The 187,932-nt window shown below is 47.0% G+C and carries 176 protein-coding genes and 5 pseudogenes (1 of these 181 cut by a window edge); 141 read left to right on the top strand and 40 right to left on the bottom strand.

Going from position 1 to position 187,932, the window contains the following annotated elements; all coding sequences use genetic code 11:
* The 19 genes and pseudogenes from RQP52_RS30505 to RQP52_RS30415 form a co-directional block, all read left to right on the top strand.
* The coding region (locus RQP52_RS30505) for a hypothetical protein (RefSeq protein WP_315955315.1) at positions 1 to 227 on the top strand (227 nt) is incomplete at its 5' end.
* Positions 214 to 531: a hypothetical protein gene (locus RQP52_RS30500; protein ID WP_315955314.1), complete on the top strand. Its 318-nt coding sequence runs from the start codon at positions 214 to 216 to the stop codon at positions 529 to 531. The genes RQP52_RS30505 and RQP52_RS30500, both read left to right, overlap by 14 nt.
* A 203-nt stretch (positions 532 to 734) precedes the next feature.
* Positions 735 to 1,574, top strand: coding sequence for an MMPL family transporter (locus tag RQP52_RS30495; protein WP_315955313.1), 840 nt, complete (start codon positions 735 to 737; stop codon positions 1,572 to 1,574).
* Entirely contained in the window at positions 1,575 to 2,345 is a 771-nt protein-coding gene (locus RQP52_RS30490) for an MMPL family transporter (protein ID WP_379174900.1), read from the top strand.
* A 418-nt stretch (positions 2,346 to 2,763) separates the two neighbouring features.
* Complete coding sequence (locus RQP52_RS30485) at positions 2,764 to 4,128, top strand: ABC transporter substrate-binding protein (RefSeq protein ID WP_315955311.1); 1,365 nt, start codon at positions 2,764 to 2,766, stop codon at positions 4,126 to 4,128.
* Positions 4,129 to 4,290: 162 nt separating this feature from the next.
* On the top strand, positions 4,291 to 6,045 hold the full coding sequence (locus RQP52_RS30480) for a sensor histidine kinase (protein WP_315955310.1): 1,755 nt from the start codon (positions 4,291 to 4,293) through the stop codon (positions 6,043 to 6,045).
* A gap of 8 nt (positions 6,046 to 6,053) precedes the next feature.
* Positions 6,054 to 7,670: a response regulator transcription factor gene (locus tag RQP52_RS30475; RefSeq protein WP_315955309.1), complete on the top strand. Its 1,617-nt coding sequence runs from the start codon at positions 6,054 to 6,056 to the stop codon at positions 7,668 to 7,670.
* A gap of 247 nt (positions 7,671 to 7,917) precedes the next feature.
* Positions 7,918 to 9,765, top strand: a complete 1,848-nt coding sequence (locus RQP52_RS30470) for a GH32 C-terminal domain-containing protein (protein WP_315955308.1) — start codon at positions 7,918 to 7,920, stop codon at positions 9,763 to 9,765.
* A 25-nt stretch (positions 9,766 to 9,790) separates the two neighbouring features.
* Positions 9,791 to 10,723: a carbohydrate ABC transporter permease gene (locus tag RQP52_RS30465; RefSeq protein ID WP_315955307.1), complete on the top strand. Its 933-nt coding sequence runs from the start codon at positions 9,791 to 9,793 to the stop codon at positions 10,721 to 10,723.
* A gap of 19 nt (positions 10,724 to 10,742) precedes the next feature.
* Positions 10,743 to 11,579 (top strand): carbohydrate ABC transporter permease, encoded by an 837-nt coding sequence (locus tag RQP52_RS30460; protein WP_315955306.1) that lies wholly within the window; start codon positions 10,743 to 10,745, stop codon positions 11,577 to 11,579.
* A 45-nt stretch (positions 11,580 to 11,624) separates the two neighbouring features.
* Positions 11,625 to 12,608, top strand: a complete 984-nt coding sequence (locus RQP52_RS30455; protein ID WP_315955305.1) for a PfkB family carbohydrate kinase — start codon at positions 11,625 to 11,627, stop codon at positions 12,606 to 12,608.
* 13 nt (positions 12,609 to 12,621) lie between these two features.
* Entirely contained in the window at positions 12,622 to 14,199 is a 1,578-nt protein-coding gene (locus RQP52_RS30450) for a glycoside hydrolase family 32 protein (RefSeq protein WP_315955304.1), read from the top strand.
* Positions 14,200 to 14,376: 177 nt separating this feature from the next.
* Complete coding sequence (locus tag RQP52_RS30445; protein ID WP_315954851.1) at positions 14,377 to 14,607, top strand: hypothetical protein; 231 nt, start codon at positions 14,377 to 14,379, stop codon at positions 14,605 to 14,607.
* Positions 14,608 to 14,642: 35 nt separating this feature from the next.
* Positions 14,643 to 14,852 (top strand): hypothetical protein, encoded by a 210-nt coding sequence (locus RQP52_RS30440; protein ID WP_315955303.1) that lies wholly within the window; start codon positions 14,643 to 14,645, stop codon positions 14,850 to 14,852.
* 4 nt (positions 14,853 to 14,856) lie between these two features.
* Positions 14,857 to 14,988, top strand: a complete 132-nt coding sequence (locus tag RQP52_RS30435; RefSeq protein WP_315954849.1) for a hypothetical protein — start codon at positions 14,857 to 14,859, stop codon at positions 14,986 to 14,988.
* Between the two features lie 248 nt (positions 14,989 to 15,236).
* Entirely contained in the window at positions 15,237 to 16,712 is a 1,476-nt protein-coding gene (locus RQP52_RS30430; RefSeq protein ID WP_315955302.1) for an amidase family protein, read from the top strand.
* A 130-nt stretch (positions 16,713 to 16,842) separates the two neighbouring features.
* On the top strand, positions 16,843 to 17,370 hold the full coding sequence (locus RQP52_RS30425; RefSeq protein WP_315955301.1) for an AAA family ATPase: 528 nt from the start codon (positions 16,843 to 16,845) through the stop codon (positions 17,368 to 17,370).
* Positions 17,371 to 17,517: 147 nt separating this feature from the next.
* Positions 17,518 to 18,003: a hypothetical protein gene (locus RQP52_RS30420; protein WP_315955300.1), complete on the top strand. Its 486-nt coding sequence runs from the start codon at positions 17,518 to 17,520 to the stop codon at positions 18,001 to 18,003.
* 216 nt (positions 18,004 to 18,219) lie between these two features.
* Positions 18,220 to 19,390: pseudogene (locus RQP52_RS30415) on the top strand (IS110 family transposase).
* Positions 19,391 to 19,611: 221 nt separating this feature from the next.
* Here RQP52_RS30415 and cydS read toward each other — a convergent pair.
* The 3 genes from cydS to RQP52_RS30405 are packed head-to-tail and all read right to left on the bottom strand — an operon-like array spanning position 19,612 to position 22,094.
* Positions 19,612 to 19,725: a cytochrome bd oxidase small subunit CydS gene (gene cydS / locus RQP52_RS36555; RefSeq protein WP_379174365.1), complete on the bottom strand. Its 114-nt coding sequence runs from the start codon at positions 19,723 to 19,725 to the stop codon at positions 19,612 to 19,614.
* A 3-nt stretch (positions 19,726 to 19,728) separates the two neighbouring features.
* Positions 19,729 to 20,757, bottom strand: coding sequence for a cytochrome d ubiquinol oxidase subunit II (locus tag RQP52_RS30410; RefSeq protein ID WP_315955299.1), 1,029 nt, complete (start codon positions 20,755 to 20,757; stop codon positions 19,729 to 19,731).
* The gene (locus RQP52_RS30405; RefSeq protein ID WP_315955298.1) at positions 20,754 to 22,094 is read right to left on the bottom strand and encodes a cytochrome ubiquinol oxidase subunit I; all 1,341 of its coding nucleotides are present in this window, start codon (positions 22,092 to 22,094) and stop codon (positions 20,754 to 20,756) included. The genes RQP52_RS30410 and RQP52_RS30405 overlap by 4 nt, the downstream gene beginning before the upstream one ends.
* 286 nt (positions 22,095 to 22,380) lie before the next feature.
* On the opposite strand from RQP52_RS30405, the gene RQP52_RS30400 reads away from it, so the two are divergent.
* Entirely contained in the window at positions 22,381 to 22,755 is a 375-nt protein-coding gene (locus RQP52_RS30400) for a DUF2512 family protein (protein WP_145667255.1), read from the top strand.
* A gap of 79 nt (positions 22,756 to 22,834) precedes the next feature.
* Here RQP52_RS30400 and RQP52_RS30395 read toward each other — a convergent pair whose 3' ends face one another.
* Positions 22,835 to 23,029 (bottom strand): YgaP family membrane protein, encoded by a 195-nt coding sequence (locus RQP52_RS30395; protein ID WP_315955297.1) that lies wholly within the window; start codon positions 23,027 to 23,029, stop codon positions 22,835 to 22,837.
* A 302-nt stretch (positions 23,030 to 23,331) separates the two neighbouring features.
* Here RQP52_RS30395 and RQP52_RS30390 point away from each other — a divergent pair, with 302 nt between their 5' ends.
* The 10 genes from RQP52_RS30390 to RQP52_RS30345 all read left to right on the top strand — a co-directional run bounded on the left by RQP52_RS30390 (position 23,332) and on the right by RQP52_RS30345 (position 28,944).
* Complete coding sequence (locus RQP52_RS30390; RefSeq protein WP_315955296.1) at positions 23,332 to 24,111, top strand: sulfite exporter TauE/SafE family protein; 780 nt, start codon at positions 23,332 to 23,334, stop codon at positions 24,109 to 24,111.
* A 60-nt stretch (positions 24,112 to 24,171) separates the two neighbouring features.
* Positions 24,172 to 25,302 carry an MBL fold metallo-hydrolase gene (locus RQP52_RS30385; protein WP_379174374.1) on the top strand — a complete coding sequence of 377 codons (1,131 nt, stop codon included), beginning with the start codon at positions 24,172 to 24,174 and terminating at the stop codon, positions 25,300 to 25,302.
* 18 nt (positions 25,303 to 25,320) lie between these two features.
* A complete protein-coding gene (locus tag RQP52_RS30380) occupies positions 25,321 to 25,641 on the top strand; it encodes a rhodanese-like domain-containing protein (protein WP_315955294.1) in 321 nt (106 codons plus the stop codon).
* 29 nt (positions 25,642 to 25,670) lie between these two features.
* Positions 25,671 to 26,243 carry a sulfurtransferase TusA family protein gene (locus RQP52_RS30375; protein ID WP_315955293.1) on the top strand — a complete coding sequence of 191 codons (573 nt, stop codon included), beginning with the start codon at positions 25,671 to 25,673 and terminating at the stop codon, positions 26,241 to 26,243.
* Between the two features lie 31 nt (positions 26,244 to 26,274).
* A complete protein-coding gene (locus RQP52_RS30370; protein ID WP_315955292.1) occupies positions 26,275 to 26,502 on the top strand; it encodes a sulfurtransferase TusA family protein in 228 nt (75 codons plus the stop codon).
* Positions 26,503 to 26,531: 29 nt separating this feature from the next.
* Positions 26,532 to 27,014 carry a DsrE/DsrF/DrsH-like family protein gene (locus tag RQP52_RS30365; protein ID WP_315955291.1) on the top strand — a complete coding sequence of 161 codons (483 nt, stop codon included), beginning with the start codon at positions 26,532 to 26,534 and terminating at the stop codon, positions 27,012 to 27,014.
* Positions 27,015 to 27,102: 88 nt separating this feature from the next.
* Entirely contained in the window at positions 27,103 to 27,363 is a 261-nt protein-coding gene (locus RQP52_RS30360) for a metal-sensitive transcriptional regulator (protein WP_145667279.1), read from the top strand.
* A 24-nt stretch (positions 27,364 to 27,387) separates the two neighbouring features.
* Positions 27,388 to 27,774 carry a rhodanese-like domain-containing protein gene (locus RQP52_RS30355; protein WP_315955290.1) on the top strand — a complete coding sequence of 129 codons (387 nt, stop codon included), beginning with the start codon at positions 27,388 to 27,390 and terminating at the stop codon, positions 27,772 to 27,774.
* A 142-nt stretch (positions 27,775 to 27,916) separates the two neighbouring features.
* Positions 27,917 to 28,447: a cupin domain-containing protein gene (locus RQP52_RS30350; protein WP_315955289.1), complete on the top strand. Its 531-nt coding sequence runs from the start codon at positions 27,917 to 27,919 to the stop codon at positions 28,445 to 28,447.
* Positions 28,448 to 28,566: 119 nt separating this feature from the next.
* Positions 28,567 to 28,944 (top strand): YidH family protein, encoded by a 378-nt coding sequence (locus tag RQP52_RS30345; protein WP_315955288.1) that lies wholly within the window; start codon positions 28,567 to 28,569, stop codon positions 28,942 to 28,944.
* 518 nt (positions 28,945 to 29,462) lie between these two features.
* Here RQP52_RS30345 and RQP52_RS30340 read toward each other — a convergent pair.
* Together RQP52_RS30340 and RQP52_RS36550 are read right to left on the bottom strand one after the other, a co-directional pair.
* Positions 29,463 to 29,969, bottom strand: a complete 507-nt coding sequence (locus RQP52_RS30340; RefSeq protein ID WP_315955287.1) for a YhcN/YlaJ family sporulation lipoprotein — start codon at positions 29,967 to 29,969, stop codon at positions 29,463 to 29,465.
* A gap of 69 nt (positions 29,970 to 30,038) precedes the next feature.
* Positions 30,039 to 30,299, bottom strand: a pseudogene (locus RQP52_RS36550) (hypothetical protein); the annotation flags it as partial.
* On the opposite strand from RQP52_RS36550, the gene tlp reads away from it, so the two are divergent.
* The 5 genes from tlp to RQP52_RS30315 all read left to right on the top strand — a co-directional run bounded on the left by tlp (position 30,283) and on the right by RQP52_RS30315 (position 33,221).
* The gene (tlp, locus tag RQP52_RS30335; RefSeq protein WP_315955286.1) at positions 30,283 to 30,504 is read left to right on the top strand and encodes a small acid-soluble spore protein Tlp; all 222 of its coding nucleotides are present in this window, start codon (positions 30,283 to 30,285) and stop codon (positions 30,502 to 30,504) included. The pseudogene RQP52_RS36550 and the gene tlp sit on opposite strands and share 17 nt — an antisense overlap.
* A 530-nt stretch (positions 30,505 to 31,034) precedes the next feature.
* Positions 31,035 to 31,958 (top strand): NAD(P)/FAD-dependent oxidoreductase, encoded by a 924-nt coding sequence (locus RQP52_RS30330; protein ID WP_315955285.1) that lies wholly within the window; start codon positions 31,035 to 31,037, stop codon positions 31,956 to 31,958.
* A gap of 29 nt (positions 31,959 to 31,987) precedes the next feature.
* On the top strand, positions 31,988 to 32,227 hold the full coding sequence (locus RQP52_RS30325) for a glutaredoxin family protein (RefSeq protein ID WP_127457915.1): 240 nt from the start codon (positions 31,988 to 31,990) through the stop codon (positions 32,225 to 32,227).
* 37 nt (positions 32,228 to 32,264) lie between these two features.
* Positions 32,265 to 32,831, top strand: coding sequence for a peroxiredoxin (locus tag RQP52_RS30320; RefSeq protein WP_315955284.1), 567 nt, complete (start codon positions 32,265 to 32,267; stop codon positions 32,829 to 32,831).
* A gap of 153 nt (positions 32,832 to 32,984) precedes the next feature.
* Positions 32,985 to 33,221 carry a hypothetical protein gene (locus RQP52_RS30315; RefSeq protein WP_315955283.1) on the top strand — a complete coding sequence of 79 codons (237 nt, stop codon included), beginning with the start codon at positions 32,985 to 32,987 and terminating at the stop codon, positions 33,219 to 33,221.
* 64 nt (positions 33,222 to 33,285) lie between these two features.
* Here RQP52_RS30315 and RQP52_RS30310 read toward each other — a convergent pair whose 3' ends face one another.
* On the bottom strand, positions 33,286 to 34,341 hold the full coding sequence (locus tag RQP52_RS30310; RefSeq protein WP_315955282.1) for a LacI family DNA-binding transcriptional regulator: 1,056 nt from the start codon (positions 34,339 to 34,341) through the stop codon (positions 33,286 to 33,288).
* 210 nt (positions 34,342 to 34,551) lie between these two features.
* Between RQP52_RS30310 and RQP52_RS30305 the strand changes: the two genes are divergently transcribed.
* The gene (locus RQP52_RS30305) at positions 34,552 to 37,683 is read left to right on the top strand and encodes a beta-galactosidase (protein ID WP_315955281.1); all 3,132 of its coding nucleotides are present in this window, start codon (positions 34,552 to 34,554) and stop codon (positions 37,681 to 37,683) included.
* Between the two features lie 61 nt (positions 37,684 to 37,744).
* Here the strand turns inward: RQP52_RS30305 and RQP52_RS30300 are convergent, their stop codons facing one another.
* Positions 37,745 to 37,981 (bottom strand): AbrB/MazE/SpoVT family DNA-binding domain-containing protein, encoded by a 237-nt coding sequence (locus RQP52_RS30300; protein ID WP_127457910.1) that lies wholly within the window; start codon positions 37,979 to 37,981, stop codon positions 37,745 to 37,747.
* A 264-nt stretch (positions 37,982 to 38,245) separates the two neighbouring features.
* On the opposite strand from RQP52_RS30300, the gene RQP52_RS30295 reads away from it, so the two are divergent.
* The 3 genes from RQP52_RS30295 (at position 38,246) to RQP52_RS30285 (ending at position 42,552) form a co-directional block, all read left to right on the top strand.
* Entirely contained in the window at positions 38,246 to 39,562 is a 1,317-nt protein-coding gene (locus RQP52_RS30295) for an ABC transporter substrate-binding protein (protein ID WP_315955280.1), read from the top strand.
* A gap of 82 nt (positions 39,563 to 39,644) precedes the next feature.
* Entirely contained in the window at positions 39,645 to 40,436 is a 792-nt protein-coding gene (locus RQP52_RS30290; protein WP_315955279.1) for a Nif3-like dinuclear metal center hexameric protein, read from the top strand.
* A 49-nt stretch (positions 40,437 to 40,485) separates the two neighbouring features.
* On the top strand, positions 40,486 to 42,552 hold the full coding sequence (locus RQP52_RS30285; RefSeq protein ID WP_315955278.1) for an alpha-glucuronidase family glycosyl hydrolase: 2,067 nt from the start codon (positions 40,486 to 40,488) through the stop codon (positions 42,550 to 42,552).
* A 200-nt stretch (positions 42,553 to 42,752) separates the two neighbouring features.
* On the opposite strand, the gene RQP52_RS30280 is transcribed toward RQP52_RS30285, so the two are convergent.
* Positions 42,753 to 43,382 (bottom strand): hypothetical protein, encoded by a 630-nt coding sequence (locus RQP52_RS30280; protein WP_315955277.1) that lies wholly within the window; start codon positions 43,380 to 43,382, stop codon positions 42,753 to 42,755.
* Between the two features lie 361 nt (positions 43,383 to 43,743).
* Between RQP52_RS30280 and RQP52_RS30275 the strand changes: the two genes are divergently transcribed.
* The 8 genes from RQP52_RS30275 to RQP52_RS30240 all read left to right on the top strand — a co-directional run bounded on the left by RQP52_RS30275 (position 43,744) and on the right by RQP52_RS30240 (position 52,181).
* Entirely contained in the window at positions 43,744 to 44,706 is a 963-nt protein-coding gene (locus RQP52_RS30275; protein WP_315955276.1) for a carbohydrate ABC transporter permease, read from the top strand.
* Entirely contained in the window at positions 44,703 to 45,545 is an 843-nt protein-coding gene (locus tag RQP52_RS30270; protein WP_315955275.1) for a carbohydrate ABC transporter permease, read from the top strand. Before RQP52_RS30275 ends, RQP52_RS30270 begins: the two co-directional genes overlap by 4 nt.
* 106 nt (positions 45,546 to 45,651) lie before the next feature.
* Entirely contained in the window at positions 45,652 to 47,409 is a 1,758-nt protein-coding gene (locus tag RQP52_RS30265; RefSeq protein ID WP_315955274.1) for a cache domain-containing sensor histidine kinase, read from the top strand.
* A gap of 183 nt (positions 47,410 to 47,592) precedes the next feature.
* Positions 47,593 to 49,212 carry a response regulator transcription factor gene (locus tag RQP52_RS30260; protein ID WP_315955273.1) on the top strand — a complete coding sequence of 540 codons (1,620 nt, stop codon included), beginning with the start codon at positions 47,593 to 47,595 and terminating at the stop codon, positions 49,210 to 49,212.
* 21 nt (positions 49,213 to 49,233) lie between these two features.
* Positions 49,234 to 50,301 carry an NAD(P)-dependent alcohol dehydrogenase gene (locus RQP52_RS30255; protein WP_315955272.1) on the top strand — a complete coding sequence of 356 codons (1,068 nt, stop codon included), beginning with the start codon at positions 49,234 to 49,236 and terminating at the stop codon, positions 50,299 to 50,301.
* A 21-nt stretch (positions 50,302 to 50,322) separates the two neighbouring features.
* Complete coding sequence (locus RQP52_RS30250) at positions 50,323 to 51,411, top strand: Gfo/Idh/MocA family protein (RefSeq protein WP_315955271.1); 1,089 nt, start codon at positions 50,323 to 50,325, stop codon at positions 51,409 to 51,411.
* Positions 51,412 to 51,515: 104 nt separating this feature from the next.
* Complete coding sequence (locus RQP52_RS30245) at positions 51,516 to 51,791, top strand: hypothetical protein (protein ID WP_315955270.1); 276 nt, start codon at positions 51,516 to 51,518, stop codon at positions 51,789 to 51,791.
* A 6-nt stretch (positions 51,792 to 51,797) separates the two neighbouring features.
* A complete protein-coding gene (locus RQP52_RS30240; RefSeq protein WP_315955269.1) occupies positions 51,798 to 52,181 on the top strand; it encodes a glycoside hydrolase family 88 protein in 384 nt (127 codons plus the stop codon).
* On the opposite strand, the gene RQP52_RS30235 is transcribed toward RQP52_RS30240, so the two are convergent.
* Genes RQP52_RS30235 through RQP52_RS30225 form a run of 3 tightly spaced genes read right to left on the bottom strand, consistent with a single transcriptional unit; the run spans position 52,165 to position 55,476 of the window.
* Entirely contained in the window at positions 52,165 to 53,028 is an 864-nt protein-coding gene (locus RQP52_RS30235) for a transglutaminase family protein (protein WP_315955268.1), read from the bottom strand. The two genes, RQP52_RS30240 and RQP52_RS30235, sit on opposite strands and share 17 nt — an antisense overlap.
* Entirely contained in the window at positions 53,025 to 53,984 is a 960-nt protein-coding gene (locus RQP52_RS30230) for an alpha-E domain-containing protein (protein WP_315955267.1), read from the bottom strand. The genes RQP52_RS30235 and RQP52_RS30230 overlap by 4 nt, the downstream gene beginning before the upstream one ends.
* 34 nt (positions 53,985 to 54,018) lie before the next feature.
* Entirely contained in the window at positions 54,019 to 55,476 is a 1,458-nt protein-coding gene (locus RQP52_RS30225; protein ID WP_315955266.1) for a circularly permuted type 2 ATP-grasp protein, read from the bottom strand.
* Between the two features lie 347 nt (positions 55,477 to 55,823).
* Here RQP52_RS30225 and RQP52_RS30220 point away from each other — a divergent pair, with 347 nt between their 5' ends.
* Both RQP52_RS30220 and RQP52_RS30215 read left to right on the top strand, forming a co-directional pair.
* A complete protein-coding gene (locus RQP52_RS30220; protein WP_315955265.1) occupies positions 55,824 to 58,031 on the top strand; it encodes a methyl-accepting chemotaxis protein in 2,208 nt (735 codons plus the stop codon).
* Between the two features lie 135 nt (positions 58,032 to 58,166).
* Positions 58,167 to 58,697, top strand: a complete 531-nt coding sequence (locus tag RQP52_RS30215) for a hemerythrin domain-containing protein (RefSeq protein WP_315955264.1) — start codon at positions 58,167 to 58,169, stop codon at positions 58,695 to 58,697.
* 291 nt (positions 58,698 to 58,988) lie between these two features.
* Here the strand turns inward: RQP52_RS30215 and trhO are convergent, their stop codons facing one another.
* The gene (trhO, locus tag RQP52_RS30210) at positions 58,989 to 59,894 is read right to left on the bottom strand and encodes an oxygen-dependent tRNA uridine(34) hydroxylase TrhO (protein WP_315955263.1); all 906 of its coding nucleotides are present in this window, start codon (positions 59,892 to 59,894) and stop codon (positions 58,989 to 58,991) included.
* Between the two features lie 84 nt (positions 59,895 to 59,978).
* A complete protein-coding gene (locus tag RQP52_RS30205) occupies positions 59,979 to 63,737 on the bottom strand; it encodes a response regulator (RefSeq protein ID WP_315955262.1) in 3,759 nt (1,252 codons plus the stop codon).
* 173 nt (positions 63,738 to 63,910) lie between these two features.
* On the opposite strand from RQP52_RS30205, the gene RQP52_RS30200 reads away from it, so the two are divergent.
* Positions 63,911 to 65,614 (top strand): methyl-accepting chemotaxis protein, encoded by a 1,704-nt coding sequence (locus RQP52_RS30200; RefSeq protein ID WP_315955261.1) that lies wholly within the window; start codon positions 63,911 to 63,913, stop codon positions 65,612 to 65,614.
* A gap of 305 nt (positions 65,615 to 65,919) precedes the next feature.
* Here RQP52_RS30200 and RQP52_RS30195 read toward each other — a convergent pair whose 3' ends face one another.
* Complete coding sequence (locus RQP52_RS30195; RefSeq protein ID WP_315955260.1) at positions 65,920 to 66,786, bottom strand: hypothetical protein; 867 nt, start codon at positions 66,784 to 66,786, stop codon at positions 65,920 to 65,922.
* Here RQP52_RS30195 and RQP52_RS30190 point away from each other — a divergent pair.
* The 10 genes from RQP52_RS30190 to RQP52_RS30145 all read left to right on the top strand — a co-directional run bounded on the left by RQP52_RS30190 (position 66,764) and on the right by RQP52_RS30145 (position 76,144).
* Positions 66,764 to 67,165 (top strand): hypothetical protein, encoded by a 402-nt coding sequence (locus tag RQP52_RS30190; protein ID WP_315955259.1) that lies wholly within the window; start codon positions 66,764 to 66,766, stop codon positions 67,163 to 67,165. The genes RQP52_RS30195 and RQP52_RS30190 overlap by 23 nt on opposite strands.
* Positions 67,166 to 67,178: 13 nt before the next feature.
* A complete protein-coding gene (locus RQP52_RS30185) occupies positions 67,179 to 67,535 on the top strand; it encodes a hypothetical protein (protein WP_315955258.1) in 357 nt (118 codons plus the stop codon).
* Positions 67,536 to 67,636: 101 nt separating this feature from the next.
* Positions 67,637 to 68,764, top strand: a complete 1,128-nt coding sequence (locus tag RQP52_RS30180; RefSeq protein WP_315955257.1) for a stalk domain-containing protein — start codon at positions 67,637 to 67,639, stop codon at positions 68,762 to 68,764.
* A 158-nt stretch (positions 68,765 to 68,922) separates the two neighbouring features.
* A complete protein-coding gene (locus RQP52_RS30175) occupies positions 68,923 to 69,249 on the top strand; it encodes an SPW repeat domain-containing protein (RefSeq protein ID WP_315955256.1) in 327 nt (108 codons plus the stop codon).
* Positions 69,250 to 69,301: 52 nt separating this feature from the next.
* The gene (locus RQP52_RS30170) at positions 69,302 to 71,374 is read left to right on the top strand and encodes a class I SAM-dependent methyltransferase (RefSeq protein ID WP_315955255.1); all 2,073 of its coding nucleotides are present in this window, start codon (positions 69,302 to 69,304) and stop codon (positions 71,372 to 71,374) included.
* 112 nt (positions 71,375 to 71,486) lie between these two features.
* The gene (locus RQP52_RS30165) at positions 71,487 to 72,254 is read left to right on the top strand and encodes an NUDIX domain-containing protein (RefSeq protein ID WP_157323147.1); all 768 of its coding nucleotides are present in this window, start codon (positions 71,487 to 71,489) and stop codon (positions 72,252 to 72,254) included.
* Between the two features lie 70 nt (positions 72,255 to 72,324).
* A complete protein-coding gene (locus RQP52_RS30160; protein WP_315955254.1) occupies positions 72,325 to 72,867 on the top strand; it encodes a cysteine hydrolase family protein in 543 nt (180 codons plus the stop codon).
* 63 nt (positions 72,868 to 72,930) lie between these two features.
* Entirely contained in the window at positions 72,931 to 73,764 is an 834-nt protein-coding gene (gene nadE, locus RQP52_RS30155) for an ammonia-dependent NAD(+) synthetase (RefSeq protein WP_315955253.1), read from the top strand.
* Positions 73,765 to 73,770: 6 nt separating this feature from the next.
* The gene (locus RQP52_RS30150; RefSeq protein WP_315955252.1) at positions 73,771 to 75,228 is read left to right on the top strand and encodes a nicotinate phosphoribosyltransferase; all 1,458 of its coding nucleotides are present in this window, start codon (positions 73,771 to 73,773) and stop codon (positions 75,226 to 75,228) included.
* A gap of 85 nt (positions 75,229 to 75,313) precedes the next feature.
* Complete coding sequence (locus tag RQP52_RS30145) at positions 75,314 to 76,144, top strand: aldo/keto reductase (RefSeq protein ID WP_315955251.1); 831 nt, start codon at positions 75,314 to 75,316, stop codon at positions 76,142 to 76,144.
* Positions 76,145 to 76,447: 303 nt separating this feature from the next.
* Here RQP52_RS30145 and RQP52_RS30140 read toward each other — a convergent pair whose 3' ends face one another.
* Entirely contained in the window at positions 76,448 to 77,239 is a 792-nt protein-coding gene (locus RQP52_RS30140) for a hypothetical protein (protein ID WP_315955250.1), read from the bottom strand.
* 568 nt (positions 77,240 to 77,807) lie between these two features.
* Here RQP52_RS30140 and RQP52_RS30135 point away from each other — a divergent pair.
* Positions 77,808 to 77,939, top strand: coding sequence for a hypothetical protein (locus tag RQP52_RS30135; RefSeq protein ID WP_315955249.1), 132 nt, complete (start codon positions 77,808 to 77,810; stop codon positions 77,937 to 77,939).
* Positions 77,940 to 78,063: 124 nt separating this feature from the next.
* Here the strand turns inward: RQP52_RS30135 and RQP52_RS30130 are convergent, their stop codons facing one another.
* From RQP52_RS30130 to yhbH, 3 genes are read right to left on the bottom strand one after another with little or no spacing between them, the layout of a single operon-like run.
* Complete coding sequence (locus tag RQP52_RS30130) at positions 78,064 to 78,258, bottom strand: hypothetical protein (RefSeq protein WP_315955248.1); 195 nt, start codon at positions 78,256 to 78,258, stop codon at positions 78,064 to 78,066.
* Positions 78,259 to 78,306: 48 nt separating this feature from the next.
* On the bottom strand, positions 78,307 to 79,743 hold the full coding sequence (locus RQP52_RS30125; protein ID WP_315955247.1) for a SpoVR family protein: 1,437 nt from the start codon (positions 79,741 to 79,743) through the stop codon (positions 78,307 to 78,309).
* Positions 79,740 to 80,897: a sporulation protein YhbH gene (gene yhbH, locus RQP52_RS30120; protein ID WP_127456711.1), complete on the bottom strand. Its 1,158-nt coding sequence runs from the start codon at positions 80,895 to 80,897 to the stop codon at positions 79,740 to 79,742. The genes RQP52_RS30125 and yhbH overlap by 4 nt, the downstream gene beginning before the upstream one ends.
* Before the next feature lie 287 nt (positions 80,898 to 81,184).
* On the opposite strand from yhbH, the pseudogene RQP52_RS30115 reads away from it, so the two are divergent.
* The 4 genes and pseudogenes from RQP52_RS30115 to RQP52_RS30100 form a co-directional block, all read left to right on the top strand.
* Positions 81,185 to 81,852, top strand: a pseudogene (locus RQP52_RS30115) (FecCD family ABC transporter permease); the annotation flags it as partial.
* Positions 81,845 to 82,656: pseudogene (locus RQP52_RS30110) on the top strand (FecCD family ABC transporter permease); the annotation flags it as partial. The pseudogenes RQP52_RS30115 and RQP52_RS30110, both read left to right, overlap by 8 nt.
* Before the next feature lie 29 nt (positions 82,657 to 82,685).
* Positions 82,686 to 83,537, top strand: coding sequence for an ABC transporter ATP-binding protein (locus RQP52_RS30105; protein WP_315955246.1), 852 nt, complete (start codon positions 82,686 to 82,688; stop codon positions 83,535 to 83,537).
* 21 nt (positions 83,538 to 83,558) lie between these two features.
* Positions 83,559 to 84,392 carry a (2Fe-2S)-binding protein gene (locus RQP52_RS30100; RefSeq protein WP_315955245.1) on the top strand — a complete coding sequence of 278 codons (834 nt, stop codon included), beginning with the start codon at positions 83,559 to 83,561 and terminating at the stop codon, positions 84,390 to 84,392.
* A 385-nt stretch (positions 84,393 to 84,777) separates the two neighbouring features.
* On the opposite strand, the gene RQP52_RS30095 is transcribed toward RQP52_RS30100, so the two are convergent.
* Genes RQP52_RS30095 through RQP52_RS30085 form a run of 3 tightly spaced genes read right to left on the bottom strand, consistent with a single transcriptional unit; the run spans position 84,778 to position 88,645 of the window.
* A complete protein-coding gene (locus RQP52_RS30095; RefSeq protein WP_315955244.1) occupies positions 84,778 to 85,854 on the bottom strand; it encodes an aliphatic sulfonate ABC transporter substrate-binding protein in 1,077 nt (358 codons plus the stop codon).
* A gap of 34 nt (positions 85,855 to 85,888) precedes the next feature.
* A complete protein-coding gene (locus tag RQP52_RS30090) occupies positions 85,889 to 87,253 on the bottom strand; it encodes an LLM class flavin-dependent oxidoreductase (RefSeq protein WP_315955243.1) in 1,365 nt (454 codons plus the stop codon).
* 30 nt (positions 87,254 to 87,283) lie between these two features.
* On the bottom strand, positions 87,284 to 88,645 hold the full coding sequence (locus RQP52_RS30085; RefSeq protein ID WP_315955242.1) for an LLM class flavin-dependent oxidoreductase: 1,362 nt from the start codon (positions 88,643 to 88,645) through the stop codon (positions 87,284 to 87,286).
* 357 nt (positions 88,646 to 89,002) lie between these two features.
* Here RQP52_RS30085 and RQP52_RS30080 point away from each other — a divergent pair, with 357 nt between their 5' ends.
* The 10 genes from RQP52_RS30080 (at position 89,003) to RQP52_RS30035 (ending at position 104,439) form a co-directional block, all read left to right on the top strand.
* On the top strand, positions 89,003 to 89,782 hold the full coding sequence (locus tag RQP52_RS30080; protein WP_315955241.1) for an ABC transporter ATP-binding protein: 780 nt from the start codon (positions 89,003 to 89,005) through the stop codon (positions 89,780 to 89,782).
* A 30-nt stretch (positions 89,783 to 89,812) separates the two neighbouring features.
* On the top strand, positions 89,813 to 90,688 hold the full coding sequence (locus RQP52_RS30075) for an ABC transporter permease (protein WP_315955240.1): 876 nt from the start codon (positions 89,813 to 89,815) through the stop codon (positions 90,686 to 90,688).
* A gap of 238 nt (positions 90,689 to 90,926) precedes the next feature.
* Entirely contained in the window at positions 90,927 to 93,257 is a 2,331-nt protein-coding gene (locus tag RQP52_RS30070) for a helix-turn-helix domain-containing protein (RefSeq protein ID WP_315955324.1), read from the top strand.
* 106 nt (positions 93,258 to 93,363) lie between these two features.
* Positions 93,364 to 95,751: a glycoside hydrolase family 95 protein gene (locus tag RQP52_RS30065; RefSeq protein ID WP_315955239.1), complete on the top strand. Its 2,388-nt coding sequence runs from the start codon at positions 93,364 to 93,366 to the stop codon at positions 95,749 to 95,751.
* A 309-nt stretch (positions 95,752 to 96,060) separates the two neighbouring features.
* Positions 96,061 to 96,915, top strand: a complete 855-nt coding sequence (locus tag RQP52_RS30060) for an ABC transporter permease (RefSeq protein WP_127456771.1) — start codon at positions 96,061 to 96,063, stop codon at positions 96,913 to 96,915.
* Between the two features lie 23 nt (positions 96,916 to 96,938).
* Positions 96,939 to 97,838, top strand: coding sequence for a carbohydrate ABC transporter permease (locus RQP52_RS30055; RefSeq protein ID WP_127456723.1), 900 nt, complete (start codon positions 96,939 to 96,941; stop codon positions 97,836 to 97,838).
* Between the two features lie 114 nt (positions 97,839 to 97,952).
* A complete protein-coding gene (locus tag RQP52_RS30050) occupies positions 97,953 to 99,614 on the top strand; it encodes a type 2 periplasmic-binding domain-containing protein (RefSeq protein ID WP_379172296.1) in 1,662 nt (553 codons plus the stop codon).
* A gap of 78 nt (positions 99,615 to 99,692) precedes the next feature.
* Positions 99,693 to 102,071 carry a glycosyl hydrolase family 95 catalytic domain-containing protein gene (locus tag RQP52_RS30045; RefSeq protein ID WP_315955237.1) on the top strand — a complete coding sequence of 793 codons (2,379 nt, stop codon included), beginning with the start codon at positions 99,693 to 99,695 and terminating at the stop codon, positions 102,069 to 102,071.
* A 487-nt stretch (positions 102,072 to 102,558) separates the two neighbouring features.
* Entirely contained in the window at positions 102,559 to 103,500 is a 942-nt protein-coding gene (locus RQP52_RS30040) for an aldo/keto reductase family protein (protein WP_315955236.1), read from the top strand.
* 42 nt (positions 103,501 to 103,542) lie between these two features.
* Complete coding sequence (locus tag RQP52_RS30035; RefSeq protein ID WP_315955235.1) at positions 103,543 to 104,439, top strand: aldo/keto reductase; 897 nt, start codon at positions 103,543 to 103,545, stop codon at positions 104,437 to 104,439.
* A gap of 76 nt (positions 104,440 to 104,515) precedes the next feature.
* On the opposite strand, the gene RQP52_RS30030 is transcribed toward RQP52_RS30035, so the two are convergent.
* Together RQP52_RS30030 and RQP52_RS30025 are read right to left on the bottom strand one after the other, a co-directional pair.
* Positions 104,516 to 105,358 carry a WYL domain-containing protein gene (locus RQP52_RS30030; protein ID WP_315955234.1) on the bottom strand — a complete coding sequence of 281 codons (843 nt, stop codon included), beginning with the start codon at positions 105,356 to 105,358 and terminating at the stop codon, positions 104,516 to 104,518.
* Positions 105,333 to 106,658 (bottom strand): WCX domain-containing protein, encoded by a 1,326-nt coding sequence (locus RQP52_RS30025; protein WP_315955233.1) that lies wholly within the window; start codon positions 106,656 to 106,658, stop codon positions 105,333 to 105,335. Before RQP52_RS30025 ends, RQP52_RS30030 begins: the two co-directional genes overlap by 26 nt.
* A gap of 163 nt (positions 106,659 to 106,821) precedes the next feature.
* Here RQP52_RS30025 and RQP52_RS30020 point away from each other — a divergent pair, with 163 nt between their 5' ends.
* The 7 genes from RQP52_RS30020 to RQP52_RS29990 all read left to right on the top strand — a co-directional run bounded on the left by RQP52_RS30020 (position 106,822) and on the right by RQP52_RS29990 (position 114,756).
* Positions 106,822 to 108,234 (top strand): RtcB family protein, encoded by a 1,413-nt coding sequence (locus RQP52_RS30020; protein WP_315955322.1) that lies wholly within the window; start codon positions 106,822 to 106,824, stop codon positions 108,232 to 108,234.
* Positions 108,235 to 108,528: 294 nt separating this feature from the next.
* On the top strand, positions 108,529 to 109,311 hold the full coding sequence (locus RQP52_RS30015) for a nucleotidyltransferase domain-containing protein (RefSeq protein ID WP_315955321.1): 783 nt from the start codon (positions 108,529 to 108,531) through the stop codon (positions 109,309 to 109,311).
* 15 nt (positions 109,312 to 109,326) lie between these two features.
* Positions 109,327 to 110,748, top strand: coding sequence for an RtcB family protein (locus tag RQP52_RS30010; RefSeq protein ID WP_315955232.1), 1,422 nt, complete (start codon positions 109,327 to 109,329; stop codon positions 110,746 to 110,748).
* Between the two features lie 14 nt (positions 110,749 to 110,762).
* A complete protein-coding gene (locus tag RQP52_RS30005; protein ID WP_315955231.1) occupies positions 110,763 to 112,058 on the top strand; it encodes an AAA family ATPase in 1,296 nt (431 codons plus the stop codon).
* 31 nt (positions 112,059 to 112,089) lie between these two features.
* The gene (locus RQP52_RS30000) at positions 112,090 to 112,662 is read left to right on the top strand and encodes an RNA 2'-phosphotransferase (protein ID WP_315955230.1); all 573 of its coding nucleotides are present in this window, start codon (positions 112,090 to 112,092) and stop codon (positions 112,660 to 112,662) included.
* Positions 112,650 to 113,456, top strand: a complete 807-nt coding sequence (locus RQP52_RS29995) for a TatD family hydrolase (protein WP_315955229.1) — start codon at positions 112,650 to 112,652, stop codon at positions 113,454 to 113,456. Before RQP52_RS30000 ends, RQP52_RS29995 begins: the two co-directional genes overlap by 13 nt.
* A 343-nt stretch (positions 113,457 to 113,799) precedes the next feature.
* Positions 113,800 to 114,756 (top strand): 3'-5' exoribonuclease YhaM family protein, encoded by a 957-nt coding sequence (locus RQP52_RS29990; protein ID WP_315955228.1) that lies wholly within the window; start codon positions 113,800 to 113,802, stop codon positions 114,754 to 114,756.
* A 55-nt stretch (positions 114,757 to 114,811) separates the two neighbouring features.
* Here the strand turns inward: RQP52_RS29990 and RQP52_RS29985 are convergent, their stop codons facing one another.
* The gene (locus RQP52_RS29985; protein ID WP_315955227.1) at positions 114,812 to 115,273 is read right to left on the bottom strand and encodes an Lrp/AsnC family transcriptional regulator; all 462 of its coding nucleotides are present in this window, start codon (positions 115,271 to 115,273) and stop codon (positions 114,812 to 114,814) included.
* A gap of 273 nt (positions 115,274 to 115,546) precedes the next feature.
* On the opposite strand from RQP52_RS29985, the gene RQP52_RS29980 reads away from it, so the two are divergent.
* The 11 genes from RQP52_RS29980 (at position 115,547) to RQP52_RS29930 (ending at position 128,752) form a co-directional block, all read left to right on the top strand.
* Positions 115,547 to 116,932, top strand: a complete 1,386-nt coding sequence (locus RQP52_RS29980) for an amidohydrolase family protein (RefSeq protein ID WP_315955226.1) — start codon at positions 115,547 to 115,549, stop codon at positions 116,930 to 116,932.
* Between the two features lie 59 nt (positions 116,933 to 116,991).
* Entirely contained in the window at positions 116,992 to 117,987 is a 996-nt protein-coding gene (locus tag RQP52_RS29975) for an aromatic ring-hydroxylating dioxygenase subunit alpha (RefSeq protein WP_315955225.1), read from the top strand.
* A gap of 204 nt (positions 117,988 to 118,191) precedes the next feature.
* Positions 118,192 to 119,286 (top strand): ABC transporter substrate-binding protein, encoded by a 1,095-nt coding sequence (locus RQP52_RS29970; protein ID WP_315955224.1) that lies wholly within the window; start codon positions 118,192 to 118,194, stop codon positions 119,284 to 119,286.
* 23 nt (positions 119,287 to 119,309) lie between these two features.
* The gene (locus RQP52_RS29965; protein ID WP_315955223.1) at positions 119,310 to 120,689 is read left to right on the top strand and encodes an amidohydrolase family protein; all 1,380 of its coding nucleotides are present in this window, start codon (positions 119,310 to 119,312) and stop codon (positions 120,687 to 120,689) included.
* Between the two features lie 8 nt (positions 120,690 to 120,697).
* On the top strand, positions 120,698 to 121,408 hold the full coding sequence (locus tag RQP52_RS29960; RefSeq protein ID WP_315955222.1) for an NAD(P)H-dependent oxidoreductase: 711 nt from the start codon (positions 120,698 to 120,700) through the stop codon (positions 121,406 to 121,408).
* A gap of 104 nt (positions 121,409 to 121,512) precedes the next feature.
* Entirely contained in the window at positions 121,513 to 122,325 is an 813-nt protein-coding gene (locus tag RQP52_RS29955) for a creatininase family protein (protein ID WP_315955221.1), read from the top strand.
* 45 nt (positions 122,326 to 122,370) lie between these two features.
* Positions 122,371 to 123,168, top strand: a complete 798-nt coding sequence (locus tag RQP52_RS29950) for an ABC transporter ATP-binding protein (RefSeq protein ID WP_315955320.1) — start codon at positions 122,371 to 122,373, stop codon at positions 123,166 to 123,168.
* A gap of 18 nt (positions 123,169 to 123,186) precedes the next feature.
* Positions 123,187 to 124,524 carry an FAD-binding oxidoreductase gene (locus RQP52_RS29945; RefSeq protein WP_315955220.1) on the top strand — a complete coding sequence of 446 codons (1,338 nt, stop codon included), beginning with the start codon at positions 123,187 to 123,189 and terminating at the stop codon, positions 124,522 to 124,524.
* A gap of 136 nt (positions 124,525 to 124,660) precedes the next feature.
* Entirely contained in the window at positions 124,661 to 125,440 is a 780-nt protein-coding gene (locus RQP52_RS29940; protein ID WP_246239471.1) for an ABC transporter permease, read from the top strand.
* A gap of 21 nt (positions 125,441 to 125,461) precedes the next feature.
* Positions 125,462 to 126,718, top strand: a complete 1,257-nt coding sequence (locus RQP52_RS29935) for an amidohydrolase family protein (protein ID WP_315955219.1) — start codon at positions 125,462 to 125,464, stop codon at positions 126,716 to 126,718.
* Between the two features lie 141 nt (positions 126,719 to 126,859).
* Positions 126,860 to 128,752, top strand: coding sequence for an ATP-binding protein (locus RQP52_RS29930; RefSeq protein ID WP_315955218.1), 1,893 nt, complete (start codon positions 126,860 to 126,862; stop codon positions 128,750 to 128,752).
* 51 nt (positions 128,753 to 128,803) lie between these two features.
* Here RQP52_RS29930 and RQP52_RS29925 read toward each other — a convergent pair whose 3' ends face one another.
* A complete protein-coding gene (locus RQP52_RS29925; RefSeq protein ID WP_315955217.1) occupies positions 128,804 to 129,043 on the bottom strand; it encodes an NHLP leader peptide family RiPP precursor in 240 nt (79 codons plus the stop codon).
* A 283-nt stretch (positions 129,044 to 129,326) separates the two neighbouring features.
* Positions 129,327 to 130,265: a hypothetical protein gene (locus RQP52_RS29920; protein WP_315955216.1), complete on the bottom strand. Its 939-nt coding sequence runs from the start codon at positions 130,263 to 130,265 to the stop codon at positions 129,327 to 129,329.
* A gap of 209 nt (positions 130,266 to 130,474) precedes the next feature.
* Here RQP52_RS29920 and RQP52_RS29915 point away from each other — a divergent pair, with 209 nt between their 5' ends.
* The 6 genes from RQP52_RS29915 to RQP52_RS29890 all read left to right on the top strand — a co-directional run bounded on the left by RQP52_RS29915 (position 130,475) and on the right by RQP52_RS29890 (position 135,151).
* The gene (locus tag RQP52_RS29915) at positions 130,475 to 130,921 is read left to right on the top strand and encodes a MarR family winged helix-turn-helix transcriptional regulator (RefSeq protein WP_315955215.1); all 447 of its coding nucleotides are present in this window, start codon (positions 130,475 to 130,477) and stop codon (positions 130,919 to 130,921) included.
* A gap of 36 nt (positions 130,922 to 130,957) precedes the next feature.
* Complete coding sequence (locus RQP52_RS29910; RefSeq protein WP_315955214.1) at positions 130,958 to 131,287, top strand: DUF1904 family protein; 330 nt, start codon at positions 130,958 to 130,960, stop codon at positions 131,285 to 131,287.
* A gap of 9 nt (positions 131,288 to 131,296) precedes the next feature.
* Positions 131,297 to 132,217, top strand: a complete 921-nt coding sequence (locus RQP52_RS29905) for an AEC family transporter (RefSeq protein ID WP_315955213.1) — start codon at positions 131,297 to 131,299, stop codon at positions 132,215 to 132,217.
* A 92-nt stretch (positions 132,218 to 132,309) separates the two neighbouring features.
* The gene (locus tag RQP52_RS29900; RefSeq protein ID WP_315955212.1) at positions 132,310 to 132,612 is read left to right on the top strand and encodes a hypothetical protein; all 303 of its coding nucleotides are present in this window, start codon (positions 132,310 to 132,312) and stop codon (positions 132,610 to 132,612) included.
* Positions 132,613 to 132,648: 36 nt separating this feature from the next.
* Positions 132,649 to 133,014 carry a DUF423 domain-containing protein gene (locus RQP52_RS29895; protein WP_164819722.1) on the top strand — a complete coding sequence of 122 codons (366 nt, stop codon included), beginning with the start codon at positions 132,649 to 132,651 and terminating at the stop codon, positions 133,012 to 133,014.
* A 286-nt stretch (positions 133,015 to 133,300) separates the two neighbouring features.
* Positions 133,301 to 135,151: a putative bifunctional diguanylate cyclase/phosphodiesterase gene (locus tag RQP52_RS29890; RefSeq protein WP_315955211.1), complete on the top strand. Its 1,851-nt coding sequence runs from the start codon at positions 133,301 to 133,303 to the stop codon at positions 135,149 to 135,151.
* Between the two features lie 44 nt (positions 135,152 to 135,195).
* On the opposite strand, the gene RQP52_RS29885 is transcribed toward RQP52_RS29890, so the two are convergent.
* Positions 135,196 to 135,693, bottom strand: coding sequence for a hypothetical protein (locus tag RQP52_RS29885; protein ID WP_315955210.1), 498 nt, complete (start codon positions 135,691 to 135,693; stop codon positions 135,196 to 135,198).
* A gap of 116 nt (positions 135,694 to 135,809) precedes the next feature.
* Between RQP52_RS29885 and ybaK the strand changes: the two genes are divergently transcribed.
* The 13 genes from ybaK to RQP52_RS29820 all read left to right on the top strand — a co-directional run bounded on the left by ybaK (position 135,810) and on the right by RQP52_RS29820 (position 149,843).
* Entirely contained in the window at positions 135,810 to 136,283 is a 474-nt protein-coding gene (gene ybaK / locus RQP52_RS29880) for a Cys-tRNA(Pro) deacylase (RefSeq protein WP_315955209.1), read from the top strand.
* Between the two features lie 398 nt (positions 136,284 to 136,681).
* Positions 136,682 to 136,984 carry a YunC family protein gene (locus tag RQP52_RS29875; protein ID WP_315955208.1) on the top strand — a complete coding sequence of 101 codons (303 nt, stop codon included), beginning with the start codon at positions 136,682 to 136,684 and terminating at the stop codon, positions 136,982 to 136,984.
* A gap of 217 nt (positions 136,985 to 137,201) precedes the next feature.
* On the top strand, positions 137,202 to 137,996 hold the full coding sequence (locus RQP52_RS29870; protein ID WP_315955207.1) for a basic amino acid ABC transporter substrate-binding protein: 795 nt from the start codon (positions 137,202 to 137,204) through the stop codon (positions 137,994 to 137,996).
* Between the two features lie 84 nt (positions 137,997 to 138,080).
* Complete coding sequence (locus RQP52_RS29865) at positions 138,081 to 138,728, top strand: amino acid ABC transporter permease (RefSeq protein WP_127456760.1); 648 nt, start codon at positions 138,081 to 138,083, stop codon at positions 138,726 to 138,728.
* Positions 138,729 to 138,741: 13 nt separating this feature from the next.
* On the top strand, positions 138,742 to 139,464 hold the full coding sequence (locus tag RQP52_RS29860) for an amino acid ABC transporter ATP-binding protein (RefSeq protein WP_315955319.1): 723 nt from the start codon (positions 138,742 to 138,744) through the stop codon (positions 139,462 to 139,464).
* Positions 139,465 to 139,695: 231 nt separating this feature from the next.
* The gene (locus RQP52_RS29855) at positions 139,696 to 140,385 is read left to right on the top strand and encodes an ABC transporter ATP-binding protein (protein ID WP_315955318.1); all 690 of its coding nucleotides are present in this window, start codon (positions 139,696 to 139,698) and stop codon (positions 140,383 to 140,385) included.
* The gene (locus tag RQP52_RS29850; RefSeq protein ID WP_315955317.1) at positions 140,375 to 141,409 is read left to right on the top strand and encodes an efflux RND transporter periplasmic adaptor subunit; all 1,035 of its coding nucleotides are present in this window, start codon (positions 140,375 to 140,377) and stop codon (positions 141,407 to 141,409) included. Before RQP52_RS29855 ends, RQP52_RS29850 begins: the two co-directional genes overlap by 11 nt.
* Before the next feature lie 20 nt (positions 141,410 to 141,429).
* Entirely contained in the window at positions 141,430 to 144,336 is a 2,907-nt protein-coding gene (locus tag RQP52_RS29845) for an ABC transporter permease (protein ID WP_315955206.1), read from the top strand.
* Positions 144,337 to 144,338: 2 nt separating this feature from the next.
* Positions 144,339 to 145,223, top strand: a complete 885-nt coding sequence (locus RQP52_RS29840; protein ID WP_315955205.1) for an ABC transporter ATP-binding protein — start codon at positions 144,339 to 144,341, stop codon at positions 145,221 to 145,223.
* Between the two features lie 171 nt (positions 145,224 to 145,394).
* Positions 145,395 to 146,690, top strand: a complete 1,296-nt coding sequence (locus tag RQP52_RS29835) for a homocysteine synthase (RefSeq protein WP_315955204.1) — start codon at positions 145,395 to 145,397, stop codon at positions 146,688 to 146,690.
* A 194-nt stretch (positions 146,691 to 146,884) separates the two neighbouring features.
* The gene (locus RQP52_RS29830; protein WP_315955203.1) at positions 146,885 to 147,733 is read left to right on the top strand and encodes a M15 family metallopeptidase; all 849 of its coding nucleotides are present in this window, start codon (positions 146,885 to 146,887) and stop codon (positions 147,731 to 147,733) included.
* Positions 147,734 to 147,844: 111 nt separating this feature from the next.
* Positions 147,845 to 148,858 carry a Gfo/Idh/MocA family protein gene (locus RQP52_RS29825; protein ID WP_315955202.1) on the top strand — a complete coding sequence of 338 codons (1,014 nt, stop codon included), beginning with the start codon at positions 147,845 to 147,847 and terminating at the stop codon, positions 148,856 to 148,858.
* Positions 148,859 to 148,892: 34 nt separating this feature from the next.
* The gene (locus RQP52_RS29820; RefSeq protein ID WP_315955201.1) at positions 148,893 to 149,843 is read left to right on the top strand and encodes an AraC family transcriptional regulator; all 951 of its coding nucleotides are present in this window, start codon (positions 148,893 to 148,895) and stop codon (positions 149,841 to 149,843) included.
* Between the two features lie 329 nt (positions 149,844 to 150,172).
* Here RQP52_RS29820 and mtnA read toward each other — a convergent pair whose 3' ends face one another.
* Both mtnA and mtnK read right to left on the bottom strand, forming a co-directional pair.
* Positions 150,173 to 151,249, bottom strand: a complete 1,077-nt coding sequence (mtnA, locus tag RQP52_RS29815) for an S-methyl-5-thioribose-1-phosphate isomerase (protein ID WP_315955200.1) — start codon at positions 151,247 to 151,249, stop codon at positions 150,173 to 150,175.
* Positions 151,246 to 152,472, bottom strand: coding sequence for an S-methyl-5-thioribose kinase (mtnK, locus tag RQP52_RS29810; RefSeq protein WP_315955199.1), 1,227 nt, complete (start codon positions 152,470 to 152,472; stop codon positions 151,246 to 151,248). The genes mtnA and mtnK overlap by 4 nt, the downstream gene beginning before the upstream one ends.
* A 200-nt stretch (positions 152,473 to 152,672) precedes the next feature.
* Here mtnK and RQP52_RS29805 point away from each other — a divergent pair, with 200 nt between their 5' ends.
* From RQP52_RS29805 to RQP52_RS29740, 14 genes are all read left to right on the top strand, one after another.
* Entirely contained in the window at positions 152,673 to 153,131 is a 459-nt protein-coding gene (locus RQP52_RS29805; RefSeq protein WP_127458389.1) for a Dps family protein, read from the top strand.
* Between the two features lie 102 nt (positions 153,132 to 153,233).
* Complete coding sequence (locus RQP52_RS29800) at positions 153,234 to 153,407, top strand: hypothetical protein (protein ID WP_315955198.1); 174 nt, start codon at positions 153,234 to 153,236, stop codon at positions 153,405 to 153,407.
* Positions 153,408 to 153,522: 115 nt separating this feature from the next.
* Positions 153,523 to 154,092, top strand: a complete 570-nt coding sequence (locus RQP52_RS29795) for a DUF1802 family protein (protein ID WP_315955197.1) — start codon at positions 153,523 to 153,525, stop codon at positions 154,090 to 154,092.
* Between the two features lie 166 nt (positions 154,093 to 154,258).
* Positions 154,259 to 155,089 carry a Fe-S cluster assembly ATPase SufC gene (sufC, locus tag RQP52_RS29790; RefSeq protein ID WP_315955196.1) on the top strand — a complete coding sequence of 277 codons (831 nt, stop codon included), beginning with the start codon at positions 154,259 to 154,261 and terminating at the stop codon, positions 155,087 to 155,089.
* A gap of 57 nt (positions 155,090 to 155,146) precedes the next feature.
* A complete protein-coding gene (gene sufD, locus RQP52_RS29785) occupies positions 155,147 to 156,442 on the top strand; it encodes a Fe-S cluster assembly protein SufD (protein WP_315955195.1) in 1,296 nt (431 codons plus the stop codon).
* On the top strand, positions 156,439 to 157,665 hold the full coding sequence (locus tag RQP52_RS29780; RefSeq protein ID WP_315955194.1) for a cysteine desulfurase: 1,227 nt from the start codon (positions 156,439 to 156,441) through the stop codon (positions 157,663 to 157,665). The genes sufD and RQP52_RS29780 overlap by 4 nt, the downstream gene beginning before the upstream one ends.
* Positions 157,652 to 158,086 (top strand): Fe-S cluster assembly sulfur transfer protein SufU, encoded by a 435-nt coding sequence (gene sufU, locus RQP52_RS29775; RefSeq protein WP_127458394.1) that lies wholly within the window; start codon positions 157,652 to 157,654, stop codon positions 158,084 to 158,086. The genes RQP52_RS29780 and sufU overlap by 14 nt, the downstream gene beginning before the upstream one ends.
* Before the next feature lie 66 nt (positions 158,087 to 158,152).
* On the top strand, positions 158,153 to 159,550 hold the full coding sequence (gene sufB / locus RQP52_RS29770; RefSeq protein WP_127458395.1) for a Fe-S cluster assembly protein SufB: 1,398 nt from the start codon (positions 158,153 to 158,155) through the stop codon (positions 159,548 to 159,550).
* Between the two features lie 161 nt (positions 159,551 to 159,711).
* Positions 159,712 to 160,821: a C40 family peptidase gene (locus tag RQP52_RS29765; protein WP_315955193.1), complete on the top strand. Its 1,110-nt coding sequence runs from the start codon at positions 159,712 to 159,714 to the stop codon at positions 160,819 to 160,821.
* A gap of 119 nt (positions 160,822 to 160,940) precedes the next feature.
* A complete protein-coding gene (locus tag RQP52_RS29760; protein ID WP_127458397.1) occupies positions 160,941 to 161,162 on the top strand; it encodes a hypothetical protein in 222 nt (73 codons plus the stop codon).
* Positions 161,159 to 161,860 carry a hypothetical protein gene (locus RQP52_RS29755; protein WP_315955192.1) on the top strand — a complete coding sequence of 234 codons (702 nt, stop codon included), beginning with the start codon at positions 161,159 to 161,161 and terminating at the stop codon, positions 161,858 to 161,860. Before RQP52_RS29760 ends, RQP52_RS29755 begins: the two co-directional genes overlap by 4 nt.
* 4 nt (positions 161,861 to 161,864) lie before the next feature.
* Positions 161,865 to 163,061: a glutathionylspermidine synthase family protein gene (locus tag RQP52_RS29750; RefSeq protein ID WP_315955191.1), complete on the top strand. Its 1,197-nt coding sequence runs from the start codon at positions 161,865 to 161,867 to the stop codon at positions 163,059 to 163,061.
* Positions 163,058 to 163,711 carry a signal peptide protein gene (locus RQP52_RS29745; RefSeq protein WP_315955190.1) on the top strand — a complete coding sequence of 218 codons (654 nt, stop codon included), beginning with the start codon at positions 163,058 to 163,060 and terminating at the stop codon, positions 163,709 to 163,711. The genes RQP52_RS29750 and RQP52_RS29745 overlap by 4 nt, the downstream gene beginning before the upstream one ends.
* Positions 163,708 to 164,097 carry a DUF350 domain-containing protein gene (locus RQP52_RS29740; RefSeq protein ID WP_127458400.1) on the top strand — a complete coding sequence of 130 codons (390 nt, stop codon included), beginning with the start codon at positions 163,708 to 163,710 and terminating at the stop codon, positions 164,095 to 164,097. Before RQP52_RS29745 ends, RQP52_RS29740 begins: the two co-directional genes overlap by 4 nt.
* Positions 164,098 to 164,105: 8 nt before the next feature.
* On the opposite strand, the gene RQP52_RS29735 is transcribed toward RQP52_RS29740, so the two are convergent.
* Genes RQP52_RS29735 through RQP52_RS29725 form a run of 3 tightly spaced genes read right to left on the bottom strand, consistent with a single transcriptional unit; the run spans position 164,106 to position 166,983 of the window.
* Positions 164,106 to 165,149: an HD-GYP domain-containing protein gene (locus RQP52_RS29735; protein ID WP_315955189.1), complete on the bottom strand. Its 1,044-nt coding sequence runs from the start codon at positions 165,147 to 165,149 to the stop codon at positions 164,106 to 164,108.
* 46 nt (positions 165,150 to 165,195) lie between these two features.
* Entirely contained in the window at positions 165,196 to 166,269 is a 1,074-nt protein-coding gene (locus tag RQP52_RS29730; RefSeq protein WP_379173825.1) for a ThiF family adenylyltransferase, read from the bottom strand.
* Between the two features lie 12 nt (positions 166,270 to 166,281).
* A complete protein-coding gene (locus RQP52_RS29725; RefSeq protein ID WP_315955187.1) occupies positions 166,282 to 166,983 on the bottom strand; it encodes a molybdenum cofactor biosynthesis protein in 702 nt (233 codons plus the stop codon).
* Positions 166,984 to 167,113: 130 nt separating this feature from the next.
* Here RQP52_RS29725 and RQP52_RS29720 point away from each other — a divergent pair, with 130 nt between their 5' ends.
* From RQP52_RS29720 to ytvI, 8 genes are all read left to right on the top strand, one after another.
* Positions 167,114 to 167,584, top strand: a complete 471-nt coding sequence (locus RQP52_RS29720) for a molybdopterin-binding protein (protein ID WP_315955186.1) — start codon at positions 167,114 to 167,116, stop codon at positions 167,582 to 167,584.
* Entirely contained in the window at positions 167,581 to 169,029 is a 1,449-nt protein-coding gene (locus tag RQP52_RS29715; RefSeq protein ID WP_315955185.1) for a bifunctional metallophosphatase/5'-nucleotidase, read from the top strand. The genes RQP52_RS29720 and RQP52_RS29715 overlap by 4 nt, the downstream gene beginning before the upstream one ends.
* A gap of 103 nt (positions 169,030 to 169,132) precedes the next feature.
* Entirely contained in the window at positions 169,133 to 169,948 is an 816-nt protein-coding gene (locus RQP52_RS29710) for an undecaprenyl-diphosphate phosphatase (RefSeq protein WP_315955184.1), read from the top strand.
* Between the two features lie 116 nt (positions 169,949 to 170,064).
* Positions 170,065 to 171,198, top strand: a complete 1,134-nt coding sequence (locus RQP52_RS29705; RefSeq protein ID WP_315955183.1) for an HD-GYP domain-containing protein — start codon at positions 170,065 to 170,067, stop codon at positions 171,196 to 171,198.
* 65 nt (positions 171,199 to 171,263) lie between these two features.
* Positions 171,264 to 173,492, top strand: a complete 2,229-nt coding sequence (locus RQP52_RS29700; RefSeq protein ID WP_379173773.1) for an MMPL family transporter — start codon at positions 171,264 to 171,266, stop codon at positions 173,490 to 173,492.
* 118 nt (positions 173,493 to 173,610) lie between these two features.
* The gene (yfkAB, locus tag RQP52_RS29695; protein WP_315955181.1) at positions 173,611 to 174,738 is read left to right on the top strand and encodes a radical SAM/CxCxxxxC motif protein YfkAB; all 1,128 of its coding nucleotides are present in this window, start codon (positions 173,611 to 173,613) and stop codon (positions 174,736 to 174,738) included.
* 29 nt (positions 174,739 to 174,767) lie between these two features.
* Complete coding sequence (locus RQP52_RS29690; protein WP_127458409.1) at positions 174,768 to 176,105, top strand: hemolysin family protein; 1,338 nt, start codon at positions 174,768 to 174,770, stop codon at positions 176,103 to 176,105.
* 14 nt (positions 176,106 to 176,119) lie between these two features.
* Complete coding sequence (ytvI, locus tag RQP52_RS29685; protein ID WP_315955180.1) at positions 176,120 to 177,166, top strand: sporulation integral membrane protein YtvI; 1,047 nt, start codon at positions 176,120 to 176,122, stop codon at positions 177,164 to 177,166.
* An 87-nt stretch (positions 177,167 to 177,253) separates the two neighbouring features.
* Here ytvI and RQP52_RS29680 read toward each other — a convergent pair whose 3' ends face one another.
* Positions 177,254 to 177,940, bottom strand: coding sequence for a C40 family peptidase (locus RQP52_RS29680; protein ID WP_315955179.1), 687 nt, complete (start codon positions 177,938 to 177,940; stop codon positions 177,254 to 177,256).
* A gap of 206 nt (positions 177,941 to 178,146) precedes the next feature.
* On the opposite strand from RQP52_RS29680, the gene RQP52_RS29675 reads away from it, so the two are divergent.
* The 3 genes from RQP52_RS29675 to RQP52_RS29665 are packed head-to-tail and all read left to right on the top strand — an operon-like array spanning position 178,147 to position 179,220.
* Positions 178,147 to 178,371 (top strand): spore coat associated protein CotJA, encoded by a 225-nt coding sequence (locus RQP52_RS29675; RefSeq protein WP_127458118.1) that lies wholly within the window; start codon positions 178,147 to 178,149, stop codon positions 178,369 to 178,371.
* On the top strand, positions 178,368 to 178,634 hold the full coding sequence (locus RQP52_RS29670) for a spore coat protein CotJB (RefSeq protein ID WP_315955178.1): 267 nt from the start codon (positions 178,368 to 178,370) through the stop codon (positions 178,632 to 178,634). The genes RQP52_RS29675 and RQP52_RS29670 overlap by 4 nt, the downstream gene beginning before the upstream one ends.
* 16 nt (positions 178,635 to 178,650) lie before the next feature.
* Positions 178,651 to 179,220 carry a manganese catalase family protein gene (locus RQP52_RS29665; protein ID WP_315955177.1) on the top strand — a complete coding sequence of 190 codons (570 nt, stop codon included), beginning with the start codon at positions 178,651 to 178,653 and terminating at the stop codon, positions 179,218 to 179,220.
* Positions 179,221 to 179,311: 91 nt separating this feature from the next.
* Here the strand turns inward: RQP52_RS29665 and RQP52_RS29660 are convergent, their stop codons facing one another.
* The 3 genes from RQP52_RS29660 to nagB all read right to left on the bottom strand — a co-directional run bounded on the left by RQP52_RS29660 (position 179,312) and on the right by nagB (position 182,143).
* On the bottom strand, positions 179,312 to 180,058 hold the full coding sequence (locus tag RQP52_RS29660; RefSeq protein ID WP_315955176.1) for a YdcF family protein: 747 nt from the start codon (positions 180,056 to 180,058) through the stop codon (positions 179,312 to 179,314).
* Positions 180,059 to 180,245: 187 nt separating this feature from the next.
* Positions 180,246 to 181,418: an N-acetylglucosamine-6-phosphate deacetylase gene (gene nagA / locus RQP52_RS29655; protein WP_315955175.1), complete on the bottom strand. Its 1,173-nt coding sequence runs from the start codon at positions 181,416 to 181,418 to the stop codon at positions 180,246 to 180,248.
* Positions 181,415 to 182,143, bottom strand: a complete 729-nt coding sequence (gene nagB, locus RQP52_RS29650) for a glucosamine-6-phosphate deaminase (RefSeq protein WP_315955174.1) — start codon at positions 182,141 to 182,143, stop codon at positions 181,415 to 181,417. Before nagB ends, nagA begins: the two co-directional genes overlap by 4 nt.
* Positions 182,144 to 182,384: 241 nt before the next feature.
* On the opposite strand from nagB, the gene RQP52_RS29645 reads away from it, so the two are divergent.
* The 4 genes and pseudogenes from RQP52_RS29645 to RQP52_RS29630 all read left to right on the top strand — a co-directional run.
* Positions 182,385 to 183,053: an HAD family hydrolase gene (locus tag RQP52_RS29645; RefSeq protein ID WP_315955173.1), complete on the top strand. Its 669-nt coding sequence runs from the start codon at positions 182,385 to 182,387 to the stop codon at positions 183,051 to 183,053.
* 72 nt (positions 183,054 to 183,125) lie between these two features.
* Positions 183,126 to 183,350 carry a spore germination protein gene (locus RQP52_RS29640; protein WP_127458104.1) on the top strand — a complete coding sequence of 75 codons (225 nt, stop codon included), beginning with the start codon at positions 183,126 to 183,128 and terminating at the stop codon, positions 183,348 to 183,350.
* A gap of 226 nt (positions 183,351 to 183,576) precedes the next feature.
* Positions 183,577 to 184,656 carry a cation diffusion facilitator family transporter gene (locus RQP52_RS29635; protein WP_315955172.1) on the top strand — a complete coding sequence of 360 codons (1,080 nt, stop codon included), beginning with the start codon at positions 183,577 to 183,579 and terminating at the stop codon, positions 184,654 to 184,656.
* Positions 184,657 to 184,675: 19 nt separating this feature from the next.
* Positions 184,676 to 184,813, top strand: a pseudogene (locus tag RQP52_RS29630) (transcriptional regulator); the annotation flags it as partial.
* Between the two features lie 46 nt (positions 184,814 to 184,859).
* Here RQP52_RS29630 and RQP52_RS29625 read toward each other — a convergent pair.
* The 3 genes in view from RQP52_RS29625 to RQP52_RS29615 are tightly spaced (at most 6 nt apart) and all read right to left on the bottom strand, a layout consistent with a single transcriptional unit that may run on beyond the window.
* Complete coding sequence (locus RQP52_RS29625) at positions 184,860 to 185,993, bottom strand: YheC/YheD family endospore coat-associated protein (protein ID WP_315955171.1); 1,134 nt, start codon at positions 185,991 to 185,993, stop codon at positions 184,860 to 184,862.
* A 6-nt stretch (positions 185,994 to 185,999) separates the two neighbouring features.
* Positions 186,000 to 187,124: a YheC/YheD family endospore coat-associated protein gene (locus RQP52_RS29620; RefSeq protein ID WP_315955170.1), complete on the bottom strand. Its 1,125-nt coding sequence runs from the start codon at positions 187,122 to 187,124 to the stop codon at positions 186,000 to 186,002.
* On the bottom strand, positions 187,124 to 187,932 hold the 3' portion of the coding sequence (locus tag RQP52_RS29615; protein WP_315955169.1) for a YheC/YheD family endospore coat-associated protein. The gene runs 556 nt beyond the window's last position; the window shows 809 of its 1,365 coding nt (coding positions 557–1,365); its start codon lies beyond the right edge, outside the window; it ends in the stop codon at positions 187,124 to 187,126. Before RQP52_RS29615 ends, RQP52_RS29620 begins: the two co-directional genes overlap by 1 nt.

Here is a 187,932-nt window from a genome sequence, read left to right as displayed (position 1 = left end):
GCATACCCATATATTTCTTTGTCTACAATTTAATTCCACTGAAAAGTTATCTGTTGCAAAGCAATTATGGTCTAAATCTGAGAAAACGAGAGTATTTAAGAGCAAAGCGTTTCTCCATAGAGGGAGTTTACTTCAACAGTGACGGAAATATTGTGTTATTATTTGAAAAAATAGCTAATAAGTGTGGTGATGTAACAAATGACAACGTACACAGTGGACAATTATAAAGGAATTGAGAACATATATTTACACGATGGTGAACTGCGTGAAATTTGTATTAATTATTTCAAAAAAGAGGTCAACTTGATTTTGGTGACTGCCGCAACAAGAAGTATACCTTCCCAAAATATAAAGTTTTTATTTGAACAAGTAAGTGATATCCATGTGCCTATTAAGGAGCCATGGGGCAGTGGATTTTATATTCATTCTTTAGAGGTTGAGTTAGTTGAGAATCAAATTAAAACAAACATTATTCTAAACTCTGGTGATATAGTGAAATGTATTGCCACTTTATTAAAAATAATTGATTGAACTAACGGGACACGTTAGTTCAACGTGTCACTATTTTTATTAATTTGTCATATGTATTTCAAAACTAATTTGTAATTCTAAACAATTTGACCCATAATCCATTTCAAAACTTTATTTGTCAGTTTAATATTCACGAAAAAGCCTGCAAACCCATATGTTTGCAGGCTTTATTCATTTCAAAACCAATTTGTCATCCAACACTCTTGTTAGCGACTGTACTGCTCGTGCTGGTGCTGCTCATCGTGTTGTACCGCTCCCCAATCCTTGCGATTATTCCGCTGATCGGCGTAGGCTTCGCTTATGGTATCATCTCGCCGATACTAGGCTTTCTGGCTAAGCAAGGCTGGATTACAATCGATGCGCAAGCGATCTCGATTATGACGGTCTTGTTATTCGGCGCTGGAACGGACTACTGTCTCTTCTTTGTTGCCAGATACCGTACGGCGCTGCTTGAGGAAAAAGATAAATATACAGCTTTGCGCACATCCTTCGGCGGCTCTACCGGCGCAATCGGCATGAGCGGCTTAACGGTCATCGTATCGCTACTGGGTCTGCTGTTCGCACAGTATGGCTCCAATCACCGCTTCGCCATTCCTTTCAGTGTGGCGATTCTCATTATGGCGCTTGCGAGCTTGACGCTCGTGCCAGCACTGCTTGCGATTATTGGCCGCACATCTTTCTTTCCGTTCATCCCGCTCACTGCGGTTATGCGCGCTGAGAAAGAAGCTCGCAGAGGAAAGCCGGTCCGCGAGCAGAAATCTGTAGGGGCGCTCAGCGAGAAGCTCGGCCGCTTAGTGACAGAGATGCCTAAGCGGGTTCTTGTCCTCAGTTTAATTGTACTTGTGGCGATGGCGGCTTTTGCTCCGCAAATCAAATTCACATATAACATTCTGGAGTCGTTTCCTTCCAGCATGCCATCCCGTGAGGGATTTGCATTGCTATCCGAGAACGTTTCACCAGGATCTCTTGCCCCAGTGAAAGTGATTGTTCATACGGAAGGAAAGGATGCGAGAGTAGAAGAGGCTCTTGCCGCACTTCCGTAAATTGCATCCGTATCCAAACCGGAAAGCAGCTCGAACGATGAGGAAATCAAGTCGTATGAGCTTATTTTCAACCAAGATCCGTACGATTTGAGTGCAATTGACCGTATACCAGAGATTCGCGAGACAGCGCAGAGGCTGCTTACGGAAGCTGGCGTGCAATCACCACAGGTGTGGGTAGGTGGTGAGACGGCTGCTCAGTATGACACCAAAACTGTCGTTGAACGTGATACTCGGATCGTGATTCCGGTTGTCCTCACGGTAATTGCCATGCTGCTTCTCTTTTACTTACGGTCAATCGTAGCAATGGTCTATTTAGTCGCTACCGTCTTATTATCGTATTTCTCCGCATTGGGGGCAGGTTGGCTGATCCTGCATTATTTCATGGACACAGCAGCCATTCAGGGATTAATTCCCCTCTATGCGTTCGTTTTCCTTGTAGCCTTAGGGGAGGATTATAACATTTTTATGGTCTCCAGCATTTGGCAGGGGCGCGGCCGTCTCAATCTGAAGGATGCGAGTCGTCTTGGCGTTAGCACGACGAGCTCGGTTATTACCTCCGCCGGGCTGATTCTCGCAGGCACCTTCGCCGTTCTGGCTACATTGCCAATTCAAGTGCTTGTTCAGTTCGGTGTCATTTGTGCCATCGGTGTTTTGCTGGACACGTTTATTGTGAGAACGTTCCTCGTTCCATCGATTACAATTTTGCTCGGGGAAGCTTCTTTCTGGCCAGGAAAAATAAAAAAACAAGTACAAACTGCGGGAAAATCATAATTAATCTTAAAAAGTTAGAAGCTGTTTGTTCTGTTCCAACTGGATCTGTCCTCCGTAGAAGCGTTCGGCAATAACGGATCAAATTTTCCCGAATTTATCAAGTGTCGGGCTGGAGCTGTATAGTGTCGGCGGTAACGGACGCTGAATAATCTTAGGGTGTATCCAGTCAACAATGCGACATTTTATTAGTCCTCTATTAATATTCATGTTTCGGGAGCTAGTCCAGCATCTTTATGGGCTAGCTTTTATATTATTTTGGGGTTTTTGAATTACGCTGGGATTCACGCTCCTTTTACTTTCATCGCCAGTCATGATAATTTTATAAGTTAGAAGCAGAGCATTTTGAATTTATTGTCCCTTTCACTTTGATAAGATGGTGACAAGAACAACAACAGAGTATGGAAAGGGGCAATAACATATGAAAAAACTAAGTCAAACAGTCGTAAGCGCTATTATAGTTGGCGGTTTGTTGGCGGGATGTTCGTCGCAAGGCAATAGTGGAAGTGAATCAAGCTCATCATCGTCTTCAGTACCAAAGCAAACAGATGCAGCTGTGAAAAAAGAAGAGAAAGTAAAGCTTACCTTCTGGAGAAATTCAGGTAACGATACAGAGAATGCGGCCTACGACAAATTAGTGGCTTCTTTTATGCAAAAGTACCCGAATATTTCCGTGGAAATGACGCCGATTCCTTATTCGGATTATGACACAAAATTACGCGTATCCATCGCTTCAGGAAGTCCGCCAGATATCATGGCGCTAGATGCACCAACGGTGGGTTCGTATGCTAACGCAGGTGCACTTAAACCGTTGACCGCGTACTTCAAAGCAGATGGCAATATGGACGATGTTCCCAAATCAACACTTGCGACATACACGTATCAAAATGAAATCTACATGGCACCGCTGACCGAGTCTTCCATTGCGATGTTCTATAACAAAAAGCTTTTCCAAGCGAAAGGCATTCCGCTTCCTTCCAAGAACCCAGATGAGCCATGGACATGGGATCAAGTTCTGGATGCAGCGAAGAAAGTAAATGACCCAGCGAAAGGTATCTTTGGTATTGATCCTGCGCAAGGTTTTGGCAACGCAGGTGCTACAGCGTACTTCAAGTATCCAATCATTTGGCAGCTTGGTGGTGAAATTATGAGTCCCGACGGTAAAACATCCAAAGGTTACTTAGATTCCCCGCAAACAAAAAAAGCTGTTCAGTTTTTCTCTGATTTGTATAACAAAGATAAAGTATCTTCACTGGAGTATCCACCTGATCCGTTCCCTAACGGCAAGTTGGCGATTACCATTGATGGCTCGTGGTCTCTGGCTAATCTAAAGGATAAATTCCCGAATTTCAAACTAGGTGAAGATTATGATATTGCTCCATTGCCAAAAGGAACGACACAAGCAGTGGCTAATGGTAGCTGGGCACTTGGTATTTCTGGTAAAAGCAAACATCCAGATGAGGCTTGGAAATTCATTAATTGGGTAACTGGTGAGGAGGGTCAGAAGACATATGCAGGTATGACGAAAGATATCCCTTCCCGTTATTCATCTGCCAAGGCGTTCCCAGAGTTAAATGAGTATCCGAAGAATATCTTTGTTATTCAAAATCAAAAGTATGGTAGACCGCGTCCGATCACGCCTATCTTCCCGCAAATGTCGGATGCTGTAAACAAAATGTTCGAAGATGTCACGATTGGCAAAAGAAACATTGATGCGTCCATTGCAGAGGCCGTTACGACAATTGATAAAGCGTACGCAGATGTCCTAGCACAGCAGAAGAAGTAAGTAGCTCCAGATAAGTGAGACGAATCATTTCGGTGATCGTCTCTTTGTCGTTGTTTGGTTAGGCGCTCCAGAGATATGATAAGTAGATATTACTTAAATAAAATGATTAGATTTCAGATATAACGGGGGGATATCATGTTTTTCTCATTGAGGAGCCGTTTGATGGCGGTATTTTCGGTTCTACTGCTTCTCCCTTTTGCAACATTGGCTTATATACTTAGTGAAGAAGCTACCAAAACGATCAAGTCGTCGATTGAAGCTTCAACCTCTCAAACCATTGAGCAGTTTGCCTCACACGTGGGGACGCTACTTACGCAGGTCGAGGATGCAGGCAATCAAGTGGTGAGCGCTCGAACGACTCAGGAGTGGTTGACCGTGCATTTAAATCCAGATAGTACGATTCAGGAACGAGTTCTTACGAAGCAACGATTGCGGGAGTATTTCTCGTCTTATGCGGTGAACAACTCCAGTGGGATATCCATTAGTGCGTTTGCTGAGGATACAGGCGGTGTGTGGACACAGGATATATCGTACAAGAACAGTGAGTGGTTTCAGGGGTTTATAACAGAAAACAAACGTTGGACGACAGCACACAAGGATGTCGATCAGTCGGATGAATTTATGCGAGCGAGATTAATTAATAGCTTTATTTTTCCACTTGTGCAGCTACAGTCCCTTAAAAATATGGGCTTTATCAAAGTGAACTATCCTACAACCCTGCTTCGCAATGCCATTGAAAAGATCCATGTAGGGAAGACGGGAAAAGTTGTTTTGATGACCCACGATGGCAACAGTGTATTGGATCAAAATCTGTCCGAAGATAGGGACATGCTCAAGATGGGACTTCAGCAAATTGATGTGCGATATGATGGCGATGTGAGTGGGATTTTTCCTATGGATGTTAAGGGAGAGACAAATCTGCTTTTCTTTCGCAAGCTGCCTGCTCAGAATTGGACGATTATTGGAAGTGTGCCTGAAGCAGAATTGTATGAAAAAATTACTCAGATTCGAAAGACAATGCTTGCCGTTACCATTTTGTTGCTGGTTGTTGCGATAGTGGTGGCTTTTTGGTTGTCCGCAGGTATAACCAAACCCCTAAGTGTGATGGGGAGGGCGATGAAGCATGTAGAGCGTGGAGAGTTTCATCAGGCGCTTCAAGTGATTCCGAATGCCGGCGAGGGGCATAGCGAAGTCAATTATGTGACGGCTGTGTTCAAGCAGATGACCCATCGGCTGCGCTATTTAATAGAGACGGAGTTCGAGACGAATTTACGTAGGAAAAATGCGGAATACAAGGCGCTGCTACTGCAAATTAATCCGCATTTTTATAATAATACGCTCGAAATCATTAGCGGTCTGGCGGCTATGAGACGGGAAGACCTCGTGATGGATGCGACGGAAGCTTTGGGGAAAATGATGAGATATTCGCTCAATCTAGGTAGTGATTTGGTTCGAGTGGCTGAGGAAATGGCGTATATCCGGGATTATCTATTTATCCTTCATTTGAGACATGAGGAGCGTTTACAGGTTGTGAAAGAGGAAGATCCCGCGGCAGCTGATTTCTTAATCGCCAAATTTATCATTCAACCCCTAGTGGAAAACGCGGTGAAGTACAGCTTAGAGAAGCATGGCGTGGCACGGATTGTCCTAAGGACGAAGCTGAAAGAGGATAAATTGCTGATATCCGTCAAGGATAATGGCATTGGCATGTCCCCTGACTTAGTACAAAATCTACTCGATGAACTCAAGTCTGCTGATTCTGTTGCGATTCTAAGTACCGAGGGGCAAAGTATCGGGCTTCGTAATGTGTTATCACGATGTCGACTGAACTATGGCGAACTATTTCAATTCGAGCTGCAATCCAAGCTGGGTGAAGGAACGGAACTGAATTTGATCCTGCCGCTGATAAGGAGCTGACAACCGAGATGTACAGAATCATGCTGATTGATGATGAGGTCGGCGTTCGTAACAGCATTAAAGCGAAAATAGATTGGTTATCCGCCGGATTTGAAATCGCTTTGGAAGCAGCTGATGGGCTGGAAGCTCTGCAGCTTCTGGAGAAGCACGTGTTGCCGGATGTAATTATTACCGATGTGCGCATGCCGCAAATGGATGGTATTGCTTTTGTTAACGCATGCAAGGAAAAGTACCCCGCGCTTCGCATCATCGTGCTTTCGGGTTACTCGGATTTTGAATATATGAAGGCTGCGATTCAGCTGGGTGTGAAGGATTATCTGCTCAAACCCGTGGTTCGCAGTGAACTAACGGTTCTTCTTGGCAAGCTAGCCACAGAATTGGAAGAAGATCGCAATCGCATCCGGGAGCAGAACCAAGAGGATATCAAAAATCACCAACAGCTGAGGTTGATGCAAGAGCAGCTTATTTGGCAGCTGGTGAAGGATGAATGGTTTAACGTTTCTGCTATGAAGGAACGGATGGAGCAGCTACAGTTATCCGCATTAGCTCTTGATGACGTTCATGCACAGTTTGTCACTATTGAGATGCGCATTCCTCCAGGGAGGTTGGACGATTGGAGTGAGAGGAAAGACTTGCTCTATTTAGCTTTTCACTTGCTTTGTCGGGAGTCTGCTCAGAAATGGGAACACATCTATCCTTTCTATTCGATGAGTCATCCAGCGATGATACATTTTGTCATTTTGGTTCAAAATGCTGAGCATGAACGTTTCCTGGCTGACTTCGTGCGTAAATTAAAACGGGATATCCAAAGCTTCCTCAAAGTGGACAGCGTGCTAGGAATCGGTGAGCCCATAAATGGCTTGAGGCAGCTCAAAGATGGCTACGCATCTAGCATGCTGGCCTGGAGCCAAGGTACAATTCATTCCGATAAGGCCGAAACCGGAAGGAATATGCTCGCTATGACGCACAGCTTTTCACCTGAGGTGGAGAGAAAGTTGATGCAAACCATCGAAAATCTGGATATGTCTGCCTTTACTAATCAACTACACCATATATTCTCCGGTGATCGAGATACGCCGATGTTTGTATTTACCTTTTTGACCTTGCGTATTATTCTCTTGTTCAATGCAATTGCGAAGAAATATGAGTTAGGGGATACGTCTCTACAGAGCTATCTATGGAACTGCCAAATGACCGTAAGAGATTACTCTTCTAGGGAGCAAGTGCTCGAGCAACTGCATGAAATGGCGAAATTAGTTATGGAGGAAGTACGTAAAACAAGGTTTTCGAGCGGTCAGCAAATGATGGAAGCCATTCGCAACTATGTGGATAAGAACTTTTCTTACGAACTCACGTTAGCCTCGCTAGCGGGTATGTTTCATCTGAATGAAACGTACTTGTCAGGTCTGTTTAAGCAAAGTGCAGGGGTAACTTTTAGTGATTATGTCACGCGCTTGCGATTGAACAGAGCAGCGGTATTGCTAGAAGAGAGTGAGTTAAAGCTAACGGATATTGCTTCGTTAGTGGGATACTCAAGCTCGAGTTATTTTAGCACGGCTTTCAAAAAGTTTTATGGGAAGGGACCGAAGGAGTACAGGGAGGAGTTGCATTGGTGTGGTAAATGAAGAATGTAGTTTCTTCAATACAAATCCATTTCTTACTCCAAGTAAATCTGATATAAATTAACCCTAATCTTGTTGTCTACCCTCATCAAACTGATGAGGGTATCTTTCGTCTTAAAAATAGATCCAACACTGTCACGTTCTACAAATCATTTTAAAAGCAAACTCCCAATGATATTGAAATCTTTCACCTCTGTGACTCGGTACAATTGCAATACATCAAAATAGACAACGAGTAGAAGGAGGAACCATGCGAAAGAAAGTTGGGTTACGGGTGGCAGGCAGCGCCTCGATTATACTTCTAGTTTGGGGAGTGACGGCTTTGTTAATAGGTGATGGCAAATCGAAGGAATCAGTGGAGGAAACAGCATTCTCTTATGTGAAGGATCCGACTTATTATACGGAAAAATTTCGACCGCAGTATCACTTGTCACCGGAGACTGGCAATATGAGTGATCCCAATGGGATGGTGTATTTTGAAGGGGAGTATCATCAATTTTATCAAAATAGCGGACAATGGGGTCACGCGGTTAGTCGGGACATGATTCACTGGGAACACCTTCCAGTGGCTCTAGCGCGGGATGCGCTCGGTGAAATCTGGTCAGGAAGCGCGGTTGTAGATACCATGGACACGAGTGGGTTCTTCGGCGGTAAAGCGGGGTTGGTCGCGATTTTTACCCATTTCAAAAGCGGACTGCAGTCGCAAAGTATTGCTTACAGCACGGATAAAGGACGGACCTGGACGAAGTATGAAGGAAATCCGGTGATATCGAATCCGGGTTTGAAGGATTTTCGCGATCCTAAAGTGATCTGGCATGAGCAGACGAAATCTTGGGTCATGGTGGTGTCAGCAGACAACCGTGTTCAATTCTATACCTCGCCAGACTTGAAAACGTGGAAGCTCGCGAGTGAGTTCGGAAGCGATCAAGGCTCGCACGCGGCGGTTTGGGAGTGTCCGGACTTGTTCGAACTCCCTGTTGAAGGCACGAAAACGAAGAAATGGGTGTTGGCCGTTAGCATCGGCAGCAATAACACGACCAAAGGCTCCACAACCCAATATTTCGTAGGAACGTTCGACGGGCATACCTTCCAGAATGATAATCCTGCTTCTGATGTGTTGTGGACGGATTACGGGAAAGATTTCTATGCCGCTGTTTCCTTCTCAAACATTCCGGCGAAAGATGGCCGCCGCATTTGGCTGGGCTGGATGTCCAACTGGCGTTATCCGTTTGCGATGCCGACGGGGGCTTGGAAAGGGAATATGTCCATCCCGCGTGAGCTGGGGTTGAAGAATATTCCAGACCAAGGCTTACGCCTGATTCAGGAGCCGATCCACGAACTGCAAACACTTCGCGGTAAAGAAGTGACGTTTGCGAAGCAGCAACTGACAGCAGGAGTTAATCCTTTTATTAATTTAAAAGGAACTACTTATGAACTCATCTCAGAACTCACTGTTCAACCCAACAGCCTAGTGGAATTCCAGCTGCGCAAAGGGACTGAGCAAGCAACGAAAATCAGTTACGATGCGGATGCTAAGAAGCTAACGATTGATCGAACACACTCGGGTATCACCTCCTTCGAGAAGGGCTTTGCCGAGCAAATGTCGGCACCGATGAAACTGAGGGATGGCAAGCTTAAACTTCACTTTTTCGTAGATGAAGGAAGCCTTGAGGTATTTGCTAATGATGGCGAAGCTGTGATATCCAGCCTGATCTTCCCTGACGCAACGAGTAATCGACTAGAGCTGACCGCGACCAAAGGTAACGTTACGTTGGATAATGCGCGTTTTTATCCAATGGGGACAGTGTGGCGTGAGGAAGATGTGAATAGCACAACACCTCAAAGAGTAGTACTTAACAAAACTACGCTTGATGTGCCTGCGAACGGCAACCGGTCTGTTGAAGCTTCCATCGTTCCGCTTAGCGGACCGCAGGAGTTGAAGTGGACGTCCAGCGATGAAGACATTGTAACGGTTTCTGTGACGAATAATGGTGCAAAGGTTAAGGGCGTTAAAGCCGGGCAGGCTGAGATCAAGGCGACAAGTCAGGATGGGACTGTTGTGTCGAGCCTTCAAGTGTATGTTTTCGATAGTAAATGACAGATATGGAATGGAGTGAGGATCGTTGGCTGCTTTAGAAACACTCGAAACAATGAAAACAGTTAGATCAAGTAAGCAAAAGTTGCAAAGCTTTCTTAAGCATGAGCAGACGACGGCATTCTGGTTTATTTTACCGGCGATAGCCTTGCTGATGGTCTTTGTGTTCTATCCCATGCTGCAAGCTTTTATCATCAGCTTCAAAAATTATTCCTTAGTCGGCGCAGGCGATGTATTTGTTGGCATGGACAATTACGTTCACCTCATGAAGGATCGTGCTTTCTTTAATAGTTTGAAGCATTCGTTTTATTTTGCCGTCATTGTGATTCCGATTCAAACCAGCATCGCTCTTGGGCTTGCACTATTGATTCAGAAAAAAACCGCAACAGCCGGATTGTTTCGAACGCTTTATTTTATCCCGGTTATTATTTCGACAGCGGTGGCGGCAACGGTTTTTAAGCTCATTTATAACAAAGAGTTCGGACTCCTGAACAGTGTGCTCAAAGCGCTGCAGCTCCCGGTAACAAGCTTTCTTTCCGATCCGAAAACGGCAATGAACGGCATCATTGTACTCGGCATTTGGAAGGGTGCTGGGTTCTTCATGATCATTTTCTTAGCAGGCTTGAACAATATCTCGCCAGATCTCTATGAGGCTGCTAGAGTGGACGGCGCGTCACGGATTCAGCAGTTTTTCAAAATTACGCTTCCGTTATTGAATCGGACGATGGCTTTCGTGGTCATCATGACGACGATCGATGCGATCAAACTCTCAGGCTTAGTCTTCGTTCTGACGAATGGCGGACCTAACAGTTCAACGGAGACCGTTGTTTTCTATATTTATAAGCAGGCTTTCACGCAAATGAGGATGGGGTACGCGACGGCAGCAGCTTTTGTCCTATTTGCGATTGTATTGACGATTTCTCTTGTTCAAATGAAATTATTTAACAAAGACAATGATTAACATCTAGGAGGGATTCGCTGTGAAAAAATTAACGAACATCGTCACCATGATTGTGATGATTGTGATCGCTCTAATTTCAGTCGCTCCGATCATATGGATGGTTACTGGCGCTTTCCGGCCGTACCAGGAGCTTTTCAAATACACATCGCTGAATATTCACTTACTCGTACCCGTAGAATGGACGTGGAAGAATTTTCATAACGTCATTTTCAATGCGAGAAATCCATTCCTGCGCTATATCTGGAATACATTGCTCGTTGCTTCCGTTGTAACGATACTGGTGCTGATCATTAATTCGATGGCGGCCTTTGCGTTTGCTAAGCTTAGATTTCCTTTCAAAACGGTCGTATTCGCTTTATTTATGTCGGCGATGGTGATTCCGGGTGAGGTCACGCTCGTGCCTAACTACTTGTTGATGCATGATTTAGGCTGGTTGAACTCGTACAAAGCCCTGATTATACCTTCCATGTTGTCCGTATTTGGCATCTTTATGCTGCGCCAATTTTTCGCTGAGGTACCGAATGAAATGATGGAAGCTGCCAGGATCGATGGAGCAAGCTTGACTCGCACATTCGTAGCCATTGTGCTTCCGGCGGCCGTGCCTGCGTTAATTACGCTTGGACTAATGACTTTCCTAGGAAACTGGGATTCCTATCTGTGGCCACTCATTGTGATCAATGATCAGAAAATGCAGATGATCCAAGTCGGGATCTCCACTTTTTCATCGAATGAGGGGACGGATTGGTCCAAGGTCTTGGCAGCGAATACGTTGTCTACCGTTCCGATCTTACTGCTATTTCTATTTTTGCAGCGTTACTATATTCAAGGGATTACGATGTCGGGAATTAAGGGCTAGGGATCAGAGCAGGAATTATTTATGCAAAAGAAAGGAGCTTATAACATGAACTACGATGTAGTTGCGCTTGGGGAATACTTGATTGATTTCACTCCGTGTGGTCGTTCCGAAGCTGGACAGCCGTTGTTTGAACGTAATCCGGGCGGAGCACCGGTGAACGTGGCAGCTGCTTTGGCGAAGCTTGGCAAGAAGACAGGGTTCATCGGGAAGGTGGGGAATGACCCTTTCGGAGAATATTTACGCGAAGCGCTTCTCGCAGTCGGTGTGTCCGATCAAGGAGTAGTTGTAACAGATGAAGCTCATACGACGATGGCTTTCGTTCAGCTGGATGCAGATGGAGATAGATCATTCCATTTTGCTAGAAATCCAGGTGCTGATCAGTTGTTGAGAGCAGATGATGTAAATCTGTCTATGCTCTCGGAGACGCGTATTTTTCACTTTGGCTCGATTTCGATGACGACAGAGCCTGCATACACAGCGACTTTAAAGGCTGTTCAGGTTGCGAAGGAGCTTGGAGCACTTATTACTTATGACCCGAATTGGAGGCCTTCATTGTGGAGAAATGAGGAGCACGCGTTAGAAGTAATCCATGTAGGTCTACGTCTTGCGGATGTGGTGAAGGTTTCCGAAGAAGAGCTCTTCTTCTTGACTGATGAGCCCAATCTAGAGAAGGCAGCAAGACATTTAGTTGAACAGTATGGGCTTACCTTGCTATTGGTCACAGCAGGAGGTGCAGGTTCTTTTTATCAGATGAAGGATTGGTGGGGGCAGGTGGAGAGCTTCCACGTTCAGACCGTGGATACGACAGGTGCTGGAGATGCGTTTTTCGGCGCTTTGTTATATGAGATTTTGGGTCGAGCTAAGCCACTACAAGCTTGGCAGGAGGAGGATCTTCAAGAAGTATTGCACTTTGCAAACGCGGCAGGGGCTCTAGCGACAACTAGGAAGGGTGCCATTCCGTCGCTGGGTACGCTAGAGGAAATTCACGCGTTAGTAAGAGATGGAAATGACCGATTCTTTGTAGTATAAATAGGGGGATTATATGTACAATTATGAAGAAAACAAATTCATAAAGAACGCTCGCACAGGTTCTTATGAAGAAAAATACAGACCTCAGTTCCACTATTCACCTGCGAAGAACTGGATGAATGATCCTAACGGCTTGGTCTACTACGAAGGTGAATACCATCTTTTCTATCAATATACGGTTAATTCCACCAGTCCTGATTTCCCCCGCATGCATTGGGGGCATGCAGTAAGTAAGGATTTAATCCATTGGGAGGAACTCCCGCCAGCGATTTCGCCTTGCGAGGACGGAGCGATCTTCTCGGGAAGTGCAGTGGCGGATATAAACAACACAAGTGGCTTCTTTCATGAGGAAGGTTCCGGTCTTGTTGCCATTTACACGAACGAAGGCAATCAAGCTCAGCCTAATAAACCGCAAGTTCAAAGCATCTCTTACAGCAGGGATAGAGGACGGACATGGATAAGGTTTGAAGGAAACCCGGTTCTGTTCCCTGCCAGTAATACAGCGGATTTTCGGGATCCCAAAGTATTTTGGCATGATGAATCTTCCATGTGGATTATGGCGTTGGCAGCAAGAGATCGCATAGAGTTCTACACTTCGGAAGATCTTAAGGCGTGGAGCTTTGCCAGCGAGTTCGGTTCCACAGTACCCTTTGTACATCGTGGCGTGTTCGAATGTCCCGATATCTTCCAGGTTCCTGTGGATAATAATCCAAACAACAAGAAATGGGTTTTGGTTCTGAGCGTCGGGGACCTTAACGGGGAAAATATGAGCGATCCGCAGCCGCCGGCGGGCGGTTCCGGTATGATGTATTTTATAGGTCACTTCGACGGTAAAACATTCATACCAGATAAAACCATCGAGTCTATTCACGATATCCAATGGGTTGATTTCGGATCTGATTTTTATGCAGCGGTCACCTGGAATGGGATTCCGAAAGAGGATGGGAGAGTAATATGGATCGGTTGGATGAACAATTGGCGTTATGCTACTAAATTGCCATCTTTGGAATGGCGCGGAAATATGTCACTACCACGAGAGGTTCAGCTCAAAACTTGTCTAGAAGGATTTCATTTGATTCAGCTGCCGTTGAAGGAATTGAGTAAATTACGGAATCCAATAACATCCCTAACAGACCTGATTATTAAACCAGGAGATAACCTATTATCCGAAGTTACTGCCCTTAAAGCGGAAATCATTGCTGAATTCGAAATAGGTACCGCGTTAGAATTCGGTTTCAAGCTCCGCAAGTCTTCAATTCAGAAAACCATCATTGGATACGATGTCGAAAATGAATCTCTGTTTTTTGATCGAACAAATGCCGGCTCGGCGGATTTTCATCCGGATTTTGCAGCTAAACACACCGTGCCTCTGAAGCCAGAGCATAAACGGATTCAAGTAACTATTTATGTGGATGGGTCGAACATAGAACTGTTCGGTAATGAGGGTACTGCCGTTATCACAGACTTGGTTTTTCCTGATCCTGAAAGTCAAGGACTTGAGCTGTATGCAGTCGGCGGGTCTGTCAAGGTGATTTCCTTGCAAATTAGTGATATGACGGGGATTTGGGAAAGAAAATACAGCGAGATATAAGGCTTTGTATGATACCATACAATACAGGGAAGGCTCTTTTATTCAAATGTTGCACATCTCGTTGCACTAACGCAGAACGTTAGTTGAATACAGACACCGCAGCACCCGGTCATGTCGATCGGCTACCGTTTCCGGATGCGTTAGTTTTTCACTGAAATGAAAATGGAGGATCACTTGATGAAACCAACCAGTCATGAAACTGCCATTCAATATTTGAAGACAGCTTTTTTTTCCGAAAGAGATTTACGATTTAGAGAAGCAATCAATGATTTGAATTATCATTTTATAAAAACCAATGATGTTCAAGTTTTAAAAGATATTTATTTTAAACTAAAAGACATTACTTTAAGAAATATAATACTCGGGATTTTAATGCATAATGAAATTGGCCTAAAGCAATTTTTTTAGATGTATATAAAAAAGAACGATACTTAGATATGAAGTTGAAAGCAATTCGTGGTTTAGCAAATTATGCAACAGAAACTGAAATTGAGAAGATCATGGAACACTTCTTAAAGCTGTTAATGAAAAGACCTGAGAATACACCTTACAACTATCAAGAATATGAATTTATACGTTCTGCCTGTGGACTTCCGTATTTAATAAAAAAATACGGATATTCTTGTTTTGAAACAAGAGGAGAAACAGTATAATGAAATGCCCGAAGCATTCAAGGGGCATTATTCATTTGATGAAGATGGTAATCTCATAGAGCTAAGAAATCCAAATGAAGCAAAAGAAATGATGAATAACTTCTTTGCTTCAAAAAATAGTCGAACTAATGATTGAACTCCTGAGAAGAAAAGTTTAATAAAACAACTAGGACGCTGCTGACGGCATCCATTGGCAGTAGTGTTAAGCTATCGGGCAGATTACTTTAGTTACAACATTGACCTTCGGGAAAATACAAGTTCTACTGCGATGCCCAACCGATACATTCTTATCTAATCAAAACTTTACCTATACCCTTGGCAAGGCAGCATGTTACCATATTACTGTTGTCCGAAAATTTACCAGTACCGGGGGTATTTTAATATATGAGCATCAACTTAGAAGATTGGATTCATGAAGCCGATTTGGTGAGCATGCAGAAGGCAATGTCTTCGGGTGAATGTACATCCGAAGCTCTCGTGCTTGCATATATCGAACGCATTCATAGGTATAATCCTCTGATCAATGCCTTATTAGAGATCAATCCAGATGCGCTTGAAATAGCAAGGAATCTTGACCTTGAGCGAAATACAACAGGTAGTAGGGGGCCGCTGCACGGAATTCCAATCCTGCTCAAGGATAACATCGATACGTACGACCGGATGCATACGAGCGCTGGTTCAATCGCATTGGCTGAGTCGTTTGCTCCTGAAGATGCGTTCGTAGCCGCAAAGCTCCGGGCTGCTGGCGCTGTTCTTCTAGGTAAGGCCAATATGACCGAGTGGTCGAATTTTATGTCCAATCGTATGCCAGCTGGATACAGTTCCAGAGGAGGATATGTGTTGAATCCATATGGACCTGGCAAGCTCTTCGTCAGCGGATCAAGTTCAGGATCGGCTGCAGCCGTAGCGGCGAACCTGACAGCAGCAGCGATCGGAACAGAAACCGCAGGTTCGATTATTGGGCCGGCCAGCCAACACTTTCTCGTCGGAATAAAACCTACTGTAGGGCTTGCGAGCCGCAGCGGCATTATCCCGATTTCTATAAGTCAGGATACGCCAGGACCGATTTCAAAGACAGTCACTGATGCAGCGATTCTACTTGGGGCACTCGTCGGGATTGACGAAAACGATAAGGCAACTTGGACTAGCCCGCATCGTACTTTTCATGACTACACATCGTATCTCGACCGAGACTTTCTGCGTAAAACTCGCATTGGGATTCCCAGACATTACTATCGGTCGTTGGATGAAGAAAGACTCTCCATCATGGAATCCGCCATTAATGTTCTGCGTGAGCAAGGTGCTACAGTTATCGATACTGTGAACCTCCATTTGGAACAGCATCCATGGAACAATGATGTTATCTGCTACGAATTCAAAACAGGCCTGAATCGCTATTTATCAAAGTTGAACTCGGATATGCCCGTGCATTCTCTTCAAGATCTGATAGCTTATAATCAGAAACACGCTGCATCCGCATTGAAGTTTGGCCAAGATAATCTGATTCGCTCGGAACAAAATGCGCTAAACGAGACAACATATCAACTTAAACGACAAGAATATAACCATCCGGCTGTAACGCAAGGGATTGACTATGTACTCGATCAACACGGCTTAGATGCTTTAATGTTACCCGGTGACGTTGATGGCATGTACATTGCTGCCCGGTTAGGGTATCCCCTTATTACAGTGCCCGCCGGTTATTCAGCAAAAGGAACAATTGATGCTGATGGCGATTCGACGCAGGGTCCATTTGGTGTTGTCTTTTCCGGGAGGGCTTTCAGTGAGCCCACGCTAATCAGCATCGCCTATAGTTTTGAGCAGGCAACACTATTCCGTCGTCCACCAGAAATGGGCTAAGCTAACGGAAAACAATAGTTGAACATTCAACAAGAACAAGGCTGCCGGCAATGTGCGGCAGCCTTTCGTTCACCTAACGGGAGTTTAGCGTCAGATAGAAACATCTAATATAATGTGCTTATCCACTTGAATGGAGGGACTAACCTTGGGCATTAGGAATTATCTGATTGGAGGCGTTTCCGGCGCTGGCAAAACTACGGTCTGCAACGAATTGCAGCGGCGCGGCTACCATGCCATTCATGGTGATCGAGAATTGGCTTATCAAGGCGATCCGGAAACTGGTACCCCAACGGATGGCTTTAAACCCGAACACCACATTTGGCATGTAGATAAAGTAAAAGCTTTGGTCGCCAATCAGGATGAGGCGGTAACATTCTTCTGCGGTGGTTCGCGGAATTTCCCCAAATTCATCGATCTCTTCGACGAGGTGTTTGTCCTTGAAGTCGACTTGGAAACCAGTCTCCGGCGGATTGATGAGCGAGTAGCACTGGACCCAACTGACTGGGGTGGCAGACCAGAGGAACGGGAAATCAGTGCGCGAATTTATCAAACGAAAGAAGGCGTTCCCAAAAACGGGATTATAATCGACGCCACCGCACCGATCGCGCACGTCGTTGACGAAATCCTCCATCAAATCGAAGCAAATAAACGCCAATGACAGTAACTTATGGTCACTCACGGACAGCACCTGGATACGACCACTGCGCTAACGGAGAACGTTAGTTCAAAACAAGGAAACAGAATATGTTATCTAAGCGTGATTAGTTAAATCATAAAAGAGTGATTCCAAGCGGAGGGTTATGTCTTGAAAGAAATTCTCGATATAATTAAGTACAGCTGCATAGATGAAATTTATTTAATTGGTTTCGTAGATACAGATGATGCAGGAGTCACTGAATTTACGGCTCTTATGAGATACCTATTTTTTGAATTTAATGGTCAACTTTTAAAGCTAGAATCAATATCAATTTCTCAAACTATATCAGTCCAATTAGAAATTGATCTGGAAGATGTTATCCCAGCAAAATCAAGAATCAGCAATATAATATTTAATAATCCATTAATAGATAATAAAGTTGCAGAAATCCAGTTTTATAACTTACAAGTAAATAATCTTAACGAAATATTATGTGATGCATTGAAAATGATACTTCAAAATAAGCAAGAAATATTCTTGGACCCTTCATTTTTGGGGATCAATATTGGTCCATCAGAAGTAGAAAAATTATGGAGAGATAATCAAGCAGATGACTATGTAGATACTCCTACTCGAATTAATTTTGAAACTTAACAGTCAGGATTAGTCATTAATTGCGACGAGTGATTCAACTAACGCAGAACGTTAGTTCAGCGATCCAGAGAGTAGTTTGTCACCGCGGCAGCTGCTCTTTCTGTCGTTAAGCGAACAGGCAGCATTCCTATTATGAGGAAATACGAGGTTTGAGAAATAAAAAGACTCCTTGGTATGATGTACATGCATTCTACTCAAAAAGAACGAATTAATTAAATTACTTTTTCTACCTTAATTATCGGAGTCGACATCGCAAAATTTAGGCATGTGGCGAGAGCCCAAGACTTCCGCGGGGTCGAGTTCGGGAAGCCACTTACGTTTGAAAACAATCGAGAAGGCTTTGAATTATTCGTGAGCTGGTTCAGGATGATTGCGACGGAGCAGGGGTTCAAGGACGCCATAGTTGGTATGGAACCAACGGATCACTACTGGCTAAACCTAGCTCATTTTCTAAAAGAAAAGCAAAGAACTCGGTGACAACTCGCCAACGAAGAATGACATGAAGGACGCAAAAGTGATGGCACAGTTGATCAAAGACGGGAGATACGCTGTAACGAAGCTTCCTCAAGGTGTTTATGCCGAACTGAGGGAAGCCATGAAAATTCGCGAGCACCTAACAACTGACCTTTGTGTTGTACAAGCACGTGTCCATAACTGGTTAGATCGGTATTTTCCAGAGTTTCTGACGGTATTTAAGGATTGGGAGTGCAAATCTGCTATCCAAATGCTAAGCCTAAATTTATTGCCGCATGAGCTTGTTTCTGTGCCAGACTAGAAGTTGCTGCAGCATTTAAGAGAAGCTGCAAAGCGCGGGCTTGGTCTAGGTCGAATACAGAATCTGAAGGCAGCAGCCAGCCGTTCTGTTGGCATCAGGCAAGGCTCCGAGTTGGCTAAAATGGAGCTAAAGTTTTTGCTGACACATTACGAATGGCTTCAGAACAAACGTGAGGTATTGAAAGCAAAGCTGGATGAACTACTACTGCAGATCCCTCATGTAGAGCAAGTATTGGCTATGAAAGGGATAGGCCGGTACACTATCGCTGGCTTTCTAGCTGAGGTAGGGGACATTGGCCAGTACCGACATCCGAAGCAGATCACGAAGCTCGCTGGACAAACCAGGATAACAAAGCGGGGCAGGAAACGGCTTCGTGCTTTGCTCTTTAGAGTGATGATGCCGCTAGTCGCTAAAAATTCAGCCTTTCGAACCTTACACGAGTATTACACCAAACGGCCTATGAATCCATTAAAAAAGATGCAGTCTCTCATTGGGTTATGTAACAAACTCATACGCATTCTTTTTGGTATCTTCCAGAAGGGCCATGAGTTTAGTGAAGAAAAGATGATTCAGGATATCCCTCGATTTACGGAAATACCACAAGCAGCTTAATTATTGCTTTTTATGATGATGACCTAGGTTAGAGCAAGATAACAAGAAGCGCGGATGAGTCGGAACAACGTTAACATACGGACGAAGGGACCCTGCCCTAGCAGCATATCTGACCTCCACCTCATGGACAGGTTGAATGAAGGAATGTGGGAGGGTTGAGATTTTTAGTGAGGATACGATTGTGGAGGAGCATGCCATAGTAGAACTAACCACTTCTCTCATTAATTTTCGTCACCTCTAACTCTTTCTTTACCCATCCACCCCCAGCCAAAAACGACCACAAGAGAGGCTATAACGATAATCGGCGGTAACATCATAATTAATATGAATTCCAATATCTATTCTCCTTTCGGGTGCATCTGTCCCCGTACATATCTGGTATTAAACAAAAACAATTTCATTAACAGAAACAGTGAAGGAATTAGAAGTAATAGTCCGGTTATAAAAGCAATAATTAAGGCTACTGCCATGGACTGATTAGTAAAATGTTCATACATAGATAAGTAAGGGTAAAGTAGATAAGGTAAGTGAGATGCCCCATAACCGTAAAAAGCAAATGCAAATTGAACCATCACGCAAATAAAGGACAGCCCATAATTTTTTTTCTTCCAAACGAAATAAACAGCTGCCAGAAAGAAGAGAAACGAACATGCAAACATCCAAGATAACTCCGTGATATGCTGATAATGTTCAGGGTTATGCAAGTTAATCGAGTAAAATACGATTAAACTGCAAATGATCGTCGGTGCGCTCCAAATTAATGCCCATTTCCGCACAATTTCAAGAGCTGGCAGATCATTTGCTTTGGCGGCGTAAAATGTTAAAAACATAGCAGAAATATAAAGGACACTAACAATTGCAAGTAAAACAACGGACCATGAGTAAAGACTGAGAAAGAGTTTGCTGTATTGAAATAAGATCTTACCATTCTGAATTTCAATAAAATCACCCTCTGAAATTGTCAGCACTGTTGATAATGAAGCAGGAATCAGAAGTCCAGTTGCACCATATAAGAATGCATAAATTTCTCGACTCTTTATGCCGTATGTATTAAACGCATAGTAGGAACCACGTATAGCAAGAAGTATAATGGCTACGCTACCAGGAACTAATAAGGCTGTTCCATAGTAATAAGCGGTATCTGGGAAAAAGCCTACGATCCCGACAATAAAAAATATGAGAAAGACATTAGTTACCTCCCACACAGGAGATAAGTATCGTTTAATGATATTCTGTATCACGTGTTCCTTACTAGTTCTGTAACTGTAGTAACTAAAAAATCCAGCCCCAAAATCAATAGATGCTACAATTAAATACCCGTACAGAAAGGTCCATAGGACTGTAATTCCCACCACTTCCAAATTCACTTGAGAGCACTCTCCTTATTTTGCAACATAAGCTCGTCTTCGGGCGTATTATTTTTAAACATTTTCACTAAAACACGTAAACATGAAATCCCCAAAATCACGTACAGGGCGAGGAACACGACAAAAAGTAAGCCAACATGTTCAGAAGTCGTTGCACCCTGCTGTGTCTTCATATACCCACGCAAAATCCAGGGCTGTCTGCCTACCTCGGCATATATCCATCCATATTCAATGGCAAACATAGCGAGTGGAGCTCCGATGACAATCGCGGCAAGGAGCAGTTTGTTGTATGGATTCCCTTTTCGAAACCAAAGAGCAAGAATAAACAATAAAGGTATACTGGTTAGATAACCACCAATACCAACCATGGCATCAAAAGTGTAATGAATCCAAAGCGGAGGGATTTCATCCGCAGGAAAATCATTTAGTCCCTTTACTTCACTCTTAGGATTTCCATGAGCAAGTACGCTTAATGCAAATGGGATTTTCCATCCATATTTAACTTCGTGTGTTTCGGTTATAATACCACCCACAATTAAAGGTGCATGTGACATCGTTTCAAAATGCCATTCCCCAGCTGCCAGCTTTTCAGGTTGATATTTCGCCAAATATTTCCCAGACAAATCACCAATCAAGAAGGTTGATATTGCAAAAACAAGTGCTGCAAAAAGCGTCATATTCAATACTTTCTTATAGTAAATATGACGTTTTCCCTTTAATAGGGCGTATGCCGCGTTCCCTGCAATAATAAAAGCAGACGTAAGATAAGCTGAAACCAATACATGGGAGACTTTAGTTGGACTTGCAGGAGTAAACATAGCCTTAAGAGGCTGTACGTTACCTATAATCCCATCAACAATCTCAAATCCTTGCGGAGAATTCATAAAGGCATTAACAAGGGTAATAAAAAGTGCAGAACATGACGCACCAATGACCACAGGAATAATAAACAAAAAATGAATTTTGGGTTTAAATCGATCCCATGTATACATATAAATACCAAGAAAAATGGCCTCGAAGAAAAAAGCGAATATTTCCATAAACATAGGTAAACCGATAGCTTGTCCAGCTATCCTCATGAAATTGGGCCACAAAAGGTTAATTTGTAGGCCAAGAGCCGTTCCAGAAACAACCCCTACGGCTACTGTAATGACATATCCACGTGTCCACCTTCGTGCCATCAAGGTATAATGGGGGTCATTTCGACATATACCCATCCATTCCGCCAAGGCAATAAGAACAGGAATTCCGACTCCGATGGTTGCAAAAATAATATGAAATACAAAAGTCAAAGACATTAGTGCACGGCTGTAAATAACCGGATCATTAGCAAACATGAATTCAACAACTCCTTTATACAATACCGGTAATCTTCTCCATCGTGACTAAAACAGATGGTGAGAAATTGATAATAGTAAGATAACTGCAATGACCAAGCATAGAATAATCAACTTTTTTTCATGCCTTTGATAACGTTCCACGACAGTATCCTTTCAAAATTCGAATGTTCTTTAGTATTATCAAATTCATAAGAAAAATGTATATATTACCAATCAATATTTCGGTAGCAATAGGCAATGCTAAGAAACAGAAGTACATTCTAGGTGAAAGAAGGCAAAGAAAATGTTGCGAATGCTTGGGAAAATGTTTTTGAAGTTACTACTAAATGGAGTTTTTATAATCCCCCTATTGATGTATTTAACGCAAGCCACTCTTACAGAGGCATTCTTTGCCACTTATACTTTTTCGCTAATGTCTTATGTTGCAATTGATCAATTGTTTTTAAGAGTCACCAACAATGGGGTCGCAACTTTAGCAGATGTAGGGCTTGCCTTTGTTTTCTTTTGGTTGGTCGAGAAATTCTTCTTCCACTGGTCCATAAACTTTATGAATGTAGCGATAATTGCTTTGGTTTTTGGCATCATAGAGTTCTTTATGCATAGCTATTTTCAGAAGGACAGGGGAAGACTTGATCGACATAGTTTTAGTGATAACTAATTTAACTAGGTCCTGTAAAATAAAAAACAGAAGGAAAACTCAGATCCTGAGCATTTCTTCTGTTTTTAACAATTTTGTTTCAAGACTTACTATCAGCTTTGCAATTCGATATCCCCAAAACAGCATTGAGTGGACAATAACGAGTCGTTCCCGTAACAATAGGCGCTATTCCAATTAAGCCCCACCATTTTTTATAATATGTCCCTGCAAGAACAATAGCCGATCCAATTGCTATTCTTAGAACTTGCTCCGTCTTCCCTACGTTACATTGCATAAAAACACCTCCAAAGTATCTATAATGCCATGCTGTTACGCTACAGTACACATTGAATATGATGCCCTTTCTCAGTCCGATAATGACGGAATTTGAGTTTGTAATTTCAGGGGTTGACGCAAATAAAAATCTTTAATATAGTATCAATATACCCATACGGGTATACGTAAAATAAAAAGGAGGTGTAAGAAGGAATTCTCGAAACTAAATAGGCAAAAGGAAGAGAATTTTTTTTGCAATTTTATATACCCCCATAGGTATATGACTGGCGTGGTCTAATGAACACGGAAAGGCTGTGCTTTATGGATTTAGCATGGATCATAACTATTTTCACTATTGGATTTTTGGGCTCATTTATTTCGGGAATGGTGGGAATCGGCGGTTCCATTATTAACTATCCGATGTTGTTATTTATACCTGCAGCATTAGGATTTGCAGTTTTTACCCCGCAGGAAGTATCTGCAATCAGTGCAATTCAGGTGTTCTTCGCGAGCTTAATGGGGATGCTTGTGTTTCGAAAAGGGAGACTACTAAATAAATCCTTAGTGCTTTACATGGGTATTTCAATTATCATTGGCAGCTTTATGGGGAGCTTTGTATCCAACACATTATCAAGTTCAGTGATCAATCTCGTTTATGCTATTTTGGCACTGATTGCTGCCATTTTGATGTTTTTACCTAAGAGAGGAAAAGATGTCGAAGATGTAAGCAAAGTTACATTTAATAAACCTCTAGCGGTTATTTTAGCTTTAATCATCGGGACGGTATCAGGGATCGTAGGCGCGGCGGGTGCTTTTATAACGGTACCAGTGATGCTGGTCGTTCTTAAGATCCCAACTAGAGTTGCTATCGCATCATCCCTAGCCATAACTTTCATATCTTCCATTGGCTCTACGACAGGAAAGCTACTAGGTGGACACATGCTTTTGGTTCCATCCATTGTGCTTGTCATTGCAAGTACGATTGCATCACCTATTGGTGCTAAACTGAGTGGAAAAATCAACACAAAGATGCTTCAGTGGATTTTGGTTGTATTGATAACGGCAACTGTCATAAAAATTTGGTTCTCAATTTTCCTTTAAAATCATCCGACCTTTTACCTCTGGAGGGAACTATACATGAATGAAAAACAAATACAAGGAATGAATGTTGCTAATTTAGCTAGAAAGGTTTTGAACCATACACCCATTTTTATTTTAGATGTTCGGAATGAAAGTGACTTCAACGACTGGAAAATCGAAGGCGAGAAAGTTAATATCCTCAACGCGCCATATTTTGACCTTCTGGATGGCGTAGATGAGATTCTTGATCAAATACCGGATGACCAAGAAGTTGTAGTGGTTTGCGCGAAGGAGGGCTCATCGAAGTTTGTAGCTGAACAGTTGGTGGAAAACGGGAAACAATCTATTTCTTATTTGATTGGCGGCATGAAGTCCTGGAGTGAGCATCTTGAGCCGGTGAAAATAGCCGACTTGAATGATGGAGGTACCCTGTATCAATTTGTACGGTTAGGCAAAGGATGTCTGTCTTATATGGTGATTTCTGATGGGGAAGCTGCCGTTATTGATGCGGTTCGGATGACCGAGGTATTCGAGGATTTTGCCAAAGAAAATCAGGCCGTCATCAAACATACCCTGGATACTCACCTTCATGCCGATCATATTTCAGGCGGCCGGCAATTAGCTGAGAAAACTGGAGGATCTTACTGGCTTCCGCCTAAGGATGCGACAGAGGTTGTGTTTCATTATGAAAAACTTGAAGAACACAGCCAGCTTGTCATTGGGAAAACAGAAATCAACATCCAGCCTATTTATTCCCCCGGCCATACGATAGGAAGCACATCACTTCTTATTGATAATCAATATTTGCTATCCGGAGATATTTTATTCGTGAAGTCAATTGGCCGCCCTGACTTGGCTGGGAAAGCAGAAGATTGGGTCGCTGACCTCAGAACGACATTGTATGAGCGGTATAAGCATCTATCTGACGATTTAATCGTGCTTCCTGCCCACTTTGGTACAATTGCTGAATTAGGTGATAAAGGGCAAGTAGCCGCACGTCTAGGTGATTTGTATAAAGAAAATCCTGGTCTGAACATACACGACGAATCCGCATTTAGACGCACCGTTTCGGAAAATCTGCCGCCGCAACCGAATGCCTATCAAGAAATACGCCAAACGAACATGGGGAGAATTAGTCCGACAATGGAAGAACAGCGAGAAATGGAGATTGGACCAAACCGTTGTGCCGTTCATGATGACAGATCAAAATAAATATTTGGAGGAAACCAAGTGTCTAATAAAAACTATAAAGAACTGCTGCCACATGAAGTTTTAGAGCGAATCAAACAGAAAGAGAATGTAACCATCCTTGATGTTCGGGAGCACGACGAATGGGAATCCGGACATATATACGGCGCCAAACATATTCCTCTCGGCCAAATCGCTCGAGCGCTTAATGAAATAGAGCCAAAACAAGAAACAATCATTGTTTGCCGCAGCGGTAATCGAAGCGGAATAGCTTGTGATTATTTATTTTCTATGGGCTATCACGTTGTAAATATGTCTGGTGGCATGTCCCAATGGTCTGGCGAAGTGGTTTACGGAAAATAACCAAATGCAAAAATGGAGGTCTATAACCTATGACAGCATTGCATGTAGATCGTACGCTGGAGTGTGAAGGACTTGCTTGTCCACTACCAGTGGTTCGTACCAAAAAGGCAATAGATGAGATGAATCATGGCGAAGTATTGGAAGTACGTGCGACGGATAAAGGCTCGGTGGCTGACCTAAAGGGCTGGGCAAGCCGCACAGGACACCAATACGTTGGGTTAAAAGAGGAAAACGGCATTTATCGTCATTTCATCCGCAAAGCTGAAGCATCCGGAACCAAAGCGGACATGAAATTTCCTCATACCACAACCAATGATGAGTTATTGGCTAGAATAAATGCTGGAGAAAAACTCAATATCCTTGATGTCAGGGAGCAGGCAGAATATGCTTTTGGACGTATTCCAGGGGCCATTTCACTTCCTTTAGGTGAACTCGAAGAAAAGATGATGCAGCTTGACCCAAACAAGGACTATTACGTTGTATGCCGTACCGGAAACCGCAGTGATATGGCATGCCAAATGCTAACAGATCGAGGGTTTAAAAGTGTTAAGAATGTATCGCCCGGTATGTCGCAATGGGGACATTTTGTAGAAAAAGACTAATTACATTTTTAATTCTAAGGAGGAGTTTAGAATGGTAGATTTGATTGTTGACGCGAAGGGGTTGGCATGTCCACTGCCGATTGTTAAAGCCAAAAAGGGGATCGATTCTTTGGAGCCAGGACAGATCATGGAATTGCAAACGACGGACAAAGGGTCGATGAAAGATTTCCATGCTTGGGTCAATCAAACGAAACACGAACTCATTGATGTAAAAGAAGAAAATGGGATTTTCACATTTACAGTGAAAAAAGGATCATGACCTAAGTACAATTGGAGGATGTGGGAAGCATGGGAGATAACAAAGAGAAAACAACAATTGTTCTTTTTAGCGGAGAGCTAGATAAAGCGATTGCCGCATTTATTATCGCAAATGGCGCTGCCGCCTATGATCATGAAGTCACGATTTTCATGACCTTTTGGGGACTGAATGTACTTCGTAAAGATCAAAAAATATCGGTGAAAAAGGGATTCCTGGAGAGAATATTTGGAAAAATGATGCCACGTGGAGCTGAAAAACTTGGAATTTCCAAAATGAATTTCGGTGGCATGGGACCAAAAATGATTAAACATGTAATGAAAAAGCATAATGCTTTATCCCTACCACAATTAATTGAATTAGCTCAAGAACAAGGTGTTAAACTGATTGCTTGTACGATGACTATGGACTTGCTCGGTTTGCAGCAGGAAGAGCTGCTGGATGGCATTGAATATGCGGGTGTTGCCGCATATTTGGGAGATGCTGCTGATGCTAAAGTAAATTTATTTATTTAACTTTTCAGTTCTCCAGCCTCCTTATTGTTTTCGATGGTCACATCAGCAATAATATACCTATACAGGTATAAAGAAAGGATGGCAGAATATGAAATACGATGATGATGTAAAAAAGAGATTAAAACGTGTGGAAGGTCAAATCCGCGGTGTCTTAAAAATGATGGAGGAAGAACAGGACTGCAAGGATGTTGTAAGCCAAATTTCTGCTGTCAGAAGCGCCGCGGACAAAGCGATTGCCTACATTGTTGCAGTCAATTTGGAACAGTGTATCCTAGAGGAAATGGAAGCTGGAAGAGATTCGAGCAAGATGGTCAAACAGGCCGTTGAATTGTTAGTTAAAAGCCGGTAATAGGATTAGGAAAGAGGTTAGCCTATGGATTATACATCCATTTTAAATATCGTGGCCTTAGTGTTTTTAATCTGGTTTATTTATTCCAGGTTTGCAAGCTTAAAAGGTCTAAACAATCTATCGCCAGCTCAGTTTCAGGAAGAATTGAAGGGAAAGCTTAATTACATTCTGATTGATGTACGTGAACCCGGCGAAGTAAAGCAAGGCTACATTCCAGGTGCGATCAATATACCGTTATCCAAGATGAAACAAAGAGTTGGCGAAATTCCAAAAAATAAACATGTATATCTATATTGTCGGAGTGGCATGAGGAGCAAACAAGCAGCAAGAATTCTAAAAAAGAATGGTTTTCATAAACTATCTCATTTACAGGGCGGAATTATGTCATGGAAAGGGAAGTTAACTAACTAAATAAATAAATAAATAAACATTAGCCCCGTGGGTTAATGTTTTTTATTTTACATAAGTTGGACTCTTGCCCATTTTTCACTCCATTTATTAGGCATAAGCATAAGATAAGAGATAACAATAAAATCAGTGGAGGTAAGTCATTATGTATCGTAGTTCCTACCATTATTATCAATGGTATCATCCCTTACGTTGGAATTGGAAAAACCCCGAATGGAGCTACACTTGGTATCCTCACTATCACAATCGGGACAGTACCAACTATAATGGAAACATGAATTTAACAGATTATGGACCAAGACCATTGGTATTGAATATTGACCAAGCAACTAGGCAAAACAATACTTACCGTACAGCTTTATGGACGGGGGAACACTTTCAAGTGACCTTAATGAGTATTAATGTTGGAGAAGACATAGGTTTAGAAGTACATCCCTCAACAGATCAATTCATACGCATTGAAGCTGGTCAAGGATTTGTCCAAATGGGAGATAGTAAAGATAAATTGGATTTTCAACAAATGGCTTATGATAATTTTGCAATTATGATACCTGCTGGAAAATGGCACAACGTAACCAATACAGGTAATACACCACTTAAAATATACGTTATCTATGCTCCACCGGAGCATCCCCATGGTACGATTCATCAAACAAAAGCAGATGCGTTGTCGTAAATATTTAGGTGTGACAACAGCAAGTGATTCAAGTGATAAATGTTATTACTGAAAGAAAGCCTAACTTTGAGTTAGGCTTTAGTGTTTCTTGGGCATAGTAAAATTAGAGGAGGATACAGATGGAAGCAGGAAGCTCTCATGAATCAAAATTAGTACAACAGCATCTTGCGAATGAGCGAACGTTTCTCGCTTGGGTTAGAACAGGAATCGCTACTATAGGACTTGGCTTTTTGGCCACAGGAATAGTATTTCGAGCCAACCTGTATTCCTATTGTATTCATAAAATCGCTGCAATCGTAGGAATTAACGGTAAATTCCTTCAATACACGTCTCCCCGAGGAAAAGTTTACAATACAGTTGCCGCTGCCATCAAAAGCATTAACGACGACCCGGGCTCCTTTATGTACACTACAATCTGGTCTCGCGTGGCGGAGGCAGATACGATCTGGTTCAGGAAAATGCGATCAAATCTGGCATCACCGCGCTCCGATTTTTGAGATGAGAAGAAAACGATTTTAGGGGGCTCGATTGAAGAGATCCCCCTTTTTTGTGCTTGAACCGAAAAGATAGTTTCTCCCTAATCTATTGTGGAACCCCTTAAATCCCAAGTGATAGGGATCTTCTTTGTCGTTATTTTTCCATTACGAACTGTTAGAATGACGATGTGGTTTATTCGTTTTCAAATGTGTTAAGCATCACCTGGTTGATCGTGTGTATTATTTTGTGCAGACTGGTCAGGCGATTTTCGAGTTCGAGATTGCAGTTCCTTATCTACGGTACGCTGAGATTTGGTTATCTTAGTTTTAGTTTTATCGGACATTGAGATTACCTCCCACCCCTTTGAGTAATTTGAAACATATATATTGTACTCACTTAAGAAGTAATATAAGCAGACACATTGTGCCAATCACTTTTAGTTTCTTATTCTTTAGCCGGACATGATCATCATCTCCTAGCAAAACAATCCCAACTTGTCTCTTGACAATGAAGGGATTCGTTCCGTGTTTTGCCTATTTTATCTGGCGCTTGGGAAAATACGACGAACCATCTCGCTGAATTGTTCGACAAAGCCGGATGCCGGTCTTCCTTGACCTACATCCGTTATATAAGAATTCACACGATCGACAAATTCAGGATTCGAAGATACGTACACATTTTGAATATTTGCATCCGTAGCTTTGACTTGCTGGGCAATTTGATTCTCCAAATCCTTGGTCAGCTCGGTTTGTGGCGTATTCACCACAGCTGCCACGTAAGCATTTCGATTGGTAACAAGGACATTCGCAGATTTGACTCCTGGCACCTGTGTAATTTTATCAGCGGCTTGTTTCGCAATTTGAATGCGGTTGTCGCCAGCTGACGGTTGATACTGATTCTGCCGAATCGGGGCAACTGTTCCTTGCGGAACCCCTTGCTGCCGGACCTGATTCTTGGCATTGTATGTGCATCCTGTCGCAATCACCATGCAAGATACAATAAGCAGTGTAGCTCCTTGGATTTTGCGTTGTATGGTAAGCATCATATAGCACCTCCATCTTGATGCTCTTATTATGCTGCTAATTACTTTGAACCATTCATGGCATGTTTCCAAAGGATAAATTCTGACTGTACCATACTTTTCGTCGACATGTTGGATGTAAATAGGCGACCCATTATTTTTAAAATCCCGAGGATAATCCCCTGCTTTACTGTTCCAAGGTCGTCTGGCCTTCAGTCGGTGGCTAACGAGAATTTTAGCGGCGTAGCCGTTTTTTTGTTTGAATGAATAATTTGATTGATCATTTGGAATCGTATAACAGGATGTTAATAACTCGCAACAAAGGGAGGGAACTACTATGGCTAAGCCAGACAATCGCGAAGATAACCCAGCCCGTATTCAGAATGCCATCGATAATACAATGGCCAATCTAAACGAAGCTGAGGAATACTTGGATGAACATGCGGATGAAATTTCTGCTGTAGACAAAGAGAGCATCGAATCAAAAAATGCTCGCCGCAAAGAGAGCATCAATGGATTTATCGCAGAGAAACAAGACGAAACCAACGCACAAGAATAACAGACTTTCCCACTAAATAAAAGCACCCTTTAGTCGAGATATCGGATAACCATTCTGGTTCAACCGATATCTTCTATGGGGTGTTTTTCTATGCCCGTTATTTCTTGCCGCCATTTTCCTATACTCGGAATTTAATTTTCATGGGTGAAGTTCGGATGAATCGGGAAAAGCGAAGACAATTTGAAAAGAGAAACGAAAGAAAAAGAAGAAAAAAAATAAAATCTAAATATTGTATATATACACGATTAGCAGCCAATCTTTCTGAAGATTTTTAAGATAGTCGGCTGCTTTTAAAACAAATATAGAATTGAACGTCCGTTCAAAAAATTGAAATAATAGCTGTTCTTCGTTCCTTATGAATGGAAAAAAGAAAAGAACCGGACATTCTGCCCCCTCTAGAAACGGACACTCTTATTTATAATAATTATTAAAAAGTATTGACTTTCATCTATATTTATTTATAATAATTATTATCTGATATCGATTATCAGTGGACAAGCAGTGGAACGGATAGAAAGGGTGCAGCGGCAATGTACGATGTCATTATTATTGGAGCAGGACCGGCAGGAGCTTCAGCTGCCATCTATACAGCTAGAGGAAACTTGAAGACGTTGGTGATTGATAAAGCGCCGAACACGGGAGCTTTGGCCATCACGCACAAAATTGCCAATTACCCAGGGGTAATTGGGGCGATGTCTGGCAAGGAATTGCTGGATACGATGCGGGAGCAAGCAAAAGGCTTCGGCGCTGAATTTATTCAAACGACAATTACGGCTGTAGATGTGGAAGATGAGACGAAAGTCGTGTTTACGGCGGACGGTATGTATGAAGGCAAATCGATTATCATTGCGACGGGATCGAAAGGACGCAACCGTATGCTTCCTGGTGAAGAGAACCTGCTCGGGCGTGGCGTGAGTACTTGTGCAACGTGTGACGGCGCTTTTTTTGAAGGAAAAACGGTCGCAGTCATCGGTGATTCGGAAGAAGCGCTGGAAGAAGCCCAGGCACTAAGCAAATTTGCGGAAAAAATCCACTTCGTGGTACCGCGCCCCGAATTGCAAGGCGTTCATCATACCCCGGAGATACCGGGAACGGACATCCTCTATAAAGCCAAACCGCTTGAAGTGCTTGGTACCAATAAGGTAGAAGGGCTTCGCATTCGCACAGGCGTTGGTACGGAAGAAGTTCTTGAGGTGGACGGCGTTTTCGTCTTCCTATCCGGAAGCAAACCGGGGACAGACTTCCTGCAGGGCCAAGTGCCGCTGGATGAAGAGGGCTTCATGATTCTCGACAGCTCGATGCAATCATCGGTTCCAGGCGTGTTCGGCGCCGGCGAAGTTAGACGCACACCTGTTAAGCAAGCGGTCGTTGCAGCTGCGGATGGGGCCATTGCGGCCATGGCCGTTGATAAATTTATTAATAAACGGGCTCAATTGATCCCGCAATATAAATAATCTTACAACCTATTAGGAGATGAAATCATATGTCTAATGTCATTGTTTATTCAAGCACGAATTGCCCTTATTGCCAGCAGTTAAAAAAATACTTAACCGATCAGCAAGTGGCCTATGAAGAAAGAAATATTGATCTAAATGACCAATATGGCCAAGAACTTCACGATATGGGCATGATGTCTCTTCCGGTAACGGTGATTGGCGAGCACAAAATTCTAGGTCTCAATGTGACCAAGCTCAAAAAGGCATTGGCTGAAGTAACTGTTTAATTCACATAAAATAGATAGATAAAGAGGAGAGAGAACCATGACACAATTAACCGTACAACCATCCCAATCTTTTGCTAAAATAGGACTGCCGGCACCAACTTTTTCACTTCTGTCCACGAAAAACATGGAAACTTTAGAAGAAAAAATTTCTCTTGAGGACTACAGAGGCAAGTGGTTAGTATTCTTCTTCTGGCCTTTCGATTTCACCTATGTATGTCCAACAGAAATTACAGCTTTCAGCGACAACTATGAGGAGTTCCTCGATTTGGACTGCGAAATCGTAGGAGCATCCGTGGATAGTGTATACACGCATAGAGCTTGGACACAAACGCCGCGCGACCAAAGCGGTATCGGTCCCGTGAAATTCCCGCTCGTCAGCGATTTCTCCAAAGAAACTGCGCGCGCGTATGGCGTGCTGGATGATGAAACAGGTGCAGCTCACCGCGGTTTGTTCATTATCGACCCTGAAGGTGTGCTGCGCTACCAAGTCGTGACAGACATGAATGTTGGACGTTCGGTAGACGAGACGCTGCGCGTGCTTCAAGCGCTTCAAGCCGGAGGACTTTGCCCGGCGAACTGGAAACCTGGTGACAAAACGCTATAATTTATAAATGTAGCATGCCCCAATTCGTATTTAATCTACGGATTGGGGCTTTCGTGTGCATTCGGGGCTGCATTTGCAGTATAATAGGAAGGCAAATGAGGCAACGACAGAAAGGTTAGATCGATGATGCAGTCCATTTCGGACAAACTATTTATGGGTTCTTTGATTTTATTGATGATTTCCGTTGTGGTCAGCGGAATCGGGTTTCAATTCGTGAACTGGCGCTCGCAAGTAACAGATGAGTTGGATGCGGAGACGAATTCCAGTTCCGCCCGTAAGAAGGCGGTCATGGAGCGTCAAGATAAGAGCTTGAAGCGTGTACTTCGTTCCTATTTATTCTGGATCGCGATTGCAGGTATGCTCGTATCCGTCTTACTCTCTCGATTGTAAGCTCTTTTAATACAGAAAAAGGCGTATAGCGGCTCTAGGAGCCCATGCTATATGCCTTTTTCGTTTAACCGGAATCTCGCGCGATGAAACGGGACGAGAGAATGATTTTCTCGGCTTGTCTTCCCGGGTATTTAAGCCTGTAAAGGAGAGTTTCCACTGCTCGAATGCCGAGCGATTCTTTCGCAAGCTCAATGGTGCTAAGAGGCGGATGCGCATAAGCGGAGGCATCAATATTATCAATCCCGATAACCTTAACCTGGCCCGGAACATCGATACCTTGGCGCTTCAGTATGGGAATCAGCTCCAGAGCTATTTGATCGTTAGCGCAGATAATGCCTTCGGGCAGGCTTTCAGGTGAAAGAGCCAAAACTTTGCGCTCCAGGTACTGCAGGACCTGTCGACTCTGGTAGGGAATGCTCCATTTCTTCAGAGAGTAGTCCTCATCCGGTTTGCTTAAATCTTCCATGGCCATTCGGCAGCCCCAGAAGCGCTCCTTGAAGCTGACGGCAAATTGATCATCGCCGACGAAAACAAGCCGTTTCAAGCCGGCTGCGAGGAGACGTTGACAGGCCATTTTACCCGAGTCCAAATTATTATTGAGAACGCAATCGACATCCACTAGAGGTTCGGAATGGTCAATTAATACGAGCGGAATCCCGGTTTGTTGGAGGGAGATGACCGAAAGGGTAGGAAAAGTTCCTGCCAGAAGATGGCCCGCGCAGTGGGCAGGATTCACATAGGAAGGAATCTGCAGTTGTTCGTTATGATGAGCCGGCACAGGGATGATCAGATGCTCGAAGCCCAGCTCCTTGCTGGCCGCCCCGATCCCCGCGAGAACTTTTCCCCAGAATGGATTATCTTGCTGATAAATGGCCTGAATCCAAACCAGAATATAAGGCGTTTGCCCGTTAACGCTCACAGGTTCAGTATTCAGGCTTCCAGAGTTCTGCGCTGCTGATTGGATGAGATATCCCATGGCTTTCGCCATTTCTTGAATACGAAGCCGATTCTCCTCGCTTACACCTGATTTTCCGGACAGCGCTTGGGACACGGTATATTTAGATAGTCCTAGTCGATCTGCTATTTGCTGCATGGAAACTTTTTTACTCAAGGATTGCACCTACTTAAATTAAAATCATTTTTCACATAACAAAACTAACAAATCTCATTGTTTACTAAAAAAGAGACATTGTCAATCTATTGGGAAGTTTACGTATAAAAATGAATTGACGTCAAGACTGAAAATGATTACAGTAGGGGTGCTGAAATAAGTGTTAGCCTAACAAAAATAACAAAAATTATAATATTCAACACAACGGGAGGTTTCAAAATGGGTGACTGTGTAATTTTTTATGATGCAGCGTTTCCTTATGAAGGCACTCGGCCGGACAGCCGCAGTCTAGAAGCATTGGCACAATTGGGCCGGATTGTAGGTGCCGAGGAGCTATCGGAAGCCTTACTGCAAGGTACAGCTGACAATTTTCTTCATCTCCATGGGAGGTACTTTCCAAAAGCAGCTTGGGAAGCAGTAATGTCGCATGTTCGCAGAGGGAAAGGCCTGCTTCATCTCGGGAGCGCGCCATTTCGAGTGCCGGTTTATCCAAGCAACGAGGGATGGACAGTGGAAGCAGAGCAAACCGGATACCATCAGCTTTTGCAGATCCACGAGGTGCTTCCAGTCGACCCGGCACCGATAGCCCGTTATGCGGCTCATTCGGATCTGCCTTTGCTCGCCGGCAAAGAGGCGTTGTTTCAAGTGCAGCCAACGGTTGGTCTGGCGCTTCACGTAACTCGCGCGGATGATCATCCGGGTCAGGTTGGCTCGAGCGGACCGATGGACGCCCACCTTTTGCCGCTGCTGAAGGGAATTTCTCCAGAAGGCCGCGAAGTTGCAGCGCCAATCGTGCTGCTGGAGAACACGAAGGGTGATTTTGCAGGCGGACGCTGGATTTTCGCCAACTTGGTGACGGATGATGCCTTCTGGACACAAGGGGGAGCGGAAGTGTTGAGGGACTTGGCTGCCTTTACGGCGCGGGGGGGAACCGAAATTTGGTTCAAGCCGAATTACGCCTGTTATGATCCCGGTGACCGAGCGGCATTGACCATCCAATTGCAAACGCTTGCCAATCGCGAAGCAGCTGTTTCGGCTAATACGTCGTGGACATTCCATGTTCAAGTGAAGAAAGACGGCGTTTCGGAGCCGTTATGGTCAACTTCTGTTCAAATGGAGGCATCCCGCGAGCTGACTTATAAAAAAATGAATGTGCCGGTCGATCTGGAGCCCGGATATTATTCGGCAGTTTGTACAGCCATTGCCAATACAGGAGAGACGCGTTTCTACCAGCAGGGTTTTTGGGGATATGATACGGAGCTGCTGCGCGAAGGAACACCGCTTTCCTGCGATCGCGACTATTTCATTAAAGATGGGCGTCCGCTGCCGATCGTTGGCATGACCTATATGACGAGCGATGTGGCTCGGAAATTTCTTTTTCTGCCTAACGTATCAGTCTGGGATAAGGATATCGCACAAATGGTCAAAGCAGGGATTAACCTGCTGCGTACAGGGATTTGGTCCGCATGGCGCCAAGTGATGTTCGTCGATGGCCATCCCTATGAAGAAGTGCTGCGTGCCATTGATGCCTTCATTTTGACTTGTAAAAAGCACAACATCGAAGTCACGTTTAATTTCTTCGCTTTTACACCGGAGCTGTGGGAGGGTGTCAATCCTTATCTGGATCCGCGCAGCGTGGAAGCTCAGAAGCGATTTATTTCGGCCATCGTGTCGCGCCATAAAGAAACAACGAATGTCCATTGGGATTTGATCAATGAGCCGTCCATGTTTAACCCGAATAAGCCATTTTCCGGGCCGCAATCCGCTCAGGACAAATTTGAGAAAGCAGCGTTCACCGCATGGCTGGAAAACCGTCACGGCGATATTCGCAAGCTGCAGGAGCGTTGGAATATGACGCCAATGGAACTGCCTGATTTTCAAAGCGCAAAACTTCCCGATGTGTCGGAAATGAACATGAAGACGACCGAAATGCTGGAGAAAAAAGGCGGACCATGGCTGGATTATACGTATTTTACGATGGATATGCATAATCGCTGGGCTAGTGAATTAATTGCGACCATTCGCAGCATCAATCCTGCTCATTTGGCAACGGTCGGTCAGGATGAGGGACTTGGTGCACTGCGCCCATCACCATTTTTCTATGCGGAAGTAGTGGACTATACGACGGTTCATACCTGGTGGCTAATGGATCAGTTGGTGTGGGACGGTATTTTCTCCAAAGCGCCGGATAAGCCGAGCCTGATTCAGGAAACCGGCATCATGTATATAGAAACAGCTGATGGACGCGCAAAACGTTCGGAACATGAGCTGCGGAACATTCTGGAGCGCAAGTATGCGTATGCCTTTTCGACGGGTGGGGCGGGCGCTGTGCAGTGGATTTGGAATATTAACTTCTATATGAACAATATTAATGAATCGCACATCGGTGCGCTGCGAGCAGATGGCACGGAGAAACCGGAAGCGGATGTTTCCTATGATTTCGGCGCTTTTATGGGCCGTATTCGGGATTTGTTTGTGGACCGTCAGTTGGAGGAAGTCGTGGCTATTTTCCCTTACTCCAATGATTTTTCAACCAGAAGATTAGCTGGCGAAGCCACTTCCAAGCTTACTCGTACGCTGGCGTATTCAATGAATGTGCCTTTCCGTGGCATGGGTGAGTATCAATTGGATGCTTTGGAGCACAATCCTCCCAAGCTGATTATTGTTCCTAGTGCTCACAATTTCAGCGATGAAGCATTGGAAAAGCTGACTCAGCATGTGCGCACGCATGGCGGAACGCTTTTATTCACAGGACCGCTTGGACTGAATGAATACTGGACGCCAGTATCGCGTCTGACGGACGTGGTTGGCGAAACGGTGCTAAGCAACATTTTGCGGGAAGAAATGATGGTCTTGAACGGTAGCCAGTATCCTGTCTCTTTCGGCGGCGCCCGAATTTCACAAGCGAACAAAGAGATCGCTCTCTCCGAAGGTGAGGATGAGAACAACGGATGGAGCTCCGGGCACGGAACCACACGGCGTTATGCGCTTGGCAAAGGGCAGCTCATCTGGTGTCCGCTGCCGGTTGAATTAAATGAGCGCGGTGAAAGCATAGAAGCGTTGTACAACTATGCATTGGCGGAAGCAGGCGTATCAGAGGAAATGACGTGGGTGAAAGGCGGGCAACTGCCGGGCGTTTACGGACGCAAGTTGAGCTTTGCCCAAGGTTCATTGTATATTTTCGTGTCGGAGTACAGCGTAGATACAGCGATCGAAGTGATAGATCCGGCTACCGGCCGAAGTTATGCCTTTGAACTTGAGTCGGAGCGTACCGTTATGTTCGCGACAGATCGGGAAGGCGCATTATCAGCTGTTTACCGTCCGAATCAAGTGGTCGTCAACGTGAAATAAATAAAATTGCCTCTGCTCCGCAGCAGCTGATGACAGTCAGCTAAGCGGACAGAGGCTTTTATTAATTGATTTCCTCAACGCAGGAGCTACAAACCATTTTACCTTTGAAATAGGTCATATCCTCGAAATTACCGCAGAATACACAAGCGGGCATATACTTTTTCAAGGTGATACGTTCCGGATCGACATAGACTTCAATTGCGTCACCAATATCAATGTGCAGCGTTCTCCGAAGCTCAATCGGCAATACGATGCGCCCTAACTCGTCAACTTTTCTTACAATCCCCGTTGATCTCATGCTAAACAGCCTCCTGGACATTTTGAGTTTAATCGTTTCATTAATTGATAACTACTCTTATTCCACATTTGAACTTGAATTCCTTTTATTTACTCGAACGTATTATGTTAAACTTTGCATAAGTATTGAAAGATGCCTATAATGTTGATCAATATCGGGCAAATTTAAAATAATTCGTGCATCTCTCTTATATAAAGCCTAATCCACTATTGGTACTATAAATGTAAGCAAAACATCACTGACGAAGTAGGGGGATTACACAAGATGATTAAATGGAAGCGTTCTCTAGGCGTTGTGCTAGCGACCGCGTTGGCTGGGTCTCTAGTAGCCTGTGCAAACGGCGGCAATACAAATAGCAAGGCAGATTCACAAGGCACAACGACAGCAACAACCGCTGCGGCTTCGAATGAGCCGGTGAAATTACGCATTATGTGGTGGGGGGCTACGGTTCGCCACGAAGCGACACTCGCTGCATTGAAATTGTACACGGAAAAGCACCCGAACGTTACTTTTGAGCCTGAGTATTCCGGTATTGACGGCTATTTGGATAAGCTGTCTACGCAAGCAGCTGCGAATAATGCGCCGGATATTATGCAACTTGATCCAGGTTGGATTTCGGATTGGGCGGGGCGCAATCAATTGGCGCCACTGACAGGTGTGGATGTGAGCAAAATTGATACAAAAGTATTGTCCGGTGGACAAGCTGGGGGCAAGCAGTATGCGATGCCTTTAGGTTCCGTAGCCTACGGGATGATCTACGATAAAGCTGCTATGGATAAGCTTGGTTTGAAAGCTCCGGAAAACGGCTGGTCATGGGATAATTTCTTCGCACTTGCGAAAGAAGCAAAAACGAAGCTTCCGGAAGGTCAATACTTCACGAAGGATTATGCCGGTGACTACTTCGCTTACTCCGCATTCCAATATGCAAAAGGTAAGGGCATGGTCGTATCGGATACGGGGAAATTCAATGTGGATCAGGCTACTTTCTTAGAGTGGACGCGTAATTTTGACGAGATGCGTAAGAATGGCATCGTGCCTCCTGCGGATGTGAACTCCTCTGATAAAGAGTTTGATCCGAAAATGGATTTGATGGTTAACGGTAAAATCTTGTTCCGCATGGGCTTTTCCAGCAACTATGGCTCTTGGGATAGCTTGAAAAAAGGCGCTTATGCACTTGTTACAATGCCTCGTACGGTTGAAGCGGGCGGTTGGTTGAAACCATCCTTGTACTTGGGTGTTTCCGCAACATCGAAGAAAGCGGAAGAGGCGAAAAAATTCGTGGATTGGTTCGTCAACGATCCGGAAGCTGCAAAAATTTTGACAACCGTACGCGGTTTGCCAGTAAATAAAGACATTGCCGCATCCTTGGAGTCCAGTATGAGCGATGTTGATAAAATCGGATCTGCGCTCCTGCACGCTACCGAGAAAGACGGTCAAACCTGGAATCCAGGCGTGAAAGGCTGGACGAACTATATCGATAAAGATTGGCCGCTTGTTCGCGATCAACTGAGCTTTGGGAAATCAACGCCTGAGCAAGCTTTTGAACAACTGAAAGTGGCTGCACAAGCCTACGAAAAATAAGGCAAAAACGAGTCCGGGACATGCCTGTTCCGGCTCTTGTTTTTTTGCTGTGTAACTCGGGAGCGGAAGGGGACTTATAGTTATGGCGATTCGCGTTCAAGATATCCTGAATCAGTTAATGGAGCCGGTTGGACGGCTAGAGGTAACGGTTGATACGCTGAAGTCGGGTGACCCCTCAATGGAAGTGAAGGGTATTGCGACGACGTTCATGGCAACCCATGATGTCATTCAAAAGGCTGTTGAAAAGGGTGTGAATTTGCTCATAACGCATGAAGGCACCTTTTATCATCATCATGACCAAATAGGGCATCTCGTAGATGATCCAGTTTATCAAGCGAAGCAAAAGCTGATCGAGGATTCCGGGATTGCGATTTTCCGCTTCCATGATTATTGGCATCGATATCGGCCGGATGGGATCATGATCGGCTTAGTTCAGAGCCTGGAATGGGCGCCCTTTGTAACGGAAAATAGACCTGCGGCTACGCTGCTGACGATTCCGTCAATAACAGTGAAGGAGCTTGCCCTATATGTGAAAAATAAGCTGGGTATCTCTTTCGTGCGAGTTGCCGGCGACGGGTCAATGATTTGCACGCGCATCGGCCTGCTAGCGGGGTATAGAGGCGGAGGCGGCATGGCCATTCCTCTCTTTCAGGAAGAGGTGGATGTGATCATTGCCGGGGAAGGCCCCGAATGGGAAACGCCGGAATATGTGCGTGACGCTGTGCACCAAGGCAGGAAGAAGGCTTTCATTGCACTCGGACATGCGGAAAGCGAAGAACCGGGCATGAAATATTTGGCGGAGATGGTGGCCGCGTTATTTCCGAGTCTCCCCGTACATTTCATTTCGGAAGATCAGGTTTTTGAAGTGATGTAATCCATAAAAATATTAGAATAATCATGACAGGGAGAGGAAGATTTTTCTCATGAGCGATACAACGACACAACAAACCGGCTACCAGGCTTGGCTTGAATACCACCCGATTGCGCTGAGCGAGGTTCAACAATATGCCGGTTACAGCGGAATTGTTTGTACGGAAAAGGAAGAAGCAATTCAATCGGCTGTCCAAGAACTCTCCCGCGGCATCAGTAAGATGCTAGGCAAAGAGCTTGCTGTCTCTGAAAATGACGAAGGCAGAGTTGTGATTGCGCTGGGCACATTTGGCGGAGGTAATTCGCTAATAGATCGCACTTTTGACGAAGGGGCTCGATCAGCTGTTAAACCTGAAGGGTTTGCGATCAAGACGGATCAAGCGAGCGGAAGTCTAGTTATCGGTGCTTCGTCAGCGTCCGGTGTTCTGTATGGCGTCTTTCATCTGCTTCGACTTATCAGCACTCATAAATCCGTGAACAAGTTAGATGTTATTGAAAATCCAGTGAACATGCTGCGTATGATAAATCAATGGGATAATATCGATGGTAGTATTGAACGGGGCTACGCAGGAAAGTCAATTTTCTTTGAAAATAACCGGATCACAACGGATCTGACACGCGTTCGCGATTATGCAAGATTGCTGGCTTCTTCGGGGCTCAATGCGATTTCCATCAACAATGTGAACGTTCATCACTGGGAAACGAAGTTTTTGACTGGTGAGTACCTGCCGGATGTTGCTAGGGTAGCAGGTGTATTCCGTTCGTACGGCATCAAGCTGTTCTTGAGCGTCAACTATGCCAGTCCGCTTGAAATTGGCGGCCTATCAACGGCTGATCCTCTTGATCCTGCTGTACGCGAATGGTGGTGTGTTAAAGCAGCAGAAGTGTACGCCGCGATTCCGGATTTCGGCGGCTTCCTGGTGAAGGCGGATTCAGAGAACCGCCCAGGGCCGTTTACGTATGACCGCGATCATGCGGACGGCTCGAATATGCTGGCGGAGGCGCTTAAGCCTTACGGCGGTATTGTCATTTGGCGCTGCTTCGTCTATAACTGCAAGCAGGATTGGCGTGACCGGGCGACCGATCGGGCGCGGGCGGCGTATGATCATTTTAAACCGCTGGATGGAAGATTCATGGATAATGTCATTCTGCAGGTGAAAAATGGCCCGATGGATTTCCAAGTGCGGGAGCCTGTTTCTCCGCTGATTGGCGCCATGGAAGCGACGAATCAAATGATTGAATTCCAGATTACACAGGAATATACCGGGCAGCAGCGCCATTTGTGCTACCTCGTTCCACAATGGAAAGAAGTCCTTGATTTCGAGACTTACGCGAAAGGTGACGGCTCCAGTATTAAACGTATTGTCGATGGTTCTCTGTACGGCAATCGATTCAGCGGTTTTGCCGCTGTCTCCAATATCGGAAACGACACCAATTGGACAGGCCATTTGTTGGCGCAAGCGAACCTGTATGGCTACGGCCGGTTGGCGTGGAATCCGGAGCTGTCCGCGGAAGAGATCGCGGAAGAGTGGATTCGCATGACGCTTGGCGGGGATGAGAAGCTGGTGAGCGCAGTTATGGGGATGCTCATGGACTCATGGAGCATCTATGAAGCGTATACGTCGCCACTCGGTGTGGGCTGGATGGTGAATCCAGACCATCACTACGGTCCGAACGTAGACGGCTACGAGTACTCGAAGTGGGGGACGTACCACTTTGCGGATTGTCATGGCATTGGCGTCGACCGAACCAAAGCAACGGGGACAGGCTATGCTGCGCAGTACAAAGGCATGAACTACGACATCTATGAGTCGGTTGAAAACTGCCCGGATGAGCTGCTGCTGTTTTTCCATCACGTGCCGTATACGCATGTGCTGCACTCCGGCCAAACCGTGATTCAGCATATTTATAACACACATTTTGAAGGCGTGGAGCGGGCTGAGCAGCTGGTGGCTAAGTGGGCTAGCCTGGAAGGAAGCGTGGGCGAGCTGGTGCACAAGCAGGTAGCGGATCGTCTCGCAGAGCAGGCAGCCCATGCAAAAGAATGGCGCGATATGATCAACACGTATTTCTTCCGGAAAAGCGGTATTGCGGATGCGTTAGGGAGAAAGATTTATTGAGATCAGTTAGGGAGCAGCGTGTTTGGCTGCTTCTTTTTTTATGTGGATGTTGGTTCAGTGGCAAATAGTAGGAGCGCAGCTTTCAAAAGTAATCTATCGCCTCCCGAGCTAGTTCGTATCGGACAATTCGTTCCCTGCTTCCTCCATAAGAAGGGCGAAGAGATCGCGACAGCTCTATGGCTAGTCGGATAACCTCTTTTTCAGCAAGCTGTGCGCGTGAAACGGGGGGGGCTGGGTTGATATTTGCTTAGCATCATACGAAGCAAGGTGATGCATAGGTCTGGGCGCTGCTCGATATCGTCATAAGCAAAGGAAATGACATGGAAATCCATGGCATGAAGAAATGTCTCGCGATTCAACTCGTTGCAGTACTTTTGCCTGTCCATGTCCCGCACTTGAGAAGCGTAGCCCTTGATCTCAAAGATCAGCTTCACGTATCCCGGCAGCCAAGCAAAGTCTGCAAAATAAGATCTTCCCCGCCAATCCAGTGCTTCGTATTCAGGGTGAAGATTTTTGAAGCTGCCCCTGAGAGGCCACCAGACGTTCCTTAGAAACAGTATTTCGGCATGTTGGTGCCCTCTTTCCAGTCTGCCCCGGCGCTCTCCGGATCTGGTATTGATATGTTGGTGAATAAATGTTGAGTGTGCTTCATCAAAAGTCATGTTCACAAACCCTTTGGCGGAAATAAAAAAACGCCCCGTACCCATTCGTAGGAATGGAACGGGACGTGCTTCGTCACTTGTTTTCATTATAGAACAAATGTTCGCCATTTGCAAGGTGTTTTGGAGATATTGACGGTCCGATAAAACTGCACCGAACTTCTTCGTCATATCTGGAGGTAAATGGATATTATACCGCTAATTTAACCGAGGCAGAGGCTGGGAAGGAAACAACTGAAAAAACTATATCTAAATCGGCGATAATGTGAGATCGTGCCCCGATTCGCTCGAAATAGCTGTAGAAATTCCAGTTCCTGGCGCGAAAATGGGGCTGAAGGCGGGATTTAGTAGGAGTTATCGGCGTTAATTGCAAGGGGGAAACGGGAAGCTCTGCAGGGGGATACGGGAAGCTCCCCCCTCTTTTCGGGATATTTTAAAAGAATTCGATGATTCCTCTCATTTAGTCCCTGAAGCCAAGCCTTTATACTTGAGATATACAAGTTAAACAGACTAACTGCAGAGGTGAACTTACATGAATCGTTCCACAGCCGTTGCCGTGAAAGCCGCTGCGAGCACGAAGAAACGCCGTTCTTTCCTAAGTCGCTGGGACGCGCCAATTGCGGGATATTTATTTATTTTACCGTGGCTGCTCGGATTTTTCGGGCTTACAGCGTATCCCATGTTCTTATCGTTGTACTACTCCTTCACTGACTATACGCTGATGGAACCCATTAGTTGGGTCGGATTTCATAACTATGAGAGAATCTTCACGGCAGACGCGAAGTTTCTACAATCCGTAAAAATCACGTTTTTCTACGTGCTGGCCTCCGTACCTTTGAAGCTGGCAGCGGCTCTACTAGTCGCCTTACTGCTGAACAAAGCAATGAGAGGAATCTCCGCTTACCGTACGGCCATTTATTTTCCGTCCCTGATTGGGGGCAGTATCGCGGTATCCTTGCTGTGGCGGAACATTTTCGGCGTCGATGGTATTTTCAATGAAATCCTCGCGAAGTTCGGCATCCAAGGAATTGGCTGGATTACTAATCCGAGTACGGCCTTGTGGACGCTTATTTTATTAACCGTATGGCAATTCGGATCCTCGATGGTTATTTTCCTGGCGGGACTCAAACAAATCCCAAATGATCTGTATGAAGCTTCCGGGGTAGACGGAGCGAACCGATTTGTGCAATTTTTTAAAATTACACTGCCGATGCTCTCACCAACTTTATATTTCAACTTGATTATGGGTGTCATTAACGCGTTTCAAATGTTCACGTCGGCTTACGTCATCACAAATGGCGGTCCGATGAACTCGACTTACGTCTATGCCATGTACTTATACGAGAGGGCCTTCAGCCGTTACCAATTGGGGTACTCATCTGCACTGGCCTGGATCATGCTTATTATGATTGTTATCGTGGCGGCTATTATTGCGGGCACCTCCAAATACTGGGTATTTTACGAAACCGATACAGGAGGTAAAAAGAGCAAATGACGATCAAATGGAATCAAGCTGTCCGTCACTTATTCATGATTGCCTTCAGCTTATTGATGGCTTATCCGGTCCTTTGGTGGATCGGCGCATCGCTCAAATCCAATAGTGAATTGAGTTCACCGAACCTATTTCCTACCACACCGCAATGGAGCAATTTTGTAAAAGGCTGGAATTCGGTTCCGGGACATTCGTTTACCGACTTTTATCTCAACACGTTCGGATTAGAAATTGCCGTTCTTGCCGTAACATTTATCTCCAGCACGCTTGTCGCGTTCGGTTTCGGCAGACTGAATTTCCCGCTCAAAACCTTCTGGTTCTCACTGCTTATGGTCACGTTGATGCTTCCAGGGCAAGTGCTCATCATTCCGCAGTATGCGATGTTCCATCAGTTAGGTTGGGTGAATACGTACCTGCCGTTTATTGTTCCTCATTTGCTCGCTAGCGGCGCGGGTGGAACGTTCTTCGTCTTCCTGCTCATCCAATTCGTACGCGGTATTCCCAAAGAACTGGATGAATCGGCGAAAATAGACGGCTGCTCCTGGTTCGGTATTTACTGGCGAATTGTGATGCCGCTTACGAAGCCGGCGATTGTTACGGTTATGATTTTCTGCTTCCTTTGGAACTGGGATGATTTCTTAGGGCATCTGCTCTATATTAACTCGGTCGATAAGTATACGGTCGGTCTCGCACTTCGGATGATTAATGATTCCCAGTCCGGTCAAGAGTGGGGCCAACTGCTGGCGATGTCGCTTGTATCGATTGTGCCTGCGACACTCGTCTTCATGTTCCTGCAGAAGTACTTCGTCGAAGGGATTGCAACGACGGGCATTAAAGGATAAGATGAAAAACAAATAAGGAAGCCATAGAACGGTAAAGCGACGAAGCAGTTTCGTTGTTTTACCGTTTCTTTCGCCTAATCGGATACTGAATGGGAGCGAAGACCGCATGACGAATCCTTTCAAAAAGTTTAGAATCGATCACCTGTTTTTCCGCAGTTTTGCCGGATTTATTATCGTTGTATTGGCTTGCAGCGTATGGGCCAGTTATAGCATTTCGTCCAAAGAGCTTGCCCAAACAACGTTTCAATATCAACAGAAGCTGCTTGATGAGCTGAATAACGAAATTACGACAAGGCTTGTTACCATTGAACAAATCTCTTTATCTACATCGCGCGACAACGAGCTCATTACCTTCCTGGCTAATAAGCAAGATGAGTTCGATCGTTATCGGAGATCAATTGGCGTTGAGAAGGCGCTTGCGAACTTGACGTATTCCATTCCGCTCATCCAAGGCATTGATTTGTATATGAACCGACCGCTTGAGGGCGATGCCAAGAGCTACATCCAGTTCCGGGACATGGCGGATTTGGATAAGCAGTCCTGGTCAGCGCTGTTGACGGGCAATGATTTTACATGGTCGATCGAGCATTTAATTCCCAGTTTTCAAGGCGATGTGCCGGTCCTGAGTTTTGCCAGAAAAATAATGTATGACGATAAATACTTAGGTGTGTTAGTCATCCACGTGAAAGCGGATCAGATTAGAAGTTTGCTGGCGGGGCATTCTTCGGAAACGAACCGGATCATGATTGACTCGCGGGGAGAGCAGTTTCTAAAGATTGGTCAGATCCCGGATCATAATGAACTGTCCAAATGGATGGAAGGCGGAGTGAAACAGAAGCAATCGGGTTTTGTGCGCACCAAAGGCAGCAGCGAAGCGGGCGATTCCCTCTTGGTTTACTCGAAGCTGCTCGATTCTACCTGGACGCTGGTTGAAATCACACCTTGGCAGCAAATTACCGCAGGCAGTATCAGGCTGGCCGAAGTCATCGGCATCATTGGTATTGCAGCTGTCCTGCTAACGCTGATTTTGACGCACTTTTTGAGCCGCCAGTTCACGAAGCCCATCAAGAAACTCGTGAGCGCAATGGGCGTCTATTCCGTAGGCGGTAATAATGTGGAGCTTCCAGTCGACTATCAAAATGAGTTCGGCTACTTGTTCGCCGGATACCGCAAACAGAACGAGCGAATCGAGGAGTTATATCTCTCTTTGCAGCGCAGGTACGAACAGCAGCGCAAGGCGGAAATTGAGGCGCTGCAGGCGAATATTAACCCGCATTTCCTCTACAATACGCTGGATCAGCTGAATTGGATGGCGATTGAGGCGGGGCAGGATGAGATTAGCCGTATTTTGGAGTTAATGGGACGTATGTTTCGGATTGGCCTCTCGAACGGGGACAGCTTTATTACGATCGGCGAGGAACTTATGCACATCGAGTGTTATTTGGAAATTCAGCAGCTGAGGTGGCGAACAGGGCTCGAGTATGGCATCGAGGCGTCCCCGGACCTCCGCAACCTGTTCATCCCGAAGCTGACACTGCAGCCATTTGTGGAAAATGCGATTGTTCATGGCTTTAACTCACGCCGTCAAGGTCACATTCAAATTCGACTGGTGGACTCGCTGAATAACATTCAGATTATCATTGATGACAATGGAGTCGGGCTTCAGCAAGTGGTGGAAAAGAAACATAAACGCCATACAGGCGGTTATGGTATTCGCAATGTCAGAGAGCGAATTGCGGGATATTTCGGTGGCGAGTACGGCATTACGCTGCAGGAACGGCCAGAAGGAGGAACGCGTGTCGTCATCGTGCTTCCCCGTCTCGCTCAGCCACCCGTGAAGGATCAGCTGGAGAAAGCGGAGTAGTTCGTAGTATTTTAAAATAAATCGTTCAATCCTCTCATTTCAAAGATGGGCTTGCATTGATAGTATAGAGGTATGAGATCAAATAGGAATAATGAAGCCTGGAACAGAAGCCTGTTCCGGGCCAATGTTATATGATATAGCAGTTATCATCAAACAAAGGTTGAAGTTAAGGAGGCGGGCATTGTGTGGAAGATCGCGATCATTGATGATGAACGCCAAGTTCTTCAAGGAATGAAACGAGCCATACCTTGGGACGAGCTTGACGCAGATTGGGTTGGCGAAGCGCTCAACGGGCAGGACGGACTGGAGCTCATTCGAACGGCTGCCCCGGATATTGTCATTACGGATATCTATATGCCGGTTATGAATGGCCTTGATATGATTGAGCAGCTAAGAAAAGAAGGCTTCGGCGGGAAGTTTATTATTTTGAGCGGATACTCGGATTTTGAGCATGCGAGGCAGGCGCTTCGGTGCAATGTGAGTGATTATTTATCTAAACCGATCAGCGTTCCTACGTTAAAAACGATTCTTGGCAAAGCCATCGGAGAGCTGATGGAAGAAGAAGAGAAGCGGATTAAGCAAGACGAGCTTCAACAGAAATTAATGCTGTACGAGCCTTTTATTGAAAAAGAATGGGTGAAATCGGCGGTTGCCGGAACCCTGGACAGCTCCTATCGGAATGAGGATCGGCTGCCAAAGCCTTACCGCTTCTGGTGTGAGAGCAAGCATGTCGTCATTGGTATTGACCTGATTCGAGATGTTCGAACATCGGACCTGTCGCTGCCGGATTGGAGCTTGTTCCGTTTTGCGATTAGCAATATCGTCTGCGAGGTGGCGTGCGAAACGTTCCCGGCCATTGAATATGTAGAGCTTCATGGATCACGGGCTGTGCTCATCCTTCATCCCCAAGCGGACAGTTCGCAGCAAGAGCTGGAGCAGAAGCTCAGCAAACTGGGGATCAGGCTCATCGATTGCATCAAAAGTTATTTGAAGCTGGTCATTCGTGTGGGCATCGGCGGCACCAAAGAAGCTTGGACGGAAATGCCGGATTCGACGGAGGAAGCGTTTCGAGCGATCGATTTGCGGGACCGTCGTGTTGATTCGGCTTATGACTTGTTCGTGTATAGCGAGGAAATGAGAAACGATCAGGGGACGCTCGTGATGCGACCGGCCAAGTTTTATTTTGAATTAGCCGGTGCGATGAAGGCTTCACAGGAATCGCAAGCACAGCAGCTTGTGGCGCAGTATATTGATCAGTTAAAGGAACAAAAAGGGATAACACCGGACTATGTGCAAATGCTGGCTGGGGAGCTATGGGGTATTTTTGCCTATTGCCTCTATGAGGTCGGCATGGTGCTCGATGATATTTTCCCGAATGATCAGATTGTGAAAGAAATGGTTGGATTGACATTGCCCGGGCAATTAAGGGAATGGCTTGCGTCCAAAATATCCGTTATTTTCAACAGCAGGCAATGGAAAGGTAACAGTAAACACAGACAAGCGGTCGATTTCATGACACAATATATTCATGAGCATTACGCAGATGATATGACGCTTGCCGATTTGGCGGATAAGGTGTATATCTCTCGGAATCATCTGTCGATTATTTTCAAAAACATGACCGGTGAAACGTTCAATACCTATTTAACGCGCGTACGTATTGAAAAAGCTAGAGAATTGCTGCTGGAAAGAAACATGCTCGTCTATGAAGTGGCGGAGCGTGTGGGCTACAAAAACGTGCCTTATTTCAGCACGCTTTTCAAGAAGTTTACCGGCATGAACCCGACAGAACTCATCAAATAATGGCAGAGGGAGAGAGAAGAAATGAATGGACAACTACCTGCAAGAATGAAAGCGGCTGTCATGACGAAGCCAGGAACAATTGTGATGGAGGAGCGCCCAGTCCCGCAAGTTGACGCGAATGAAGTGTTGGTCAAAGTGATGGCTGTTGGGGTATGCGGTTCGGACGTTCATTATTTTGAAAATGGCAGAATTGGCCGCTATGTGGTCGAGAAGCCGATTATTCTCGGGCACGAATGCGCGGGCATCATTGTCGCTGCAGGCGCTTCAGTGACTAACGTGAGCCTTGGCGATCGTGTCGCCATCGAGCCGGGCGTCACTTGCGGACACTGTCAGGCCTGCAAAGAAGGCCGTTATAATCTGTGCCCGGATGTGCAGTTCCTGGCTACGCCGCCAGTGGACGGTGCTTTCGTTCAATATATGAAAATCCGCGCGGACATGGTATTTGCCATTCCGGAACATTTAACCTTCGAGGCTGCGGCGCTCAACGAGCCATTCTCCGTCGGTATTCACGCGGCTAAGCGCTGCAACTTGCAGCCGGGTTCGACGGTTGCCATCATGGGCATGGGCCCGGTCGGCTTAATGGCCGTATCGGCAGCAAAGTCATTTGGTGCAAGCCGGATTATTGTCACCGATCTGGAACAGGTCCGCTTGGAGGCTGCTAAACGGTTGGGCGCGACGGACGTCATCAACGTCAAAGAAGAGGATGCGGTTCAGCGCATCAAGGAGATGACGGATGGGGTTGGCGCGGATGCCGCTTGGGAGACGGCGGGCAATCCGAGAGCTCTGCAATCAGCGCTTTATTCCTTGCGCCGCGGCGGTAAGCTTGTCATCGTGGGCTTGCCTGCCCAGGATGAAATTCCGCTCAATGTCCCGTTCATCGCTGACAATGAGATTGATATTTATGGTGTTTTCCGGTATGCCAATACGTACCCGACAGGCATTAAATTCCTTGCCGGTGGCGGCATAGACACGAAAGCGCTCATTACAGATCGCTATCCGCTTGAACAGACGCAAGACGCGTTGGAACGAGCGATTCATAATAAAAGCGGCAGTTTAAAAGTCATGGTATATCCGAACGAAATCCTGTAACCGTAGAATGGGGAGGTAGTTATGATGAAACCAGTAAAATTCAGTTTGATCGGCGGTGCCGGTTTTCGCGCGCAATATTTCCTGCGCATTGCACAGGCGCTGCCTGAGCGGTTTGAAATTAGCGGCATGGTTGTCAGAAGTGAAGACAAAGGCAAGGATATGGAAGCGAAGTGGGGAACAGCTACATACCGGTCGCTAGAACAGCTGTTGGAAAACGAACATCCGGATTTTGTCGTCGTTTCCGTCTCGCCTTCCCAAAGTCTGGACTACCTTCTGGCGTTGGCGGAGCGGGGAATTCCCGTTTTGTTGGAAACGCCGCCTGCTCCTGATTTAAGCGGACTTCAGCTATTGTATGAGCGATTAACCCTTACGGGTGCGCGTATTCAGGTAGCGGAGCAGTACCATTTTCATCCCGTTCAACAAGCACGATTGGAACTTATTCGGTCAGGTCAGTTGGGTAAAATTACGGAAACAACGGTTTCCATCTCACAAACGTACCATGCGGTTAGCTTAATTCGGAAAATGTTAGGGGTCAATTTCGAAGATGTTCGTATTAAAGCGATGCGTTTCGAGTCCTCGTGGGTTCAGGGGCCAAACCGCAGCGGTCCACCAACAGAAGATAAGCTCATTCCTTTGCAGAGAGATCTGGCTTGGTTGGATTTTGGCGATCGCCTAGGCATTTATGATTTTACCAAAGACCAGCACCGCTCATGGACGCGCTCTAATCATTTGTCCGTCAGAGGGCAGCGTGGGGAAATTTTCGATAATCGGGTTCTCATTCAGCAGGAATCATGCACAGAGCTTCGAATGGAGCTGAAGCGCATGAACAGAGGCGAGCTGGAAAATGCGGAAGGGTATTACCTGAAAGGAATTCTCTGCGGTGACAAATGGGTCTACGAGAATCCATTCGCTCCCGCTAGATTATACGATGACGAAATTGCGATTGCCGCATGCCTGCAGAAAATGGCTGAATATACCTTTGGTGGGCCAAGCTTTTATAGCCTGGAAGAGGCTTCGCAGGACCATTATCTCGGGATGATGATCGAGAAAGCTATTTCAACCGGAGAAACGATCACGACAGAACCGCAGTGTTGGGTGCTCAAATCATAAGTGAGGAGCAAGCAGAATGCCAGACTATTTCCATATGAAGCGAGCTTAGCTTACAAGTTGCATGACAACATCCCAGAGGGCTCGAGACGGTTGCTAATCGGTATATGGCGAATAATCCGGCTTATCCTTTTCAACTGAGAGCTTTTCATGAGAACGGTTTCATCCAAACGAGGAAAGGTTTATATGATCTGGATTTGAATGCCAAATTCCCGACAGCTAAGCTAGGGCAAATCGGATATGTATATGCCATGTTATGGAGTGATAGTGAGGCGGAATGCCACCTATCCATAAGTGTGGAGTCGCCTACTAATCTTTATATCAATGGAAAGCAAGTCTATTGTTCTAGTATTGGAGAGGAAAGAGACAGCAAAGGGGGTTAACGGCTTGTGACACAAGTGCTGACCGATGCTGAATCCTACGAGGAGACCTCTTGCACGGCCATGTTTATTTACGGTTTTGCAAAAGGGATACGCCATGGCTGGCTGCCATCGCCAGAACCCTACACAGCTGCTGTGCAACTGGCTTGGCAGGGGCTGACCAACCACAGCGTGGACGAGCTGGGCAACGTACACGGTGTATGCCGAGGATCGAACTTCTCCTACTCGGAGGCTTACTACAAACACGATCTCCTTTGGGTCGAAAACGACACGCACGGAACGGGGATTGTGATGCTGGCCGGCGACGAAGTACGAAAAATGTTCGATCTTCTGGCAAAGGATACGTTTATCTCACCTATCTCTGAGAGGCAGAGGCTTACTCAATCAGTTTAACATCTACAATGACTTCAAGGTCTTGCTCACCGGCTCCGCGATATACCCCTTTGACAGGAACGATATCGTTATAGTCGCGACCGTGACCTAACTTGATATAACGCCAGTTGACCTCGCAGTCGTTGGTGGGGTCATACCCGAACCAACCGCTGCCTGGAATCAGGCACTCCACCCAAGCATGGGAAGCTTGCGTAAATTCAGCGCTGCCTCCTTGCAAATCACCGACAAAGTGATAGCCGCTGACGTATCTGGCAGGGATCCCCTTATCCCGGCAAACGGCGATCATCAAGTGCGAATAGTCTTGGCATACGCCTCGTCTAAGCTTCAACATTTCCCCTACTGTGGTCTGTACGGACGTAGCAGAAGGATCATAGGTGAAATCGCGATGGATCGTTGTATTGATAGTGCTCAGCAAGTCATATAAGGAAATATGCTGGTCGTTAATGGCATCGGAATAGGCCTTAATTTCGCTTGTGAGTCCTGTATAGCTTGTAGGCAGCAAGTATTCCGCGTATTCATTTTGAAAATCATCGCTGAGCCGCAGCGCCTTCTCCTCATAGGGGGAAAGTGCTGCGCTCGGGATGTTATCGTTATCGTGCGTCACAACGGTAGACTTCATTTTGATGGTGAGCTCACGGTGAATTTTATTCACGGTAAAGGCATGCACACGGTTATGAAAGTAATCCGAATACGTAAAGAAGGCAGATACAGGTTCGGTGATGATACTGTGATGATAGCAGGATTGACGATTGTCGGTCAGCGGTGTTAACCGGACTTCATTGACACTGTCCTGCGCCGTATCTGTGTAGGAATAACGTGTGATATGCGTAATCTCCAGCTTCTTCATGCAATGACCTCCTCCCTGGAGGGAAAAAAGACTTTGGCCATCCGCATGCCCATTAGGTTGCACGATTCACGGAGAGCCTGCAGGGCCATTTCCAACTTACCGGATAAAATATCTTCCTCATCCATGCAAGCCAGGTTAGCTTTCACTTTCCCAGCCAGTTTGGCTAGTTTGTGTACCGTCATGTTCAAATCGGTATCCTCAAGTTGGATGCTCTTTAAGGAACGTTCCAGCGCTTGAAAAGAGTAGCTGATCGATCTTGGAAAGGCCTCATGCAGCATCAGAAATTTGATGATGTTGGTCAGGTTCACCGTATCCGCATACTCTCTGCGGAATGATTCATAACCGCTGACTGATTTGAGAACCGAGAGCATAAGCGGGTAGGAGGACATTTCTTCTTTGGCGTAGTCCTGGCATAAGGATTGTAGCAAGCGAAGCAAATTCTCCGCACGCTCCAAATACCGTCCTGCTTCTATGAAATGCCATTCATTTTGGCGCGGCATGACAGAGGTGGCCGCTCCGTGAAACATCGATAAATGGTCACGGACGAATCGGTAAAATAAATGCGGCGAATCGCTCGTGATATCGCGGACATCTTTTTCTTTTAGCCACAAATATAAGCCATTCATAATATCCCATAGTTCAGCCGGCATCTTCTCGCGTATATTGCGCAGATTGGTTCGCGCATGGTTGGTGCAAGCGAGCAAAGAGTTCACATTATTTTTATCAAGTGTAATGTATTGAAGGACATGCTGCTCCGTGCAGCTGCTGTATTGCTCGTTAAAAGCAGCTCTGTCGCCGATCGTGTCGATTAACCGGCTCCATATTTGACCGCTGCCGCTCTCCCGTTCTTCGCGGATATGATAATAAACATCAATTAACCTCGCGTGATTCTCTGTTCTTTCCGTGTACCGTCCGATCCAGAATAAAGCTTCCGCTGTTCGTCCCATCATCACCATTTATTCCGCTGCCTCCCATCTAAATGTGGATTTTCTACGAATTCGTCACCCATGTGTCTTTGCAGCCTCCGCCTTGGGAGGAGTTCACGACGAGTGAGCCTTCTTTGAGCGCTACTCGCGTAAGTCCGCCGGGAATGACCTCGATGGTTTCGCCTGCGATAACGAAGGCTCGGAGATCAATATGCCGTGCAGCCATTTGGCCATCCATCATAACAGGCGCTCTCGACAGTTGAATGGTTGGTTGGGCGATATATCGATCAGGGTTCGCCAGTATTTTCTGCCTGAAATCCGCCAGCTCGCTCTCCGAAGCCGTTGGTCCGATGAGCATACCGTATCCGCCTGAGAGGGATGTTTCTTTGACGACCATGGTGCTCAGATGTTGGAGGACATGCTCGCGTTCATCCGGTCTCGAAAGAATGTACGTAGGTACGTTATTGAGAATGGGTTCTTCCTTCAAATAGTAGCGAATCATATCCGGAACATAAGCATAGATCGCTTTATCGTCCGCTACCCCTGTGCCAGGGGCGTTCACGATGTTGATGTTGCCGGCGCGATAGGCATTCATGATGCCTGCAACGCCTAGCAGTGAATTAGGATCAAAGGCAAGCGGATCGAGGAAATCGTCGTCAATTCTGCGATAAAGCACATCAATTTGACGAAGCCCTTTGATACTGCGAATGTACACCTTGTGATCGATGACGACGAGATCGTTCCCTTCTACAAGCTCGATCCCCATTTGCTGAGCAAGGAAGGTATGCTCGAAGTAAGCTGAGTTATAACAACCCGGCGTCAGCAGGCCAATAACAGGATCTTTTTTCCCGGAGGGACTGAGTCTGCGCAAAGCGGATAGAAACACGTTCAAACTTTGTTCGATATCTTGGATGGAGTGGCTAAACACGAGCTCGGGGAATAAATGCGTCATGATGGAACGGCTCTTATATAAGTAGGAAAAACCTGACGGCGATCGGAGGTTGTCTTCAAGAACAAAGTATTCGCCGTGCTCATCGCGGATTAGATCGATGCCTGAAACGGTTACGTACACATCATTAGGAATGGATAGACGCATCATTTCGGGCCGGAAATAGCAGTTCGAGAGAACCATTTTTCTTGGAATAATGCCATCCTTGAGGATGCATTGGTCATGGTAAATATCTTTGAGAAATAAATTCAGCGCCTTCACGCGCTGTCTAAGCCCTTTTTCAAGCTTCAGCCATTCATCCCTTGGAATGATGCGTGGAATGGGATCGAAAGGAATCGTGCGTTCGAGCGCCTCGGTCTGATCAGGACTGTACAACGTGAAGGTAATTCCTTCTTCCATCATTCGTTTCATGGTGGCTGTTTGGCGCTTGCTCAGATTGCCGGACTTCATGGTCATGAACTGACGAAACACCGTTTGATAATGAGAACGAACCGAATAGGCGTTCATAAACATTTCATCGTAAAAGGGGTGGGGATTATAAGGCGTGGTGACCAGATTCTCAGGTTTTGACATCGCAGCTTCCTGGTTTCTTAACTATGCATTCGGAAGCTACATGGAGATAAGGGCCCGAAGCAGAAACCAGGCCTCCTTTCTGATCTTCATTCTTAAAATGTGTTAGAAAATATAACGTAAATTGATGGCGATGCCTATATTTTCTTATATTGTAGATTTTTCAGAAAATTATGTCAATATAACTGACGTAAAATTAATATGACAAAAGTACCTTATAGTTCGAAAGTATTAAAGATTTTCGAAAATTCCTATTTTTGTCTTGCGTTACGACAGAAACACCTATAAAATGTCGAATAAGGTAAATGTTAAAAAAATTCACACACCATGTGAATATAGGGGGACGGGGTATGTTTGATTGGCTAGGTTTTCGGAAAGGGTTGCCGCTTTGGTGGTCATATCGGTTGAATCGTCACCTTAAGGAAGATGTTGAACATATCTTTGAAGGGATAGCTCATACACGGACCGAAATATTGCGCAGCTGGGTGGCAACGTATTGGTCCCATCTGGACAGATTGCATGCGATGTTAGCCGAGTCAGCTTCTACTTCTTCAACGATTTCTCAGGACTCAGCAGTTATACAGAAAATGCTCACTGCTGCGCTGAAGAGTGGGGCGGATTTTTCGGAAATTTTTATATTGAATGAAAAAGCAGGTGTGAGTTACTCGACATACCCTGCTCACGTTGGCAAGACGTATGTGGCTGGAAGCGGTCTTATGAAAGGGTTGGAGGAGACGCGCAGAGGGGAGAAATGTTTGTTTGGGCCTTTTTCTGACTCGTTAACCCTGGAGATCGGTCCAAGTACCTCGCCGTTTCATGATGCTATGACGATGGCTTTTATCTTGCCTTTGGTGAAGAACGGGGAGTGGCAAGGGGCTATCTGCGGCCGCGTGCCGAACGATGTGCTCGGGGATTTGATTCAACGGGAATCCGGACATGTCTACCCAGATTCAGGCGATAACTATTTATTCATGGCGAAGCCGGTGTTGAATAAGCAGATTGCTCCTGGAACGGCATTGTCCCGAAGCCGGTTTGAGGATCTGACTTTCACGCATGGCGATAATTTAAAAGACGGCGTACGCACGGATTACGGTATCGTTGGCGTTAAGGAACATACGGAGTTGGAACTGATCTTTACAGATCCGGCAACAGGGCAGCTGCACCCGGGTGTTGCGGGAACGATTGCCAAAGGAAGCAACCTGTTCGTGGAATTTCCGGGGTATTCGGATTACCGTCACATCTCGGTTATTGGGAAGGGAGTTACGTTCCAACTGCCGCATTGCCCTGATATTTGGGGGATGATGTGTGAAGGGGATCTGGAAGAGGTATACCGGATACGCAGCATCGATTGGAAAATGTTCAGCTTACAACTTAAATTTATTGTAGGTTTTATATTACTCTCTGGCGCTGGCTTTTGGCTGTTAAACGGTCATGTCTCAAGCGGATTAGGTGCGGCTATCACAGCTGCTGCCGGTGCGATATACGGTTGGATAGGCTCAAGTATCATTAGACGCAAAGGCAGTAAGCCGGTTGTTAAGCAGCTCGCCCAAATCAACAAGTTCATTCGCCTCAACGCGGAAGGCAGCGGAGATTTGACACAGCGACTGCGCGTGCAAGAGTTTGCAGGGGATGAAACCCGGGAATTGGCGAAATGGATCAACAATATGATCGATTCCCTTGAGGGCATCATGTTGCAGGTGAAACAAGCGGCGGCTGAGGTTCAGATCAGCCAAGATCGGCTCAATGAATCGACCGGATCAACAGAGCAATCGACAGGTCGTATGAGCACACAAATTCATAATATGATCCGTTCTTTGCGTGGACAGCTGAAGGACATTGACGTCGCCAAGGATGTTACGCAAAATATGAGCGGCACCCTGCGTGAGCTTGAAGAGAAAGCATCCGATCAAATTGCGGTAGCTCAGGATGAAGTTGGCCGCATCGGGGATAAGATGGATCAGATTTCAGCCAAGGTAGCTGAAACGAATCAGACCATTCAGACGTTCCTGCTTACTACGCAAGAAATTCCGCAGCTGTTGAAAGTCATTGAGGAGATTTCGGCGCAGACGAATCTTCTCTCCCTGAATGCTTCGATCGAGGCGGCCCGGGTTGGCGAGCACGGCAAAGGTTTCGCCGTCGTCGCAGGCGAGATTCGTAAACTGGCCGATCTGACGAAGAAGTCGACGGCAGAGATCAACGAGACCATTGAACAGATCGAGCGCCATGCGCATGAGGCCTTCATCTCAATGGAGGAAGGTACGAAGGTCGTATTGGAGGGGACGCAAATTGTGGCGGCGGCCTCCGAAATTCTCAGCAGCGCGAGTGCCCACGACACCATGAAAACGCAAGTGGTGGAAGAAGTGGTAGCGCTGATGGAGAAGGTGGCGGGCGTGAGCAAGGAGAACCGCCAAATCTCCGCCGAGGTGGAGCAAACGGTGCATGAGCTGCTGCAGGACATGCTGCACGTGCGCCAAACGACGGGAGATGTCGGGGCGATTACCCAATCGCTGCTCCAGCTCATGAATCAGTTCCAATTAACAGAAAGCCGTATTCGATAAATGTTCTAATCGTTCTTTATTCCTTCGCATGAGAGCTGACCCTACCTGCATAGAATGATAATGCAGAAAAGGTCAGCCTTTTTGCGTTTGCTCACGCATGAAGATTTCGGAGGAGAACCCAAAGGAGGATGTAGAATGAAAGACCGTTTGAGCATTCAAACGAATACGGAGTATATCGTGGATCCGAGTTATTTTCCCATACTCGTAGAACGTCTGAAGGAGGAACATTTACAGATGCGCGGGCAGCTTGCCGAAATCCGCACGATGGCTGCTTCCTTGTACTCCCTCGAGGATTGCTCAATAGGCATGTGTAAGCTGATTGAACTCCAAGATCTGATTCTATCTCTGGTGGAAGAGCTGGAGCAGCATTCGGAATGGGAGGAAAGTGAACTGTTTCCTCTCCTGCAATCCTACTTGCCTCCGACGACTGCGCTGTCGGTTTCCCGTTCTGTCACGGTTCTGGAACAGGATCATGACTTGGCTAAAAGGGTTGTGCAAACTTTCGTTGACGGTGTGAATGCGATGAAAGTGCCGATAGATGAAGAGTTCCTGCATGTGATGGCGTCGGAGTTGATGACGGCCTGCTTAATCCTGCTCAGGCATTTCACCTTGGAGGAGGAACTTGTGTATCCGCTTGCCGACCGTATCGTAGAGCAATTATCTTAAGTACATAGGAAAAGGGTCATTCTCAAGTTGCTGAACTTGTAGATGGGCCCTTTTTTCTAATGTTCACTGAGCCAGTAAGGCAACTGAGTGTGCTTGTTTGTCAGAGTAGCCGTGTTTATGTTTTTCATAAGCAAGCTTCTGATGCGCACTTTTCAGCATGACCATGACCGCCCTGTAGTCGCCGTAGAGAATCGCCTGATCTCGTCTGTAATAAAAAACCGCCCATCTCCAATCTGGAGAGAGCGGTCCTTGTGCTTCACGACCATGATTCTTTATTTAAATGAATGAAACTTATGCTTCAAGCGAGCTAAGCGTCTTCTCTTCACATTCCTTGGAGCAGAAGCTGTTATGCTCTTCTTCGCAAGCTTCACAGCATACATGCTTCAGATGGCACAAATCGTTCGCACAGTTGATGTAGCGATCCTCAGGCTTGCCACAGTGGTAGCATTTGCCTACAATGATATCCTCGTCCGTACGATTGATAGGAACCGAGATCCGCTCATCGAACACGTAACATTTACCGTCAAAAAGGCGGCCCTTCACGTCTTCATCTTTCCCGTAGGTGACAATGCCCCCATCGAGTTGGTAAACCTCTTTGAAGCCTTCTTGAATAAGGAAGCCGGACAGCTTCTCACATCGAATGCCGCCTGTGCAGTAAGTGAGAATCGGCTTGTCCTTAAATTCTTGAAGATTATTGCGAATCCATTCCGGGAATTCGCGTGTTGTTTCCACTTCGGGGCGAATCGCGCCGCGGAAGTGCCCGATTTCGTATTCGTAATGGTTGCGCCCGTCGAGGACGATAACATCCTCTTGTTGAAGCTTTTCATAGAAATCTTTGGGCTTCAAGTGCGTGCCGGTCAGCTCATTCGGATTCACATCTTCTTCGAGACGGAAGGTGACGAGCTCTTTTTTAGGGCGAACGAACAGCTTCTTGAAGGCATGTCCTTCGCTCTCATCAATTTTGTAGACCATATCTTTAAAAAGAGGCATTTGGTTCATCATCGCGATGTAGGCGTCGGTTTGTTCCACGGTTCCTGAGAGGGTGCCGTTGATGCCTTCCGGGGCAATCAGGATGCGGCCTTTGACGCCGAGCTTTTTGCAATAAGCCAGATGCTCTCGAGCTAATGCTTCATGATCTATCACATTAACGAATTTATAATACAACAAAATGCGGTATGGAGCGCTTTGTACTGTCATGATCTTAAACCACCTATACGTATAAAATACATGCTCCTGTCAGCGGGAGCCCTATGCATATAGTGACATAAAACCGCACATTTTTCAATCAAGCAGCAATTTTTGGATGGTGTGAAAGACCTCTTCCAAAGCTATCGCCAGGGATTGCACCTGGTTTTGGATCAGGATGGTTTTGGATTCATCCAGAGGAGTGGACTGTTTCAGCGTCTCTTCGAGCGCGGTTGCCGCGGCATACACACGATTGGCGGACAGGTTGCTTGATGAACCGCGCAGCGTATGCAGGAGATGCAGGGCATCCTCATATTTGATTTGTTGAATGGCTGTTGTTAACCGATCGATTATATCTTGCGATTGTGCATGATATTTCTTCAGCATTTGATGATAAATGTCGGTTTTGCCAAGCAGCCGTTCCAGAGCTTCTTCCATATCCAGTCCGGGTGCCGTCATTTTTCCGCTCAAACTTAAACAAGTGCTCACAGCGGCGAATAAGCGGTCAGGAATAATCGGTTTGGAGATGACTTCATTCATGCCAGCGCGAATGCACGCTAGACGTTTCTCCAGCGTAGAGTCGGCGGTGACGGCAATAATGGGAATGTGCCGCCATTTGGGCTGAAGCCGAATTCGCTTCGCCGTTTCAATGCCATCCAGATCAGGCATATGGATATCCATCAGGATTAATTGGTAATCTGAGGTTTCCAGATGCTGTAAAGCTTCGAAACCATTAGAAGCTACTTGAACGACGCCATTCATGCTTTCCAAAAGAGAGCGAGCCACGGTCTGATTGATGTCATTATCCTCGACAAGCAGAATACGTGGGAAGGATGGCCAAGCTTCCTTACCTTCATGATTTTCGGCATGAGAAGTCTGGTCGGCAGCCTCGGAAGCATAGCTCCCTGTGATCGTTTGCAGAGTTTGGTACAACACGCTTCGTGAAACCGGCTTAACCAAAATCGCGTGCGGTGCGGCCTCCGCAGGCAGCTGCTCCAAGGCATCTCGGCCTGGCAAGGTCGTATAAATAATCGTTTTCAAGTTGTTCCGGTTACAGGTCTCCAGCATGTCTAACCACACTTCTTCCCCGTACATGTCAAAAGCTTCCATATCGAGCAGAACCAAATCCAGTGGAATGAGCTCAATAGCTTTCCTTGCTTCCTTCCAAGAGTAAACACCTGCTGCTTCTGAACACATGGATGCCAGCGTTTGCAGCAGCACGCGGTGCAGCTCCGGGTGATCTTCCACAAGAAAGGCGCGGAGTGGGAAGCGGGTCTGTGACTTCGTTGTTTGCAAGGTTAAAGAAAAAGGAATGCTGACGCGGAACACACTGCCCACACCAGGCTCGCTGGAGGCTTCAATAGAGCCGCCCATATTATCAATGATGCTCTTGGAGATGACAAGTCCAAGCCCTGTCCCCCCGAATTTACGGCTCGTGACTTCATCAGCCTGAACGAAAGGCTGGAACAGTTTGGCGAGTTGTTCATCATTCATGCCAATCCCTGTATCCATAATCGTGAAGTCGATAGACACTCGTTCTTCCTGAAGCTCTCGGACATGAACGCGCAGTGTGACGGTTCCTTGTTCTGTGAATTTAATCGCGTTGCTGGTTAAGTTCAAGAGAACTTGATACAGGCGTAAGGAATCGCCGATGAGGCCAAGGGGCACCTGTTCCTCGATATCACAAATAAAATCGACCGGCTTATGACCGAGCAGCACACTAAGCGTTTCGCACACACGGTCGATCGTATCATCCAGCAGGAAGGCATGATGTTCAATGGCCAGCTTGTCCACCTCCAGCTTGGAGAAGTCCAAGATATCGCTGATGATTTGCGATAAAGAAAGCGAGGATTTGGTGATCTTGGTCATATAATCCTTTTGCAGCGGAGTCATCGCGGTTCGTTCCATCAAATAGGATAACCCGACGATGCCATTGAGCGGGGTTCGAATTTCATGGCTCATCCGCGCCAAGAAAATGCCCTTGGTCAGGTTGGCGTCGTCAGCTTCCTGCTTCGCCAGGATCAGCTCATCTTTGGCCAACATTTGGTCTGTAATATCCCGCGAAATGGCGGAGAAGTAGCGTTCTCCCTTTTCAGCAGGTGTATGAGGAACGACTGTAACAGAGATGAATATCCGGCGCTGCTCTTTCGTTAACGCTTCAGCTTCGAATTCCCAGAACCCTTCGCTTATCGCGGTAAGAAGCCCCTCTTCGAGATCGACGTCACTGCGGATATCAACGTATTCGCTGAAGTGGCACTTTGTCGTATGTTCATTCTCTAAGCCAATTAAATTTTTACCTGCTTGATTCATATAGAAAATGTAGCCCATCTGATCAAAAGAAAGGATGGCGTCCCGCGCGCTTTCTACAATAGTAAGTAGCCGCATCTTCGTTTCATTGCTTTCTTTAATGTCGCTGATATCGCGGGCAATGAAGACGTAACCTTTGAGATCCCCTCCCGGATGCGTAATGGCGCTGACACTCAATTGGACAAATAGGCGGGTTCCATCTTTATGATGCCAAATCCATTCGCTATCTTCTTTCAGATGGCGAAGTGTGCGGATCACAAGTGCTGTGCAATCGGCAGGCACAAATTCTCCGAGCTCAATCGTGTATTTGGCGGCTCTTTCAACAAGCTGGTCATGATTTAACCATACCAGAGGGGTAGCTTTTTTGTGTAAATCCGTGAACTTATAGCCAAGAAGTTCGGTCGCCCGGCGGTTCAGGTGATTGATTGTAAAATGCGGGTCCGTGACAATCATCGCATATTGATTGTGCTGAATAAAAGCTTCAAACGGTTCGAAAAGTTCACGCAGATTTTCGATCATGCCATTCACGGAATGCGCTAGAGCGCCTAGCTCATCCTTGCTTTTGAACTGAAGCGGCTTGATGTAGAAGTCACCTGCAGCCACAGATTCCGTGACGCGAAGAATTTGTTGAATCCGTGAGATGATGAGCGAGTTCGCGGTTAAGCAAATAAGCAGGAACAAGATAATGGCGGTTCCAGCGATTAAACCAACGGTCCACCAAAGCAATGAACTGGCTGGTTGTTGGAAAGCCGTCATCGGCATGGAATAACCGAGATGCCAATTTAAATTGGGCACACGGGCATAAAACCATTGCGCTCTTTGGCCATTATCCAAATATTGGTCCAAATAGCCAGCATCCTGCTGGAATGCTTCTTCCAAGACATATGCCAATGAAGGATTATTGTTCAAAATATTCTGTTTTAAAATTTTACTGGCATCCGTATGGTACAGGATGGTTCCTTCATGGTTCACAATGACGGTCTGAACTCCTTCAAGGGGCGTATGAAGGTGATCGCGAAAAGTAGCTTCCGCGTCCAGTGAAATGTCCACGATGCTAGTTACGTTTTTGTTTTCATCCCAAACAGGAGCGGTAATGGTAATGATATATTTGCCTGAAATTTCACCGATATAGGGATCCGAGATGTAGGTTTTGCCGAGCATAGCCTCTTCAAATCTCCGCTGACCTTTAATATTCAGCTTTTGACCGGTGGTAAGCAGAAGATTCCCGTCCTGATCCGCCACGCCCATTGCCAAAAAGCGATTGTTCCCGGTTTGCAGTTCTTGGGTTAGGTAGCTCAGCCGTTCCTGAACAGTTCCATACTTCATAACGCTAACACGGCTTACCATCTCAACTTCGGCTAGGCGAATGGATAGGAAGTCGTATAAATTTTGCGCGGAATTGGAGACAGAAGTGATGGACTGGGCTTTGATTTGCCCAATTAATTTATCTTTCGAAAGCTTATAATTCGTAAAACCTACAACCGTTAACGAAAAAGTAGTGATTAGAACAAGAAGTGCAACAAGCTTGAAACGTAAAGATAGTGACATCGGAAGCCTCCATAAATCGTCAAGATTCATCAAAATGTTAGGAAATCTTACAATTTTGATTACCGTATTACGTAATTCATTTAACGATTTCGTTTTATGATAATAGGTAACAGGATGATTTGAGTATACATCATTGTGGGGTCATTCATTCATTACTTGGAGGGATTTCAATCATGCGTTTTACTGTAAAAGCGAAAATGATGATGGTATTTGTAATTATTTTTCTCATGGTCGGAGGATTAAGTTTAACTGATATGACGCGGATGGGCGTGCTCAAAGACAACAGTGCGGAGATGGCTACGAATTGGATGATCGGCGTGCAAATTATTGATGAGATTCATTTTAACTCGGAGCATATCTTAACCCTCTACTATCAGAAAAAGCTAGAGCCAGATACGAAAAAACATGAGCCCTTAGATACAGGAATTGCTCAAGCGATGACAAGAATCGACAAATTGTTAGAAAACTATAAGGAAAGTCTCTCAGGAGAAGAAGATGCTGCCAAGTTCAATGACCTTAACAAAAGCTGGGAAGAGTTCAAAGCAGCCTTCATAGTCAACAAACAACTTTCCGCTGATCCTACGAAAACGAAGGAGGCTGCAGAAAGCCTTCAGGCGCTGGCAACCACATTTGGCAAAGCGCAAAAAACGATGGCTGAAATGGTGACCTTTAACCAGGATGGCGGAAAGCTGGCCGATCAAGAAAATAAAAATCTGTATCAAGAAAGTGTCAAGATATCACTAATTGTACTAGGTGCATTGATCGTCTTCATGCTGGCTGCTTGTTACGTACTTGTTAGCAATATCTCCACACCTGTTCGCAAAACGTCACAGGCTTTAAACCGTATTGCCAACGGCGATCTTACCGTGGAGCCCATTATCGTGAAAAATAAAGATGAAATCGGCGACTTGGCCGGCTCCGTGAATCAAATGGTCGACCACCTGCGCCATTCGGTGCATCATATGCTGCAAGCTGCAGGCAGTGTGGCAGCATCCTCCCAGCAGCTATTTGCCAGTTCGGAGCAAAATACGTCCGCTTCCCAGCACGTAGCGGCAGCTGTGCAGGAATTCGCAGCAGGTGCGGATACACAAGCACAAAGCTCGATGGAGTGCGGCAGAGCCATGGAGGAAATGTCGGTCGGCATTCAGCGAATCGCAGAGACGACCTCGGATGTATCGGAGCTGTCCATTTCCGCTACGCAAATGGCAGAGGAAGGCACACACGCTATGGAGCGGGTTGCTCATAAAATGCAAGCGGTCAGCCATTCAGTTGACTCGGCGAATCAGGTCATACTCGAGCTGGAGAGACACTCCCAGAGCATTGGGCAAATCTCGACGCTTATTGGAAATATCGCGTCCCAAACGAATTTGCTCGCTTTGAATGCGGCGATTGAGGCTGCGCGTGCCGGAGAGAGCGGCAAAGGATTTGCGGTTGTTGCGGGAGAGGTTCGCAAGCTGGCCTCCCAAACAGATGAATCCGTGCGTGATATCTCTGAACTCATTTCCAATATTCAGCGGGATTCGGTTCGCGCTGCAGGGGTTATGAATACTGGACTCCTGGAAGTACAGGAAGGCTTGAAAGAAGTGGGCAGCGCCGAAATGGCCTTCGGTCAGATCGTAGCCGCTTCTCAGGAAGTAGCGAGCAAAATTCAGGAAACCGCTGCAGCTGCACAGCAGATGGCTGCTTCCACAGAGCAGATTGCCGCAACAGTGGCTAATGTCGGTTCAGTCGCACAGCAAACATCAGGAACAGCGCAGTCTGTAGCTGCTGCGACGGAGGAGCAGCTGGCTTCCACGGAGGAGATTACCTCTTCGGCGAGAAACCTGTCGACCATTGCCCAGGATTTACATCAAGTAGTGACAGCTTTCCGGATTTAATGAATATTTAGATACTTTTGCTAGTTTACTAGAACTTCTCTGAGGTCCTCTCAGAGAAGTTTTTTCATAGTTTTACAAGGAAGCCCTCTGGAAATATGATTATTTTTAATGATTTACATTTTATTCCAATGTAAAATAGTTAATAGACTGATGGACAACCGCCGCTTCAGTTTATGTATCCAAAGGATAGAATGGTGTATTCCCTAGTAGAGGAGGGCGAGCATGAAGGCACGTCAAGCGGTTAATAAATTTAAGAAAAAAGGGTGTAGAACAAAGAATCCTAAATTTAGCTCATCTAAACATATTCACCATCCTCGCGCACCTAAGAAACTTGCTAACGCGTCAGCCCTTCTGTCCCCCCAGAACGCAAATTCAGTAACCACGGGCGGGGCGACTAATTCTTCAAGCACCGAGGGGACTACATCGGTCAATGAAACCACTTCGAGCTTAAGTGGAGCGCACAGTACATCAGACACAGATAGTAATTCAACGGCAACGGAATCTTCAACGAGCAGCAGTGGGGCTAACAATGCTTCTGACACAGATAGCTCGGCTACAGTTAACGAAACGCTGACAAGCACCAGCGGCTCGAACAACACATCCGATACGGACAGTAATTCAACCGCAACAGATACGTCCACGAGCAACAGCGGAGCGACCAGTTCTTCAGATACGGACAGCTCGGCTACAGTTAACGAAACGCTGACAAGCACCAGCGGCTCGAATAACACATCCGATACGGACAGTAATTCAACCGCAACAGATACGTCCACGAGCAACAGCGGAGCGACCAGTTCTTCAGATACGGACAGCTCGGCTACAGTTAACGAAACACTGACAAGCACAAGCGGATCTAACAACACATCCGATACAGATGCAACAAGCTCGACAGGGCCAAGTTCTTCAACGACCGGAGATAACTCCTCCACTAGTGGCAGTGACGCTACTAACTCTTCGGACACAGATGCCTCCTCCAGCGCTGGCCCAAGCACTTCAACGACGGGGGACAACTCATCGACCACGGGAAGTACTTCCACGAATTCCTCTGACACCGACTCTATGGCAACAACAGGAGATAACGCTACCACGAATACGAGCAACGCAGACAATTCTTCCACTAACGATAATTCGAGCAACGCTGGCAGCACATTGGATTCAAAAAGCTGTGCCACTAATGAATCCGATAATGAAAGCACCTCAAATAATACATTTGATTACAATAGTGCATTAATGAGTACAGCCAACGGATTGGCGAGTTCAGCCAATAATTCTGCCAATACGGTCTCCAACGGGAACAGCTTCACAGTGGGCAATAGTACGCTTATCAACTTTAGCGATAATACATTGCTGATAGGTGTTTTACTCCTCCTGGCGAAAAATTGCTGCTGCCAGCCGGTAAATGGCTCAAATGCTAAAGATGGGTGCAATTGTGGAGGAAGCGGGAAAGGACTATCCGGTTTGGAAGGACTTGTCACGAAATTTCTGGAAGAGGAACGCGAAAAAAAACAAATGATGTTTGAGATTTTAAAACAAAACAATTCTATTAACTAGGAGGTGCACTTCTGTGAGTCTAGTTAACAGTTCAAAATCACAATTCTCTTTTATCAAGAAAGAAAATCAAAATGACTTGACCATTACAATAAACAACTCTTCTAAAGAAGCGCGTATTCTTACTTTTACTGTAAGGGATGCCGACACAGGAAACAGGCTGCCTGCGACAATAAATGGAGAGTATCTGGTAGATGAGGTCCAAATTCCTCCGGAAACCCTCCGAATTCTGCTCATAGATGTGTCTCTTGCAGAACGTCAGATACTTGTTGAGTTCACCAGAACTTCCTCAGGAAGTGGAATGTCCATTAGACAAAAAAACAGTTCAATGAGTGGCAAGGTTGTAGATTTTATTGAATTGCTTTTAAAATAACAAAACGGATCAGACTTTTTCATTCGCTCGTGCGTCTTGTTATCGTGAAGGTTAGAACAAATACAGATGACTAGACCATAACGAATGAGGAGTGACGTGAAATGAGAAAGAATCCTTTTAACATGTTGAAAATGAGTGTGCTCGGATGTGCAATGCTGGTTGGCGTAAGCGGGGCTGTACTAACAGCAGGGTCGGCTTCAGCAGAGACGGTGACGGCTGTTCCCATTAGCGTGAAGGTGACACCGATTGCCATTCAAGCCGCAGCGGTTCAAATTAAAGAGGTCTTGCTTACCTCCAAGACGGAAAATTTGAAGACGAATGTCAAAGTTCCTCAGCTTACAGGGATGCTGGATGCGAAATATGAGGAGCAGTTGAACGATATTCTTTTGTCCCATGCCAATGAAGATTTGGCGAACTGGGAGAAAGAGGCGGATGAAGCTGCAGCTGATGCCAAAACCAAAGGGTTTACGTATCGTCCTTATGAACTCACAATTATTTATGAATTGAAATCGGATGGCACGGGTTCCCCGGCGGGGCTCGTTTCCCTGCAAATTACGACGTACGGAGCTACAGGGGGAACTGGTATGCCGCGCGTTGACACCTACAATGTGTTAAATCGTGAAGAAGCCCAGCGCATTACCTTGCAGGATGTACTTGGAGACAGTTACAAGGAAACCGTAGATGCTGCAGTTCGAGCAGCCATGGATGAGCATCCGGAGAACTATTTTAAGGACGATTTTAAGGGCATTGAAGAGTCACAGGGCTTTTATGTTGAAAATGGTGAAGCTGTCGTCGTATTCCCGAAATATGCGATTGCACCGGGCGTAATGGGATCTCCGGAATTCCGGTTTCCACTAGCTGCGGATTTGACCATTCCTGTTAAAACGGAGCCGGCTCCCAAAGTTGCTTTGGATTTGGCAGCCGGTGACCAAATAACGAGTGCAGAAGGCGCAAACTTGGTGCCATTCCGCAAGGTAGCAGAAGGTCTTGGATATGAAGTAGCTTGGAATCAAGCCACGTATACGGCAGAGCTTCACAAGGGAGCGCAATGGACGAGTGTGACCGTGGGCAAAGACAGCTATTTTTATGCGAAAATGGCACCTGTGTCCTTGGGGTCAGCCCCGGTCATTCAGAATGATGCCTTGTATGTGCCGCTCAAATTCGTGTCAGACATTCTGAAAGCTGAAGTGAAAACAGGAGATGCCGGCGTTTTACACATTGAACAGTAATTCACTCATAAGCTCATAACCACGAAGCCTCTAGTCCGCCCAAATAAATGGGTGAGCTGGAGGCTTTTCTATATCACATATTTGAAAGCGTTTGCGTATACTATATTATCTCGTAAAAGGACTCCTTTTACGCTGCCAAAACTTGTAGGAGGTGGAAGATGACCATGTATTTGAAAAATGGATTGTCGGCTTGCATGGGACTCTGGTTTTTGGTCAGCCCCTGGGTGTTTGGATTTGAGGCTCAAACGAATGCGTTCTTTATCTGTGTGCTGCTTGGAAGCGTGCAATTCGTGGGATCGCTGCTCGCTCTAGGCAAGTCAGGGAAGCGGGTCTGGCAGAACTGGCTGTGCCTGCTGATTGGTGCCTTTTTTATTCTCTTTCCGAATGTGTTCCACGTAGAGTTGATGGCTTATTTCTTATTTGTCGTGCTTGGTTTCTTGACCATTCTCATCAATTACGCCAATCTGTATGCCGACGAGCAATGATCGATTATACTGGTGTTAAGTAACAATTTCCCATAGGAGGAAACACATAGATATGCTCCGTTCATTAGAACTGATACACAACTATAGAACAGGGGACACCGCAGCAGCTTCTGAGCACAAATGGTTAACCTACATGGTTTCGGCGGAAGAGCGCATCGTGAACTTCGAGCGCATTCAGTCGATCCAGGAGCTGGCTCAGGCGAACCCTGTTCTTGATTATGTCCAGCGGACCTTGCTCAGGTTGGACGAGCTTGGGTTGTCTTTTTGGAAGAAGGAAGTGTTGGAAGTAGTATTGATCTGGTCCGAGGTCTCCAAAGGAGGTACTCTGAGGGATCGCTTTACGTGGCAGAATCAAGGGATTCATCTCTATGTACATAATCAAGGCTCCGCTCAACTGTATAAGCTTCATGCCGGGAATTCAAGTGATAAATCGGCTGTGATACATACGTTAATCTATACGCACGGGCTCATTGGACAGACGATTCGAGGGGAAGTCCCCCTACGGGAACACGCCCCGTTAACCAAATTAGTGGAAGATCACTTGCTATCGGCCGATGAGTTAAGGGATCTGCTTCTGGCGTTGAACGAGTGTATCATTGCAGCAGTCTCGGAAGAGCTTTGGCTTTCGGTCAGCAGTCAAGTGAGGTCGTTGATTGAGAAGATTTTACTAGGAGAATTGGAACCAGAGATTTCTTTCAAAGACAGGTTGGCTAAATTACGCGGCAACTCTATTCGAAAAGGTGAAAATTTCGAGCGGGACTATCAAAGGATTTTGGATGAGGCGCCTGAGCTGCTAAACGGTTTAGGGGCTTTTTTGGAAAAGACGACCTTGTGGTATGTAGAGGCGGCTTTCCAGGATTTTACGTTAAGGCAGATGGTACGCGTATTTCTGATTATCCAAGAGGCATGCCGTGAAGGGGATTTGGTCCGTCATATCAGCTTTGAGCCCTTTATGAATATTTTATATTACGATTACAAAGGCAGTAAGAAAGTCAACGTGTACAAGAAACGGATGATCGAAAAATATGTGGATGAGATGACATGGGAAGAAGTAGCTCAAGGAAAATTGGCGTGGAGCAACGGCCACTTGAAGCACCTCATTGAGCGGAAATCTCAGCTTGCGGATACCGTGTTTTTTACCTGCCAGTTTTCCCCTGCTGCCGAGAAGCTGATTGAATTCTGCGTAGAAGCCGAGAAGTCCCCGTTATATGAAAAGGCTGTACTGTTGTTATTTGATCTGTTTGAATTGCGGAGAGATGCCTACGACCGTTTTCACAATGAAGAAGATTATTTGACCACAATGAATCAGACGGCAGATTATAAGAAGTTGATGCTGGACTACGTCGTTGGGAAGCGTGTTGTCGATATCGGTCCGGGCGGTGGTGTCATGCTCGATCTGATTGAACAGTATTTGCCGGACAAGCATCCCATTGGGATTGATATTTCCTCAAACGTGATCGAGGCGCTGGAGCGCAAGAAGCAGCTAGAAGGTCATCGATGGACTGTTCTGAAAGGGGACGCGCTTGATCTAAGGCAGTATGTGGAACAAGGAACCATTGATACGGTCATCTTTTCTTCCATCCTACACGAACTCTACTCCTACATCCCTTATGAAGGGAGAAAATTCAACCATGCAACCATTGCGGCGGCACTGCGCAGCGCTTATGATGTTCTCTCGCCTGGCGGGAGAATCGTGATTCGCGATGGGATTATGACGGAGCCTGTCGAGCAAAAGCGAACAATTCACTTTTTGCAGAACGGGGATATGGTGTATCTCGAACGGTATGCGAAGGATTTTGCTGGACGAGAGATTAAGTATGAGGTTGTTGAGGCGGATAAAGTGGTTATGCCAGTCAATGATGCGATGGAATTTCTCTATACCTATACTTGGGGCGAGGAAGCGTATGTGCATGAAGTGCAGGAACAATTCGGTTACTTTACACCAAGTGAATACATAGCTTTTATCCATCGTACGTTGGGACCTGAGGCCAAAATTATTGAGAACAGGCATTTCCTGCAGGAAGGATATACGGAAGCGCTGAAGGGCAAAGTAAAACTGCTGGATGAAAGTGGAACCGCGGTTGCGCTGCCGGACAGCACCTGTTTAATAGTCATCGAAAAATAGGCTGTTGCGATTTGTTATTCAGAAAAAAACTGTTGCGCGCGTCATTTTAATATGTCATAATGAAAATATCAAAACGACAATATGATTAATCGCATCCAAGCAGGTGATCGCCTTGAACGCAGAAAATGAAAGCAATTATCAAGCCAGCAAATATCGTACGCCAGACGGTGCGCCTGCCGACATCGTGATCTTCACCATCACTTCCGAAGGCAAGGATTCCACGAAGAAGTCGCTCCCGCATAGAGAGCTGCAAGTGCTGCTCATTCAAAGAAAGCAGTGGCCTTTCGAAGGACAATGGGCGCTGCCAGGCGGATTCTCGTCCGAAAACGAGACGATTCAGGAGAGCGCGCGGCGTGAGCTGACGGAGGAAACGGGAGTTTCCGATGTCCACCTTGCCTATTTCAACGTGTACAGCACGCCGAAACGCGATCCTCGGGGGTGGATCATCTCCCACGCATTCTTCGCATTAGTGCATGAGCGCTTTCTGGAGAAGCGCCAAGCCGCAGATGATGCCGCAGATGTCCGATTGTTTCCTGTGGAGGAAGCCCTCGCGATGGATCTTGCGTTTGACCACGAAATCATCGTTCGTGATGCGCTTGCCCAAATTCAGACGAAGATGCTCACGACAACGATTGCCAAAGAGTTTTTGTCCGAGGAATTCACAATCAGTGAATTGTATCAAGTGATTCAGACGGTTGTCCCGACCTTCAACGAGCGGAATTTTATCCGTAAAATTACATCTACACAGAGCCGCAAAGGGATTATTGAAGAGGTTCTGGACCACAACGGACAAGGGAAAATGTCAAATCGGTATTCCCAACGTGCGGCTCAGCTCTACCGTTTCACCGATTATGTGCCTCAGCTGTCCATTTACAGCTAGGCCTCTCTTTTACCCTTTGATATTGTCTTATTAATAGTATCAAATATACTAAATCAAGGAGTTGGTTAAGATGAAAGCATTGATTATTATTGATTATACGGTCGATTTTGTTGACGGGAAGCTTCCTTGCGGGGAGCCGGGCATTGCGATAGAAAACCGGATGTGTGAAATCACGGAAGCGTTCGTAGAGCAGCAGGATTTCGTCGTTATGGCGGTGGATCTGCATGATGAACAAGATCCGTATCATCCGGAGACGAAGCTGTTCCCGCCGCACAATATCCGCGGCACAGCGGGCCGCGATTTATACGGCAGGTTGAATACCGTCTATGAGCAGTATAAGAACAATATTTATTGGATGGATAAAACGAGATACAGCGCCTTCTGCGGTACGGATTTGGAGCTGAAGCTCAGAGCCAGAGGCATTCAGGAACTTCATCTGATCGGCGTCTGTACAGATATTTGCGTGCTGCACACAGCGGTGGATGCTTACAATAAAGGCTTTGACATCGTGATCCATGAGGACGCGGTTGCCAGCTTTAACAGCCAAGGCCATGCATGGGCTTTGCAGCATTTTGAAAGCACACTTGGGGCTAAAGTTGTTCGCGGTTGGTAGTATGAAACAGCAGCATTAACAGGAATGCTAGGATCATCCAATATAATGAAGGAGATGTTCCCAATGTCACATACGACACAAGCTGAAATTCAAGCCATATTGCATGTAGAAAGCGAAATTAACGCGGAAAACGAAATCCAACGCCGTACCCAGTTTCTTAAAGAGTATCTGCGCTATACAGGAGCCAAAGGCTACGTGCTGGGCATGTCCGGAGGCCAAGACTCCACATTAGCAGGCAAGCTGGCTCAAATGGCGATCGATGAAATGAATGCGGAAAGCGGCAAGGATGCTTATCAGTTTATGGCGGTTAGACTGCCCTATGGCATCCAAAAAGATGAAGATGACGCACAGGCAGCCATTCAGTTCATTGCGGCAAGCCGAGTTGTCACGGTCAATATTCAATCGGCCGTTGATGCATCGGTGAAGCAATTTGCGGAAGCGACAGGCGAAACGCTGAGTGATTTTCATAAAGGGAACGTCAAGGCTCGCGAGCGTATGAAGGTGCAGTATGATTTAGCTGCGCATTACGGGCTTTTGGTCCTAGGGACGGATCACGCCGCTGAGGCTATTACGGGCTTTTATACGAAACATGGGGATGGCGCCTGCGATGTGGCTCCCCTCTATGGGCTCGATAAGCGGCAAGGCAGGGAACTGCTCAAGCGGCTGGGATGTCCGGAGCATTTGTATTTGAAAAAGCCTACGGCTGACTTGGAGGATTTGAAGCCGGGTCTTCCGGATGAAGAAGCCCTTGGTGTTAGCTACGTGCAATTGGATACCTATTTGGAGGGCCGTCCCGTTCCTGCTGATATCGCTCAGAAAATTGAGGAACGCTATACGATTACGGAACATAAGCGCAGAGGACCGGTAACCTGCTACGACACTTGGTGGAAAGGATGATCCTATATGAAATACGAGAAGAATTATGAAAATTTAACGCTGCACACAGATAAATATCAAATCAATATGATGTACGCGCATTGGCTGAAAGGCACTTATCAAGAGAAAGCCGTTTTCGAGGTGTATTTCCGCAAGCTGCCGTTTGACGGCGGATACGCTGTTTTTGCCGGCTTGGAGCGGCTCGTTCATTATATTAAGCACCTGCATTTCGGGGATGATGAAATTGCTTATCTGCGGGAACAGGAAGAGCATTACCGCGAAGACTTTCTTGAGGCGCTGCGCGCGTTCAAGTTCAGCGGCGACTTGCAATGCGTACCGGAAGGTACGCTCGTTTTCCCGAACGTGCCGCTTGTGCGCGTAGTCGCCAGCATCTTTGAGGCGCAGTTTGTAGAGACGGCGATTCTCAACTTCGTGAACTACCAGACGCTTATCGCGACGAAAGCTTCGCGGATTAAACAGGTCGTCCCGAACGAGGTGCTGCTCGAGTTCGGGACCCGACGCGCCCAAGAGGCTGACGCCGCGATCTGGGGCGCAAGAGCCGCTTACATCGCGGGCTTCCACGCGACGTCGAACTTGCGGGCCGGGATGCTGTTCGGCATCCCGACCAAGGGCACCCATGCGCACGCGTGGGTGCAGGCCTTCGACACGGAAGAGGAAGCTTTCCGTGTGTATGCTGAGGCACTGCCGGAGCAAGTGACGCTGCTCGTGGATACGTACGACACGCTGCGCAGCGGCGTGCCGAACGCCATAAAGATCGCGCGCATGCTGCAGCAGCAAGGCAAGCGTATGAACGCCATTCGCCTCGACAGCGGCGATTTGGCGTATTTATCCCAGCAGGCGAGGCATATGCTGGATGAGGCGGGCTTTCCCGAGGTGGCGATCGTCGCCTCGAACGATCTCGATGAGAATATCATCGAGGGGCTGAAAGCCCAAGGTGCCAAAATCGATGTCTGGGGCGTAGGCACCCAGCTCATTACCGCTGCCGATCAGCCTGCGCTCGGTGGGGTTTACAAGCTTGTTGCCCTGGAGAAAAACGGCGAGTTCGAGCCGGTTATCAAAATTTCGGGCAACCCCGAGAAAGTGTCCAATCCCGGCTTCAAGGAAGCCTACCGGATTATCAACAAAAAAACCGGTAAAGCGGAAGCCGATTACCTGGCCATGGAGCACGAGGTCGATATTCAGCGCGGCGAGCGAGTGAAGTTGTTTGATCCCACGCATACGTATATCTACAAGTATATTGAGGACTATGAAGCGGTTCCGCTGCTTAAGCCGATTTATGCGGGAGGCGAGCTTGTCTATGAGCTGCCTACGTTGGATGAGATTCGGGCGTATCATAAGGAGCAAATCCGCACGTTTTGGCCGCAATATTTGCGCAAACTCAACCCGGAAGGTTATCGTGTGAACTTAAGCACGGAGCTATGGGAGCTGAAAATGAATTTGATCCATGCGCATACCATTATGTAATTGGATACCCCAAGTGGTATGATAGGGATTGTGCGTACTCTTTCAAGAGCCGTCATATCCTATGAACCGATGGAGGGATTATCTAATGTCGACGCAAGCATTTACTCAAGGTGTTCAACTCAATAATGGCGTGCATATGCCATGGTTAGGACTAGGTGTTTGGAAAAGCAAAGAAGGTCAGGAAGTCATTAACGCTGTGAAAACAGCCCTTCAACTGGGTTACCGAAGTATTGATACGGCCGCAATCTATCAGAATGAAGAAGGTGTTGGTCAAGGGCTGCGTGAAAGCGGTGTGCCGCGCGACGAGATTTTCGTCACCACCAAAGTGTGGAACTCCGATCAGGGCTATGAGTCCACCCTGCAGGCCTTTGAAGCAAGCCGCAAACGGCTCGGCCTCGAGACGATCGATCTGTATTTAGTTCACTGGGCTAAACCGGCGACGTATAGGGAAACTTGGAAAGCCCTTGTTCATTTGCACAAAGAAGGACATGTCCGCGCGATCGGCGTTAGCAATTTTCAAATTCATCATTTGCAGCATGTGATTGAGGATACAGGTGTCGTACCTGCTGTGAACCAAGTCGAGTACCATCCGCAGCTGGCGCAAAAAGAACTGCTCGCCTTCACTCGCGAGAATAACATTCAGCTGGAAGCTTGGAGCCCGCTGATGCAGGGCAATCTCGATCATCCGGTGCTGTCGCAGCTCGCGGCCAAGCATGGGAAATCGGCGGCTCAAATCGTGCTGCGTTGGGACATACAGAACGGTGTCGTCACGATTCCGAAATCGGTGACAGCGCATCGGATTCGCGAGAATGCGAATATCTTTGATTTTGAGCTGAGCGCTGAGGATATGGCTCTCGTGGATTCGTTGAACCAGAACAAACGAATCGGGCCTGATCCGGACAACGTGCCGTTCTAAAAATGGAATTCCCGCGGTTTGTTAGCGGGGATTCTTTTTTTTCGGCCTCCCTCTCGGCTCGAGGGGAACTACAGGGCGTTATTTGCCCGCGAAACAGCTCTTTTGCGGCTGGACGGGAACTGTGGTCCTTTATTTGGCCGATTTTATGGCGAGATACGGGTATTGGCCAGAAATAAGTCCCTGTAGTTCCGCTTCAGCAGCTTCATGGGTTAATTTTGCCGAAATAGCGGACCCTAGTTCCCTCCTCTATTTTTCCTGTTCATTTTTACATTCATGCTCAGGGGCTTGTCCCTCCGACTTCACTTACTTCAGCAGCGTAATCATCTGATACACCTCGCGATGATCGCCGGGCAGCAGGTAATCTGCGACCTTGAGCTGCGAGGAACCATCGCCGTCAAGGAAAAGACCGTCCACGAGCTGACCGCTCCCCACCTGCTCCAGTATGGCTGTGCGGAATTGTTCACCTGTGCATGGTGTAGGCGCTACGACCAGGTACACATTATTGTTCCTGTCGTACACGATACCTGAGCGCATGCGCTTCTCGTTAATGACCGGCATCTCTTCCGAATCCGCCTGGGCCGCCCAACCGTCCGGGTTCGTCAGTCCCATGCTCACACCGCCTTGGGCCCAGTAATGGTTTCGATCCATGACTTTCAGCTCGTTGGCGTTTTCGACCACTTGAATCGTGAAAGTTTGTGCCTTTTCATCCCAGACCAATGTCCCTCGTTTGCGGTCGATATTAAACCAGCCGGAGCCGTAATCGCCGGGCTGCCCTTTGACCGGGAGGTCGTTAATGACGGCAATGCTTAGCAGATAACCCTGCCAGAAGAAACCGCCGTTGATCCCATTATCGCTCAGGTCCGTGATATTCGCGGTGATAGCCTTGAGCCCTATATTTTGCGGCGGAGTTCTGATCGTGTGAAGGGTAACGCCATTGCTTGCCTGATCGACGCGATACTCGGAAATGGGGAGGTTCGGCGGTCGGACATGTCCATGAGTCCCCCAGACGATGGTCCATATGAAACTAGTTATCATAATTAGGATATAGATAAGTAGGGAGGCTGCTTTATTTTTGGCAAGACGGATCGTATACATAAGGCAACTCCTATCATTTCAATCATTTTATTTCTATTAGTCTATGAAACTCAGAAATAAATTATGCTAAGCCGCACGAAAAAAGCCCATCCGTAAAGTGAAGGAGTCACTCTAGCGAATAGGCTTTTCTTGTATGTACCAATCCTAATCCTATTAAAAAATTGGAATTCTCGCTTTATTTCCATCCTTTGCGTATAAAATGGCTTCGGAGCTAAATAAGTCTACATGCTCTAAAGTATGACCAAGGTTCGTCGTTGTAAATTTGTTATAACGAAGAGCGTTGATCAGAGAGGGAATTAGTTTGTGATCCGTGCCGATAAAGTTCACAGAAATTGGTCTCTTGTTAAATAAAATATTCATTCTCACTTTCAACTCATCTCCTGACATGAAAATTATTATCAATTAACTGAGTTTTAAGCGTAACATCCCTTGAATAGGATGTCCGTCGATTAACGTTGTCGGAATAGCACTACTTTTGTCGGTTGGAAAAATAGGCTTGATTGTTTGTTTTTACGAGAAAAGATGGGGCTAAATTTGGTATGATTTAAACAAAAAGGAGGCGAAACTCATGAATTTTAGTGAGTTTGATTCCGATTCGGAAGTTAGACAAATGATTGAGGCTTCTGAGATAGACTTAAAGCAAGGGAAGGTTTTTTCTACAGAAGAGATGATTGAAGCTATAAAGCGTGGTGAACTGTAGTTGTTGGATGAGAGCGGGAAGTTGCTCTTCACAAATCAAGGTGGCATTGATTTAGACGGGGCAGTGCGCGGAGCTCAATCTTCAGCTCTTCATTCGAGGTGTGAGACACAACGATACCGACCTTTTAACGGAGCAGTTCTAGAGTTGCATCCTTTGGATCCTGAATAGCTTTAATCAAAGCAACTTCGTCTACATATTTGGTATTGCCCTCGGTATGGCATTTTATCACAGAACAGGTGACAATAAAGCTCTTACGAAGATCCGTGATCAGTGTAGAGAGTTTATCTGCGGCTGGCTGTTCAATATAAAATAAACTCAAATTTAAAAACCTCCAAAGCCACAAAGCTCGGAGGTTTTTCGCTCTACACTACAGAAATCTGCGATGATGCTTTTTACCGTCAAAAGAGAACAAAACCGGCTTCTCTTCCACGACCGTATGCATATGGATGGACTTACCCCAGAGCTTGTAAATATAAGGAAGCGTCCGTTCGACGTATTTGAGATCCAGCTCGACGCCTTCGTAACAATGCTTTAAATACAGTTCGCCATTGCGCTGATAGTCGCCATCTTCCACGACAATATAAGGGAACCCTCCGTTGACACGCGATGCGAATAGCTGATCCCGCGTATTCTCCCATGTTTTATCCGTGATTTTCCACTCAGGACCCTTCTTCTCAAAAATGTATAAATCCAGTTCCTCCACTAACGGTTTGTTTAAATAGTTCCGGATAAAGGAGGTATCGGATTCGTACTCGCGCACCTCGAACATTTTGCTCCGTCCTTCGCCTTTTTTACGGCCTTGCGTCCGTATTTCCTCTTCGGTCGGATTATCCCAATGCTTTTCGATGTCTTCGAAAATTTTCACGCCCAGATAATACGGGTTCAGCGTATGACGGGAGGGCACAACGACAGACGAATTGAGTTTGGAGTATTCAATCGTCTCTTCTTCGGTCAAGTCAAGCTCGCGCAAAATGCGTTGATGCCAGTAAGAAGCCCAGCCTTCGTTCATGATTTTGGTCTCCAACTGCGGCCAGAAGTACAGCATTTCATCGCGCAGCATGGTCAAAATATCCCGCTGCCAATTCTCCATATAGGGCGCATTCTCTTCAATGAAGAGCAGGATATCCTTCTCGGGCTTTGGCGGGAAGCGCTTAGCTTCCTCTTTATTATCCGTTGATGGAGCAGGTTTACTTTTAGCATCCAAACTCCATAAATCTTCATACCCGTAAGTCGCTTCCGACTTCGCAGCGGGGGTTGAGGCTTTATTGGTTTCTTGGCGATTGCGCGCCTGCCTGTAAGAAAGGGTAAGCACTGGATCAATATGTTCTTGAATGGCGAGTACAGCGTCAATGAATTGCTCGACTTCGTCAATGCCGTACTCGATTTCATATTGTCTGATACGCTCGGCCGTGGCGGACATGCTTTCGACCATGTTGCGGTTCGTTTTGGAGAAGCGGACGTTATTTTTGAAAAAATCACAGTGCGCCAGCACGTGAGCGACGATGAGCTTATTTTGAATAAGCGAGTTGCCATCCAGTAGAAAAGCATAGCAGGGGTCGGAGTTGATGACCAACTCGTAAATTTTACTTAACCCCAAGTCGTATTGCGTCTTCATACGGTGAAAATTTTTCCCGAAGCTCCAATGGCTATAACGAGTTGGCATTCCATAGGCCCCGAACGTATAGATAATTTCGGCAGGACATATTTCGTACCTCATGGGATAGAAGTCGAGCCCAAACCCTTTAGCAATCTCCGTTATCTCATCAATGGCGTATTCAAGCTGCTGAATTTCGGATTTACTCACGGAACAGCCACTCCCTCCTGCTTGGTAAAAAAGGTTTTCAACGCTTTGTAAACTTCGCCTTTTTCGCGGATGACATAATGCAGAAACTTAGGATCGTGAATGTGGCGGAAAGCGGACATCAGCGTAGAGCTGCGGTTATATTGGTTTACCTCTCCGTAACCAAACATGTTGCAGCGCTCCATTAATTGGGAGATGAGCTTCACACAGCGTTCGTTATCCGACGTTAAGTTGTCTCCATCGGAGAAATGGAACGGATAAATATTAAACTGAGAAGGCGGGTACCTTTTATCAATAATATCGATGGCGGTTTGGTACGCGGAGGAGCAGATCGTACCGCCACTTTCTCCTTTTGTGAAAAACTCTTCTTCCGTAACCTCTTTGGCTTCCGTATGGTGAGCAATGAACACAATTTCCACATTCTCGTATTTGGTACGCAGAAACCTCGTCATCCAGAAAAAGAAGCTGCGTGCAATATATTTCTCAAAGGATCCCATGGAACCCGACGTATCCATCATGGCAATGATGAGGGCATTCGAGTGCGGCTTCTCGACCTCATCCCATGTTTTGAAACGAAGATCATCGGGACTTATATGATGAATCCCCGGCGAATTCGAGCGTGAATTCCGGCGTAAATTTTCAATGATGGTGCGCTTTTTATCGATGTTGGACATGATGCCTTTTTTGCGAATATCATTGAAAATTACTTCTGTCGTTGTCATGTTGCGCTTCTCTTTTTTCTGCAAATTCGGCAGCTCCAACTCAGAGAACAGCATCGCTTGCAGCTCCTCCATGCTGACTTCGGCCTCATAATAATCTTCGCCGGCCTGATCGCCCGCGCCCTCGCCTTTCCCAGGTCCTTGAGCTGGCTGAGGGTCGGTTCCAAGCACATCACCCACCTGCGAATCGCCGTCTCCCTGTCCGACATGTTTCCCTTTGTTAAAGTTATACCGAAAACGGTACTCATCCAGACTCTTAATAGGTACCTTCACAACCTGCTTCCCGTTGGACATTACAATGCTTTCATCTGTAACCAAATCAGGGAGGTTCTGTTTAATGGCGTCTTTGACCTTCTCTTGGTGTCGGGTTTGATCTTGGTACCCTTTACGGTGCAATGACCAATCCTCTCGGGAAACGGTAAATAGGGGTTCTGTCATGATGACACCTCCTTGGGGGGGATCTTCCTAGGCAAGTAGCAGCTTACCCTTATCGTATGGCATGCACAAAGCAATGATTTAGATGTGAAAAAAAGCTTGTTACTAAATATATTCAAGAGCGTGGGGGATATGTGATGATTCAAAAGATTACCTGAACACACTTTGTCAGGTTTAAATGAACAATTCAATAATGATAATCATTATCATTTGTGCTATAATGTTTTTCATGAGTAAGATGAACCTTATTTCATCTTGATTGGGGTACATATCGGAAGGGGAAAATGTTCATGCGTTTATCTGCAGCATCAACCGATGCTCCACGTCCTAAGCTGCGAAGCCGACCGCTTGTAGCTTCATTTATTATTTTCGGAGGGTTGGCTGCTTTACTGCTCGGTCTTGCTGTGTCGGTATCGGTAGGAGCGGCTGATATTAAGCTGTCTGCCGTTTGGGAAGCCGTATTTCGTTTCAACCCGGAACTAACCCAGCATCAAATCATTAGGGAGTTGAGACTGCCTAGGGCGTTGGCGGGAGCGCTGGTCGGCATTGGTTTTGCTGTTTCTGGCGCAATTATGCAAGGAATGACACGGAATCCGCTTGCTGATCCGGGTTTGCTTGGGATTAATGCTGGAGCAGGCTTTGTGCTTGCGCTTTGTTTTGCTTTTTTCCCGGGGCTGCCCTTTCATTATTTGATTTTGTTCTCCTTTGCTGGAGCAGCTATCGGTGCTGGGCTTGTTTATGGCATAAGCTCCATGTCAAAAGGCGGTTTATCCCCCGTGCGGCTTGCTTTGGCTGGTGCGGTGGTGAGCGCCTTGCTTTTAGCGCTCAGCGAGGGGATTGCGATTTATTTTCACATTTCGCAGGACTTGGCGTTCTGGTATGCCGGGGGTGTAGCCGGAACAAATGGCTGCAAATCAAAATCGTCTGTCCATGGATTCTCGGCGGCGTCATCGGTGCTGGTTGGTGCAGGACTCGCCTTATCGGGTGCTATTCTGCAGGGGCTCTCGCGCATCCGCTGGCAGATCCAGGGATTCTCGGCATTAACGCCGGCGCGGGGCTTGCGGTTGTGCTGTTCATTTCGTTCTTCCCTGTTAAGCAGGCTGCTCCCGTCTACATGATGCCGCTTTTCGCCATGCTTGGGGCTGGAGTTGCAGCAGGGCTGATTTATGTTTTGGCCTATAAAAAAGGTATCGGCATTTCACCAACGAGGCTCGTTCTGGTAGGTATTGCGGTCGCAGCTGGAATCAATGCAGCGATGCTTGTGCTTACGATCAAAATGGATCCTCAAAACTACCAGTTTGTTGCCATTTGGTTGGCAGGCAGCATCTGGGGAACGAATTGGAAGTTTGTTATGGCTCTGCTGCCATGGCTTATTATTTTTATCCCCTATGTCCTATATAAAGCGCAAACTTTAAACGTGCTGCATTTGGGAGATCAGTTGGCAAGTGGGCTAGGGACGTCAGTCGAACGGGAAAGGCTTGGCCTGCTTGCATCAGCCGTTGCTCTTGCCGGAGCTTGCGTAGCTGTTGGCGGTGGCATAGGTTTTGTTGGCTTAATTGGTCCTCATCTTGCCAAACAATTGGTTGGCCCCAAGCACCAATATTTGCTTCCGGCTTCAATGTTGACTGGAGGTCTCCTGCTGATTGTGGTAGATACGCTGGCCCGCTGGATTCTACAGCCAAGTGAGATTCCAACCGGCATTGTCGTAGCTGTCATCGGCGCTCCATATTTTATATTTTTGCTTGCGAAATCCAAAGCTTAAGAAAGTTTATTTTGAGAGGAGACATCCCTATGACTCGTTTGTATACACAGCAAGTAGACATTGCTTATGATGATCGTTTGATTGTCAGCAACTTAAATTTATCCATACCTGATGCCAAAATCACAGCACTTGTTGGCGCTAATGGCTCAGGCAAGTCCACCATTTTGAAATCACTTGCGCGCATTATGAAAATAAAAGGCGGCCAGGTGTACCTCGACGGGAAATCTATCCACCAACGGACGACGAAGGAAGTCGCACGGGAACTGGCGATTTTGCCGCAGAATCCGACTGCGCCTGAGGGCTTGACGGTGAGCGAATTGGTTTCCTACGGAAGATTCCCGCATCAGAAAGGTTTCGGCTCTATGACGAAGGAAGATAAGGAGACGATCAGCTGGGCAATCGAAGTTACCGGTATGATGCCATTTGCCGATCGTCCTGTAGATCAGCTGTCTGGAGGTCAACGCCAGCGGGCGTGGATTGCCATGGCACTGGCGCAGCAGACCGACATTCTTTTCTTGGATGAGCCGACGACGTTCCTGGATATGGCGCATCAGCTCGAGGTACTGAAGCTTCTTCAGAAGCTGAACAAGGAAGAAGGAAGGACCATCATCATGGTCGTTCATGACCTGAACCATGCGACTCATTATGCGCATCATATGGTCGCGATTATGCAGGGCAAGGTCGTAAGCGAAGGGACGCCGGAAGAGGTAGTGACGCAGCCGGTGCTTCGCGAAGTTTTCGGCATTGAGGCGGATATCGTGAAGGATCCGCGCACGGGTGTGCCGCTTTGCATCCCTTATGATCTAGTAGGCACAGAGAAAAAGGAAAACGCAGAGCCAGAATTAGCAAGAGCCACGGTGGCGGCTGGCGAATCTCGTTAAAAAGTAGAAGGAGGCCAAACCATGCAATCATCTTTACAACATGTTCTTGCGGAGCAGTTCGGGGTTACTACGGAGTCGCATCCAGAGCCGTTATTTACAATAGCAGGCAGCCGTCTCTCTACAGTGGACGGTATGCGGGAGTTAATTAACGCTTACTCACCACTCATGAAGGCGCTTGAGCCTGCGGCGGCTTGTGTGTATTTTATGAGCAGGCTAGGTGTTTTGAACATGGCTGTTCATGGCATGATGTTGAAGGATGAGTTCATCGATTTGGCTCTGGAGCTTTGGACGCTGCAAATCTACATGCACAACCAAGGATATGCGGAGTTCCGTTATGTGCTTCACGATATCCGGCAGCTGGAAGGACCGCAGGAGGGAGAGCGAAGTGCATGGCGCAAAGAACGCTTAAGCCACTGGTACGGCACTCACATTCGACCTATTGTAGAAGCAGCTTCCTTGGCTGCAGATATGGATATCACCCATTTGTGGAAGTTGTTTCCGACACGGATGCGTTACATGTTCGACCGTTTGAAAGATCAGGCAGGTTCCGAGCAGGAGCAGCTGCGCATCGAGGAGGAATGGACGTTTGTTACCAAAGAGCTAAACGGCCAAGTTTTCGGACGTGCGGGAAATCCGCTGAACGTAAAGTTCATCTACCTGGATTACCCGAGCGCTCCCGGTGAACCGGATACTCAAGTGAGGATGAAGTCGGGCTGTTGCATGTTTTACTGCACGGAGGGTGGCTACTATTGCTACACATGCCCTCGGCTGAAACCGAGCGAACGCGAAGAGCGCAAGGCGCAGATCAGAGAGAAGCTGGCACTGGAAGCTGCGTCTAAGGCAGCTGCGACATAGCATCGTGGGAGGTTATCTGATTTAGTCAGAAGAAATGACTGAATCAGATGGCCTTTTTTGTTTGGCCACAATCATCCGCGGAGAATAAGGGAACCTGGGGCCGTTATTCTGGCGAAATCAGCCGTTTCCGCGTGCTTGCGGAACTACAGGGTACTATTTGCGTGCCAATCTCCGTTTTCCCTGTGAAAACGGAGAAATAAGGGACGCTAGTTCCCTTCAGCTGTTAAATGGCCACTTTTCGGCGAAATAGCGGCTTGTAGTGGCGTTAATTGCAAACAGCCCACTCGCTGCCGTCGGGACGATCCGATGAAAGCGCCCCGGCTGGAATAGCTACAAAACAAAAGGCCACCCGCAAGTAGAGTATCTACTTTAGGCAGCCTTAAGTTTACTTCTTCAACGCTTGATCTATGAATTTGCTCTCAAGGACCTGTGACGTGTCGAGCTTCTTATTAATAGCGCCGACAGATTGCAGGAAGTCAGCCTGCTCCTGATGCGCTTTGGCGAATTCCGGTGTAATTGAAGAGAGGATCGGGAATGTGTTTTTCAAAACATCGACAATGATGGCTTTGTCCAGCTTCTGGGATTTGGACAATTCATCCGCGATTTCATCCTGATGGTCGACGTAATACTTACGGGCTTCTTCGTAAGTTTTGAGGAAAAGCACGGTCAGATCCGGATGCTCCTGTGTAAATTTGGTGCGAGCTACCAGGAAGGAGGGTGCGTTGATATTGAGATTTTCACCTGTGACCAAAATCGTTGCTCCCGTTTGGTACACGGCCGTAGTCGCATAAGGCTCCCAAATGGACCACGCGTCGATGGCGCCGCTGTCGAGAGCAGGTCTAGCTTCATCCGGTTGAAGCTGAATAACTTTGACGTCATCGCCCTTTAACCCGGCCTTGTCGATGGCCATATACAGGAAGTTATAGGCGCTGCTGCCTTTGGCTACGGCGACTTTTTTGCCTTTCAGATCTTTTAATTCCTTAATGGGACTATTTTTCGGCACGATAATCATGTTGCCTTTTTTGCCGTCACTGGTCACAGCGATGCCTTTAAAATCAACCCCGCCGACTTGCCCAGAAATGAGGGGTGTTCCGCCTGTGGCGCCAAAATCGAGCCTACCTGCCGCGATTGCCTCGAAATGCGGAGGGCCGCTGGCGAACTCATTCCATTTGACCTCAGCGCCGGCAGCCTGGAATGCTTTTTCGAAGTATCCCTTCTCACGAGCGAAGTTCAGGACGCCTGTTTTACCTTGGATGCCAATGTTTACAACGACCTTCTCTTTCGAAGCAGCCGCGGGAGTAGCTGCCGCATTGCTGCTTTGCGCAGCGGAAGTTCCGCTTGGAGCCGCAGTTCCGCCGTTTGTCGGAGCTCCTGCCGTTTTGGCGCCGCATGCCGATAAAAGAACTAACGTAACAATCGTCAGGAAGGATAAGCTTTTATTATAAAATGATTTCTGTTTCATACGGACATGACCCCTCTCGTGGTAACTCTATAATTTAGTGAACAGATGTGGCCGAGCGCTGAGCAAAGCGATTCGCAGGCTCAGCCAAACCAAGATGATCGCGCAGCGTAGTGCCCGTATATTCGGAGCGGAATAAGCCCCGCCGCTGCAATTCTGGAATGACCAGATCGACGAATTCGTCCAGTCCGCCGGGCAAATAAGGCGGCATAATGTTGAAGCCGTCGCAGGCTTTATTCACGAACCATTCTTCCAATTGGTCCGCAATTTGGACCGGCGTTCCAGCAATGGTTCGATGTCCGCGGGCCCCGGTCACCCGGTGGATGAGCTGGCGAATCGTGAGCTGCTCTCTGCGAGCCATATCCAGCAGCAGCTGGTAGCGGCTTTTGCCGCCATTAATCTCGGTGGCATCCGGCAATTCAGGCAGCGGTCCGTCCAGCGGATAGCCGGAAAGATCGACCCTCAGAATGTTCTGCACCATCCCCAGCCCGACGGCAGGGAGGACAAGATTCTGGAATTCGGCTTCTTTCGCTTTCGCTTCTTCTTCTGTCGCGCCTATGAAGGGCAGGACGCCAGGTAATATTTTCAGCTCATCCGGCGAACGTCCGTAAGCAGGGAGCTGACTTTTAAGAGAGGTATAGAAGTTTTGCGCTTCTTCCAGAGTCTGCCACGCTGTGAATACGACCTCGGCCGTCTGGGCAGCAAAGGCTTGACCCGTCGTCGAGGAGCCTGCCTGAACGACAACGGGACGACCCTGCTTAGAACGGTGAACATTCAAGGGTCCACGCACGGAAAAATGTTCACCGACATGATTGATCTCATGAACTTTATCTGGATCGGCGAATTGGCCGGTTGCTTTATCGATAACGAGCGCGCCTTCTTCCCAGCTGTCCCAGAGAGCTGTCACCACGTCAACGAATTCCTTGGCCCGCTCGTAACGGAGGGAGTGATCTAAATGATGGTCGCGCCCGAAGTTTTTGGCGGTATTCTCCATGCTGGTTGTGACGGCATTCCAGCCTGCCCGCCCGCCGCTTAAATGATCGAGGGAAGCGAATTTACGCGCCACATGAAAGGGTTCACTGTAGGTCGTCGATACGGTTCCGACCAGACCGATCTTCTTGGTGACCGAAGCCAGTGCAGATAGCAGGGTCAAGGGTTCCGCCCGGACCGGCAGCGTATACTGGACAGCTCTGTTCAGCGGCTCCGGCAGCACCGGGATGTCTTCAATAAAAACGAGATCGAATTTCCCACGTTCCGCTGTTTGGGCAAATCGCTTGTAGAAATCAAGCTTCAAAAGCCCGCCTGTATCTGTCAAAGGATAGCGCCAAGCCGCGATATGATGCCCAACGCCAAATATAAAAGCCCCTAGATGAAGCTGTCTTTGCCCATGATTAGTTCCCATTGATTGTTCGCCCCCAATTCTCAATACTCATCAGTATCCACTTGCAGATTCAGTCTTCTGAAAACGGCTTTGCGGCCTAGACAGCCCTAGATGATCGCGCAAGGTTGTTCCTTCATATTCGGTTCGGAACAGTCCTCTTCGCTGAAGCTCAGGAATGACGAGGTCCACGAACTCCTCCAAACCTCCCGGTAGATAAGGCGGCATGATATTAAAACCATCGCAAGCGCCACCCTTGAACCATTCTTCCAGCTGATCGGCTATTTGGACCGGTGTGCCATAAATGGTGCGGTGACCGCGAGCGCCTGTCACGCGGTACATCAATTGGCGGATCGTCAAGCCTTCCCGGCGCGCCATATCGGAGACGAGCTGGAAGCGGCTTTTGCCGCCATTCACTTGCTGCAGCTCTGGCAGATCAGGGAGAGGGCCATCCAGCGGATAGCCGGTCAAGTCAACATTGAGCGATGCAGAGAGCATGGATAGTCCGACGGCAGGCAGCACTTGGGATTGGAGAAGCGCTTCTTTCTCGCGCGCCTCTTCTTCGGTTGCTCCGATAACCGGGAATATCCCCGGCATGATGAGAATGTCGTTTGGCGATCTGCCGTAAGTGACAGCCAGCTCCTTGACGCTGCGGTAAAAGAGCTGCGCCTCTTCCAGCGTTTGCCAAGCGGTGAAGACGACCTCCGCCGTCTGAGCGGCAAGGTGTTTCCCTGTCTCCGATGCTCCCGCTTGAATGACAACAGGTCTGCCTTGCGGTGAGCGCGGCAAGTTCAAAGGACCGCGTACAGCGAAAAACTCGCCGCGATGATTCAGCTCATGCACTTTGTTGGGATCAGCGAAAATGCCATTTTCTTTGTCTGCCACAATAGCGTCGTCTTCCCAGCTATCCCAGAGGGAGGTGACGACATCGACGAATTCACGGGCTCGTTCATATCTTTTATCATGGGCGAGGTGGCGGTCTTGACTGAAATTATGAGCTTCTTCATCGCGGCCTGAGGTCACGACATTCCACGCTGCGCGCCCACCGCTCAAGTGATCCAAGCAGGAGAATTCACGCGCCAAATTGTACGGTTCATGATACGAAGTAGATACTGTTGCAGCTAATCCAATATGTTCAGTTACGCCTGCCAAATAGGAAAGCAGCGTAATGGGTTCAGGCCGTACGGTTACGGTATGCTTAATGTTCGTCTTGAAACGATCAACCACCGCGAGCGTGTCTGCGAGGAAAATCATATCGAACTTTCCGCGTTCCGCCGTTTGGGCAAAATGCTCGTAAAACGCATGCTGCAAAATACCTTGGGCATCCGTATCCGGATAACGCCAAGATGCTACGTGGTGGCCAACTTGAAATAGAAATGCTCCAAGACGCAGTTGTCGCTGCTCAGGTGTGCTCATCTTTCATCCCTCCAAAATAAAGTCCTTTCATATAAGCCCCCCGAGTATGTAAAAAGGCTCTCACAAGCTTGCCGCTAAAGAGCGGTGCTTGGAGAGCCTTTGGTGGACCAATAGGCTGCATGGGTTATTGATTAGTTATGCTAGCATATTAATTCCGATAAAACAAGTGGGTTATATAAGAATTATAGGATTGACTTCCATTTTTTGTAGTGATATGATCCCCTTATATCCAAGTTAATCACTATGAATTGAATCGTGTCGACCAGATATCTGGAGACTTCCGAGCTTCCCCGTAAAGGGGTTCTTATGGGGTCTCTTTTTTTATATTCGAATAAATGACTAAAGGGGGAGAGCTTGATGAGCGTACTATCATTAGATATTGATTTACCGAGCAAATGGTTTCAGACGCCCCAAGGGCACCGGGTTGAAGCACTACATAACATTCAATTACAAATTAAAGAAGGTGAATTTATAACCATCATAGGTCCAAGCGGCTGCGGTAAAAGCACACTGCTCAAGATCATCGCCGGGCTGGATACCGATCATAACGGAAAAGTGCTGTTGGAACAGAAACAGGTAGAAAAGCCTGGTATTGATAAAGGATTTATTTTTCAGGAGCATCGCTTATTCCCTTGGTTGACAGTCGAGAAAAACATCGCTGCCGATCTTAGCTTAAAAGACCCTGAGGTTCGGACACGCGTAGATCGCCTGATTGAGTTAGTGAGGCTGAAAGGTTTTGAGAAATCGTACCCGAGGGAGTTATCGGGAGGGATGTCGCAGCGCGTTGCGATTGCAAGAGCGTTGCTCCGGAATCCGAAGGTGCTTTTGTTGGATGAGCCGTTTGGGGCATTGGACGCCTTCACGCGTTCGCACTTGCAAGAGGTTGCGCTTGACATCTGGGAGAAGAACCGGACAACGATGATCCTTGTCACACATGATATCGATGAAGCCGTGTTTCTGGCTACCCGAGTCGTCGTGATGGATGCGCGTCCGGGCACGATCCGTAATATCATTTCGGTTGATTTACCCTATCCGCGTAAAAAGACAACCGTCTCGTTCCAAGAGCTGCGCAAGCTGGTACTTAGTGAATTTGAACCTGTTGATGAATTAGAGCTGATCGACAGCTCGGGTATTTAACTAAATGAGAATGAAAGTGAGGGAGCAGCGATGAGTCAAGCAGAAGTTATTGTTGCAAAAAATCAGCCCATATCCCGGCCGAAGGCAGCGGAACCGCCTATTTCGTCCGAACAGCCGAACCTTTCAAAGCCGCAAAGGAAAGAAGCCAAATGGGAGCTCGTTGTCCGAGGGAGCATTTTGCCGCTGACTGTCTTAATCCTATGGCAAATTTTCGGTTCATTAGGCGTTGTGTCCAAAACTTTGCTGCCTACGCCGTATGCGATTTGGCAGGCCTTTTATGACTTGCTCATTAGCGGAGAGCTTTTCAAGCATGTGAAAATCAGTATTTGGCGTGCGGCTGTCGGCTTTCTGATTGGCGGCAGTTTAGGGCTGGCATTTGGCCTGCTGGTAGGTTTGTTCCGCAAATTCGAGCAGACGGTTGATCCTTCTGTTCAGATGCTGCGGACGATCCCGCATTTGGCCATCACGCCGCTATTTATTCTCTGGTTTGGATTTGGCGAGTTCTCCAAAGTGCTGCTTATTGCGAAAGGAGCGTTTTTCCCGCTGTATGTGCAGACTTTCCTGGGGATTCGGAACGTGGATTCCAAGTTGTTCGATGTCGCCCGGGTGCTGGAGTTCAGTAAGTTTAAACAAATTACGAAGCTGGTCCTGCCGGCGGCGCTGCCGAATATTTTGCTTGGCTTACGGCTTTCGATCGGCGTTGCTTGGTTAGGGTTGGTCGTAGCTGAGCTCATGGGGTCAAGCGAGGGAGTCGGTTATTTGATTCTGGATGCCAGACAGTTCTCGCAGACGGCGATTGTGTTTGTAGGGATTTTGATCTTTGCCTTCGTAGGCAAAGGTTCCGATTCCTTGGTACGGATTCTGGAAAAGAAACTATTGAAGTGGCGCGACAGCTTTAACGGGTAATCGTTTAAAAATCGGGAAAAAAAGAGCCCCAGAGACACCTATCTCAGTCGAAAAGAACCATTTTCGTCAGATAAAAGTCTCTGGAGGCTCTTTTTGGCATCAGAACCGGCCCGTCTTGGATTTTAGCCGGCCGCCTAATTTCGACAGACAAAATCTAGCTTTTATTTTATGATAGAAGGTGAAATGAAAACGCTTACGTAGTTGAGCTCCTACAAATAGATGAGGTGAACAAGTTGTGATGAAGCTAACTTCGAATCTGAAGCTGGAGCATTCCCCCATTTTCAGAAGTTTTCTTGTTTCCTATGTGCTCATCCTGTTTATTCCGATGGTGACGGGGTTCATCTCCTATTATGTTTCTTCGGACATTATTAAGTCTAGCTCACTTGAAGCAAGCGCAATGATGCTGAACCAAAGCAAAGACGTCTTAGATCGCAGAATGGAAGAAGTCGAAAACATCACAAGACAACTGTCGTTGGACCAGGAACTGAACTATGTGCTGAATCAGCAAGTGGATGTCGATCACTACGATGTTTATGCCCTATGGAAATCATGGCGGAATACGGCGGCTTACAGCTTGACGAACACTTTTCTGGAGGATTTCTACATTTATTTGAACAATTATCATGCTATTTTTACGCCATCCGGTGTGTATGTGCGCCCTGATGATTACTTTGACCTGTATCATTACGAGGATGTAGATCCAGTCCAGTGGAAGCAGGGGCTACTTGGCAGTATTCATCGCAGGGAAACGCTGCCGTCAAAGCCGTTTATCGGTAATGGGAAGAAAAGCAACGTCATTACCTATTTGCAGTCGATTCCGTTCGATAGCTTTCAGCATTCACTCGGTACGGCCGTTATTTTGATTGATGAGAATGAAATCGCCAAAATGCTGGAACGCATTCCGCAGCAGTATGGGGGCTGGGCTTATATCAGCGATAAGGACGGTCATCCGATTGCCAGAGTCGGCATTGACGATGCCCAAATTCAAGCGATGAATATCCCGCAGATGATCGGTCAACAACCCGGGAACATTGTCGAAGGTGAAACGCTGCTTATTTCCTCGAGATCAACCTATAACGGTTGGGTGTATGTTGTCGGCTTGCCCAAAAGCATCGTTTTGAAGCAGTCGGTATTCATTGCCAAGGTAACTTGGACGATCACCATTTCAACGTTATTGTTAGGGATTGTGGCTGCCTTATTATTTGCCTACAGGAACAGTGCTCCCATCAATCGAATTGTTTCCGTTTTCCGGGAACAAATTGGTCAAGGTGGGTACAAAGGGAAAAATGCCTTTGATTTTCTGCAAGGAAATATTTCCGATTTGTTAGCCAGTCAGCGTTTTTTGGAAGAGGAGCTTAAGCGCCAGCTGCCTTTATTAGAGGATGCTTTTGTAAAGCGGCTATTGAAAGGGGAGTTTGATTCTCTGCAGGAAGTCCAGACATTAATGCACTCGCTGCCAAGCATGAATTTAAAAAATGAAACCGGTCATGTAGCAATCATTCGGATTAATGGCTATAGCGGTCTGGTCAGCCAAGAAATTATTCACGAGCTGAATGCGGCAAGGCTTTTGATCAAAAAATGTCTGGTTGATTTAAGCAGTGTTTTTCAATTTAATGTAACGGATATCGACTCAGATAAAATCGCCATGCTGATGACGCTGAAGGAAGAAGACGTCCAATTGGAAGGGGAGGATATGACGGTTCATTTGTCCGGATTGTTTGAACAATTGAGAGAATATGTGAAAGAGGAGTACCGGATTCAAATGACGGTTGCCATTGGCGGCAGCTTCCAGTCCCTTTCCGATAGCAGCCGCTCCTTTGAGGAAGCGAGAGGCGCGCTTGATTATTCGGTCTTTGCGGAAGAGGCGGAAACGATCTGGTACCGGGATGTGATTAAGGAATCAACGAGTTATTACTATCCGATTGATATGGAGCTGCGGATGCTGAATGCGGTCAAGATCGGCGAGCTGCAGGAGGTTCACCGCATTTTTGAACAGCTGTTGGCACAGAACTTTACAGAACGGCAGCTATCGGCGGAGATGGTTCAGCAATTATTCGGCGAGTTGAAAGGGACGTTCTTTAAGCTGCTGCAGCATAGTCCATTCACTGATCAAGCGGTGTCACAAGGGCTGAAAGCGCGAATTGAGCATTTGCAGCTCTCCGCTAGTCTCGATCGTTTCCGCAATGACATTCTTGAGCTGCTCGAAGCGTTCTGCAGTAGAGTGCTTAAGAAAAAAGAGGATAGTACGGGGGAAATGATCAACAAAATTGTGGGTTTCCTCGATGAACATTATTCAGACTCTGATTTAAATCTGTATAAGATATCGGTTGATGTCGAGCTGCCGGAAAAGTACATTTCACAGTTATTTAAGGATCACACTGGAGAAAACTTATCGGATTATTTAGAGAAAATCCGGATTAAAAAAGCGACGGATCTTCTGTTTAACAGCCAACATACGATTGATGAAATCTCGCAATATGTCGGCTATAATAGCGCGCATGCGTTCCGGAGAGCTTTCAAGCGCGTATCGGGCGTTTCCCCAAGCTTTTACCGAAAAACGGTTAATTAATGTTTGTTTTATTCAAAAGTACCTTAGTAATGTCCTTATTGCGGAAGGTCATTTTGTGATGTAGTTGGAGTGAGCATGATTTTACTTGTAAAAGGAGCTGTTTGCCATGAAATTACGTTATCAAAGCTACGCCAAGGCATGGACGGAAGCGCTTCCTATCGGGAACGGTCGTCTCGGGGCCATGGTTTTCGGCGAACCGGAAGTCGAGCATTTGCAGCTGAATGAAGATACGCTTTGGTCAGGCCGTGGGCCAGTTGACGGAAACAATCCGAATGCGAAGAATGTTCTGGCGGAAGTTCGCGAACTCCTTGCCGAGGGCCGCTATGAGGAAGCGGACAAGAAGGGCAAGGGGATGATGGGGCCATACAATCAATCCTATATGCCGCTAGGCGATCTTTATTTGAAGTTTCTCCATGGGGGCGTGGTTCGCGCCTATGAGCGCAATCTGGATTTGACGAATGCCATCACCAAGGTGGAATATCGCATTGGGGAAATCGTGTATAAACGCGAGATGTTTGCTTCATTTCCGGATCAAGTCATTGTGATTCGTCTTGAAGCAAGCGCTCCAGGCGCTTTGAATTTCACTGCTCGACTGGATAGTCCTCATCCGTATCGAACGATCCAGACGGCCGAGCATCTCTTCTTGCAAGGCATCTGCCCAGAGCATGTTGATCCTAACTATTACAACCGGGATGAGCCTGTCTTATACGGAGATCCTGAGACAACGGATGCTATGCGCTTTGAAGGGCGAGTTGGCGTTCGTCTGGAAGATGGCGCTGCTGCTCTTGATCATGATGGCTTGCATATTAGAAAAGCCAGTGCTGTAACGCTGATCTTCAGCGCGGAAACCAGCTTTCAAGGATACGATAAACCTCCTGCGAGGGAGATCGGCGATATGTCCGCCACGAATGAGGAACGTCTGGAGCAGGCGTTGAGCAAATCCTATGAGCAATTACGGCAAGCTCATATTCAGGATTACACGGCGTTATTCAATCGTGTGGAGCTGAACCTTGGCGCTTCTGAGGCGCCTGAGGGGATGCCAACGGACCGGCGAATTAAGCAGTATGGGGCGAAGGATGCCGGGCTGGTCGAGCTGCTGTTTCAATATGGCAGGTATTTGTTGATTGCAAGTTCACGCGCCGGATCGCAGCCAGCCAATCTCCAGGGCATATGGAACAAAGAATTAAGACCGCCGTGGAGCAGTAATTTGACGTTGAACATTAATGCGGAGATGAACTATTGGCTTGCGGAAACGTGTCATTTATCCGAATGCCATGAACCGCTGTTCGGCTACATACAGAACTTGTCCACCAATGGGCGGAAAACGGCTGAAACGAATTATGGCTGCCGTGGCTGGGTGGCGCATCATAACGGAGACATCTGGTGCCAGTCAGCGCCAGTCGGGGATTATGGACAAGGTGATCCGGTATGGGCGCTGTGGCCGCTGTCGGCGGCATGGCTCAGTCAGCATCTTTGGGAACATTACGCGTTCACCAAGGATGAGCCATATTTGCGTGAGCACGCTTATCCGATTATGAGAGAAGCAGCGCTTTTCTGTCTGGATTGGCTTCATCCTGACGCAAACGGCCATTTGATCACATCGCCTTCCACGTCCCCGGAGCATAAGTTTGTGACGGCAGATGGGCAGAAGGCTGGTGTGAGCCAGGCAACGACGATGGATATGTCGTTGATTTGGGATTTATTTATGAATTGCATCGAGGCTGTCGATGTATTGAGGTTGGCCGAGGATGAGTCCCTTAGAGACGAGATGGCAGCAGCATTAGAGAAGTTGAAGCCGATGCAAATCGGCAAGCACGGCCAGCTTCAGGAATGGTCGGTGGATTGGGAGGATGAGGATGTCCATCATCGTCATGTGTCGCACTTGTTCGGTGTTTACCCTGGACGTCAATTGACGGAGCAGGGAACGCCGGAGCTGTATCAGGCTGCGCGAAATTCCTTGGAGCGGCGCGGGGATGGCGGCACAGGGTGGAGCTTGGCTTGGAAAATCTGCTTATGGGCACGTTTCCAGGACGGGAACCGAACGCTGCAGCTGATTTCCAATCTGCTTCAGCTGGTGGAGGAAGACGCAACGAACTATCATCGTGGCGGCGTCTATGCCAACCTGTTCGATGCGCATCCGCCTTTCCAAATTGACGGCAACTTCGGATTTACCGCCGGTGTGGCGGAAATGCTGGTCCAATCGCATGCCGGCGAGATTGCCTTGCTGCCTGCTTTGCCAGAAGCATGGCCGAATGGCTATGTGAAAGGCCTTCGAGCAAGAGGAGCGATAGGCGTTGGTCTCTCATGGGAGGGCGGCGCTCTTAAGGAAGCGGAGATCGAAGTGCAGGTAGGTGGCAGCTGCCGCATTCGCACCAAGGAAACTTCGCTCACGGTTGAATCGGACGGCAAGCAAGTACCTTTTGAACGTGTGACGGAAGGAGTCATCCGTTTCGATACGGAGGCAGGTCAAACGTACAAGCTGCGCAGTGTTTAAAGGCCAATAATAGAACGGCGGGATCCATCAGGACCCGCCGTTTGGTGTCTCTTCTGAGAATTGTACCTGATAAATGCAAGTGTACCTTTTCAATTTTCGGCGGATGTACGCATCATTTTGAGATGTACCTTTACGCTGATGGGGGAAATGTGGTCTTGTATAAATAGAAAGCGCTACCAAACAGGAGGGATTGATCTGGATACCGTATCTGTCAGAGAAACACGCGCTCCGAGTGTGACCAAGAAGAAGTCCAGGTTGTGGATGGAGGCGAGCAAGAGCTTTCAGAAGCACTGGCAGTTCTACTTACTCATTATACCGGCTGTTCTGTACTTCCTTATCTTTAAGTACATTCCGATGGTGAACGCCGTCATCGCTTTCAAGGATTACAGCGTCGTCAAAGGGATTTGGCACAGCCCTTGGGCCGGGCTCAAGCATTTCCATCTCTTCTTCAATAACCCGCAATTTTGGGTGTTGATTAAAAACACGCTGTTCCTTAGTTTATATCAGATAGCAATCGGATTTCCCGTTCCGATTTTACTCGCTTTGGCGTTAAACGAAATCCGGAACGGCTTTTTCAAAAGAGCTGTGCAGCTCGTCACCTACGCGCCTTACTTCATTTCAACCGTTGTCATGGTTTCCATGATTATGCTGCTTCTCTCCCCGAGATTAGGCGTGATCAATATCATTTTACAAAGCTTCGGTATAGAATCGATTAACTTTCTTGGCATCCCAAGTATGTTCCGTAGTGTTTACGTATGGTCTGATGTATGGCAAGGCGCAGGGTACTCAGCCGTCATTTATTTGGCCGCACTGGCCGGGGTGGACCCGTCGCTGTACGAAGCGGCTAAAGTCGATGGAGCTTCTCGATTTCAGAAAATAATCCACATTGATATACCTGGCATTATGCCCACTGCCGTCATCATTTTGATATTAAGCGTAGGAAACATCATGTCCGTCGGATTTGAAAAAATTTATTTGCTGCAAAATCCGCTTAATCTCGAAACCGCTGAGATTATCGCTACTTATGTTTATAAAATCGGGCTGTTGAATGCCAATTTCAGCTTCGCTACGGCAGTTGGTTTATTCAATTCGGTTGTTAATTTGATTCTGCTTTTGCTGGTTAATGCGATAGCCAAAAGAATTTCTAGTACAAGTCTCTGGTAAAAAGAAAGGAGAGGACCCGCCAAATGATCAAGATGGGGCGTCGCATTCGTGAATCGACGGGGGACCGGCTGTTTCTGACGGGTGTGTATCTATTTCTGGGGATCGCACTGATCGTCGTTCTTTACCCGCTAGTCTTCATTGTCAGCTCATCCTTAAGCAGCCCGCTCGCCGTTTCATCCGGACGTGTGTGGTTATGGCCGGTAGACCTAACATTCGTAGGATACAAGGTTGTATTAAGCAATCCGCAGGTGCTTCAAGGCTATGGAAACTCGTTATTCTATGCCTTCTTCGGCACATTAATTAGCGTAACGTTAACGATTGTTTTGGCTTATCCGCTGTCGCGAAGGACCTTTTTTGGGCGCAGTGCGCTGATGATGTTCATTACATTTACGATGCTTTTCTCCGGCGGTCTGATTCCTACTTATTTGGTCGTCAAACAGCTGGGTTTGCTCGATACAAGGTGGGCGCTGCTAATCCCGCAAGCCATTTGGGTATGGCAAATCATTATTGCCAGGACTTTTTTTCAGTCTTCCATACCGGAAGAATTGGCGGAAGCAAGTGAAATGGATGGTTGCAGTGATTTCCGTTTTCTATGGAGCGTTGTGCTTCCGTTGTCCAAACCGATTATCGCAGTGCTGATTTTGATGTATGCCATCGGGCAGTGGAACGCTTACTTTGATGCTTTAATTTATTTGAAAACACAAAGTTTATATCCGTTGCAATTGATTCTTCGCGGTATTCTAATTCTCAATTCGGCGGCGTCAGGCAATATTGATGCGGCAGAGCAGCTGAGAAGACAACAGTTTGCCGATTTGACCAAATACTCGCTCATTGTCATAGCAAGCTTACCTGTTTTGGTCATTTATCCTTTTGTACAGCGCTACTTCGTCAAAGGGATGCTGATTGGTTCTGTGAAAGGATAAGAGACACCTAGGAGAGGTGGTGGTGCGGCTCGGGATTACATGAGAAGGAGCTTGAAAGCTTGGATAAAACACATGCAGGGGTTACCATTTGACAACGAAAGGGAGAGGGCGCATTTGAAAAAAACAGTTTCAACATTATGGATAATGCTGCTTACGATCAGCTTAGTTCTCACAGCTTGTACATCCCCAACTGTTTCGGATACGAGTACACCAGGCGCAACGGGCGCGGCAAAACCAGCGGAGGGCACGGGCGCTCCGGTTCCAATTAAGATCTTTGCTCAACAAGACGCGAATGTCGATCTGGCGACAAACAGCTTTTCCAAATTGGCTGAGCAGAAATTCAATATTAAATTTTCATGGCAGACAGTTCCATTCGACGGTGCGGCTGAGAAAAGACAAATCTCACTGGCCAGCGGCGATTACCCGGATCTGTACATGCTGATTCCGTGGGTTGATAAATTTTCACAGACCGATATTCTTCGTTACTCACAGCAGGGTGTGATTCTTCCGCTGGACGATCTCATTAAACAATATGCGCCAAATGTACAAAAGGCGTTGGATAAATACCCTTACTTCAAGGCGATGAATACAGCTCCCGATGGCAAAATTTATGGGTTAACGCAACTGGTTGAATGTTATCACTGCTCGTATCCGAATAAAATGTGGATCAATTCGTCCTGGCTGAAAAAGCTGAATTTGACGATGCCCAAAACACTGGATGAATATAAGCAAGTTTTGGAGGCCTTTAAAACAAAGGACCCGAATGGCAACGGCAAAGCGGACGAAGTGCCGCTAAGCGGATCTATTGAGGACTACGGGGTTCACATCATCCCTTACTTTATGAACGGTTTTATCTATGACGACGATCGCACTTACCTTTTGCTGAACAATGGCAAAGTCGATGTAGCAGCGAACAAAGATGAATGGAAGCAAGGCTTGCAGTTCGTGAAATCCATGTATGACGCCGGCTTAATTGATAAAGGAGCATTCACGCAAAATGCAACCGCCTACAAGAAGATTGGCGATAATGCGGACTCGCAAATTCTAGGCGCCGGTGCCGCTATGCACCCGTACATTTTTGTTACGGGCGGATCGGATAATTCCAAAACGTATGATCCAGTTCCACCGCTGACAGGGCCGAATGGGGCGCTTGCAACTTATAATTATCCGAGCGATCCGGGCGCGACCTTCGTACTGACGAATAAAGCAAGCAAGGAAGCTCAAATCGCCGCTATCAAATTAGTGGATTACATGTTTACGCAAGAAGGTCAAATTCGCGGTCACTTCGGCGAAGAAGGGAAAGACTGGCGGAAACCGAAGGATGGAGATTCTCCTGTAGAGAAATCAGCGACTCCGCTTCTGGCTACGATTCCAACGCCGACAGGAGAAACACCGCACAACTCGTCTTGGGGCGCGATGGCGCAATATTTCCAACCGAAAGAGTTCCGGGACAGCTGGGTAGCCGCTACGAATATTTATGACACAACGGGCTATGAGCGCAGATTGCAGGAAGCTACGCATCTGTATGATGGCAAGCAGCCAAAAGATGTTTTCCCGCACTGGGCGATCTGGATCGATCCGTCAACTGCTGACGAAGCCGCTATGCTGAAAACGAATATTAAAAACTACATTGATCAGAACTCGCTGCAGTTCGTCACAGGCGCCAAAGATTTGAACAAGGATTGGGATGCCTATGTAGCCGGTTTAAATAAATTAAACCTCAAACGATACACGGAAATCATGCAGCAATCCTACGATAAATCATTCAAGAAATAAAGCAGGGGGTCCTGTACGGCCCGGAGGGTCGTACAGGACTTTTACGCTGCCAAATGATAGGCAAGGGAGAGGATAATCATGAACAGGAATGAGCAAGCGAAGCGGCACCCCATTAGCTATGAGAAGCCGGCGCCGGACTTTTTCGAGGGCGCATTGATGGGAAACGGCGGCCTTGGCGCCGTGGTCACAACCCGTCCGGATGCGGTTGTCATCCATTTTGGACATAACAATGTGTGGGACATTCGAATTGCAGAGAATAATCAAGAGAAGATCGGTACTTTTCAAGACGTATTCGAGCAATTGAAGCAGATTCCGCAAGATCTGGATACGTTCCGAGAGAACGAATGGTATCGCGAATACTGTGATATGTCGGCGGAGAACTACAGCAAGCCCTATCCTCGCCCTATGCCGTGCGGCTCTCTTCTTCTCGGCTATGACCGGCGCAATGCGGAAGTGCTGGGCCATAAAATACATATTCACAATGGTCTCTGTGAAGTATATTTCAAGCTGGAAGCGGGGGAGGCTACCCTGCAATTGTTTATCGAGCCTGAGGCGGATCGGATGTGGATGAAGCTTGTATCGCCGGAAGGCAACGTCGGCGGACTGTTCGATCGGGTCAAGCTCATCCCCGATCCTGATACGCCGAAGGAGCTGCCGCATGCGCAGCAGTCTGTAGAGGCTGAGCGGAGTCAACTCAGCTTCAGGCAGACGCTTCCTTGTGCGCCAGAGGGGAATGAGCGTGATGTCAAGGACAAAGCGTTCCGCTTGGATGTTCGTGTTGCCGAGGACATCGAGGCTATGGAAACCAAAGGCGGCGTACAGGCCAAGCTGCTCCAAACGGCGCCGTTCCTTGCTTATGTGGAACTAACAGAAGGCTTGGACAGTTCCGTTGCGGTTGGGTCGCTTGAACTGGAAGCGCCTGCGGAGCAAGGGATTTCCACCGCTTTCGCTGCTTGCGAGAACAATTGGACATCGTACTGGAATTGTTCAGGCGTAAGTCTCGGCGATGAATTTCTAGAGCAGATCTGGTATTGGAATTTATATTTCTATCACTGCTCTGTCAAACCCGAAGCGACATGTCCGGGGTTGTTCGCGAATTGGAGCTACCGTTCCATAGGCTCGGAGTGGCATGGCGATTATCACATGAACTACAATACGCAGCAGCCGTTCTGGCTTGCTTTTTCCAGTAACCATGTCGACAAGCATCTGGCTTACGTCAATATGGTTGATCATATTCTTCCTGTGAGCCGAAAATGGGCGAGTGAATACTACGGCATGCGAGGAGCCTATTATCCGCATTCCGCCTACCCTGTCGAAATGAACATTATGCCTTATCCAGTGCCGCATTGGGGTTGGGAAGTCTGTGAAACCCCATGGACGGTACAGAGTCTCTGGTGGCACTACCTGTACACGATGGACCGGGACTTCCTGGCGAATCGGGCTTTTGCACCTATTAAGGAAGCTGTGTTGTTTTTGACGGATTATATGCGCAGGCCGGATACGCACGGAGAGGCGTGGGGGGATGACCGTTATCACATTTTCCCTACTGTCGTTCCTGAATTGTACGAGTTGACGCCTGGTTTTAAGAAAAATTACGACTGCCTTGTGGATTTGACACTGACGAAATTTGTGTTTCACGCTTTTAAGGAGGCTTGTGAAATACTTGGTATTGGGAAGCAAGAGGAAGAGCTTCTGGATAGCGTGCAAGAGATTTTAAGTAAATTTCCTGAATATGCAACAGCCGAATCACAGCGTGGAACCGTATTCGTATCTGTGCCAGGAGAGGATGCCGAGGTTGTCTATAACACGCCGAACGGCATTATGACGATTTTCCCGGGAGAAGAGCATGGTCTTCACTCAACAGGTGAAGCATACCAAATCGCGCTCAATTCCTATCTGAATCATCGGAACGAGGGTGGCAACGAGCTTGTTTTCTACCATCTGGCAGGAGCGCGAATGGGCCATCTAGACCTGGAAAAATTCAAACGGCAAATAAGTTACTGCCTGCTGCCTAATGGCACATGCACAGACCGTGTTCTGCTGTCCGGGGGCAGGTACAGCGACACGTTAAGTTTTGATTTTATGCGCAGGGTCGGTATTTGGTTCGAGAACTTTGCTTTGCCCGTCGTCATTAATGAGTGCCTGCTGCAAAGCTATAACGGCATTCTTCGCCTGTTCCCGAACTGGCCTAGCGAGCAGGAAGCTGAATTCGCCACGCTGAGGGCGGTTGGAGCTTTTCTGGTGAGCGCATCGATTTCGGGCGGCGAAGTGCAGTGGGTGGAGATCGAAAGTGAAGCCGGTGCTGAGTTGAGGTTCTACAATCCATGGGAGCACGGGGCTGTGTGCAAGCAAGCTAGTGGAGATGTAACCGTCTATGAGGACATCGTTCAATTATCTACAAGCCCGGGCGAGAGAATCCGGTTGGTGAAAGTGAATGCTCAAGTAGCGGCAAGTTGAACGGATCATGGCCTGATCTCTAAGCCGAAGGGCTGGGGATTGGGTTTTTCTGTTGGAGGAAGCCGGCGCGTTTATCGGGCATGGGCTTGTCGGAGGACGGAGCGGGTCTAGGGGACGCTATTTGTGGCTAGAAGGCTAATCTGCCAGATTAGAGGGAACTGTGTGCCGCTATTTCAAGGTATTCGGCGTAATTTCCGCCTAATACTGTGAAATAGCGTCCTGTAGTTCCCCAATGTCGCGCCCGATCGCCGTTTTCTGCGAAATAGCGCCCTGTAGGTCCCCAAAGGTGGTCACCTTAACTCATTCATGAAGCCGAGCGCCCCATGATGCTTCCCTTGACCGCTGAGTTCATCATAGTAAGTTACCTGCAAGTAACTAACTTACTGACTTGATATTATGTAAGAAACTTTTCACTACTTATATTCCTTAATCAACTATTGATATAATAGTAGAGCCTGTAATTGAAAATATTAGGAGGATGCATGAGATGAAATATCGTAAATTAGGGCTTTCAGGATTAAAGGTAAGTGAAATTAGTTTAGGCAGTTGGTTGACATATGGTGGTTATGTTGAGCGTGAGAATGCAGTCAACTCCATTCATAAAGCTTATGAATTGGGGATTAATTTTTTTGATACAGCGAATGTGTATGAACGTGGCGAGGCCGAGAAGGTCGTAGGCGAGGTTTTGAGAAATTACCCGCGTCATTCCTACGTGCTTGCTACGAAGGTGTTCGGCAGCATGGGTGATGGACCGAATGACAGAGGGCTTTCTCGCAAGCATATTTTTGAGCAGCTGCATGCGAGTTTGAAGAGGTTGGATACGGACTATGTCGATGTGTATTACTGCCACCGCTATGATAAGGAAACGCCAATTGAGGAGACGCTGCGCGCACTGGATGATCTTGTTACACAAGGCAAAGTGCTGTATGTCGGCGTAAGTGAATGGACGGCGGCCCAAATGGCGCAAGCTTTAGCCGTAGCTGATAAGTACTTGCTGGATAGAATTATCGTCAATCAGCCTATATATAACCTTTTTAATCGGTATATCGAGAAAGAAGTGATTCCGTTAGGCGAACAGCAGGGAATTGGCCAGGTGGTCTTCTCCCCATTGGCGCAGGGCTTGCTGACGGGCAAATATAAGTCTGTTTCTGATATTCCTCAAGATAGCCGAGCAGCGAAGCTGGATAATTTCCGCAAAGGTTTGACAGAGGAAAATATTGCGAAGGTTCAGCAGCTTGAAGCGGTTGCTACAGACCTGAACATTTCAATCGGGAACTTGGCGCTTGCTTGGATCTTGCGTCAGCCGAATGTTTCCAGCGCCTTAGTTGGTGCGAGCCGTCCTGCACAGGTTGAGGACAATGCGAAAGCGTCGGATATTACATTATCCGCTGACGTTCTAGAGCGCGTAGAAGCGATAATGACGAAATAAGAATGACGATATCTTAGTGCTCTTCAAAGGAGATAAGCGATTATGGAGAAGCGTCTTTATGGCAAAACAGGCATGCAGGTTAGCGTTCTAGGTTTTGGTGGCGCTGAAATCGGTTTTTCTTCAGCTTCACTGGCAGATGTAGACAAGCTTCTAGGAAGTGCGCTGGATGCTGGTTTAAATGTGATCGATACGGCTGAATGTTATAACGTCAGCGAAGAGTTAATCGGTAAAACGGTATCTCACCGCCGAGATGACTACTATTTATTCATCAAATGCGGTCATGCCTCCGGGTTTGATCTCTCTGATTGGGATCCGAAGCTGCTAGAATTGAGCATTGACCGCAGCTTAAAACGTCTGAACACAGACTATATCGACGTCATTCATTTGCACAGCTGCTCGGAAGAATTGCTTCGGCAAGGGGAAGTTATTGAGGTTTTACAACGCGCGAAAGAGCAAGGGAAAACGCGGTTCATCGGCTACAGCGGCGATCATAAAGCGGCTCAGTACGCGGTTCAATCCGGCTTATTCGACTCATTGGAGACATCGATCAATATTGCCGATCAAGAAGCTATCGAGCTTACGATTCCGGTAGCAATTGAAAGAGGTATGGGTGTGGTTGTGAAGCGCCCAATTGCGAATGCAGCGTGGAAAACAGGCCAGAAGCCGGAAAGCGCCTATCATCATGCCTATTGGGATCGTCTACAGCAGTTGAAATACGATTTCCTGGAAACGGAACTTCAGGAATCTATTGAAGTTGCTCTGCGTTTCACGCTGACTGTACCAGGCGTCCATACCGCGATTGTCGGCACGGCGAATCCAGCGCGTTGGTTGGAAAACGCGAAGCTGCTGGAACGAGGCAATTTACCCGAAGAAGCTTATACTACGATTCGCAAAAGATGGCAAGAGATTGCCGAAGCCGATTGGATCGGCAAAGGTTAACTGGTTTGCCTGCGAAAAGGCTGTCCCCAAGAGTTGGGGACAGCCTTTTCAGCACAGTCACCCTCCAATTCCACCCTCACATATTACTTCCCGCTGCCCCCTCAGCAGACTCCACGCCAACTGGCGCCTCGTACCTCGCCAAAGCCTTTTGCGCTGACTCCAGCATTCGCTTTTGCAAATACTCGCCTCGCACGACGCGCACCCGCTTGCCAAGGAAACGAAGCTTGCTTAGCACATATTCAGCTTCATTGTTGAGATAGGTTAATTGGATGGTGTACGTACCCTCTCTTTCGTCATAATCGACCTGTTTCTCGAAGCAAGAGAAGGCATAAAGAATCCGCGACAACTCTCGATTGTATAATTTGACGACAGCGATGGTTGCCTGAATGTGACGTTTGTGCAGCAGTTTTTCAATTTGAACTTGCACTTGGGCAGCCCGCTCGGGGGAGAAAGGCAGGTCATGAACGGCTTCAATATTGTCCAGTTTCGTGCTCATGATGGCCCGGTGTCTGAGATGATACCAGAGCAAATACCAGTCTTTTTTGACCTGAGAATATTCGAGTTTGTATGGAAAAGCCATTTCATTAGCAAAAGTACGCTCATCTTTCACGCGGTAAGTAAGCCTGATGGCGCCTTGCCGTGTAATCACTCGGCGGAGTGTGCGCAGCTGCGGATGAAACACCTGTTTCTCTTTGCTGCGTGCCTTCTCCATGAAGGCCTGGGACAAATCCAAGGCAGGTTCTGCCTCCAGTACCTTCTGAAGTTTCTCCATAGCAGCTGGTGTGAAAGCGTGCAGGGCAGCAGGGTGACTCAGCATGGTTTTTAACCATGAGCGCTCAACGGAAGTCACCATGAATGTCCCTGCATTTTCCAGCTTGGTAACCATATCATAGTTAAATATTTTCTCGAACAGGTTCATAATAGCCTGACAGCTCCTTCCACTCCGCAATCATCTCCTGCCGGAATTCGCCAGGTTCCAGCACCTCACAGCTCGATCCAAAACTTCGAATCCAAGGCTTTATTTCTGTAGTCCCATTGACGGTAATCTCGTAAACGAACGAATCTTCCTGCTCCTCCGTAATTTCTCCCCATTGACCTTGAAGAAGTACGCGCTCTTTAATGAAATTCGGACCCGTTCGGCCTGGATTGAAGAAGCGCACTTTTACCGTTACGGCATTCCCTGTGTCTATGACCCAGCTTAGCTTGATTCGCTTTTCTAAATCCAACTTTTGCTCGTTGAAAAAAGAGGGGTCAACCGGCTCGTCATGCTCAATCTGTGTCATCCCTTCGACCCGGAATTTACGGATGCCATGCCGCGAATCATGGGCCAGCAAATACCACCGCCCGTACTGGTGATCATACACGATTTGCAGCGGCAGAGCCTTCTGCAGCTTTCCTTCCATTTCCCGTTCGAATAAGGGATTCGTATTTTTTGAGGCGTAAGATTGACCGGCTTTGGGGGAAAAATAAAGGAATTGGACCTTGCGGCGCTGGGTGATCGCAGAAAGCAATCCGGACAGATGGGCTTCGTCCAGAATCCGGGAGTAATACTGATATTTATACAAAAATGGCTCTACAGCCGTTAGTTCGGCCGAGTTCCGATTCATGTGCTTTTTAAGCCCGTCACGCAGTAAATAACCTTGTACCGAAGGCACCTGTGTATTGGCCATAACATCTATAAAATCATAAAGATCAATAAGCTCATCCTGCGAAAGCTCATCTATGAATGCATTATGTATACGGTACCGATAGGGGCGTGACCCGGAAGTTTTTATAATGACGCCGACTTCTTCCAGATATTTCAGATCGTTTCGAATGGTTTTTTCATCCGGAAGAGCCGCCTCGCTGGGGATGCCTTTACTGCATGCCTCAAGCAGCTCAATCGCGGTTAAAGGCTGCTCATTCAAAGCGGCCAGCAGCGCAGCGATGCGTTGACTTTCCGACTCTTTCAACGATTTGGCTCGAAATAAGAACAGCAGCATGGGCTCTGTTGAATCGAAATAGCTGTAGCGCAGCATATCGGCAAATTCTTTCTGCTGGGCATCCGGTGCTTGCTGGTACATTGTAGCGATAATTTCTTTTAACCGGCGCAATGTTTTATCAAAGGTATGTACTGAAATTCCGAGTCTCTCCGCAAATTGTTGTCGGCTGTATGCCCCGCTTGTCAGCACGAACATCCGCAGAAACTGGACTTCTTTATCAAAGCTTTCCCTGGCCACACAATCCCCTCACTCTTCCTCTAACCTGATCTTATTGTAACAGGGGTGCGTTTTGGAGAAAATGGAAAACTTTTCAGGTGTCGTCATACTTTCGCCATGTTCGCCTCATCCTAAATAAGCGAAGATAGGTGTAGAAGACAGACGGAGGAGAATCGAGATGGAAATGAAAATGAATAACCACGGCAACAATCATTACGAAATGGAGCTGGCTCACGGCCGCCTTCACGTTTTTGCTAACGAAGAGGTGTTCCAATCTTTTGAACAACGTGTCTATGAAATGGCAGACAATAATCTGCGGATTCCCCGCAATTTGCATATGAGCTACACGCCGGATGCCCACGTGGGGATCGGAACTTGCATCGGAACAACGGCTGTTTGGAGTCTAAAAGACGGCTTCGTGTCCCCTTCCATTGTAGGTGTGGACATCGGCTGCGGTATGCGCGTTCATACGACGTCACTGCACAAAAAGGACATTCAAGATAAAGGTGTGCGCAGGGAGTTAATCAAAGCGATTGAAAAGTATGTGCCGACCAATGAGCGCACGAACACGAATTACGCAGACATTGATATTATGGAAGTCGTAAAACACGGGTTGAAAGGACTTCCGGAATCGTATATCCCGAGCGAACGGTGGTTGACGCATGTCGAGGAAGCTACGTTCCAGTTCGACCATACTTATCTTGAAAAATTGCCTGCAAAAATCGGCAAATATGCGCATGGCCAGCTGGGAACGCTGGGCGGAGGGAATCATTTTATCGAAATTCAATATCTGGAAATAGCCGAAAAGCATCAGCAGTTGGCAGCACAGTGGGGGCTGTTCGATGGTCAGGTGGTCGTCATGATCCACTCCGGCTCCCGCGCGTGGGGAGCTAGATTAGGCCAAGAGTTTACCAAAGTTTTCAGAGAAGTGATGCAAAGCTGGGGGATTGAAAACCCTGATCGCAATCTCATGTTCGCTCCGGTTTCAAGCGTTGAAGGCCAGACTTACTTGAATCTAATGTACTCAGCCTTAAATTTTGCGGTTAGTAACCGGCATATGATTGCCTTCGGCGTGCGTGAAGCGTTCAGGGAAGTTTTTGGCGAAAAGGAAGAGCTGCCTGTGCTCTACGATCTTATGCATAACTATGCGCTAAAGGAATTTCATCGCAATCAGCCGATGCTTGTTCACCGTAAGGGTGCGACAAGGGCGCTGCCCGCTGGGCATTTTCTAAATACAGCTGCGTACAAAGCTACCGGTCATCCGGCCTTGATTCCGGGCTCGATGGGAACCTCGTCTTTTATCATGGTGGGGAAAGAGGAAGGGCTCAAGAACTTTTACTCCATCTGTCATGGGGCTGGTCGGGCAAGATCAAGGAAAGCAACGAAAGAGCTGGTTACGGTCGATGAATTTGCGCAATCGCTGAAAGTAGGTACGGAGGAAGAGATACTGGTGAACCATCGTTCCCTGCAAACGATCCTGGATGAGTGCCCGCAAGCCTATAAGGATGTGGATCAGATTATTGACAGCGTAGTGGGTGCTTCCCTTGCGGATGTGGTGGCGGTTTGCAAGCCTATGGTTGCGATCAAAGGGATTTAGACAAATCAGTATAACGATTTTTTCCGCCGCAGGGTGATTGACGTGATGCAGGTTTCGCTCGTATGATGTTTGTAAATGAATGGAAAGGAGGCCGACGATATGATTCGCAATCAAAATTCTATCCGTAATTTGACAATTAAATTAAGCAGATTACCTTCGGTCTCAGCCGGGTTTGTGACGAATACGTAAGTCCTCTGTAGAGTGGCTTCGTTTACATTTGACATGAAAAGCCGTAGACGCTGTTGGTCTATGGCTTTTTTGTATGCGCATTTTGAAGAAGAAAGGGTGAGCCCGATGACGTTGGATGTTAGCAAAATACAGACAGAGCTTAAACAAATCGAACAAGAGGAAGGCGTTCGGATCTTATATGCCTGTGAGTCAGGCAGCAGGGCTTGGGGATTTCCGTCCAAGGATAGCGATTACGATGTGAGGTTTATCTATGTAAGACCTGTGGAATGGTACTTGTCTATCTTGGAGAAACGGGATGTGATCGAGCGCCCAATCAGCGATCTTCTCGACATCAACGGTTGGGATTTGAAGAAGGCATTGCATTTGTTTCGTAAGTCGAACCCGCCTTTGCTTGAGTGGCTTCAATCGCCGATGCCCTATCTGGAGCAGTTCAGCGTAACAGAGAAAATCCGGAAGCTATCTCCGCTGACTTTTTCTCCGCGATCCACTATGCATCACTACCTGCATATGGCGAAAGGGAACCTTCGAGCCTATTTGCAAGGCGATCTTGTTAAAATCAAAAAATATTTCTATGTGCTGAGGCCCATACTCGCATGCGGATGGATTGAGAAATACGGCTCGATGCCGCCGATGGAATTCGAAGAATTAGTGGAGCAAATGCTCACGGATTCGGTATTGAAAAAAGAAGTATACACCTTGTTGGCACGGAAAAAGGCTGGCGTCGAATTCGACTTAGAGCCGAAAATATCGGTGATCAACGACTTTTTAGAGCGACAAATCGCTTATTTTGAAGAAACCGCCAAACACATTTCAGTCTCTGGAGAACAGCAGGATCATGCTTTAGATGTTTTGTTCCGGGATGCGCTGAAGGAGGTTTGGGGTTCATAGAGAGGATACAATGGAATGAAAGAAAATTATGTTCAACACGTTCAGCTCCCTTCAGGGGTTGTCCATGTTTACGCAGCGCCTGAGCTGTTTAAAACGTTAGATTATCAAATTTTTCAGATGGCGAACAACAACTTGCAGATTCCGAATCAAAAATTTATGAGCTATACGCCAGACGTACATGTCGGTGTAGGTACTTGTATTGGTACAACGGCTGCGTGGCATGCTCACGATGGTTATGTGTCGCCGTCGATTGTCGGCAGCGATATCGGATGCGGCATGAGGGTGCATATGACCAATGTGCATAAAGATGAGCTCAAAGATGTGAAGCTGCGCCGCAAGCTCGTGAAGACCATCGAGAAGTATCTGCCTGTGGAAGACCACGCGCGCGGTCACTTCTCGGATGTTCGTTTGGAACATGTTGTGACTAAAGGATTGCACGGCTTGCCGAAAAAATATATCCCGGATGGCTATACGCCAAGGAAAGCGACTTCCCTTACACATGTCGAGTGCAGCAAATTTGCATTGGATGAAAATGTGTTGAATCGGTTCTCGAATGCCGTCTGGCATCGTTCACACCGTCAGCTCGGTACGCTGGGCAATGGGAACCATTTTGCCGAAATTCAAGCGATTGAGATCGCTGAAGAGAACCGCGAAGTGGCGGAAGCATGGGGCCTGTTTGACGGCCAAGTCGTAGTTATGATCCATTCCGGATCACGCGCTTGGGGCGGCTCCGTCAGCCAAGTCAGCAGCAGCGATATGGTGAAAGTCATGCGGACGCTGGGGTTGGGAACCGCAGATCCTAAGCTGCTTTTTGCTCCACTCGAGCATCCGCTAGCGCAGACTTATGTTCATTTGATGTACTCAGCGCTGAATTATGCCGTTGTGAATCGCCATCTCATTGCTTACGCCATTCGTGAGGCTGGCAAAGATGTATTTGGCTCAAAGTTTGAAATGACGACCTTGTACGATCTCATGCATAACTATGCCTGGGAGGAGAAACAGGAGGGCGAGTCCTATTTTGTCCATCGCAAAGGGGCAACGCGCTCGCTTCCCGCAGGGCACCCGGATAATCCGCAGCCCTATGTGCACACCGGCCACCCTGCGCTGATTCCCGGTTCAATGGGAACGGCTTCTTATATCATGGTTGGAGCGCCTGGCGGCAAAGCCAACTTTCACTCGATCTGCCATGGCGCAGGCCGCATCCGTTCGCGTAGTGCTACGAAAAAGCTGATTACGCTGAGTGAATTCGCCGCCTCCATGCGTGTCGGGACTGATGAGGAAATCGTTGTTAATCAAAAGTCATTAGAGGCGATTCTTGATGAATCTCCGCAAGCTTATAAAGATGTCGATCAAATCATAGAGAGTGTCGTCGGGGCGGATTTGGCTCAGGTTGTAGCAAAGTGCAAACCTATGGCGGCAGTAAAAGGTGCTAAATGAAGAGGGATTCCAACTTGAAAATAGGAGAAGTAACTGCGGCGGCTGTCTCCGCTCCGATCGGGTCTGGAGGCAGCCCGCTGGCCGCATATGGAGATTATGCTTATGTACTGGGGAGCATTCAAAGTGTGTTGAGCGACTTGTTCGGCGAGTATTTTGAACCTTATGTAAGTGACGACGGGAAAGAAGAATATTGGGAAATGTTGGAGCAGGACGTCAAAGCGGGTAGTCCTCAAGTCCAGCACGTTACGAAAATTTTTGATCTTATGGAATCTCGTGCATTTGGCATCCAAGGGGATGAGGAATCTTCGGCGTACGGCATATTTCCGACCTTGCGCAATAACGTCTTTGCCTATCCGGATTGGGGGATCGCATTAGCCAGGGTGCCGATTTTTCGGATGCATGGCATTGGCGCTGAGGATTTTGTTTTTGCCGTAGATGATGCCAGTCTTAAGCGGTTTCTTGAGCACGCGCGGCAGCGGCGAAGAGACTTAGATCGGCGGCAAGTGACGATTTTTACAGACGGACCGCATGGGATGGAAAAAGAACTGGCACCTATTACACGCATGGTTGACCGATCCGAAGTCATTATGAAGGACGAAGTAAAGCGGGACATTTACAGATCCATCGATCAATTTTTTGATGAGGATCGTACCTTTTTCAAGGAATATCAGCTTCCTTATAAAAGAGGCATTCTGCTCTATGGCAAACCGGGGAATGGGAAAACAACGCTCGTGAAGTCCATCGCCGGCAGCGTGAAAGCCCCTGTTGCTTATTGGCAAATCACAGAGAATACGTGCAGCGACTCTATTCAGGAGGTATTTCATGCGGCGGCGAATCTGGCGCCTATGATCCTTGTGATCGAGGATATCGATGCGATGCCCCAGCGGGCCCGGTCTTATTTTTTGAACATTTTGGACGGCGCTACTTCGAAAGAGGGTATTTTCCTCATTGGAACGACGAATTATCCAGAGCAAATTGATCCGGCATTAATGAACCGTGCAGGGCGTTTTGATCGCGCTTATGAAATTAAGCTTCCTGATATGGCGCTTAGACAGATCTATTTGGAGCAAAAAGGGATTGGCAAGCTGCTGACCGATGATTTACTGAGGGTAACCGCGAAGCAAACGGAAGGATTTACTTTTGCCCAGTTAAATGAATTGTACGCAGCAGCGGCGCTTCAGTGGCATTACGAGATGAGTGTGGATATAGAAAAACTGGTGAAGTCCATGAAAGCGGATTTGCAAAAGGGGCAGTCCATGTCGTGGTTGAAGGAAGATTCGGAGGTTCGGGTTGGGTTTTTGGTGGTTTGAGATGATGGATAAGAGAGGAGTGTGATTCGGAATGTTAACTAAACATGTACAAACAAGATTAAGCAAATTGATGAGTAAAATACTGCGGCATTCTCCGGAACAATTCGGGCTGCAGCTCGACTCGGTTGATGGTTCATGCGAAGTTGTTGATTTATTGCAAGTACTTCGTGGCCAGTCAGGGTGGTCGGAGCTTAGCTTGTCTGATTTGGAGGAAGTGGTCGAGCGCTGTGAAAAGCAGCGTTTTGAGATCATTGCCAATCGCATCAGGGCAAGGTATGGGCATAGTCATGACAAAGTCAGCTATCCGACCGGAGTGCCGCCGATAGTGCTCTATCATGGTACGAATGCGCAAGCTGCACCGATGATCCTGGAGCAAGGATTGCGTCCCATGCAGCGTCAATATGTTCATTTGTCTGAAGGGCTGCATTTTGCGACATTGGCTGGTAAGCGTAGAGGGGAACTTGTCATTTTAAACATCGATACGGTAAAAGCTAGCCGTGCTGGGATCAAGTTCTATTACGCAGGTAATGAAGTCTGGCTCGCGGACGCTGTTCCTGCAGAGTTTTGCAGCATTTATGAGCACAAAGAGGAGTGGTCGGAGTGAATAAGCAACTTATTGATATCGGAGTTAATTTGATGCATCGATCTTTTGAGGGGGACCGTCATGAGGTAATTGCAAGGGCGCTTGAGGTTGGTGTATCGCCTCTGATCCTGACGGGCACAAGCGAGAGGAATAGCGATTCAGCTGCGCGGTATGCAGCGAAATTCCCCGGGCAGCTGTTCACAACAGCCGGCATTCATCCGCATGATGCGCGGAATTGTACAGGGCAAACGATGGGTACATTACGGCGTTTAGCCACGAAACCGCAGGTTGTTGCGATTGGAGAATGCGGTTTGGATTACAACCGCGATTTCTCGCCTCGTGATATCCAGCGCAAATGGTTTGAAGAACAGATTCAGCTTGCCTGCGAACTGGAAAAGCCGCTTTTTCTGCACGAGCGTGAAGCACATTCCGATTTCGTGCGAATTCTGAAGCTTTATTTGGGCAAAGGGAATGTTAAGGCTGTTGTCCATTGCTTCACAGGGACGGCTCAGGAGCTTGAAGTTTATTTGGGGCTTGGTCTGCATATTGGGATTACCGGTTGGATTTGCGATGAACGTAGAGGGAGGCATCTGCGCGAGCTGGTGAAGCGAATCCCTCTAGATCGTCTGATGCTGGAAACCGATGCTCCTTTCCTGACGCCACGTGATTTGCCCGTTAAGCCGAAGGATGGCCGGAATGAACCGATGTTTCTTCCTCATGTGACAGCTGCCGTTGCTATTTGCTTAGGCAAAACGGTGGAGGAGGTTGCGGAGGCGACGACGAGTACGACGAGGGCATTTTTCGGGCTGCGGTAGGCTGCGCCTTCCTCGAAAGGCTACTTCCTCTCCCGTGAGGGGAACTACAGGGCGCTATTTCTATGAAGTGCGCCTTTTTCGCACGCAGAGAGAACTGTGGGCCGCTATTTGTCCGTTTTCGCAAGGAAAACAGAGTTTGGCGGGCAAATAGAGCCCTGCTGTTCCGCTTGGATGCGGCAACGGGCTAAATTTGCTGGAATAGCGGCTTGTAGTTCCTTAGGTGCCGCATCGGCCAACGTGACTGAGGCGGATTTTGAGCGAAAGAGTCGAATCTACGAATGAATTCAGCCATTTTGTCATTTTCATAGTATAATAGTTCCTAATGACATGTGGAGGAACTAAAATGACATTAATTAAGCAGCTTCAAGCACCAGAAGAATTTGTTGGATTTTATCTCATTAAAGAATTGGAAATTAAGCAAACGAACACAACGCCTGCGAAGGATTTCATGGATATTGTGCTGTGTGACGCCAGCGGGCAGATTTCGGCGAAAATGTGGGATGTCAGCGCTGCAGATAAGGAAACCTTTTTCCCGATGACATTGGTGAAGGTTCAGGGGCTGGTTCAAACCTATCGCGATAGATTGCAAGTGAAAATTGGTAGAATACGCAAGGTATTGCCGGAAGATGGCGTACAAATGACTGATTTCATTCGGTCGGCTCCGATTAGTCCAGTCGATCTTATTCATACCATAAATGGCGTTTTGGAAAGTATCCAAAATCCAAACATCAAATCGATCGTTTCTTTTTGTGTGTCAAAAGTGGGGGAGAAGCTTAATCATTATCCGGCTGCCAAAACCCATCATCATGCCTATTTCGCCGGGCTAGCCTATCACATTGTGCGGATGCTGGAAATTGGCGAATTCATCTGCAAACAGCGCCCGTTTCTTAATCCGGATTTGATCAAAGCAGGCATCATTTTGCATGATATCGCGAAACCGGAGGAGATGATTGCGCAGCTGGGCATCGTTACGGAGTACAGCGTGCAGGGCAAACTGCTAGGGCATATTTCGATGGCGGCGAATTGGATTACGGAGGCGGCTTTGCACCATGCGCTAGATCTGCAATCCGATGTCGTGATCGGTCTGCAGCATATCGTGTTGTCGCATCATAATTTGCCGGAATGGGGAAGCCCAGTGCTGCCGCAAATTCCCGAGGCAGTTGCTTTGCACTATATCGATTCGATGGATGCGAAGCTGCAGATGGTCGAGGATACGCTGCAAGTCACTCCGGAGACGGACGCTTGGACGCCTATGATTCGCGGATTAGAAAATAAGGCGATGTATCGTTTGAATTTATAAAAAAACCGTTAGGGCTTTCATCAAGCCCTGACGGTTTTTTTATTGCTGCGCAAAATTAAAGCTCCAGCCCAGTACCCTGCTTAAAACGTTTGATCACCACTTGCGTATTCACGCGAACAACGCCACCCAGTTTGTAGATGTTCTGATACAAAAATGCCTCTAACGCGGCTTCATCCTTCAACAGAGCATGCATATGCAGCGAACTGCTTCCTGTCATTTGATAGATCGAGATGACATTGGGATCCGCCGATAGTTGATTGCCCACCTCTTCAGCAAAGCGCGGTTCAACCTCGACTTCGAAAAAAGCGCTGACGACCTTTCCTAACTTTGTAGCATTCAATCGAATGGTGAAGTTCTCGATGACCTCATTGTCGATTAGATTTTCGACTCGTTTTTGAATCGCTACACGCGAGAGATTAAGGATTTCTCCAATTTTGGCGTAGGAAAGGCGGCCATTCTCATGCAGCAGCTTAATAATTTCTTGATCCACTTGATCCAGATGTGGAAGTTCCATCATGACACAACTCCTTACACAGAAAAATATATACAGTTGATTATAAAAAACATATTTTCACGAAAAAACAGCACTAATACGTTCCAAAATCAAAAAGTGTTAATTAGTCTGGCGATATTTCACTAAAAAACGTTACAAATTGTTTGGTTTTCATTTACAAGTGACGTTGACGGAAAAGATTGCCGCTCCTATAATCGTGTTAATAAACATAACACATATACATAATTTTTTAAACTGTGTAATAAAAGTTAACGCGAGGAAGGTGGCGGCAATCGAATGTCCAAGAAGCTGATCTACAACGGTACGATTATCACCATGAATGCCACCAATCAGATATTCAAACCAGGCTACGTCTATCTGGAGCACGATGTCATCGTAGAAGTGGGAGCATGGAGCGAAGTTGGAAGGATGGATGGCCTGAAGGCGGAAGCGGCGTATGACTACGATGCAAAGGGAAAAGTTGTGATACCTGGCATCATCAACGGGCATACGCATTTGTTTCAGACGTTCATGCGAGGCGTTTCTGATCACTCCCCGCTTGCACAGTGGCTGAAGGAGATCATTTGGCCGATGAGCTTGGCGATGGAGCCAGAAGATTTCTATTTGGCTGCATTGATCGGATGTATTGAAAATTTGAAATCGGGCGCCACTTACATCATGGATCACCATTATATCCATACCTACCCTGAGAATGACGAGAGTGTGCTGCGAGCCATGATCGATTCCGGCATTCGCGGGCATTTGGCCCGAGGAGGGTCGGATTTGGCGGGAGAAGTCCGATTGCGAGAGACCGAGGAGCAAATCTTTGGCGCCACGGACCGCTTGCTTGATGAATGGGAAGGGGCTGCTTCAGGACGAATCCGCATCGCGCTTGGGCCGCTCAATTTATATGGCTGTTCGCGTGGTTATCTGGAGCGGGCGGCGGTTTTCAGCCGGGATCGCCATCTCATTTCACACGTGCATGTGGCGGAAACGAGCGAGCAGATCGATACAACGATGGCACGTTATGGATTGCGCAACTTGGAGCTCCTGAATGAAGTTGGACTCCTGGGTGAGCAAACGCAGGTCGTGCACGGGGTTTGGCTGGATGACGGCGAGCTGGCCATGATTCGCGATCAAGGGGCATCGGTTATCCACTGCCCTGTCTCCAACATGTATTTAGCATCCGGCGTTGCCCGAGTGCCTGACATGCTGCGCATGGGCATTAATGTCGCTTTGGGGACGGACGGTCCCGGCAGCAATAACTGCCAAGACAACCTAGAGGTTCTAAAGTTCACGGCTTGCTTGCACAAGGTGAATGAGCTGGATGCTACCTTATTGCCTCCGATGGATGTGCTGCGTATGGCGACGGTGAATGGCGCGAAGGCGGTTGGAAGGAGCAATGAGTTGGGCAGTCTGGAGCCTGGCAAGAAGGCAGACCTGGTGGCAGTAGATATGATGAAGGCACATATCAGCCCTGTCCATCGCGCCTCTTCCGCCCTAGTGTACAATGCGAACGGCAACGACGTGGATCTTGTCATCGTCGGCGGCAACGTAGTTGTCGACAAAGGCGTATGCACCTGGGTGGATGAGCAGGAAATTTTAAAGAGAGCACAAGCCAGGGTTAATGTCCTGCGTGCCAAATTAGCTGGAAAATATCCTATTTTCGCAGACAACGAGTAGCTTTTTTTACAGGTTCAAATGTGTATGATTTTCATAAATTCCGTAGGAGGATGATAGTTATGGCCTTACAACGTCTACATGATCCCGTTCTGGAAAATGATTGGCATGCGGTGTACCTCGCGTCAGAACTGAAGGAGCAGCCTGTTGGTGTCATTATTTTGGGCGAAAGAGTGGCGCTTTACCGTTCCAGCAAAGGGGTTCATGCCATGCAGGATCTATGCGTTCATCGTGGAGCGATGCTTTCCAGAGGCTGGGTGCAAAACGATGCGTTAGTCTGCCCTTACCACGGTTGGCAATATGATTCTTCCGGCCAATGTGTGTGTATTCCCGCACAGCCGAAGGGGGAGAAAATCCCGCCAAGAGCCAAAGCTCAGCTTTTCCATTGTGAAGAAAAATACGGTTTTATTTGGGTGTGTATTGGTGAGCCGACAGCGCCGCTTCCTCATTTCGACGAGTTTGCCAATCCCGCGTTTCGTCCACTGCCATGCGGCCCTTATAAGGTGGCGGCAGCGGGTACGAGAGTAATCGAGAACTTTACGGATTTTGCCCATCTGATGTTCGTCCACCAGAATTTGCTGGGACACCCGGACTATGCGGAGCTGCCTGACTTCGAGGTCATCAAAGAAAAAGATCGAATTTATATTGAACATATTCCGATTTTTCAGCCTGTAGCCCATTCCGGTTCAGATAAAAGTGAAGGAACGACTTACGTGTATAGGAAGGAAGTGTACCGGCCTTTATCGGCACGGTTGTCCAAAGCGGATCCGAGCAACGGCCAAACCTTGTGGATCATGCTGACGGTCCTCCCTGTGGCGGCAGAAGAATGTATTGTTCACATGATGGTGTCACGTAACTATGCCTTTGATGTGGATGATGCGAATTTCATCCGTTTTCAGGATATTGTCTTTGATCAAGATGCCAAGGTGATTGAGACGCAGAAACCGGAGCTGCTTCCGCTTGATTTGCAAGTAGAGCTTAATCACAAGGTAGACCGGTTTTCTATCGCCTATCGCCGTTGGTTGCGGGAACTTGGAGTCAAGGTTGGTGTCGTGTAAAATCGCTTAACGTTCGTTTTTTGGGATATATCATGGCTTGTCATTCACTTTATTCTTGAAAATATAATAAAAAGGCGTACTTTTATTGTGATTAAACACAAAACGTTAGCATCTTCGTTGACGCGCATAGACGATCAATTCTATATTTGACTAAAGGTCGATAAGTACTTTGTAGAGATAACCAAATATGGAGGGGATGTTCAAATGAAACGATTCAATGATACGAATCCGCTAGTCGCCAAACGCCCGGTACTCTTGTCTGTTAGCTTTATTGCGATCTCAAGTATGCTTGCCGCCTGCGGTAGTGGAAGCACCTCAGTTTCATCATCGCCAAGCGCACCAACTTCCACAGCGCCGGCGGCTTCCACGGCTCCCGCTGCATCAACAGCGGCTACGACGGCGCCTAAAGCTATCGTTCCAGCGACGGTTGTTTTGAACTGGTTCGCTGAGCCAGAACATGGCGGGAACTTTGCGGCGTTAGCCAAAGGTTACTACAAAGATGCAGGCTTGGATATGACGCTGATGCCGGGCGGACCGCAGGTGTCGTCTACACAGATTGTTGCCTCAGGCAAAGCGCAATTCGGGATGGCTAACGGCGACGATATTTTGGTGGCCAGACAAGAGGGGATTCCAATTGTAGCGATCGCAACCTCGTTGCAAAAGAGCCCGCAAGCTTTGTTTTACCATAAAGATTCAGGAGTGAAAGATTTTGCTGATCTTAATGGTCACAAAGTGTACGTAGCTTCCACTGCGAGCTTCTGGCAGTTCATTAAGAAGAAATACAAATTAGACTCGGCCCAAGAAATGAAATACACAGGTCAATTAGTCAATTTTGTTAATGATAAAACATCGCTCACACAAGGTTACGTGACTAGCGAGCCTTTCACCCTTGATCAGCAAAAAGTGGAGTATGGGACGCTGCTGAATGCCGATTCCGGATACAACATTTATGGCGGAGTTTACTTCACAACGGAGAAGATGATTGCCGAACATCCGGATCAAGTGAAAGCTTTTGTGGAAGCCACGGTCAAAGGATGGGACTACTACAAAGATCATTCTGAGGAGATTAACCCGAGCATTCAACAAAAGAACCCTGATATGGGCTTGGATATGATGAAATTTAGCGCTGCAAAAGAAATGGATTTCGTATTTGGCGGCGATGCTGCAACGAAAGGGACTGGCGTCATGACCAAGGAACGCTGGGAGGAAGTTCAGAAGCAATTAGTTGATGTTGGTGTGCTAAAAACGGCTGAAAGCATTGATAAAGTGTTCACAACCCAATTTTTACCTAAAAAATAATAATGGTTCAGGAGGTGGCGGCATTGGCTTCTGTTACGAATTTGGATTTCATCAATGTTCGATTACCCATGGAGGATGAGGGGCATTTGTTTCGCCTATCGATTCGGGATGGGGTTTGGACACAGATTCTCAAGCAAGAAGGAGATGCTGCCCCGCCTGGCGCTGTTTCTTTGGAAACGTGGAATCCTACGCAGGCTTTTCTGGACTCCAACAGGCCGATTATTGATTTGGAAGGTAAAATCATGCTGCCGGGCTTCGTGGATGCACACATGCATCTGGACAAAGCTTTCTCCTTAACTTCGGTTGAGAATCGAAGCGGGACGTTAGAAGAAGCTGTGCAGAATTATTCGCAAGCATCGCCTTCTTTTAGCAAGCAGGAAATTAAATCTAGAATGATTCGTTCGGCTATGCAAGCATTATCGTTTGGTACGACACGGATTCGGACGCATCTGGATTTTAACCTGCGAGTTTCCAGGGAAGTTGCCTTACGTACGATTGAAGCTGCCTTGGAAGCAAAAGAAGCACTGGCCCCTTACCTAACGTTGCAGCTGTTTCCAATGTGTCCTTACAACTTTATGTCAATGGACGTAGACGCCATCGAAGAAGCATTAAGGATGGGTGTTGACGGAATTGGGGGAGCCCCTCATTTATCGATGACCCCGAAAGAAGATATTGATTATGTGTTCAAATTAGCGGAGAAATACGACGTGCCGATTGATCTTCATTGTGACGAAACCGACAATCCGGCTATTCGCACGATTGAGCATATCGCCTATCGAACGAAGGCGGAAGGATACGAAGGACGAGTGACCGTTGATCATTTATGCGCGCTGGCATCCATGACCGATCAAGATGCGCACAGCATCATCGCTCAAATGGCGGATGCGGGGCTCAAAGCCGTTTCCTTACCTGCGGTGAATCTGTATTTGCAAGGCAGACATGACAGCTTCCCAATTCGGCGTGGGGTAACCAGACTGAAAGAAATATGGGAGGCAGGCATTCCTATTGCGGTAGCTTCCGATAATATTCACGATCCTTTTCATCCATTCGGGCGAGGTGATTTGCTGCAAATTGCTTTAATCAGCTCCTACGCCGCTCATATGGGAAGGCCGGACGATCTTCGTACGTTGCTGCGCATGATTACGGATGTTCCCGCTAAAGTGTTGGGACTTACCGATGATGCCATCAAGGCGGGCAATGAAGCGAACTTTGTCGTCATGGACGGCAGTACGCCGGAAGAGATCTTCACCATGCTGCCGGAACGGCGATGGGTGTATAGCGGGGGAAGGTGGGTGCGCATGGCTGCAGCCAAAACCAAATGGCAGGACAACACGTTAGCCCGCTATTGGGATGAGGCTTCACGAGAAGTATCCTTCCATAAACATGAATTTGCGAAAGGGTGAAATTGAGGGTGGCTAACTTGCTGGTCGTTTATTACAGTGCATTCGGTCATGTCTTTCAGATGGCACAAGCTGTGGCCAATGGGGCCAGCCAGTCAGGGGCTCATCATGTAAAGATCGTGCGCATCCCCGAAATGGCCGCTACTCAGAATCGCGTCATCCAGCCAGATAAGGAGAGGCCTACAAGCAGTAGTAAAAGCTTATCCAATCAATTTCGGTTGACAGATCGTTATAGTAAATATGAAGCAGCAGGTGTATTACAAGAGAATATTCCCTATGCGACTAATGATGATTTGCGATGGGCTGACGGCATATTGTGGGGCTTTCCCACTTATTATGGCACGATGCCCGCTCAAGTTAAGTTGTTTCTAGAAATGGCTGGAGAGTTATGTGTAGAAGGGGCTTTAGAAGGGAAGCCAACGGGCATTTTTAACTCGACGGCTTCTATTCATACTGGTCATGAGGCAGCTATTTTGACGGCTATGGTGCCATTCTTTCATTTCGGCATGATTTTCGTAGGTCTACCGTACTCCGAGAATCCAGAATATTTAACAGCGGACGCGATTGGCTGCTCGCCATATGGCGCCTCTACCTTGGCAGGTCCAGACAGTTCGTTGTCCCCTGATCCTAGGGAGCTGCTGATGGCTGCTCGGTTAGGGGAGCGGGTTGCGGATGTTGCCGCAGCTTTGCAGCTTTTTCGGACAAAAGAAGCTTCCGGTTAAAACGTTGCTACATTGAAAGCTAGGATCCGTTCTTGTCAATGAGATTGGGTCTTTTTTCATACAGGTGAACAACAAATCATACGACGCATAAGGAGGCGCTCATTGTGACATTCAGTCGTTATACAGGTAAAGCATGGGATCGCCACTTTTTCCCTCGATTAAGTAAGCTGGAGGTAGATGAGTTACCGAAAGATGACGCCTTGATCGTTCTGCCGGTGGGCGCGGTTGAGCAGCATGGTCCGCATATGCCGGTGTTTACGGATACGTTGATCTCCGAGGTGCTGCTAACAGAAGCGTTCCATCAGCTTCCGGATGATGCGAATATTTGGCTGTTGCCGGCCATCCCTTATGGCAAAAGCACTGAGCATCTCGGCCATCCCGGAACGATCACCTTATCTGCAACAACGTTGATGGCTGTCGTCATGGATATTGCCAAGAGCCTTACTAGAAGCGGCTTACAGAAGTTAGTTTTGGTGAATACGCATGGCGGCAACACGGATTTGCTCAATATGATGGCTCGTGAAATCCGCATAGAGACTGGATTGGCCGTCTTTCGGCTAGACCCTGGCGGACTTGGCGGTGCCGATGAATGGATAACTCCGCTGGAAAAGCAAGCGGGCATTCATGCGGGTGATATGGAAACGTCGCTCGTGATGTCGGCAATTCCACATTGGGTGCACATGGAAGCGGCGCCTACGGAGTTCCCAAATTATCCGAGCTCACGTTATCTAGGTCTGCGCAACCGTGCTTTTGCATGGGTGATGGACGATTTATCCCACTCTGGCATCTCCGGAGACGCTGCGCAAGCTACGGTTCAAAAAGGCGAAGCCATGACGGTTACCTACGGTGCAATGATCGCCGAAGCACTGCTCGAATTTCAAGCTTTTGACATGAAGTCATTGAAAAAGCACCTATAGATAAACGGAATCCAAAAACAAATCTAGGAGATGATCGATATGGCCATGAATTCCCCCCTCGTCCACGATCCAAGTAAGCTCGGAGCTAGTCCTACATTTGTAAGTATGGAAAATCTGTCTAAAACATACCCGAACGGAACGATTGCCCTGCAGGATGTGAATCTATCCATTCAAGAAGGGGAGTTCTTATGCTTCGTGGGTCCTTCCGGCTGTGGGAAATCTACGATTTTCAAAATGATTACAGGGCTGGCCAAACCGAGCAGCGGCAAGCTGGACGTATTTGGGACGACGCCGAAGGAAGCGCGTAAGCAAAGCGATATCGCTTTCGTCTTTCAGGATCATACGCTGCTGCCTTGGTCGACGGTCGAAGCGAATGTTAGATTGCCGCTGGAATTGCGGGGAGTAGACAAGAAGACGCAAAAAGATGAGGCGCAGCGCGTGCTCGAGCTTGTCGGCTTGAAGGATTATATGAAGGTGCTGCCAAGGCAGCTTTCCGGTGGTATGAAAATGCGTGTCTCGATTGCCCGCGCGCTGATCTCCAGGCCTAAGCTGCTGCTCATGGATGAGCCGTTTGGCGCTTTGGACGAAATTACCCGTCAAACGCTGCAGATGGAGCTGCTTAATATTTGGCAGCAGGATAAATCGATGACGGTGCTATTCGTGACGCACAATGTGTTTGAATCCGTGTTTTTATCCACAAGTGTTGTTGTCATGACACCGCGTCCTGGCAAAATATCGGCGCGATTGGATATTCCGGTGCCTTTTCCACGGGATGAAAGCTTCCGGACCACGGCGCAGTTCAGCGATTTGGTGCGGGAAGTATCAGCAGCGTTAGAGCATTAAGAGGAGAGGATGACGCAGATGGCGATGCAAATGAACTGGGAGCAAATCATGCAGGAGCGCCTCGGGGACGAGATCGTGCATGTGGATCGTGCAACGAGAGAAAAACTTTCGAAGGATTATTACTGGTATTCTCCTGTCCTTAATCGGCAATTGCAGCATATGAAAGCAGCGGATGTCATTGCTATACCGCGTTCTGAGGCTGAGGTGGCTGAAATTATCGCCTTCGGTTACCACCATAACATTCCTGTGACGGTGCGTGGAGCCGGAACAGGTAATTACGGTCAAGCAGTTCCCCTGCAGGGCGGTATTGTTCTTGATTTAAGCCGTATGGATGAAATTCTCGAAATCGGACCTGGCTATGCAAGGCTTCAATGCGGCGTGCGTCTGGGTGTCATGGATAAAAAGGCGCGCGAGGCCGGGCAGGAGATTCGCATTTATCCGAGCACTTATGTCAAAGCAACGGTGGGCGGTTTTGTCAGCGGAGGTTCCGGGGGAATCGGTTCTATCACCCATGGCAACCTGTGGGATGGCAATGTGCTTGAAGCTGTGATCTATACAATGGAAGAGACGCCACAGCGCCTCGTGATTCAAGGTCGTGATTTATTTGATTATATTCATAATTATGGAACGACCGGCATTTTAACCGAGGTGACGATCCCGCTTTCTCCGCGCACGGAGTGGGCTCAAGCCATTGTCAGCTTTAATACGCTGCAGGAATCCATGAAGTTCGGAGAGGCGTTGGCGAGAGAGGAAAAGATTCCGAAGCGGCTTATTGCTCCGATGGAATGGCCGATTCCGTCTTATTTTGTTCCATTTGCCAAAGTGATCAAAGCTGGCAAGGCAGCCGTTATGCTTGAGATTGCGGAGGAAAGTATGGATTCCGTCGAAGCGCTTGTTGATGGCTATGGTGGATGCATCGACCATTTCATAGAAGCCAAGCAATATCGGAAAACGATTGGCGTGTCGGATTTTACATGGAATCATACAACACTATGGGCAATGAAGACGGACTCCTCTATGACGTATTTGCAGGCAGGTTTTGAATTGGGCCGCTATGAGGAACAAATCGAGCTTTTGAAAGCGAAATGGGGCGACGAAGTTTACTTGCATTTCGAATGGGTGCGCAGCGGTGGAGAACTCGCGCTAAATGCGCTTCCACTTGTTCGCTTCCAAAGCGAAGAACGACTGTACGAGATTGTTGCCTTTTGCGAATCCATAGGGGTCAAGATCTTCGATCCGCACACTTGGGTGCTCGAACAAGGCGGACGTGGTGAGGTTGGCAGCATGGCGCGCAAGAAACGCGAGAATGACCCTAGAGGACTTCTGAATCCTGGCAAAATGAAGGTTGAGCCTTAAATGAAGGGAGACACGACAAATGGCTGTTGATTCTAACTATCTAAAAATGCTGCCTGACGAAATATTCCCTGCCCGTGAACGTTCCGCTTGGGCTAACCGACTCGATGAAGGCGCCTCACCGGGCTATCGCTTCCTTATGTTGTTGAAGCACATGCTGCCTCCCTTGGTTGCCTTTGTTGTTTTCATCGGTGGCTGGGAGCTCATTGCTTATTTAGCTAAGGCGCCTGTTTATTTGGTACCTAAGCCGTCTGACATCGTGGCTGCCGCCGTGGAAAACAAACATGCGTTATGGGTGTCAGTCACAACGACGACGCTTGAAGCTGTGCTCGGATTTTTCCTCAGCATCATCATGGGGGTAGCGGGTGCGATTCTGCTTGCCAGTTCCAAGTGGATCGAGAAAAGCGTGTATCCGTACGCTATCATTTTACAAACCATTCCGATTGTTGCAATTGCGCCATTAATTGTCATCTGGTTCGATGCGGGCATGAATGCCATTGTCATCATTACCTTCTTGATCGGGTTTTTCCCCATGCTCTCAAATACCTTAATCGGTTTAAATTCTACGGATCAAAATATGAGCAACTTGTTTTACCTGTATAATGCCAACGCCTTTCAAACGATGTGGAGACTTCGCATCCCGGCTGCTCTGCCTTATATTATTGCGGGGTTGAAAATCTCCTGTACCTTATCTGTTGTCGGCGCCATCGTCGGTGAGTATATCGCTGGCATCGGTGGGGGAGCAGGCGGGCTTGGTTATGCGATTACGTATGCGGCCGCCCGGTTAAAAACAGCGTATTTATTCGCGTGCGGGCTGTCGGCTTCAGCGCTGGGCATTTCCTTTTTCCTCTTGGTCAATGCTTTCTCCAAATGGGTGTTGAGCTCCTGGCATGAATCCGAAATGAAAAAAGACAGCTAATGAACGCGCCATAGGAAGAAGGTGATCACCCTGCTTGATTTAATCATTCGACGTGTACGTCTTCTGGATGACCCAAAGAACCGGGGCGTTGTCGATGTTGGTGTAAAGGACGGTAGAATCGTCGGAATTGGCGTTATTGACAGTGGAGCCGAACGAGAAATCGATGGCAGCGGACATCTGCTGCTCCCTCCATTCGTGGAGTCGCACATCCATTTGGACACGGTTTTAACGGCGGGGGAACCTGCTTGGAACGAAAGCGGTACGCTGTTTGAAGGCATCGGGTTATGGCAAAAGCGCAAACAATCGCTCACCTATGACGATGTCAGGAAGCGGGCGGAGAAAGTGCTGCAGCTGCAACTGGCGGCAGGCATTCTCCATGTTCGCACGCAGGCGGACATATCGGACCCGAACCTGACGGCGCTGCGGGCACTTCTTGACCTGCGAGAGCGCGTGAAGCCGCACATGAAAGTGCAGGTCATCGCTTTCCCGCAGGACGGGATTCGCGCTTGCCCGGAGAATGAGCGCCGGCTGGAGGAGGCGCTCGAGCTTGGCGCAGATGGGATCGGCGCCATTCCGCATCTTGAACCTACGCGTGAGGAAGGCCTCGCGTCGCTCGACATCGTGTTCCGCCTAGCCGAGAAGTATGGCTGCTTCGTCCATGTGTTCTGCGATGAAATGGACGATGAGCATTCAACCTTCCTTGAGAGCACGGCTCACTTGGCCATTCGTTATGGCCTAAGGGAACGTGTTACCGCAGCGCATGCGAATGCTTCCGCGTATTATAGTGACGCCTACTTTCAGAAAGTGGTAGGCATAACGGCTCGATCCGGCATAAACGTCGTCTGCTGCCCGCTCATCAACAGCGCTATGCAAGGCCGCTTCGATCGCTTTCCCAAAGGACGTGGAATCGCTAGGATCAAGGAGATGCAGGCGGCGGGTGTGAATGTTAGCATCGCGCATGATGACATTCAGACGCCTTTCTACCCGCTCGGCACTGGAAATATGCTAGCAGCAGCTCATATGGCGGCCCATCTTGCGCATATGACTGGGCGGGAAGAAATCGCTGAGCTTGTGCGCATGGTGACGGTGCGCGCTGCGAAAGTGCTGCAGCTTCACGAATATGGGCTGGAAGTTGGCCAGCCGGCATCCTTTATTCTGCTGCCCGGCCGGGATGCCATGGATCTTGTACGGGGTCAGCCGGATTGCCGGTATGTGATTAGCCATGGCCGTGTTGTAGCTGAAACTGAGCCTGCGCGTAGCCTCTTATATGGTATGTAATAGCCACCCCCTAATTGGCAGGGGGTGGCTATATTTGTTTGACTATTGTTTACTTGGTAAAAGAAGGGAAAGTTCTCGTCCTGTCGAATTTCATTTATTGTTAAACATCGTAAGTTAAGTTTGGACGGGGATGGTGAACACATGAAGCGGTTTTCTCCAACGCTTTGGTTAGTGGTACTTGTTGCTGTGTTGAGCAGTTCGTTTTTAATGCCGCGAGTATTTGCCAATGATGTTCCAGAAGAAATAAAAACGATTTCAGAGTACTCGATCCTGTGGGGGGATCCGTCAGGTGGAATTGTAGACGTCAGTGCTGCCTTACCTGAGCGCTGGAGAAAAGTGAAAAGCGGTGAACCTTTTCCTGATAAACCAGAACATACCTCATCTGTATGGGTTAAATTCCAACTGCCTGCACATTTACCCAAAGACTATGGCATCTATATTCAAGACATTCGTACGCAGAAACTGAAGGTATACATTGGAGCACATTTAATTCGAGAATCGAGGTATGATTTTCCGTATGACGCACAGAGGAGTTTATTCCCGATTAGTAGTGTGGAAAGTGGAGAAACTGTATATCTAAAGTTGGAGTCAACTATGGACCGTTTGAGTATATACCCAACTATCAGGATAGATCAATACTCGATTCTGATGAGGTCGTATGTACTTCAAGATTTGCAGAATATTATTCTCGGAAGTGCTTTTTTATTCATTGCACTGATTATGCTAATTGGATCTATCTTCTTGAAAAGAGGTCAGCTTCAAAGCTGGATGCTAATAAGTGTATTAAGTTTGTCAGTAGGAATAATTTTTATTACATATTCTCCTTTTGTATACGCCAATTTCACAAGTTATGGTGGTTTATTTATCAATTTGTTCGATGTGGCTCTTAATGTGTTTTTACCGGCGCTAACTTGGTCATTCGAGCAAATCTTTGATAACGGGAAATTTAAATGGGTGCGTCGATTTCGGAAATTTCAGGTTGCTTATTCTGTTCTATTAATCGCATTTATGTTCATCAATCAATTGAATCATTATCAATTTAATAAAGCATACTTTTTTGTAGCGGTAACCGTTTTAGGCTATTTGATGATTTTCCAATTTGTTTTGATCATCGGATTATGTTTTCAGCTGATGCGAAAAGGGAACAAGGAAGCTGTTGTGTTTTCAATCGGATTTGGCACGTTGGCTGTCATGAGTATACTAGATCTTGTTAACTTCTATAGATCTTCACTGAATTATCAATTTTATTTATGGAAGTGGGGAGGCATTGCCTTATTTATTACCCTCATTGTTATATTGGTCCGACGTTTTGCTCTGAATCAGGAACTGTTGGTCAACTACTCGAAAGAGCTAGAATTTTATAATCATCAGCTTCAACTTTCAGAAAGGACGGAAATCATAAGCTCCTTGGCTGCTTCCGTCGCTCATGAGGTGCGGAACCCCCTACAGGTAACGCGTGGTTTCTTACAGTTAATCGGTTCACGATCAGAGGAGAAAGAAAAAGAATATATGCAAATAGCGATCGAGGAACTGGATCGAGCATCGGTTATCATTACAGATTTTTTAACCTTTTCTAAGCCTCAGTTGGATGAAACCGTTGATATCGATGTTAACCAAGTAATTAAACAAATTGAAGGAATTATTATGCCGCTAGCAACTTTACAAGGCGGACGTATTGCTGTAAGTGTTCCACCTGGACTTTATATACGTGGAAATGTATCGAAGTTTAAACAAGTCATGATCAACCTTATTAAAAACGGTATTGAAGCTTTTCAAGATGACGGAGAGGTGCAAATTCGAGCATATGAGATGGATAGCAAGGTCTACCTTCATATTAAAGATAACGGTCAAGGGATTGAAGCTGCTGAGTTGGCGAAACTAGGGGAACCTTACTTTACAACAAAAACAAAGGGAACCGGTCTTGGACTTATGGTAACATTCCGGATAATTGAGGCAATGCAGGGGGAAATAGCATTTGAAAGTCAGAAGAATAACGGAACTGAGGTAATTATGAGTTTTCCAAAAGTAATGTAATAAAGAGCGAAGGAGCTGCACATCAAATCTGCAGCTCCTTCGTACTTATTTTTACCAGTTGGGATTATCAGCACCTGCCGGCACCAACACCTTAGCCGGATTCGCCGGAATAACAAGCACAAAGTCCGTCGAAGTTTCTTCTACCGCTTTCACTGTAAAATCACCGGGGAGCGTAATACCAAAGGATTCTTTTAGCGCTGCTTTTGGATTGGCAAGAAGTTGGTTTTTGAATGCTTCATCTTCCCACGCTTTTTGAATGATTTTCGCTTTTAATTGTTCATGTGATGACATAATTAGTCACTCCCCTTTAATTGTAACGGACATGGAAGCCACTATTTCTGATTATTGGCGATGAAAGGGAAGTTATCGGACTGAGGAGGCGTTATTCACTGTTATTTCCTTTGTTTTGGGCTATTTTGAGAGGAATAGCGTCGCTCAGGTCCGTTTAATCCTATTTCATGCTCAAAAATCATGAATAAGGGCATTTCAGTCCGTTAGGCACAGCAATCTTGCCTGAGCCATTGGTTAATATTCCCAATAAAAAAATTATAGCATGAATATTCAAAATATTCTATCAAAAATTACTAGAATTCGACAAAAAATAGGATAAACCGCCAGAAAGAAGTTGGTTGCGCTTTTCATTGATCTCTTTTGCTGTTACACGCAAACGAACTACTAGATGAAGATGAAATTGGCAAAGCTCTTTCAGGGGTGTCTCTAACGCTAGCAGCCCCTCATGATGCTTCGCGGCGATCTCACTATATCCCTCAAGTCCATCGCGAACATATATCTGCTGTTTGACCCAATCCGGGGTTGGTGAACCACCTTCCGACCCTCCAACGTTTCCACGCAAAAAAGCAAGCAAACAATTATAGGAACCCTCGTCCAAATCTTCCTCCCAATCCGCCCAGTCATCAAGCATTTGCAGCGTCACGAGCACTTGTTCAACAGCTCCCGTCACAGCGGGGATGAGCTCAGCTTGACCGGCGAGGAGTAAAGCTCCAGTGCTGGCGTTTTTGACAGGACTAGCTTTCCAGGCAACCTTCCTTTTGTCCGTGTGAAAGTAATCACCACCCGGCTCGCCTGCCACTGCGTCGGCCCATTCAAGCACGTAAGTCTCGTAATAATGCCAGAAAGGAGATTGCGGCGGGAACAATGCGCGATACATCATTTGAAATTGCAATTGAAATAAGTTCGCGAGCGGGAGCTTGTCCTTATGCGCCTCTTTGGTAGAATCCATAATGTCATCTACAACAAAGTAATAGAGCATGACGAAAACGTTAGCTAAGCTCAACCTTTTGACCGAATCGTTTGGCAAATGGGTGCTTTCCTGCATCCAATAGGGGAGCAAGTAGCAGATATAATTTTTCGTGCTCTCTTGCTGTCGCATGTCAAATTTAGCGAAGTAGGCTAGTCCGTGATGATTCAGCGGTTCAGGAAATGCGCGAATAAGATGTTCCGCTTCTCCGAATACCTCATCTATACTCTCCCTATGAGCAGAGAACCAATCCATAGGTCATATTCCCCTTTATTGGTATAATTTTGAAACAAGCTTAGCATGAATGAGGCGCGGATACAATTCCTTTTTAACCTCCATCGAATCAAGAATTTAGCAACATTTATGAACTTATCTGACTATTCGCATTGACAGTAGGGTTATTTTTATATACATTTGAAGCAAATCGATTGTTCGCAATATGAATGAGAAAGGAAGTCGATGGTATGAGCACCAATGAAGAATTATTAAAACTTGATAATCAGCTCTGCTTTAGTTTATACGCCAGTTCGAGAGCTATCACACGGATGTATCGTCCCTTTCTGGAAGACTTGGGAATTACCTATCCGCAGTATTTGGTGCTGCTCGTTCTATGGGATCAAAAAGAGAGCACCGTCAAGGAGCTCAGCGAGAAGCTGGATCTAGATTCAGGCACGTTGACGCCGATGCTCAAACGGATGGAAACTCAGAAGTTGGTAGAGCGGAAAAGGTCTGTTGAAGATGAGCGTGTTGTGAACATTGTCATTACAGAAACGGGACTTGCGCTTTATGAAAAAGCATTTTGCATCCCACAGACGCTGCTTGAATCCAGTGGGTTGTCCCTGGAAGAAATTCATAATTTCAATGTACAGTTGAAACGTATCATTAACAGTGTAAACGCATCAACGAAATGAGAAGCCCTAAGGCGATAAGGGATTGGAGTTTAGAGCATGCCTAGATTAACGTTCAGAGGAGTAACAATCGAACAAGTTTGTGGAATGAGTGAGAGATTAGTTGAGCAGCTTGCGTCGATCTGCGAGTGTGACAGCGATAATTTTACGCTAGAGTGTGTCCAGCATCCGGCTGTTTTCGGCGGTAAAATTGTTCCAGCCTATCCGTTTGTTGAAGTCGCCTGGTTTGAAAGAGGGGACAAGATCAGGGATGCCGTCGCTGCGGCAGTTACGACCCATGTCCTTGGGCTTGGCTTGCCTGAGGTTGAAGTTGCTTTTACGACCTACAGCAAGGATGCGTACTACAGCAACGGAACTTCATTTAAGTGAGGAACAGAAATGAGTTATTTTATTTATATTCTAATTAATAATATTGTGCCGATTTCGATCATGATCGCGATTGGCGCAGTCATGTATCGTGCTTTTCATCTTGATATTAAAACATTATCCAAGCTTAATTTCTATGTGTTTTCTCCCGCCATCGTTTTCGTAAAACTGTATGAGTCTGAAATGAACCTGAATGTTATTCTGCAAGTCCTTTTGTTTTTCGCTTTGTTTTTCAGCCTTTTGTTTGCGGTGATTGAGATCTATATACGCATTAGGAAAATGAAGCGGGGCATGCGGATCGCCATGCGAAACAGCGTTATTTTCTATAATAGTGCGAACTATGCGCTACCGCTTAATCAAACCGTATTTGGAGGGAATGCCTATACCCTTTCTATACAAATTATCATCATGATCATGCAAAATTTGATCCCTAATACATATGGAATTTACACGTTAAATGCCCATAAATCAACTTGGAAGGCAACGATGAAGACGATTTTGTCTTTACCTGTTATTTATGCCATTCCGATTGCTCTGCTGCTGCGTTATTTCCATTTGCCCGTCCCATCATCCATTCATCTGCCGCTGACGTATATTTCAAATGCCTTCATGGCAACAGCACTCTTGACACTTGGCGTACAGCTTGGCGGGATGAAGTGGGAATTTCACTTCTCGAATGTGGCTGTTTCGAATATATTAAGGCTGATTGCGGGGCCGTTGCTCGGATTTTTGGTCGTGTGGATGCTTGGGATTAATGGACTGACCGCACAAGCGCTAGTTCTTTCCTGTGCCGTGCCAACCTCCCTTAGCAGTGTGCTCTTGGCGATTGAGTACGAGAATGAACCGGAGTTTTCTTCACAGGCGGTGTTTACCTCCACCTTGTTTAGTATGTTTACCATTCCAGTTGTCATCTATTTTACGGGTTTTCTGTGAACATTCTTGGTCATACTGAATGATGCAGGAATTTCGACATTTTCCGGCGAATTGGTAAGTAAATTTTACTAATTTAAAGGGGGCAGTTTTTGATGAAGTACCAATTTTGCCAGTATGTTACGATTGTGGATATGAATGAAGAAATATTATCCGAGGTATTGTTTGAGCACGGGGAGTTCGAATCCAACGCACTTTCCATCGGTTCTTCCGTTCTGATTTATGAACTGGGACTCAAGCAATTCGAGGTCGTTTATGACAAAAGAGAAGGCAAAATAGCCCGCAACAAAATTGTAGATATTGAGATCGATTTAATTACACATCCGACAGTCACTAAGGTTTACCTGGAGCCAGTACGACTAATCGTTGGACAGCATGATATCGGTGAAGTAGAATAAATTTAAGCTTTGATGAAGGGAAGTTTGGAAACCATGATGAAACTTTTTGTGCTGATCGGCAGCTTGAACGCGTTTCTTTCTGTTGCATTAGGGGCTTTCGGGGCACATATCTTGAAACAAAAATTAACGCCAGACAAACTAGAAGTTTTTCAAACGGGTGTGCATTATCACATGATTCATGCGGTTGCGTTAATCGCCATTGCCATTTTGTCAGATAAGCTTGGGAACACTTCGATGGTGAATGCTTCCGGATGGGCGATTTTTATCGGAATCATCTTATTCTCGGGCAGCCTTTATGCGCTTAGTTTGACAGGAATTAAATTTTTTGGACCGATTACTCCGCTTGGCGGCTTGAGTTTCTTAGTAGGATGGATTCTATTAGCGATTGCCGCTCTAAAATAATAAAATTGGAAAGAGTCAGGAAATTCCGACTCTTTTTTCTTTATTTTGTGCCCTATTTGCAGGAAAAGCTCGACTTATGTAGAAAGTAATAGTTAACGCAAATGGATTTAAAATACATATTGATTTTCCCATAGGTGTCGGATGAATCACACAAGGAGACAAGTGAAGTGCGGGCTTGTTTCTTTCATTGCGGCAAATTCGTTATGAAGATTAAGCGGGAGAAGGAACGGTAGTCCGTGCGACGCTTCCTATTACCTAGAGTGAATTCGTAAGAGGAGGCAAATTTGTGAAAAACCGGCTATATATTGGCGGATATTTGATTGTCGCCATATTCGTAAGCCTTTACGTAAAGCCGTATGCTGTATGGATATGCGTTCTAGCTGCCCTGCCGCTGTTTATTCAGCTGTTGAGAAAAGAAAGGGACAACCAGCACTCATCAATATCAACTCTGCAGCATCACTCCTATCAGCATGTGCTGGATTCCTTATTTGAGCATAATCCGAATGCGATTGGCATTTTTGACCAAGAAGGGACATTCATCCGGATTAATGCAGCGGCAGAAACGATCCTCGGATATTCGGCATCGGAATTGCTGGAGAAACGTTTCAGCCATTTTGTGACGCAAGAGCAGTATGAGTTGACGATCAATCAACTTCAACTGGCAACGGATGGAGAGCCGCTTACCTTTGAAACTTCCGTGTCTCACAAAAGCGGCTATCGGGTTGACTTGCATGCAACAGCCGTTCCCGTTCAACTGAGCACGAATGATAAGGGCTTTATCCTCATTTGTCAGGATATAACGGAACGTAAGCGCAGCGATGAACAAGTCCGGTATATGGCCTATTATGATGACATGACGGGGCTGCCGAATAGGCGTATGTTTAGAGACCACCTGAATGAGCGGTTGAGCCTGACCAGAATAGCGGGGCAGCAAGTCGCCGTCTTTTATCTGGATATCGATAGGTTCAAGTTAGTCAACGATAGCTTCGGCTACGATTATGGCAACATGATGCTTCTGCAGCTTGCTGAGCGCTTCACGAGATGCATTACTGAAAATGATTATTTGGCACGGACTGAAGGCGATGAGTTTGCTTTTTTCTACACGAATGTCGCCGATTCCAATGATGTCATTGCCGTTATCGCAGAGATTAATCGCGTTCTGGAGAAACCATTTGTTCTTGAACAATATGAACTGCATGTTACAGCAAGTATTGGTGTTGCCATCTCTACGGCAGATGAGGAAGATGCGGATACACTGATGAAGTATGCCGATATCGCACTCGCCAGAGCGAAAGAGAAAGGGCGCAATGATTTCCAAATTTTCAACGCGGATATGAAATCCGTATCCATCAATCGCCTCAAGTTGGAGAATGAACTCCGCAGAGCGATCGCCTTGGAGGAGTTTGTTTTATTCTATCAACCACAGGTTGATATTGAGACAGGGCGCATTGTCGGTGTAGAGGCGTTGATTCGCTGGAATCACCCGGAGAAAGGGTTGATCTCGCCGAACTATTTCATTTCCTTTGCAGAAGAATCCGGTTTGATTGTGCCAATCGGAGAATGGGTGCTGCGTGCGGCATGCAAGCAAAATAAAGCCTGGCAAAATCAAGGCTTTTCCCCGATGCCGATTTCCGTGAATCTATCCATGCGGCAGTTTTTCCAGCATAATCTGAAAGGCAAGATCTCTCATGTGCTGGAGCAAACGGGGCTTGATCCGCAGTATTTGGAGCTTGAAATTACGGAAAGCATGACCATGGACGTCGATCACGCGATTCAATCTCTGCTCGAGCTCAAGGAGCTGGGTGTTCACGTGAGCATTGATGATTTCGGGACCGGCTACAGCTCCTTATATTATTTGAAAAAGTTTCCGATTGATAAGTTGAAAATAGATCGATCCTTTGTACGCGACATAATGGTGGATCCCAATGACGCGGCAATCGTTACTACGATTATCGCAATGACGCGCCATCTGAACCTGAAAGTCATTGCGGAAGGTGTAGAAACGGAAGAGCAGCTGCACTTCTTGCATCAAAACCGCTGCAACGAAGTACAGGGCTATTGGTTCAGCCCGCCGGTGAACGCCGCCCAGCTGGAAAACATGCTAAGCCATGGTGTGCATGCCGCGGCTTCGGGTTAAGAAAAAGAGGATGTCCCTTGTCGGTCAGGGAACATCCTCTTTGTTTAGAAAGCGACGTAATCGTCGATTTCATTCAGTTTAAATGAGTAAACTTTCTTCTCATCCACATGATACACGGCAACATTTTGATTGCTGCTGTCATAATTCAAAATCCGGCAGGGAAGATTGAGCTTAATGCCCTGACCTTTGATAACGGTTAGCCGAATCAATGTGTTGTTAGCTTTGAAGCCTTCTAGCTGTGTGATAATGTGATCGGCCGCTCCGCTTGGCGCTGTCGACGTCATCGTTGGCGCGGGAGTTGCAGGCGGGGGAGAAGTTACTGCCTTTTTGCCAGTATATGAAGGAGGCGTGCTCTCTTTTTTCGTTGTATTCAATTCAATTAGCTTACCGAGCTCGATGCCCTTGAGGATTTGATAATCTTTGACCGTCTGTGCGTTAAGAAGATGTAGGAGCTTTTCCATCGCAAGACCATTTGTAGCCTCTTCAATTAAAATTTCTACAGTGAATAAGTGACCTGTGTGGTTCTGTTTACCTTGACTCATATGGCCTCCTTGCAGCCTAGAAATTGCTCATGTCCTAACTATATCATGTTATGATATCCAAATATAGATTGGTTTTTCATTCGTACAACTTTTGTATACAAAAAGAGGAGGAACCTATGTCAAACAAAACGAATGCCTGCCGAATCCTCGATTCTCTCCAGATTGCTTATTCGCTACATGAATATGAGTGGGATGAGGATCAGTTGGATGCCACTACCGTTGCCGCTAAAGTGGGGCTTAAACCTAGTCAGCTGTACAAAACGCTTATCTTAAAAGGGGACAAGACAGGTGTCCTCGCAGCCTGCATTCCCGGCGACCAGGAACTGAACTTGAAGAGTCTCGCTTCCGAAAGCGGGAATAAAAAAATTGAAATGGTGGCTGTCAAAGACATCCAATCACTTACAGGCTACATACGGGGCGGAGTATCTCCACTGGGGATGAAGAAGAAGTATCCCTTTTACCTGCATGCGACGGTGGAGTCGATGGAGTTGGTTAGCATCAGCGGCGGCCGCCGGGGGTTGCAGATATTTCTGCGGGGGGAAGATTTGGTATCCGCCTCTGAGGGGCGGTTGGTGGATATCGCTTATTAGCCAGAGGGATCGAGGGGCGGCAGTCATGCGCTGGCGAGGCAACGTGCGCCCAGATTTCGCGAGCGTTGGGTGGGGAGCGCTAACATGCGACAGTGCGCGGCTCGTGGAGAGCTAACGGACCACAGAGCCGTTATTTTCGATAAATGGCCCTCCTCGCAATTCTAACGGACCACAGAGCCGTTAATTGATCAAAAGACAGCCAAATTTCATGCTAATCACGAGAATAGCAGCTGTGGAGTCCGTTAGAAATTGAAAATGGCCTATTTTCTCCAAATAAGGGCCGCTCGGTCCGTAAGCTCGGCATACCACTCAAAAATTCTTTTTCCAACTAACATCACACCGTACTAGCCGCACGCGCATATACTACCGTAAGACTGCAAAGAGGAGCTGTGCAGAGCATGATGCGCGTTGAACCTATTCTCCTTGAGGGACATACTGCAATTGCGATAGAGGTTAAATTGCCCAAGACGACGCTGCTGGTAGTAACGACAGATAAAGGATACATTATGTGCGGTGCGTTAGACGTTGCACTGCTCAACGAGCGTTTGAGCGAACGCAACATTGTCGCGGCAAGAGCTACTGGCGTTCGCACGATTGAGGAGCTTCTGGAAGCACCGCTTGAATCGGTGACGTACACGGCTGAAGATCTGGGCATTTTTGCTGGCATGACGGGAAGGGAAGCCATTTTGAGAATGATGTAAATAGAACGCTTCGGATCAGCAGATCCGGGCGTTTTTCTATTTTTTGTCGGTAAAAAGAACAAAGGCTGTCCGTTTACATTGTGCAAAAAACCAAAAATGAAACGGAAAGGCGATTACCTGCAATTTCCTGAGTATTTTTCTAAACACAGGCGTTGTCATTTTATTGACCAGATGTTAAAATATGATTCGTTCCATACATAGCACGGGGGGAATTTTAATGAAAAAAATATCATTTCTTGTTTTAACAGCAGCACTAGTCATCGGATTAACGGGTTGTGGGGCTAAAGATAGCAGCGCCGGCGGCACAAAGTATAAGTTTGCGACAGATGCTGCTTATGCGCCAATGGAATATATGGACAAGGACAAGATGACCGGTTTTGACGTCGATTTTCTTGCAGAAGTTATGAAAGAAGCAGGACTTTCCTATGAACTAACGAATACTGGTTGGGATACCATGCTTACAAGTGTTAAACAAGGTAAAGAGTATCAAGGTGGTATTTCCAGCGTTTCGATTACGGATGAGCGCAAACAGTCTTATGACTACTCCATCCCGTATTTCGAATCCACCAACATGATTCTGGTCAAAGAAGGCAGCCCGATCAAAAGCGCGACTGACCTGAAAGACAAGAAGGTTGCTGTTCAAATCTCCACAACAGCTGATACACTTATGAGCAAAATCATGGGTGATAAAAATCCATCCTTGAAACGTCTTGATAACAACACGCTTGCACTGATGGAACTTGAAAATAACGGGGTAGACGCAGTTGTTGCGGATATCGCCATCGTTCGTGAATATGTGAAAAATAACCCGAACAAAAAATTAGTCGCGATTCCCGATCCTAAGAACTTTGAGTCCGAATACTACGGTATCCTGCTTCCAAAAGGCAGCGAGCTGAAAGCGAAACTTGACCCGGCAATCAAAAAAGTGATTGAAAACGGGGCTTATGCAAAAGTGTACAAAAAATGGTTCGGTCAAGAACCAGACACGAAAAAATTGCTTGAACAAAAATAAGAAGAGAAGCAGCATGCGTGACTTCAACCTTACGCATGCTGTTGTTCTGTTATCAGCATAATAAGGTAAGAAAGGAAGTGTGGAATGGAGTTTCGTTTTGATATTATTATTGAATATCTACCGCTTTTATTAAAAGGTACACTATGGACCATTGGGATATCCATTTTGTCCATTTGTTTCGGCTCCGTGCTGGGGTTGGCAGTTGGATTAGGCAAAATGTCTCACCGCGGCTACTTAAGATGGCCAACTAGCATTTACGTGAACTTTTTCCGCGGCACACCGCTGTTGGTGCAAATTTTGCTAGTACATTTCGGGGTCGTTCCCTTATTTCTAGGTACAACCAATGCTATCATTGCTTCTATTGTTGCCTTATCTTTGAACTCTGCAGGATACATGGCCGAAATTTTCAGAGCAGGTATTCAGTCCATCGATAAAGGCCAAACGGAGGCCGCGCATTCGCTAGGTATGACACATTATCAAACGATGAAAAAGGTCATTTTACCGCAAGCGATCAAGCGGATGATTCCTCCATTTGGGAATGAGTTTATCGTGTTGATCAAGGATTCCTCCCTGTTTGCAATTATTGCTGCACCCGAATTGATGTATTGGTCTAATGCGATGCGCAGCCAATATTTCGCTGTGTGGGAGCCGTATTTGACGGCAGCATTGATTTATTTCATCCTCACTTATTCTCTAAGCAAGCTGCTTAGCTATGTGGAAAGGAGAGTGTAGAGATATGACCGCTATGATTGAAGTTAGAAATCTTAAAAAAGCTTTCGGCAATAACGTTGTTTTGCGGGATATTTCCGCAGATATTCAGCACCAAGAGGTTTTGGTTGTGATTGGTCCTTCGGGATCGGGGAAGTCGACGTTTCTGCGTTGTCTGAACCTTTTGGAGCAGCCTAATGGCGGTTCCATCAAGGTTGAAGGGAAAAACATCATGGACCCGACGAATAAAATCAATGAGATCCGCATGGAGCTCGGCATGGTGTTCCAACGTTTTCACCTTTTCCCGCATATGAAAGTTATTGATAATATCATGCTGGCGCCGATTCAAGTACGTAAATGGTCGGAGGATAAAGCACGTAAAAAAGCGTTGGAACTTCTAACGAAAGTGGGACTCGCTGATAAAGCCGATGCTTATCCAGATTCGCTTTCCGGAGGTCAAGCGCAGCGTGTCGCGATTGCTCGCGCACTTGCGATGGAGCCGAAGATTATGCTGTTCGATGAGCCGACATCCGCGCTGGATCCCGAAATGGTCGGAGAGGTGCTGGCCGTTATGAAGCAGCTGGCGAAGGAAGGGATGACGATGGTTGTCGTGACCCATGAAATGGGCTTCGCCCGCGAGGTCGGCGACCGCGTTATGTTTATGGAGCAAGGCGTTATTGTAGAAGAAGGCAATCCGAAGCAAATTTTTGAAAACCCGCAACAAGAGCGGACGAAGTCATTTTTGTCCAAAGTGCTTTAGTACGGTGAATAAGAATAGTAGAAGTGGAAAAAGGAGCTATCTCATTGGGGCTGGAATGACCTGATGAGATAGCTCCTTTTTTCTGTCTATCTTTTTGGCAAAAAATAGATTTATAATAAAATAACTATCAACTGCAGCATGAAAAGGATGACTAGTTTTTTATTATGTAAAGGTTTACATTTAGAAGCAGATCCAAGATTTAGGAATGAAAAAGAGGTGCTAACTTTGACTATGCAGGCAGATCAGGTGCCAATGGTGCAAGCTATCGGTGTTACGCGAGTGTTTGGAAAAGGATCTGGAGCGGTCCACGCATTGCGGAGAGCTCATCTCAGTATTCCCAAAGGCAGGCTTGTGGCCTTGCGCGGAAGATCAGGTTCAGGCAAGACAACGCTGCTCAATATTCTCGGGGCACTCGATCATCCCTCGGAAGGCGCCGTTTATTTAGAGGGCATGGAGATCAGCAGCCTATCGGAGGCCAAGCGCAATGAAGTCAGACGGAAGCAGATCGGTCTTATTTTTCAATCTTTTGCTTTAGTTCCGTATATGTCCGCGTACGAGAATGTTGAATTTGGTTTGCGCATTTCGGGTATTCCACCCAAGCATTATAAACAATTAGCTGAAGAAGCACTGGATTTCGTCGGTTTGAAAATGAGAATGAAGCATCGTCCTTATGAACTTTCTGGCGGCGAGCAGCAGCGGGTAGCGATTGCCAGAGCCATCGCTCACAAGCCCAAGTTGATTTTGGCCGATGAGCCTACAGCGGAGCTGGACAGCAGAATGGGACTCCAAGTGCTTAAATTATTCAAAGATTTGGTGCAAGAAGGAATGACCATTATTTTGACCACGCATGATCTCGCGATTATGGAAATTGTAGATGAAGTGTATGCATTGGAGGATGGTACCATTGTCGATGAAGGTTAATCCATTTGCGTCTAAGATCGTTCTTATATCGGGTGTTGTGCTATTCCTGGCTGGTTGTTCCCTATTGCCCAAAGAAGAGGAGGCGCTGAAGCCGCCATTAGTCAAACCGGTGAAAGAAAACTTTGAGCTTTATGAAGTGAAGAAAGGCAACATAACGAAAAAAGCGGTTTTTATGGGGACGTTCAAGTCTAGCCAAACAAGCAATTACTATTTTAAAGAGTCTGACCATCACTTAGCTGGTTTGCGCGTCAAATTAGGCGATGTGGTCAAGCCGGGGGATGTGCTGGCTGAACTGGAACAGGGTGATCTGCTAACTCGGATTGCCCTTCAAAAACTGAATTTGGAGAAAGCCCAGATCGCTAGTGTGCAGTCCAGGCAAGCTGATCCTGACCAAACGCTTGCGCTGCGTTTAAAGGATATTGATATTGAAGCTGCACAGCTGCAATTGAATTCCTTGCAAGATCAGCTGAATAAGACAAGGTTAGTGGCAGAGACCGGTGGCGTTGTTACTTTTGTAACGGATGCTCAGCAAGGAAGTGTAGTGGATGCCTTCAATACGCTCGTGGTTCTGTCCGATCCTGAGCATTTGGAGCTTTCTTATGAAGCTACAGACGTTGGAACACTTATGGGAATAGAAGTTGGCATGAACGTAGAAGTCAAGCTCGCCAAGTCGGGGAATACGGTACAAGGCAAAGTGCTGCGAACACCTTCAAGCTCGCCGCCAACCGATAACAAAGCACAAGCTGAAAGAAACGCCAAAACGATTATTATTGGGGTTCCTGTTGGAACAGAGGGCGCAGAGATTGGCGCATCCGGCGATATGACAATTGTCGTTGAGCACCGGGAAAATGTCATCATAATCCCGAGAAAAGGCCTTCGGACTTATTTGGGGAGAGATTATGTGCAAGTGCTGAATGGAGAGAGCCGAAAAGAAGTTGATGTCGAAAAAGGCCTTGTCACCCCAACGGAAGTTGAAATCCGTACGGGACTTAAGGAAGGTCAAAATGTCATTTTGGAGAACTAGATCAACTTAGGAGGATTGCAATGGCTTTAATTCTGATGATTCTCCGTAAAATGGTTAAAAATCGCTGGCTCGAGCTTAGTTTATTAGTTGGGCTCATTATTTCCGTAGCTCTTGCAAGCTCGATGCCTATTTATACGCACGCCATTTTACAGCGCATGCTGATTAAAGACTTGGAAGTTCTGCAAACAGACACCACGCAATATCCGGGGCAAGTGTATGACTACGCGTACTTTGTGAGATCTGAGAAGGAGCCGGACGAAGATCGTCTTCTCGCGGAAACGGATGCTTTTTTGACCGAAAAAAGTAAGGCATTTGGCGTGCCTATCCTGCTTTCAACGACCACGCGCAGCACGATGAATTTCAATTTTAAACCGAGTGATCCGAGTAAAGTCGACCCAAGTGTGAAGCGTCTGGGCGAGCTGACAGCGATGTCGTCGTTAGATCAGCATATTCGTCTTGTGGACGGTGTCATGCCTTCCGCAGAGCCTGTGAACGGCGTATATGAGGCATGGGTGTTTCCTGAACTGCTGACGGAGATGAAGATTGTACTTGGCAATGAATTAACCATCCAAGACGAGGATTTGAAACAAAGTATTCGTATTAAACCCGTAGCGGTCATTGATCGCAGCGATTATGCCGATCCTTATTGGACGAATAATACGTATGACTTGCGTTCAAGATTTTTCATTCCTTTTGGATTATTTGAGAAAGAAATTACGAATAACAAAGCGTTTACTAGCCTGTATAGCTTTTGGAATTTCGTACTCGATTATCATCAATTAAAGTTGGAGGGGTTGGGAGCTTATACCGCTGCACATGCACAAATGGAAGGCTACTTAAGCAGTCGGTTCAATTCTTATAAAGCGGAGAATCCTTCGCTTCCTACTTTGAAAGTGTACGGTGAGAAAGAGAAGAAACTAAGAATGATGTTATGGTCGCTGAACGTGCCCGTCAGCATTTTGTTAGCCTTTTATTTATTCATGGTAGCTAATTTGATTACCGAGAGGCAAAAAACAGAAATTGCCGTTCTGCGCAGTAGAGGAGCAAGCCGTACACAGATTTTATTAGGTTATGTGCTGGAGGGAGCCTTGCTGGGGGGAATTGCTCTTCTGATAGGACCAGCCATCGGCATGCAATTGACCAAAATTTTAGGTGCCTCCAATGGGTTTCTGGAGTTCGTACAGCGCTCTGCTATGGAAGTGAAGCTGAATCAGGAAGCTTACCAATATGCTTTGGTCGCTGTGGTGGCATCGGTTTGCATGACGCTCATTCCGGCCGTTATGGCGACGCGTACGACGATTGTCGGCCATAAGCAATCGCTTGCGAGGAAGAATAAGCTTTCTTTTGTTCATAAAATCTTTCTCGATATTATTTTATTAGCGGTATCCATTTATTTATTGCAGAGTTTTAATCGACGGATGTCGGATCTAGTAGCCCTTGGGTTGGATTCCATGGACATGAAGGTCGATCCCCTCCTGTTTGTTGTACCGGCTTTATTCATATTTGCAATGGGTTTGTTCCTCCTGCGGATCTATCCGTGGGTGATTCAACTGATCTATACGGTGGGGCGCAAATGGTGGCCGCCTTATCTGTATTCGACGCTCCTTCAGGTAGGCAGGTCTACTACCCAGTACCAATTTATCATGCTTTTTATCGTGATGACATTGGCCACCGGTTTGTTTAGTGCAAGCGCAGCCCGGACGATGAACAAAAACATTGAAGAGAAGATCCGCTATACGAATGGGAGCGATATTGTTTTGCAAACGCCATGGGATAACGACGCCCCACCGCCACAGTCTGGCCCTTCAGGCCCCTCGGGTGATGCGAGTTCTCCTGCTAATGAAGTTGCCGTGAAAAAAAGAGTGCAATATACAGAGCCGCCGTTTCTTCCATTTACCCAACTGACGGGTGTAGAATCTGCTGCACGTGTTTTTCAGAAGAAAGATGCTTACCTCTCAATCGGCAAAGAAACGAAGAGGACAACTTTGATGGGCATCGACACGGATGAATTCGGCCAAACGGCCTGGCTTCGCGATCAATTGCTGGACCATCACTTCTACGATTATCTGAATTTGCTCGCTGGGGATTCCAAGGCTGTGCTTATTTCCAGGTCCATTGCCGAAGAAACAGGAGCTAAAGTTGGCGATACGGTGAATATTGGCTGGGGGGATGTAAGAGGAACCTCAGCTATCGTCTATGGGATTATCGACTACTGGCCAAGCTGGAATCCTAATCCGATACTGACGGCTCCGTCGAGTAGCGGGAGCACGTCAGGCACGACGAAAAAGACGAAGGTGGATGCGCCTAAGCTCGTCGTGGGACATCTCTCCTACTTCCAAAATAATTTGGCTGTGGAGCCGTATGAGGTATGGCTTAAGCTGAAACCTGAAATGACCAGTCAAGCTTTGTATGAAGCGCTAGAGCTTAAGAATATCAAGATTACAAGCTTGGTTGATACGAAACAGATGTTAGTCCGTTCCAAAAATGATCCCTTTCAACTGGCCGTGAACGGCGTTATGACGCTTGGCTTCTTGATTGCAATCGGCATCAGCTTCATGGGATTCCTTTTATACTGGGTGCTCTCCTTATCCGGTCGAATTCTACAATTCGGCGTACTTCGTGCGATGGGAATTTCTTATGCGCAATTGATTGGGATGCTGATTGCCGAGCAGCTGTTAACCTCCGGCGCAGCCGTCCTGATTGGGATGATTACAGGGAATACAGCCAGCCGTTTATTTGTTCCCTTGTTCCAATTAACGTTCGACTCATCGACGCAAGTACCGCCTTTTCAAGTGAGTTTCGATCCCAACGATCAGCTGCATTTATACGTCATTGTCTTAGTGATGATAGGGATTGGACTGCTGCTGCTTGGCGGGATGCTCTCCAGAGTTAAGATTCATCAAGCCATTAAGCTTGGGGAGGATTAAGCATGATTCACTGTGAAAATTTAGTTAAAATTTATAAAGCAGCCGATCTTGAAGTCGTCGCTTTGCAAGGGCTTGACCTCCACGTCGAGGAAGGGGAACTGATGGCGATTATCGGAAACAGCGGCAGCGGGAAATCGACGTTGTTGAATATGCTGGGAGGGCTTGATCGGCCCTCAGCAGGTAATCTCCATGTGGATGGGAAGGATTTGTTGAAGTTTAAGGAAGCTGATCTGGTCAAGTATAAAAGGGAAACCGTTGGCTTCGTCTGGCAAAATAATGCGAGAAACCTGATTCCGTATTTGACAGCTTTGGAAAATGTGGAGCTGCCCATCCTTCTCCAAGGGCGGCGCAAGCGTCACCGTGCTTTAGATTTGCTGGAAGCTGTAGGCTTAAGCCATCGTAGAAGCAATAAGCTTAATGAGCTATCTGGCGGGGAGCAGCAGCGTGTCGCTATTGCGATTGCGCTTGCGAATCAGCCAAGGCTCCTGTTGGCGGATGAACCCACGGGATCTGTCGATACGAAAATGGCGAATCAGATTCTCGATCTATTTCGTGAACTGAACCGCAGTTTTGGCTTAACCGTTGTAATTGTTACGCATGATCCGCTTTTGGCCAAGAAGGTGGACCGGGTGGTTGCCATTCGGGACGGCAAAACGTCCTCGGAGATTCTAAGGCGTAAATCCTATCAAGAGGAATTGCTGGAGCTTGAACAGGGCATCCTGGCTGCCGAAGAGGATTCCCATGTGGAGTATGCCGTTGTTGACAAAGCGGGCAGACTGCAAATTCCGGCCAATTTCCTCGACTCGATTGGAGCTTCACGGACGAATAAGGTGCGCGTAGCAATGGAGGATGGACGGATCGTCCTGTTACCGCCAGACAAGACATAGAAGGAAACTTGCAGAAACCTTTTCGTTCAATGAAACAAGTATAGAAAATAATGCCAGTATGGTATATTGACTATGACTAGATATTTCCATTAGAATGAATACATAGTATTCCAGTAGGAATTATCGAGTTATTAACCGCGAATCCATCCACCATCCAAGGAGGCATGTGCAATGTCAGATTCAAAACGCCAGTACTTACCGGAAACACTAGCCATTCATGCAGGTCAAGAAATCGATCCTGCAACCAATTCAAGAGCTGTTCCGATTTATCAAACAACGTCTTACGTTTTTAACGATACGGACCACGCCGCTAATTTATTTGCGCTCAAAGAGTTTGGTAATATTTATACGCGAATTATGAATCCGACGACCGATGTTTTTGAAAAGCGGATTGCTGCACTGGAAGGTGCACCAGCGGCTCTTGCCGTAGCGTCCGGGCAGGCTGCTATTACGTTCGCAATTTTGAATATCGCTGAAGCCGGCGATGAAATCGTATCTGCATCTTCCTTGTATGGCGGAACTTATAATTTATTCTCAAATACATTAGCTAAGCTGGGAATTAACGTTAAGTTCGTTGACCCAAGCAATCCGGAAAATTTCCGCAGCGCTATTACGGATAAAACAAAAGCGGTTTACGCTGAGTCAATCGGCAATCCCAAAGGTGATATCCTTGATATTGAAGCTGTGGCGGCTATTGCGCATGAGAATGGCATTCCATTGATTGTCGATAATACATTCCCAAGTCCTTACCTCCTAAGACCAATCGAGCACGGTGCTGACATTGTCGTTCACTCGGCAACTAAATTTATTGGCGGCCACGGAACGACGATTGGCGGCGTTATTGTTGACAGCGGCAAGTTCGATTGGGTAGCTAGCGGTAAATTCCCGGGCCTGACGAAGCCAGATCCAAGCTATAATGGTGTTGTCTACACAGATGCGGTAGGGCCAATTGCCTATATTATTAAAGCAAGAGTTCAACTGCTTCGCGACTTGGGTGCCTCACTGTCACCAAACAGCTCGTTCTTGCTTCTGCAAGGACTGGAGACCCTACATTTGCGTTTGGAACGCCATAGCTCGAATGCACTTAAAGTGGCTCAATATTTGGAGTCTCATGATGCGGTCCAATGGGTAAGCTATTCCGGGCTGGAAAGCCATCCTTCCTATCCGCTTGCTCAGAAGTATCTGCCTAAAGGTCAAGGGGCTATTTTGAGCTTTGAGATCAAAGGCGGCGTTGAAGCGGGTAAGAAGTTGATTCATTCCGTTGAACTCTTCTCACATTTGGCCAATGTAGGAGATTCCAAATCACTCATTATTCATCCGGCCAGCACAACACACTCCCAATTGAGTGAACAGGAGCAGATTTCCGCAGGCGTGACCGCTGGACTTATTCGTTTATCCGTTGGAACGGAAGCTATTGAAGATATCATCTATGATCTAGAGCAGGCAATTGCCGCAAGTCAAGCTTAAGCAAACGATGAGAAACTGATGAAACTTGTAACCAACAACCGTTAGGCATAAAATATGAGAAGGCTGCGATTTAGGCGCAAAACCTAGATGGCAGTCTTTTTACGTTGAGATTCGATTTCATGCAACTTTTACTGGAGATGAGAAGTCTATTTCATGTGTAAGTTTTTCAATTTCGAGGAGGCATTCACCTGAGCATGAACAAAATGACGACATACTCGCTCGCCCTATTAGTGGTGTTATCCATCCTAACGGGATGCGGCAAAGAGGAAGCTGTACCAAGCACGAGCCCAACTACCAGCGCGACAACAACGGCTACACCAAATACGGCGACTCCCACAACATCGCCTGTGACAACGGCGACAACTTCGCCGCAAACAAGTTCTAAGCCGGTTCAGAGTCCTTCGGCTTCTCCGAAGGCATCCAGTACGCCTTCCAAAGGCGATGGTCTTCAAGTCATCGCCAAACCGGAAAGTGTAACGGTCCTTGTGAATAAACAATTTTCACTTCCTTCAAGTTATGAGCCGACGGATTTGGTCTATCCGGATATCCCTTTTACATTCGCGGAGAAGACTGAAAAACGCAAAATGCGCAGCGTCGCATCGGAAGCGATTGAAAAGCTGGTTGCAGGCGCGAAAAAGGATGGTATTAACATAGCCGGTGTCTCGGCTTATCGATCATATGCCACGCAGAAGTCGCTATTCCAACGTTACGTTCAGAAGGATGGCGAGGAGAAAGCGAAGATGTACAGCGCCGTGCCGGGAACCAGTGAGCATGAAACTGGACTTGCTATCGATGTATCCGGCAGTGATGGAAAATGTGCCGCGGAAGACTGCTTTGGTGGGACCAAAGAAGCGAATTGGCTGGAGAAGCATGTCCAGGACTACGGATTTGTGATCCGCTATCCTAAGGGGAAAGAGAAAATTACCGGATACCAATACGAGCCATGGCACATTCGATATGTAGGTGTTGATACGGCTAAGGATATGGTTGCCAAAAAGATGACGATGGAAGAGTACTACAATGCGGTGCCTGTAAGTAAATAAAGTGATGTCGTTGATGTCGTTATTTTGCACCCTTGTCTGTCGCTAATTCGAAATTTATCAAGCTGCTTAGGCATGTTAAAATGAAGCCAAGTCACTTATTTGGAGGTTAACATGATTAAAGTAGCAATGTTAAGTTTTTGGCACGTGCATGCAAGAGACTATGCAAAACAGGTTACTGAGCACAAAGATACCGAGATTGTAGCGGTGTGGGATGAAATTCCTGAGCGCGGACAAGCAGAAGCGTCGCAGCGTGGTGTTGCCTTTTATACGGATCTTGCTGAGTTACTGGCAAATAAGGATATTGACGGCGTCGTTGTAGACACACCGACAAACATGCACCGTGATGTGATGGTTGCCGCTGCCAAGGCGGGTAAACATATTTTTACGGAGAAAGTTATTGCTCCAACTTTACATGAAGTGAATGAAATTTTGGACGCGGTAAATGAAGCCGGTGTAACTTTGACTGTTTCATTGCCGCGTTTGAATCCAACGTATACATTAGCGGTACAAGAGATTATTGAGAAGGAATTGCTGGGCCAGATTACGCTAGTGCGTACTCGTCTATCCCACAATGGCGGTATTTCTACAGATGTGAATCCGAAAGGCTGGCTTCCTGAGCATTTCTACAATGCTGAACAATGCGGCGGCGGCGCGTTAATCGACCTTGGCTGCCATCCGATGTATCTAACTCGTCTATTCTTAGGTCTTCCTGAATCTGTAAGCGCTTCTTATGGCTATGTGACGGGCAGAGAAGTTGAAGATAATGCCGTAGCTACGCTTCAGTATGTGAATGGCGCTCTGGGCATCGTAGAGGCTGGTTTTGTGAACGCTCATTCGCCATTTGTGATTGAAGTTCATGGCACTGAAGGCAGTGTGCTGTACTCTGATCATGACGGAAGAGTTCTAGTGCGTACGAGAAAAAATGCTGACGCTGGCTGGACTGCTTACGAAAACGGTCCGAAAGAGAAACCGTCTGCTTTTGATCAATGGGTAGCGCATATTCAAAACGGAACAAAAGCCACTGAAAATATTCAGCTGGCTGTGGACTTAACGAAGTTGATGGAGGCTTCCAACCGCTCCGCCGGGTCCAAACAACAAGTACGTATTGATTCTCTAGCTCAGTAATAAATCATCTGCACAGAATGGATGGAGGTTCAGCATGAGTCAGCCCTTTTACTTCGAACCGATGCTTGAAAATCCAATGGCACTTGATCGCTTGGACTTACGATTCCGGTGGGGTTCTTACGGAATCCGGGTGCTTCGCTGCCATCTGACCTCCTTTCCGGCTGGAACGGTAATTGATTTCCATCATCATTCTGAATTCGAGTTTCATTATATCCCTAGTGGAAAAGGTAAAGTCATCCTGGATGGGGTCACCCACGCTTTGCAAGAAGGGATGCTGTATGTCACAGCACCAGGTGTCTCGCACCGCCAAGAGGCGGATGAACACGATAAGATGGATGAGCTGTGTTTGCATGTTGATTTTGTGCGGCTGGAAGGGTCACCGCTGGACGGAGACGCTGGAAGCGAATCGCAGGCTTGGGGTGAAGCATGGGAGATTGCAGAGGCAGATGCTTGCATCAAGCAGCTAAGCGAGCTTCCGCATCTTCCTGCCTTTGACCGTCAGGAAGCGATGAAATGCTTTCTGGTCGCCTTCGAAGCTTGGCGGGACAACCAGCTCGGCCAATATACGATCATCAAGCAATCGATTATCCAGATGCTGCTGAGAACAATTGGCGCTTACAAAGCGGATCATCAGGGGCTCGATTTGCCGGCACGCGATATGAAAAGCTACCGCTACCAACTGGCTGTACAGTTCATCGAAGACAACTTCCGGCGCCCTTTGACACTTGAAGGGGTTGCCGAGCGGCTGCAGATCTCCTCGCGGCAGCTTCAGCGCATCTTTAAAGAACAGGCGAACATTTCATTCAGTGAATATTTGGAGCAGGTTCGTTTAAAGCACGTGTGCACAGAGCTGTTGCAAACGACGATGACCTTGGAGAAAATCGCCGAGAAGAGCGGCTTTGCTTCCAGCAATTATTTGCATTATGTTTTCAAAAAAGCGCATGGCGTCACGCCAAACCGGTATCGTGAGCGCCTGCATGGATAAGAAAAAGGCTGTTTCTGCCGTTATCGTAGTTGAGTTCAACTATGATGCGGCAGGAGCAGCCTTTTTTGCCGCTAATTGAAGCAGTGCCGGTCCGTGACAGGACCGAGGTCGAGTTTGCGGCTCGGCGGGGACTAGAGGGCGCTATTTCTTGCGAAAGGAGCCCTTTACGCACAGAAGGGGAACTATAGCCCCTTATTTCATCGGATTTGGCTGAAATCACGCCTAAAACGTTGAAATAAGGACCTGTAGTTCCCCAAGAACTAGAAAACGGGCCGATTGGGCAGCAATAGCGCCCTCAGGTTCCGCAAATTGTGCATAAGGGTGCTAGCTTATTCAAAAAGCTTACGCAAGTTCTCCGCATATGGAGCACGAACGATGCCTTTTTCCGTAATAATCGCCGTCACATACTCATTTGGTGTGACATCAAAGGCAGGGTTAAACACTTTTACGCCTTGCGGTGCCGTACGTTTGCCGAAGCCTTGCGTGATTTCATCCTCATGGCGTTCTTCGATCGGAATGTCCCCACCCGTAGGTGTGTTCAAATCGATTGTGGAGATCGGGCTCGCCACGTAGAACGGAATCCCGTGCGCTTTCGCCAAGACCGCCACGCTGTACGTGCCGATCTTGTTGGCTACATCGCCGTTAGCCGCTACGCGGTCGGTTCCGACGATGACCGCCTGGATCCAACCCTTGGACATGACCGCGCCGGCCATGTTGTCACAGATCAGCGTCACGTCGACGCCGGCCTGCTGCAGTTCAAAAGCTGTAAGCCGCGCGCCTTGCAGCACGGGCCGAGTCTCATCCGCGAACACTTTCAGGTTCACGCCTTTTTCCTTAGCCAAGTAGAACGGCGCTAGCGCCGTGCCGTACTTGGCTGTCGCCAAACCACCGGCGTTGCAGTGCGTCAGCACGCCGAAGCCATCTTCGAACAGCGTCAGCGCGTGTTCGCCGATTTGGCGGTTCGTCTCCTCGTCCTCCGCTTGAATCTTCTGCGCTTCGTCGAGAAGCGCTGCTTTGAACGCGTCCGCGCTAACGCCGGCCGCTGCCAAACTGCCTGCTTGCGCTCTCATCCGGTCGAGCGCCCAGAACAAGTTCACCGCTGTCGGACGAGACGTCGCCAGGTAGTCGGCTTGCTTCTGGACTTCCGCCAGAAGCTTAGCCACGTCAGCATCCACATTGCGGATGCCCAGATATACACCATACGCGGCGGCAATTCCGATAGCCGGTGCGCCGCGAACTTTCAAGTGACGGATCGCTTCCCACACCTCGATCGGTGTTTCAAGCGGTAAATACACAATCTCTTCCGGCAGCAACCGTTGATCTAACAGATCAAGCTGCTGTCCATTCCAACGCAAGGATTGCAAGGCACCTTGCGCCTCTAAATTTTCTAAGTTCTTGTTAGTCATAGAACAAATCCTCTTTCTACTGCTGATTCTTTGGTGACGATGGCGATGAGCTCATCGATAGAAGTTACTTGACGGTTTGCGCGAATGCAGCTTGTGCCGATCGCTAACGCCAAACGCTGAGCGCGTTCTCTAGCGGCGTTATCCTCAATTTTATCAATATCTGCAACATGCGCAAGTCCTACGATACGGCGCACCATTTTTGCTCCGGTGAAGCCCACTGTATCCTGAAGCAGGTTTTTAAGAAAATAATCCTGGTAGCCTGGCGTTTGGAAGACACGATCTACACCATGTTCGTTCCACAAGGCGCGGAAGTTCGTTTCAAAATGCGTCCATACCTCTTTCACTGTTTTCAACAAGTAAGCGCGGTACGCTTCACGGCTTTCGTGATCTTGACTCCAGCCTTCTTGTCCGGCAAAGTTGAGAATCAGATTCGCGAGCACAGCGCCGATATCGAAGCCCATTGGCCCGTAATAAGCGAATTCCGGGTCGATCACTTTCGTGGAATCAGGTTTGATGAAAATACTTCCGGTGTGCAAATCGCCATGAAGCAGCGCTTGCGCGTTTGTCAAAAATTTCTGGCGAAGAATCGCGACTTCCAAGTGAAGCTCGCTGTCTGCCCAAAGCTGCTCTGCCGCATCGCGGATATGATCTTCAATACTGTTCGTATCGGCATCGCGGTACGGATCGTCGAAAATCAAATCCTCCGTAATTTTGCAAAGCTCTGGATTGATGAAGCGGCCTTGTTGGATTTTCTTTTCCTGTTGATTTTTGCCTAAATCCGAAGTGAAAAACAAGGTGTTTGCCATAAAGCGGCCGATATGCTCGGCAAACAGCGGATATTCGTTCCGTTCAATTAACCCTCTGCGCATAATGATATGATCGCTTAGATCCTCCATGACCGTCAGCGCAAGATCCGCATCATACGCATAAACATGTGGAACAAGATCCGGAACTAATCCTTCTTCAATAATGAGCGCTTCGCTTTCAATACGTGCCCGATCAAGCGTCAACGGCCAGGATTCTCCGACAACCTTTGCATAAGGTAGGGCTTGCTTCAAAATAATGCTTTTTCCTGAAGTTTTTTCCGAGATGCGAAAAACGAGATTTAAGTTGCCGTCGCCGATTTCCTGGCTGGTCAATTCCGATTCCGGCTGGAACAAATTCGGGATTTGACGAGCGTATTCAATCGCTTGAGCTTCACTTAAAGGATGATATGTAGACATGGTTTGCCTCCTAATAAGTCATTGAAATTAATTCCAACTAGTTTACTGTGTATTAATCGTCTTTCCCTAGTATAAGGCAAAAAGGGGCCGCTTGAAATACTCTCTTCGGAAATGTTGCACAAATTACATAAAATAAGTGCAAAGAACGCACAGTAACGTGTACATGCTCTACCGACAACAACAACTAGGAGGCATTTCTTATGGCAACAACGACCTTAACATCAGCTCAATCCATCCAAACCATTCTCAATAAGCAAATAGCCAATTGGGGTTTGCTTTTTGTGAAGCTCCATAACTTCCACTGGTATGTAAAAGGTAACCAATTTTTCACGCTGCACGTCAAATTCGAGGAGCTGTACAATGAAGCGGCTCTGCACATTGATGAACTTGCTGAACGTCTTCTTTCGATTGGCGGTCAACCTGCGGCTACCATGAAAGCCTATATTGAACTGTCCTCCTTGAAAGAGGCGCAAGGAACCGAAACAGCAACCAAAATGGTTGAAGCTGTCATCGAAGATTTCACGATTCTTACCCAAGAGTTAAAAGCCGGTATGCAGGCTTGTGAAGAAGTACAGGACGAAACGACTTCGGACATGCTGTTAGCCATTCAGACTTCGCTGGAAAAACACCGCTGGATGCTGCAATCATTCCTTGGATAGGTCAAATTACCAACCTCTTTACAATTTCTTTAAGCTGAAAAAACATGAGCCTAACGATACTTCGTTATACTGGTACCAAATTCGCTTTCGGAGGATCTTATGATGATGAAAATCCTGAATGTGCTGCTGGTAATGGCCGCGTGCTTTTTCTTGTTATTCATGGCTTTCGAGGCGGAGTCTCCCGGGAAGAATCAAGACCCAAATCCGATGAAACAGAATCAAACACAGTTTGCCCGTATACAACAATCGTATTACGCCGAAGATGTAAATAAGTAGACTTAGGGATGGCCTGAGAGCCATCCCTTTCTTTTCGTCCTTCAAAGTGTGTTGTTTTGCTTCTCCAAATTCCTTATAATAAATGGATTATTGGGAGAACAAGGAGTTGGCGTCGGTGGAAAAACCAAAAGCCCTGAAAGAATGGGCTTCGGCTATCAAAGCACTGGAAGACGGCACACAAATTTTTATTATGCGCAAAGGGGGTATTGTTGAAGAAACGAGGGATTTTCAAGTCGAATCGAATGATTTTTTTCTTTATCCTACTTACGAGCACCAGAGAAAAGAGTTACTCAAGGAAAGTTATCGAAACGTGATTGACGAAACCTTGGTCGGTTGGCGTGCGCAGGATGATCAGGTCACAATCCGTTCGTATGCCCGGATGATCGAGGATATTGAGATTAGTGATGGAGAGCTGCTGCATAAGCTTCATCCTTATCACATTTGGACGGAAAATTTCACGGAAGAAAGATTGAAGTGGAAGCGTAAAAATCCGCTGCATCTCATGCTTTTAAGAGTATATAAACTGGCAGAACCCTTACATATTCCAATTGAGCAAGCCTATATTGGCTGTAAATCATGGATTGAGCTTGGGACCGAAACACCGCCCGAATCCTCGCTAGTACCGGTTTTGAGCGATAAGGATTTTGCTGCAGAGGTTGCTGAAATCAAGCGAGCTTTGTTTTAAAAAAATGGTTTCATTTTCACAGAATGCCCATCTTTTTCAAGCAATTGCCCTTTCTTGATTTGACATAGTAAGTTATAATAGAATTATTCTAATGAGAATCAATGATAATCATATTATGATTATCGTTTTATCTAGAACATTTAAACATTATGGAGGCTTAATGAAAATGGCAAACTCACCAACATTTACAATAGACGGTCTTAGAGCGAACGTCGAAGGAAAGGAAATTTTGAAAGGGCTGAGCCTTGAAATCAAAGGCGGAGAAGTTCATGCCATCATGGGGCCGAACGGTACTGGTAAAAGTACGCTTGCATCCGCGCTGATGGGTCACCCGAAATATGAAGTCACAGAGGGGACCGTTACTTTAGAGGGCGAAGATGTTTTGGAAATGGCGGTTGACGAGAGAGCACGCGCTGGCTTGTTCCTGGCTATGCAGTACCCAAGTGAAATCACGGGTGTAACAAACGCTGACTTCTTGCGCAGTGCAATCAACGTGCGTCGTGGCGAAGGCAACGAGATCTCCCTGATCAAGTTTATCCGCCAAATGGAAGCGAAAATGAAACAACTTGAAATGAACCCTGAGTTCATGCACCGTTACTTGAACGAAGGTTTCTCCGGCGGTGAGAAAAAACGTAACGAAATTCTGCAAATGCTTTTGCTTGAGCCTAAATTCGTTATTCTTGACGAAATTGACTCCGGTCTGGATATCGATGCTTTGCGTATCGTTGCTGAAGGCGTTAACGCTATGCGCAGTGAAGAACGCGGCTTCTTGATCATTACGCATTACCAACGTTTGCTTAACTACGTTAAACCTGATTTTGTACATGTTATGATGCAAGGTCGCATCGTGAAGTCCGGTGGTCCAGAGCTAGCTGAGCGTCTGGAAGCGGAAGGTTACGATTGGATCAAAGAAGAACTCGGCATCGTGGACGAAACAGTTGGCCAAGACGAGGAAGAATTCAAAATCCCAATGAACACGACTGCGCCGAAGTACTAAAGAGAGGAGAGACTTTGATCTTAGGGTCAAAGGTCCTTATATATTAGGAGGAATACCATGAGTACTCAAACACAACTTTCCATAGATTCTAATGCTGTCATCGAGCTCTCCCGCAGCAAGCAGGAGCCGGAGTGGATGACTGCCCTTCGTACAGAAGGGTTGGCGTTAGCGAATTCTTTGGAATTACCTACGCTTGAAAAGACAAGAATTGATCGTTGGAGCATTTCCTCCTACGGTTCCTATAAAACGCAAGCCCCTCTAACTTCCCTTGAGTCTTTACCGGAAGTTGCCCAAGGTCTGACGAATTCAGATAATCTGATCGTTCAACGCAACTCCGGAGTTGTGTTCAGCCAGGTTTCCGAAGAGCTCAAGAAGCAAGGTGTTATTTTCACTGATTTGGAAACAGCAATTCGTGATCATGCCGATCTGGTGAAGCCTTACTTCATGAAAGCTGTCGAAGCGAACGAAAATCAAGTGACAGCTCTTCACGCTGCGCTTTGGAACGGTGGTATTTTCATCTACGTGCCAAAAGACGTTCGTGTGGATGTTCCGCTTCAAGCGCTGTTTGTTACGGATGATGCTGAAGCTACATTCGCTCCGCACGTGCTGATCGTTGCAGAGCAATTCAGCTCTGTTTCATACGTGGATAACTTCGTATCCTCCCTATCGAGAGCTGAGCTCGTACAAAACGGTATCGTTGAAGTGTTCGCGAAGCCGGGTTCACGTGTAAATTACGCATCCGTTCACAATTTTGAGGAGTCCGTTACGGACTTAACTTACCGCCGCGCTATCCTGGATAATGATGCTAGCATCGCGTGGGTAGTTGGAGAAATGAACTACGGGAATACAATGTCGGATACGACGTCTATTCTTAAAGGCAAAGGTTCTGACTCCGATGCCAAAGTGATCTGTGTGGGTACGCAAGAGCAGAAGCTTAACTTAACAACACGCGCTGTTCACTGGGGCAAAGCTTCAACGAGCGATATGATTACGCGTGCTGTTATGCGAGATGGCGCAACGGCAATCATCAACGGGATTACGAAGATCGAAAAAGGAGCTCAAGGCTGTAACGGTCAACAAACGGAGAAAGTGTTGATGCTTAGCCCGAAAGCTCGTGGAGACGCGAACCCGATCCTTCTTATCGATGAGGATGATGTTAAAGCAGGCCATGCTGCGAGTGTTGGTCAAGTGAATGCCGAGCAAGTGCATTACCTGATGTCCCGTGGTATTACCAAAGAAGAAGCTCAGCGCTTAATCATTTACGGATTCTTGGCGCCAGTCGTTTCCGAAATTCCGATTAAAAGCGTTGAAGAACAGCTGCAAAGCTTAGTGGAGAGGAAGCTGGGACAATGAAAACAGCCGAGATACGTGAACTTTTTCCCATTCTAAAACAAGAAGTGAACGGTCATCCACTGGTGTATTTGGACAGCGCTGCTACATCCCAGAAGCCCATTCAGGTGATTGAGGCACTCAAGCATTATTATGAATGGGACAATGCGAACGTACATCGCGGTGTTCATACCCTAGGTTCCCGGGCTACAGATGCGTACGAAGGAGCACGAGCGAAAGTCGCTAAGTTCATCGGCGCATCCAGTGAGCAAGAAATTATTTTCACCAGAGGCACGACAACAGCTATTAATATTGTGGCGAGCAGCTATGCCAAAGCGGTATTGCGCGAAGGCGACGAAATCGTCCTCACGCCAATGGAACATCACAGCAATTTGATTCCATGGCAGCAAGCCGCTAAGGCAACAGGCGCCACTTTAAAATATATTCCTTTACAGCCCGACGGATCGATTTCCCTAGCAGATGTAGAGAACACGATTACAGACCGTACCAAGATCGTTTCGGTTGTTTATGTGTCTAACGTGCTGGGTGTTATCAACCCTGTCAAAGAGATCGCCCAAATTGCCCACAAACATGGCGCAAAAATGGTGGTTGACGGCGCACAAAGCACACCGCATATGAAAGTGGATATGCAGGATTTGGATTGCGACTTTTATGCGCTTTCCGGACATAAAATGTGTGGACCAACCGGAATTGGGGCATTGTATGGCAAGAAGGCCTTGTTGGAAAACATGGAGCCCGTTGAGTTTGGCGGCGAGATGATCGATCATGTGGATCTGTATGAATCGACATGGAAGGAACTGCCTTGGAAGTTCGAAGGCGGAACGCCAATCATCGGAGGGGCTGTTGCCCTTGGCGCGGCGATTGATTTCCTGCAAGAAGTCGGCATGGACAATATTTTCAAACATGATATTCAGCTCACGAATTATGCGATGGAACGTATGACGCAGATCGAGGATCTGACTGTCTATGGACCAACTAGCAACCGTGCGGGACTTGTTACGTTTAACTTGGGTGATGTTCATCCACATGACGTGGCAACGGTTCTGGATGCAGAGGGAGTAGCTATTCGTGCAGGCCATCACTGCGCTCAGCCTCTGATGAGATGGCTTGAAGTAAGCAGTACGGCTCGTGCAAGCTTTTATCTATACAATACAGAAGAAGATATTGACCGTCTTGTGATGGCCTTACAAAAAACAAAGGAGTACTTCGGCCATGCAATTGGATGATTTATACCGTAGAGTCATTATGGATCACTATAAAACACCTCGTAACCGGGGGAAATTTGAGTCTGGTGAAGCGGTCACCATCGATCTGAACAATCCAACTTGCGGTGACAAAATTTCGCTGCAAATGCTGGTGGAAGACGGTGTCGTGAAACAGGCAAAATTCACAGGTGAAGGCTGTTCGATCTCGCTGTCTTCCGCATCCATGATGACGGATGCCGTCAAAGGCAAGACGATCGAAGAGGCGCTGAAGATGGCCGAAGATTTTTCCGGCCTGATGAAGGGCGAATCTGTTGAATTTGAATATGAAGATATAGAGGCTTTATCCGGGGTGAATAAGTTCCCCGCGCGGATCAAATGCGCAACCCTGGCATGGAACGCTCTTCGCAAAGGTATTGAACATACCCAAAAGACCGATAACTAACGCATTTAGCGATCGCATAGAACTTGTTATTGATCTGTAACCCAAAACGCTAAGGAGGAAATAACCATGGCAAAACAAATGCCAGATCTCGAAGATTATAAGTATGGTTTCCGAGATGAGCACAAATCGATTTTCCAGTCGGGAAAAGGTTTGACTCGTGAAATCGTTGAAGAAATCTCCAGAATGAAAGGCGAGCCGGATTGGATGCTGGAATTCCGTCTGAAATCCTTGGAGCAATTCTTCAAAATGCCGATGCCTCGTTGGGGCGGCAACATGGATGATCTTGACTTTGATGACATCCAGTACTATGTGAAACCGTCCGAGAAACAAGGGAAAACATGGGAAGAAGTTCCTACCGAAATTAAAGAAACATTCGATAAGCTGGGTATTCCGGAAGCAGAACAAAAGTTCCTTGCCGGCGTATCCGCGCAATACGAATCCGAAGTTGTTTACCACAGCATGCAAAAGGAACTCGAAGATCAAGGCGTTATCTTCACAGATACGGATACAGCTCTTCGTGAACACCCTGAGCTGTTCAAAAAGTACTTCGGTACTATCATCCCGCCAAGCGATAACAAATTCGCTGCTCTAAACAGTGCGGTATGGTCCGGTGGATCCTTTATCTACGTACCAAAAGGCGTTAAATGTGAAGTTCCGTTACAGGCTTACTTCCGTATTAACTCCGAGAACATGGGTCAATTCGAGCGTACATTGATCATTACGGATGAAGAAAGCTTTGTGCACTACGTAGAAGGCTGTACAGCTCCTATCTACAGCACAAACTCGCTTCACAGTGCGGTTGTTGAGATCGTATGTCTCAAAAACTCCCGTGCTCGTTATACAACGATCCAAAACTGGGCACCGAACATCTACAACCTCGTTACAAAACGTGCAGTTGCAGAAGAAGGCGCTACAATGGAGTGGGTCGATGGTAACATCGGTTCCAAACTGACCATGAAGTACCCGGCAGTTGTATTGAAAGGCCGCGGCGCAAAAGGAATGGTTCTTTCCATCGCTGTAGCCGGCAAAGGGCAACACCAAGATGCAGGCGCGAAAATGACGCATCTGGCTCCGGATACAACATCAACAATCGTATCCAAATCGATCTCCAAACACGGCGGTAAAGTAACATACCGCGGTCTGGCTTCCTTCGGACGCAACTCCCAAGGATCCAAAGCGAATATCAAATGTGATACGTTGATTCTCGATAACGAGTCAACATCCGATACAATTCCTTACAATGAAATCATGAACGATAACATTACGCTTGAGCATGAAGCTACGGTTTCCAAGGTTTCTGAGGATCAATTGTTCTACCTCATGAGCCGTGGTTTGACGGAAGCAGAAGCAACGCAAATGATCGTTATGGGCTTCATTGAGCCATTCACCAAAGAACTTCCAATGGAATATGCCGTGGAAATGAATCGTCTCATCAAGTTCGAGATGGAAGGTTCGATCGGTTAAGATTTGACGAAGCGTGCCCGAGTGTATCGGGTGCGCTTTTTTTGTGCGCCTGCTTTCCAACATGCTCCATGCATTTCTAGACTTGGCTGGCGTATATTTATTTCCCACAATTCTCACCCTATAAAGGATCATAATGTGTCCTAAAGGAGAGAAGTGAAGGTATGTGGAAAAGGCTGAAACTTGCAGCAATCGGGAGTATGGCAGTCGTCCTTGCGACAACAACGGCTTGTGGGAAGGATAATGCGACCCCTAATAACTCAGCGCCAACGCCGAACGGAGTGACACAATCAGGTGCAGGAACAGCGATGCCGCACAGCTTGTCGCAAGCAGGTAACGGGATAACCAAATTAGGCAATGACGATGCAGTTTTACCCATTAAAGTGATCAACAATGTAAAATATGTAGCAGCCAATCAACTCATTCAAACCTTGAAGTTTCAATCCGAGTGGGAAGCAGGAGCACAGAAGCTGCTAATTGGCGATAATGATGCGAGTTTTGAATTATCGGCAAATTCCAAAAAGGCGATGAAAGACGGAGCAGAGATCCATGTAGGAGAACCTTTCGTCAAAGAAGGCGATGCCCTCTACTTGCCGGTCTCGGCCATAGCGGACTTATTTCAAGACGAGATGTCGTATGATGTCAGTGGCAATCAATTGAACATACATCCTTCGTCCGATGCTCAGCTTGAGAATGAAGATTCTCCTGACCCTAGCGCGGATATACCTGAGCTTGCATTTGCAGACGATCCGAATGATCCTTTCAAAGGCGACACAATGCATGGAACGAACCCAGCCTCATTGGGAATACACCTTCACGACGATCTAGAGGCATGGGCATCTTCCGGAGAGAAAGCAATTCCGGTTCTGAAAAATATCAATATTAATGCGTTGATTAACAAAGGTGAGCAGTATGAAGGGGTTAAATATAAATTTGGCACAGGTCCCTATCCTCAAACCGGAAAATTTGATTGCTCAACTTTTACCCAATACGTTTATGGGAAATACAGCGTTAAACTTCCAAGATTGGCCCGCGAACAAGCAGCTGTGGGGAATTTGGTTAGCCGCAAATCGTTGCGGAAAGGGGATTTGATGTTTTTCTATGTCCCCGGCCGCTTTAAAACAAATAAAAAGGTTGGACATGTGGGTATCTATATTGGTAATAAGAGAATGCTTCATGCCTCTCCAGAGCCGAAGAATGGCGTTCAGATCAGTAATATCGATAAAGCGTACTGGAAAAAAACATTTCTTCGAGCAAAACGTGTTGTAACTTAAAGCTTTCAAGTCTATCCTTTAGGGGTAGGCTTTTTTTTATTTTTGGTCATTATGAAACAAAAGGTCGGCTCATGCGTTTTATCTAATATGAAGTCATCGATGAAGGAGGAGGAAACCGAATGACAATTACACTTTTCGAAAAATTAGCCGATGGACAGCTTTTGAAAATTAGTGAACGTCCCTGGGACGAAAAGCTGATGCAGGCATTAGATGCAGCGAATTATGTGCTCATTGGCGGCAAGGAATATGAAATGATTGAAGGAAGACTGAATTTAGATTTGAATGTGTTTGAGCTTCTATTAGTTGCAATTGGTTCTGAAGGGGGAGGGAACAAGCAGTGAAAAGACCGCTCAAGGTATTTTCAGCTTCTATAAGTCTGATATTAGTCGGACAACTGCTGCTGTTGCCAGTCAATGCCGCGGAGACGCCTGCACCGAATACAGCCTCTTCCAAGTTGGTCGAATGGTCGAACGATGAAGTGAAAGCTTATTATGACCCAGCCGTTGACTGGAATCTACCTGTTCCTCCGGCAGCAGGCGCAGCATCGCCATCGCCTTCTCCAACACCGACTGCAGGCAGCGGTTCAACGGGAGGCAGCACGGCCCCTATCATTGTTAATAACTATGGTGGAGGCAGCGGGTTTGGATGGGATGATTTGCTGCTCTATCATCTTATTTTTAACAGCCCAAGTCCTTATTCCTCAAGCAGCTGGGGGAGCAGTCATCGTTCTTATTACTATCGTTCTAATACCCCTTATGTGACAAAAACATATCAACCAAGCTCGTTCTCCAATCGATCAACGACCAAAGCGCCAACGACATCAAGCGGAACGGGAACTTTTACCACCAATAAGTCATCTTCATCTAACACAAAGTCGGGGACTACAGGGAATACAGGAAGCACAGGGAATACAGGCTCCGTTAGCAGCTCGGGCACGAGCAGCGGCACAACTTCCAGCTCGAAGTCTACATCGACTTCAACGGGCAGCATTGGCGGCAAATCGAGCGGTTTCAGCTCCTCTTCCAGCTCAGGAGGTTAACATTGTGGTATTCGAAGTCGTAGGCACGCCAGCTCTGGATAGAGAGCACCGAGTTCAACAACTATATGAGCTTGGCTTCACATGGGCTAATCTGGAAGATGAAGCGTACTGGATTGATCAGATAGTCCTTATGGAACAATCAACATATAATGAGCTAATTCTCGCGGCAAATGCTTTGTGGCGCGTCTTTGATAAAGCTGTTCGCTACGTGAAAGGGAACAGGTTGTTATACCAGCAGCTGTCGATTCCCGAAGTGCTTTGGGATGGACTTGATCGGCTGGAGCTGAATGACATAGGGGTCATAAGCCGCTATGCAAGATTTGACTTCACCGTGGATCAGCAGGGCGGAATCAAGCTCTTAGAACTAAATGCGGACACTCCTACCGGCTATGTGGAAGCAGCAATCGCGACTCCATGGTTGTGTGAGCAAAAAGGTTATGCCTCCCCGAACACGGAGATGAAGGACCTAGTCCGTGCTGCGTGGGACATTGAGGCGCCCGATTTCGCAGCATGCATAGCCTATGGTCAGCATGCCGAAGATACAGGGACGATTGATGCGCTCGTTGCTCATAGCGGGAGAAATATGACGTGTGTCGATTGTCTGGATTTGTGGATTGACGAGGGAATAGTCAAGGTAGGAGAACAACAGAAGATTTCTCGTATGTTCGCGCTGTATCCAAAAGAATGGATGGGTGTTGACGACGGGGGAGAGGCACTCTCTTATGCGATTGAAGAACAATTCATCGAATTGTTTAATCCTTTGCATGCCGTTATCTTGCAATCCAAAGGGCTGCAAGCCATTGTCTGGGGACTACACATGGATAACGCAGCGTTGTTCACCGCGGATGAGCATAAGGCGATAGCTGCTTATATGCTGCCTACCTATTTTTCTCCGGAGTTGTCAGGGGATTATGTGTCCAAATCGATGTTTGGAAGAGAAGGAGGCTCCGTTGAGCTTTATGACGCTGAGGGGGAGCTCGAAGTCAAAGACGAAGTCGGCTTTGATACGAGTGTCTTTTTTAAACGCATCTATCAGCAAAGAGCAGACTTGCCCGAGTTAACTTTTACGCACGGAAACAGGCATTTATTAACAGGGCTGTTTGTATTGAACGGAACACCTTGTGGCCTTTTAGGGCGAGCCGGCGGGAAGATTACAGGTAATGCAAGTCAATTTGTACCGATTGGAGTGAAAACACCTTGAAACAAAGACGATTCTGGCTTATGGCGTCCATTGTCCTGGTCGTCATTCTGATGATCTGGGGCATTAGCAGCCTGTTCAATAAAAAGCCTTCGGTCTTAAGTAAACCGGCTGTTGGAAGCTCGGCAGCGACAAATGTTAGCGGCATGAATGGCGATGTGCCTTGGGATTATCAGGTGCAGCAAGCAAAAGTCGGTGATTTGCTCGACGGAGATATGGTTTTGCTGCCGAACAACGAGCGCATATCGAATGATCAGAACTTTGCGACCGGCGATCAAATCTACGTGCTTAGCTATATGCAGGCCACGATGACAACGAGCAGTCAAGGGAAGAATGACGTGACACTTTCGCAATGGAAACCGATTAAGACGTTCAAAACCAAGGAAGAAGCCGATAAAGATTTGGCAGAGCTGAAAGTTGAAATTAAGACGGATGTGAAGCTGATCGGTGTTTATAAAACGGAGTTGGATGGCAAATTCCGCTATTTCGCAGTGGCAGATCTGCCGACAGGGCAAAAAGTGAAACAGCCAATCCCTGAGGATCGTTATGCAAGCTTTAAAAACAAGAAAGAAGTTCAGGTTATTTTAGAGGAAGTACACGATTACAGCAATTATGATCAATCTATGGCGAAGTTCCGGGGGTGGGCAGAATGATAGTATTAAATATTGTGATTAGTTTATTTGTCATAGTCCTGCTGCAATTTGCAGGGATGTATGTCTTTAGTTTAATGACGCCCTACCGCGATATGGAAGAAATAAACAAAGGAAATGTAGCCGTCGGAATCACGATGGGCGGTAAGTTTGTAGCAACTGCCATCGTACTGGCGATTGCCGCATACAGCAATTCATCGATCTGGCACATGAGCTTGTGGTTTGCGGTAGGTTACGTCTGTTTGTTAGCGACTTACTGGGTGTTTGATTGGTTAACGCCTGGCGTAAAGCTATCCGATCAGTTAAAAGACGGAAATGTAGCCGTCGGCACATTGCTGGCTGCTGTATATATCGGTATTGCACTAGCAATAAGCTCTCTGATCATCTAAAAGAGCGGCTAAATCGCAATACTTGCAATTTCGACGTCGCGAAGCTGCGAAAGATCCAGGAATTGATTATTGATTTTGATTAGCGGGCGGAAAAAGTCGGTAGGATTGGTCATGACGATTGTACCGACTCGTCCGTCGCTAAGGGACACTTTTTTCCCAATAAAGTTAGGAATCATGTTCCGAATAAATACCTGCGTGATTTTCGGATCAAGCTGTCCAAAGCTCATCCGGTGAAGCTCCTTAAGAACGAATAAGAGGTCACGCTTATCTTGGTATACGCGCTTGCTGATCATAGCGCTATAAACGTCTGCAACGGCAACAATGAGTGAATAACTATGTATTTCCGTACTTTTTTTACGTAACGGATAGCCAGTGCCATCCAAGCGCTCATGATGTTGTAGAGCTACGAGCGCCAGCGTGTTTTCTTTCAAAGAGTTTTTGATGATTTCGTACCCGAAGATGGTATGTTTTTGAATCTCATTGAACTCGTCATTCGTTAACTTGCCAGGTTTAAATAAGATTTCCTGGGAAATCTTACATTTTCCTACATCGTGTAAATAGCCGGCTTTGCCAATGGTAAGAGCTTCTTTTTCACTCTTGTTCATCCATTTGGCAATATAGTAGGAGAGCATCCCGACTTGTACACTATGCTGAAACGTGTAATCATCTTGGCTGGTTAATGAAAGAAGCAAGGAAACGACGTCATTTTCTTCCTCAAAGCTTGCGATTAGAGGATTGAAAGCGGATTCTATCATCTCGTTGGAAAGAGCATCCCCGCTTTTAGCAGAATGGAATATGTCTTTAATGCCAGTAATGCAATCATGAAAAGAATTTATATGAGCCAGCTTTACTTTCGGTGATTCCGCCGGCTCACTTTCTATTTCGTTAACCCTCGGCGCAATATCCACATATTCCACATTATGGCGATTAAGCATCATGATGTCGCTCGCATCAACCACGGTACCTGCTGATAGAAGATGAAGTCCTTTTGTATTGTAGGAATCGGAAATCAGTTTATCACCAACAATTAGTTCAAGTACGTGTATATGCATTGAAATTCCTCTCCCAGTCCTATATTCGTGTAGGTATATTGTAATACTACATCCCTATATAACGGCTGTAAAGACTTTTGGCTTGAATTAAATCATCCGTTCCTTGAACAAGGACGCGACCGTCCGGGAAAATAACCATGTACAAATCCGGGCCGGCCTGGAACTTCAAGAGGAAGCGATTTCGCTCAACCGTGCCTAGTGGTTTCAAGCGTTCTTCCCAGTATTCAAGCGGCTTGGCAGCAGGCAGAACAGGATGGATCTGAACCGAATTGCGACCGCATAAGGATTGAATGGTATCGCTATCCATGTCAGTCTCCAAGTAGTCGTAGTGCTTATTGGAACAGGCCGGGCAATCTGCTTTTAGGGCGCCGGTCACGTTAATCGCGGAGTGCTGATTGAACCAAAGGTCCCACTGCTGCATCCTGAGATTCAGCTGCTCAGTAGCCCCAACTAGCAGTTTAAGAGCTTCAGTTGCTTGGAATGAAGCAACGACATGGATAATTCCGCCTATTACGCCTGCTGTATCACAGGTTTCTGTCGTGCCGGCAGCGGGAGCTTGGGTGAACAAACAACGCAGACATGGCGTCTGTCCCGGGAGAATCGTCAAAGAGACGCCTCTTGAGGCAACGGCACCGCCATAAATCCAGGGAATCCCCAATTTGATACTCACATCGTTGATAAGGAAACGGACGGAGAAGTTATCCGTACCGTCTAAAATTAAATCTACATCCCCTAACAAGTCTTCGGCATTCGTGGCGTTGAGATCCATGACATGAGGTTCGATTGTGACCAGGGAGTTGACCAACTGCAATCGTTTGGCTGCTGCAATAGCCTTAGGAGTCATTGTCGCCGCATCTTCTTCGTCGTACAACATTTGCCGTTGCAGATTGCTAGCTTCTACAAAATCGCGATCAATCAAGCGAACATATCCTACCCCGGCGCGCACCATATGATTGGCAAGCACTGTACCAAGAGCACCCATACCAACGATGGCGACACGGCTGCCGATCAGTTTACGCTGCCCTTCCAAACCGATAGGGGAGAACAGCACTTGTCTTGAATAACGCGCATCTACACCATTTTCCTGTTCCGTATATAAAAAGGTATCCACGTAAGTCATCTCCAATTTCATCTATTCCGTTCTTGTTGTTTGAAGCGGGTTCCAAGGGCCTGTTTGACTGCCCTTCCATTCCGATCCATCTTCCCAAATTTCCTTTTTCCATATGGGTACAATTTGTTTCAATCGTTCTATGGCGTAGCGGCTTGCTTCATAGCAGCTTTCACGGTGAGGGGAAGAAACGGCAATCACGACGCTGGCTTCCGCAATAGCCACCTTGCCCAGACGGTGGGTAATCGCACTAAGCGTTCCCGGCCAACGGTCATTGATTTCTTGACCGATCGTTTCCATTGTTTTGATCGCCATAGGCACATAGGCTTCATACTCCAAGAGGACTGTGCGCTGCCCATGCGTCATCTCTCTCGTTGTCCCAATGAAAAGGAGTGAAGCTCCATGATTGGGATGGTTTACTTTGGCGGCAACTTGTCCGGCATCTATCGAGTCGTAGGTTATTTCGTATAAGACGGGCTGTCCTCCGGACACTGGCGGTATGAGAGCAAGCTCATCAGCCGCAGTGACCCAATCGCTTTCGCCTGCGTAAGCTTGATTTTTAGCGAAAAAACATGTTTGCAGCTGTGACGCTGCAGCCGGATGCTTATCCGTGATCAGTCTTCTAAGATCCTCGATGGCAATGGCATCTTGATCAATGGTTATATGTAGGACGGAAGTCCCGAAAAGTTCAACAAGTCCTGCGAAAAGTTGGATGTTTATATTCACAATTTTGCTCCTAAATGCTTAGTGTGAGATTCCCTTACAGCATATCATATTTTGACCAAGGAATGGTATAATGGATAGGGCCTTGGGAAAAGCAAAAATGAGCTTATCGGATGAAAGGAGAATGGTCAGGATGGAAGCAGATTTACGCATACAAGTGTCAGACCCCCATCTAACAAATGAAACATTTACTGTACAAGAACTCGTTGATCTGGCGGAGATGAAATTGGCGCTTGAGGACCGTGTTCCGAACGTTTCAGGGGATGCCTTTGATTTAAAAGCATGGTATCGCAGCTGGAAAGCCAGCCGTGGCGGACAAGCTGAAAGCGAGCCTACGCATGTAAAGGTCGAAGCTGTTGATGAATTTCAGGCGTTAATGTCGTGGTCGGAAGTCGACTCAGCTCTTATTCTCTACGCTCAAGACGATGAACCTTTGAAGAAGGGGTACCCGATCCGCCTATATGTGCCGGATGGAAGCAGTGAATGCCTCAATGTCAAAAGCGTTGTACATATCTGGTTTCTTCATGATGCTACACTAGGCGAAGAGGCCACCTTTGGATTTAAAAATAAAGTAACGCTCGATGAGTTGAAAATCAAAAAATGAGACGACTCCTAATTTTACATACGAATGATTTGCACAGCCATTTTGAGATGATGCCCAAAATTAGCGCCTATTTTAACCAAGTCCGCCGGGACTGGCCATCCGATCAAGTGTTGACGCTGGATATTGGCGATCATATGGACCGAATGAGCCCGGAGACAGAAGGCACCAATGCCATTGCCAATGTGGAGATTATGAACGCAACTGGTTATGATGCGATGGTTCTTGGCAATAACGAGGGGCTGACGTTTACGCCTGACTTTCTAAGAAGTGTTTTCATAGAGAATGCGCGCTTTCCTGTTCTTGGAAGTAATATTTACGAAAGAGCAACCCACTTGACTCCGAGCTGGCTGCTGCCTTCTTTGACAATTGAAAAGTCCGGCTTGAAGATCGGAATTATCGGCGTGACAGCGGCTTATCCAGCTTATTATGAGCTACTCGGTTGGGATGTAACGGATCCTTACGAAGCTGTGAAGACGCTGACGGAGCAGCTGCGCCCGCATACGGACCTCATCGTGGTCATGTCGCATCTCGGTCTGCCGATGGATCGACGCCTAGCGGAAGGGATCGAGGGCATCGATGTGATCCTTGGCGGCCACACGCATCATGTTCTGGAGGAGCCGCTCCTGATCAGCGGCACTTATTTGGCTGCGGCCGGCAAGTTCGGGCAGTATGCCGGCCACATCGAGCTGGCCTATGATCCGGCGCAACGCCGGATCGCCCAGTTCCAGAGCCGCGTCGTCCCGATGACGGCGGACAGCGAAGATGACAGCAGCGTAGCCGCGCTGCTGGACCGCTTTCGCATCGCCGGCGCAGCGGCGCTGGATGAAGAAGTGGCGCAGCTGCGGGAACCGCTGCGCCTGGATTGGTACGGCGAATCCCCGCTTGGCAACTTGCTTGCCGCCGGGATTCGCCGCTGGACCAGCGCCGATATCGGGCTGGTCAACAGCGGCCAACTCCTTCAGGGACTGAAGGAGGGGCGCTTGACGCGCGGCAGATTGCTGGACATCTGCCCGGGGCCGATCAATCCGTGCCGCATGCTGCTTAGCGGCGCGGACTTGCTGCAGGCGCTCGAGGAGTCGCTGCTGCCTGAATTCATGGAGAAGCCGATTCGGGGACTCGGCTTCCGGGGCGAAGTGCTGGGCGCGCTTAGCGTCGACGGCCTCACTGTCGAGTGGGACAGCTCGCGCGCGCCTTATGAGCGTATCCTCGCCGTGCATGTAGGCGAGGAGCCTTTGGACCTTGGCCGTGATTATGTCGTGGGCACGATCGATATGTTTACGTTCGGATCGGGCTACTTATCCCTAAGCCGTGGGAAAGACGTGGTGTACATGCTGCCGGAGTTTATCCGTGACGTGCTGGCCCGCGAAGTTACGGATCATGAGGCGATGGCAGACAGCCACAAAGCAAGATTTATTGACAAAATGTCCTTCGATACGAAGGGATAGACTCGCGCTTTTCGTCAATAAAGTTGTCAGATCATACATGTTCCAAGTAAAATAAATAATTGGACAGGAGTCCGACCATAAACTCTACCTTTAGGGGGAAACCATGCATACTATTTTTGAAGCGATCATTATCGGGATCGTAGAGGGATTGACCGAGTTTTTACCGGTATCCTCAACAGGACACATGATTTTGGCGCAAAGTTTGCTCAATACGCAAAACGACGAAGTGATGAAAACCTTTGATTTTGTTATTCAGCTTGGGGCCATTATGGCTGTCGTCATTATTTATTGGAAACGAATCTTATCGCTGTTTGGCTTGGTGAAAAGAAAAAGCGAGAGCAGAAGCGGGAAAAAACTGAATCTGCTGCATATTCTTATCGGTATTATCCCTGCAGGAGTCATCGGCGTATTGTTTAATGATGTTGTAGATGAGAAGTTGTTTAATTCAACGACGGTCGTTATCGGGCTTATTCTTGGCGGTATTTTGCTCATTATTGCAGAGCAGAAGAAAGGGAGACCGAGCACTGAGGTATTGGATGACTTAACTTACCGCCAAGCCTTCTTTATCGGCTTATGGCAGCTTGTATCAATCTGGCCAGGATTCTCTCGTTCCGGTTCCACAATTGCAGGGGGGATGCTCTCCGGCGTTAGCCGTGCAGCTTCTGCAGACTTTACGTTTATTATGGCAATCCCGATTATGTTCGGAGCTTCCGGTGTCTATTTCTTGAAAAACTATGAAGCTCTTTCTTCCAATGACTTCGCATTTTTCGCAGTAGGGTTTGTAGTAGCATTCATCGTAGCTCTATTAGCGGTTGTTTCTTTCATTAAGTTTGTCCAAAACATGAAATTGACCTATTTTGCCTACTATCGTTTCGCAGTAGCCATTGTATTTGCCCTTTATATGTTTTTAAGTAAATAATCTTTGAAATAAAGTAGCGAACCGCGTCGAAAGATGCGGTTTTTTATGTTGAACTTTTAGGTGAAATCTATTACATTTAGATAGATAATAACGTTCAGCTACTCGGGGGTCCTTACATGCTGTTAATGCCGATCAACAAGTGTCATCCTGGAATGAGGCTGGCAAAGAATATTTACAACGAAGATGGTATGGTTCTGCTCGCTGTTAACGTTGAGCTAACACAGAGACTAATCGATCGGCTATTTTCATATGGTATCGACTATATTTATATCTCAGATTCCCGAACCGATGACGTTATTCAAGTCGATATTATTCAAGATGAAACGCGAAGCAGAGCTGTTCACGAAATTCGGCATACCTTTAAGAGAGTCATGGAAGATTCGAACAAACGTGGAGCTGTCAGCTACTATGATATCGGTCGCAACTTTCGTGATGTGATGAACATGATTATTGATGACCTTAGTGCTCATCAAGGTGCAATGGTCATGTTAAACAATATGAATATCAAAGATAATTATTTATTCCAGCATTCAGTGAATGTTAGTATATATGCAATTATGCTCGGCATTAGTTATGGATACAGCCGTGAAAAGCTGGAGACGCTTGGACTTGGCGCTCTGCTTCATGATATTGGAAAGACCAAAATTCCACTAGGCATTCTGCGCAAGCCTTCTCAGTTGACTAGTGATGAATTCAAGGAGATGAAAAATCATACCACGTATGGTTTTCAAATTCTGAAGGATGAACCGAACATCCCGTTGTTGTCAGCGCATTGTGCTCTGCAGCATCATGAACGGATTAATGGAAGCGGGTATCCGCGAGGTTTGCAAGGCCCGGATATTAATGAGTTTGCGAGATGGATCGGTTTAGTGGATTCCTACGACGCTATGACAACTACGCGTGTATATCGCAGGCCGTTATTGCCTCATGAAGCGATGGAACAGCTTTTTGCAGGTTCAGGCACGATGTATGATCAAAGCCAAATTGCTTTATTCCGCGATAAAATTGCCATATACCCGCTCGGTATCACCGTGAAATTGAACACAGGCGAATTCGGGATTGTCTCCAAATTAAACTTAACGGTTCCGCAAAGGCCGGTCGTTCGCATTCTGCAGGATGAAGCAGGCAGAGAACTCAAAGAGCCGTATGAAATCGATCTCTCCATCAAGCATTCCATCCTCATTTCCGAAATCGGTGAAATTAAAATCGAAGAACTTGACACGGAATCGGGTATGCCAACCCTACTTTGAGATAAAATATAAGATAACAAACATGAAGAACCTGGGATCCCAGGTTCTTTTTGCAGATCAGGGGGATGTGTGTGAGAGAATCAGCGGTGAAAGGGAAATTTTGGAGATGGGGATATGCCATGCACCGTTATCGCTGGCTAGTCCTTACGCTTTGCGTGCTATTGCTCCTTAGTTTCGCGCTATTTGCACAGAAAACACCCGGCATACTCAAAGATAATGGTTTTACGCCAAAAGGAAGCGAGTCGGATCTCGGTCTCATCCAGCTGCGGGATGAGCTTGGCGTACCACTTACGACGATCAATCTGGTCTATACAGGGGATGGCCTCGATATGACCAAGCAAGAGCAGCAGCAAGCCATCATGGATTCACTCAGTGAGTTAAAAAAGCTGCCTTATGTAGAAAATGTGAATTTCGTTGCTGCACCTAGAAATGAAGGGCATTTAAATGTCCAGGCAGTGAACGTTTCGCTGGATCTGGACACGGATCCGGCGCTGGAGAAATACCCCGAGTTGAAGGAACGTGTGCAACCTCCCGTTGGCATGAAGGTTTATGTAACCGGGGGCCCTGCTATTTTGCATGATATGCAGGAAGCGAGCAAACATGATATTGCCAAATCGGAAGCCATTGGCCTTCCCATCGCGCTTATCGTATTGTTAATTGTTTTTGGAACGTTAGTCGCGGCGCTGCTGCCAATGATCGTGGGACTCATGAGCGTTACGCTTACGCTCGGAATTACCTATTTTATTGCCCAGCATCAGTCCTTATCGAATTTTCTCCCCAATATGGTGACGATGTTGGGACTTGCCGTCGGCATTGATTATGCCTTGTTCCTGGTTAGCCGTTTCCGGGAGGAACTGAAAGTTCAACCCAATGTGGCTGAAGCGGTGGCCATGACTTGCCAGACCGCTGGGAAATCGATTTTCTTCTCCGGCATTGCGGTACTGATTGGATTATTGGGCATGCTGTTCGTGGATCTCACGTTTTTTCGCTCCTTGTGTTTAGGCGGGATCATTGTCGTATCCATATCGGTTGTTGTCGCCAACACGATGCTGCTTGCGCTTCTGGCGGTGCTCGGCAAGCGAATTAATTCGCTTCAGGTGCTGCCTAAGCGCTTCCGTAAGCAGGAATCGTCACGATTCTGGGAAAAGATTGCTTATGGTGTGATGAAGCGCCCGGTTCTGCTTGTCATTCTGGTTGGGGGTGCTTTGATCTATGCGATGACTCCCATTGGTCAGATGAAGCTGAGTGTGCCCAACGCCGAGGTGCTGCCTCCTAACTATGAGTCGCGTTATGGATCCGACTTGCTTAAAATGGCTTATGATCCACGGATGACGGGACCCATTCAAATCGTCGTACATACAGGCGATGACATATGGGAAGAGTCTGCGATCCGTCAAATTCGGGCGTACGGGGATAAAGTGAAAGGCGTTTCGGGAGTGAAAGAAGTTCAAAGCTACCTCAGCTCGCTAGGACAACATACGGATGCAGAATTAGCAGGTATGCTGAAAGCTCCAGGAGTTAAAGAGCAGATCGAAGGGAGCAAGCTGGCGAAGGGACATACTGCGCTGCTAGTTGTTGTGCCTGAGAAAGACCCGGATGATCCTTCGACCGATGAGCTTGTACGGAAGCTTCGCGCCTTGGAGTTAGAGGGTCTGGATGTAGCGGTCACTGGCGGACCGGCTTACCGGCTTGATATCATCGATCGCATTCAAGATGAAATACCTTCCGTGCTTACTTTTGTCATGGGGATTACGTATATCGTCCTTTTGATTGCGTTCCGGTCCATTCTGCTGCCGCTGAAGGCTGTCCTAATGAATATGCTAAGTCTAGGGGCGAGTCTAGGGTGTGTGGTGTTAGTGTTTCAGCACGGTTATCTGGCAGATTTGCTGCATATCACGTCCATTGGTTATGTCAGCGCAACGCTGCCGGTTATTATTTTTTGCGTTGTGTTCGGCATCTCGATGGATTATGAAGTTTTCTTAATCTCCCGCATTATGGAGGAGTATGAAGCGAGCGGAGATAATGACAAAAGTACGGCGGAAGGGCTCAAAAAAACAGGCAGTTTGATTACAAGCGCTGCTTTCATTTTGGTGGTAGTCGTCGGTTCGTTTATCTTCACAGATATAGAAATCATGAAGGCGCTAGGTCTAGGTCTTGGCCTCGCGGTTCTCATTGATGCTACGATTGTTCGCGTTATGCTCGTTCCCGCTTTGATGAAGCTGCTAGGCAACGCGAACTGGTGGGCACCGAAGTGGTTGCGGGTGAAATCGCCGATCTCAGCGGAGAAACCGTAGCGAAAGACAAGGTGGTTTCCTTTTTTTCGCATCATAAGTTACAATAAAGGGCATAGGTATAGGCATGAAAAGAACAAATTGCAAGTGAATAGGAAATGATAGGTCAGGTGTGAACAGCATGAATATGAATGAAACACGCTCCTTTTTACCGGAGCTATCTCCCGCTTATGACCCTTGGGACCCGATTCGGTCTTATCGGCAATACGGGAAACACGTACTTACTAGTGTAGAGTTGACGATTACCAATCTGTGCAATATGCGCTGTGAGCATTGTGCCGTAGGCGATTCGTTAACGATGACGGAAGGGCCACGTATTCCCTTACCCGTTATTTTGAATAAACTGGATCAGGTAGAGCATTTGGAGACAATCAGTTTGACAGGCGGAGAACCTTCTTATCACATTAAGATTGTCAAAGATTACATGCTGCCCATCCTTAAATATGCACGCGAGCGGGGAATTCGCACTCAAATCAACTCGAACTTGACGCTCGACTTGGAGCGGTATGAGCTGCTTGCTCCGTATCTAGATGTTATGCATATCTCCTTTAATTACTTGAATGCTGACGATTTCCACCAAGTCGGTTTCGTTAATTCCCAGCATCCGGTAGGCCGTGAAACAGCGGTGCGTATGTATGAACGTATGGTGGACAATACGATAGCGCTAAGCAAAGGCGGATTGTACGTTTCGGCGGAATCCATGATTAACACGCGCACGCATGAGAAACTTCCGCAAATTCATAAGCTGATTGATGAAATGGGCTGCAAACGGCATGAAGTTCATCCGATGTATGCAAGCTCTTTCGCCTCACACTTGCCCATGGTTTCACTGGACGAGTTAAGAAGCAGCATTCATCGCTTGCTGGACAGTCGCAATCGCGATATGTGGATGTTATTCGGCACATTGCCGTTTTTTGCTTGTAATGAGCTCGAAGAGGACCGATTGCTGGTAAAAAGGCTTCGCGAAGAGCCGAATGTTACGGTCCGGAATGATCCGGATGGACGAAACCGCTTAAATGTGAGCACCTTTACCGGAGAGGTCTTCGTCACAGATTTTGCGAATGAACCGCCTCTGGGCAATATCCATGATGATCAACTGGATACGGTTTTTGCAAGATGGGAGCATAATCCCCTGAATCAAAAGGTAAATTGTTTCTGCAGCGCAGCTTCCTGCTGCGGCCCGAACTTGCTGGTGGCCGATTCGTATTATCGTTCCATTGATTTTAAAAGCCGACAAGCTATTATCTAATATCATCTATCTGAAGGAGATATCCGCACTTGCCACATACTTCCTTTGAAATTGGACCTATTGTTCTTAATCTGGTATTAGTAATTATCCTCGTTCTGCTGAATGGTTTCTTCGTTGCTGCTGAATTTGCGCTTGTCAAAGTGCGGCATTCCCGCATTCAGCAGCTGCTCAATGAAGGCAGCAGCAAAGCAAAGTATGCCGACAAAGTGACATCGGAATTAGATACCTATCTGTCAGCTACACAGCTCGGAATTACTTTAGCCTCATTAGGCTTAGGTTGGGTAGGGGAGCCGGCGGTTTCTGAGTTGATCATGGAGCCGCTCTTCCACATGCTTGGTCTTGAAGCATCTGTGTACACGCATGCGATATCTTTCATCTTCGCTTTTGGTTTCATTACCTTTCTCCATATCGTGCTGGGGGAACTGGCGCCTAAGTCCTTCGCGATTCAAAAGGCGGAATTAACCTCCCTATGGCTCTCAGCTCCGCTGCTGTACTTCTATCGCTTGTTTCGTCCGATCATCTGGGTGCTCAATGGTGCGGCCAATAAGTTCCTGTCCTGGATTGGCGTCGAACCCGCAAGTGAGCATGAGGCGGCGCATACCGAGGAAGAAATCCGCATTCTGATGGATGAGAGCGTGAAGAGCGGGCATATCGATCAGGATGAAATGGTGCTTTTTGATAATATTTTTGAATTCTCAGAGCGCATTGCAAGGGAGGTCATGCTGCCGCGGACCGATATGGATTGTTTGTATCTGGAGATGAGCTTTATCGAGAACCTGCGGATGGTTCATGAGACCAAACATACGCGTTACCCCGTCGCTGACGAGGATAAGGATCGAATTGTCGGATTCGTACATATTACCGATTTGTTTACGGCTGATCCTGATGTAGAGCACGAGATTAGTGAATTCATTCGACCTATTTTGAATGTGCCGGAATCGATGGAAGTAAGCCGTGTTTTGAAACTCATGCAAAAAAAACATTCGCAATTAGCGATTGTTGTGGATGAATACGGCGGTACCGCGGGTCTTCTTACTTTAGAGGACATTATGGAGGAAATCGTTGGTGAGCTGCACGACGAATTCGATATCGACGAACGGCCTGAAGTTGAGGTGAAAGATAAGTATACATCCGTTGACGGACGTGTGCTCATTGAAGATTTGAACGATATGCTCGATTTGGAGATTGAAGACGAGGATGTAGACTCTATAGGCGGATGGTTATTTAAGAAACTGGAAGGAGCCCCGGTTAAAGGTAAAAGGGTGGCTTCAGGCAATCATGTTTTTGAAGTTTCAGAGGTAGATCGATTGCGTATTGTACGTATACATATTACAAAAATCAACGTTATAAAGCCTGGAAATGAATAATCGGAGGAATTCCTATGTCGCTTAAGACGACACTAATCATAGTGCTTGGATTGCTGGTCCTATACGGATTTTTCACGATAGGGTTACCTTTCCTGCTTGCTTTGGTTACAGCTATCTTTTTGGATCCTCTAACGTTGCTGCTCGTGCGAGCTATGAAAGTAAACAGGTTGATCGCTGCGTCGATCATCAGTACTATTTTTACGCTGCTATTGATGGCTTTGTTCTATTTCATAGGGTTTAATGTCGTGACGGAAGTCATTGATCTGGGCCGGAAAGCCCCTAATTACATGGATGAAGTCAATAAATATGTCGATCAGGCCGTTAGCCAAACGCAGGTGTTCTATGATTCCTTGTCACCCGAAATGGCGGCACAGGTGCAAACGTGGGTGGAGCGAAGCACCGCAACGTTAACCGCAACGTTAACTGACATGTTGAGCGGGATTTCTGGATTTTTCCTGAATATGGCAGGCAAAATTCCGAATTTCTTTATCGTTATGATCGTCTACGTCATCGCTTTATATTTGTGCATGTTTAGCTTGTCGAAAATGAGAGTCGCGTTCCTGTCAATGTTCGAAGAACAGACGAGAATCAAAATGGAAGATGTCCTTGTGTATTTGCGAGAGGCTATTTTTGGATTCATTCGTGCGCAGCTCATCATGGCAATATTAACGTATTTGGTCACTTTCGTAGGCTTGCTGGTGCTTAGAGCGGAATATCCGTTAGCGATCTCTTTACTAGTGATGGTTATGGAATTCGTCCCTGTCATTGGTACGGGGCTGGTGTTCATCCCATGGCTGGCTTATCAGCTGTTAGTCGGGCATACGGGGATGGGAATTGGATTATTGGTCCTGTTCCTGGCCTTGACAATCTTCCGCCGCATTGTGGAGCCTAAGGTGCTGAGCGAAGCAGTAGGGATTAATGCCCTCGCCGCTTTAATAAGCTTGTACATTGGTTTTGAACTGTTGGGCTTAGCCGGTTTGTTCCTGGGACCTTTGGTCGTTATTATCTATCAGGCGATGCGGAAGGCCGGACTTTTGAAATTAAATATTAAGTTGGATTAAAAGCGCGGATGTATTGCTGCGTATCGTGAAAGTCCCTGTTAGCTGCCGTTTATGGCAGGAGCAGGGACTTTTTTTGTTGGAGAAAAACTAATATACGCGCTTAGCTCCCATATACTTAGGACCCCAATATGAGCTTGTCAGGCTTTGCGGGTAAATGCCTGCTGATCGTGTAGCGGATAGAAATTGCCCGTTCCCCAAATAGAAGCCTACATGGTCAATAACGCCGGGAGAGGCTATTGCGAAGAAAACCAGGTCGCCCAGCTGCAAATTAGCCTGACTTACGGATGAGCCCGTGTTATAAAGCTCCTGGGAGGTTGTTCGAACAGCTGGAATTCCATGCTTTTGAAACATGTAATAAATAAAGCCGGAGCAGTCAAAACCTTGTGGAGTCGCTCCGCCCCATAGGTAGGGGACATGCACAAAGTTCATCGCATCGTCCAGCAGCAGCCGCTTTTTTATCGAGTGGGAGATGCTGGTCTGGGTTGCGGTATCCACTACGCCGGTCGGAGCTAACAGATAGGCCTTTTGATAATCTTTAACAGCTTGAGCAGTGATTGTGCCGAAGTAACCGGTGATGGTTGGATATGTAAAATAACCAAGTGTTTTTAAATTGGATTGCAGAGTAGACACGGATGAACTTGTCATTCCTTGCGTTAAAGTCATGCTGCTTGTAGAAGCCGACGCCGCAGATGCAGGTGGTGCGGGAATAAGGCTATTTATTGTGACGCTTACAAGAATGGCTGCAGAAACAATGATTTGTTTAGATCTTGTCATTGTGATTTCCTCCAAGGTGTTAGATTGTGTAAGTCATGGTATCACATGGATTGTTCTTATTGTAAGCGCTCAAAGCGCCCTCTGACCATGAGGAAATATTGGAATATCTGTGATTTTGGTCAAGTTGTGCTGCATATACGTGGTTATAGGCCTCTCTGCCGCTATGACTATTTCTCACGCACCAAAGTGAGAAGAGGAGGAGACGTATGCAATCGCAATTTAGAAAGTACTATCCCTATATTAGTCCTTTTGATCCTTGTCCGCCGATTCAAGTGAAATTGTATAATGTACCGCCGCACCTTTTTATCGCCTTCCAACCACCCGGTTTGCCACAATTCAGTCCATATGAAGCTTTGAAAAAAGGGACGTTATGGCCCGCTCTATACGGACCCTACGAATCCAAAATAGAAGAAGGGAGCCCATGGTTATGAATCCACCAGCAGTACCAGAATCTTATTACAAGATGATGTACGACTTGCAGGCTGTTGATTTCGTATTGGTCGAGCTAACGCTATATTTGGATACACATCCGAACGATCTCGCAGCCATCCAGCAATACAATCAATTCGCGCAAAAAAGGAAGTCGATGGTTCAGGAATTTGAGCTGGAATTCGGCCCACTTATGCCTTTTGGTCATGCCTATAGCAAAAATCCTTGGCAATGGGTGGATACGCCATGGCCATGGCAGGTCTGAAGAAGGAGGAAGAAGCATGTGGATATATGAGAAGAAACTTCAGTATCCGGTCAGAGTCAGCAAATGCGACCCAAGGATGGCGAAGCTTCTACTGGAGCAATATGGGGGAGCTGATGGCGAGCTGGCAGCGGCACTGCGTTATTTGAATCAGCGATATGCGATTCCGGATAAGGTCGTGGGGTTGCTTACGGATATTGGGACGGAAGAATTTGCTCATCTTGAAATGATTGCGACCATGGTTTACAAGCTCACAAAAGATGCAACGTTGGATCAACTCAAGGCTGCCGGCATGGACGATCAGTATGTGATTCATGATCGGGCGCCGTTTTATCAGAATGCGTCAGGCGTGCCGTGGACGGCTGCTTACATACAAGCGAAGGGAGACCCTATAGCAGACCTCTACGAGGATATAGCTGCCGAGGAGAAGGCTAGAACGACCTATCAATGGCTGATCGATTTGACCGATGACGTCGATCTGCAGGATGCGCTGAAATTTCTCCGTGAGCGGGAAATTGTGCATTCCCTTCGTTTCCGAGAAGCCGTGGAAATTTTGAAGGATGACAGGGCACAGAAGAAGGTTTTTTGAGGGTTTGGAGGCGCACCCATGCATGCTGCAGAAAAGGTGCGCCTTAAAAACATGCAAGCTGTGGATAATGTAGTCGTTCTATATGGAACTACTAACTCTTAGCCGCTAATAAGCCTAAGTACTCTTTCAAGGCGATGGAAGTATTGGACAATCCGCTGGAAGAGGGAATGAATTTACTAATACTGAGCGACTGCTGTCCCTGCGAAATATAGTCGGTAGGATAAGGGGTTACATCCACCTTAAGTTTTTGGAACTGCTTGACGGACCGGGCCATATGGAAAGCAGAAGTCACGAGAATGGGGTGCTGCCAGCCATTTGTGGTTAGCACAGCTTGGGTATGCAGCGCATTTTCTTCTGTATTGCGGCTCGTATCGTCTAGAAAAATAGAAGCTTCCGGAATGCCAAGTGCGATAAGATGACGTTTGGAAATTTGCGATTCGTTGCCAGAGTCCATGAAAACTTGTCCGCCCGAAAGGAGGATGGGCAGCTTCGTGCTGCGATACAGCTCCGCTATGGTTAACACACGGGCAGCTGTGTTTCCTGTCAAATATCCTTCGCCTTTGGTTAAAGGGTCTGGCGTGTCAAGCGTTGCGCCGCCTGTCAACATGACAATCACATCACCGCTCACTTGGGCCGGTGGGGTGTATCTTCGTTCGATTGAATTCAGGAGCTCATTACTGAAATAGGGCATGGAGCAAACGTACAAGAGAAGGGCAGCCAGCCCGATTAGGAGAGTACCTATGTACTCTTTTTTTTGCTGCAGCCATAAGGCAATGCAGAAGAGCAGCAGAATAACAATCCCTGGGGGAAACACTAACGTATAGGCGATTTTGATCAAATAGAGCATAGGGATGATTAGATCCTTTCTTGGAAAAGCAGCTATTTGCGTTATTAAGCTTTTTCGACAAACATAGGGAATATCCTGCAAAAAAATAAAGAGAGGTTGTCTCGAAAGTCATCGAATGACCGAGGGACAGCCTCTCTTTTGTATGTTTGGGACAGAAACATCGTGCTGGAAAACTACGTTACGCTTGCAGTTCCTTACCGCGAATCCACACGCGTTCGAGCTCCAGCTCAGGGTTGATCAAGAGCAGATCAGCCTGCTTGCCCTGCGCAATCGAGCCGTGCGAAGCCTGCAGCTGCAGCAACCGCGCCGGGTTGCCGCTCGCGAAACGGCTCGCTTCTTCCACGCTGACCCCAACCTCGCGCACCATAAAACGGAGCGCATCGATCATGGTCAGCGTACTGCCGGCGAGTGCGCCGCCTTCCGTCAACCGGGCAACGCCCGATTGAACGGTAACGGCTTGCCCGCCAAGATCGTACTGCCCGTCGCCAAGCCCCGCGGCCGACATGGCATCCGTGATCAGCAGCAAGCCATCCGGCTGCTTGGTCTTCACCAGCAGGCGAATCGCTGCCGGGTGCACATGGTGCCCGTCTGCGATGACTTCGCCGCTGATGCGATCGTCGGTAAGGACCGCACCGACGGTTCCGGGCTCGCGATGATGCAGCGGCTTCATCGCGTTGAAGGTGTGCACCGCGTGCGAGAGCCCCGCGTCAACCGCCGACTGAATGTCGGCGTAGGAAGCGTCGGTGTGGCCGCAGGCGGCAACGATGCCGCGATCGCGCAGCCATGCGATCGTCTCAAGAGCACCCTCGACTTCAGGGGCGAGGGTAAGCTGCTTCACGAGCTGCGGAAAGCGCTCGTGCCAGTCTTGCAGCCAGGAAAGCTGAGGCGGCAGCATCAGCTTCGGATCTTGCGCGCCAGCCCACTTCGGCGAGATGAAAGGGCCTTCCATATGCACGCCAAGCAGCTGCGCGTATGGCATTGGTTCTTGCATGTAGCGGCTGACTTCGCCGAGGACGCGGTCAATCGCTTCATGTGTTTGCGTCATTGTCGTAGCCAGCATGGCGGTAGTTCCGTTCTTAGCGTGAAACCGTGTAATGGTATCAAGCGTTTCGGGGCTGGCTTCCATGAAGTCAGCGCCATACCCGCCATGCACGTGAACGTCGATGAAGCCGGGCAGTAACCAGCTGCCGCGAGCATCGACAGTTTCAGCAGCCGGATCAGCCATGCCGGGATTCCACGCTGAGCTGCTTTGGATGGAAGCGATAACGCCATCTTTTAGGTGAACGACACCTTGTTCGATGACGCCTTGTTCCGTAACGATCCTGGCACCCGTAATGACAAGTTCGCTCATTCGAACAACCTCCCTGCCTCAGCATCAAGCAGAACAACAAGGTGTGGGTGAGTTTGCAGCAGAGTAGCCGGGACTTCTGTTGTAATAGGTCCTGTAAGCGCGCGATGCACGATTTCGGCTTTGTCAGCTCCGCGAACGATCAGCAGAATCGTTTTGGCTTTGAGAATCGTGCCTACGCCCATCGTTAGAGCGTGAGTCGGAACTTCTTCGATCGAGTTGAAAAAACGCGCATTCGCTTCGCGGGTTTCTTCTTTCAATTCGACGAGATGCGTCCCGCTAATCAGCGAATCGTCAGGCTCGTTAAAGCCGATATGCCCGTTATGGCCAAGGCCAAGGATTTGCAAATCAATCTGCTTAGCATCATCAAGGAGTTCATTAAATCTGGCACATTCAGCTTCGAGGTCAGGCGCATTTCCGTTGGGAAGGTGAGCTGAAGCGGCAGGCAAGTCAATATGTGCAAATAAATGCTGCTGCATATAAGCGTGATAACTCTCTGGATGATCCACCGGCAAGCCGACATATTCGTCCAGATTAAAGGAAGTGACGTTTTTAAAGCTGACGCGGCCCTTTTCATAGGCTTTCACCAGCTCTTCATAAATACCTACAGGCGTACCGCCCGTGGCTAAGCCTAGAACAGCTTTTGGCTGCATTTGGACAAGGGATGTAATAATACCGGCTCCGGCCTCATTAAGCTCTTGTTGATTTTGAAAAATATGAAGATTCATACGGTGCTCCTCACTCTCATGGACAAGTTATTTGCATTAGATGCATGATTTATGAATTCATTTTGCATAAAAATATCATTTTTCATAACAATTCTACTCATTTCAATCATAACTGAATTCATTAGTCTCGGCAACAGGCATTTTCCCAAATATGAACATTGACTTACATGGGTATGTTTGCCATTCTTAACTAAGATCATTACACGATTTATATAATTCATGATGGTGAAGGAGCTTGATGATGAGTACACAGAGAAACTTACCTGAGGCTATGTTTTTTGACATGGATGGCACGTTATTTCAAACCGAGACGATTCTATTGCCCGCTTATCATGCGACGTTTGATGTGCTCAGAGAGAAAGGGCTTTTCATGGGAGAGACGCCACCTGAAGAAAGAATCCTGGGAGCGCTCGGCATGCTGCTTGAGCATATTTGGCAGCGGGTTATGCCGGACGCTTCTGTAGAAGCGCGTCAAGCCGCTGATGAGCTGTTGCTTCATTTTCAAATGGAAGCGCTGAAGCAAGGACAGGGGAAATTGTACGATGGTGTGTCAGAGACCCTACAGGCTTTGCGGGACAAAGGTGTCCGCTTATTTGTGGCGAGCAACGGATTAGAGGACTACGTCGGTCATGTGACCGAGGCGATGGGGCTGTCCCCTTTATTTGAGGACCTGTACAGTGCCGGGAAATATCAAACCAGATCCAAAGTGGATTTGGTTAAAATAGCGCTCGACACGCATCAAATCAGCTCCGCGTGGATGGTGGGAGATCGTTCCTCCGATGTGGAGGCAGGACTCAAGAATAACCTGATTGTAGCTGCCTGTGATTACGCCGGCTTCCGTGAAGCGGGGGAGCTCGAAGGCGCGCACATTCGCATTCGCAGCTTTGCTGAGCTGCTGGAATACGTTTAAGATGAAGTTGTCGCAAACATGGCCGTCTGGGCATACACTATAGCACATTGACAGATAAAGGTGCTGATTAGAATGCCTTCTTTTGTAGGGATATTCAACATTATAAGGAACGAAGGAAGCCTGGTGAACGGTGATACGTTAGTGATTGCTCCGACGAGCGCAGCCAAAACGTACTCCGGCAGCGGTGGCGGCATAACAGGAGATTTCGCCGTTTCAAATGTTCTATTTAGCGCGACGATATCGCTGGACCCGGATGTTGTGGATGCGGGTGCTAATAAGGTAGCTACTGGAACGTAAATGCAGGGCAAAAAATTGGCTTCGAGCTCGGATGACGGGCTTGGAGCCTTTTTTTGCGTATAGGGAGGCGATAACAACGGTTTTTTCTCAAAATTAGGTAAAACGTTATTGACAGAGTAAGGCTTCACTCCTTAATGTATGAATATATGCTCATATGTTAAAATATTATGTATAAAGTTACGGACAGCACGCCATTCCAGTGGCAGAGCGACGGGGAGGGAATGTTATGCATCAACATTCGTCTGATAAGAAATCTCATTCTTATAAGGAGCAAGCTTTTTGCAGTCACGAGGGTGGGGAGCACACGCATTCGCCGCATGATCATGCACAGCACGGCGGGCATAACCATGTGCATCAAGGACACCATCACGGTCACCACCATGGGCATCATCACGGTCACCACCATGGGCATCATCACGGGCACAACCACCATGGTCATGGCGGAAACAAGCAAGGTCTTGTGATTGCACTTTGCATCACAGCAGGCATCATGGTATTAGAGTTTGTTGGAGGGCTATGGACGAATAGCCTGGCGCTGCTCTCGGATTCGGGCCATATGTTAAGTGACGCCGGGTCTCTGCTTCTAAGTTTGATTGCCCTGTGGTTCGCTGCAAAGCCGTCCTCGGCAAGCAAATCCTTTGGTTTTCATCGCATCGAAATTTTAGCGGCGCTTTTTAATGCCGTCACTCTTTTTCTAGTTGCCGGTTTCATTATATGGGAAGCCTTTGAACGGTTTCTTCAACCGCCTCCCGTAGCCAGCGGATCCATGATGCTCATTGCCTGCATCGGGCTATTGGCGAATCTGCTAAGCGCTTGGTCGCTTATGCGCAAAGGGGACGTGCATGGCAATTTGAATCTGCGCAGCGCTTATTTGCATATTTTAGGTGATGCGCTTGGTTCTGTCGGGGCTATCGTTGCTGGTGCGGTTATGATGATTTTTGGCTGGTATGCGGCAGATCCAATTATTAGTGTCATTGTGGCGCTGCTTATTTTGAGAGGTGCTTGGGCTGTTTTGAAATCCACACTTCATATTTTGATGGAGGGAACGCCTGCAGAAGTCTCATTCGAAGAGGTCAAGCAGGTGCTGGAGGGCATTGACGGGGTTATCAATGTTCATGATTTGCACATCTGGACGATTACTTCCGGACTCGATGCCTTAAGCTGTCATTTGCTCATTGCTGACGATCAAGACAGTCAAACGATTCTACAGCAAGCCATTCACAGGATTGAGGAACGTTTTCATATTAGTCACTCCACGATTCAAATTGAAAATTCCACGAACACGCACTCGGAGTTAAAAGTTTAGGTTTTCGGATGAACAAACGTCTCATCAGCTGCGCTATTTGCGGGATATGCACATTGTTAAGCGTAGAAAAGTAGGGAAAAGCGTTTTTTATTCATTGGATGATGAACATACTGAACCAATTTTTGTGCAAACCCTGGGACATCTCAAGCATATGTAAATCGGAAGCTCCTTACAGCTTAGTGCTGCTGCTTCCGATTGCGCGCTTAATCCATTTCATTGGATGCCTCGCTAGAAGGCGGTTCTATTTTTCGAGTGCTTTGCCTTAGCATCCAGACGGCATACTCGAGAGGTCGTGAAACCGCCTTCTGATACGTAGCGATTTCGCCGATCTTACGGAAAACTTCCCGGGAAGGCTTGGGATTGACTTCCAGCAGCCAAACATTTCCTTTGGGATCTACGGCAATATCCATGCCCAACTCACACAGCTTGCCGAATTTCGTTTCTAGAAAATCTGCCAGCTTATAGGCGAAATTGTTCATTTCTTTCTTAATGCTTTCCGTTTTTTCAGGTGAAGCGAAACGGTACGCTAGCAGCTTATCTTGCGGAACCGCGCTTCCGCCTCCGTGCAGGTTCGAGGTGATGCTGCGGTGAGGACCGATGCGGCCGGCACAGCCGGTTACTTCCCATTCCCCGCGGCCGTTTTTTTGAATGAGCAACCGATAATCATGCACGCGTCCATCCTTCAGCGTAAGCTGTATTCCTTGTTGAACCACATAGTCCGGACTCAGCTTTAGCGTATGCAGCTTGATCGACAGCTGTTTTTCACTTGCGCGGTATGGGGCGATGATGGTTCTTTGCTGATTTCTTCCCTGCAATAAAAACAGGTCGGGACCCAACTGCTCAATGCGCAGGATGCCTCTTCCACCTGTACCGTTTTTCGGTTTGACATAGACAAGCGAATGCTTCTTTATAAACTTCAGCAGCTCTTGCACAGAACTGTATCGCACGGTAACCGGCAGGAAGGGGCGTATGCCTTCATTTTCAGATAAAATTTGATGCATTGACCATTTATTGGCCAGCGGTCTGCTCAGAAAGATCAGTTTGGCATGCCGATTACGAAATGCTTTGAGCATTTGATAGTTCGCAGCTGCTTTGTAGCGACAACGGTCATAAATGACAGGCGGCATCGATGTGCGGCGGCGAACCCATTTGCGTAAGGAAGCGTCATAGGTTAATGAGCGCACCGAGTTGTCAGCTTCGACATCGGTCGGTGAGAAGACTTCGACTTGAACCCCCATCTTTTTACCTTCTTTACTTAGCTTTTGAAAGTAAGAGAGTTCTTCGAGCCGAGTTTTGCTTAAATAGATAGCGAGTACGCCCAGTCGTTGTGAAGACAAGCATAATCACCTTCTTCTTCCATTATTAATTAAATAAAGGCTATAACGAATAATACGTTCAAGTGATTTTTTGCGGATTTTCGGTTCATCGAATTTCATTGGTTTGGAGTTCGCTTCGAAGAACCAGATATGGCCTCCAACATCGACGCCGATATCCATCGACATTTCGCCAAGTTGATTGCCGGATGATTTTTCAATCTGAGTCGCGAGCGTGACGGCAGCTGTTTCAACTCGTTTGAGGATGCTTTTTGCTTCTTTTGGTCCAAAACCCTGTGAAAGCAGCTTGAACGGATCATCGATCGAACCGCCTCGTGGAACGTGCGTGGTGATGCTCGCTTTACCTGCTACACGGGCGCCAACGCCTGACACGCTCCATTCCCCTTTGGAAGTTTTCTGGATGAGAGCGCGCAAATCATAAGCCCGCTGTTTGTACCTTGCCAAAGCTATGCCTTGCTGAACAATGTACTCGTTGGAGCCGCGGTGCCGATTCCACTCGTTCCAAAGCTCGGAAGTGGAATGATGCACGCTGTAAGTCATTTGCTTATCTACCTGACGGCTTAGCCGGTATTGGGTTTGACCTTTCGTTGTTATTCGGTCAATACGCATAATGCCTTTTCCCGCTTTGCCTTTCACCGGTTTCAAATACAACACGGCGTGTTTGCGCAAAAGGGCAGTCAGATCGTCAGCTGAACTTAATTGTTTGGTATCGGGCATATAGGGCTTGCTATCCTTGGCTCCATTAAGCCAACTGAATAAGGTCCATTTGTTAAAGAAGGAAGAATTGAATAAATGAACGCTGGAGCTGCGGTTGCAAGCTTGAATCGTTTGTTGCACTTCGGGCTTCATTTCCATTTTGCGATAAGGAATGCGATTGTAGACAACTTGAGGAGCGGGAACGAGTTCCCTGCTCCATTTTTTAGTTTGGTTGTTGTAGCGATAACCGTGGATTTCATTTCCCGATAGGTTGAAATCCTTGGTGGTCACGACGTAAACATCAACCCCAAGCCGCTCACCGGTCTGAATGAGATCAAGGAAATTGTGTAAATTCCCTCGAAATACGCGATTACTATCCTTAACGGTGAGAATGGCCAGCCTCGGATTCTGCTCTTTGTTGTGCAGGAAGAAAGCCATTAGTTTTCCCTCCTAGCACGGAAACGGCTTAAATAAAGGCAGTGATCATAAATATTTTGTAAAGTTGCGAGGTCTCCTTCTTTCAATGAAGGGTGTTTGAAGATCGATCTGCCTGGTTTGGCATTGGCCTCAAACATCCAAATTTTCTCATTTTGATCGATACCAATATCGAATCCGAGCTCTCCGAGCAAATGGTCATAATTATTTTCGATGCCTTCGGCGAGCTTGATCGCCGTTTCTTTGGCATTGCTAAGCACGCTCTCTGCACGGCTGCCGTAGATTTGACGAAGTACCTGCTCTGGCGTCATTAATTGACCGCCGTTGCGGATATGGGTGGTTACGCTGCCCTTGCCGGATTTCTTGGCCCCGATGGCGGCGACAACCCAGTTGTTGCTGCCGTTTTTCGTCATGTGGAAGCGGAAATCAATAGGGCAGTTGTCAATTTCAATTAGGCGGATGCCTTGCTGTGCCACGTAATTGGATAGACGACCCCGTCCAGTTCCGAGCATTTGCATAAGCCCTTCGAATTTTCCATAACGGATGAGTACGTTTTTGCCGCCCTTGCGGTATCGAACAAAATAACCGCGTTTCGGGTTATAGGTCACCCGGAAAATACCGATGCCCAAACTACCCGCCGTTGGTTTCAAATAAATGAATTTATGCTTGTCGAGCATTTCTTTAATTTGATCCGCAGATGGATTAATCTTGGACTCTGGAACGAATTTGTAAGCATCGTCGCCAGCTAACATTTTGTACACATCCCATTTGTCAAAAAAGCTCCAGTTAAACAGTGGGATGCCTCTGCGTA

The sequence above is a fragment of the Paenibacillus violae genome, from assembly GCF_032461945.1.
Lineage (GTDB): Bacteria > Bacillota > Bacilli > Paenibacillales > NBRC-103111 > Paenibacillus_E > Paenibacillus_E violae.
Note: the sequence above shows the minus strand (reverse complement) of the source record. Positions and strands in the feature narration are given on the sequence as shown.

Coding starts and splice junctions, on each gene's coding strand:
- RQP52_RS30485 (WP_315955311.1), top strand. CDS start 2,764: ATGAAAAAACTAAGTCAAACAGTCGTAAGCGCTATTATAGTTGGCGGT.
- RQP52_RS30480 (WP_315955310.1), top strand. CDS start 4,291: ATGGCGGTATTTTCGGTTCTACTGCTTCTCCCTTTTGCAACATTGGCT.
- RQP52_RS30475 (WP_315955309.1), top strand. CDS start 6,054: ATGTACAGAATCATGCTGATTGATGATGAGGTCGGCGTTCGTAACAGC.
- RQP52_RS30470 (WP_315955308.1), top strand. CDS start 7,918: ATGCGAAAGAAAGTTGGGTTACGGGTGGCAGGCAGCGCCTCGATTATA.
- RQP52_RS30455 (WP_315955305.1), top strand. CDS start 11,625: ATGAACTACGATGTAGTTGCGCTTGGGGAATACTTGATTGATTTCACT.
- RQP52_RS30450 (WP_315955304.1), top strand. CDS start 12,622: ATGTACAATTATGAAGAAAACAAATTCATAAAGAACGCTCGCACAGGT.
- RQP52_RS30445 (WP_315954851.1), top strand. CDS start 14,377: ATGAAACCAACCAGTCATGAAACTGCCATTCAATATTTGAAGACAGCT.
- RQP52_RS30435 (WP_315954849.1), top strand. CDS start 14,857: ATGCCCGAAGCATTCAAGGGGCATTATTCATTTGATGAAGATGGTAAT.
- RQP52_RS30430 (WP_315955302.1), top strand. CDS start 15,237: ATGAGCATCAACTTAGAAGATTGGATTCATGAAGCCGATTTGGTGAGC.
- RQP52_RS30425 (WP_315955301.1), top strand. CDS start 16,843: ATGGAGGGACTAACCTTGGGCATTAGGAATTATCTGATTGGAGGCGTT.
- RQP52_RS30405 (WP_315955298.1), bottom strand. CDS start 22,094: ATGTTTGCTAATGATCCGGTTATTTACAGCCGTGCACTAATGTCTTTG.
- RQP52_RS30400 (WP_145667255.1), top strand. CDS start 22,381: ATGTTGCGAATGCTTGGGAAAATGTTTTTGAAGTTACTACTAAATGGA.
- RQP52_RS30395 (WP_315955297.1), bottom strand. CDS start 23,029: ATGCAATGTAACGTAGGGAAGACGGAGCAAGTTCTAAGAATAGCAATT.
- RQP52_RS30390 (WP_315955296.1), top strand. CDS start 23,332: ATGGATTTAGCATGGATCATAACTATTTTCACTATTGGATTTTTGGGC.
- RQP52_RS30385 (WP_379174374.1), top strand. CDS start 24,172: ATGAATGTTGCTAATTTAGCTAGAAAGGTTTTGAACCATACACCCATT.
- RQP52_RS30375 (WP_315955293.1), top strand. CDS start 25,671: ATGACAGCATTGCATGTAGATCGTACGCTGGAGTGTGAAGGACTTGCT.
- RQP52_RS30370 (WP_315955292.1), top strand. CDS start 26,275: ATGGTAGATTTGATTGTTGACGCGAAGGGGTTGGCATGTCCACTGCCG.
- RQP52_RS30365 (WP_315955291.1), top strand. CDS start 26,532: ATGGGAGATAACAAAGAGAAAACAACAATTGTTCTTTTTAGCGGAGAG.
- RQP52_RS30360 (WP_145667279.1), top strand. CDS start 27,103: ATGAAATACGATGATGATGTAAAAAAGAGATTAAAACGTGTGGAAGGT.
- RQP52_RS30355 (WP_315955290.1), top strand. CDS start 27,388: ATGGATTATACATCCATTTTAAATATCGTGGCCTTAGTGTTTTTAATC.
- RQP52_RS30350 (WP_315955289.1), top strand. CDS start 27,917: ATGTATCGTAGTTCCTACCATTATTATCAATGGTATCATCCCTTACGT.
- RQP52_RS30345 (WP_315955288.1), top strand. CDS start 28,567: ATGGAAGCAGGAAGCTCTCATGAATCAAAATTAGTACAACAGCATCTT.
- RQP52_RS30340 (WP_315955287.1), bottom strand. CDS start 29,969: ATGATGCTTACCATACAACGCAAAATCCAAGGAGCTACACTGCTTATT.
- tlp (WP_315955286.1), top strand. CDS start 30,283: ATGGCTAAGCCAGACAATCGCGAAGATAACCCAGCCCGTATTCAGAAT.
- RQP52_RS30330 (WP_315955285.1), top strand. CDS start 31,035: ATGTACGATGTCATTATTATTGGAGCAGGACCGGCAGGAGCTTCAGCT.
- RQP52_RS30325 (WP_127457915.1), top strand. CDS start 31,988: ATGTCTAATGTCATTGTTTATTCAAGCACGAATTGCCCTTATTGCCAG.
- RQP52_RS30320 (WP_315955284.1), top strand. CDS start 32,265: ATGACACAATTAACCGTACAACCATCCCAATCTTTTGCTAAAATAGGA.
- RQP52_RS30315 (WP_315955283.1), top strand. CDS start 32,985: ATGGGTTCTTTGATTTTATTGATGATTTCCGTTGTGGTCAGCGGAATC.
- RQP52_RS30305 (WP_315955281.1), top strand. CDS start 34,552: ATGGGTGACTGTGTAATTTTTTATGATGCAGCGTTTCCTTATGAAGGC.
- RQP52_RS30300 (WP_127457910.1), bottom strand. CDS start 37,981: ATGAGATCAACGGGGATTGTAAGAAAAGTTGACGAGTTAGGGCGCATC.
- RQP52_RS30295 (WP_315955280.1), top strand. CDS start 38,246: ATGATTAAATGGAAGCGTTCTCTAGGCGTTGTGCTAGCGACCGCGTTG.
- RQP52_RS30290 (WP_315955279.1), top strand. CDS start 39,645: ATGGCGATTCGCGTTCAAGATATCCTGAATCAGTTAATGGAGCCGGTT.
- RQP52_RS30285 (WP_315955278.1), top strand. CDS start 40,486: ATGAGCGATACAACGACACAACAAACCGGCTACCAGGCTTGGCTTGAA.
- RQP52_RS30280 (WP_315955277.1), bottom strand. CDS start 43,382: ATGACGAAGAAGTTCGGTGCAGTTTTATCGGACCGTCAATATCTCCAA.
- RQP52_RS30275 (WP_315955276.1), top strand. CDS start 43,744: ATGAATCGTTCCACAGCCGTTGCCGTGAAAGCCGCTGCGAGCACGAAG.
- RQP52_RS30270 (WP_315955275.1), top strand. CDS start 44,703: ATGACGATCAAATGGAATCAAGCTGTCCGTCACTTATTCATGATTGCC.
- RQP52_RS30265 (WP_315955274.1), top strand. CDS start 45,652: ATGACGAATCCTTTCAAAAAGTTTAGAATCGATCACCTGTTTTTCCGC.
- RQP52_RS30255 (WP_315955272.1), top strand. CDS start 49,234: ATGAATGGACAACTACCTGCAAGAATGAAAGCGGCTGTCATGACGAAG.
- RQP52_RS30250 (WP_315955271.1), top strand. CDS start 50,323: ATGATGAAACCAGTAAAATTCAGTTTGATCGGCGGTGCCGGTTTTCGC.
- RQP52_RS30245 (WP_315955270.1), top strand. CDS start 51,516: ATGGCGAATAATCCGGCTTATCCTTTTCAACTGAGAGCTTTTCATGAG.
- RQP52_RS30235 (WP_315955268.1), bottom strand. CDS start 53,028: ATGAAGAAGCTGGAGATTACGCATATCACACGTTATTCCTACACAGAT.
- RQP52_RS30230 (WP_315955267.1), bottom strand. CDS start 53,984: ATGGTGATGATGGGACGAACAGCGGAAGCTTTATTCTGGATCGGACGG.
- RQP52_RS30225 (WP_315955266.1), bottom strand. CDS start 55,476: ATGTCAAAACCTGAGAATCTGGTCACCACGCCTTATAATCCCCACCCC.
- RQP52_RS30220 (WP_315955265.1), top strand. CDS start 55,824: ATGTTTGATTGGCTAGGTTTTCGGAAAGGGTTGCCGCTTTGGTGGTCA.
- RQP52_RS30215 (WP_315955264.1), top strand. CDS start 58,167: ATGAAAGACCGTTTGAGCATTCAAACGAATACGGAGTATATCGTGGAT.
- trhO (WP_315955263.1), bottom strand. CDS start 59,894: ATGACAGTACAAAGCGCTCCATACCGCATTTTGTTGTATTATAAATTC.
- RQP52_RS30205 (WP_315955262.1), bottom strand. CDS start 63,737: ATGTCACTATCTTTACGTTTCAAGCTTGTTGCACTTCTTGTTCTAATC.
- RQP52_RS30200 (WP_315955261.1), top strand. CDS start 63,911: ATGCGTTTTACTGTAAAAGCGAAAATGATGATGGTATTTGTAATTATT.
- RQP52_RS30180 (WP_315955257.1), top strand. CDS start 67,637: ATGAGAAAGAATCCTTTTAACATGTTGAAAATGAGTGTGCTCGGATGT.
- RQP52_RS30175 (WP_315955256.1), top strand. CDS start 68,923: ATGACCATGTATTTGAAAAATGGATTGTCGGCTTGCATGGGACTCTGG.
- RQP52_RS30170 (WP_315955255.1), top strand. CDS start 69,302: ATGCTCCGTTCATTAGAACTGATACACAACTATAGAACAGGGGACACC.
- RQP52_RS30160 (WP_315955254.1), top strand. CDS start 72,325: ATGAAAGCATTGATTATTATTGATTATACGGTCGATTTTGTTGACGGG.
- nadE (WP_315955253.1), top strand. CDS start 72,931: ATGTCACATACGACACAAGCTGAAATTCAAGCCATATTGCATGTAGAA.
- RQP52_RS30150 (WP_315955252.1), top strand. CDS start 73,771: ATGAAATACGAGAAGAATTATGAAAATTTAACGCTGCACACAGATAAA.
- RQP52_RS30145 (WP_315955251.1), top strand. CDS start 75,314: ATGTCGACGCAAGCATTTACTCAAGGTGTTCAACTCAATAATGGCGTG.
- RQP52_RS30140 (WP_315955250.1), bottom strand. CDS start 77,239: ATGTATACGATCCGTCTTGCCAAAAATAAAGCAGCCTCCCTACTTATC.
- RQP52_RS30135 (WP_315955249.1), top strand. CDS start 77,808: ATGAATTTTAGTGAGTTTGATTCCGATTCGGAAGTTAGACAAATGATT.
- yhbH (WP_127456711.1), bottom strand. CDS start 80,897: ATGACAGAACCCCTATTTACCGTTTCCCGAGAGGATTGGTCATTGCAC.
- RQP52_RS30105 (WP_315955246.1), top strand. CDS start 82,686: ATGACTCGTTTGTATACACAGCAAGTAGACATTGCTTATGATGATCGT.
- RQP52_RS30100 (WP_315955245.1), top strand. CDS start 83,559: ATGCAATCATCTTTACAACATGTTCTTGCGGAGCAGTTCGGGGTTACT.
- RQP52_RS30095 (WP_315955244.1), bottom strand. CDS start 85,854: ATGAAACAGAAATCATTTTATAATAAAAGCTTATCCTTCCTGACGATT.
- RQP52_RS30090 (WP_315955243.1), bottom strand. CDS start 87,253: ATGGGAACTAATCATGGGCAAAGACAGCTTCATCTAGGGGCTTTTATA.
- RQP52_RS30085 (WP_315955242.1), bottom strand. CDS start 88,645: ATGAGCACACCTGAGCAGCGACAACTGCGTCTTGGAGCATTTCTATTT.
- RQP52_RS30080 (WP_315955241.1), top strand. CDS start 89,003: ATGAGCGTACTATCATTAGATATTGATTTACCGAGCAAATGGTTTCAG.
- RQP52_RS30075 (WP_315955240.1), top strand. CDS start 89,813: ATGAGTCAAGCAGAAGTTATTGTTGCAAAAAATCAGCCCATATCCCGG.
- RQP52_RS30070 (WP_315955324.1), top strand. CDS start 90,927: ATGAAGCTAACTTCGAATCTGAAGCTGGAGCATTCCCCCATTTTCAGA.
- RQP52_RS30065 (WP_315955239.1), top strand. CDS start 93,364: ATGAAATTACGTTATCAAAGCTACGCCAAGGCATGGACGGAAGCGCTT.
- RQP52_RS30055 (WP_127456723.1), top strand. CDS start 96,939: ATGATCAAGATGGGGCGTCGCATTCGTGAATCGACGGGGGACCGGCTG.
- RQP52_RS30045 (WP_315955237.1), top strand. CDS start 99,693: ATGAACAGGAATGAGCAAGCGAAGCGGCACCCCATTAGCTATGAGAAG.
- RQP52_RS30040 (WP_315955236.1), top strand. CDS start 102,559: ATGAAATATCGTAAATTAGGGCTTTCAGGATTAAAGGTAAGTGAAATT.
- RQP52_RS30035 (WP_315955235.1), top strand. CDS start 103,543: ATGGAGAAGCGTCTTTATGGCAAAACAGGCATGCAGGTTAGCGTTCTA.
- RQP52_RS30030 (WP_315955234.1), bottom strand. CDS start 105,358: ATGAACCTGTTCGAGAAAATATTTAACTATGATATGGTTACCAAGCTG.
- RQP52_RS30020 (WP_315955322.1), top strand. CDS start 106,822: ATGAAAATGAATAACCACGGCAACAATCATTACGAAATGGAGCTGGCT.
- RQP52_RS30015 (WP_315955321.1), top strand. CDS start 108,529: ATGACGTTGGATGTTAGCAAAATACAGACAGAGCTTAAACAAATCGAA.
- RQP52_RS30010 (WP_315955232.1), top strand. CDS start 109,327: ATGAAAGAAAATTATGTTCAACACGTTCAGCTCCCTTCAGGGGTTGTC.
- RQP52_RS30000 (WP_315955230.1), top strand. CDS start 112,090: ATGTTAACTAAACATGTACAAACAAGATTAAGCAAATTGATGAGTAAA.
- RQP52_RS29990 (WP_315955228.1), top strand. CDS start 113,800: ATGACATTAATTAAGCAGCTTCAAGCACCAGAAGAATTTGTTGGATTT.
- RQP52_RS29985 (WP_315955227.1), bottom strand. CDS start 115,273: ATGATGGAACTTCCACATCTGGATCAAGTGGATCAAGAAATTATTAAG.
- RQP52_RS29980 (WP_315955226.1), top strand. CDS start 115,547: ATGTCCAAGAAGCTGATCTACAACGGTACGATTATCACCATGAATGCC.
- RQP52_RS29975 (WP_315955225.1), top strand. CDS start 116,992: ATGGCCTTACAACGTCTACATGATCCCGTTCTGGAAAATGATTGGCAT.
- RQP52_RS29970 (WP_315955224.1), top strand. CDS start 118,192: ATGAAACGATTCAATGATACGAATCCGCTAGTCGCCAAACGCCCGGTA.
- RQP52_RS29950 (WP_315955320.1), top strand. CDS start 122,371: ATGAATTCCCCCCTCGTCCACGATCCAAGTAAGCTCGGAGCTAGTCCT.
- RQP52_RS29945 (WP_315955220.1), top strand. CDS start 123,187: ATGGCGATGCAAATGAACTGGGAGCAAATCATGCAGGAGCGCCTCGGG.
- RQP52_RS29940 (WP_246239471.1), top strand. CDS start 124,661: ATGTTGTTGAAGCACATGCTGCCTCCCTTGGTTGCCTTTGTTGTTTTC.
- RQP52_RS29930 (WP_315955218.1), top strand. CDS start 126,860: ATGAAGCGGTTTTCTCCAACGCTTTGGTTAGTGGTACTTGTTGCTGTG.
- RQP52_RS29925 (WP_315955217.1), bottom strand. CDS start 129,043: ATGTCATCACATGAACAATTAAAAGCGAAAATCATTCAAAAAGCGTGG.
- RQP52_RS29920 (WP_315955216.1), bottom strand. CDS start 130,265: ATGGATTGGTTCTCTGCTCATAGGGAGAGTATAGATGAGGTATTCGGA.
- RQP52_RS29915 (WP_315955215.1), top strand. CDS start 130,475: ATGAGCACCAATGAAGAATTATTAAAACTTGATAATCAGCTCTGCTTT.
- RQP52_RS29910 (WP_315955214.1), top strand. CDS start 130,958: ATGCCTAGATTAACGTTCAGAGGAGTAACAATCGAACAAGTTTGTGGA.
- RQP52_RS29905 (WP_315955213.1), top strand. CDS start 131,297: ATGAGTTATTTTATTTATATTCTAATTAATAATATTGTGCCGATTTCG.
- RQP52_RS29900 (WP_315955212.1), top strand. CDS start 132,310: ATGAAGTACCAATTTTGCCAGTATGTTACGATTGTGGATATGAATGAA.
- RQP52_RS29895 (WP_164819722.1), top strand. CDS start 132,649: ATGAAACTTTTTGTGCTGATCGGCAGCTTGAACGCGTTTCTTTCTGTT.
- RQP52_RS29885 (WP_315955210.1), bottom strand. CDS start 135,693: ATGAGTCAAGGTAAACAGAACCACACAGGTCACTTATTCACTGTAGAA.
- ybaK (WP_315955209.1), top strand. CDS start 135,810: ATGTCAAACAAAACGAATGCCTGCCGAATCCTCGATTCTCTCCAGATT.
- RQP52_RS29875 (WP_315955208.1), top strand. CDS start 136,682: ATGATGCGCGTTGAACCTATTCTCCTTGAGGGACATACTGCAATTGCG.
- RQP52_RS29870 (WP_315955207.1), top strand. CDS start 137,202: ATGAAAAAAATATCATTTCTTGTTTTAACAGCAGCACTAGTCATCGGA.
- RQP52_RS29865 (WP_127456760.1), top strand. CDS start 138,081: ATGGAGTTTCGTTTTGATATTATTATTGAATATCTACCGCTTTTATTA.
- RQP52_RS29860 (WP_315955319.1), top strand. CDS start 138,742: ATGATTGAAGTTAGAAATCTTAAAAAAGCTTTCGGCAATAACGTTGTT.
- RQP52_RS29855 (WP_315955318.1), top strand. CDS start 139,696: ATGCAGGCAGATCAGGTGCCAATGGTGCAAGCTATCGGTGTTACGCGA.
- RQP52_RS29850 (WP_315955317.1), top strand. CDS start 140,375: ATGAAGGTTAATCCATTTGCGTCTAAGATCGTTCTTATATCGGGTGTT.
- RQP52_RS29845 (WP_315955206.1), top strand. CDS start 141,430: ATGGCTTTAATTCTGATGATTCTCCGTAAAATGGTTAAAAATCGCTGG.
- RQP52_RS29840 (WP_315955205.1), top strand. CDS start 144,339: ATGATTCACTGTGAAAATTTAGTTAAAATTTATAAAGCAGCCGATCTT.
- RQP52_RS29835 (WP_315955204.1), top strand. CDS start 145,395: ATGTCAGATTCAAAACGCCAGTACTTACCGGAAACACTAGCCATTCAT.
- RQP52_RS29830 (WP_315955203.1), top strand. CDS start 146,885: ATGAACAAAATGACGACATACTCGCTCGCCCTATTAGTGGTGTTATCC.
- RQP52_RS29825 (WP_315955202.1), top strand. CDS start 147,845: ATGATTAAAGTAGCAATGTTAAGTTTTTGGCACGTGCATGCAAGAGAC.
- RQP52_RS29820 (WP_315955201.1), top strand. CDS start 148,893: ATGAGTCAGCCCTTTTACTTCGAACCGATGCTTGAAAATCCAATGGCA.
- mtnA (WP_315955200.1), bottom strand. CDS start 151,249: ATGACTAACAAGAACTTAGAAAATTTAGAGGCGCAAGGTGCCTTGCAA.
- mtnK (WP_315955199.1), bottom strand. CDS start 152,472: ATGTCTACATATCATCCTTTAAGTGAAGCTCAAGCGATTGAATACGCT.
- RQP52_RS29805 (WP_127458389.1), top strand. CDS start 152,673: ATGGCAACAACGACCTTAACATCAGCTCAATCCATCCAAACCATTCTC.
- RQP52_RS29800 (WP_315955198.1), top strand. CDS start 153,234: ATGATGAAAATCCTGAATGTGCTGCTGGTAATGGCCGCGTGCTTTTTC.
- sufC (WP_315955196.1), top strand. CDS start 154,259: ATGGCAAACTCACCAACATTTACAATAGACGGTCTTAGAGCGAACGTC.
- sufD (WP_315955195.1), top strand. CDS start 155,147: ATGAGTACTCAAACACAACTTTCCATAGATTCTAATGCTGTCATCGAG.
- RQP52_RS29780 (WP_315955194.1), top strand. CDS start 156,439: ATGAAAACAGCCGAGATACGTGAACTTTTTCCCATTCTAAAACAAGAA.
- sufU (WP_127458394.1), top strand. CDS start 157,652: ATGCAATTGGATGATTTATACCGTAGAGTCATTATGGATCACTATAAA.
- sufB (WP_127458395.1), top strand. CDS start 158,153: ATGGCAAAACAAATGCCAGATCTCGAAGATTATAAGTATGGTTTCCGA.
- RQP52_RS29765 (WP_315955193.1), top strand. CDS start 159,712: ATGTGGAAAAGGCTGAAACTTGCAGCAATCGGGAGTATGGCAGTCGTC.
- RQP52_RS29760 (WP_127458397.1), top strand. CDS start 160,941: ATGACAATTACACTTTTCGAAAAATTAGCCGATGGACAGCTTTTGAAA.
- RQP52_RS29740 (WP_127458400.1), top strand. CDS start 163,708: ATGATAGTATTAAATATTGTGATTAGTTTATTTGTCATAGTCCTGCTG.
- RQP52_RS29735 (WP_315955189.1), bottom strand. CDS start 165,149: ATGCATATACACGTACTTGAACTAATTGTTGGTGATAAACTGATTTCC.
- RQP52_RS29730 (WP_379173825.1), bottom strand. CDS start 166,269: ATGACTTACGTGGATACCTTTTTATATACGGAACAGGAAAATGGTGTA.
- RQP52_RS29720 (WP_315955186.1), top strand. CDS start 167,114: ATGGAAGCAGATTTACGCATACAAGTGTCAGACCCCCATCTAACAAAT.
- RQP52_RS29715 (WP_315955185.1), top strand. CDS start 167,581: ATGAGACGACTCCTAATTTTACATACGAATGATTTGCACAGCCATTTT.
- RQP52_RS29710 (WP_315955184.1), top strand. CDS start 169,133: ATGCATACTATTTTTGAAGCGATCATTATCGGGATCGTAGAGGGATTG.
- RQP52_RS29705 (WP_315955183.1), top strand. CDS start 170,065: ATGCTGTTAATGCCGATCAACAAGTGTCATCCTGGAATGAGGCTGGCA.
- RQP52_RS29700 (WP_379173773.1), top strand. CDS start 171,264: ATGTGTGTGAGAGAATCAGCGGTGAAAGGGAAATTTTGGAGATGGGGA.
- yfkAB (WP_315955181.1), top strand. CDS start 173,611: ATGAATATGAATGAAACACGCTCCTTTTTACCGGAGCTATCTCCCGCT.
- ytvI (WP_315955180.1), top strand. CDS start 176,120: ATGTCGCTTAAGACGACACTAATCATAGTGCTTGGATTGCTGGTCCTA.
- RQP52_RS29680 (WP_315955179.1), bottom strand. CDS start 177,940: ATGACAAGATCTAAACAAATCATTGTTTCTGCAGCCATTCTTGTAAGC.
- RQP52_RS29675 (WP_127458118.1), top strand. CDS start 178,147: ATGCAATCGCAATTTAGAAAGTACTATCCCTATATTAGTCCTTTTGAT.
- RQP52_RS29670 (WP_315955178.1), top strand. CDS start 178,368: ATGAATCCACCAGCAGTACCAGAATCTTATTACAAGATGATGTACGAC.
- RQP52_RS29665 (WP_315955177.1), top strand. CDS start 178,651: ATGTGGATATATGAGAAGAAACTTCAGTATCCGGTCAGAGTCAGCAAA.
- nagA (WP_315955175.1), bottom strand. CDS start 181,418: ATGAGCGAACTTGTCATTACGGGTGCCAGGATCGTTACGGAACAAGGC.
- nagB (WP_315955174.1), bottom strand. CDS start 182,143: ATGAATCTTCATATTTTTCAAAATCAACAAGAGCTTAATGAGGCCGGA.
- RQP52_RS29645 (WP_315955173.1), top strand. CDS start 182,385: ATGAGTACACAGAGAAACTTACCTGAGGCTATGTTTTTTGACATGGAT.
- RQP52_RS29640 (WP_127458104.1), top strand. CDS start 183,126: ATGCCTTCTTTTGTAGGGATATTCAACATTATAAGGAACGAAGGAAGC.
- RQP52_RS29635 (WP_315955172.1), top strand. CDS start 183,577: ATGCATCAACATTCGTCTGATAAGAAATCTCATTCTTATAAGGAGCAA.
- RQP52_RS29620 (WP_315955170.1), bottom strand. CDS start 187,124: ATGGCTTTCTTCCTGCACAACAAAGAGCAGAATCCGAGGCTGGCCATT.